Here is a 223,712-nt window from a genome sequence, read left to right as displayed (position 1 = left end):
TGGTGCGACTGCCGTCGTCGGCCTCCGGCCCGGCGCCGCGGATCTCGAACTCGGACGAGGCGCTGGCGTGGCTGGACGCGGAACGCCCGAACCTGACCGCCGCGATCCGGCACGCCGCCCAGCACGGCCCGGCCTCGATGGCGTGGCAGCTGGCGGACGCGCTGCGCGGCTACCTGTGGATCGGCCAGCACGTCGGCGAATGGCTCGCGACGGCGCACCACGGCCTGCAGGCCGCCCAGGCGTCCGCGCACCGCCCGGCCGAGGCCGCGATGCACGCGAACCTCGGCACCCTCTACCTGCGGCTCGGCGAGTACGCGCTGTCGGTGGAGCACCACAACCTCGCCATCGAGCTGTACCGGGCGCTGGGCGACAAGGACGCCGAGGCGGGCGTGCTGAACAACCTCAGCCTCGTCCACCGCCGCTCCGGCCGGCTCGGCGAGGCCAGGGACGCCCTCGTGCGCTGCCTGGGGATGCTGCGCTCAGCGGACAGCGTCAGCACCTGCCTGTACAACCTCGGCCAGCTCGCCGTGGAACTCGGCGAACTCGACGGCGCGGTCGAGCACTTCTCGCAGGCTCTGGCCTTGGCGCCGAACGCCGACAGCCACACCTACCTCGGGATGGCGCTGCGCCTGCAGGGACGGCTCGCGGAGGCGCGCACGCACCTCGAACGCGCCGTGGAGATCGGCAACGTCCCCGCCGGCGAGGCCGAGACCCTGGAGAACCTCGCTGCGCTGGAGCTGGCCGAGGGCAAGGCCGAGGACGCTCTGTCGCTGGCCTCGCGCGCTCTCTCGCTGGTCGCCGACGGCGGGGACCAGCAGGTGGCGACATCGGTGCGGATCACGCTCGGCGACGCTCGCCGCGCGCTGTTCGACTTCGACATCGCGGCCGAGCTGTACGAGCAGGCCTTGGCGACGGCCCGGCGGATCGGGTACGCCTCGGGCGAGGTCCGGGCGTTGATCGGGCTGACGGTGGTGTGGCGGGATCTCGAACGCCCTGACGACGCCCGGTCCGCCGCTGACCAGGCCGTGCGGCGCAGCGCCGAGCTGGGGCTGCACGCTTTGGAGAATCTCGCCCGCGAACTCGCCTGACCTGCCGCGATATCCGATATATCAGCTGGCGATATGCCATATATCGGATATCGGGTCGTCCGCGACAACGTTGTCATGTCGCCGCAGCGGGCTGCCGCCGCCACTGATATATCGGATACGGGATATCAGTGGCGCTGCGCGATATATTGGATATTGGAGCTGGGCCGCGATATATCGGATGCGGGATGTCGGCCGCAGCCGCCCTGCGATATATCGGATACGGGACACCGATGGCGGCCGCCACGCGATATATCGGGTATTGGATATGGATCAGCCGATCAGGCCCTCGAGGCGATGCGCGAGCTGGTCCCACCGCCAGTGGTCGCTCACCCACTCCCGGCCGGCACGTCCCATCTTGGCCGCCATCTCCGGATCGGCCAGCAGAGCGGCGACCTTCGCGGCGACGTCCTCGACGTCGCGGCCGTCGACCACGTTGCCGGTGATGCCGTCCCGCACGGTCTCCGGGGCGCCGCCGGACCGACCGGCCACCACGGGCAGGCCGGTCGCCGAAGCCTCCAGGTAGACGATGCCGAGGCCTTCGACGTCGAGACCGCGGCCGCGGGTGCGGCACGGCATCGCGAAGACGTCGCCGGCGTTGTAGTGCGCGGGCAACTCCTCCCACGGCACCGAGCCGGTCAGCACGACATCACCGCTGCGGACTGAGCCGGCCAGCTTCTCGAGCGTCCCCCGGTACGGCCCGCCGCCGACGATCAGCAGTGCCGCGCCGGGCACCGAACGCTGGATGAGCGGCAATGCGCGGATCAGCACGTCCTGCCCCTTGCGCGGCACGAGCCGGGACACGCACACGATCACCGGCCGGTCGCCGAGCCCGTACCGCCGGCGGATCTCGGCGCGCGCGGCCGGGTCCGGGCGGTACTGCTCGGTGTCCACACCGGACGGGAGGTGTTCCAGCGCCGCCATCGGACCGAACGCCGCGGCGAACCGGGAACGGGTGTAGCGGCTGACGTACGTCACAACGTCCACACCGGACCCGATGGCCCGCAAAGCCTGCCGCGCCACCGGTAGCATCGACCAGCCGACCTCGTGGCCGTGCGTGCACGCCACCGCGCGACTCAGTCCGAGCGAAGGCGCCAGCAACGCCAGCGGTGCCGCGGCGCCGAACCACGCGGCTTCGCAGGACTCGGCGCGGGCGATGTCGCGGGCGCGGGCGAGGACGTCCGGCGTCGGCAGCATCAGCGACGTCGGATGCCGCACCACCGGGAACGGCTGCTCGGCGTCGAACTCGGCCGCGCCCTTCCACTTCGGCGCGTACACGACCAGCGAGTCCGCGGGCAGCCGTGTCGCCAACGCGTGCAGGTAGGACTGGATGCCACCGGGACGCGGCGGGAAGTCGTTGGTCACCAGCAAGGTTCGGCGCACGAACCCAACGCTATCCGATGCTCGATCGCAGGAACTCGCGCCAGCCCGCCACGTCGACGGCCGCGGGGTCCACAGCGGACAACGCCGCGTTGCGCAGGAAGAAGTCCACGACACCCCGCTCTCCCAGCCGCGACTCGAGGTAGACCATGATCGAGTACGCCTGCTGGTAGGCCAGATCGCGCCGCGGACCGCTGAACTCGACGGGCAGGGCGGAGACGTCGGACGTGAGCAACGGCGCAGCCTGGCGCAACGACAGCCCCAGCCCGTGGAACGCCACCCAGTCCGCGAACCCCTCCACCAGCCACAGCGGGGCCGAGTCCGAGGTCAGGTCCCGCGTCGCCACGTGCGTGATCTCGTGCCGCAGCAGCACCCGCAGCTCCAACGGCGTCAACGGCGCCGCGCGCACCCGATTGATCACCACGCGCTGGACGTCGCCGTCGCGGATCGCGATCCCCGCCATGTCCGCGAACGCCGGTCCGACGAGCGCGACCAGCTCCTCGTCGGTCGCCGGAATGACGACCTCGACCCGCCGCGACCAACTGATATCCAATATATCGGCGACGCCGGCCACCGACTCGTCCACCAGCCCCGACACGCGCGACGCCAGCTCTGAGTCACAAGAACTGCTGGTCACGGTGCCCGAAGCCGTCGTGGCCACGACCTCTTTGCAATGAGGTGTTGCGGTCGGCTGCAACTCAACGGGCCGCAGTGCAACGTTGAGGCCCAGCAGGAACGTCATGGCGACCGTGATCGCCAGCAACGGCCTGAGGTACTTCACCGGCGCAACGCTAGCCCTCGATGCGACGGATGACCGCGATGGATCCGATGGCGTCGATCGGCGCGATCTTCACCGGCTGTCCCTCGGTCGAGGCGTGCAGGGCGCGGGCGTTGTCGACCGCCATCGCCACGTGCGAGCGGCTCGCGTAGTAGACGATCAGATCGCCCGCACGGACCTCGGACCGCGGCACCGCGCGTCCCACCCCGGCCTGTCCGCCGGAGGTGCGCGGAATCGCGAACCCCGCCGCCGAGTAGGCCTTCATCGTCAGCCCCGCGCAGTCCCACCGGTCCGGCCCGGTGGCGCCGTACTGGTACTCGTCCCCGCGCTGCGCCAGCGCGAACGCCAGCGCGAGACCGGCCGTCCCCGGCGGCACGCTGATCGGCGATCGGTCCCCCGGATCGCGCAACTGCGTCGCGACCGGCGCCGGCAACCGCGGCAACGCCGCGCGCACCTCGCCGATCTGCGCCTGCAACGCCCGGTTCCGCGCGTCCAGGTCGCCCTTCAACTGCTCGGCGGCCGAGGCGGCCGAGGCGGCGCGGGCGCGGGCGTTCTCCGCCACCTGGTGCGCCTGGCGAGCCTTCTCCGCCGCGCCGGACAGCCGGGCCAGCGAGTCGGCGTTGTCCGCCGCCAGCACCCGCATCATCTCCAGCCGGTTCAGGAAGTCCTGCTGCGAGTCCGCCACGAGCAACGCCGACAGCTGGTTGAACCGCGCACCCTCGAACGACGCCTGGGTGATGAGGTCGACCTGGCTGCGGAAACTCTCCTCGTCGGCCTTGGCCTGCCGCTCGATCTGCTGCGCGGCCGCCACGTCCGTGGTCGCGCGTTCGAGCTCGGCGCGCCGCAGGACGAGATCCTCCTGTGCGCGCAGCACTTCCTCGTTGAGTTTCGTGGCCTGCGCGGTCAGCTCGGCGTAGGCGCGCGCCGGATCAGCCGGTTGTGCCGCTGAGGGCAGGGCCGGCAGAGCGGTGAACAACAGCACAGATGCGAGTACACCGCGGGTGAGTTTGCGCGACAGCACGTCGCCGATCCCCTTCGCGAGAACAAGACCGTCAAGATCGACGGCGTCAGGCTACCGGGTGATCAAACGCGCCCGAGCCGGGCCAGCAACACGGCGGACGGCACGGGGTGCGCACCCCGCCGGCGCACCGAATCGGCAACCGCGCGATCCGACGTCACCACCACCACGGGCCGCCCTTCCGGCTCCGCGGTCACCAACGCCCGGATCACGTCATCGGCCAGCACACCGGGGTCGCTGAAGAGCACACGCACGCCCCGAGGCGCCGCCGCCGGCACAGCCACCACCCCGGCGCCGTCGAACACCAGCGTCACCTCGGCACCCGTGCGCGCGGCCAGCACGGCCAGCTGATGCACGAGCCGGTCACGCTGATCCGACAGCGACAGCTCCGGATACCCGGTCTTGGTGACGTTGTAGCCGTCCACCACCAGGTGCACCGCGGGCAACGCCAGCAACCGGTCCAGCGCGGCCGGGTCCTCCACCCGTCCGACGGTCCCCTGCGACGCGCTGGCGCCGCGCACGAGGTCGGCAGGACGCGGCCCGGTCCCGCCGAGAGCCAGTTCGCGACGCAGGCCCGTCACTGCACCGTCGAGCGTGTCGACGAGCAGCGCGAGCCGCACCTCGTCCGCCTGGCGGGCCTCCCGCGCGGACTGCCGCGCCACCTCCGCGTCCGCGATCGCCCGCTGCGCCTTGCCCCGCTCGGTCTCGGCGCGCTCCCGCTCCCGGTCGCGCTCGGCGGTGAGGCGCTTGACCTCCTCGGCCGTGCGCTGCTGGATCTTGCCCACCTCGGCCCCCGCGGCCTCGGCGGCGTCCTTGGCCTCGCGCAGCTTCACGCCCTGCTCGCGCAATCGCTTGCGCAGGCGTTCCAGCTCGATCTCGGCGTCCGCGCGGACGCGTTCGGTGGCGCCGTCGAGCTGGCTGCGTTCGGCCCGCAACCGCTCCAGGTCACCTTCCAGCCGCTCCGCCCGCGTCACCGCGGCGTCCCGCTCCGCCCGCAGCGTCGCGTCACCGACCCGCCGCGACACCAGCTCCACGTAATGAGGCGCGACATCGTCACCGGTCAGCATCGCCGCCGAGGCAGCCGTCACCGGGTCCGGCGACGTCACCTCCAGCGTGGACGGCCGGTTCTTGCGCAACCACTCCACGACGGCCGTGCGGAAGTTCGCGGAGTCCCGCAGGCCGGCGACCACCTGCGCACCGCCGAGCCGGGCCCGTTTGGTCGGGGCGAACTTCGCCACTGGTCGCAGGTGCTGAGGCACGTCGACCTTCGCCATCTCGCCCAGCGCGTCGGCGCCCAGTTCCGCCAGTCTCACCCGCAGCGGCTCCGGCAGGGCGGACCAGTCCACAGTGGACTCGCCTACCTCCTCGGCAGGCGGGTCGTACTCTGGCTCGGGCATCGGGTCGGGCACCGCTACAGGCTAGAGCCCCCGCGCTTGAGCAGCGCACGGACATCTCCGGCCTCCGGAACACCGATCTCGGCGAAGATCGCCAACGCCTCCTCCCAGGCACCTTCACGACCGTGCCCGAGCACCACCAGCGAGCGCGCCTCACCGAGGCGGCAACCGTTGCGTCGATGCAGGTCAACGGCCTCTTGAGCGAATTTCAACGCCCGTTCGAGATCGACCGCGAGGTGCGCGGAGGCCAGCCCGGTCAGGGCCGTGCCCTCGATCAGGCCGTATCCGTGCTGGCGCGCGATGGCCAGCGCCTGGTGGAGGTGCTCGGCACGTCCCGTCACCCGTCCGAGACCCGCGAGTGACTGCGCCTCCCCGTGCCGATAGCCGATGCGTTGCGCAACGGACACCGCGCGGCGGTACTCCTCCTCTGCCCCCGGATCGCCCATCCTCAGCAGCACGGCGCCGATGCTGTGCCGTGCGTCCACCTCACCACCAGGGTCGTTCACCTCGAGAGCGATCTGCAACGCCTCGTGTCCGGCCGCCAGCGCGAGCTCGAACCGCCCGGCCTCCCGGTGCACCGCCGACAGGTCGTCGAGCACGTAGGACTCCAGGCCACGCTGCCCGAGCGCCCTGAGCTCCACCAAGGACTGCTCCACCGCCACCAGCGCCTCGTCCAGTCGCCCCTGGTCACGCAGCGCACAGGCGAGCTCGGCCAGCGACCGCCCGGACCTGATGCCGACCTGCTGATCGATCGCGAACGACCGCCGGTGGTGCGCCTCGGCGTCCGCGAGCCTGCCCTGCAGCCAGCACGTCGAGCCGATCTGGGACAACGCGTAGGCCTGCCGCCGGGGCAGGCCGGCCTCCTCGCTGAGCCGCGCCACCCTCAGGTAGCACTCGGCGGAACGGTCGATGTCACCGATCTCGCGGCAGACGTGCCCGATCACCGTCAGGAACCGGAGTGTGCCGGGCAGCCAGTTCTCGCGTTCGGCCAGCTCGAGCGCCTGGTGCGCGAACACCAGTGCCTCGCTCGATCGGCCGGAGTACATCCGCGCGATCGCCTCACTCCCGAGCACCGCTGCCTCGCCGCGCACCTCCCCTTCCCGCCTCGCCGCGGCGAGACCGGCTTCTCGCACGACGGTCCAGCTCACGTGGTCACGGCGCGCGGAGAAGAAGCTGTGCACCGCGTCCGCCATCCGCCACGCCGACGGGCCGGTGGCCGCGACCGCCACCAGGTTCGCCTTCTCCGCGTCCAGCCACGCCAATGCTTCCGCGGCCGTGTCGAACGTCCGTCCGCCCGCCGTCTCCAGCAGCACGTCGTCGGCGGCGTAACACATGCGCGAGGCGTTGGCCGCAGAGTCGCTGTGCCACAACGCAAGCTTCGTGCGCAGTGCGTCGGTCTCCTCCTCTGTCAGCAAACCGCGCGCGTACAACCGCACCAGGTCGTGCAGGTGGTAGCGATCACCTTGGCGTTCCACGAGATTCGCCGTGACCAGCTCGTCCAACTCCGGCTCGGCAACGAGCAACGCCGCCACTTCGGCGGTGAAGTCGTGCCCGGCAACGGCACCGAGCTTGCGGAACAATTCCCGCGCACCAGAGGAGAGGGTGCGGAACGAGAGGTCCAATGTGGCGCGCACGGCGAGACGTTCGTCCTCGTCGACACTCAACGCGGCGAGCCTGCTGCCTTCTTCGCGCAGGTCCTCGACCAGTTCCGCGACCGCACCGGTGGCGTTCGCCGCCGCGATCCTCAAGGCGAGCGGCAGATACCCGCACAGCCGGGCCAGCTCAGGCAGTTCCGGCGCGTCGCCGAGCAGTCCGCGCAGCAACGCGATCGCTTCTTCCGGCGACATCACGTCCAGCAACACCGGCCACGCGTCCACGCCGGCGAGCCGGTTGCGGCTGGTGATCACCACTCGGCAGCCGTCGCTGTCCGGGAGCAGCGGCGCCACCTGGTCGACACTCGCCGCGTTGTCCAGCACGACCAGTGTTCGCCTGTCCCGCAACAACATTCGATACAGCTCGGCCTGTTGTTCCAGTCGCTGCGGGATGCGCGGACCGGCGATCCCGAGTGCGCGCAGGAACCGCACCAGCACATCGCCCGGTGGCAACGGCGGCGTGTCCGGATCGAAGCCGCGCAGGTTCGCGTACAGCTGGCCATCGGGAAACTGCTCGGCGACGCGATGCGCGTGATGCAGCGCCAGCGCGGTTTTGCCGACACCCGCGGTGCCGTCGATCGCGGTGATGACGACCGTGCGACCGATGGCCTCCAGCTCCGCCAGCGCGGACTCGCGACCGGTGAAGTCCGGCAGGCCCCTGGGGAGCTGATGCGGCACAACTCGATGCACCGGCTCGACCGCGACACCGGCTTGCAACTCGCGCAGCCGTTGCCGGTCCGGATACCGGTCGCTCAGCTCTCGCAGCGCGACGGAGACGTCGTCCCCGAGGCGCAGCCGGCGTTCGAGGTCGTCCTCGACGACTTCGAGCCGTTCCTCCTCCAACGCCGCACGGACGTCGCTCCACGGCGGTGCGGCGGGGAGATCGGCAAGCGGTTCCTCCTGCCACAACGCCAAGGCCGCCTCGAACAATCGCGCGGCCGCCGCGTCATCCTCCAGAGCGCGCGCATTCGTGACGAGATGGCGGAAATGGTGCAGATCGACATCATCAGGCCCGGCTTCGAGCACGTAGCCATCACCTTGAGTGGACACGACGATGCCGTCCAACGCCTGCCGCAACCGGAACACCTGCTGGTGCAGCGCGTTGACGTGCATGGGCTTCTCGTCCACACCCCACATGGACTCGATCAGTCGCTCCGAGCCCACCACGTGGCCAGGTTGCAACGCCAATGCGGCAAGCAGCGAGCGCTGCCGGACGCTGAGGGCCAAACCGGAAGGTCCCAGAAGCGTGATCCGCACTCACGCGAGGTTAGCCGGAAAAATTGTCAGACCCCATCGCTAACGTCAGCCCGGTGACCGGTCAACTGTCCTTCGACGAGCTCGGGACGCCGCTGCGCGACACGACGTTCGTCGTCTTCGACCTGGAGACGACGGGCGGAAGTGCCGGCGAGGACGCGATCACCGAGATCGGCGCGGTGAAGGTGCGCGGCGGCGAGGTGCTCGGCGAGTTCGCCACGCTCGTCGATCCCGAGCGCGGCATCCCGCCGCAGGTGGCCCAGCTGACCGGGATCACGCAGCTGATGGTCACGGGCGCGCCGAGGCTGCGCACGGTGCTGCCCGCGTTCCTCGAGTTCGCGGCCGGAGCGGTGCTGGTGGCGCACAACTCCGGCTTCGACATCGGGTTCCTCAAGGCGGCCTGCGAACGGCACGAGTACCGGTGGCCGAAACCGTCGGTGGTCTGCACGGTGAAGCTGGCGCGGCGCGTGCTGAGCCGCGACGAGGCGCCGTCGTGCCGGCTGTCGGCGCTGGCCGATCTCTTCCGCACCTCGACCCGGCCGACGCACCGGGCGCTGGCCGACGCCAAGGCGACCGTCGAGGTGCTGCACCGGCTGCTGGAGCGCGTCGGCAACGTCGGCGTGCACTCGCTGGAGGAGTTGCTGGCGTACCTGCCGGAGGTGACGCCGGAACAACGCCGCAAGCGCTCGCTGGCCGCGCATCTGCCGTCCTCGCCGGGTGTGTACCTCTTCCGCGGCCCGAAAGAAGAGGTGCTCTACGTCGGCACGGCGTCGGACCTGCGTCGGCGGGTGCGGCAGTACTTCACGGCCAGCGAAGGCAGGCGCAGGCTCCGCGAGATGGTGGCGCTCGCGGTGCGCGTCGACGCCGTGGAGTGCGCACACCCGCTGGAAGCGGAGGTGCGTGAGCTGCGGCTGTTGCGCGCGCATCGGCCGGCCTACAACCGAAGATCGAAGAACCCGCACCACGCGTGGTGGCTGGTGCTGACCGACGAGCCGTTCCCGCGGTTGTCGCTGGTCAGAACCCCGCGTGACGGAGCGCTGGGCCCGTTCCGCACGCGTCAGGCGGCGGAGTCGGTGGCGGACGCGCTGCTCGACGCCGTGCCGCTGCGCTCGTGCACGATCAAGATCCCGGCGGCGAACCAGCGTGCGTCCCCGTGCGCACTGGCCGAGCTGGGCAAGTGCCGGGCACCGTGCGCGGGCCACCAGAGCGTGGAGGAGTACTCCCCCGCGGTGGTGGCGGTGCGCGATCTGGTGGTCGGACGAAGCGCGGACCCGTTACGCACGCTCGTCGCGCAACTGGGCGCGCTGGCCTCGGCCGAGCGCTTCGAGGAGGCGGCACGGCGCCGTGACCGGGCCGCGGGCCTGGTCCGGTCGCTCGACCGAGCCCAACGCCTGACGGCCCTCGCCGCGCTGCCGCAACTCGTGGCGGCCCGGCCGGACCGTGCGGGCGGCTGGGAGTTCTCGGTGGTGCGCTACGGCCGGCTGGCCTCGGCCGGGGTGGCCCGCCGCGGCACCCGGCCGATGCCGGTCGTCGACGCGCTGGTCGCCGCGGCGGAGACCGTGGTGCCGACGGCCGGGCCGCTGCGTGGCGCACCGCCTGAGGAGGCCGGTGTGGTGCTGCGGTGGCTCGACCAGCCGGGCACCCGCCTGGTGTACGCGGACGAGCCGTGGGCCTCCCCCGCCGGTGCTGCGGCGGCGTGGGTGCCCTGGGCCGAGCAGGCCTCCAGCGCCCGTCCCCTGTCCGACTGGAAGAACTGACCCGATCCGCCGAAAGGAGCCGAGCCTGGCCGATCCACAACCGAACAAGGCGTTCCAGGCGCAAAATCGCGATCGTGAGCGATCTCGGTTACGCCCTGCACCACGTTCAGCTGGCGATCCCGGCGGGCGCTGAGGAGGAATGCCGCGCCTTCTACGTCGGCGTGCTCGGCCTGGAGGAGGTGGCGAAGCCTCCCGCGCTGGCGGCCCGCGGCGGGCTGTGGGTGCGGTCGGGTTCGCTGGAGATCCACCTCGGCGTCGAGGCGGGGTTCCAGCCCGCGCGCAAGGCGCATCCGGGCATCCTCGTCGGCGACCTGGACGCGCTCGCCGAGCGACTCACGGCCGCGGGCACCGAGGTCACGTGGGACGAGAACTTCCCGGCCTACCGGCGGTTCCACGCGTTCGACGCCGTGGGCAACCGGCTGGAGTTCATGAGCCCCGCGGTGCGGTGACGTCCCCACGCCCGCGATCAGCTGGTAGGGCAGACTACGGGTGCTTGAGACACCAGTGCTGAGACCAGAGGAGGACGCCGTGGTCACCGCCATCGTGCTGATCCAGGCCGCCGCCGAACGCATTCCCGAGGCGGCGCAGGAGATCGCCGACATCGACGGAGTCACCGAGGTGTACTCCTGCGCGGGTGACGTCGACCTGATCGCGCTCGTGCGGGTCAGCAAGCACGAGGACCTCGCCGCCCTGGTGCCCGGCAAGATCAGCAAGGTCCCCGGCGTGCTGAACACCGACACGCACATCGCGTTCCGCAGCTACTCGAAGCGGGACGACGAAGCGGCGTTCGCGATCGGCCTGGACGACTCGCAGTAACAGCCCCAGACGCAAACGAAGAGCCCCCGTGCAGCTGCACGGGGGCTCTTCGCACTACTGGTGACCCTGGAGGTCAGGCCTTCGGGTCGGCCGGCTTGCCCGCGAGCTCGCCTGCATTCTCCTCGGTGCCCGACTCCAGCACGTTCTTGTGCTTCGCGTTCTCCAGCGCCACGGTCTCCTCGACCGGGTCCGGGGACCACGTGCTGCCGGCGACCGGGTGACCGGCCGAGCCGAGCTTGTTCATCTTCTTCGGCACCGACGCGCCCTGGTAGGCGAGCGGGATCGGGTGGCCGTGGTCGTCCACCGGGCCGAGCGGCTGGTGGATCTCGATGAACTCGCCGTGCGGCAGGCGCTTGATGATGCCGGTCTCGACACCGTGCTCGAGCACCTCGCGGTCGCCGCGCTGCAGACCGATGCAGATGCGGTAGGCGACGAAGTACGCGATCGGCGGCAGGATCAGCATGCCGATGCGGCCCATCCACGTCGTCAGGTTCAACGAGATGTCGAACTTGTACGCGAAGATGTCGTTGCCGCCCATGAGCAGCAGGACCATGAAGTACGTGATCGCCATCCAGCCGAGCGCGGTGCGGACGGGCACGTCACGCGGGCGCTGCAGCAGGTTGTGGTGCGCGTAGTCCTTGGTCATCTTCTTTTCGATCCACGGGTAGACCGCCGCGATGCCGGTCAGCAGCGGCAGGCCGAGGATGAACGGCAGGAACGCCGCCGGGATCGTGTAGTTGCCCAGGTAGAACTCCCACGCGGGCCAGATGCGGACCAGTCCGTCGGTCCAGCCCATGTACCAGTCGGGCTGCGAACCGGCGGAGATCTGCGCGGGGTTGTACGGGCCGAAGTTCCAGATCGGGTTGATCTGGAAGACGCCACCCATGATCGCGATGACGCCGACGACGATGGCGAAGAAGCCACCGCCCTTCGCGGCGAACACCGGCATGATGCGGACACCGACGACGTTCGTCTCCTTGCGGCCCACGCCGGGGAACTGCGTGTGCTTCTGGTACCAGACCAGCGCCAGGTGCGCCGCGATCAGACCCAGGATGATCGCCGGGATGATCAGGATGTGCGCGGTGTAGAGCATCGGGATGATGTCCGTGCCGGGGAACTCCCCGCCGAACATCAGCCAGTTGATCCAGGTGCCGACCACCGGGAACGAGATCAGCAACGCCGCCATGACGCGCAGGCCCGTGCCGGAGAGCAGGTCGTCCGGCAGCGAGTAGCCGAGGAAGCCCTCGATCGCGCCGAGCATGAACAGCACGATGCCGATGACCCAGTTGATCTCACGCGGCTTGCGGAACGCGCCGGTGAAGAAGATCCGGAACATGTGCACGACGATCGCGGCCATGAACAGCAGCGCGGCCCAGTGGTGCACCTGGCGGACGAACAGGCCACCGCGGGTCTCGAACGAGATGTCGAGCGTCGAGGCGAACGCCCGCGACATCTCGATGCCGCGCAGGTTCTCGAACGAGCCGTTGTAGGTGACCTCGGTCATCGACGGGTCGAAGAACAGCGCGAGGTACGTGCCCGACAGCAGCAGCACGATGAAGCTGTACAGCGCGATCTCACCGAGCAGGAAGGACCAGTGCGTCGGGAAGACCTTGTTCATCTGGTGACGAATGCCCTTGGCGGCATGGAAGCGCTCGTCAGCAGCGTTGGCTGCCGCGCCAGCGACCCGTGCGGCCGCGTTGGCCGGTTTCGTCGGAGTGGTGATGGCACTCATGACTTCCGCTCCCAGAACGCCGGACCCACAGCCTCGATGAAGTCGCTGCGGGCAACCAAGTATCCCTCTTCGTCCACAGTGATCGGAAGCTGCGGCAGAGGACGGGTCGCCGGGCCGAATCGCGGCTTGGCGTATTCGAAGACGTCGAACTGCGACTGGTGGCACGGGCAGAGCAGCAGACCGGTCTGCTGCTCGAACAGTGACGTCGGGCAACCCAGGTGCGTGCAGATCTTGGAGTACGCGTAGAGGTCGCCGTAGTTGAAGTCTTCCTGACCGGCGCGCTTGGTGACCGCCTGGTTCGGGCGCATGCGGATGAGCATGACCGGCGCGTCGGCCCGCTTGAGGGCCGCGACCAGCGCGTGCTCGTCGTTGCGCTCGGACTCGCGGAACGGGAACACCGTCTCGAAGCCGCCCGGCTCGACGTCCTCGGGACGCACCAGGGAGACCTCGTGGAAGTTGCCGGTGTGCCGGCGCAGGTAGACCTTCTCGCCCGGCTTCTCCGGCTTCCAGCCGGTGTGCCACAGCGAGGCCTTGGTCTCGCTGTCCGAGTGCGGGTTCTTGACCAGCGCACCCAGCGGCACGACCGTGATGCCCAGACCCAGCACGCCCGCGCCGAGACCGGCGGTGCGCTTGATCAGGCTGCGGCGGCCGATGCCGCTGCGGTCACCCGCGTCGGCCATCTCGGCGACCAGCGTGGCGCGGTCCACCGCGGCCGACGGGCCGTCGTGACGCTGCTGCACCGCGATCTCGTCGGGGATGAACTTCTTGGTGTAGAGCAGCGCGCCGATGCCCAGACCCAGCACCGACAGGCCCAGCAGCAGGCCGATCAGCGGGTTGTAGAGCATGTGCAGCAGGTGGCCGTCGGTGTGCGGGGCCTCGTACTGCCACGGCCAGAACAGGAACACACCGAGGAAGGCCACACCGGCCAGCGCGGAGATCAGGAACCACGCGGCCACCGAACGCTGAGCGCGACGCTCTGCGCGGGTGCCGGGGACCGGGAACCGCTCCTCGTAGTGAACGAGCTCGACGCCGTCCAGCTTGGTGCCGAGCTTGACGAGTTCGTCCCGGCTCATCTCCGCGAGCTCTGCCTCGCTGGGCAGCTCGGTCGGCTTGTCGCCGCTCATGCCTTGGCTCCGATCCAGAGGGTCACGCCGATGAGCGCGGCGATACCCACGATGAACGCGATCAATCCCTCGGACACGGGTCCGAACCCGCCCAGGGGGTTACCGCCGGAGTTGTTGTTTCCGTCGGTGACCGACTTGACGTACGCGATGATGTCTTTCTTCTCTTCCGGCGTCAGCTGGCGCTCACCGAACTTGGGCATGTTCTGTGGTCCAGTGAGCATCGCCGTGTAGATCTGCTCCTCGGTGACACCGTCGAGGGCCGGCGCGAACTTGCCGGACGACAGGGCACCACCGCGGCCGGTGAAGTTGTGGCAGCTGGCGCAGTTCAGGCGGAAGAGCTCGCCACCGCGCGCCGGGTTGTCGCCGCGCAGGGCCTCGCCGTTCTCGGAGGGCTTCTTCGGGCCCTCGCCGCCGTTCGCCGTGATGTAGGCCATCAGCGCGTTGATCTGCTCGGGGGAGAGCTTCGCGGGCTTGCGGATGGCCTGAGCCTCCTGGCGCGCCATGGGCATGCGGCCGGAGGAAGTCTGGAAGTACACCGCGGCGTCGCCGACGCCGACGAGGCTGGGGCCGCGGTCCTGGACACCCTGCAGGGACTCGCCGTGGCAGTTCATGCAGGTGTTGAGGTAGATCTGCTCGCCCTGGCGGACCAGCGCGTCCTGCTGCTGCGCCTGCGCGGTCTGGGCCTGGGGCGCGAACGCGGCGAACAGCATGCCGGCGCTCAGCAGGCCGAAGCCCAGCGCGAGCAGGCCGGCCACGCGGCGGCGCAGCTTCGTGCGGGCGCCGCGGGGGCGTTTCGGAGTGGTGGTCATGGTGTGCGGCAACCCTTGCTGTCAGTTCGGGAGCTCGTGGCTGGGGAGCAGGTCAGGGCACGATGTAGATGATGGCGAAAAGCCCGATCCACACGACGTCGACGAAGTGCCAGTAGTACGACACGACGATCGATGCGGTGGCCTGCGCCGGCGTGAACTTGCTCAGCTTCGTCCGGATCAACAGGAAGACGAACGCGATCAGACCGCCGATGACGTGCAGGCCGTGGAAGCCGGTCGTCAGGTAGAAGACCGTTCCGTAGGCCGACCCCGGGATCGTCGTGCCCTCGTGGACGAGGTTGAAGTACTCGCCAGCCTGGCCGCCCACGAAGATCGCGCCCATGATCAGCGTCACGATGTACCAGCGGCGAAGACCGAAGACGTCACCCCGCTCCGCCGCGAACACGCCCCACTGGCACGTGAACGACGACGCGACCAGGATGATCGTGAAGACCGTCGCGTAGGGGACGTTGAGGTGGGTTGGCGCTGGCGGCCAATGCCCGGTGTCGTTCTGGGCCTTCACCGTGAAGAACATGGCGAAGAGGCCAGCGAAGAACATGAGCTCGCTGGACAGCCAGACGATCGTGCCGACGCTGACCATGTTCGGGCGGTTCAGCGAGTGCACGCGCTGGCCGATTGAAGGCGCTGCCGTGGTCACGGGCAGCATTATTGCTTGCGCTTATTTGGTCCGCCCATCGGGTCCTGGGCAGATCATGGGTCGGCTGAGTCACACAGCGCGTGATCGCGAGGAGATCAACGGATGGACGTACTGGGCCGATTGCGGGACTGGCTGCGGCGACGGGACGAACCGTCGCTGTCGATCGACGATCCCGGCCTCGTCGTGGTCGTCGAGGCGTTCGACTTCGCGGAGGCGGATTCGGCTGCACTGGCCCGCTCCCCGCAGTGGCGCGCCGACGAGCTCGCGGTCCTGCGCCACCACCTGCGCATCCCGTCTGACCAGGTCGAACGTGCACGCGAACTGCTCGCACCGGACGGCTGGGTGATCGTCGCAGGTGATATATCGCATATCAGTCGGGTGCAGAGGCTCGACGCTCTGCACTGCGCCCAGGAGCGGTCTCGAATGGCATCACTGGCGCAGCGCCTCGGCGGTGACGCCCTGGGGTGGGACGCGCTGCAACCGGCCAGATAGCATCGCGGCGACCTTGGTCACTTTTCTCATGACCGCAGTCAAGAAGTCGCAGCGGAGGATCGCGAGATGAGCACGCAGACCACGAAGATCCTGGTGTTCAGCCACCGACCCGAGGTGCGTGAGACGATCATCACTGCGGTCGGCCGCCGTCCGGCGCCGGACCTGCCGCGCGTCGACTACGTCGAGGTGGGCACGATCGCCGACGTCCTCTACGAGGTCGACAACGGCACGGTCGACCTGCTGATCCTCGACGGCGAGGCGCAGCCGACCGGCGGCATGGGCCTGTCCCGCCAGCTCAAGGACGAGATCACGAACTGCCCGCCCGTCGTCGTCGCGGTGCGCCGCAAGGACGACCGCTGGCTCGCGACCTGGTCGCAGGCCGACGCGGTGCTCGTGCACCCGCTGGACCCGCTGGCCGCCGCCGAGACCGTGGCCGAGGTGCTGCGGGGCCTGGCGTTGCCCGTCGTCAAGGGCTGATCGCGCGATGGCGGACACGAGTTCTGCGCGCACCTGGCCATCACTGCTCAACCGCCTGCTCGACGGCGTCGACCTGACCGCGGACGACACCGCCTGGGGCATGGACCGGGTGATGTCCGGCGAGGCGACCCCGGCGCAGGTGGCGGCGTTCATCGTCGCGTTGCGCGCGAAGGGTGAGACGCCGGAGGAGATCGACGGCCTGGCGACCATGATGCTGAACCACGCGCGCCGCTTCACGGTGGACGTGCGCGCGGCGGACATCGTGGGCACCGGTGGCGACCACTCCGGTTCGGTGAACATCTCGACGATGGCCGCGATCGTCACGGCGGCCGCGGGCGTGCCCGTGGTGAAGCACGGCAACCGGGCCGCGTCGTCGCAGTGCGGGACGGCGGACGTGCTGGAGGCGCTGGGCGTCGCGATCGACCTGCCGCCGGAGGGCGTGCAGGCGACCGTGCGGGAGCTGGGCATCGGTTTCTGCTTCGCGCCGGTCTTCCACCCCGGGTTCCGGCACGCGGGCCCGGTGCGGCGCGAGATCGGCATCCCGACGTCGTTCAACCTGCTCGGCCCGCTGACGAACCCGGCCCAGCCCACGGTCGGCCTCATCGGCTGCGCGCGGGCCTCCGCCGCGCCGCTGATCGCCGGCGTGTTCGCACGGCGCAACCACACGGCGCTGGTGGTGCGCGGCGACGACGGCCTCGACGAGATCACCACGACCACGACGACGTCCGCGTGGCTCGCGCAGGACGGCGTCGTGCGCACGGAGACCATCGACCCGGCGGTGCTGGGGGTGAAGCCGGCCCGCGAGGAGGACCTCAAGGGCGGCGACGCGTCCGTCAACGCCCAGGTGGTCCGCGACCTGGTGGCCGGCAAGACGGGATCGGTGCGGGACGCGGTGCTCGTGAACGCGGCAGGCGCCATCGCGGCGCACGGCGGGTTCTCCGCCGACCTGCACGCCGACCTGGCGGCCGCGCTGAGCCGCGCCGCCGAGGCCATCGACTCGGGCAAGGCGGCCACGTTGCTGAGCCGCTGGGTGGAGCTCTCCCAGTCGCTGAAGGGCTAGTTCGAGGGTCTAACGGTCACGCATCGCGTCTGGTGCGTGACCGCGCTCGCACGGCCGCCGCATCGGCGTAGTCCGAGCGAGTGACGGGGTGGAGATGCGCACCACGTGGTAACGCGGTGGCAATCGCCACCTGGAATGCTGGAGGCATGGTCCTCTACCCGGTGATGAAGCACGTCGTCGCGCGCGCAGCCCGTCTTGTCTACCGCCCGGTGGTAGAGGGTCTGGAGAACATCCCCACCGACGGCCCCGTCATCCTGGCGTCCAACCACCTCAGCTTCATCGACAGCGTCGTGATCCCGATGGTGGTGCCGCGGCGCGTGTCGTTCCTCGCCAAGGCGGAGTACTTCACCGGCACCGGCGTGAAGGGATCGCTGTCGCGCTGGTTCTTCTCGTCGCTGGGCCACGTCCCGGTGCACCGCGGCAAGGGCCGCGACGCCCGCGCCGCGCTCGACACGGCCGCCGAGATCCTGGCGCGCGGCGACGCGTTCGCCATCTACCCGGAGGGCACCCGCTCGCTCGACGGCATGCTCCACCGCGGCCGCACAGGCGTCGCCCGCATGGCGCTCGAGTCCGGCGCCCCGGTCATCCCGGTCGGCATCGTCGGCACGGACAAGGTGCAGCCGGTCGGCAGCAGGTTCCCGAAGATCGTGCCCGTGACGATCCGCTTCGGCGAGCCGCTCGACTTCAGCCGCTACGACGGCATGCAGGACTCGCTGCCGGTGCTGCGCAGCGTCACCGACGAGATCATCTACCGCATCCTGGACTTGAGCGGCCAGGAGTACGTCGACGCGTACCAGAAGACCCCGGTCGCCGCGTAGCGCTTCCTGCGCGCTCTCAGACCCCGCGAAAGGGCCCTCCCCGCCGTCCAGGCAGGGAGGGCCCTTTCGCGTCCCGTATGCGATATATCAGGTGCCGCCTGCCGATATATCGCATACGGGATATCGGGCGGTTCGTCGGCCGATGACAACGTTGTCTCTGATATCCAATATGCGATATATCACATGGTGGATATCAGTGGTCCAGTGCGCGCGGAACCGGACCAAAACGCCTGAGGCCCCCTCCGCGATGGAGGGGGCCTCAGGCGAGAGCGATATCCGATATACGGGATATCAGTCGTGCAGCGTCAGTCCTGACAGCGTCAGTCGTGATTGGGACCGGTGTGGTACTCGAACACCAGGCCACCGACCGCCACCAGCACCAGGACGACGGCGATCACCAGCAGCCACACGTGCCAGAAGGCGACGGCCACACCCGCGGTCGCCGCGGCGGCCGCGAGGCCGATCGGCCAGTACGAGCCGGGGCTGAAGAAGCCCAGCTCACCGGCACCGTCGGAGACCTCGGCCTCGGGGTTGTCCTCCGGCCGCACCTCGATGCGGCGGGCGACGAACCGGAAGTACGTGCCGACGATGAGCGCCAGGCCGCCGGTCAGGGCGAGCGCCACCGTGCCGGTGGGCTCGACCGCGCCGGTGTCGCGGTGCGTCCAGTAGCCGTAGACGACGGCCATCAGGAACGAGAAGGCCATCACCAGGTCGAATACGCGAGCTTCGATCTTCATCGCGGGGCGTGTCCCTACTTCTGACCCGCGCCGGAGGCCTCGCGGGCCGTCCGGTCGGTGTTGAACGGGGTGGTCGTGGTGGCCAGCGGCGCGCACAGCTCACCGCAGTTCACCTGAGCGAGCGCCTCGGCCGTGGTGTACGGCTTGCCCGTCTTGGAGTTGATCTCCTTGCGGAGCTCGATGTACCTGTCGAAGTCGGCCTCGTTCAGGGCCCTGACCTCGAAGTTCATCACCGCGTGGTACGAACCGCAGAGCTCGGCGCAACGGCCGACGAACGCACCCGGACGATCGATCTGGTCGATCTGGAAGACGTTGTCCTGGTTGTTCTTCTTCGGCTCCGGGAAGACGTCCCGCTTGAAGTGGAACTCCGGCACGAAGAACGAGTGGATGACGTCGGTCGAGCGCAGCGTGAACTGGATGCGCTTGTGCGCCGGCAGCACCATGATCGGGACCTCGCCCGAGGTGCCGACCGTGCTGACGACCTTGCCCTCTTCGGTCTTGTGGTCCGGGTACTGGAACTCCCAGTTCCACTGGAACGCGATCACGTCGACGTTCACGTCCGGCTTGCCGGACTTGTCGGTGATGTAGTTCTGCGTGACAGCGGTGAAGTAGAACAACACCGCCACGATCACCGTCGGCACGACGATGAGCACGATCTCCAGCGGGAGGTTGTACGCCGTCTGACGCGGCAGCTCCTCCGACTTCTTGCGGTGGAACACCACCGACCACAGGATCAGACCCCACACGATGACGCCGACGACGAGCGCGGCGATCACGGACCAGGTCCAGAGCTCGCGCATCCTCTCGGCCTGCGGCGTGACGGCCTGCGGCCATCCGAAGCGCAGCACCTCGTCCGTGGAGCAACCGGTGGCCCCGATGCCGACCAGGCCTACCAGCCCAGCGGTCTTCACCAGCCGGGATGCCCTGGTGCCCTCCTTCAGGCCCACTGCTCGCCCGCCTCCTCGTTCCATGCCAACGGATCAAGCGGGAGCGTAGCCCAGCGCAACGGCACTCACCCCTTGGGGGCACCGCCCCTGCGGTGCAGTTTCGGTCACATAGAGCAGCTTCGGCATACTGGGCACTTCCCCGTCGGATCTCTGAGAGGTGCGAGAGCCTTGTGCGGCCTGGTAGGACTGGTCAGCCCTAGCGAGAACGAGGCCGAGAACGCGCGTCCGGCCGTCGAGAGTGCGCTGCGCTGCATGCGGCACCGCGGCCCGGACGAGAGCGGCACCAGGCGGGTGGACGAGGTCGTCTTCGGCTTCAACCGGCTCGCCATCATCGACATCGAGCACTCCCACCAGCCGCTGACGTGGGGCCCGGCGGAGTCGCCGAGCCGCTACACGATCAACTTCAACGGCGAGATCTACAACTACCTGGAGTTGCGCGCCGAGCTCACCGAGAAGTACGGCGCGGTCTTCCACACCGATGGCGACACCGAGACCATCGTCGCCGCCTACCACTACTTCGGCCCCGCGGCGATCACGAAGCTGCGCGGCATGTTCGCGTTCCTGATCTGGGACTCCGAGCGCAAGGTCGTCTTCGGCGGCCGCGACCCGTTCGGCATCAAGCCCCTCTACTACGCGAGCGGTTCCCAGGGCATCGCGTTCTCCAGCGAGAAGAAGATCCTTCTGGAGATCGCCGGCACGCTCGGCATCGATCCGAAGATGGACCGCAGGGCCCTGCAGCACTACCTGATCCTGCAGTACGTGCCGGAGCCGGCGTCGCTGCACGACCAGATCCACCGCATCGAGTCGGGCACGTCGTTCACGTTGCAGCCGGGCGGTCAGCTCACCACCGAGCGCTACTTCCCCGCGAACTTCAAGATCCGCACGGTCCGCAGCGAGGCCGAGGCGGACGCGCTCTACGACGAGATCACGGCGGCGCTGCGCGACTCGGTCGCCAAGCACATGCGCGCGGACGTCACGGTCGGCTCGTTCCTGTCCGGCGGCATCGACTCCACGGTCGTGGCCGCGCTGGCCAAGGAGCACAACCCGGACCTGATCACGTTCACGACGGGTTTCGAGCGCCAGGGCTTCTCCGAGGTCGACGTGGCGGCGGAGTCGGCGGCGTTGATCGGCGTGAAGCACGTCGTCCGCACGGTCAGCGCGCAGGAGATGATGGACTCCCTGCCGCTGATCACCTGGTACCTGGACGACCCGGTGGCGGACCCGGCGCTGGTGCCGCTGTGGTTCATCGCGCGCGAGGCGCGCCAGCACGTGAAGGTCGTGCTGTCCGGTGAGGGCGCGGACGAGCTCTTCGGCGGCTACACGATCTACCGCGAGCCGTTGTCGCTGGCGGGGTTCGAGAAGGTGCCAGGCGCGTTGCGCAAGGCCATGGGCAAGGTCTCGACGAAGATCCCGCACGGCGTGCGCGGCAAGGACCTGCTGCGCCGCGGCGCGCTCACGCTGGAGGAGCGCTACTACGGCAACGCGCGCATCTTCCTCGACGACCACCTGCGTCAGGTGCTGCGCACGTACGACCCGGCGATCTCGCACGCGGACGCCACGGCCCAGCCCTACCGCGAGTCGCGCGCCTGGGACCCGGTCACGCGCATGCAGCACGTCGACCTGTTCACGTGGCTGCGCGGCGACATCCTGGTCAAGGCCGACAAGATGACCATGGCGAACTCGCTGGAGCTGCGGGTCCCGTTCCTGGACCCCGAGGTCTTCAAGATCGCCTCGCAGATCCCGAGCGAGCTGAAGATCACGAAGGACACCACGAAGTTCGCGCTGCGCAAGGCGATCCGCGACATCGTGCCCGCGCACGTGCTGAACCGCCGCAAGCTCGGCTTCCCGGTGCCGATCCGGCACTGGCTCAAGGACGAGATGCACGACTGGGCGGTCGACATCGTCCGCTCGTCGCAGACCGACCAGTACATCGACAAGACGGCGGTGCTGCGCCTGATCGAGGAGCACCGCTCCGGCGTGCTCGACCACAGCCGCCGCATCTGGGCGCTGCTGGTGTTCATGATCTGGCACGGCATCTTCGTCGAGGGCCGCATCAAGCCGGTGGTGCCGGAGCCGCACTACCCGGTCAAGCTCTAGGTTCTCGCGCAGGGGCCCCTCTCCGGAGGGGCCCTTTCGTTTACCGGCGTCCCTGGGCGCTGCAGATGGCGTACGAGCTCACGACGGTCTCGGGCGACGCCATCAGCTCCAGGTAGCGGTCGAACTCGGCGTCGGAGAGCGGCAGCTTCGCGCGGACCTGGCGCGCGGTCGTGGCGAGCAGCCGGCACCCCGGCGAGCCGCCCTCCCACTCCTGCACCTCGCGGGACCCGCTGACGTCGTTCAGTCCGGTGTCGACCAACGCCTTCTCGATGCGCGCGCCCCACGCCAGTTCGGCGCCGGCGTGTTCGAGCAACGTCAGCAGGGCGTTCTTCACCCGCATGATCAGCTTCGCGTCGTCGGGAGCGGCCGCGAGGACCTCGAGCGGCAGGCAGTCGAACTCGTCGAGCACGAGCCAGCCGCCGGGACGCAACGAGTCGCGCAGCTTGCGCAGGACCGCGTCGCGGGCGGGGAGGTGGAACAGCACCAGCCGGGCGTGGACCAGGTCGAACGCGTTTCCCGGCAATATATTGGATACCACGTCGTGTTCGAGGACGGTGACGTTGTCGCGTTCCTCGAGCCGTGAGACGTCGATGTCGGTGACCGTCACGTGCCCGGACGGTGCGACGACGTCGGCGAGCCAGGTCGCCACCGATCCGCCACCGCCGCCGACCTCGAGGCAGCGCCAGCCGTCGGTGATGCCGAGCCGCTCGACGCGGGCGAACGTGCCCGCGTCGAGCAGGGAGCTCAGCGCGTCGAACTGCGGATCGAGCAACTCGCCGGCGTTGCCGAACAGGTACGTCCCCATTGTCCGATCATGGCAGGACTGGGGCGATCTCCTCAGCAGCTTCGTCGCCAAATGCGCCACGAATGCGAGCCAGCGCCGACTCCCGGTCCAGCACCCACTCCTGCGTGCCAACGGTTTCGAGCACCTCGACCGCGATGAACGAACCGAGCTGAGCGGCGCGCTCCAGGCTCAGCCCGGCGGTGATCCCGGCCAGGAAACCGGCGCGGAAACCGTCGCCGACACCGGTCGGGTCGGTCTTCGAGACCTCGGGCACGGCGGGGACGTGCAGCGAGAAGCCGTCGCGGTCGACGATCTCGACACCCTTGGCGCCGAGCGTGGTGACGCGCTTGCCGACGCGGGCGAGGACGTCCGCCTCGGTCCAGCCGGTCTTCTGCAGCAGCAGTTCCCACTCGTAGTCGTTGCTGAACAGGTACTCGGCGCCCTCGATGAACGCGCGCGCCTGCTCACCGTCCATGCGGGCGAGCTGCTGCGACGGGTCGACGGCGAACCGGTAGCCGCGCTGACGGCACTCGTCGGCGTGGCGGAGCATGGCGGCCGGGTCGTCCGGGCTGATCACGACCAGCTCGATGTTCTCGACGCGGCCCGCGATCGGCGCCAGCTCGATGTTGCGCGCCTCGGCCATCGCACCGGCGTAGAAGGAGGCGATCTGGCACATGTCGTCGTCCGTCGTGCAGACGAACCGCGCGGTGTGCGCGACCTCGGACACGTACACGCCGGATGTGTCGACACCGTGCCGCTCGAGCCACGAGCGGTAGTCGTCGAAGTCCTTGCCGACGGCGCCCACGAGCACGGGCCGCACCCCGAGCACACCGAGCCCGAACGCGATGTTCGCGCCGATGCCTCCTCTGCGGACGACGAGGTCGTCGACGAGGAAGCTCAGCGACACGCGGTCGAGACGCTCCGCGACCAGCTGGTCCGCGAAACGACCCGGAAAGTGCATCAGATGGTCGGTCGCGATGCTCCCGCACACGGCTACCGGCACGTCGGCCCTCTTTCCTCTTGTTGCTGTACGTGACAACTCACCCGGATGAGTGCAGCAGTGAAGACTACCGTTTGGTAGGTCTACCGCAGGTCAGACCACCGTCATACGGTCGGGAAGTGACGATCCCTGAGGCGACCACGATGAGTGAGCTGATCGAGGACTGCGCGCAGCTCCCCTTCGCTCTGACACACCCCGAGCACCCCCTTCCCGCCCCGCGGGCGGCCGCGGCCTGGCAGATCGACGACCGGAGCACCCGCCAGGTCGAAGGCCTCGGCGAGTACGGCGTCTGATCGGCGGGACTCACACCCCGAGTCTGCCCGGCTCGCACCTGGCGGCTTCCCTCGTTCTCACCACCTGGTCAACACAGCGCGAGGCCGCGTTCCCGTCAGTGCGGGAACGCGGCCTCGCGCGTGTTCGCCTTAGTGGAACGAGTCGCCGCAGGCGCAGGACCCGCCGGCGTTCGGGTTGTCGATCGTGAAGCCCTGCTTCTCGATCGTGTCCACGAAGTCGATGACTGCACCTTCGACGTACGGGGCGCTCATCCGGTCAACGGCGACCTTCATGCCGTTGAAGTCGACCAGCGCGTCACCGTCGAGCGCACGCTCGTCGAAGAACAGCTGGTAGCGCAGACCCGCGCAACCACCGGGCTGGACGGCGATGCGCAGGTGCATGTCGTCGCGGCCCTCCTGGTCGAGCAGCGCCTTGGCCTTCACGGCGGCCGCATCGGTCAGCGTCACGCCGTGGCTCGGCGCCTCGGAGGTCGAAGTGGCATCCTGAGCGGTCGTCATGGCTCTCCTAAGAGGTCCTTTGCGGGCGGTTCGCCCTTCAGCAACACGGGCGTTCCCCGCTTTGTTCCACTTCCATGGTCCCACAGCGGGACCTCATGTCGAACGTCACGTAGACCACTGCCGCGCGACGTGCTGTGCCGTTGCAATGAGACTTTTGCGGGCGTCCGCAATCGACTTTTGCACAGAACCGACGTGTTCGGACACCGAGTAGGCCTGCTGGACGCCCGCGGCGGCCATCTCGCGGCGCCCGACGGACACCTGACCGGCGATGGCGATGCACGGCAGTCCGCGCTCCGCGGCGCCGCCCGCGACGGCGGTGATGAGCTTGCCCCGCAGCGACTGCCAGTCGAAGCTGCCTTCGCCGGTGACGACGACGTCGGCGTCGGCGATTGCGGCGTCGAGACCGGTGAGTTCGCGGACGAGTCCTGCGCCGGACCGCACCGTCGCGCCCAGCGACAGGAGCGCCGCGCCCAGGCCGCCGGCCGCGCCCGCACCTGATATATCGGATACGGGTTTGAGGACGTCCATCGCCGCGAGCTTCGCTTCGAGGCGTTCGACCGCTTCCGGGGACGCGCCCTTCTGCGGGCCGAACGTCCGCGCGGCGCCGTGCGGGCCGAGCAGCGGGTTCTCGACGTCCGACGCCGCCACCAGCGATATATCAGTCAGGTCCACGGCCGCGCCCGTTTCCGGGTCGGCGAGCGCGGCGAGCATGCCGGCGCCGCCGTCGGTGGTGGCCGAGCCACCCAGGCCGATCGTGATGACATCGTTGTCAACCGCGGCTGCCGCGATGAGCTCCCCCACGCCACGCGTCGTCGCCGTTTCGCAGGATTCCGGGCGGAGTTCCGCGGGGATGAGGTGCAGGCCGCAGGCTTCCGCGGACTCGATGTAGGCCGACCCGTCGTGCTGCAGCCAGCGGGCTTCGACGGGCTTGCCCAGCGGGCCCGTCACGGTGATATATCGGATATCACCGCCGAGCGCGGCGTGCAGGACGTCGACGAAGCCGGGGCCGCCGTCGGCCAGCGGGCGTTCGACGACGACGTCGTCGGGTTTCGCCTCCCGCCAGCCGGTGGCGATGGCGTCGGCGGCCTCGCGGGCGGTCAGGGTGCCGCCGAAGCAGTCCGGAGCGATGAGTACGCGCACCTCGCGAAAGGTACAGAAGAACCACTGTCCTACCCTGTGGTCGTGAGGTTCCTGCGCCGCAACTCCGCCGACACCGAAGCCCCGGCCACCGAGCCGGCCGCCGAGGGCACCGACTCCACCCGCACGGCGGGCAAGGGCAGGCCCACGCCGAAGCGGCGTGAGGCGCAGGGCCGGCGGTCCGGTCCGGTTCCGCCGCCGCCCCGCACACAGCGCGAGGCGTTCAAGCGCATGCGCGGCAACAAGGTCAGCAAGGAAGAACGCCGTGCCGCGGCCACCGAGCGCCGCCAGCGCATGATGGCGGGCGACGACAAGTACCTGCTGCCGCGTGACCGGGGTCCGCTGAAGGCGTACATCCGCGACCTGGTCGACTCGCGCCGCAACCTCATGGGCCTGTTCATGCCGCTCGCGATCCTGGTGTTCGTGGCGCTGCTGACGCCGTCGCTGGCGGTCCAGCGGTACGCGACGCTCGCGACGACGTTCATGCTGATCGCGATGATCATCGAGGGCCTCATCCTCGGCCGGATCGTCACGCGGAAGGTGCGGGAGAAGTTCCCGACCGAGCCGATCAAGGGCATCTCGATCGGCTGGTACTCGTTCATCCGCGCGAGCCAGCTGCGTCGACTGCGCGTCCCGAAGCCGCGCGTGAAGCCGGGCGACGCCATCAAGTAGTTGCGCGAGAAGCAGCGCAAGCTTCAGCTGCCGGAGAAGCTGCGGTGGAACCACAACGAGTGGTACCGCCGCTGGCTGCTCCGGCAGTTGCCGTCTCAGGTCTCCTCGGCGCTGGACGTCGGCTGCGGCCTCGGTGATCTGGCGCGAGCGCTGAAGGCCGACGAGGTCACCGCGATCGACGCCAGCGCTCGCATGATCGAACGCGCGAGCGCGACGAGCGCGACGAGCGACCGGATCAAGTGGATCCACGGCGACGTGCTGACCCACGACCTCGGGCGCTACGACGTCGTCACCGCCGAGGCGAGCCTGCACCACCTTCCGTTGCGCGAGGGGCTCACCAGGCTTGCCGAGCTGACCAAGCCCGGCGGAACGCTGATCGTCGTCGGCCTGTACATGATGGCGACGCGTGCCGACATGGCGATGGAGCTGGTCACGTTGCCCGCGAACGCCGTCGTCGGCCTCGCCAAAGCCATCAACGGCACCGGCGGCAAGCCCCACGACACCGAGATGCCGGTCGTGAACACGGCGCCGACGTTGCCCGAGATCCGTGCGGCGGCCGCGGAGATCACGCCGGGCGCACGCATCCGCAGGCACGTGTTCTGGCGGTACTCACTGGTCTGGCGGGCACCAGAATTTCATTAGCAGGACGAACGATTTCGGTTTAAGCTCCGATGTATGAAGTTCCGTCGACTCGGCCGCAGCGGCCTGAGCATCAGTGAGATCTCGTACGGGAACTGGCTCACCCACGGTTCCCAGGTCGAGGAAGAGCAGGCCCACGCCTGCGTGAAGGCGGCACTCGAGTCGGGCATCACGACGTTCGACACCGCCGACGTCTACGCCAACACCGCCGCGGAGTCGGTGCTCGGCCGGGCGCTCAAGGGTGAGCGGCGCGAGTCGCTGGAGATCCTGACCAAGGTCTACTGGCCGACCGGTCCCGGAGGCCCCAATGACCGCGGGCTCGGCCGCAAGCACGTCCTGGAGTCGGCCAACGCGTCGCTCAAGCGCCTGCAGACCGACTACATCGACCTGTACCAGGCCCACCGGTACGACTACAGCGTGCCGCTGGAAGAGACGATGCTGGCGTTCGCCGACCTCGTCCGCCAGGGCAAGGTGCTCTACGTCGGTGTCTCCGAGTGGACCGCCGAGCAGATCACCCGCGGTGCCGCACTGGCCCGTGAACTGCAGGTCCCGTTCGTGTCGCACCAGCCGCAGTACTCGATGCTGTGGCGCGTCATCGAGCCGCAGGTCGTCCCGGCGTGCGAGCGCGAGGGCCTCAGCCAGATCGTCTTCTCCCCCGTCGCGCAGGGCATCCTGACCGGCAAGTACCTGCCGGGCGCCGAGGTGCCGGAGGGGTCACGCCTCGCCGACGAGCGCGGCTCGAAGATGATCGCGCGCTGGATGCGTGACGACGTGCTGACCGCCGTGCAGCAGCTCAAGCCGATCGCCGAGGAAGCGGGCATCACGATGGCGCAGCTCGCCGTCGCGTGGGTGCTGCGCAACCCGAACGTCGCGTCCGCGATCATCGGCGCGTCGCGTCCGGAGCAGGTCTTCGAGAACGTCAAGGCCATCGACGTCGTGCTCGACGACGACGTGCTCAAGCAGATCGACAACGTGCTCGAAGGCGTCATCACGGACGACCCGAGGCTGACCGCCGCAGGCTGATCGACCCGGTTCCTACTGGGCGGGGTGCAGGCTCATCGGGCCGTACACCTCGGATTCCGAGCGCAGCAGCGTGACCTGCTCGACCCCGGCGTCGAGCAGGTCGTGCCACTCGGCGCTGAACCACTCTTCTGCCTGACTCTGGTCGGCGAACGTCACATCGGGGCCCGCGACGTCACGGCCGTGTGCATCCTGGTAGCGCCAGCGGAACTCCATGGACGAAGGCTAACTCTTGTCATCCAGGACACTTGTGCTCGGCGGAGCGCGTTCAGGCAAGTCAGCGCACGCGGAAGGCCTGCTCACCGACGCGACCGTGACGTACGTCGCAACCGCGCGGCGCTACCCCGACGACCCGGACTGGGACGCGCGGATCGCGCTGCACGTCGCCCGCCGTCCTGACACCTGGCACACGGTCGAGGCGGCCGCGCCTGGCGACCTGGCCGCGTTGCTCACCGCGACGTCGTACGACGACCCCCCGATCCTGGTCGACGACCTGTCGACGTGGCTGGTCGGCGTGCTGGACGACGCCGGCGCGTGGGAAAGTCCCGCCTCGGACGCGGTAGAACGGGACGTCGACGAACTGGTCCGCGCGGTCGCCACGTGCCGGACGCGGCTGGTGCTGGTGTCCGCGGAGGTCGGCCTCGGCGTCGTTCCGTCGACGCCCTCTGGCAGGCTCTTCCGCGATCACCTCGGTGCGCTCAACGCGCGCGTCGCCGAGGTCAGCGACGAGGTGCTGCTGCTCGTCGCCGGCATCCCGCTACGACTGCGATGAGGAGCTACCAGGTGAGCACCGAGTTCCCGCCGGTTGAACCGCCGGACGAGACCGTTCTGCGCGAGGCCGAGGCCCGGCACGCGGTGCTGACCAAGCCGGTCGGCTCCCTCGGGCGGCTCGAGGAGCTGGGCAACTGGATCTCGGCGTGCCAGGGCGTGGTGCCGCCGAAGCCGTTCGTGCGGCCGCGGGTCGTCGTCTTCGCGGGCGATCACGGCATCACCGCTCAGGGCGTGTCGGCGTACCCGAGCGAGGTGACCGGGCAGATGGTCGCCAACTTCCTGACGGGCGGCGCCGCGGTGAACGTGCTCGCGCAGGTCGCGGGTGCCACCGTGCGCGTGGTCGACATGGCGGTCGACGCGGACACCCCGGCGGCGGTCAGCCAGCACAAGGTGCGGCGGTCTTCCGGGTCGATCGACCGCGAGGACGCGCTGACGCGTGAGCAGTGCGAGCTCGCGATCGCTGCCGGCCGCGCCATCGCCGACGAGGAGGTCGACGCGGGCGCCGACGTGCTCGTCGCCGGGGACATGGGGATCGGCAACACGACGCCGGCGGCCGTGCTGATCGCGTCGCTGACCGGGTCCGAGCCGGTCGCGGTCGTCGGCCGCGGCACGGGCATCGACGACCAGGCGTGGATGCGCAAGACGGCGGCGATCCGGGACGCGCTGCGCCGGGCCCGCCTGGTGATCAGCGACCCGATCGCGTTGCTCGCCACGGCCGGTGGTGCCGATCTGGCCGCGATGGCCGGGTTCCTGGCACAGGCCGCGGTGCGCCGCACTCCGGTGGTGCTCGACGGCGTCGTCGTCGGCGCGGCCGCTGTCGTCGCGGAGGAACTGGCGCCGGGTGCGCGCGAGTGGTGGGTGGCCGGGCACCAGTCGGTCGAGCCCGCACACGCGATCGCGCTCGGGCACCTGAACCTGAAGCCGCTGCTGGAGTTCGAGATGCGGCTCGGCGAGGGGTCCGGTGCGGTGGCGGCGCTGCCGTTGCTGGTCGCCGCGGTGAAGGTGCTCGCGGAGATGGCGACCTTCGACAGCGCCGGCGTCACGAACAAGGAATGAGGCTCGCCCTCTCCTGGCTGACAGTCTTGCCGTTGCGCGTCGACGACGTCGACGTCAAGGCGGCACGACGGGCCATTGCGTGCGCTCCGCTTGTCGGCGTGTTGCTCGGCGCGTTCGTTGTCGTCGTGCTCAAGGCCTTCGCGATATCCAATATATCGGCGCTCGGGGCCGGGTTCCTGGTCGTCGGCGTCGTCGCGCTGGCAACGCGAGGCATGCACCTGGACGGGCTCGCTGACGTCGCCGACGGACTCGGTTGCTACGGGCCGCCGGAGCGGGCGCTGCAGGTCATGAAGGACGGCGGCGCCGGACCGTTCGGCGTCGTCACGCTGATCGTCGTGCTGGGGGCGCAGGCGGCGGTGCTCCCCCACGCCGGCTGGGGCGTCATCGTGCTCGCGTTCGCGGCGAGCCGGGCCGCATTCGGGATCTGTTGCATGCGTGGCGTGCCCGCCGCACGGCCCGAGGGGCTCGGTGCGCTCGTCGCCGGGACTCAGCACCCAGCGGTCGTCGTCGGCACGTGGGTGGTGCTCGCGGCCGCGGCGGTCCCTTTGGGACTGAGGGCCGTCATCGCGATCGCCGTCGCCGCCGCGCTCGTGTGGCTGCTCGTCAAGCACACGACCAAAAGGTTCGGCGGCGTCACCGGTGATGTTCTCGGTGCCGCCGCCGAACTCGCGCTTCTGGCCGTGCTGGTGATCGCCTAAGCCAGGGTCGTCATCCAGCCGTGGCTGTCGGCGACGTGGCCGTGCTGGAGGCCGGTCAGGCTCTCCCGCAGCTTCTTCGTCACCGAGCCGGTGCCGCCGTCGGCGATGTCGAACTCGCCACCGGCGTGCTTGACGTGGCCGACCGGCGTGATGACCGCGGCCGTGCCACAGGCGAAGACCTCGGTGAGCTCACCGGAGGCGTTGGCCTTCTCCCACTCGTCCGTCGAGATGCGACGCTCCTCCACGGACAGTCCGAGGTCGGCGGCCAGCTGCAGCAACGAGTTGCGGGTGATCCCGGGCAGCAGCGTGCCGGTGAGCTCGGGAGTGACGACCTTGTCGCCGAAGACGAAGAACAGGTTCATGCCGCCCATCTCCTCGACCCAGCGGCGTTCCACCGCGTCGAGCCAGACGACCTGGTCGCAGCCCTTCTCCGCGGCCTGCGCCTGCGCCACGAGGGACGCGGCGTAGTTGCCGGCGAACTTGGCAGCGCCGGTGCCACCGGGGGCCGCGCGGACGTACTCGGTCGAGAGCCACACGCTCACCGGGCGGACGCCGCCGGCGAAGTAGGAACCGGCGGGGGAGGCGATCAGCACGTACAGGTACTCGGACGCGGGTCGCACGCCGAGCCCCTTCTCTGTGGAGATCATGAAGGGCCGCAGGTAAAGCGACTCCTCCTCGGCCGCGGGAACCCAGCGGCCGTCGACCGCGAGGATCTGGCGGACCGACTCGAGGAAGAGCTCGTCGGGAAGTTCGGGCATCGCCATGCGGCGGGCCGAGGAGCGGAAGCGCTCGGCGTTGGCCTCAGGGCGGAAGGACGCGATCGAACCGTCGGGCTGCCGGTAGGCCTTGAGCCCTTCGAAGATCGCTTGGCCGTAGTGCAGCACCATTGCCGCGGGGTCGAGTGAGAGAGAGCTGTAGGGGCCGACTTCAGCGTCGTGCCAGCCCTTCTCGCGGTTCCAGCGGATCGTCACCATGTGGTCGGTGAAGTGCTGCCCAAAGCCCGGCTTGGTGAGTACTTCCGCTACGCGCTCCGGGGTCGCCGGGTGCGGGTGGGGAGTCCGGGTGAAAGGCAACTCGCTCGTCATGAGAGCACGGTAACCCGCAGGTCGGCATCGGGAAAATCGTCTTCCCAAAACTCGGACGTCCTACTAAGTCCGGCTCGCTAGAGTCCCCGCTCATGACCGAAGCGGAAAGATCTTCGAAGGGTGCGGACACCCGCACCGTGCTGCAGGCCGCGCTGCTCGTTCTGGGCACCGGGATGACGTTGCTGATCGGCTACGTGAACAGCGGCGCGCAGGGTGTCGTGGGGGCGATGTTCATCGCCGGCATGTTCCTGGCGATCTACTACTCGCTCAACAAGGGCAAGCCGACCACCAACGGCCGCATCATCTGGCTTGCGGTGTGTGTTGGCGTGACGCTGCTCGTCTTCCTCTCAATGACGCTGTCAGCCCGATGAGCCCCGTGCCCGCGCCCAGCCCCGCGAGGGAGATGAGCAGCGCGGGCACCGGCATGCTCATCGCGAGCAGCACCGAGAGCCCGAGTCCGAGGCAGGCCGTGCGCATGGGCCACGTGCGGTCGTTCTGCAGCAGCACTCGCGCCGAGGCGTTCGTGAAGGCGTAGTAGAACAACGTCGCGCACGCGGCCACGCCCAGTGCCGTTGCCATCGGCATGAGCACGATGGCCAGAGCAGCGGCGGCGACCACGACGAGCGTCAACGCGCCGGGCTTGAGGCGCGTCGGCAGGTCGCCGTCCTCGGCCAGACCGGTCAGCGTGCGGTGCGCGGACGCGAGAACGAAGTGCAGCGCGGCCACACCTGCCACCGCGGCACCGATCTGCACGAGCGGCACCAACGCTGAGGCGTCCGCCGCGGCGAGCGCGTCTCGCAGCGGCGCGGGCGACAACGCGAGGCGCGCGCTGCCGAGCTGACGCAGCACACCGGCTCCCACGGCGAGATAGACCACGAACGACAGTCCGATGAGGACCGGAATCGCGACCTTCAGCACGGACAACGAGTGTGGCTGCTCACCGCGATGGGGCGCGGTGATGCGTTCGAACCCCGTGAACGCCATGAACATCAGGCCGGCGACGCCGACGAGTTCGTTGGCTGTGCCGGTCTCCCCCGCCGAAGGCACCGGCGCGATCGAAAAGCTCGACGCGACGACGAGAGCCAGCACACCGAGGACGATCAGCGAGACCAGCACGCTGACGCCCGTGCTGAAGCGGAAACCCACCGCGCCGAGCAACGCCGTGCCCGCGACCAGAGCGAGTGCGCCGATCACCGGCCGGTCCGGCACCACGTACGCGCCGAACATCAACGCCACCGCCGCCGCCATCGCACATCGGCCCAACAGGTGTGCGCTGGCCGTCAGCCGTGCGGGCCACACGCCGAGCTGCGCGCGCACGTAGCCGTAACCACCACCGACGTCTGGGTACGCACGGGACTGGTCCGCGGTGGAGAAGGCCGAGCACAACGCGGCTAACGCGGAGATGGCCAGCGCGGGGAGCACCCACCAGCCGGCAAGTCCTGCGGCAGGCGCGAATCCGGCGAAGACCCCCGCACCGAGCACCGCGGGAAGACCGAGCGCGACCGTGGCGACGATCTCGCGAGGCGTGTGGGTCACCGGTACACAGTCGCAGATGCGCCACCCGGCCGTAACCACCCGGTCGACTGATGCGCGAAACGGCCGAACCGCCACCGAGAGCAACTGTCAACGTCACGGATTGCCGCCGAACGTGGCGGGCCTCGGCATTGGTGGACAGTTGGACCTTTAGCATGGGTCACGATTCCGAGCACCCCTAGCACGCACAACCCTGGAGCAGCACGTGACAGCCCCGAAGCTGGCCCTCACCGAAGGTGACCTGAGCACCACCGCCGCGGACGCAGTCGTCGTGGGCACCCTGCAGGGTGCGGACGGTCTGGAGCTCGCGCCTGGTGCCGAAGCTGTCGCCGCCGCGTTCGACGGCGCGCTGCTCGACGTGCTCGCCACCCTGCGCGCTTCCGGCAAGGCCGACGAGCTCGTGAAGGTGCCGACGTTCGGCAAGATCGCCGCCCCGCTCGTGCTGGCCGTCGGCCTCGGCAAGACCGCGGGCGAGGAGCAGGTGCGCCGCGCGTCCGCCGTCGCCGCCCGCGCGCTCGCCGGCAAGAAGCGCGCGCTGAACACGCTCGCGGGGCTGCACGTCGCCGCCGCCGCGGAGGGCACGCTGCTCGGCGCCTACTCGTTCACCGAGTACAAGTCGGACAAGGGCGAGGCCCCGGTCGTGAAGGTCGACCTGATCGCCGCCGGTTCCAAGGAGAACAAGGCCGCGCTGAAGGCCGCCGTCGCGATCTCCGAGGCCGTCGCCATCGCGCGTGACTTCGTGAACACGCCGCCGAACGACCTCTATCCCGGCTCCTTCGCCGACCGCGCCGCCAAGCTGGCCACGGCCGCCGGCCTCGACGTCGAGGTGCTCGACGAGAAGGCGCTGAAGAAGCAGGGCTTCGGCGGCATCCTGGGCGTCGGCGGCGGCTCGACGCGCCAGCCGCGCCTCGTGCGCATCGCCTACAAGGGTGCGAAGGCCACGAAGAAGGTCGCGCTCGTCGGCAAGGGCATCACGTTCGACACCGGCGGCATCTCGATCAAGCCGGCCGCGGGCATGGACGAGATGACCTCCGACATGGCAGGCGCCGCCGCGATCGTCGCCACCATGGTGCTCGCCGCGAAGCTCAAGTACCCGCTGGAGATCACCGCGTCGATCCCGATGGCGGAGAACATGCCGTCCGGTGACGCCTACCGCCCCGGCGACGTGCTGACCATGTACGGCGGCAAGACCGTCGAGGTGCTCAACACCGACGCCGAGGGCCGGCTGATCCTGTCCGACGCCATCGTGCGCGCGTGCGAGGACGGCCCGGACTACCTGATCGAGACCGCGACCCTGACCGGCGCGCAGGTCGTCGCCCTGGGCAAGCGCACCTCGGGCGTCATGGGCTCCGACGAGTTCCGCGACCGCGTCGCCGCCATCGGCACCGCCGTCGGCGAGTCGGCGTGGGCCATGCCGCTGCCCGAGGAGCTGCGCGCGGACCTCGACTCGCGGCTCGCGGACCTCGCGAACATCACCGGGCACCGGTGGGGCGGCATGCTCGCGGCCGGCCTGTTCCTGCGCGAGTTCGTGGCCGAGGGCGTGCAGTGGGCGCACATCGACATCGCCGGCCCGGCATTCCACACGGGTGGCCCTTACGGATACACCTCGAAGGGTGGCACCGGCGTTCCGGTGCGGACCATCGCGGCTGTTCTGGCGGATATCGCCGCCAACGGCTGATTCATTTTTCTACGGCAGGCGGAGCTCCTCCGGGAGCTCCGCCTGCGTCGGTTCAACTGATATATCGGTTCTGCGGTGGTCGCTGAGCTGCATCTTTGCAACGAGACTTTGGACTTCGTCCGCAAACGACCGGTTGCAAAGGCGGAGCGAGCAGGGGCGCTGGCGGGTGGACAGGAATGCGCACGGGCTCGTTTCACGAGCGCGGTTCGCCTTTTGTGGAAAGGTGCGAGAAAGGCTCGGTAATCACGGGCGGCGGCCCTTTGGTCCGCAGTTTCGGCGTGAGATCGAGCTCGTGCGGCGCTAACGGGTGGCGGCTGAACGGAGACGCGTGTCTCACCGGGCTAGATGGCTGAGCCCGGTGAGAGGAGTATTTCCACATGGGGACGCATCAGTACGAGGTCGAGGTCGTCTGGACCGGGAACACCGGGAGCGGTACCTCCGGGTACAAGGCCTACGAGCGCGCGCACGAAGTGCTCGCCGCGGGCAAGGAGACGATTCTCGGGTCGTCCGACCCGTCGTTCCGGGGCGACCGGACGCGGTACAACCCCGAGGAGCTGCTCGTCGCGTCGCTGTCGCAGTGCCACATGCTGTGGTTCCTGCATCTGGCGTCGGTCAACGGCGTCGTCGTCACCGACTACCGCGATCATGCCGGCGGCACCATGGCCGAGCACCCGGACGGCTCCGGGCGGTTCACCGAGGTGAGCCTGAACCCGGTCGTCACCGTCGCCGATCCGGAGATGCGCGACACCGCGCAGGCGTTGCACGAGAAGGCGCACTCGATGTGCTTCATCGCGGCGAGCGTGAACTTTCCCGTGCGGCACGAGCCGACGGTGAAGGTCGAATCCGCCGCCTAGCTGCCGCCGTTGGCCCGCTTCTGGCGCGCGGTGTAGTCGCGCATGCGCTTCGGGTAGCCGACGATGCCGGCGTCGTAGATCGGCATGCGGAGTTTGCGCGCGAAGCTGCGTGCGGCGTCCGGTGACGCGACTCGGCGGCGGGTCCACTCGCCGTCGTGCGCGACCAGGACCACAGTGGTTTCGGTCACCGTGGTCTTCGGCTCCACATAGGCCTCGACGCCCTGGCGGCTCGCCGCCCACTCCTCGAGGTGGCTTGTGTCCTGGTTGGAGGCGGTCCGCAGCACACCAGGACGCGGCTTCCTGCGAAAACGATCGAACAGCCCCATCGAGCACCTCCTGCGCTTCCCTCCACCATGGTGCCAGGTACCGGTGTTATGAGTAGGTGAATGATCAGAGAGGCGCGTGGTGTCCTATGCCGGATCACCATGCTCTGGCAACTAGTGACAAGATGGCCGCGTACCTCGCGCGCACCCGCGCGTAGTAAGTAATCCCGAGGAGATCCGAAGTGACTTCGCCGGAACTGGAGTCGGCCACCAACGCCGATCTTGTCATCCTCGGCGGCGGTTCGGGCGGCTACGCCTGCGCGTTTCGCGCGGCCGAGCTCGGCCTGTCCGTCGTCCTGGTCGAGAAGGACAAGCTGGGTGGCACCTGCCTGCACCGCGGTTGCATCCCGACCAAGGCGCTGCTGCACGCGGCCGAGGTCGCGGACAACGCCCGCGAAGGCGACCAGTTCGGTGTGAAGAGCTCGCTCGAGGGCATCGACATCGCCGGCGTCAACTCGTACAAGGACGGCGTGATCTCGCGGCTCTACAAGGGTCTGCAGGGTCTCGCGAAGGCCAACAAGGTCACCATGGTCGAGGGTGCGGGCACGTTCGTCGGCCCGAACACCGTCGTCGTGAACGGTCAGCGCTACACCGGCAAGAACGTGGTGCTCGCGACCGGTTCGTACGCCCGCAGCCTGCCCGGTCTGGAGATCGGCGGCCGGGTCATCACCAGCGACCAGGCGCTCAACCTGGACTTCATCCCGGAGAAGGTCGTCGTCCTCGGCGGCGGCGTCATCGGCGTGGAGTTCGCCAGCGTGTGGCGGTCGTTCGGCGCGGACGTCACCATCGTCGAGGCCCTGCCCCGCCTGGTGCCCGCCGAGGACGAGTACGCGTCCAAGCAGCTCGAGCGCGCGTTCCGCAAGCGCGGCATCAAGTTCAAGACCGGCGTGAAGTTCACCGGCGCCACCCAGTCCGACTCGGGCGTGTCGATCACGCTGGAGAACGGCGACGTCCTCGACGCCGACCTGCTGCTCGTCGCGGTCGGCCGCGGCCCGAACAGCGCGGGCCACGGCTACGAGGAAGCCGGCATCACGATCGACCGCGGGTTCGTCATCACCGACGAGCGCCTGCGCACGAACCTCCCGAACGTCTTCGCCGTCGGCGACATCGTGCCGGGCCTGCAGCTCGCGCACCGCGGTTTCCAGCAGGGCATCTTCGTGGCCGAGGAGATCGCCGGCCAGAACCCGAAGGTGATCGACGAGGCGGGCATCCCGCGCGTCACCTACTGCAAGCCCGAGGTCGCCTCCGTCGGTCTTTCCGAAGCCGCGGCCAAGGAGAAGTACGGCTCGGCCGAGGTCTTCATCTACGACCTCGCCGGCAACGGCAAGAGCCAGATCCTCAAGACCGCCGGTGGCGTGAAGCTGATCAAGGCTCCCGACGGCCCGGTCGTCGGTGTCACCATGGTCGGCGAACGCGTCGGCGAGCTCATCGGTGAGGCCCAGCTGATCTACAGCTGGGAGGCTTACCCGGAGGACGTGGCTCCGCTGATCCACGCCCACCCGACCCAGACTGAAGCCCTTGGCGAGGCGTTCCTCGCCCTGGCCGGCAAGCCGCTGCACGTGCACGGCTGACCGTTCCCCATCCAAGTCAGCCACACGAGAGCACGAGGAGTCAGCGAACAATGGCCTTCTCCGTCCAGATGCCCGCACTCGGTGAGAGCGTCACCGAGGGCACGGTCACCCGGTGGTTGAAGCAGGAAGGCGACCGGGTGGAGGTGGACGAGCCGTTGCTCGAGGTGTCCACCGACAAGGTCGACACCGAGATCCCGTCTCCGGCGGCCGGTGTCCTGCAGAAGATCGTCGCCCAGGAGGACGACACCGTCGAGGTCGGTGGCGAGCTCGCCGTCATCGGTGACGGTGACGCCGCCCCGGCGTCCACGCCCGCCCCCGCCCAGGAGTCCGCGCCGGCCCCCGCCCAGGAGTCCGCACAGGAGGCTCCGGCCGCGCCCGCGCCCGCCGCCGAGGCTCCGGCCCCCGCGGCGCCGTCCGGTGGCGCTTCCGGTACCGACGTCACGATGCCCGCGCTCGGCGAGTCCGTCACCGAGGGCACCGTCACCCGCTGGCTGAAGCAGGTCGGCGACAGCGTCGAGGTCGACGAGCCGCTGCTCGAGGTCTCGACCGACAAGGTCGACACCGAGATCCCGTCGCCGGTCGCGGGCACGCTGCTCGAGATCGCCGCGGGTGAGGACGAGACCGTCGAGGTCGGCGGCAAGCTCGCCGTCATCGGTTCGGGCAGCCCGGCTCCGGCCGCCGCTCCCGCCCCGGCGCCTGCTCCCGCTCCGGCTGCTCCGGCACCGGCTCCCGCGGCTCCGGCCCCGCAGGCTGCTCCGGCGCCCGCCCCGGCTCCGGCCGCTCCGGCTCCGCAGGCCGCTCCCGCCGCCGCGCCGTCCGCTGCCGGCGACGACGCGAACGGCACGCCGTACGTCACTCCGCTCGTGCGCAAGCTCGCGTCGGAGAACGGCATCGACCTGGGCTCGCTGAAGGGCACCGGCGTCGGTGGCCGCATCCGCAAGCAGGACGTGCTCGCCGCGGTCGAGGCCAAGAAGGCCCCGGCGCCCGCGCCCGCCGCTGCTCCGGCCGCCACCGCCCCGGCCGCTCGCACCGCCACCGCCCCGGTGGACAACTCGGGCAAGCGCGGCACCGTGCAGAAGCTCCCGCGGCTGCGTCAGATCGTCGCGCAGCGCACGCGTGAGTCGCTGCAGCAGTCGGCCCAGCTCACCCAGGTGTTCGAGGTCGACGTGACCAAGATCGCCCGGCTGCGCAACCAGGCCAAGAAGGCGTTCGAGGCTCGTGAGGGCGCCAAGCTCACGTTCCTGCCGTTCTTCGCCAAGGCCGCCATCGAGGCCCTCAAGGCCCACCCGGTGCTCAACGCGTCGATCGACGAGGAGCGCAAGGAGGTCACCTACCACGGTGCCGAGCACCTCGGTCTGGCGATCGACACGGAGCGCGGCCTGCTCAACGCCGTGATCCACAACGCCGGTGACCTGAACCTGTCGGGCATCGCCCACAAGATCGGCGACCTGGCGGCGCGCGCCCGTTCGAACAAGCTCACGCCGGACGAGCTCGCCGGTGGCACGTTCTCGCTGACGAACCTCGGCAGCAACGGCGCGCTCTTCGACACCCCGATCATCCAGCAGCCGCAGGTCGGCATCCTGGGCGTCGGCGTGGTGAAGAAGCGCGCGGTCGTCATCACCGACGAGGACGGCGGCGACACCATCGCGATCCGCTCGATGATGTACCTCGCGCTCACCTACGACCACCGCCTGGTCGACGGTGCCGACGCGGGCCGCTTCCTCACGACGGTCAAGAACCGTCTCGAGGAGGGCGCGTTCGAGGCCGACCTCGGCCTCTGAGGACGCTGACCAGCACTGATATCCAATATATTGGGTATCGATAGCTGATATATCGGATATCGCGTCGAGGGCCACCCCGGTTCGCCGGTGGTGGCCTTCGGCGTATCCGGACGTGTGCGACGTGGGCCACATGCTCGCCGTGGTGCATGTGGTGGTTGAGTGCGGAACGATCTCAGGCATGCGGGTTGTCATCGCGGGATCGTCGGGGTTGATCGGCACGAGCCTGGTGGCGTCGATGCGCGCCGCCGGGCACGAGGTGCTGCGGCTGGTGCGCCGCAAGGCGGCCGCGCCGGACGAACGCGGCTGGGACCCGTACGCCGGTCGCATCGACGAGGGGACGTTCGACGGCGTCGACGCCGTCGTGAACCTGTGCGGTGCGGGCATCGGCGACAAGCGGTGGGACGACGCGCGCAAGCAGGTGTTGCACGACAGCCGGGTCGTGCCGGCCGAGGTGTTGTCGGCGGCGGTCGCCGAGCACGGGGTGCCGGCGTTCGTGAGCGCCTCGGGTGCCCATTTCTACGGCGACACCGGCGCTCGGCTCGCGGCTGAGGACGCGCCGGGCGGGCACACGTTCATGTCGCGGCTGACCCAGGACTGGGAGGCGGCGACGTCCGCGGCTCAGGAGGGCGGCGTGCGGGTGGTGCTGATGCGCACCGCCGTCGTGATCTCCCCGTCCGGCGGGGTGTTCGGGCGGTTGAAGCCGGTGTTCCAGTTCTTCCTGGGCGGGAGGCTCGGGACCGGCGAGCAGTACTTCCCGTGGGTGTCGCTGGACGACGTCGTGTCGGCCTACCGGTTCGTGGTGGAGCACGAGGAGATCCGCGGGCCGGTGAACGTCGCCGGGCCGACGCCGGTGACGAACGCCGAGTTCACCAAGGCGGTGGGGGCCGCGCTGCACCGGCCGACGCCGTGGGCGGTGCCGGCGTTCGCGTTGAAGACGTTGCTCGGCGGCGAGATGGCGCAGGAGCTGTTGCTGAGCGGGCCGGGGCTGACGCCGCAGGTGCTGGAGAGCCACGGGTTCCACTTCCTGCATCCGGCGCTGCCGGCCGCGCTGAACGCGGCGGTCGCATGACCCGTGTGCTCGCCGTGGTTCTGGTGATCTCGTGGGTCCTTTTGGGACTGCCCGAGGCCACCTGGATCGACGTGTGGGTGCAGGACGGCCTGCCTCGTCCCGAGTGGCTGCGCACGACGGCGTTCGTGGTGAGCCTCGTGCTGGGACCGGCGCTCGGGTGGTCGTTCGCGGCTGTGTTGTTCGGGCTGGCGTGCTGGCGGCGGGATCCGCGTTTGTGGAAGGCGTTGGCGTTGCACGGGGTGTGCTGCGCGACTGTGCTGCTGCGGTGGATCTTCGACCGGATGAGGCCGATCGAGTACCACCTGCCCAGCTATCCGAGCGGGCACACGGTGGCGGTCGCCTCCACAGCGTTCACACTGGTCGTGTTGTTGGGGCGCGGGGTTTTGTGGGGCGCGCTCGCGGTGCTCGTGGTCGGCTTCGCCAGGGTCGTGCTGGAGATGCACTGGGTCAGCGATGTCGTCGGCGCGGTGCTGGGTGTGACGGGTGTCGGTCTCTTGGCGGCCATGGCTCTCGGGTTGGTAACGTCGGGTCGTGAACTCGTGCCGCACCTCGTCAGACCCCGTCGTGGTCCGTGAACTCGGCCTGATCGACTACATGGCGGCGTGGGACCTCCAGAAGGAGATCGCGGAGGCGCGCGCCGGGGGCACCGGCCAGGACACGCTCCTGCTGCTGGAGCACCCGCCGGTCTACACGTGCGGCAGGCGCACCCTGGACGAGGAGCGCCCGCACGGCGGTGCCACGCCGGTCATCGACGTCGACCGCGGCGGCAAGATCACCTGGCACGGCCCCGGCCAGCTGGTCGGCTACCCGATCGTCGGGCTGACCGAGCCGATGGACGTCGTGGAGTACGTGCGCCGCATCGAGCAGGGCTTGATCGACGTGTGCGACCGGCTCGGCCTGCACAGCGGCCGGATCGAGGGCCGCAGCGGCGTGTGGTTCCCGGCCGACGACCGCGGGCCCGAACGCAAGGTCGCCGCGATCGGCATCCGGGTGCAGCGCGGCGTGACCATGCACGGCTTCGAGATCAACTGCAACGCCAGCCTCGACGCGTTCGGCGACATCATCCCGTGCGGCATCAAGGACGCGGGCGTCGCTTCGCTTTCGCTCGAGCTGGGCCGCGATGTCACGGTCGCCGAGGTGCTGCCGATGGCCCGTGACTCTGTGCTCGCGGCCCTGGACGGCACCCTCCCCCTGACGGATCGCACTTTGACCCGCACTGGCCCCGTTGCGCCCGGCATCACCTTCGCTAGCATTCCGTAGCCCCGCGCGGGGACTGCGGGATTCCTGAGGAGGGTGCGTCGTGAGGCTTTCCCGACGCCAGTTGTTCACGGCTGCCGGTATCACGGCGATTGCCGCGGGCAGTACGACTGCGAACGGGCCGGCGGCGGTGGCCGAGCCCGCGCGCACCTGGAGCGGCGAGATCCGGGTCGCCGACTGGGAGCAGTACTACCTGGGGCTCGACGGTGGCGCGCACCAGAAGGCCCTCGACGCCTTGGGTCTCGCCCATCGCGACGGCGTCCGCGCCGACGAGCAGAACCTGATGGTGCCGGTCGAGTCGGTGCGGCGGGCGGCGCTGGAGTTCGGCGACCACGCGGCCGCCGACGTGTTGCGCGAGCGGTTCGGCCTGGACTCGCCGTCGATGCTCGGCCGCGGGCTGAAGGTCGTGCTCGGCCAGGACGGGCTCGAGCACCGGTACCTCGACGATCCCGGGTTGCAGCTGCGATATATCGGATATCGGCGGCGGGTCGGGAAGTACGCCATGCCGATGCCGGCGGCGGTGCGGCGAGCCCTGGCCTGATATCCGATATCCCATATACGGGATATCAGTTGTGGGCGGGCTGCCTGTGCCGATATCCGATATACGGGATACCAGTGTGGGCGGCGCGCTGCGCTGCGCCGTGCTGATGTCCCATATATCGGATACGGGATATCAGCACACGCGATCCGCGATATATCGGATATCAGACGAGCTGCGGGGCCACGTCCGAGGCGATCTCGGTGATGTGGTCGAGGTCGGCGAGGTCCAGGGTCTGCAGGTAGACGCGCTGGACTCCGGTCCGCTCGCGCCAGGCGCCGATGCGGTCGACGACGTCGGCGGTGGTGCCGCACAGGCCGTTCTTCTTTAGCTCGTCGACCTCACGGCCGAGAACGGCGGCGCGGCGGGCGACGTCCGCGTCGGTGCGACCCACGCAGGCGACCAGGGCAACCGAGCGGATGATCTCCTTCGGGTCGCGGTCGATCTCGGCGCACGCGGCGTCGACGCGGGCGTACTGCTCCACCGCGGCGTCGATGCCGACGAACGGCAGGTTGAACTCGGTGGCGTAGGAGGCCGCGAGAGCCGGGGTGCGACGAGCACCCATGCCGCCGATCAGGACCGGGATGTTTTCCTGGGCCGGCTTGGGCAGGGCCGGCGAGTCCGTCAGCGAGTAGTGCTTGCCCTCGAAGGAGAAGGTGCCGCCCAGCGGCGTCTCCCAGAGGCCGGTGATGATGGCGATCTGTTCCTCGTAGCGCTCGAAGCGCTCGCCCAAAGTCGGGAACGGGATGCCGTAGGCGGTGTGCTCGGCCTCGTACCACCCGGCACCGAGGCCGAACTCCACGCGGCCGCCGGACATCTGGTCGACCTGGGCGACGCTGATGGCGAGCGGGCCGGGGTGGCGGAACGTCGCGGCGGTCATCAGCGTGCCCAGGCGGATCGTCGTCGTGTCGCGGGCCAGGCCGGCGAACGTGATCCACGGGTCGGTCGGGCCGGGCAGGCCGTCCACCGACCCCATCTTGAGGTAGTGGTCGGAGCGGAAGAAGGCGCCGTAGCCGGCGTCCTCCGCGGTGCGGGCGACGCGGAGCAGGTCGTCGTAGCTCGCCCCCTGCTGGGGCTCGGTGAAGATGCGCAGTTCCACGAAAGCGAATCTAGTCGGCGGAAAAGCGTGGCGCAGGCACGGCGGCACCGTCCGGGGTGAACACTCCGCGCGCGACCAGGTGAGGATGTGAGGCGGCCTCGTCCAATGTCAGCACCGGGGTCACACAGGCGTCGGAGGACGCGAACACCTCCGACCACTCGTCGCGGGTCCGGGTCAGGAACACCTCGGTGAACGTCTTGCGCAGCAGCGGCCAGGTAGAGCGGTCCATCTGCGGAGGCAGATCTTCGGCGGCGAGCTCCAGACCAGCCAGCAGAAGCGCGTAGAACTGCGGCTCCAGCGAACCCACCGCGACGGAACGGCCGTCCGCGCACTCGTAGATCCCGTAGAACGGGCAGCCACCGTCGAGCAGGTTCGAGTCGGGCGAGTCCTCCCACACCGACTGCGCCTTCATCGACCAGATCATCTGGGCCAGCGAGGCCACGCCGTCGACGATCGCCGCGTCGACCACCTGGCCGCGGCCGGTGCGCTGGCGTTCCCACAACGCGGCCAGCACGCCCAGCACCAGGTACAACGACCCGCCGCCGAAGTCGCCGACGAGGTTCAACGGCGGCTTGCCGATCGCGTGCAGGACACCGGTCAGCGACAGGTAGTTGATGTCGTGGCCGGCCCGGTCGGCCAGCGGGCCGGTCTGGCCCCAGCCGGTCATCCGCGCGTAGATCAGGCCGGGATTGACCGCCAGGCAGTCGGACGGGCCGAGACCGACCCGCTCCAGCACTCCCGGGCGGAAGCCCTCGATCACCACGTCGGCGGTGGAGATCAGCGACAGGACCGACGCACGTCCTTCGGGAGACTTCAGGTCCGCGGACACCGAACGCCTGCCGCGCAACAGGAAGTCACGGGAGGCGTCCGGCACCACGGACAGGCCGCCGGACGGACGCTCGACGCGCACGACCTCCGCGCCGAGATCCGCGAGCAGCATCGCACCGTGCGGACCGGGGCCGATGCCGCCGAACTCGACGACCTTCAAGCCCTGCAAGGGGTTCATCAGGCCTCGAACGGCTGTGACTCGAAGGACAGGCGCGGGTTGAAGATCGCGCCCTGCGACTCGGCCAGGCCGCGCATCGCCTTGGCGTGGTTGCCGAAGTCCGGGTGCGCCAGTGCCGCACGCAGCGCGTCGGCGCTCTCCCACAACGCGATGTTGATGTACGAGGCGGGATCGTCCAGCTGGCGCGACAGCGTGTACCTGATCAGGCCGGGCTGATCGCGCAGGAACGCCGCCGTCTCGTCGAAGGCCTTCTCGAACTCCTCGGGGTCACCGGTGAGCGTGAAGCGGTTCAGGAAGGTGATCATGCGTGGCACTCCCCTACGGAAACGGTGTCAGCTGCCGAAACCATGCCCACCGCGTCTTGAGACGGGCTCAAGGAATGCCCACCAAGCTCTCAACATGCGCATCATCGATCTGTCTTCCCACATTGACGCATCCGCGTACGAAGCGGACCCGGTGACGCACGAGGTGCTCACGGCCGCCCAGGGTGCCGAACACATGGCCGAGCAGCTCAAGGCGCGGCTGGGCATCGAGTTCGACGTGTCCGTGCTGCGGGACTCCGAGTTCCTCACGCTGGACCGGATCAGCCTCACCTCCCACACCGGCACCCACGTTGACGCGCCGAGCCACTACGGCTCGAAGACCACGTACGGCAACGGGATTCCGCGCCACATCGACGAGATGCCGCTGGAGTGGTTCCACAACCCCGGCGTGAAGCTCGACGTCAGAGGCCACGGCACCGGAGCCATCGGCCCCGAGGTGCTCGAGAAGGAGTTCGCCCGCATCGGTTACACGCCGAAACCGATGGACATCGTCATCCTCGACACCGGCGCCGCCGAGCACGCGGGCACCCAGACCTACTTCACCGACTACACCGGACTCGACGGGCCTGCCACGAACATGTTGCTGGACCTCGGGGTCAAGGTGATCGCCACCGACGCGTTCAGCCTCGACGCACCGTTCCCCGACATCGTCAAGCGCTACCTCGCCACCAAGGACCAGAGTGTGCTGTGGCCGGCGCACTTCGCGGGCCGGGACCGCGAGTACTGCCAGATCGAACGTCTCGCGAACCTGGAGGCGTTGCCGGACTTCGGGTTCACCGTCGTGGCGTTCCCGGTCAAGATCAAGGGTGCCGGGGCGGGCTGGACCAGGGCCGTCGCCCTCCTCGACGACTAACTCTCAAGTGAGAGCTGAATCACTCGGCTTACCTTGAAACGTATGGAAAACAACGAACAATGGCCACCGGAGAACGAAGACCACATCGTCCGCGGGATTGACTAGAGTCGCCGCCAAAGGGCCGCCCTCCAGGAGAGGGCGGCCCTTTTATACTTCACACCAACCGCTCGCGGGCGGCCTCGATTGAATCTGTGGCGTCCAGCAGCGGCAGCACCTGCGAGGCGCCGGACCGCACCGCCTTCGTGCGCCGCGCGAAGGACGTCAGCGTCTGACCCGGCCCAGCCTCCACGAGCAGCACGTCGTACATCGCCACCAGCTCGTTCAACGCCGGTCCGAAGTAGACGGCGTCGGTCAACTGCCGAGTCCAGAACCGCGCGGACAACGCGTCCTCGGCCGTCATCAGCTTGCCCGTGTAGCCCGAGTACACCGGCATCGAAGGCTCAACAGGCGAGACATTCCACGCGGCCAGCGCCTCGTCCACGGCGGGCTGCATCGCGGGCGAGTGGAACGGCGTGGAAGCCGGCACGGTCACCACGATGTACTCGTCCGCCTCCAACCGCGCCCGCACGCGCGCCAGCGGCTCGTCCGACCCCGCGAGCATCGTCTGCCGGGCCGAGTTCACCGCCGCGATCGCGACATCGCCTTCCAGGTAGGGCAACAGATCAGCCTCGGAAGCCGCGGCCGCCAGCATGCCGCCGGAAGGAATCGACACGGCGGACACCACCCGGTCCCGCACCAAAGAAACCGCTTCCTCCAACGAGAAGACGCCAGCCAGGGTGGCCGCGACGACCTCGCCCGCGGAGTGCCCGATCAACGCGACCGGCTCGACGCCCCACGACAGAACGGTGCGCCCCAACGCGTAGTCGACCGCGAACAGCAAGGGCTGCGCACGCGACACGTGGTCGATGTCAGCGCCGGAAAGCCAGTCCTCGCAGGCAAGAGCGCCGACCTCGCCGAACAGCTCGAACACCTCGTCGATCACCGAGGTGAACACCGAATCCGTGCCGTACAGAGAGGCCGCCATCCGCGGGTACTGCGACCCCTGCCCGGGAAACATCAGTGCTACATCCACAACACGCCTCCAGAGACGGCTCAAGGGCCGTGAAGGAGACACCTTCACGGCCCTTGAGGCATGACATCACCTGTACTCGCGAACCACCATGGCGGAGTTGTACCCGCCCTTGCCGCGCCCGAGCACCAGAGCGGCCTTGATCTTGCCGTGCCGCGCCTCGTTCATCACGAGGTCGAGCTCGTACTCCGGCACGAGGTTCTCGACGTTGACGGTCGGCGGGATCGCGCTCCAGTAGATGGAGAGGATCGCCGACGCCACGTCCAGGGAGCCACCACCGGCGAACAGGCGCCCGGTCATGGTCTTCGGCGCCGTCACCGGCACGCCGAACGGCCCGAAGATGCCCTTGATCGCCTCGGCCTCTGCCTTGTCGAGCTCCGGGATGCCCGCCGCGTCGGCGAACACCACGTCGATCTCCGAGGCGTCCATGCCGGCGTCGCGCAACGCCAGCTCGGCCGCCCGCTTCAGGCCCGGCTCCCGCGAAGGCATCTTCGAGTCGAACGTCGCGGCGTACCCGACGATCTCGCCGTAGATCCTGGTGCCGGGACGCCCGGCCGCCGACTCCGGCGTCTCGACCACCATGATCGCGCCGCCCTCGCCGGCGACGTACCCGGAGGCGTCGCGGTCGAACGGCAGGTACGCCCGCTTCGGGTTGTTGTTGCGAGACAGGCAACCCGACGCCTGGTGCGCCACCCACGCCCACGGGCACAGGGACGAGTCCATGCCGCCTGTGAGGGCGAGCTGGACACCCTTGCGCAGCTGGCGCCGGGCGTGCCCGATGGAGTCGATGCCACCGGCCTGCTCGGACACCACCACCGCACCGGGACCGCGCGTGCCGTGACGGATGGAGATCTGCCCCGTGTTGACCGCGTAGAACCACGCGAACGACTGGTACGCCGAGACGTACTCCGGGCCCTGGTGCCACAGCTTCTGCAGCTCCCGCTGACCGAACTCGTACCCGCCCGCCGTCGCCGCGGTGATCACCGCGATGTCGGTGTCCGGGATGTCGTTGGGCTGCACACCCGCGCCGCGCAACGCCCAGTCCGTGCCCACGAGTGTCAACCGCGTCATGTGGTCCGTCTGCGGCAGCAACCGGCCCTGCAGGTGCCGGCCTGCCTCGAAGCCCGGCACCTCACCGGCGATCTTCGCCCAGTAGTTGGCACTGTCGAACCGGGTGATCGGCTTGATCGCCGCCTCACCGTGCAGGGTCGCCCGCCAGTACGCGGTCGGCCCCAGCCCGTTGGGCGACGCGATGCCGATCCCCGTCACAACCGCACGAGTCACCGGCCTGCCCCTTCCACCTTTTTGAGCACCATGGCGCTCTGGAATCCACCGAAACCGCTGCCCACCGTCAGGACCGTGTCGACCTTCTTCTCCCGCGCCACCAACGGCACGTAGTCCAGGTCGCACTCGGGGTCCTGCTCGTGCAGGTTCGCTGTCGGCGGGATGAGGTTCTCCTCGAACGCCAGCAGCGAGCCGACGATCTCCAGCGAACCGATCGCTCCCAGCGAGTGCCCGATCATCGACTTGAAGCCGGAGACCGGTGTCTTGTACGCGTGCGCACCCAAAGAACGCTTGAACGCCGCCGTCTCGTGCAGGTCGTTCTGCTTGGTGCCCGACCCGTGCGCGTTGATGTAGCCGACGTCCGTGGCGTCCGAACGCGACTGCTTCAGCGCGATGTTGATGGCGTCGGACATCTCGATGCCCTCGGGGTGCAGGCCCGTCATGTGGTAGGCGTTGCACCGCGAGGCGAAGCCGGCGACCTCACCGTAGATGTGCGCGCCACGGGCACGCGCGTGCTCCAGCTCTTCGAGCACGATGATCGCGCAACCCTCGCCGAGGACCAGACCGTCGCGGGTCTTGTCGAACGGGCGGCACGCGGTGGTGGGGTCGTCGTTGCGGGTGCTGGACGCGCGGATGACGTCGAAGCACACCACGGTGATCGGGGAGAGCGGGGCCTCGGTGCCGCCGGTGACGACGACGTCCGCGCTGCCCTCCATGATCAGCTCGGCGGCGTAACCCACCGAGTCGAGGCCGGATGTGCAGCCGGTGGAGACCACGGAGACCGGGCCTTCCGCGCCGACCGTCCACGCCAGCTCCGTCGCCATCGAGGACGGCGTGAAGTAGTCGTAGAGGTGCGGAACGGCGTAGGACTGGTCGACCTCCCAGTACTTGCCCCGGTCGGAGCCGACGATGAACTCGCGCTCCAACGAGGTCGTGCAGCCGACCGCGGTGCCGAGCGAGACACCGATGCGGCCGGGGTCGAGCTGGTCGAACTCGATGCCCGAGTCGGACATCGCCTCACGGCCGGCCACGACGGCGAACTGCGCCGCGCGGTCGAGCCGGCGGATCTCCTGCGGCGTCAGGCCTTCGCGCACTGGATCGAAGTCGGCCTCACCCGCCATTCGAGAGCGGTACGGAGACGCGTCGAAGTGCGTGATGATGCGAGTCGCCGTACGCCCTTCGGACAGCAGTTTCCAATACGCCTTCGTTCCGATGCCACCAGGTGCTACCACGCCCACACCGGTGATGACGGCGCGACGACTCATCGGACACCTCCAATCGCGGTCTGTGCGGACATGGACTGCTCCAATCTCGGACAGGGCACGGGAGCGATACCTGTTTCTGCCGAATGAACCGATGGTGAATCGGCCCGATCGAGGCCACCTCGAACGACGGCGTAGGACCCCTGTACGAGTCCAGCCCCCGCGTCCGCGGCGAACAGTTGCTTCGCCGCCGAACCGCCGTCTTCGGGACAACCAAAACCAAGGGGAACACCGGTTTCCGCGACCGAGGCGATGATCTCGCCCACCTGGTCGGGCCACAACGCGCCCGCGGTGTCATGCAACAGCACGGTTTCCGCTCCAGCTTCGGCGGCGGTCAGCACGACCTCGAGCGCGTGCTCGGGGTCGATCAGCCAGCCGTCGAAGAAGTCCCGCGCCTCGACGATCACTCGCCGTTCGGCGCGCACGAGTTGACGCACGGCTTCTCGGAGGACCGAAAAGCCGTGCCCTTGCACAACTATTGCCACCGCGGCGGTTTCCGCGGCGAGCAGTGCGGAGAGGTCTTCCGCACCACCGGAAGCGATGAGGGTGGAGGTCCGCAAGCGGAGTTCGATCGCAGCGCGGTGGTAGAACCACCGCCCTGGCCGGCCTCCGTCGACGAACGTGACGCCGAGCGCGTCGAGGCGCCGCGCCGCGACCAGTCTGTCCGTGATGGACGGTCCGGTGCGACGCAGCGAGATGTCGTAGAGCTTCATCTAGAACCCCGACAGCAGTACGCGGGAGGCCTCGATCTCGTAGGCACAAGGGGCCACTTCGGAAGGGCACCCCTTGCGCTGGTGCTCGACCGCTGCCTTCTCCAGGTACATGGACACCACGTACAGCCCGTTGCGGCTTGCAGCGCGTGCTGCGGCGGTGAGTAACTCCGCGCCACCCAACCCCATCGCGCCACCTCACCCGTTCTCGGCGAATTCCTTCGCGTGCCGCAGGGTCGTGAGGCTGTTGGTGCCCAACGCGTGACGGATGAGCTCGCGAGCGCGCTCGATCGTGCCCTCGGCACCCAGCACCTCGGGAATGACCTCGGGCCGGATGACGACCGTGTGGTGCGAGGTCGCCTCGATGCCTGCCTCGATGCCGTCGCCGATGTCCTTGAACGTCCACCGGCCGACGTGCGCCGCCATGATCGGCGGTGTGTGCGTCTGCTTGTAGACGATGCCGTCGTACGGTGTGCAGACCCGCACCGAGTGCGTGGTGTGGATCGACCCGTCCGGGCTGCGCGTGTCCATCTCCATGGACTGCACGCCGGTGACGGCTTCCTTGAGGTCAAGCCGCGCGACGTGCGGCAGACGCTCCGGCCACAGGTCCGACCGGTACAGGAACTCGAAGACGTCCTTGCGGCTCGCGTGGATCGTGATGCTGTCGGAGAACGACAGCACGAGCTTGTCGTACTCGTCGCCGTACTCGGCGGCACGCTTCAGAGCCGCGAGTTCGGCGTCGCTGTTGTTGTTGACCGCGTTCAGGATGAGGTCGACCGCCTCCGGCTGGGCCGCGGTGAAGTGGTGGAGCAGATCGACCCGAGTCGCCGAGTCGGCGATCGGGACGATCCGCCACTCCCCACCCATCGTCTTCACCGGTGCCGCCGAACGCTCCTGCTCGAACTTGATGTGCAGGTTCGCCGGGTCGAGCTCGCGACGAGACGTCCACGTGCGCACGTCACCGTTGGCGAACGCGTGCAACCGCAATCGTTCGGTGTTTCCGTCCCTTTCGAACACCTCGGCGTGCACCGTGGGCCCGAAGATGTACGGCCAGGTCGTCACGTCCGCGACCAGGTCGTACACCACCTTGGCGGGAGCACCGATCATGACCGTGTGCGTGGTGGTGTGCGTCATGTCCGTCTCCGTTCCCGATTTCGCCGGCGTCAGGCCGCGATCTGTCCGTTGACCTTGTCCAGCAACTGACGCGGCGTCTCGAGATGCGCCAGCTCGTCGTCGGCGACGGCGACCCCGTACTTGCGCTTGATCAGCGCCACCGTCTCCAGCAGGGCGAGCGAGTCGAAGCCCAGCTCGAGGAACGGGAGGTCGAGAATGTCCTGGCCCGGCTTGAACGAGTCGTCATCGCCCGCGGCCTCGTTGAGGATCTCCTTGAGGCCCTCGATGGTCAGTGCGCTCACGGCTAGCTTCCTTTCCTCCAGCGGGCGGTTTCCGCGCGCCCACGACTGAGGTTGCCAGCGCACGCTGGGAAGCGACTGGAGATGTCCTCGAAGAAACCGTTGCGGCACAAAGCAAAACGGCCCCTGCCAAAGATTGGCAGGGGCCGCTGGAGTCGAACTCAGGCGAGAAGTCTTTGCAAGTGCCGGGTTTCCGCGCTGTCGAGGCGCGGGTCGGACGTGAGGATCGCGTGCTGCAGGCCCTGCAGGCGCGACGACGGCTCGACTCCGAGCTCCTCGATCAGGGTGTTGCGCAGGCCCTTGAAGGCGTCCAGCGCCTGCCACTGCCTGCCCGCGCGGAACAACGAGATCATGTACTGCGCGCACAGGTTCTCGTTCATCGGGTTCTGCACGGTCAGCACCGAGAGCTCGCTCAGCAACGACTTGTGCCTGCCCATCCGCAGCTCCGCGTCGATGCGGGCTTCGAGCACGCCGAGCCGTGCCTCCTCCAGGCGCACGACCTCGATGCCCAGCGGCATGCCGGGCCGCACGTCGACCACGGCCGGACCGCGCCACATCTCCAGCGCCTGCCGCAGCAGCCGGGACGCGGAGGTGTAGTCCTCGACCTCGTAGGCCTGCTGGCCCGCGCGGGCGAGGCGCTCGAACTCGTGCACGTCCACCGACTCCGGCGGCACGTCGAGCAGGTAGCCGCCGTAGCGGGTGACCAGCACTTCCTTCGCGCCGGTGTCGCCGGCCTGCGACAACGCGTCGCCGATCAGCTTGCGCAGCTGCAGGATGTAGGTCTGCAGGGTGGTGCGTGCGCTGCGCGGCGGACGGTCGCCCCACAGCTCCTCGATCAGCGTGGGTACGGACACGACCTGTCCGGAGTGCAGCGCGAGCAGCGCCAGAATCTGCCGTGGCTTGGCCGCTGTGGGCGTCACCGAGCGACCGTTCACCTTGGCCTCGACGGGCCCCAGGACCTTGATCTGCATCGCGACCCCTCCTTCGGTTCCAAGCACCTGGTTAGTCTGCTCGGCCCAACGGGGAGGCGTTAGTGCACAGGCCATCGATGTCAGGTGAGTTCTCACCACGCCGGGTATGAAAACTTCATACCGGTGCGCATTAGCGGGTAACTACCGAACCATTACGCCTGGTCCGCAGACTTACCCACAACAATTGGCACGCAAACATCGGAGATGCACATGTACCCCACCGTCACCGTGGAGCACTTGGCGTCCGTCACCACCGCCATCGACGACTCCGACGACATGAAGATCTACCAGTTCGACCGTGAGGCCTCGATGGACGTCATCTTCTTCAGCTACTTCTGCAGCGGCGGCGGTTGCGTGATCGGCAGCCGTCACACGGCCTACGACGAGGTTCTCGCGGCATGAGACCCGAACTGGCCGAACCGGGCGAGCAAAGAATCGGCTTCAAACGACACCTCCAGCCGCAGATCGTGGAGGGTGAAGCCGTTTACCTGATCGGCGAATCCGGCGTCACCGCCATTCAGGGCAGCCACGTCGAAACGCTCGCTCCACTGCTCGACGGCACCCGCGATCTCGCGGGCCTGCTGCGCGACCTGCCCGCCGGTCTGACCGAGGACAAGGTGGCTCGCATGCTGACCCGGCTGGCCGCGGCCGGCCTGATCGGCAGGCGGGGCACGGCAGGCGGTTCGGCCACCACCGAGGCCTCGCTCGCGTATTGGGATGCGGCGGGTCTCGACCCCGCGGACGCGGTGGCGGCGACAACGACGTCGCTCGTCTCCGTCGTCGCGATCGGCGGCATCGATCGCGATGCACTCGTGGAAGCCTTGCACCACAACGGACTGACGGTCGCTTCGGGGAGTGGCGACCTCACAGTCGTGGCGTGTGCGGACTATCTGGCTCCCGAGCTTCGCGAACTCGACGCCGCACATCGCGCGGCCGGCACCCCGTGGTTGCTGGTGAAGCCAGGCGGTGCGCAGGTGTGCGTCGGTCCTTTCTTCACCCCCGGCGACGGTCCGTGCTGGCGTTGCCTGGCTATCCGCTTGTCGGCCAACCGCAAGGCGGAAGCCCACGTGCGGGCACGGTGCGGGCAACGTGGTCCCGCGCCGCGGCCCGCCATCGGGCTGCCGTCGTTGCACACGATGGCCCTGGAGATCGCGTCCGTCGAGGCCACCAAGTGGCTCGCGGGCCTGCGGCACGACGCGCAGCGCTCCATCTGGAGCTACGACAGCCTGACGATGAAGGTCACGCAGCACGAGGTGCGGCACCGTCCGCAGTGTTCCGGTTGCGGTGACCCCGAAGTTCTCGCGCGCAGGGCGTTCGAGCCGGTCGAACTCACGAGTCGCGTGAAGACCTCCTGCGACGGAGGTGGCCACCGGTCGTCGTCGCCGCAGGAGGTGCTCGACACCTACCGGCATCTCATCGGCCCGGTCACCGGGATCGTGCGGGAGATCCGCCGCAACGAGCACGGGCCTGAGTTCTTCAACTCCTTCCAGTCCGGCACGAACATCGCGGCCGCGGGCGAGGGGATCGAGGGGCTGCGTTCGGCGTTGCGCGCGGACAGCGGAGGCAAGGGAGTCACCCCGCTCGACGCCGAGGTCGGCGCGTTGTGCGAGGCCGTCGAACGGCGCAGCGGCGCGTTCGTCGGCGAGGAAGCACGCGTCAGCGGCAGTTACTCCTCGCTGGGCGACCAGGCGATCCACCCCTGCTCCGTGCAGCTGTACCACCCGCGTCAGTACGAGAACCGCGACGCCTGGAACGCGGAACACTCGGCGTTCCAGCACGTCACCACCCCGTTCGACGAGGACGAGGTGATGGACTGGACTCCGCTCTGGTCGCTGAGCCAACGACAGCACAAGCTCCTGCCCACCGGCATGCTCTACTTCGGCGCCCCCTGTCCGCCGAGTGTCACCGCCGACTCCAACGGCTGCGCCGCGGGCAGCAGCCTGGAAGACGCTGTGTTGCAAGGGCTTCTGGAGCTCGTCGAACGCGACGCGGTCGCCATCTGGTGGTACAACCGCACATCGGTGCCGGGCATGGACCTGAACGCCTTCCACGACCCGTGGATCGACCAGCTCCGAGCGGTGCACGCGAGTCTGGGCCGCGAGGTCTGGCTGCTCGACGTCACCTCGGACCTCGGCGTGCCTGCGATGGTGGCGGTATCCCGCCGCACAGACGGGCCGCGTGAGGACATCATGTTCGGCTGTGGCGCGCACCTGGACCCCAGGGTCGCCGCTCGCCGGGCGCTCACCGAGCTGAACCAGTGCATGCCGAGCGTCTGCGACCCGATGGACATGTCCACGTTCGACATCGACATGCGGCGCTGGTTCGAGACCACGAGACTCGCCGACCACTCGTGGCTGGCACCCGACCCCGACCAGCCGGCGCGTGGCCCGTTCCACCACGGCTACACGCACCGGCGCGATCTCGTGGACGACATCCGCGCCATCCAGAACACCCTGGAGGCGAAAGGAATGGAGCTGCTCGTGCTCGATCAGACCAGGCCTGACGTCGGTCTTCCGGTCGTGCGGGTGGTGGTGCCGGGATTACGGCACTTCTGGTCAAGATTCGCTCAAGGGCGGCTCTACGACGTACCTGTACAACTGGGTCGACTGACACAACCCCGCCGTTACGAAGACCTCAACCCGATCCCGTTGTTCATGTGATGAACGTGATGACCATCGCCCAGAGCGGAGGCGCCGTGGTGCCCACGCAGTCGCACGTCCCAGCCGGCCGGCCGCTGTGGTCGTTGCTGGAGGACGCCTTCGTGGACGAGGGCGCCGAGCACCTGACCGTGCACGGCAGATGGGGTGCGATCGAAATCGCCGACACGAGCCCGCTCGTGCGCGAGGCGTTGCACCGGATGAGCCTCGGCCCCGTGGCGCTGGAGAACATCTCGGCGCTGCACGAGAACTTCGTGCGGTGGAAGACGGGTTCCGGGCCGTGTCTCATTTGGCGGAAGCTGAAGAACACGCTCGACCAGCTGGGTGGTTGCGTGGTGCCGTCGCTCGGCCTGAACGACGGCGCCGGGCCGATCCTCTCGCTGGTGGCGGTGGCTCGTGACGCGGTGTTCACGTTGCCGCACATCGGGGACGACGAGGTCGTGACGATGCATCGGGGCACCGGGATCGAGCGGCTGAACGGCGACCAGGCACTGGCCTGCCCCGGCCGCTCCTATCAGGTGATCCTGCACAGCGCGCCCGCGACGGAGATCGCGAAGTCGTTGCTGGACACCGAGACCACGATCGCTCAGGTCGCCGAGGCGCTGCAGATCGAGAAGACCCTGGTCGCCGACGTGGTGGCCTATCTGGCCGGGGCCGAGCTAGTCGCTGTCCAGAGGTGTTGAGCCGACGTCATGTTGCTCCGATCGCGGATCGCAAAACGCGAGATTTCCCAGGATGCGCCCGTATCATGGCCGCGTCCCGAACCTCGTGTGGGAGCTGCTGTGACGCCACGACAGGAACGCTCATCGGTGTCCCGTCGTTTGGCGTACGTCGTGATCAGCGTGGTGTTCGCCAACTACCTGGCCGACACCTTCCTCGATGTGCTGAAAGTCGGTGCGACGCCCGCCAGGATCGCGGGCTCGCTCGCCTGCCTGCTCACAATCGGGTACCTGCAGCTGCGGGTGTTCAGCAGGCCCGGTGCGGATCTGCGCTCCGGCAGGGCCTACCTGGCGCTGGGCGCGATGGCGGCGCTCGTCTACGGACCGCTGCTGTTCTTCCCCACCGAGTGGACCAACATGCACGGCTTCCTCGCGGGCAGCGCGCTGCTCGTGCTGCCGGGCCGGGTGCGTTGGCTGGTCTACGGTGCAGTGGCGCTGAGCAACGGCGTGGAGCAGGCGTGGAGCGCCCAGGACCCGTCCACTCAGGCCTACTACATCATCTCGTCGTTGGTCGCGGGACTGGTCGTGTACGGCCTGTCCAGGCTGCCGTCGCTCGTGAAGCAGTCGGAGACAGTCCGGTCCGAGCTCGCCGGGCTGGCGGTGGCGCAGGAACGCCTGCGGTTCGCCCGTGACCTGCACGATCTGCTCGGTTTCAGCCTGTCCGCGATCACGCTGAAGGTGGAGCTGGCCCGCAAGCTGATCGGTGAGCACACCGACCGGGCGCTGCGGGAGCTGGCCGAGATCCTCGGCATCGCCCGCGAAGCCCTGACGGACGTTCGTGCGGTGGCCTCGAGCTACCGCGAACTGTCGCTGGCCGACGAGATCGAGTCGGCGCGCTCTGTACTGACCGCCGCCGGCGTCGCGACGACGATCGAGGCGGACCACCCCGAGCTCTCTCCCCGGTCCAGGACCGTGCTGGCGACGGTGCTGCGCGAGGGCGTGACGAACCTGCTGCGGCACAGCGATGCCACTCGCTGCACGATCACCATTTCCGGCTCGGGCCGGGTGGTGTCGATCGACATCGTCAACGACGGCGTTCCGGCCGAGGCCCACACCGAGCAAGGCAGCGGACTCACCAACCTCGCTACGCGCACGATGGCCATAGGCGGCTCACTGCTCGCCCAGCCAGCAGGCAGCGCCTACCGGCTGCACGCCGAGGTACCGGTCGAGCCGGTGCTGGACGAGCCGGCGAAGGAGCCACGACCTGCGGGGCCGCCGATCGCGACGCGGTTCGCCCAGGTCCTGTTCACCGTGGTGGTGGTCGGCTACGGCCTCATGTCGCTCTCCCAGGTGGCCTTCGACATCCCCCGCATCGGACTGCCGGGCATGGCGGTCGCCGTGCTCGCCACCGCGATCGAACTCGGGCTGGTATTGGGCCTGGTCGGCCGTCCGCACATCCGGCTGAACCTGGCGAGCAGTCTTGCGGTGCTCGCCGGAATGGCCGTCTGCGTGTACCTACCGGTGTGGATCTACGGCAACCCGCTCATCGGCGTCGCGGGCTTCATCGCCGGATCCGCGGCGCTGCTCCTGCCCCGCCCGATCGGCTGGATGGCGTTCCTCGCGGTCGTCGGCGTGCAGCTCGCGATCTGGCTCTCCACCGCCCCTGACGCCTTCTGGGTCGCCTACGGCCTGTTCGCTGTCACGAACCACGGGCTCGTTCTGTACGCGTTGGCCCGGCTGCGGTCGATGGTGACCGAACTGCACGAGGCCCGGGAGGAACTGGCCACGGCCGCCGTCGCGCAGGAACGGCTGCGGTTCGCCCGCGACCTGCACGACCTGCTCGGCTACAGCCTCTCGGCGATCACCCTGAAGAGTGAACTCACGCACCGGCTGGCCACGATCGACCCCGATCGGGCCCGCCAGGAGCTCGGTGAGGTGCTGGAGATCTCCCGGCAAGCCCTCGCGGACGTGCGATCGGTAGCGCTGAGCTACCGCGAGCTGTCGTTCGACGAAGAGACCCAGTCGGCGCAAGCGCTGCTGTCCGCCGCCGACATCGCGGTCACCGTCCGCATCGACGCGTGCGACCAACTGCCGAAGGACGTGACGGTCACGCTCGCCACCGTGCTGCGCGAAGGCGTCACGAACCTGTTGCGACACAGCAAGGCCGAGCACTGCGAGATCGTGCTGTCCAGCTCGCGGCACCTCGTCACGATGGACATCGTCAACGACGGGATCCCCAGCACGGAGCGGAAATCCCGTGACGGCAGTGGAATCGGCAACCTCACCACCCGCGTCCGGGCACTCGGCGGAGACCTCCACGCCGGACTGACCCCCGAGCAGACCTACCGGTTGCGCGCCGAGATCCCGTTGCCGTTGCCCTGAGAACGGCACCGGGACAGGCCGCTGCGCAACTGCGGATCGCCAACGCCAAAACGCCTGGATGCGCCCCTATCATGGCGCGACCCGAACCTCGCGTGGAAGCTGCCGCTGTGACGCAACGACAGGAACACTCCTCGGTGTCCCGCCGTCTGGCGTACGTCGTCATCAGCGTGGTGTTCGCCAACTACCTCGGCAACGCCATCCTCTACGTCCTGCAAGCCGGCGCCACCCCGGTCCGGATCGTGAGCTCGCTCGCCTGCCTGCTCACGATCGGGTACCTGCAGCTGGGGGTGTTCTCGCGACCGGACGCGGACCTGCGTTCGACCAAGGCGTATCTGGCACTGGGCGCGCTGGCACTGCTGGTGTTCGTGCCGGTGCCCTTCTTCCCCAACGCGTGGGGCGGCATGCCCGGCTTCCTCGCTGGCAGCGCCCTGCTGGTGCTGCCCGGCCGGGTTCGGTGGTTCGTGTTCGTCGCGGTGGCGCTCGCCAACGCCGCGACCAAAGTCGCGTACCAGCCACTATCCACTCTGGCCTACTACGTGGTGTCATCGATGGTCGCGGGCCTGGTCGTCTACGGGCTGTCCCGGCTGCCGTCGCTGGTGAAGCAGCTGGAGACCGCCAGGTCCGAGCTCGCCGGTCTCGCGGTGGCGCAGGAGCGACTGCGGTTCGCCCGTGACCTGCACGATCTGCTCGGTTTCAGCCTGTCCGCGATCACGCTGAAGGTGGAGCTGGCCCGCAAGCTGATCGGTGAGCACACCGACCGGGCGTTGCGGGAGCTGGCGGAGATCCTCGGCATCGCCCGTGAAGCGTTGACGGACGTTCGTGCGGTGGCTTCGAGCTATCGCGAGCTGTCGCTGACCGACGAGATCGAGTCGGTCCGGTCCGTGCTGACCGCGGCAGGGGTCGTGGCGGCGATCGAGGAGAACCACGACGACCTCTCGCCCCGGTCCAGGACGGTGCTCGCGACCGTGCTGCGCGAAGGTGTGACCAACCTGCTGCGGCACAGCGATGCCACCCGCTGCTCGATCACGATCAGCGGCACGGACCAGATGGTGTCGATCGACATCGTCAACAACGGCGCTCCCGCCGAGGTCGGCACAGACCGGGGCAGCGGCCTCACCAATCTGGCCACCCGCACCACGGCCATCGGTGGCTCGCTGCTCGCCGAGACGTCCGCGGATGGCACCTATCGGCTGCACGCCGAGGTACCGGTCGATCCGGCACCGGAGAAACCGGCGGGCAAGCCGCGCACGGCCGGCCCGCCGATCGCGACACGGTTCGCACAGGTGCTGCTGACGGCCGTGGTCGTCGGTTATGGCGTGATGGCCGCGACGTTGGCGTCGTACTTCTACTCGTCGGTAGGTGCGGCGGGCATCGCGACCTCCGTGCTGAGCAACGCCGTCACCGTCGGCCTCGTGCTGGCACTGGTGAGCCGGCCGCACCTCAGGCTGAGCCTGGCGGCCAGGTGCGCCACGCTGGCGGCGCTGGCCGTCTGCGTGTACACACCCGTTGTCCTGTTCGACAACCCGTACCTCGGCGGGGTGGCGGGTTTCCTCGCCGGAACGGCGGCGCTGTTCCTGCCACGCTGGATCGGCTGGGCGGGGTTCGTGCTGGTCGTCGCCGGACAGGTGGCCATCCAGGTCGCGTTCAGCGCACCACCCGATGACATCGTCTACGCCATCGTGGCCGTGACGAACCACGGGCTCGTGCTGTACGCGTTGACCCGGCTGCGGTCGATGGTGATCGAACTGCACGAAGCGCGGGAGGAACTGGCGACGGCGGCGGTGACGCAGGAACGGCTGCGGTTCGCCCGCGACCTGCACGACCTGCTCGGCTACAGCCTCTCCGCCATCACCCTGAAGAGTGAACTCACACACCGGCTGGCCACGATCGACCCCGAACGCGCCCGGCAGGAGCTCACCGAGGTCCTGGAGATCTCCCGGCAAGCGCTCGCAGACGTGCGATCGGTAGCGCTGAGCTACCGAGAGCTGTCGTTCAACGAAGAGACCCAGTCGGCGCAGGCACTGCTGTCCGCAGCCGACATCACGGTCACCGTCCGGATCGACGCCTCCGACCAGCTACCCAAGGAAGTGGAGGTGACGCTGGCGACCGTGCTGCGCGAAGGCGTCACGAACCTGTTGCGGCACAGCAAAGCCGAACGCTGCGAGATCGTGCTCGCCGGCTCACGGCACCTCGTCACGATGGACATCGTCAACGACGGCATCCCCGCGGTCGAGCGGAAATCCCGGGACGGCAGCGGAATCGGCAACCTCACCACCCGCGTCCGCGCGCTCGGCGGAGACCTCCACGCCGGACTCACCCCAGAGCAGACCTACCGGTTGCGTGCCGAAATCCCTTTGCCGGTCAGAGCATCTCCATGACGGCGCAACCCCAGCTGTAGCCGGCGCCCACGCCGACCATCACGATCCGCTGGCCGGACTGGGCCTTGCCGGTCTGGACGAGGTGGTCCAGGCTCGCGAACTGGTCGCCGGCGCCGAGGTGGCCGACCGTGCGGCTCCACTCCCACGTGGTGCGTTCGGCCTCGAGGTCGTACGGGCGCAGGTAGTTCACGTCCAGGCGGCGGCGGCCGAAGTGCGGCAGGATCACCCAGTCGGCGTCGCCGAGCTTCATGTCGGCGTCGGACAACGCCTCCTCGACGGTGCGGGCCTGGCCGGCATTGGCCTTGTTGATGCCGTAGGAGAGCCCGAACTCGCGGCTGAACGTGTGCTTGGCCTCCTCGAAGTCCACCGGGATGCGGTGCGAGAACGGCGCGAGGCCGAACGGCACGTCGCCGCGGTGCAGCGGTTCGAGGTCCGAATCAGCGTTGATGGCCAGCGAAAGCAGCTTCGCGTACCCGCCGCGGGTGGACAGCACGATCGCCGACGCGCCGTCGCCGTAGGGCGTGCCGGGGTCGGTGCGCCACCTGTCGATTCCGGGCAGGCAGAAGCGGTCCGAGGTGGTCAGCAACGCGTCCCTGCCCGGCCTCGCGGCCAGGTAGGACACGGCGAGGTCCAGCGCTGCCATGCCGCCGTTGGACATCTGCCGGATCTCCAGTGCCAGACAGGAGTTCCGCACGGTCTCGCGCTGGATGTACGACCCGACCGGCCACAGGTCCTGACCCTGGTGGTAGGTCGTGGCGTGCAGGATCAGGTCGACGTCGTCCGGCGCGGATCCCGCGCGGTTCAACGCGATCTGGGCCGCGGCGACGGCCATCTCGGCCGCCGACTCGGTCGGCGAGACGGAGACGGACAGCACGTCCGTTCGTGCGACGAGTTTCGGGTCGCACTCCCCTGATGCGATCGCGTCCTCGACCATCAGCGTCGAGGGCAGGCGCACCCCATGGCCACTGACGAAAACATCCTTCACTCGCACCGCGGTCAGACCTCCTTCAGCGCGCGTGCGATCCGCACAACGCGTTCCGCCTGCACTTGAGCCGCCTGCAACGCGACGTCGCTGACCGGCCTGTTGTCCGCGCCCAGAACGTGTGAGGTGCCGTAGGGATTGAGATCGCCTCCCGTCGGCACGATGATCCCGCCGAAGTGGCAGACCATGTTGTAGATCGACACGAGCGTGGTCTCCATGCCGCCGTGCGTGCTGCCGCCGGAGGTGAAAGCGCTGTACACCTTGTTCGCCAGCAGGCCGCTGAACCACGCCGGCCCCAGCGTGTCGATGAACTGCTTGAGCTGCGCGGACACGTTCCCGAACCGGGTCGGCGTGCCGAACACGACAGCGTCGGCCCAGAGCACGTCGTCGACCGCCGCGATCGGGATGTCCTCGGTGTCCTTGAGGTGCCCTGACCAGGCCGGGCGGGATGCCACGACGGCCTCGGGCGCCAGCTCCGCCGCCCGCACCAGCCGCACCTCAGCGCCGTGCTTCTCGGCCGTCTCGGAGATCTCCGTGGCGAGCCGGTGAATCGTTCCCGTCGAGGAGTAGTAGACGACTGTCACGTTGACGCTGCGTTCCATGGCGCATCCCTTCGCAAGGCAGCTCTCATCACCCTTGTCGGGTGGCCTTGATGTGGCGTGGAGCGCGACATGAACGTTGGGAGATATGGTGTCGCGCGGAGGGGCGCGATGATCAGGGTTCTGCTCGCGGAGGACATGCACATGGTGCGCGGTGCTCTCATCGCGCTGCTCAACCTCGAACCGGACATCGAGGTCGTGGCCGAGGTGAGCTCGGGCGACAAGATCGTGCCGACCGCGCGTCAGCACAAACCCGATGTCTGCGTGATCGACATCGACCTGCCGATTCTCGACGGGCTGAGCGCCGCCTCGACGATTCGCGAGACGATGCCGCAGGTCAGGACGTTGATGCTGACGTCGCTCGGCCGGCCGGGAACGTTGCGCAGGGCGCTGGCGGCCAGGGTGGACGGCTTCCTGCTGAAGGACGCGCCGCCGTCCGAGCTGGCCGACGCGATCCGCCGGGTCAACGCCGGCGAACGCGTCGTGGACAGCCAGCTCGCGCTGGCCGCGTGGGACCGCGGCGAGTGCCCGCTGACCGACCGCGAGCTCGAGGTGCTGCGGCTGGCGGCGAACGGTGCCGACGCGCCCGACATCGCGACCGCGCTGTCCCTTTCGGTCGGCACGGTCCGCAACTACATGACGACGATCCTGACCAAGCTCAACGGCCGCAACCGGGTGGACGCCATCCGCATCGCCGAGGAAGCCGGCTGGCTCTAGTGCGGATGGCATCGCGTCACGCGGCTTTCTGCTGCTGACTCGCCCGCAGGTCGAAGCCCGGCCTGGCGACGATCTCCGGGGTGAGCGCGTTGCCCGCCTCGAGGATCCGGCGGCCCATCAGGAAGTCGATCGGGCGGTTGCAGGCCTCGATGCCGACGAGCTTGTCGCCCCGGAAGCAGAACACCGAGAACTTGCCCTCCGCCGGGTCGCCGACGGTGACCGCGCGGTCGTGGCCGTCGGTGAGGCCGGCGATCTGCAGCTTCACGTCGTACTGGTCGCTCCAGAACCACGGCAGCGCCGTGTAGGGCTCGGCTGATCCGAGGATCGCCGACGCGACGCAGCTGCCCTGGTCCGTGGCGTTCTGCACCGATTCCAGCCGGGTGAGCCCGCCGGTGAGCGTGCTGGCGAACCGCGCGCAGTCACCGACCGCGTGCACCCGCTGGTCGATCGTGCGCAGGTGGGCGTCGACGACGATGCCGTTGTCGACCGCGAGCCCGGACCGCTGGGCGACCTCGGCGTTCGGGATGACGCCGATGCCCGCGACCACGAGGTCCGCCACCAGCACCGTGCCGTCGGTGAGCTCGACGAAGCCCTCTTTCACCGCGGCCACGCCGGTGCCGGTCAGCACCTGGACGCCCTCGCTGCGGTGCCGGTTGGTGAGGTGCAGGGCCGTGTCGGCCGAGACGGCCCGTTGCATGACCCGAGGCTGGGTCTCGACGACGGTCACCTCGTGGCGCAGCTTCCGCACCACAGCGGCGAATTCGAGGCCGATGAACCCGCCGCCGATGACGACGACGTCGAGTCCGATCTGGCCGTCGAGCTTCTGCCTGATGGCGTCCGCGTCGGCGACCGTGCGCAGGTTCAGCACGTGCTCGGCGCCGGGGATCGGCAACGGCCGTGGCCGCGCTCCCGTGGCGAACACCAGGTGGTCGTAGCTCACCGTGCGGGCACAGCCCAGCACCGCGACGCGTGCCGACCGGTCGACCCCGATCACCCGCTCGCCCCGCACGAGCTTGATGCCGTGGTCCTCGTAGTAAGAATCCTGCCGCAGCACCAGTCCGGCGAGGTCGGTCTCCCCCGCCAGATAGGCCTTCGTGAGCGGCGGCCGCTGGTACGGCGCGGCTTGCTCGTCACCGATGAGGGTGATGGGGCCGCGGTGTCCCTGCTCGCGCAGGGACACCGCGACCTGGCAGCCCGCCTGCCCGGCCCCGACGACGACTACCGACTCGCCACGCATGTCAGTAGTTGCCCAGTCCGCCACAGACGTTGAGCGCCTGCGCGGTGATCGAGGACGCGGTGTCCGTCGTCAGGTACGTCACGAGACCGGCGACCTCTTCCGGCGTGCTGTACCGACCCAGCGGGATCTTGGCGTTGAACTTCTCGAGGACCTCTTCCTCGGTGACACCCCAGTGGTTCGCGTAACCCTGGCGGACGCGGCCGGCCATGGGCGTCTCGACGTAGCCGGGGCACACCGCGTTGACGGTGATGCCGGACTTCGCCAGCTCGATGCCGACGGCCTTGGTGAAGCCGACGACTCCGTGCTTGGACGCCGAGTAGGGCGCGGCGAACACGACACCCTGCTTGCCACCGGTGGAGGCGATGTTGATGATCCGGCCCCAGCTCTGCTTCACCATCTGGCCCGTCGAGAGAACCTCTTTGGTGAAGCGGAAGACACCGTTGAGGTTGGTGTCGATGACGTCGAGCCAGAGGTCCTCGTCCAGCTCGGCGGTGATGCCGCCGCCACCGCGCCCGGCGTTGTTCACGAGGATCTCGATGGGGCCGAAGGCATCGACGGCCTTCTGGACCGCGTTGCGAATGTCCTCAGTGGACGTCACGTCGGTGGCCGCGCCGTCCGCCTCGTAGCCCTCTTCGCGGAGCTGCTTCACCGTGGTGGTGACGTTCTCGGCGTTGCGCGCCACGACGAAGACCGCGTGGCCCTCCCGGCCGAGGCTGCGCGCGACCTCGAGGCCGATTCCGCTGGTAGCGCCCGTGACCAGGGCGACCCGTCGCTTGCTCATGCGTCTTCTCTCCCTCAGAGTTGCTTCTCAGGCATGTGCACGACGAGCCCGTCCTGCTCCTCGGTCACGGGGATCTGGCAGCTCAGCCGGCTGTTCTCCTTGCGCTCGCAGGCGGTGAAGTACAGCAGCTCGTCCTCGACCTGGTGCATCTGCGACAGCGGCTTGGTGTTCTCCGGGTCGACATACACGTGGCACGTGCCGCAGGAGGCCCCACCGCCGCACTGGGCGACAATTCCCTTGATGCCGTTGAGAACCGCGCCGCGCATCACGGTGTCGTCCTGGGCAACGTCGACAACGGTCTCGATGCCGTCGTGCGTTACGTAAGTGATCTTTGGCATGGCAGTTCTCCCACGGATCTGCGGCTCGCCGGACGAGGTTCACCTTGCCCAGCGGCGCTTTGCACGTGGTGGAGACCACCTTGAACGCTCCGCGCACGGCGTTCCGGTGGCATTCGAGGTGGTCTTGGGACGCTGCGGTGTCGGCGCACATCCACACGCGGAGGTTCCATCGTGCCCCTCAAGGAGTTCTACGACCAGCAGGTGAACTGGTCACCGCCGTTCGAGGACGGCCTTGAACGCGCGACCGTCGTCGTGCCACGCGACTATTCCGATCCGGACGGTCCGAAGCTCACCATCGCGCTGGCCCGCCTCAAGGCCACGGATCCGGCCCAGCGCCGCGGTGTCCTGCTGGCCGTCAACGGCGGCCCCGGCGGTGACGGTGGCGACGGGCTCGCGCTGATCAAGCACTTCGGCGCGCGCGTCAGGACCGCCTACGACCTCATCGGGTTCGACCCGCGCGGGTACGGCGAGTCGACCAAGCTGTACAGCGAGGTCACGATCCCCAAGGCGCCGTTCGACTCGCGGCCGCCGGACTCGTTGTTCGAGCAGCTGGCCGAGGACATGCGGCTGCGCGAGCTCGGCTGCGAGAAGGCCGGCGGCGAGCTGCGTCCGCACATCACGACCCGCAACACCGCGCGCGACATGGACCTGATCCGGGTCGTGCTCGGTGAGGAGAAGATCTCGTTCGTCGGGTACGCGTACGGCACCTACGTCGGTGCTGTCTACGGCACGATGTTCCCCGAGAGCCTGGACCGCACGGTGCTCGACTCGTGCATCAATCCACAGTGGACCTGGCGTGAGCAGTTCGTGACACAGGCGGAGGCGGTCTACCGCAACGTCGCGCTGTGGGCGGACTGGACCGCGGAGCGCGACGGGCACTTCCACCTCGGCAAGACCTCCGAGGCCGTCATCGCCGAGATCGAGGCCGTCGTCGAGAAGCTCGAGGAAGGCGACCAGATCCAGCTCCGCACCCTGCTGGACGGAGCGGTCGGCACTCGGTCCACGGACCGGGCGCAGTGGGACTCGCTCGGCTACCTCATCGGCGACCTCCGCACCACGTTGCAGGACGGCAACTTCGACAAGGCGCGGACGCTGATCGTCGGGCAGGCCACCTGGCGGCCGCAGGACTCCGAGGGCGACCTGCGGGTCGGCGTGCTGGAGGCCATCACGCTGGAGACGTACTGGCCGCAGGACCTCGAGGTCTACTACAACGACGTCCGCAAGCACCGCGCACACCACCCGTACGGCTACGGCGTTCTGCGCGCGCAGCCGTGGGTCGGCGCGTTCCGCACGTTCGAAAGCCTTGAGCCGCCGACGAAGCTCGCGCAGCCCGGTTATCCCAAGGGGCTCGTGGTGCAGGCGGACGGCGACCCGATGGACCGCTACGAGGGCGGCGTCGTGCTGGCCGAGCTGCTGGACCACCCGCTGGTCGTCATCGAGGACTCCGGTGACCACGAGGTGTACGCCTTGGCGGGCAACGAGGTTCTCGACGCACTGGTCGACGACTACCTCGTCGACGGCGTGCTGCCGGCCGAGGCTCGAGTCACCATTCCGGGTCACGTCAAGCGCCCGGACATCCCGAAGGACTGAAGTCGTCTGCAAGTACTACCAACTTCGAGTTGGTAGTACTTGCACACGCACCAAGGGCCCCGCGGATCATCCGCGGGGCCCTTTTCGTGGAAATCAGTCCTCGGCGGGGAGGTCCCAGGTGACCGGCAGCTCCCAGAGGCCGTAGATCACGGCGCCCTCCTTGCGCGGGATCTCCAGGAACGGCTTGGCCAGGCGCAGCGACGGGATGCGCTGGAACAGCGTCGTCCACACCAGCTGCATCTCCAGGCGCGCGAGGTCGGCGCCGATGCAGTGGTGCAGGCCGTGGCCGAACCCGAGGTGCTTGCGGGTACCGCGCTCCAGGATCAGCTTCTCCGGCTCCGGGAAGATCTCCGGGTCGCGGTTGCCGTTCAGGCCCAGGCACAGAATGCCGTCGCCGGCCTTGATGGTCTTGCCGGCGATCTCGATGTCCTCCAGAGCGACGCGCGGGATGGCGGTGTCACCGATGGTGGCGAGGCGGACCAGTTCCTCGACGGCGGGCTCGATCATGCCCTCCGGGTCGTCGAGCAGCAGCTTGAGCTGGTCCGGGTTCTCCAGCAGGGCGGCGGTGCCCAGCGAGAGCATCGAGGCGGTGGTCTCGTGGCCGCCGTTCATCAGCAGACGGATCATGTTGAACAGGTCGCGGCGGGTGTACTCCTCGCCGGACGCGGCGTACTCGGCCATCGCGCGGCTGAGCAGGTCCTCGCCGGGTTCCTTCTCCTTCAACGTGATCAGCTTGTCGACGTAGGCGTTCACCTCGACGATCGCCGCCTGGCGCTGCTCGGGTGTCGAGTGCCCGCCGAGCAGACAGGTGCCGTGCTCGATGAAGAAGTCGTGCTCGTCCTGCGGGATGCCGAGCAGCTCGCAGATGACGGTCATCGGGACCGCCAAAGAGAACTCGCGGTGGAAGTCGATCGGCGGCGTCATCGTGAGGATCTTGTCGATGTACTCGTCGACGATCTCCTGGATGCGGGGGCGCAGCCGCTTCACCTGGCGGTTGGTGAACGTCACGGCCGCCTTGCGCCGGGTCTTGGTGTGCTCCGGGTTGTCGTAGCCGATGAACGACGTCTCGGTGCGGAACTCCGGCGGCGCGATGAAGTAGAACGGGAAGTTGTCGTGCTTGCGCGACGCGCTGATCCGCGGGTCCGTCAGGAGCTGCTTGATCGTGTGGTAGCCGCTGATCGTCCAGATCCGCAGTCCGGAACCGGTCAGCGTGACCTCGACGACGTCTTCCTCGGCCATCTCGGTGTACTGCGCGGGCGGGGTGAACGGGCATGTGCGCTTGTACGGGAACGTGTCCACACCTGGCTCGGTGGCGCTGCTGGTCATCGGTGTCTTCCTCCTAGTCAGAGATGTGGCTCACGCCAGATCAGCGCCGCCATCGAGCGTGATGACTTGACCGGTCACCCAGGAGCTCGCCGGCTCGGCGAAGCGGGTGATCCACGGGACGACGTCGTCGACCTCGCCGGTGCGCCCCAGCGGGGTCTGCGAGGCCTGGAACCCGAAGTAGCCCTCGACCTCCTCGGGGCTCAGGCCGTTGGCCGCGTAGACCTCGGTGCGCACCGCGGCGGGCGCGACCGCGTTGACGCGGATGCCCTGCGGGGCCAGTTCGAGGGCCCAGCTGCGGACCAGGCTGTCCACGGCGGCCTTGCTGGCGCCGTACACGCCACCGCCCGGCACGGCGATGTGCCCGGCGTTGCTGGACACGAACACAATGCTGCCGCCGGGCGAAGTGAGCTGCGGCAGCAACGCGGCGGTCAGCACCAGCGGGCCGACCAGGTTGGTCTCCAGCACGTCGCGGGCGGTGGCGATGTCGAAGCCCGCCACCGGGGTGAAGCGGAAGATCCCGGCGTTGTGCACGATCACGTCGACCTTGCCGCCGCCCAGCTTCACGGCGTCGACGACCTTCTGCGCGCCTTCCTCGGTTGTCACGTCCGCGACCACCGCGGTGATCGCGGGGTGCAGCGAGACCACTTCGGTGAGACGGCTTTCGCGGCGGCCGGTGATGATCACGTTCGCGGCGCCGAGGTCGGCGAACGCCAGCGCCGCCGCGCGGCCGATGCCGGTTCCCCCACCCGTCACGACGACCTGCTGTCCGGCAAATGGTGCGTCCGACATGACGCCTCCAGCTTCTTTCTCTCCTGTAAGAGCAGTTACCGCCAACCCTGCTCGGTGACCCTTGAGTCCAGGTCTAGGCACGTCGGAAACCCTGGTTCGCATGGAGAACGTGGGCAGGTGGCGGGCACGGGTCGGCCGGCCGGGCGGCGAGACCGAGAGCGAGTTCGAGTTCACCGAGGACGGCACCGCCACGCTTGTGCTGGGCGGCAAGGGAAACGGCACCTGGACGGCGACTGGCCCCGGCACGTTCAGCTACCGGATCCTCGAAGAGCTGACCGAGGCTCAAGGCACGGTGGAGATCGCGCAGGACGCGGTGCTCAACGGCGACGAGTTCATCAGCAGTGGCATCACAAAAGTGCGCCTCGCGAACGGGGAGACCGTCCGCGAGGCGCACATCAGGATCATGGCAAAGCGCGTCAGGAGAACTTGACCGTCACGTTGCCGGTGTACTTACCCGCCAGCAGCGACAGCAACGCCTGCGGTGCGGCCTTGACCCCACCCTCGACGATGGTGTGGGGGAAGACGAACTTGCCCTCCTGCAACCACTGTCCGAAGTGGACGACCCAGTCCTGGATCTGCTCCGGCAGGTGGTAGCAGGCGAACGGGCGGATCTCCAGGTGCTTCGTGATGGCCGTCATCAGGTCGAGCCGCGGGTGCTCGGCCTTGCCGTTCACCTGGTTGGCCAGCGCACCGCACAACGCGAAGCGTGCGTGGGGGCGTGCCGCCTGGATCGCGGCCTCGAACTGCTCGCCGCCCACGTTGTCGAAGAACACGGTGATGCCGTCCGGCGCCAGCTCGCGCAGCCGGTCGCCCACCGGGCCGTCCTTGTAGTTGAACGCGGCGTCGAACCCGAGCTCGTTGACCAGCCAGTCGACCTTCTCCTGGCTGCCCGCCGAGCCGATCACCTTGGCACCACGGGCCTTCGCGATCTGCCCGGCCAGCGAGCCGACACCACCGGCGGCGCCGGTGACGAACACGACGTCGCCCTCGCCGGCCTGCGCGACTGTCGCCATGCCGTAGTACGCCGTCGGGCCCTGCGACAGGAAGTAGACCGGGCTGGGCACGTAGTGCGGGTTCTGCTTGATGAACTGCTGCGCCGGGCCGACCCAGTACTCCTGCCAGCCGCCGAACGACTGCACGAGGTCGCCGACCTCGAAGTCGGGGCTGTTCGACTTCACGACGGTACCGACACCACCGCCACCCGCGGGGTCGCCGACCTTCCACGGCGGCACCCCCGGAATCTGGCAGTCGGACCTCATGAACTCCTTGAAGGCGGCAGCCACCGACACGTAGTCGACGCGCACCAGCACCTCACCGTCACCGGGCTCGGGGACGGCCACCTCGACGACGTCGAAGTGCTCGAGGGTCAGGTCGTCCTCGACGTGCTTGGCGAGCCTGACCTCCCACTGCTTCTCGGGGATGCTCATGACTCTCCTCTATTGGCCCCAAGTGACGGGGAAGGTGACCAGTGAATGGTTGATCTCGCCCTGGTGCCACTTCAGGTCCTCGTACGGCACGGCGAGCCGGAGGTCCGGGAAGCGGCGGGTCAGGCCTTCGATGGCGATCGCCATCTCCATGCGCCCCAGCTGCTTGCCGAGGCAGTAGTGCACACCGTGCCCGAACGCGATGTGCGGGTTCTGCGCCCGGTCGATGTCGAGCAGGTCCGGGTCCTCGAAGACGTCCGCGTCGCGGTTCGCCGACGACAGCACGAAGAACACCGCGTCGCCCTTGGCGATCTTCTGCCCACCGAGCTCCAGGTCCTCCGCCGCGATGCGGTGGAACCCGGTGGTGTCGGTGGCGAAGAGGTTGACGTGCCGCAGCAGTTCCTCGACCGCGGCCGGGATCAGCGAAGGATCCGCGACGAGCCGCTTCCAGGTGTCGGGGTAATCGGCGAGCAACGCCAGCACCGAGTTGGAGATCTGGTTCGCGGCGGTGTCGAAGCCGGCCCCGATCAGCGTGAACGCGAACGTGACCAGCTCCTGCTCGCTGAGCTTGTCGTCGTTGTCCCGCGCGGAGATCAGGTCGGACAGCATGTCCTGACCGGGGTTCGCGCGCTTCTGCGCGATCAGGCCCATGACGTACCCGGCGAGCCGGCCGAACGCCCGCATCGGCGCCTCGGGGTCGTTCTCGTCGAACGTCGCGAACGCCCGCGCGTCCGTCTCGAAGATCTTCAGGTCGTCGGTCGGCACGCCGAGCAGGTCACCGATGATCGTCAACGGCAGCGGAACGCAAAGCGCCTCAACGAGGTTGACCGGCCCGCCCTTGAGCTCGATGGCGTCCAGCAGCTCATCGGCCACCTTCTGCACGCCCGCGCGCATCGCCTCGACCTTGCGGACGGTGAACGCGCCCATCACCAGCTTGCGCAGCCGGGAGTGCTCGGAACCGTCCAGCGAGATGATCATCTCTGGGGTCGTGGCCATGGCGCCGCCGACCTGGGGAGCACCCTCGACGCACGTCAACGCGCGGCTCAGCCTCGAATCGGCGAGCCCGGCGCGGACGTCCTCGTACTTGGTGATCACCCAGGTCGGCGTGCCGGAGTTGGTCGGCACCTTCGCCACCGGGCACTCGGCGCGCAGCTGGGCGTACTTGGGATCCGGGCCGCGGTAGGAGGAGCCGGTGAACGGGAACTCCTCGTCCAGTTCGGGGGACAGCAACGGACACCTCCGGGGTTTCGGCTCGGCCTCGCGGCGAAGACTGCTCCGCGTGCCTCGAAGGCCGCTCGAAGGTCGAATGTCGACCGGGATTTGAGCCCCCGCACCTACCTTCGCGCCATGGACACTGCACTCGTGCCGTTCCGGGTCGAGGTTCCCGACTCCGAACTGGCGGACCTCACCCGGCGGCTGGCAGCGACCAGGTGGCCGGACGCGGAGACCGTGGACGACTGGTCGCAGGGCATGCCCCTGGCCTACGCCAAGGAACTGGCCGAGTACTGGGCCAACATCTACGACTGGCGCGCCACAGAGGCTCGCCTCAACGCCGTCCCCCAGTTCAAGACGGAGATCGACGGCGTCGGCATCCACTTCCTGCACGCGCGCTCCCCGCACGCCGGCGCGAAGCCGTTGCTGCTCACGCACGGCTGGCCCGGTTCGGTCGCGGAGTTCCTCGACGTCATCGAACCGCTGACCAACCCACCGGACCCGGCCGACGCCTTCCACGTCGTCGCACCTTCGTTGCCCGGCTACGGTTTCAGCGACAAGCCGACCGGAACCGGCTGGACGCTGGAGCGCATCGCCCAGTCGTTCGTCACGCTGATGGGCCGCATCGGCTACGACAAGTTCTTCGCGCACGGCAACGACTGGGGCTCGTTCATCACGGGCATCCTCGGCCACATCGCGCCGGAGAACGTCGAGGCGATCCACCTCGTCATGCCGTTCGCCTCCGCCCCCGAAGCGGAGGTCCAGCTGACGCAGGACGACTACAAGGGGCTCGCCGCGCTGAAGGAGTTCGCCGCCAAGGAGTCCGCGTACGCGGCGGTGATGAACACGAAGCCGCAGTCGCTGGCGTACGGCCTGACCGACTCCCCCATCGGCCAGCTCGGCTGGGCCGGCGAGAAGTACTGGTCGTGGAGCGATCACGACGGAGACGCCGAGAAGATCATCTCGCGCGACCGGATCCTGGACATGGTCTCGGTGTGCTGGTTCACCGCGACGGCCGCGTCGTCGGGCCGGTTGTACTGGGAGAGCTACAACAAGTCGCCGCTCACGCAGGTCGACGTGCCGACCGGGTTCTCGGTGTTCCCCGCGGACGCGCGGATGCCCAAGGCGTGGGCCGAGCACCGGTTCACCGACCTGCGCTACTGGAAGGAAATGCCGTCCGGCGGCCACTTCCCCGCGCTCGAGAACCCGGCCGTGCTCGTCGAGGAACTGCGGACGTTCTTCCGCCTGGTGCGCTCATGACGGCCACGCTCAGCAAGCCGGGCACGAAACTCGGCCTCGTGCTGGCCGTGTGCTGCCTGGCGCAGTTCATGAACGTGCTGGACGCGTCGGTCATGAACGTCGCACTCCCCTCGATCTTCGAGGAGCTGAAGTTCGAACGGCACCACCTGCAGTGGGTCAACAGCGCGTACACGATCGCGGTGTGCGGCTTCCTGCTGCTGGGCGGCCGGCTCGCCGACCTCTTCGGGCAGCGCCGGGTGTTCTTCTTCGGCGCCGCCCTGTTCACCGTCGCGAGCGCGGTCGGTGGCATGGCGACCTCGCCCGGCACGCTGATCGCGGCCCGCGGCTTCCAGGGCCTCGGCGCGGCTGTGATGGCGCCGGCGTCGCTGACCGTCCTCGGCACCACGTTCACCGATCCGACCGCCCGTGCCAAGGCGTTCGGCTGGTGGAGCGCGGTGTCCGGTTCCGCCGGTGCGGTCGGCGTGCTGCTCGGCGGCATCGTCACCGAGTCGCTCGGCTGGCGCTGGGTGCTGCTGATCAACGTGCCGCTCGGCATCGCGCTGGTGGCCATGATCCGCGGGGCCGTGCCGGAGACGCCGAGCAACGGCGGCCGCAAGCGCCTCGACGTGCCGGGCGCGATCACCGTGACGATCGGTCTGATGGCGCTGGTCTACGGCATCTCGCAGTCGCACGAGCTCGGCTGGGGTTCGTTGCAGGTCGCCGGTTCACTGGCGCTCGCCGTGGTGCTGTTCGCGCTATTCCTGCGCCAGCAGACCATCTCCGACCACCCGCTGATGCCGCTGGGCATCTTCCGCAACCGCGCGGTGACCGCCACGAACATCGTCGCGTTCTTCGCGATCGCGGCCCTGTTCAGCACCTTCTACTTCCTGACCCTGGTGCTGCAGCAGGTGATGGGCTTCAGCCCGCTCGCCACCGGTCTCGGCTACCTGCCGTTGTCCTTGGGCATCGCGTTCGGTGGTTACGGCGTGGCGCGGATCGTGCCGAAGATCGGCCCGCGACCGGTGCTGATCGCCGGTCTGCTGAGCGCAACAGTCGGCCTGCTGTGGGTGTCCACAGCGGACGAGACGTCGACGTTCACGGGCACCATCCTCGTTCCGACCCTGTTGCTGGGACTGGGAATGGGCGCCGTCCTCAACGCCACCACGAACGCCGCCACGTCCGGTGTGCCGCGTGAGCAGGCAGGCCTCGCCTCCGGGCTGCTCAACACGATCCGGCAGATGGGCAGCGCGATCGGCCTGGTCGTGCTCGCGACGATGTCGTCGGCCACGGCGGATTCCCTGCTGGCTCAAGGTGAACCGCTGAAACACGCGCTCGGCTCCGGCTACGGGCTCGCGTTGTTCGGTGCCGGCGTCTTCACCTTCTGCGGCGCGCTGGCCGCGCTCGCGGTACCCCGCAAGAAGTAGACGCAGAACGGCCCCCGTGCTAGCGGGGGCCGTTCTGCGTTCAGAAACCCTTGCCGTGCAGGTCGACGGGCAGCGCGACCAGCCGGTGGTTCATGTCGGCCTTCTGCCACTCCAGTTCCTCCTCGGCGACCGCGAGCCGTGCCGCCGGGAAGCGCCGGGTCAGTTCCTCGAACGCGGCGGTCAGCTCGATGCGGGCGAGCGGAGCTCCAAGGCAGCGGTGGATCCCGTAGCCGAACGCGACGTGCTCGTTGCCCGCCCGCGCGAAGTCGAGCGCGTCGGGGTCGGCGAACACCGTCTCGTCGCGGTTCGCCGAGTTGGTCGACACGAACACCGCGTCACCCCGCGGGATCGTCACCCCGAACAGCGTCACGTCCTCCAGCGCGATCCGCGGCAGGCCGGTCGTGTCGTTGGTGGACAACGTGATCCAGCGCAGCAGTTCCTCCACGGCCGCCGGCACCTCCTCGGGGTGCTCCCCCAGCCGCACCCACTCGTCGTGATGGTGCCCGAGCAGCGTCAGGACCGAGCTGGCCAGGTGGCACGCAGTGGAGTCGCCGCCGGCCCCGAGCAGCGTGTAGCCGAGGCCGATGAGCTCTTCGACCGCCAGTCTGTCGTCACCGATCCGCACCTCGGTCAACGCCGACAGCACGTCGTCGCCGGGCGCGTGCATCTTGCCGAACACCAGCGCGGCCATGTACTCGCCGAGCTGCTCCCCCGCCGCGGCCGCCACCTCGGGCGCGTCCACCGCGGCGAACTCCCGGATCAGCCGCGCGAACGTGTCGCGGTCCTCGGCGGGGACCCCGAGCAGGTCGCTGATCGCGATGATGGCCAGCGGGAACGTGAACCTGCCCAGCAGATCCACCGGTCCATCGACGGCTTCCTCACCCGCACGGTCCAGCAGATCGCTCACGAGCTGCTGGATTCGTGGTCGCATGGACTCGATGCGGTCGACCGAGAACGCCTGCGAGACGAGGTCGCGCAGCCGGGTGTGCGCGGGCGGGTCCAGCGAGATGATCATGCCGGGCGGCGCCTGGAACAGGCCGGGGAACTGCGGCGCGGCCGGCTCGTACGACGCGGCGCGGGAGAACCGCACGTCGTCCAGCACCGCGCGGACCGAGTCACGGGTGGTGGCGACCCAGCAGTGGCCGCCACCCGCCGCTGGCAGGCGCACGACCGGCCGCGACGCGCGGAACCCGGCGAACTCCGGCGCCGGACCGCGGTAGCTGGATCCGGGAACGGGAAAGGAAACCACCGTGCGCTCCTGACGTGAGTAGGGGACTTTCCGCACGTTAGGAGGGTCGACCTGAAGCCCGATCTAGTGCCGTTCGAGTGACCGAAGGGACGCTGAGCGTGATCGGCCATCCAGGCGAAACCCCCATTCCGGGAGATCCACCATGACCATCCTCGTCACCGGAGCCCGCGGCAACGTCGGCCGCCGTGTGCTCCAGCGGCTCTACGCGGCGGGTCACAGCCTCCGCGCGTCCGGCCGCAACCCCGCAGAACTCGACGTTCCCGACGGCGTGGAAACCGTCGCGCTGGACCTCAACGACCCGGAGACCTTCATCGCGGCCCTCGCCGGGGTCTCCAAGGTGCTGCTGTACGCGGAGCCGGACGGCATCGTGAAGTTCCTCGACGAAGCCGAGAAGGCGGGCGTCGAGAAGGTCGTCCTGCTCTCGTCCAGCACGGTCGAGGGGCCCGGCTCCGAGAACGACCCGCTGGCCCACCACCACAAGATCGTGGAGGACGCGGTCGTCGCCTCCGGCCTGACCTACACCATCCTGCGGCCCGGTGCTTTCATGAGCAACGCGTTCGGCTGGAGCTACTCGCTGCAGGCGGGCGACACCATCGACCAGGTCTTCACCGAGGCGCAGGTCGCGCCGGTGCACGAAGATGACATCGCTGACGTCGCGGTCGTCGCACTGACCGAGAAGTCGCTCGAGGACCAGTTCGTGCTGCTGACCGGCCCTGAGTCGCTGACCTTCCGCCAGGAGCTGGAGATCGTCGGCGAGGTGCTCGGCCGCAAGCTGATCATCAACGAGCTCACCCGCGAGCAGGGCGAGGCGCAGATGAGCAACTTCGTGCCGCCGCCCATCCTCGCCTCGCTGCTCGCGCAGTGGGAGGCCGCCGTCGGCGTCGTCGCGGACACGAGCGCCACCGCCGAGCGCATCACCGGCAAGCCGGGCCGCACGTTCCGGCAGTGGGTCGAGGAGCACGGCGCGTATCTCGCGTGAGGCACCGAGTCGGGACGGAGCGGCGGCCCGTCCCGGCTCGCGCGTCACCTCAGCTGCGGGTCATCGTGAACGTGATGTTCGAGGTGCCCAGGTTCGTGCCGTCCGCGAGGAAGAACGTGGACGGGCCGGAGCTGGTGAAGTTGTTCGGTCCACTTTGGACGGCGTCCTGGTCGAAGTCGACGTAGGCGAAGTACTGGCCGTTCTCGTCGTAGACCTTCTCGCCGCGGAACTTGTAGTGGAACTTGTTCACGCCGGTAGACCACCACTTGCCTTTCGTGGTGGTGTTTTGCTCGTTGGTGACGAAGGCGTCGCCGTTGGCCTTGAACTGCAGCCTGGTCGGGTGGTCCCCGTCGGTCCTGGTGACGAAGCCCGTCCAGTTGCCGACCGGTGTGCAGCTGGTCGCGTTGGCTGTGGCGCTCAAGCCGGACAGGGCGAGCACTACCGCGGCCGTGATGGCTCCTGTGCGCGCGAGGACGGCCGAACGTTTCGGAGTGAACGTCTGCATCTGTGTGGCTCCAGTTTCCCGGTTGCGTGCGACGGACGCGGGAACCTTGGAGCAGGGCCCTGCAGAACGGCTGCAGCTCGGCTCGAACGCCCTCCCTTCCGCTGGGGCACAAGTCCGTTTCGACCCGTTCGCGGAAAGCTGGGGCGAACAAACGGGTTTCACCGGGGAGGGCGCTGTGACAGAGCTGGAGACAGAACTCTGCGAGCTGTTCGGGGAGGTGCTCGGCGTGCCGGGGATCGAGCCGGAAGACCACTTCTTCGACCTGGGCGGTCACTCGCTGCTGGCCTCCAAGCTGGTCAAGCAGGTCCACGAGCGGTTCGGCGTCCGCGTCCCGTTGCGCAGCTTTTACGAGGATCCGACGGCAAGGGCCGTCGCCAAGCAGCTGGACCAGGCAGCCTAGGAGTTCAGAGATGCGCTGGAATGACCTGTACATCGCCGGTGTGGGCACATATCTGCCCGAGCAGGTCGAGACGGTGGACGACGCCATCGCGGCCGGCCGGTACACAGAAGAGAAGAAGGCCATGAACGGCTACCGGGAGCTGCGCGTCGCCGCGCCCGGTGAGACCGGTCCGGTGATGGCCGCGAAGGCAGGCCTTCAGGCGGTGGAGCGCTCGGGGCTGAGCCCGCTGGACTTCGGCTTGACCGTGCACGCTTCCCTGTCGCACCAGGGACTGGATCTGTGGACCCCGGCCAGCTACGTGCAGGCGAACACCGTCGGTGGCACCGGGCCCGCCTTCGAGGTCAAGCAGGGGTGCAACGGCTTCATGGCCGCGGTGGACCTCGCGGCCTCCTACATCTCGTCGCACCAGGACCTACCGGCCGCGCTGGTGACGGCGGGCGACGCGTTCCACCTGCCGTACTTCGACCGGTGGGCCTCGGAGGAGCAGAACGTCAGCGGTGACGGCGCGGGGGCGCTCGTCCTGTCGAACCGTTCCGGCTTCGCCAGGATCCGCTCGATCCACTCGCACGCCGACTCGACGCTGGAACAGATGTCGCGCGGCTACGCGGAATGGACCACCGGACCGTTCGCGGACGGCCAGACCCTCCAGCTCAACAGCGGCGTGGAGGACTTCCTCAAGAACGCCGACGTCGACCTCGACGACATGATCGCGCGCATCGGCGGCGGGGTGCGGCACTCGCTCAAGATGGCGCTGTACGAGGCGGAGATCGAGCTCGCCGACGCACGCTTCTTCCTGCACCAGCAGCTCGCGGAGACCATTGTGCAGCACGGCATCTGCGGTCTGCTCGGGGTCGATCGCGACTCCACCACGTACGACTGGGCCAAGCAGTACAGCATGGTCGGCACCGCGGACATCGCGCTGGGCCTCGACCACTTGCTGGCCGAACGCGACCCGAAGCCGGGCGACCTCGTCGTCCTGCAGTCCTCCGGCGCCGGCTACGTGTGGACCGCCGCCGTCATCGAGATCCTCGAACGTCCTTCCTGGGTCTGACACACAACGAGAGAGGGGCTCCCCGGCCGGGGAGCCCCTCTCTCGTTCGTTCAGATGTAGAGCGACTTCGAGTTCCAGTCCGGTTCCGGCAGCGCCTTGCGGTCGGTCTTGCCGTTGCCGGTGATCGGCAACGCGTCCACCACGACGAACCCGGCCGGCACCATGTGCTCGGGCATGTTCGCGCGCATGTGCGCCTTGAGGGCCCGCTTGTCCAGCTCCTCACCGGACTTCACGACCCACGCGACCAGCCTGCGGTCACCGCTGGGGTGCGTGCGGAGGCCGACGGCCGCGTTGCGCACCTGCGGATGCTCGGTCAGCGCGTTCTCGACCTCACCGGGCTCGATCCGGAAACCGCGCAGCTTGAACTGGTCGTCCATCCGGCCGAGGAACTCGACGACGCCGTCCGCGCGTTTGCGCGCCTCGTCGCCGGTGCGGTAGTAGCGCTCGCCGTTCCAGCTGCCCCGCACGAACTTCTCCGCGGTGAGGTCGGCGCGGTTCCAGTAACCGCGTGCCACCTGGGCGCCGCCTACCCACAGCTCACCGCGCGTGCCGGCCGGGACCGGGTTCCCCTCCTCGTCGACGATGACGATCTCGACGTTCTGCAGCGCCGCGCCGATCGGGAGGGCACCAGCGAGCACCTCGCCCGCGCCGATGCGATGACAGGTGGCGTACGTCGTGGCCTCGGTCGGCCCGTAGGCATTGACGATCTGCAACTCCGGCACGGCTTCCCGCAGTGCCCGCACGTGCGGCAACGACAGCACGTCACCGCCGGAAATGACCGTGTGCAGACCCTTGAACGCGTCGACGTCGACGTCGATCTGGCGGTGGAAGAGCGCCGCGGTCAGGAAGAGGATGCTGATCTCGTTGCGGCGCAACAGGTCACCGAGTTCTTCTGCCTGCATCACGCCGGGCGGGGCGAGCACCAGGCAGGCGCCGTTCAGCAGCGCGCCCCAGATCTCGAACGTCGCGGCGTCGAAGGCGACAGGGGCGAGCAGCAAGAACCTGTCGTCCTGGCTGATGTCCAGGTAGTTCGGCTCGGTGACGAGGTTCGTGATGTTGCGGTGCTCGATCATCACCGACTTCGGCTTGCCGGTGGAACCCGACGTGAACATCAGGTACGCGAGGTCCTCCGGCGCCACCTCCGGCAGTCCATCCACAGTGGACCTGGCTGGGCACGGCGGCACCTTGAGCGTGGTGAATCCCGCGAAGAACTGGCCGACCACCACAGTGACCTGGGCGTCCGCCAGCATCATCGACACGCGGGACTCGGGATCCTCCGGGTCGATCGGCACGTAGGCCGCCCCGGCCTTGAGAACACCCAGCAGTGCCACCACGAGCTGTGGTGAGCGTTCGAGGCACACCGCCACCCGGTCGCCGGTCCGCACGCCGGCCTCGACGAGCTCGCCCGCCAGCGCGTCAGACCACCTGTCCAGCTCGGCATAGGTCACCGTGACATTCACCGAGCCGGGCTCTGCCGACAGCGCGACGGCATCGGGCGTTCTGGCTGCGCGGCACCGAAACGCATCGGTCACCGATGTGGACATGCCAGCTCCTCTCGCTCTCCCCCATCCTCGGCAACCCGCCTCGAGGGTCCCTCGGGTCACAACTGGCGCTACAGGGGTGTTTGAGCTGCGCGAACAACACTCAGCGCGTCCGCTGCCCCACCCGACCGGAGGCGCATCCCCCATGAACGTCCGCAAGAAGGCACTGGCCGCACTGGCCACCTGCGTGCTCGCAGTCCCCGTCGTCGCCGCCGCTGGTGCCACCGCGAAACCCGACTACAGCGACGCTCTCGTCGGCCGATGGGACCTCACGGTGACCATCCACATCGAGGAGCCGCCGCTGTTGACACCCCTGTTCTGCGACTTCACCGCCGACTACCAGTTGCGCTGCGAGACCAAGCCCGGCTACCCGGACCAGTTGGAGGGCAGGGGGATCTGGACGATGGCCAAGGACGGCCAGTTCAGCTTCTGGATCACCCACCACGCCCACCGCGACCCCAACGGCAACCCGGTCGGCTCGATCAACGCGAGCCACCTCGGCAAGATCAGCACGAACAAGAAGAAGTTCAGCACCAAGGCGCACACCTACATCAACATGAACGACGGCAGCCCGTGGCAGGGCCCCGTCGACATCGAGGGCGCCGCGTTCCGCATCTGAAGCCCCTGTCACCAGAAAGCCCCTCGCAGACCTGTGAGGGGCTTTCTGGCGTGCCGCAACGGGGTCCGCGGACAAGGCCAGAGGCCCCGGGCTGAGTTGCCTGGGGCCTCTGGGTTTCCGATCGGGAGAACTACGCCTTGGCGGTGTCCTCGGCGCCTTCCTCAGCACCTTCCTCGGCCGGTGCGCCCCACTCCTCCTGCTTCAGCCAGCGAGGCAGGAAGGAGGCGAGCAGCAGCGCCAGTGCGGCGAAGCCGAAGCCGACGTACAGGGTGGTGTTGAACGCCGAGGTGAACGACTTGTTCGCCACCTCGTGCGCGTACTTGTCGGCGATCGCCTTGGCCTGCGGGTCCTGTTGCAGCGTGGCGCAGGCACCCGCCGCGACGTCCGGAGTGCCGGCGAGGCTGTTCGAGGAGCACGACTTGAAGGCGTTCGCCAGCTCGTCGGCCTTGGCCTCCGCCACACCGGCGGCGACCAGTTCCTGACGGACCTGCGGCGCCACCGACTCCGCGTTCGACAGACCGTTGGCCGCCAGCGGCGAGAAGAACGCCAGCGTCACGATCGCGATACCGACCGCGAAACCGAGCTGCTGCTTGGTGTTGATCAGGCCCGACGCCGCACCCGCGTCCTGGTGAGGCACCTCCTGCAGGGCGAACAGCGCGATGGGCGTGGCGGTCATACCGAAGCCGAGACCGATCAGCAGCAGTCCGGGCACGAGGCCCCAGCTGGTGATGTCGGGGCTGAGCATCAGCAGGAACACCGCGATACCAACGGCGATCACGACAGCACCGACCTGCAGCACCGCGCGGCCGAACTTCGGCACCAGCGCGACGACCGAGGCCGAGGCGGTGATGAACGCGCCGATGCAGAACGCCAGCAGCGTGACACCGGTGCGCAGCGGGGAGAAGCCCAGACCCTCCTGCAGGAACAGGTACAGGGCCAGCATGAACATACCGGTGAAGGTGAACATGCCCAGCATCAGCGCGAGGGCCGCGGAGAAGCTGCGGTTCTTGAACAGGGCCAGCGGCACGAGCGGCATGCCGTCCTTGCGCTGCTTGGCCCGCTCGTAGGCGACGAAGCCGAGGAAGCCCACGACGGACGCGGCCATCAGCACGAAGCCCCACGCCGGCCAGTGCAGCTCGCGGCCGAAGGTGAGCGGGAACAGCAGTGCGGTCAGGCTGAGCGTGGCCAGGACGACACCGACGAGGTCGAGCTTGATGCGCTCCTGCGCCTTCGACTCGTTGATGTACTTCCAGCCCAGGAGGTAGCCGATGATGCCGATCGGCACGTTGATCAGGAAGATCGGCCGCCAGCTCCAGTCGAAGATGTTCGCGGCCATGATCAGGCCACCGACGAGCGGTGCGATCGTGGCGGCGATACCGCCGATGGTGCCCTGGATGGCGAAGACGACACCCTTCTCCTTGTCGGGGAAGGTGACGTGGATGATCGACATGACCTGCGGCACCATCAGACCGGCCGCGAGACCCTGCGCCAGCCGGGAGGCGACGAGCATCTCGGGGTTGGACGCGATACCGCACAGGAACGACGTGACGACGAAGCCGAGCACGCCGAGCTGGAACATGCGGCGACGTCCGTAGATGTCGCCGAGCCGGCCACCCGTGATCAGGGTGAGCGCGAACGCGAACACGTAGCCCGCGGTGATCCACTGCAGCTGCACGAAGCTCGCACCCAGGTTGGCCTGGATGGCGGGCAGTGCGACGTTGACGATGCTGCCGTCCAGCATGTCCATGAACGTCGCGACGGTCATGATGATGAACGCGGCCCAGCGTCGCGGGTCAGCCGCCGGCGCGTCGACGACCGGGGTCGCCTGCGCAGCGGCAGTCGCCGGAGGCGACTCCAGGCCGGGATTGGTGTTGGTGGAGGTCACGATTTCTCCTCAGGTGACTGATTTTTCGCTGCGCACGACAGGCGATGGGTCAGGACTACTCGTTGTGGCCAGAGAGCCGGTCGAGTTGAACGAGGTCCCACCTCCTGTCTCCAAAACGACGACTGCCGGTCGAGCCATCAGGGTGATCCCCTCCACTTGAGTCCCGGTCAGGTCGCGGCAGAGCGTTTTCCGGACACGGCTGAGGCCCTGGCCACGACGTGGCCAGGGCACCGGGAAAGGCGCAGCTCAGCCGAAGAGCGACGCCGGATACGTGCGCACGGACGCGGTCTCGTACCGCAGGGCGATGTGGCTGGAGCTGCTCACGACGTCGCGCCAGAAGCGTTGCACCGCACCGCCTTCCGCGAGGCCACTGGTGCCGGCGGCGCGGACCAGTCCGCCCACCGCGTCGACGAGGACCTCCGCCGTGTAGGCGCCGTTGCGCTCGTTGCGCGCCATCGCCGCCGGGGTGAACTCGCGGTCGTCGATGACCTTGGCGTTCTGCTCCACCAGCATCCGCGCCGAATCGATCTGGGCGCCGGCGCGGACCAGGTCCACCGCGGACGTCACGGACTGCTTCTTGCCGCTCAGCACCGCGACGCACGCGTCGAACGCCCCCATCGCCGCACCAACGGTCGGAGCGGCGAACGTGAGGCCGCCGACCGCCTGGAACGGAACGTTGTGGCTCGGCACCGGCGACCAGCTGGTGCCGGTCAGCATGTCCGAACGCGCGAACGACAGGTGCTCGGGCACGAACACGTCGTCGACCACCACGGAGTGGCTGCTGGTGGCCCGCATGCCGATGCTGTCCCAGGTCTCCTGGACGGTGAAGTCCTTGCGCGGCAGCGCGAAGAACCTGCCTTCGTCGCCGACCATGCCGCACAGCAGCGCCCAGTCGGCGAAGTCCACGCCGCTGACGTAGGTCCACCGGCCGCTGAGCCGGTGCCCGCCGTCGGTCTTCGCGCCTTTGCCCATCGGCGGCAGCGCCGTCACGACGAACGTGTCCGGACTGGACGCCCAGAGTTCCTCGTGTCCCTTTTCAGGCAGATGCCCGGCGAACCGGGAGGAGTACGCGGACAGCGACGCGCACCACGCGGCGGCCGAGCAGCCCTGCCCGACGGTGAAGACCGCCTGGGTCAGTTCGGCGAATGTACCCTGCGCGCCACCGCGTTCGGCTGCGACGAAGTGCCGCGCGAACCCGGCTTCGCGCAGTGCCTCCACGACCTCGGGGGCCAGCTTGCGGGTGGCGTCGGCCTGCTGCGCGTGTTCTGCCGCGAGCAGCTTGACCTTTTCCGCGAGCGCAACGAGCCCGGTGTTCTGAGCAGTCACCTCGTCACCTCCTGGAGCGTTTCACGCAGCCTGAACGGGCAGGTCGCGGTGAATGGTGCGGGACTTGGTGTAGAGCTCGCCGTCGATGCGCACGAGCACGTCCTCGATGGAGAAGGTCGGCTCGAAGCTGACCTGACCCTCCGCCGTCGTACGCGTCACGAGAGAGGCGTAGGAGACGTTCAGCGTGTTCTCGTCGACTTCTTCGATCAGGTAGTGGTCGTTCCAGTGCCGCACGGCGACGCCCTTGTAGCGGGGCAACGCGGCGCTGGCGCCGGCGATCAGGGCGGCACGGCCCTCGACCTTCTCACTGCGGTGGGCGTGGTCGGTGACCCCGTCCTCGGTGAAGGTCTGGGCGTAGCCCTCGACGTCCAGCGCGTCGAGCAGCCGCATCTGCCGGGCGTAGAACGTCTGAACCTCGATGTGGACCGCAACATTGACAGGGGACACGACAACTCCTCGGTCTGCCGGTTTCGCTACCGCGAATATGGGTGGCACCGCTGGACATCCGGTCGAGCCGTCCTGGTTCGACCTCGGTTCCACCTGAGGTCGAGAGGCCCTCGGCACGGTTGGCGCGACATCCCCTACCAACTCGCGAGGAGGGCCACATGGCCTCAACTCCCGATGTCGCCAAGTCGGTGACGGTCGAGGCAACGATCGAGCAGGCGTTCGCGATCTTCGCGGAACGGCCGATCGAGTGGTGGCCGTCGTCGCACGTGTTCGTCAAGGACCGGCAGGCCATCACGATCGAACCGTTCGTCGGCGGGCGCTACTTCGAGCGCGGTGCCGACGGCGAGGAGATCGCCTGGGGCACCATCACCGAATGGGACCCGCCGAACCGGCTCGTGATGACGTGGCGGGTCGGCCCGTACTGGCAGCCGATCTTCGACGACGAGAAGGCCTCGTTCATCAAGGTGGACTTCGTCGCCGTCGGCCCGAACACCACGAAGGTGACGCTCACCCACGCCGACCTGCACCGCCACGGTGACATCGCCGAGAGCATCCACAAGGCGCTCGACGGTCCGTCACCGGGCGAGACGCTGGAGACCTACGCCGGCGTCGTCGACAAGCACGTCCCGAAGGCAGCCTGAGAGACCCCCGGAATTCTCAGGCGCACGAAGAAACGGCCGCCCCAAGCCTCCGGGGCGGCCGTTTCTGCCTGTCTACGCGCCGAGTTCGAGCGCCTCGTCGTGCGTGCGGTCGACCACGCTCTTGACGTCGACGATCCGGCCGAGCTGCTTGATCAGCTGGGCGGACGTGCGGCCGGACTGCAGTTCGACGACCACGTCGAGCCGGGAGAGGTCGCCTCGTTCGGCGGGCGCGAGGCTGAGCGACTCGACGTCGACGCCACGGCTGGAGAACAGCACGACGATCCGGGCCAACGCGCCGGGTTCGTTGCGCAGCAGCAGGGAAAGCGAATGTCTGGTCATCACTCTTCCTCGTCGAACAGGGGCCGGATGCCCCGCGCGGCCATGATCTCGTCGTTGCCCGTGCCCGCGGCGACCATCGGCCACACCTGGGCGTCCTGTCCCACCACGAAGTCGACGACCACGGGCCGGTCCCTGACCGCCATGGCCTCCAGGATCGTGCCGTCCACTTCGGACTGCTCCTCGCAGCGCAGCCCGACGCAGCCCAGTGCCTCGGCCAGCTTCACGAAGTCGGGGTGCCGCTGGTGGGTGCCGAGCCTGGTGTTGGAGTAGCGGCCGTCGTAGAACAGGGTCTGCCACTGCCGGACCATGCCGAGGTTGCCGTTGTTGATGATCGCGACCTTGATCGGGATGCCCTCGGCGGCGCAGGTCGCGAGTTCCTGGTTGGTCATCTGGAAACAGCCGTCGCCGTCGATCGCCCACACCGTGCGGTCCGGTGCGCCTGTCTGCGCGCCCATCGCGGCGGGCACGGCGAAGCCCATCGTGCCCGCGCCGCCGGAGTTGATGAACGAGCCGGGGCGTTCGTACTTCACGTACTGGGCCGCCCACATCTGGTGCTGGCCGACACCGGCGGTGTAGATGGCCTCCGGGCCGGTGAGCTTGCTGAGCCGTTCGATCACGTACTGCGGGGCGAGCATGCCGTCGGCCGGCCAGTCGTAGCCGAGCGGATAGGTCGTGCGCAGGCCGTCCAGGTACGCCCACCACTCGGTCAGGTCAGGGGTCTGGTGGACGACGGCGCTGAGTGCGGCGAGCACGTCGCGGCAGTCGCCGACGATGCCGACGTCCGCCTTGCGGTTCTTGGAGATCTCGGCCGGGTCGATGTCGGCGTGCACCACCGCGGCGTGCGGCGCGAACTGCGGCAGCAGTCCGGTGACGCGGTCGTCGAACCTGGTCCCCAGCGCGATCAGCAGGTCGGCCCGCTGCAGCGCGGCGACGGCGGGGACCGCGCCGTGCATGCCCGGCATCCCCAGGTGCAGCCGGTGCGAGTCGGGGAACGCGCCGCGGGCCATCAGCGTGGTGACGACCGGAATCCCGGTCCGCGTCGCGAGTTTGAGGAGCTCTCCCGCCGCGCCGCTGCGGATCACGCCCCCGCCGACGTAGAACACGGGTCGGCGTGAGGTCGCGATCAGCTGCGCGGCGTTGCGGATCTGCACCGGCGAGAGCACCGGGCGGGACGGGGCGCTCAGGGTCGGCGCCGTGTAGGTCGTGGCGGAGGACAGCACGTCTTTGGGCAGGTCCACCAGCACCGGTCCCGGCCGCCCGGTCGCGGCGAGCGTGAACGCCTCGGCGATCACCCGCGGGATGTCGGCCGGGTCGTGCACCTGGAAGCTGTGCTTGGTGATCGGCAACGTGATGCTGCGGATGTCCGCCTCCTGGAAGGCGTCGGTGCCGATCACGCTGCGCGCGACCTGACCGGTGATCGCGACGATCGGCACCGAGTCCATGTACGCGTCCGCGAGCGGCGTCACCAGGTTCGTGGCCCCAGGCCCCGATGTCGCCATGCACACGCCCACCCGGCCGGTCGCCTGCGCGTACCCCTGCGCGGCGTGCCCGGCACCCTGCTCGTGGCGCACCAGGATGTGCCGGATCTTCACCGAGTCGAACAGCGGGTCGTACGCGGGCAGGATCGCCCCGCCCGGCATCCCGAAGATCACCTCGCAGCCGACGTCCTCAAGTGCCTTGACCAACGCACCTGCACCGGTGGTATCCACGGTTGCTCCCGAACGGGTTCAGCCCGCGAGCTGACGCTCCAGCTGGCGAGGGGACAGAGGCTTGTCGAGCGACGGTTCGGAGCTCAGGATCGCCCGCTGCAACTGACGCAGCCTTTCGGACGGCTCAAGCCCCAGCTCCTCGATCAACGTGTCCCGCAGCGACTGGTAGGCCTCCAGCGACTTCCACTGCCGGCCCGCCCGGTAGAGCGCGAGCATGTACTGCGCACACAGGTTCTCGTGCATCGGGTGCTGCGCGGTCAGCACGGACAGCTCGCTCAGCAGCGACTGGTGCTTGCCCAGCTGGAGGTCCGCCTCGATGCGGGTCTCCAGCACGCCGAGACGGCTCTCCTGCAACCGGGTGACCTCCATGCCCAGCCGGACGCCGATCTGCACGTCCACCAGAACCGGCCCGCGCCACACGTCGGCGGCACTGCGCAGCAGCCTGCTCGCGGATTCCAGGTCGCCGACCTCGAACGCGCGCTGACCCGCACTCGCGAGCCGCTCGTAGCTGCGGACGTCGACGCTCTCCGGCGGCACGTCCAGCATGTAGCCGCCATAACGGGTCACCAGAACGTTCTTCGCGACCCCCGGACCCTCACCCGGCATGGCCGCCTCGATGCGCCGGCGCACCTGCAGCACGTAGGTCTGCAGCGTCGTAAGTGCGCTGCGTGGCGGTGTCATCCCCCAAAGCTCTTCGATCAATGTCGGAACCGTGACGACGTGCCCGGCCTGCAGGCCCAGCAGCGAGAGCACCTGGCGGGGCTTCACCGCGCTCGGCGCGATCGAGACGCCGTTCTCCCGTGCCTCCAGCGGTCCGAGAACCTTGATCTCCATTGGAGCCTCCCCTGATCAGCGGCGGTCGACTTGGTCGTGCCATCAAGTTCACCTGAGCCGGGCTATCGAACGCCACGTATCCGGCCATGACTCCAAGATGGCCATCTACTGCGCCGGACGTGAGAAATTCATATACTCAAACGAACCCAAACCGTCCCGCCCGGTAATCATCCGAACACATGCGGTAGCAATCGGAAAAAATACTGGTCCTTTCGCGTGATATTGACCGGCGGATCAAAGCGGCAGAACGTACTGCACCGATTCAGAACGGCGCCTTGAGATGCCCTCACCTGTCTAGTATTCGGGCCTGGGCGCGTGCCTCAGTACTGCCGCAGTACCGGGGAACCACCGTTGCTCTGGGGCGGTTTGCTCTTGGGGGGCAAGTTGAATGCATCGCCTGCGATACCGAGATACCGCGCGATCATCGTCGCGGTCTTCGCCGCGGTCTGCCTGACCGACCTGACCCGCGCGCTACTTCTCGCCGGCAAGACCACCGAATTGGCGGTGTCGGTCATTGATTTAGCGGTACTTGTACTACTGCAAGTGACATTTTTCCGCCCGCTGAGCCCGTTGCGCCGCAACCTCGTGCTCTTCGCCCAGGCTGCCCTGCTCGTGCTGCCGTACGCCGCGTTCGGCCATTCCTGGGCGGGCGTCGCGGGCCTCGTCGCCGGCAACGCCCTGCTGGTGCTGCGCCCCGTGTTCGGCTGGACGGTCTTCGTCGCGACCGTGGTGGCGACCGGCATCGCCCAGGCCGCCCACGGCGAGGCGATGATGGCCACCACCGCGACCGCGCTCCTGCTCGCGGGCCTCGCGACCGGCTTCGCCACCCACCGCACCCTGGTCGCATTCCCGGAGATCGCGCTCAACCCCGCCCCCGTCCCCACCCCGGTCCCCGTCGCCGAGACCGGGGTCGACACCGCCGTGGCCGCTGTCGCCGCCGAACGCGTCCGCGTCGCCCGCGATCTGCACGACCTCCTCGGCTACAGCCTCAGCGCGATCAAGCTCAAGAGCGAACTGGCCCACCGGATCGTCGTCGAATGCCCGGACCACGCCAAAGCGCACATCAGCGATATATTGGATATCACCCACCACGCCCTGGCCGACGTGCGTTCCCTGGCCCGCGCCTACCGCCCGCTATCGCTGGTCGACACGTCCGACTCGGCCAAGGCGATGCTGGCGGCGTCGAACATCGACGTCCGCGTCGAACTCCACCACGAGCCGCTCTCCGAGCCGGTCGAATCGGTGCTGGCCGCGGTCCTCTGCGAGGCCGTCACGAACGTCCTGCGCCACAGCGACGCCCAGACCTGCACCATCGGCGTCCACCAGCGCGGCACCACCGTCCTGCTGGACGTGATCAACGACGGCGCCGCCGCCCGCCCTGTCTCCCTCGACTGCAACGGCGTCCGCAACCAGGCCGAGCGCGTCAAGGCCGCCGGCGGCACCTTCAGCGCCCGCCACGTCGGCACCGACTCGTTCCACGTGCACGCCGCCATCCCGGCCGCGTCCCCCACCGCCTGATATCCAATATATCGGCCGCTCACGCCACAACTGATCTTCCCCCACCCCTTCTGACCAGCCCCCTAGCAATGAGACTTTGGACTTCGTCGTCAAAAGACTCGTTGCAAAGGCCGCGGCGGCGGGCACTCAGGCGGGCGTCAGAACCAGCCGGACTTGCGGGCGATGCGGACGGCGTCGACGCGGTTGCGGGCGTCGAGCTTGGCCGTGGCGGCCGTCAGGTAGTTGCGGACCGTGCCGACGGACAGGAACAGCGTCGTGGCGATCTCCATGGCGTCCGCGCCGTCGGAGGCGAGCCGAAGCACCTCGAGCTCGCGCGGCGTCAGGGGGCACTCGTCGGTGTCCCACGCAGAAAGAGCGAGCTGGGAGTCGATCACCCGGCGCCCGACGGAGACGCCGCGGATGGCATCCGCGAGTTCGCCCACGGGGGCGTCCTTGAGGATGAAGCCGTTCACGCGGGCGTTGAGAGCCCGGCGCAGAGTGCCCGGCCGTCCCAGGCTCGTGAGAATGAGCGTGCGGGTCTCCGGGACGGTGTCGTGGATGACGGTGGCCGCGGAAAGGCCGTCCATCCCCGGGAGGTCGATGTCCAGGACCGCTACGTCCGGTTTGTTCTTCTCAACAGCGGCGATGATTTCGTCACCCGTAGCGACCGACGCGACGACCTCAATATCCGGTTCGAGATTCAACAAAGCGACCAAAGCACCGCGGACCATTTGCACGTCCTCGGCGAGTAGCACTCTGATCATCCGACCCCCTTGCTTGCCCCCAGGTCACCATTTCGAGTTTTACACTCGGTGACCATGCAGGACAAGCATTGAGGCCGACTGCGCTCAGCGTTACTCCGTATGCGCTAAAGCCAATTAATAACCGTAATCGGCGGATGACAAAGGGTCACCGGTCGCTCACAGATAGCTCAAGGACCGAATCGGGAAGCAGCCCGGCTCGAGCAGTGCCCGAGGGCGAGGGGCTACAAGCGATTCGGCCCGGGAACTCGTGACTCAGCGGGTCTCTCCCCACCGCTCCAGCAGTTCGAGACCGCCGTCGACGGTGATGACCTGACCCTGGATCCACGCGGCCTCGTCGGTGCAGAGCAACGCGACGGCGTTGGCGATGTCCTCTGGCAGGGTGACGCGGCCGGACGGGCTCTTGATCGCGAGCCGGTCGACCAGGTCCGGATCGATGTTCATGGGGCCGTTGTCGACGACCGTGGTGACGACGGCGTTGACCGCCACCTTGTACCAAGCCATCTCCAGCGCGAGAGTGCGGATCACGCCGTGCACCGGCGTCACCGTGTAGCCGGCGACGACCACGCGCCCGCCGTCGACGAGCGCCTTGGCAAGCGGTTCCACGATGTTGAGCAACGGCGTGAGGTCCGGCGACACGGCGTGGTGGATGAACACGTCGAGTTGCCCGCGTTCTTCCTTGACCCGGTCGAGCAGCAGCCGCACCGAATGCTCGTCGTGGATGTCCAGCTGGGTGACGGTCACCGAGCCGGGCTTGCCCGCGAGCACGGTCTTGGCGCGCTCGAGGTCGACGTCGTCGTCAGATGTCGTGAGGATGACGTGTGCGCCGTTGTCGCAGAGCTTGCTCGCGATGGCGAGACCCAGCCCGTGCGTTCCCGACGTGACGAGAGCGATCTTGTCGTCGAGTCCTAGGCGCGTGTTGACCGGTTCGATCATGATGCTGACCACCTCGTTGTCCGCGTGGTGATCGACGTTGCGCCCGGCCGCTAGGGCCGAACTCGACTACTTCTTGCGCAATCCCTCCAGGACCCGCAGGATCGCGCGTTCGACCTCACGCCCGGTGCGCTTCGGATCGGACGAACTCGCGATGGTGCTCGCGCCCGCCGACAACGCGCCGAACAGCAGGCGCGCCATGATCTCCACGGGCAGGTCCTCGATCTCCCCCGCGTCCACGAGCAGCTGCACGGAGGCCCTCAGCAGACCGAAGCTGAACTGCTCCTCCGCCTCGCGCCAGCGTTCCCAGCCCATCACCACCGGCGCCTCGTGCACGATGATCCGCTGATATTCGGGATCGAGGCACTTGCGGACGTACGCGCGCAGGCCCGCGACCGCGATCTCCCACGGATCGCCCTCACCGGTGATCACCGCGGTGAGCGACTCGATCGACTCGGTCTCGACCTGCGCGAACACCGCCTCGAACAACGCCTGCTTGCCGCTGAAGTGGTGGTAGAGGGCACCTTTCGTCACGCGGGCGCGCTTCACGACCTCGTCGAGCGAGGTTCCCGCGTACCCGCGCTTGGTGAACAGGTCGACCGCGCTGTCGACCAGCGCCTGCCTGGTCGCCTCCGAGTACTCGGCGCGTCGTGTTCGCACGCCCGAAACGTATCTCACATACCGTCGGTACGTACCGGTGGTATGGTCGTGTCATACCGAGGGTATGCGAGAGACCGGGGGTACGAGACATGGGCTGGGCCGATCACTACCGCCGCCGCGACGCGCTCGACGCCGTCCTGCGCGACGCCCGCCGCGACCCGTCCGCACCGCTGATCGTGGATCCGGACGTGTTCTCCTCACGCAACGAACTGCTGCTGGCGCTCGACCACCGCTGGCACAACAAGCTGACCGCCCGCATGGAGACCGCCGCACTGGAGGGCCCGGTCGACGAGGACCGCGTGACCGCCGACCTCGCCGCCGACGAGCCCACGTTGCGCGCGATCCTCGACGCACACCTATCGCTCGGCAGTTACCGGGCGGTAGGAATGACCCCATGAGTCGTTGGACCGAAGCCGACATCCCTGACCAGACCGGCCGCACCGTCCTCGTGACCGGCGCGAACTCCGGTCTCGGCCTGCGCACCGCCCAGGTGCTCGCGGCCAGGGGTGCCCACGTGATCATGGGCTGCCGCTCCACCGAACGAGGCGAAGCGGCGAGGCGGACGGTCACCGGTTCCGCCGAGGTCCTCGAACTCGACCTCGCCGACCTCGGCTCCGTGCGCGCGGCGGCCGAGAAGGTCGGCCCGCTCGACGTGCTGATCAACAACGCGGGCATCATGGCCGTCCCGCTGGGCACCACAGTGGACGGCTTCGAGCGCCAGTTCGGCACCAACCACCTGGGCCACGCCGCGTTGACGTGGCTGCTGCTGCCCGCGCTGAAGCAACGTCCGGGCGCACGCGTGGTCACCGTCGCGTCTCTCGCACACCAGTACGGCCGCATCGACTTCGACGACCCGAACTACGAACGTCGCTCGTACAGCTACCGCGGCTCCTACGGGCAGTCGAAGCTCGCGAACATCCTCTTCGCGCGTGAGCTGGAGCGTCGCTCGCCGGACGTCACGTCCATCGCGGCACATCCCGGCCTCACGGTCACCGAGCTGACCAACAACACAGCCGACGCGCACAAGTCGTTCTTGCTGCGGATCGGCGGCCGGATCAGCCACCTGGCCTCGCAGTCAGTCGAGATGGGCGCGCTGCCGCAGCTGTACGCGGCGACGTCACCCGAAGCGCGCGGCGGCCAGTACTACGGCCCGGACGGCTTCAACGGCATGCGCGGCCACCCCGCCGTCGCGCGGATGACCTCGGCGGCCCGCGACGATCTCGCCGCGACCCGTCTCTGGGACCTCACCGTCAAGCTCACCGGGATCACGCCGGATCTGCCCTAGGGGGTGCCGGCGCCTTCACCATGGGGGGAGTCGGGAAGGCACCGGCGAGGCCCGGTCGTCACCTCCGGGCCGGGAACATCTTCAGCCCTGCGGTGTTGTTCATGTTCGACGCCATGTGCGTAAACAACAGATCGTGAACAACGAGCGCTCCACCAGAAGCCTGGTTTTGGCACTTACCCTCGGGTGAGATGTGCGTGACGCCGGACACGTGGTGGCGCAGCGTAGGGTGAGGTCGTGACTGTGGTACCTGAGGGTCGGAAGCTGCTGCGGCTCGAGGTCCGCAACAGCCAGACGCCGATCGAGAAGAAGCCTTCGTGGATCAAGACGCGGGCGAAGATGGGCCCCGAGTACCGGGAGCTCAAGGGTCTGGTCAAGCGCGAAGGCCTGCACACGGTCTGCGAAGAAGCCGGCTGTCCCAACATCTACGAGTGCTGGGAAGACCGCGAGGCCACGTTCCTGATCGGCGGCGAGCAGTGCACCAGGCGCTGCGACTTCTGCCAGATCGACACGGGCAAGCCCGCCGACCTCGACCGCGACGAGCCCCGCCGCGTCGCCGAGTCGGTGCAGGCGATGGGCCTGCGCTACTCCACGGTCACCGGCGTCGCGCGTGACGACCTGGAAGACGGCGGCGCGTGGCTGTACGCCGAGACCGTCCGCCAGATCCACGAGATGAACCCCGGCACCGGCGTCGAGCTGCTGATCCCGGACTTCAACGCGGTCCCGGAGCAGCTCCAGGAGGTCTTCGAGTCCCGCCCGGAGGTGCTCGCGCACAACCTGGAGACGGTGCCGCGGATCTTCAAGCGCATCCGCCCCGCGTTCCGCTACGAGCGCTCCCTCGAGGTGATCACCAAGGCCCGCGAGTTCGGCCTGGTCACCAAGTCGAACCTGATCCTCGGCATGGGCGAGACCCCCGAGGAGGTCACCGAGGCGCTCAACGACCTCTACGACGCGGGCTGCGACATCATCACCATCACCCAGTACCTGCGCCCGTCGCCGCGGCACCACCCGGTCGAGCGCTGGGTGAAGCCCGAGGAGTTCGTCGAGCACAAGGAGATGGCCGAGAAGATCGGCTTCCTCGGCGTGATGGCCGGACCGCTGGTCCGCTCCTCCTACCGCGCCGGCCGCCTGTACGCCGAGGCGAAGCAGAAGCGCGGCGAGGACCTCCCGGAGAACCTCCAGCACCTGCTGACCGTCTCCGCGTCGCAGGAGATCACCAGCCTGCTCGCCCCCCGCTGATATATCGCTGCCAGGCACCCCTCGCGGGTGCCCTTATGCAAAATACGTTTGCGGACGTCCGCAAACGTATTTTGCATAACTGATATATCAGTGGTCACCCACCAACGCTGACCTGCGGGTTCAGTTGAAGCGGACCTCGCAGGCGACGACGCCGTCGAGCTCGCGCACGAAGTCGGCACCGAACGCACTGGACGGCGTGTGCGCGCCGGGTGCCACGCCGTTGATCTTGCCGATGGCCCGCAGCACGGAGTCCGCGGTGAGGCTGTAGGCGTTCGGGGTGGTGATGGCGCACTCGACCTTGGTCTTCGCGTCCCACGCCTCGCCGAACACCTCGGCCCTGGTGTTGGCGCGCTTGCGCTCGTCCGGTCCCTTCACCTTCCCGGCGACGGACTTCGCGAAGTTCTGCACGAGCGGGGTCTGCAACACCGGCGCGAACACCTGCTGCAGCTGGCCGAGCACGCCCGGCACGATCGTGAACGTGGTGATGTTCGGGATGCCGGTCGTGCGGTAGGCGGTGCTGACATCGCCCCACGGGATGCTGCCGACCTCCCGCGGCCCGGACCGGAAGTACGCGGTGCGGCGGCGGTGTCCGATTCGGACGCTCTTCAACTCGCCGTTCTCCCGGATCCGCCCACCGACGGCGGCGGCCTCCACGGACGTCTTGGTGGTACCCGCGCTCGCTCCTCCTCCGACGACGAACGCGAGGTCGAGGTGCGTCGCGGTGGGGAGCGCGTTCTTCAAGATCGCGGCGACACAGTCCGTGGGCACGACGTCGAACCCGGCGCCGGGCAACAGCACGATGCCGGCCTTGCGCGCGTCGACGTCCCTCAGCCCGACGGACTCGAACACGTCGATCTCACCGGTGATGTCTAGATAGTGCGTGCGGCTCTTCAGGCAGGCGTCGACCATCGCGTCCGAGGTGTGCGCGAACGGGCCGGCGCAGTGCACGACGGCATCGACGTCCTCCAGATGCGCCCGCGCCTGACTCAAGTCGAACGCCCGGTGCTCCAGCCCCAGCGCCGCGGCGATCGGCTCGATCTTCTCTTGCGAGCGCCCAGCGAGAATCGGCCGCTCCCCGCGCTTGAGCGCGAGCTCGGCGATGAGACGTCCTGTGTAGCCGTTGGCGCCGTAGACCATCCACGTCATAAGGCGACCCTACCGGCGGGTAGCGTTACGCGAAGCGACCAAAGAGCCGATCAGCAGTAGTGCTCCCACCCCGATGACGGGCAATGCCCAGAGCAGCCTGCGATGCCTCAAATCGGCACAGATGTCCACATAGGCCGGACTCACGGCCGCGGCGGCGGGCTCGTCGAACCCGATGCCCAGGCCGTTGCCGCACGGGATGAGCGACCCGCTGGGCGCCTCCACGGCCAGCATCACGAACAGGATCGCGCTCCCTCCGAGCAAGAACGCGAGACCCACGACGACGGCGAACGTGCGCACTGACATGGAGCAAAAGTTACGTCTCAAATGGACTTGGCGATAGCCCTGGTCAGCCGCATTGGGGTTGATCCCCTAATCCCCGGCTAAACGTTCCTCTGCCCCAGTTGTCCGCTACGAGACAGCGAAGGAGTAGCGCTGCTCCAGTCGGCCGTGCTGCGGATGCGGCGCAGGGTCGCCGACCTTGATCCACCCGAGGCGTTCGTAGAGCCGCACGCCCCGAGGGTTGTCGACGTAGACCAACAGCTCCGCGGCCTTGTACCCGCGCGTGATCAACGCTTCGGGCAGCGCGCGCAGCAACGCCTCGCCGACACCCTTGCCCCACGCGTCGGGGTGCACGCCCACGTAGTTGATGTAGGCCGTGTCTGTCCCCTGTGGACCTCCGGCGAGAAAGCCGACCGCCGCACCGCCTTCGAGCGCCAGCAACAGCACCGACGGTTCGTTCGCCACCGCGTTCTCGATACCGGGACGCGCCTTTTCAAGAGTGGGAACCTCGTCGTAGCCGTCCCGGGCGGTGACCGCGTGTGCCCAGATGATGGCGGCCGTGTCGACGTCCCCCGCTCCCCCTTGGATGATCTCCATACGGGCCAGCCTAGGTCAGCGCCGCAGCACGACAGGAAGCGTTTTGAGGCTGGCCATGATGTCGTTGTGCGTCACTTCCGGCTGCTCGTCACCGGAGTAGGTCGCGCGCGGAAACCGGGCGGTCAGCTGGCGCAGCACGGTTTCGACCTCCAGGCGGGCGAGCGCCGAGCCGAGGCAGTAGTGCGGGCCGTGGCCGAACGTGGCGTGCCCCGTCGTGGCGCGGTCGATGCGGTACTGCGCGGCGTCCTCGTGCGCGACCGGGCACCGTCCCGCGGAGCCGAGGTTGATCAGCAGCAGCGTGTTCCCGGGAACGGTGACGCCGTCGATCTCGACGGGCTCCGTGGTGATCCGGTGCGTGGCGCTGCGGACCGGTGAGTTGTGCCGCAGCGTCTCCTCGACGAGCACCGGCGCCAGCTCGGGGTCGGCGGCGACCTTCTCCCACAGCTCGTTGTCCAACGCGTCGTGCACGACGTTCGCGATGAGGCTGGCCGACGTCTCGTGGCCCGCGATCACGAGCAGGAACGCCATCGCCATGAGCTCGTCGTGGCTCAGCCGGTCGCCGTCGTCGTCGGCCTTCGTCAACGCCCCGAACAACGAGCTCTCATCCAGCGTGTCGCCGCTCAGCAAGGAGAAGAAGTACTGCCCGAGCTCGTCGCTGGCCGGCTGCGACACCTCGGGGTCCATCGACATCATCGTCTCGATCAACGTCCGGACCCGCGGACGGTCGCCCTCCGGCACACCGAGCAGCTCGCCGATGATGTGCAACGGCATCGGCACGGCCAGCGCGTCGACCAGGTCGATCTCCTCACCGACCGGCAGCCCGTCGATCAGCTCCGCGGTGATCTCCTCGATGCGCGGCGCCAGTTGCTCCACGGCCTGACCGGTGAACGCCTTGACCGCAAAGGCGCGCAACCGCGCGTGCTTCGGGTTGTCACTGTTGAGCATGCTCGGCCCGAACAGCCCGGCGAGCTCGGTCTGGGTGCTGCCGAGCTCGGCGAGCTGGCGCTTGATCTCGCGCTGCAACGCGTCGCTGTCCTTGGACAGCCGCCGATCCGCGAGCAGCTTGCGGGTGACGTCGAGCCCGGCCGTGACCACCTGCACTTGAACACCGTTGGGCAACGTCACGCCGTGCAGCGGCCCCTGCGCACGCGCGTCGTCCTCGATCCGGTGGTGGTCGCGGGCACGCAAATCGCCGCCGGTCAACAGGTTCGACATGTCCGGGCTCGCCTCCGTCGGGATCGCTCTGCCCTTGTTTCTACCCGTACCGAGGCTCGCTGCCACGCATCGTTCCAATTGGCTACTGCAGCTTGTCCAGCACACCGATCGTCTCCACCGCGGGCAACCGCGGCGGCGGTGCGGCAATGGCCTTGCGCCCCAACACCCACTCCGGCAGGTGGTGCTGCAACGCCGCCCGCCCCTCCGCCGTGATGTCGACGGGCGCCGCCATCCCGTGGTCGATAGCCCGGTCCGGCTTCTCCCACGTGATCCAGTCGCGCCGCTGCAGGATCTCCAGGTCGTCGGCGTCCCACTGCTTGGCCGGCCGGTGCTCCAGGTACCAGCTGGTGGCACCACGATGCACGCCACCCTGTTCCACCAGCGCGAGCAGCTTGATCTGCTCCTGCGTGACGGTGGTCGGGACGGGCTTCGCGGCCTTGCCCTTGCGCTTCACAGGTCGTCGTCCTTAGGGGGCGGCGGGGCCAAACGTCCCCGGCAGACGCCAAAAATACGGCACCGCCCCGGCCCTTTCCAGGTGTTCCCACTCTCCGGTGGTACCGGGTGGCCGTGGCGAACCATCTCCGGCTCATCGAGCTGCACTCATAGCGAACTCGTTGCGCCCAGGAAGAGTGATCTAGCGCCAGCGGCCACCTGTTCAGCTCGAGATGCATTCGCATCTTCTCGAATCGAACAGGTGGCCGCGTCACGCGAGCTTCAGTCAGCGAGAGGCACTGGATCAGCTCCGGGCTTGCCTCAACGCGTCCTCGACCGGTTCTGCGATGCCAGCCATCATGTGGCCGGCACTGGCGGCCCCGTTGGCGACACTGGTGGGAACCCACCAGGACTTCGCCCCATCCCGGAGCCAATACCCGCCCCTCTTGAACCATTGCGAAATGGCCTTCTTGAGGAGCAACACGTCGAGATACCTGGCAGCAACACCGGCGAATGCGCCGAAAATCATCTTGGCGATGATCTTGGTGTAGACAGCCTTGTCCTTGAGGTTTTCGCCCAGCATCAGAGATTCGGCGGTGGTCACAAATCCCTCTGTGATGGCGCCCGCCACCGCGCCGCAGACCACCGGCAATTCTGGGATAAGCGCCAAGCACGGCACCGCAACGATAGCCGGCACGATCAGGGTGAGGGCACCCGCGATGACTGCTGCGGCCCATGCCGGCAGCGCCTTGGTGTCGATGTCCTGCACCACGATTGCCAGCGTGTCGTCACTGTGGAAGTTGACCAGGTTCGGGTCGATCTTGAAGTGCCTCATCTGCCTGCTCAGCACCGGCGTCTTGCTGGAGATCTGCACGGTATGAGAGGAGTACTTCTTCTCCTCGTTCGCCCGGCACTCGGCCCAGCACTCCGCCGAAAGCCGGGCGAAGTGACGGTACCTGAGGTAGTTGTCTTTGTTGACTCCCCACCCCTTCGTGCTCACCTTGAGGGAGACCGTCTGGATTCTCCCGTCGGCGCCCGCCTGTTCACTCAGCTTCCCCAGTTCGGTGACACACGCAGTGGACAAGTCACATGAAACCTGAGGGATGTTTCCGGGCACTTCGCCGACGTTGGCCTGCGCTGACGCGCTCGCCAACGAAATAATGACGGCCGCAGAGGCGAACACCGCCGTCAGTTTCGCCATTCGCATTTTCACCGAGATCCCCTTTGCCACTGGCAGGCTGGCGCCAATTCCTCACCCACCTGATTGCCACCCGGTACGGGCGCTGGATGAAGGCTAGGCATTCCTCGAGAGCCGACCAATGCTCATTCGACTACACCTTTTCCAGGCGCGAAGCGTCTCAGGATGAGACGCGAAATAAACTCATCTGATGATTCAGGGGTGGTCAAACAATATCCGTCGGTGATGCCAACGGCGCCCTCAGGGCGGTTGAGGCCCTTTCGCACCGCCCAAGCGGCCGAGCGAAGCGAGACCGAACCGGGGGTCCGGGGGGCGGAGCCCGCCGGGCGGGGTCTGGGGGTCGCCCCCCAGAAAACACAATGGAGCGAGGTGGTCGACGCTTTCCGTCGACACACCTCGCCCAGAGCGGAATGGGCGCGACAGGGATCGAACCTGCGACCGCTCGGGTGTAAACCGAGTGCTCTTCCGCTGAGCTACACGCCCCAACCCCACGCCCGCAGACGCAGGGGTACAGCTACATCATGCCTTGAGTGAGGCTACGGCCTTCTTCCAGGCGTCCTGATCCCGGGCCTCACCCGGCGCGTTGACCTCGGCGAAGCGCACAACGCCGTCGACGTCGACCAGGAAGGTGCCCCGCAGCGCCATGCCGACGGCCTCGTTGAAGACGCCGTAGGACTGCGCGACGGCGCCGTGCGGCCAGAAGTCGGAGAGCAGCGGGAACTGGTAGCCCTCCTGGTTCGCCCACGCCTTCAGCGCGAACGGGCTGTCCACGGAGACGCCGAGCACCTGGACGTTCTCGTCCTCGTAGGTCGCGAGCTCGTCGCGCAACTGGCAGAGCTCGCCGTTGCAGATGCCGCTGAACGCGAACGGGTAGAAGACCAGAAGCACGTTCTTCGAGCCGCGGAACGACGACAGCGCGACGGGCTGCTTGTTGTAGTCGTTGAGCGTGAAGTCCGGGGCTTCCGAACCGACCTCGACCGCCATGAAACAGACCCCTCCGGTTGACCAGGACAATCCACGGGCGCCGGGAACGCCCGTGGATCAAGCCTATGTCAGCCGAACTTGGCTCAGCGCTTGGCCTTGGTGGATTTTGGCCACACCAGCCGCACGCCCGCCCAGTCGTCGGCCACGCTGATGTTCGAGGTCTGCGCGAGGCCCGCGGTGGGCACGGCCTCCGCGATGTCGCTCGGTTCCACGTGGCCGGAACGGCCGGTCTTCGGGGTGAGAACCCAGATCACGCCGTCTTCCGTGAGCACACCGGTGGCCTCCAGCAGAGCGTCCACCAGGTCGCCGTCGTCCTCGCGCCACCACAGCAGAACGACGTTCACCGCCTCGTCGGCGTCTTCGTCGAGGATGTCACCGCCGATCCGCTCCTCGATGGCGGCACGGACGTTGTCATCGACGTCCTCGTCCCATCCGAGCTCCTGGACGACCTGGCCAGATTCGATCCCGAGCTTGTCGGCGACGCCGAGCTTGCCGGCGTCTTCCGCGGCGACCACGGTTTTCACTCCTCCAACTACGCAAGAGCGACAGCCTCGAAGACTGCCGCCAAGTCCGATACTCGGGCTAGCGAACACTGTCGGCTACCTCCGGCGCAACTGTTGACCACGTGACACGCCGTAACAGGCACCCCTGTGGAGATCCCTAGACTGGCAGGAGGCATGCTCTACATACCTCTTATCGCGCGCGCGTGAGCGACACGATCCAGAACTACCGATCAGTAGCGGTGACGAAGTCGTCGCGCAAGGACAACGATAGGACCGCGTGGCACGGTTTCCGGGCCAGCGCGATGTACCGCCAACGAAGCCGAGGAGACACCTTGAGCCCGCAGAACACCGGCCCCGAGCGGGTGCGTGTCATTCGTGACGGTCTGGCCGCACACCTGCCGGACATCGACCCCGAAGAGACGTCCGAGTGGCTCGAGTCGTTCGACGAGGTTCTCAAGGGTGGCGGTCAGCAGCGGGCGCGCTATTTGATGCTGCGGCTGCTGGAGCGGGCGGGCCAGAACCAGGTCGGCATCCCCTCGCTGACCAGCACTGACTACGTCAACACCATCCCCACCGAGCGGGAGCCGTGGTTCCCCGGTGATGAGGAGGTGGAGCGTCGTTACCGTGCGTGGATCCGCTGGAACGCCGCGATGACGGTGCACCGCGCGCAGCGGCCCGGTGTCGGTGTTGGTGGTCACATCTCGACGTACGCGTCCAGCGCATCGCTTTACGAGGTCGGCTTCAACCACTTCTTCCGCGGCAAGAACCACCCCGGCGGCGGCGACCAGGTCTTCATCCAGGGCCACGCCTCCCCCGGTGTCTACGCTCGCGCCTACCTCGAGGGCCGGCTGTCCGAGCACCAGCTCGACGGCTTCCGGCAGGAGTTCTCGCACGCGGGCCCCGGCGGTGGCCTGCCGTCGTACCCGCACCCGCGGCTCATGCCGGACTTCTGGGAGTTCCCCACGGTCTCCATGGGCATCGGCCCGATGAACGCGATCTACCAGGCGCGGTTCAACCGCTACCTGCGTGACCGCGGCTTCAAGGACACGTCCGACCAGCACGTGTGGGCGTTCCTCGGCGACGGCGAGATGGACGAGCCGGAGTCGCGCGGCCTGCTGCAGCTGGCGGCGAACGAGCAGCTGGACAACCTGACGTTCGTGGTCAACTGCAACCTGCAGCGCCTCGACGGGCCGGTGCGCGGCAACGGCAAGATCATTCAGGAGCTCGAGTCGTTCTTCCGCGGTGCCGGCTGGAACGTCATCAAGGTCGTCTGGGGCCGCGAGTGGGACGCGCTGCTGCACGCGGACCGCGACGGCGCGCTCGTGAACCTCATGAACGCCACGCCGGACGGTGACTACCAGACCTACAAGGCGAACGACGGCGCGTACATCAAGGAGCACTTCTTCGGCCGCGACCCGCGGACGAAGGCGCTCGTCGACCCGATGACCGACGACGAGGTGTGGAACCTCAAGCGCGGTGGCCACGACTACCGCAAGGTCTACGCGGCCTACAAGGCGGCGACCGAGACCGTCGGCCAGCCGACCGTGATCCTCGCCAAGACCATCAAGGGCTACTCGCTCGGCCCGCACTTCGCGGCCCGCAACGCGACGCACCAGATGAAGAAGATGACCCTGGACGACCTCAAGGGTTTCCGGGACAGCCTGCGCATCCCGATCTCCGACGAGGTGCTCGAGAAGGACCCGTACCTGCCGCCGTACTACCACCCCGGGCAGGACAGCCAGGAGATCCAGTACATGCTGGAGCGCCGCCGTCAGCTGGGTGGTTTCGTGCCGGAGCGCCGCACCAAGGCCAAGGCGCTCGTGCTGCCGGGCGACAAGGTCTACAACGGCATCAAGAACGGCTCCGGCAAGCAGGAGGTCGCCACGACGCAGGCGTTCGTCCGGCTCGTCCGCGACCTCGCGAAGGACCCGGAGATCGGCCCGCGCATCGTGCCGATCATCCCGGACGAGGCACGCACGTTCGGCATGGACTCCATGTTCCCGACGCAGAAGATCTACAACCCCAACGGCCAGGCGTACACCTCGGTGGACGCCAACCTGATGCTCGCCTACAAGGAGTCCGAGCAGGGCCAGATCCTGCACGAGGGCATCAACGAGGCGGGTTCCACGGCGTCGTTCACGGCGGTCGGCACGTCCTACGCCACGCAGGGCGAGCCGATGATCCCGATCTACATCTTCTACTCGATGTTCGGCTTCCAGCGCACGGGCGACGGCCTGTGGGCGGCGGCGGACCAGATGGCGCGCGGCTTCGTGCTGGGTGCCACCGCGGGCCGCACCACGCTGACCGGTGAGGGCCTGCAGCACGCCGACGGCCACTCGCTGCTGCTGGCGCACACGAACCCGGCCGTGGTCGCCTACGACCCGGCGTGGTCCTTCGAGGTGGCGCACATCGTCAAGGACGGTCTGCGCAGGATGTACGGCGAGAACGCCGAGAACGTCTTCTACTACATGACGGTCTACAACGAGCCGTACGTCCAGCCGGCCGAGCCGGAGAACCTGGACGTGGAAGGCCTCCTGCGGGGCCTCTACCGCTACCAGGAGGGCCCGGAGACCGGTGGGCCGCGTGCCCAGCTCCTCGGCTCCGGCGTGGGCCTCCCGTGGGCGCTGAAGGCCCAGCAGCTGCTGGCCGACGAGTGGGGCGTCTCCGCGGACGTGTGGTCCGCCACGTCGTACTCGGAGCTGCGCCGCGACGCCGTCGACACCGACCGCCACAACCTGCTGCACCCGGACGCCGAGCCGCGCGTGCCGTACGTGACGCAGGTGCTGGCGGACGTGCAGGGCCCGGTCGTCGCGGTCTCCGACTGGATGTCGGCGATCCCGGACCTGATCCGCCCGTACGTCCCGACCGACATGACGACCCTGGGCACGGACGGCTTCGGCTTCTCCGACACCCGCCCGGCCGCCCGCCGCCACTTCCTGGTGGACGCGGAGTCCGTCGTCGTCGCCACGCTGGCCGCACTGGCCCGCCGCGGCGAGGTCGGCCAGGACAAGGTCGTCGAGGCGGCCCGCAAGTACCGCATCGACGACGTGCAGGCCGCTGGGCCGTCGACGGGCGACGCCGGCCTGGCGTAGCTCTGAGGGCTGTTGAGGGGCCGTCCCGCTGCTGCGGGGCGGCCCTTTTCACGTCCGGAAGGCGTACTCGGTGAACTGACCGGCGATCGTGAACCCGAGACGCCGGTAGACGGGCTCACCGTCCTCAGAGGCCTGCAGAACGGCGGTGCGGTGGCCCTCGGCACGTGCGGTGCGCAACGCGGCCAACGTGATCGCACCGCCGTAGCCACGCCGGCGGTGGGCGGCGAGGGTCGCGATGTTGTAGATCCCGGCGACGCCAGCGTGCAGGAACACCTCCGCCGCGCAGACCGCGTGGCCGTCGACGTACCCGACGAGGTGGCGGGCCTGGCTGCGCAACGCGGGCACCGCGGCAGCCGCGTAGAACCGGCGGACCGCGGCGGCGGGCGGGTCCCAGTTCGCTGCGAGGACGGTCGCGTAGTCCGCGAGTTCTGCCTCGGTTCTCACCCGGCGGATCTCGAGTCCGCCGGCGTGCGGCTCGGGCAGGGCGGCATCGGCGAGGTCCATCCACATCGCCGCCTCGGTCGCCATCGCGGCGGGACCTGCCTGCATCAGCACCGGGCCGAGGTCCCGCGGGGTGGAGGCAGGACCGACCCACCAGCAGAACGGGCGCCCGGTGGCCGCCAGCGCACTCGCCGTCTCCGCGACGCGGGCCACGACGGTGTCCGCGGTGAACCTGGCTGCCGCCACGACGTTGAAGGTGTCGTCGTCCAGACCGCTGTCGGCGATGAGGAGATCGTCCGTTTCCACCACGGTCGCGCGTGCGAGATGCCGGTGCAGGTGGCAGGCGTGCTCGGCGAGGTTCTGCTCCATGCTCGTCAGCAGGCCCGTGTCGACCTCACGCAGGCTTTGGTCACGGGACTCGACCATGTCGTACTCGTCGACGTCCAGCGACGCGCGGATCGCGGCGAGGAACTCGAGCGACTCCACCGAGACCCACCAGCCGACATCCGCGTCGTCGGCACTGTCGCGGAAGTAGCGCACCACGATCAGCCGGGCGGTGATCCCGGGTTCGGCGGTGAGCTGCACGAGTTCGTCGCGGAGGGGCTTGAGCCGGTCGACGACGTGCTGGATCTGTTCGTCCACGCGCTCGTTGCCACGCCGGACGATCTTCCAGGCATGGATGCGAGGCAGGTCGTGCTCCGGCCGCCGGCTGCCGCGCACGAGCATTTCGTCCGGTTCGACGCCGAGCCGGCGCGCGATGTCGGCCGCCGGCATCGTCTCGCTCAAGAGCGCGAAGTAGCTGTACTGCTCGACTCGCATCGCGCCATCGGACCACGTACCAAGATCGCTTACGACCGATATATCAGTGCGCCGATATATCAGTTGTGCAAAAAACGTTTGCGGACGTCCGCAAACGTTTTTTGCATCCGGTGGGATAAGTGCTGGTCAGAGGGCTAGCACTGGGCGACGGGCTGAGCCTTCAGGAGCGGTTCGTCGGCGCGGGCGTCCAACAGCAGCGGGAGCAGGGCCCGAGCCTCCTGCTTCAGCGGCACGATCCGATCGCCGCCTCGGAGGTGCTGGGACTTGATGCCGTGGAGAGCGAGCTCGTCCTGGAAGTCGCGGTACTGGGCACCGGTGAGGACGTAGCCGCACGGCGGTGAAGCGAGCACGTCCGACGGGTCCGGGGCCTGGTTGTCGGCGCCGCCGAAGTACAGCGGGCCGGAGCGGACCGCACGCGACGCGGCGTTGGCGGCTTCGATGGCCGAGCGCTTCGAGCGGACGAACGACTGGGTGCCGTCCAGAGCGAGCAGGTGGGACTCGACGCGATAAGCGGGGGTCCCGTCGACGTTGGTCTCGACCAGCAGGCCCATGCCGTGCTTCAACCCTCCCGTGTTGCGGAGGATGCGCTCCTGGTGATCACCGGCCACCTGGCGGATGGGCTCGCCGGTCACCGGGTCCACGTAGATGCCGTAGACACCGGAGGTGCGGCCGGCCGCCTCGACGGACGGGCGCACGTAGGAGCGCGACAACGTCTCCGAGAGTGAGTGCACGCCGTCAGCCACGTTGAGGTTGCGGGGCCACAGCCAGAGGACGTCCTTCACGTAGTACGGCGCGGTCGGGCCGAACTCGTGGAGGTCGTGGATGACGTCGGGCTTCCAGTCACGGATGACGGAAGCCATCGCGCGGGCCTCGGCGGACCTCAGCAACAGGTGGTCGCGGTTGATGTCGATGCCGTCGGAGTTGCCGCGGGTGTCCGCGACGCGGCCGTCCGGGTTCGCGTTCGGGACGAAGAGGTAGGTGACGGACGACGAACGCGGCAGCGAGCGCATGCGGATCAGGCACGCCTCGCGGCCCGCGGGCTCGTCGCCGTGCTGGGAGCAGATGAACAACGCGACCGTGCGGGCGTTGGCGGGGCCGACGCGCACGAGTTGGACGGGGCGGCCCTGGGCCGTCACACCGATCTGGGACACGGGAAGGCCGAGAGCGCGCAGGTAGGCCTGTTCCTCGGCCTCGGTGGTCCAGTTGCCGGTTTGCTCGAATCCGGTGCGCGGCGGTGCAGCGGCGACAGCCGGAACGGGAACCAGCAACGAAGCAGCAGCCAGTAATGCGATCAGTCTCCTCATAAGGGAGACTTTGCCGCCTGTTTGACGTGCTTCCCAGGCCCGTAGGTCGGGGATTCCCGCGCAGCTACGCCGCTTCCGGGGTGCTTCCTGGTTCATCGCCCGGTGCCTCCCCGAGGGGTGGTCTTACCTGGACTCCGCAGGCGTTTAGTCTCTCCGCCCGCCCGGCGGCGAGGATGTTGCGGGCTGCGTTGTGGTCCCGGTCATGGGTGGTGCCGCAGCCGGAACAGACCCACGATCTGATGTTCAGCGACAGGACGTCCACGACGTGTCCGCAGTCCGAGCACGTTTTGAACTGGGCAGCCACCGGGACACCGTGACCACCGTCCGGCCGTACTTCTCGGCTTTCTCCTCGATCAGCCGGACGAACTGCGCCCATCCGGCATCGTGGATGGCCCGTGACAGCCGGCCGTTGCGGACCATGCCTGCGATGTTGAGGTCCTCCAGGTGGATCGCTTGGTTCTCGCGGACCAGCGTGAGGGCCTGCTTGTGGTGATGATCCCGCCGGGCACGGGCGATCTTGCCGTGCAGCACTGCGACTTTGCGCCGGGTCTTGGTCCGATTCGCGCTGCCCCTGACGCGACGTGCAAGTTCACGTTGCAGCCGGGCGAGCTGACGCAAACCGCGCATCAGATGCTTCGGGTTCGGAATGTCCATCTGGGCGCCAACTGTGGTGGCGACCGTGGCCAACCGCTTGACACCGAGATCTACGCCCGCTTCTTGTCCCACGACAGGCAGCGGCGTTGGGCAGACCTCGACTACGAACGAAGCGTAGTAGTGACCATCCGGTTCGCGGATGATCGTGACCGAGGACGGTTCGCACGGCAGGTCCCGGGACCAGCGGACTCGCACGTCACCGATCTTGGCCAGGTGCAGCCACCCGTCCGAGCGGATCGTGAAACCATTGCGGGTCAGCCGGAACGACTGCCGGGTGTCCTTGCGCGACTTGAACCGCGGCCTGCCCACCTTCCGGCCGCGACGCTTGCCGCTGACCGAGTCGAAGAAGTTCTGGTAGGCCCGGTGCGCGTCGCGCACTGATTGCACCAGCGCCACACTCGCGACCTCGGCCAACCATGCCCGATCCACTCGGGCCTTGGCTTCGGTGATCACCCGCCGCTGCACCTCGGCTGGCGACAGCCTCGTTCCAACAAGGAAGGCTTCGTCCCGACAGCGGACGGCGTCGTTGAACACCACCCTGGCACAGCCGAACGTACGCGCCAGCATCGCCCGCTGAACCCCAGCAGGTTCGATCCGATAGCGATACCTGGCTAGCACACACACACGATCTTATCGAACACGTGTTCGGCCAGTGCGCCGGGGGCGACTACCCCCGTCCTGAAGCCCTGGCGCCTGGGGCTCGCGCCGATTGAATCATGGCCAGCCGTCGGGCGGTTCGTGTCCAGTCGACGTAGCCGTGGATCACCAGGCCCGCGAAGATCACGTACACCAGGGCGCTGAAGTACAGGCCGGACTTGATCTGCAGCGGCACGCCCACGAAGTCCACCGCCAGCCACACCAGCCAGAACTCGACCAGGCCCAGGCCCTGCAAGGAAAAGGCCAGCACGGTGCCGACGAAGATCGCGGCGTCCGGCCACGGCGCCCAGGAAGCCTCCAGGGCCTGCAGCACCAGCGCGAACGCGGCCGTGCCCACGGCGAAAACGCCAACAACAGTCAAGCGTTCGCGCCACGTGCCGGCTCGCACCACCACACCGAACACCGGGTCACGGCGCCGCACCCACGCGTGCCAGCCGTAGACGGCGATCAGGCCGACGACGATCTGCCGGGTCGCGAGACCGCCGAGGTGCGCGGACAGGTAGACCGTGAACAGCAGCGTGACCGAGACCAGTTGCACGGGCCAGGTCAAGAGTGAACGGCGCTGCGCGAGGAAGACCACCGCGAGCGCCAGCACCTGCCCGACCAGCTCCGTGTACGCGATCTTCTGACCCAAGATCGTGATGCCCAGCTCGTACCACACGGCTTGTTCCCCCGGGGTTCAGTCGCCGTATACCGGTGTTCCATACCTTGCCACCATGTCATCTTCGTTAGCGCTGACGCTCCTGCCTTTGTTCCTCGTCGCGCCCAGCACGCCGGTCATCACACCGACGGTGATCACGCAGACGTTCGAGGAGCCCGCGGACGCCGACGACCCGGCCATCTGGGTGAACCCGCGCAACGCCGAGCGCAGTGTGGTCCTGGGCACGCTCAAGGAAGGCGGCCTGGCGGCGTTCGACCTGGACGGCCGCACGATCGGCGTCTACCCGGCGCCCGCGCCGCCCACGCCCGACGCGAAGCCCGGCCGGTACAACAACGTCGACGTCCTCGGTGACCTGGCGTTCGTCAGCGACCGCGGACGTGACCGGATCCGGGTGTTCCAGGTGGACGAACGCGGCGCGAAGGACGTCACGAACCCCGCGACCAAACCGGTGTTCAGCAAGACCGAGGAAGAGGTCGACGAGCAGCACACCGTCTACGGCCTGGCCGCCGGTCACATCAGCGGCAAGGACGTCGTCGTCACCAGCCGGCGCAGCGAGACCAGCATCGCGCTCCTGCAGGTGACCAAGGACAACAAGAAGTACGACACCAAGAAGCTGTCCACTGTGGACCTTCCGGACACCTTCACCCTGCCGAACGGCCAGAAGTGGACGGTGTGCGGCGAGCCCGGCGAGGGCCCGCAGATCGAGGGCATGGTGATCGACGAGAAGACGCAGACCCTCTACGCGGCGCAGGAGGACGTCGGCATCTGGCGCATCCCGTTGCGCGCGAACGGGTTCGGCAAGCCGCAGCTGGTCGACAAGGTCCGCACGTTCGGCGCGCCGCAGAAGTACAACCCCGACACCGAGGAGTGCGAGGCCGACGGCCCGAACCCCGGTTTCGGCGGCCAGTGGCTCGAAGCCGACGCCGAAGGCCTCACGATCGCGGACGACGTGCTGCTCGCCTCCAGCCAGGGCGACTCACGGTTCGTCGCCTACCGCAAGGCGGACATGAAGCCGCTGAAGGACTTCAAGATCAAGGACGTCGAGCACTCCGACGGCGCCGACATCGTCACCGGCAGGCTGAACCTGCTCGTCGTCCACGACGGCGAACGCCCCAACGGCACCGGATTCGCGTTCATCAGGCTCTAATCTGTCCCGATGGGGACACTGAGCCAGGACGCCCTCAACCGGGCGCTGATCGAACGGCAGATGCTGCGCGAGCGCGCTGACGAAAGCGCGCTCGCCACCATCGAGCACCTCTTCGGCATCCAGGCGCAGGAACCGAAGTCGCCGTACGTCGGCCTCTGGACCCGGCTCACCCACTTCCAGCCGCGGGACCTCGAAGACCTCCTGACGAGCAAACAGGCCGTCCGGCTGCTGCTCATGCGCGGCACGATCCACCTGGTCAGCGCGAGCGACGCGCTCGGACTCCGGCCCCTCACGCAGATCAAGCTCGACCGCGAGCTGCAGAGCGGCCCGTTCGCATCACGCCTCAAAGGACTCGACCTCGACGCGGTGGCCGAAGCCGGCCGCAAGATCCTCGACGACGAACCGCAGGGCACCGCGGACGCCGGCAAGCAGCTCAAAGAACACTGGCCCGACCGCGAGCACACGGTCCTCGGCAACGCCCTGCGCAACAAGCTCGCCCTCGTCCAGCTCCCGCCGCGCGGCCTGTGGCACAGCAGCGGCAGGGCCGTCTGCACGACCGTCGAGAACTGGCTGGGAAAACCGCAGCAGGCCATGGCGAAGGAAGAGCTCGTCCTGCGCTACCTCAAGGCGTTCGGCCCGTCGACCGTGATGGACGCCCAGCAGTGGGCCGGCCTCACCAAACTCGGCGAGACCTTCGAAAGCCTCCGCGACCAGCTCGTGACCTTCCGCAACGAGGCGGGCAAGGAGCTGTTCGACCTCCCCGACGCCCCGCGCCCCGACCCGGAAACCCCGGTCCCGGTAAGGCTTCTGCCCGAGTTCGACAACATCCTGCTCGCTCACGCCGACCGCCGCAGGGTCATCGCGGACGACCGGCTCGGCGTGGTCATCGGCGGCAAGCCCACGGTCCTCGTCGACGGCTACGTCGTCGCCACCTGGGCCTTCACCAAAGACCGCACCATCACCGTCGACTACATCGACCAACTGCCCAGAAGCAGGCAGAAGGCGGTCGCCGAGGAGTGCGACCGCCTTCAGGACTGGGTGAACTAGGCGGCCAGGTCGACGTGCGCGCCGTCGCCGACGACCAACCGGTGCTGGCGCGCGGACCCCACTCGGGCCCGGCGGCCGATCAACGACGTCTCGATCCCGGACACGTTGTGCACGGACGCCTCGTTGAGCACGATCGAGTCGGACACCCCGGACTCGGTGATCCGGCAGTCCGCGCCGATCGCCGTGTACGGGCCGATGATCGACTCCTCGACCAGCGTGCCGGGACCGATGATCGCGGGCCCGACGATGCACGACCGCACCACGCGCGCGCCCTCCTCGACCACGACCTCGCCGATCAGCCGCGACTCGTCGTCGACGATCCCCTGGATGTCCGTCCGCAGCCCCATCAGCAGCTCGCGGTTGCACTCCAGCACGTCCTCGACGTTCCCGGTGTCCTTCCAGAACCCGGAGTAGATCCGCGCCCGCACGTCGCCGGAGTGCGTCACCAGCCACTGCAACGCGTCGGTGATCTCGAACTCGCCGCGCCACGACGGCTCGATCGCGTCGACGGCGGCGTGGATCGCGGGCGTGAAGAAGTAGACGCCGATCATCGCGAGGTCGCTGCGCGGCTCCTGCGGGTGCTCGATCAGCCGCGTCACGCGCGAGTTCTCGTCCACCTCGGCCACGCCGAACAGCCGCGGGTCCTCCACCTTGTCGACGAGCACCTGCGCGGACGGCCGCAGCCGCGCGAACTCGTCGGCGATCTGACCGATCCCCTCGGTCAGCACGTTGTCACCCAGGTACATCACGAAGTCGTCGTCCCCGAGGAACGGCCGGGCGATCCGCACGCAGTGCGCGAGGCCCAGCGCCACGTCCTGCTGGATGTAGGTGATCGACACCCCCAGGAACGACCCGTCGCCGAGCAGTTCGGAGATCTCGGTCCCGGCGTCACCGACCACGATCCCGATGTCGGTGATCCCGACATCACGCAGGTTCTCCACCACGTACTCGAGCACGGGCTTGTTCGCGATGGGGATGAGTTGCTTGGGCAGCGAGTATCCGGCCGGGCGCAGACGTGTACCCGCGCCTCCGGACAGCACAAGGGCTTTCATGGGTCCTCCACCGCGACGGAACAGTTCGGGTGGATACGAGACTCCGTGCGCCCACTGGACCGGAACTGGAGAACCGCCAAACAACGAAGAAGGGGCCCCCGGTGTGAGGAGCCCCTTCGGCGCGAGAACGAGAAAGCGAGAACTACTTCTCACCCATCGGCGTGCCGGCGGGCGGCGTCGCGTCGTCCGCGCGACCGCCGACGGTGGCGGGCATCTCGTGGGACGCGCGCGGCATCGGCGACTGGGCCTGCGCCTCGTCCTGCACGCGGGTCAGCCAGCCCTCCCACCGCTGCTGCATCGGGCGGATCAGGCCGCCACCGACACCGATGACGATCACACCGGCCACCGTGGCGAGCACGGTGATCAGCACCGGCATCGTCACCGAGATCGCGATGCCGAGCTGGTTGAGCGCAGCGATGACGCCCAGCGCCATCACGAAGCCGTAGGTGATGTTGCCCAGCATCCGCGTGTACGAGCGGGCGCCGAGCGCACCGGTCACGAGGCCCTTGAGCGCCGTGCCGATCGCGGACGCGACGATCACCAGCACCAGCGCGACGACGATGCGCGGCAGGTACGCGATGACCTCGTTCAGCAGCGTGCTGACCGGGTTGGAGGCGCCGAAGACGCCGAACGCCAGCTGCAGCGCGATGAGCAGCACGAAGTAGTAGACGATCTTGGCGATCAGGCCGGAAGCGTTCATCGGCGACTGCTTCATCGCGCCGGTGAGGCCGGACTTCTCCACGAGCTTCTCGAAGCCGACCCGCTTGAGCAGGAACTCCACGCCCTTGGCGAGCGCCTTGGCGATGAACCAGCCGATGACCAGAACCAGCAGGAATCCGAGAAGCTTCGGCACGAACGTGGCGACCATCGCCCACGCCTGGCCCAGGCCCTCGGTGATTTGCGAGCCCACGGGGCCCTCCTCGAACAGTGTTGCGGTGAGTGAAGATCCGACCAGTTGATCGTTTCGCGGATCACACCGCTCAGCAACTTCGACACTGTGACACGAAAGGGTGGCTGACGTGGATTTTTGTGTCAATACAGTCCAGAGTGGAGCTACCGGTGGGGACCGGGGAGAGGGAATCGCCCGACACGCTCCGTGTCGGGCGATTCCACATTTCTACGGCCTTCCGGCACTCACGCCACGACCGTCCAGATACGCCCGGATGCGGTCCGGCGACAGGGTCGGCGCGGCTCCCCCCTGACCGTCCTTCGGCACGTCCGGCCGCGCGTCGCCGCCGCACTCCGAGCTGCTGCCCGGCAACGCCCCGTCGATCAGGTAGCGGTTCACCCGCTCGTCGACGCACTTGTTGCCGCCGCCGTAGATGCCGTGCTTGCCCTCGTCCTTGACGGTGATCAGGTTGTGGCCCAGCCGTTCCGCCATCGCCGGGCCGCCGGAGTACTGCGTCTGCGTGTCGCCCTCGGACTGCACGATCACGCCGACCGGGTACCCGTTGCGCCCGATCCTGACCGGCCCCTCCGGCGGGCTGAACGAGCGGAACGTGCACGTCATGGGCGCGGCGCGGACGATGCCGAAGCCGTACGGGTAGCGCTCCCGGAACGTCCGCATGTCCTCGTAGTAGACGTGCAGGTCCGTCGGCCAGTCCGACTCGCAGGTCACCGTGTCGAACACCCCGGACCGCAGCTCCTGCAGACCCGTCTTCGCGAGCTCCTGCCCTGCCTTGGCGCCCTCCGTGTTCGCCGGCTTCTCCCCCGACCGCAGCTTCACCACGATCGACGCCAGGTCCGACCACAGTGGACGGTAGCGGCCGCCCACACCCACCGCGCCGTCGAAGGCGGACCGGTCGTGCTCACCGATCGGCGTCGCGTGCAGCTTCGCGGCGACCTTCTCCACCTCGGCCAGCACCTCGCCCTGCGACTTGCCCAGCGCGAACTTCTCGTTGCGCTCCCCCACCCACGACGCCCACGCCTCGACGTCGTGCCGGTACGCCACGGCCTGCTGGCGGAACTGCTCGTGCCAGATCCACTCCGGGTGCACGGCCGAGTCGAGCACGCTGCGGTCGAGGCGGTTCGGGAACAGCGTGCCGTACACCGCGCCCAGGTACGTGCCGTACGAGTAGCCCAGGTAGTTGATCTTCGCTTCACCCAGCGCGCCGCGCACGACGTCCATGTCCCGCGCCGTGTTCGCGGTGCTCATGAACTGCCGGATCCCGCCGGACGACTTCTGGCACGCCTCCTCGGCCTCGCGCGCCTCGGCCGCCCACTTGCCGAACTCGCCGTCCGCCGGCCGGGACTCCGGTGCGGCGATCGCGGGCGCGGCACGGCAGTTGAGCGCGGTGGACGCCCCGACGCCGCGGGGATCGAGGCCGATGACGTCGTAGACCTGCACGAGCTCGGACTTCGCGAGGAACTGCGGCAGGCTCAGCCCCGACCCACCAGGTCCACCCGGATTGGTGAACAGCACACCGCGCCTGCGGTCCAGCGCCACGGCCTTCTTGCGGCTGATCGTGAGGTTGATCTTGTCGCCGCCCGGCTTGGCGTAGTCGAGCGGCGCGACGAGCGTGGCGCACTCCAGCTCGCCGAGCTTTCCGCCGCACGCCGCCCACTTGACCGGTTGGGCGAGGTACTCGGCGAGCGGGTCGGGTGGGTCCGCCGAGGCGGTCGCGCTGGTGACCAGGAGGGCGACGACCCCCAGGACAAGAGCCGGGTACCTACGCAAGACGAAACCTCCGCGCCGAACGAACTGACCTCTGCTGCCGAAGGTATGGCCGTTCAAACGGCTGCATGGGTTCTGTCACCCGTACCGGTGATGTCACCTCCAGGGCCTTAAGCTGCGGCTATGAGCAGCACAGCCAAGACGAAGGAGGAGCATCCGCCCACCCTGTCCGCCCGCACGATGCGCAAGATCGAGCGCGCGTCCGGCTCACTCGCCACCGCGAGCGTGGCGGAGATGGAACGGCGGCTGTCGTGGTTCGCCCGGATGCCCGCGGACCAGCGGGCCAGCGTGCTGCTGCTGATCCAGAACGGCGTGGCCGGGTTCGTCGAGTGGCTGCACGACCGCCAGCAGGCGATCCGGCTCACCGCGGACGCGTTTCGCAGTGCCCCCAAGGACATCTCCCGCTGGGTGAGCCTGCGCCAGACCGTCGAACTGGTCCGGATAGCGCTGGAGCTGTTCGAGGAGCAGATGCCGGAGATGGCGGCGAACGAGGCCGAGCGCGCGCTGCTGATGGAGGGCGTGCTGCGGTACGGGCGGGAGATCGCCTTCTCCGCCGCCACCTCCTACGCGACGGCCGCCGAGGCGCGCGGCGCGTGGGACGCCAGGCTGGAAGCGCTGGTCGTGGACGGCATCGTGCGTGGCGATCCCGAGGAGTCGTTGCTCAGCAGGGCCGCCGCGCTCGGCTGGGACCCGGGACTCGAAGCCACCGTGCTGGTCGGCAACCCCGGCGCGGAGGACCCGCCGGCGATCGTCTACTCGGTGCGCAGCAAGGCCGCCCGCGCGGGACGGCCGGTGCTGCTGTCCGTGCAGGGCTCACGGCTGGTCGTCGTGCTCGGCGGGCCGACGGAGACCGGTGAGGACGTGCTGGGCCGCATCTCCGAGGGCTTCGGCGAGGGGCCCGTGGTGGCGGGGCCCACAGTGGCCTCGCTCTCCGAGGCTCACCGCAGCGCGAGTGACGCGTTGAGCGGGCTGCGTGCGGTCGTGGGCTGGCCCGCCGCGCCCAGGCCCGTCCGCTCGCTCGACCTGCTGCCGGAACGGGCGCTCGCGGGCGATCCGGAGGCCGAGTGGCAGCTCGTCGACAGGGTTGCCCGGCCGCTGGAGGACGCCGGCGGCGCGCTGCTGGAGACCGTGGACGCGTTCCTGGAGGTCGGCGGCGTGCTGGAGACGTGCGCGAAAAGGCTGTTCGTGCACCCGAACACGGTCAGATATCGTCTTCGGCGCGTTCAGGAAATGACGGGAAGAAATGCACATGACGCTCGAGACGCACTTGTGCTTCGCGTCGCATTGTCTGTAGGACGCCTTGCCCGCTCCCGGGGCCTGTGGTAGCGAACGGCCTGTGACCGACTTCGCACACATCCGTTAGGGTGAGGGCCAAACGACACCTCACCGCGCTGAGCTGGGCTTACGTCCAGCAACGTTCACCTGGATGACACTTTTGTAGGGTCTCTACAAATACGATCGCCGTACTTCGTTCTTTACGGCATGGGGTACCGGTGGGTTCACCAGCTTTAGTAATCGACGTGATCGCACTCCTCGCGCCCGGACAAGGGTCCCAGACGCCCGGCATGCTCGCCCCCTGGCTCGAACTGGAGGGGACCGAGAAGCAGGTGCGCACGTGGTCTGAGATCACGGGCCTCGACCTCGTGCGCCTCGGCACCACCGCAGAGGCCGACGAGATCGTCGACACCGCGATCACCCAGCCACTGGTCGTGGCGCTCGCGCTGCTCGCGTTCGGTGAGCTGCGCCGCCGCGTCGAACTGCCCACCGGCCTCATCGTCGGCGGCCACTCGGTCGGCGAACTGGCCGCCGCGTCGGTCGCGGGCGTCATCAGCGCCGACGACGCCGTCGCGCTGGCCGCCGTGCGCGGTGCCGCGATGGCCGAGGCGTGCGCGCTCGAGCCGACCGGCATGGCCGCGGTGCTCGGCGGCGACGAGCAGGAGGTGCTCGCGCGCCTCGAGGAGCTCGGTCTCGTGCCCGCCAACCGCAACGGCGCCGGCCAGATCGTCGCGGCCGGTCCGCACCCCGCGCTCGACGAGCTCGCGGCGAACCCGCCGGGCACGGCGAAGGTTCGCAAGCTGGCTGTCGCGGGCGCGTTCCACACCAAGTTCATGGCGCCCGCAGAAGACGCTGTGCGCGCGCGTGCCGCCGAAGTCACCACGCACGACCCGTTGCTGCCGCTGGTGTCCAACAAGGACGGTCAGGTCGTCACCGAGGGGACCGAGGTGCTGCGCCGCCTGGTCTCCCAGGTCACCAGCCCCGTCCGCTGGGACGTCTGCCAGGTCACCCTCGTCGAGAAGGGCATCACCGGCTCGGTCGAGCTGCCGCCCGCCGGCGTGCTCACGGGTCTCGCCAAGCGTGCGATGAAGGGCACCGCCACCCTCGCCCTGAAGACCCCGGACCAGCTCGACAAGGTCGCGGAGCTCTTCGACACCGTTGGAGCCAATAAGTGACGACCTTCAAGGCCCCGCAGGCATCTGCGGGTAGCCGCATCATCGGCCTCGGCAGCTACCAGCCCGAGACGGTGGTGAGCAACCACGACCTCGCTCAGCGGATGGACACCTCCGACGAGTGGATCCGCGACCGCGTCGGCATCGTCAACCGCCGCGTGGCCGCCAAGGACGAGGGCGTCGTGGACATGTCGGTCGCGGCCGGCAACAAGGCGATCGAGGACGCGGGCCTCACCTCCGCGGACATCGGCGCCGTGATCGTGGCGACGTGCACCATGCCGTCGACCATCCCGAACGCCGCCGCGCAGGTCGCCGACAAGATCGGCATCAAGGCGGCCGCCGCGTTCGACCTGAACGCCGCGTGCGCCGGTTTCTGCTACGCCGTCGCGACGGCCGCGGACATCGTCCGCGCTGGCACGGTGCGCAACGTGCTGGTCATCGGCGCGGAGAAGCTCACCGACTGGACCGACCAGGACGACCGCTCGACCGCGATCATCTTCGCGGACGGCGCGGGTGCCGTCGTGATCGGCGCCAGCGACGAGAACCAGATCGGCCCTGTCGCGTGGGGCTCGGCCGGTGACATGTCCGAGGTCATCGCCATCGCCGACCGCGACTCCTTCATCCACCAGGAAGGCCAGACGGTCTTCCGCTGGGCGACGACCCAGATCGCGCCCGTGGCGATCCGCGCCGCCGAACTCGCGGGTGTCGAACTGTCCGATGTGGACGTGTTCGCCCCGCACCAGGCAAACTTGCGGATCATCGAGGCGATCGCCAAGCGCCTGCGCAACAATGGTGCGCGGGCGGACCTGAAGGTCGCTCGAGACATCGTCGAATCCGGAAACACCTCCTCGGCCTCCATCCCCATGGCGCTGGACCACATGCGGGCGGCGGGCGAGATCTCCAGCGGAGACGTGGTGCTGATGGTCGGTTTCGGCGCAGGCCTGTCCTACGCGGGGCAGGTGGTCCGGTGCCCGTGAGTACCACCCCCGGTTTTTCAACTGTTTCAATCGAAAGGGAACTTCAGTGAGCGACAACGTCCTGTCCGGCCTTGCCGAGATCGTCGAAGAGGTCGCCGGTGTGGCCGCCGACGACGTCACCGCTGAGAAGTCCTTCGTGGACGACCTCGACATCGACTCGCTGTCGATGGTCGAGATCGCCGTCCAGGCGGAGGACAAGTTCGGCGTGAAGATCCCGGACGACGAGCTGGCGAACCTCAAGACCGTTGGTGACGCGGTGAACTACATCACCAGCAACAAGTGACGTCCGACATCGACGTCGTCATCACCGGGCTGGGTGCTACCACCCCGCTCGGTGGTGATGTCACGTCGACCTGGGACGCGCTCCTGGCCGGCAAAAGCGGGGTCCGCCCCATGACCCACGACTGGGTCGAGAAGTACGACCTGCCGGTCAAGATCGCGTCGCAGCTCGTCGTCGACCCCACCGAGGTACTGCCCCGCGTCGAGGCGCGGCGCCTGGACCGCTCCGAGCAGGTCGCCATCGTGGCGTCCCGCCAGGCGTGGGCCGACGCCGGGCACAACGACGACACCGTCGACCGCCAGCGCCTCGCCGTCATCATCGGCACGGGCATCGGCGGCGCGATCACCCTGCTGACCCAGGACGACCTCCTGGAGCAGCACGGGTTGCGCAAGGTGTCGCCGCTGACCGTCCCGATGCTGATGCCGAACGGCCCGGCCGCGCACGTGGGCCTGGAACTGAAGGCACAGGCAGGTGTGCACGCCCCGGTCTCCGCCTGCGCGTCAGGCGCCGAGGCCATCGCGTGGGCCTACCGCATGATCAAGGCCAACGAGGCCGACGTGATCGTGGCGGGCGGCGCGGAAGCGTGCATCACGGCGATCCCGGTCGCGGGCTTCTCGCAGGCCCGCACCATGAGCACCCGCAACGACGAGCCCGAAAAGGCCTCGCGCCCGTTCGACACGGCCCGCGACGGATTCGTCCTGGGCGAGGGCGCGGGAGTCATGGTCCTGGAACGCCGCGACTTCGCCGAGGCCCGTGGCGCCAAGATCTACGGCCGCCTGGCGGGCATCGGCACCTCGGCCGACGGCTACCACATCACCGCCCCCGACCCCGAGGGCGTCGGTCAGTCCCGTGCCATCGCCGCAGCGCTGCGGTCCGGCGGCATCGACCCGTCCGACGTGGGCCACGTGAACTGCCACGCCACCTCCACCCCGGTGGGCGACGTCGCGGAAACCGTGGCGATCCGCAAGGCGATCGGCGACCACCCGGTCCTGACCGCTCCCAAGGGTTCCCTCGGGCACCTGCTGGGCGCGGCGGGCGCGGTCGAGGCCATCATCACCGTCCTCTCGATCCGCGACGGCATCGTTCCCCAGACCCTCAACCTGGACAACCTCGACCCGGCCGTGTCCCTGGACGTGGTGGCGGGCGAGCCTCGCAAGATCAAGCTGGACGCCGCGGTCAACGACTCGTTCGGCTTCGGCGGCCACAACGTGGCACTGGCCTTCACTCCGGCCTAGGTTCCACCTGCACGTGATGCCCCGGTCCGCTTCGGCGGGCCGGGGCATCGTGCGTTCTCACGCGCTCAGCACTTCTCCATCTGGGGAGTCCGGTTCTCGGGAGCCTCGTCCACCTTCAGCTCCCCGCCCTCCCACACCATCACGTACACGACCCGCCACCGGATGCAGCGCTCAGGCAACGCCACAGGAGCCTTCGAAACATCCTGCGTGGATACAAATGAGATCAACACCCGCAGCCGCTTCCCCAGCACGTCGGACTCGACGCGCTGAACGACCATCCCGCCGTCCTTGGTGGTCTCGTACGCGGACATCCACGTCGACTCGACAGCCTGAGAGGCCCGCCGCGCCGACACCACCCCACGCCACGCGGTGAAGTCACGGGCGTTGATCGCGTCGAAGTACTTCTGCAGCACCGCCTGCACCGAAGACCGGTCCGGGTGCGTGAACGAGTCAGGACTCAGCAGCACCTCGGACATCCCAGGCCACGGCCCGGCGACGGACGACGACGGCACCGCCGGCGTGCCCTTCGCCTCGGGCACCCGCGAGTAGACGGTCCGCCCCACCATCCCCGCCGCCACCGCGGCACCGGTGATCACCACCACGGCCGGCACCAGCCAGCGGTTCGCCACGCTCCCCACCCCCGCAGCCTAGCCGCACGACACGCCGGGCAGCAGAGCGCCGCTCACAAACGGGGTCGTGTTACGCCTAAACATAAAATTCACCCGAAAGTCTACATTCCCCGTGAATTTAGCGAGTTGCATGTAGCAAGACAATGACTGCTACATAAAAGTAGTTGCCCAATCTCATACTCCGAATGAGTTCTTCCGGGTGAGTCGCTACCGCCGATCGGCCGCAGTAAACACGCATAAGCAGCCATTCGAGGCTTCACCCGAAAAGAGCATGCAACACAGCGCGTATCGGACCATTGCCCTCGCACAACTATAGGTCTGGATCGAGGTGGAATACCGCAGCTCACGGACGTGCAATATCAAGAACGATCCGGTGCCGTTTAGCGCCTTCCAGGCACAACCCGATTGACCCGCCACTCAGAAACCTTGCAACCGGGTGATCTGGACCCAAACTTCATCACCGGCCGTCACATACGCACCGGTAACCATGCATCTTTTGACCACGAACGGCCTACCCATATACCTCGAATGGCGGATTGGCCATAGGCGCTTAATCGTGCGGAAATATGCCGCATAAAGAAAACGCAAACCAACGGAGGAGGGGAATTCGGTGGACCTCAGATACGAGGCGTACTGCTTCGCCGATCGACAGTTCTACGATCTGCAGAGCAGCACCGAAACCACCCCCAAGGACGACTTTTCCACCGAACTCCCCGCGCTCCCACCCGACTGGACGATGGTCGAGCGCAACGTGTGGCGGCATCAGCACCCGAAGGGTGTACAACTGCCGAACCAAGGGTGGAAGATCCACGTGTCGGCCGGCCTCGACAACGCCGGCAAGGTGCTGAAGGCGACCTACGACTACTGCGTCGAGCGCCGAATCTCGTTCAAATACCTGCAGTCGATGTCGATCGTGCTCGCCCGCAACTCGAAGTACGCGCCCCGTGAGGGCAGCGGCAAGCTGGTCACGATCTACCCGACCAGCACCGAGCAGCTCGAGACCGTCCTCACCGAGCTCGCGGAGATCCTCGACGGCCAGCACGGCGCCTACATCCTGAGCGACCTGCGGTTCGGCAAGGGACCGCTCTACGTGCGCTACGGCGGGTTCGCCGAGCAGTGGCTGGAGATCGACGGGCAGCAGGTGCTCGCGATCGAGGGGCCGGACGGCGTGCTCGTGCAGGACAAGCGCAAGCCGATCTTCAGCGTGCCGGAGTGGATCGAGCTGCCCGCGTTCCTCGCGCCCCACCTCGCCGAGCGCAACGCCGGCGACCCCGAGCGATTCCCGTACCAGATCAAGAGCTCGCTGCACTTCTCCAACGGCGGCGGCGTCTACCTCGCGACCAGGAAGTCCGACGGCAAGGAGCTCGTGCTCAAGGAAGCGCGGCCGCACGCCGGACTCGACCGCGAGGGCGAGGACGCGGTGGCACGGCTGGAGCGCGAGCACGCGATCCTCACCAGGCTTCAGGGCGTCCCCGGCGTGCCCGAGGTGTACGACCGCTTCACCGAGTGGGAGCACCTCTTCGTCGCCATGGAGTACATGCCGGGCAGGTCGCTCGGCCAGTGGCTCGGCCGGCACTACCCGTTGACGCACAAGGACGTCAGCGACGAGACGATCACCGAGTACACCCAGCGCGCGCTCCGCATGGTCGACCGGGTCGAGACCCTGATGGCCAGCGTCCACGAGCGCGGGGTCGTGTTCGGCGACCTGCACACCCTCAACATCCTGGTCGACGAGGACGACGAGATCTCGCTGATCGACTTCGAGCTCTCCTCCACGATCGACGACGTCCGCAGGCCGACGCTGGGCGCGCCGGGGTTCCAGGCACCGCCCGACCGCGAGGGCTTCGACATCGACGCGCACCCCATGGCCGCGCTGAGGCTCTGGATCTTCCTGCCGCTCAACACGGTCCTGGAGCTGTCGCCCGCGAAGCTCCGCCAGCACGTCCACGTCATCCAGCAGCGGTTCGGTCTCAGCGACGAGTACTGCCGGCCGATCATCGACGTGCTCACCCCGCGCGTCGACCCGCCGACCGACCCGGCGTTCACCGAGTTCGACCAGGAGAACCCGGACTGGACGGTGGTGCGCAAGGAGATCGCCACGGCGATCCTGCACAGCGCGACGCCGCAGCGGAAGGACCGGCTGTTCCCCGGCGACATCGAGCAGTGGGAGGTCGGCGGCGCGTGCTTCGGCTACGGCGCGGCGGGCGTGCTCCACGCACTCGACGCTGCGGGCGAGGGCCGGTACCCCGAGCACGAGGACTGGTTGCTCGACGCCATCCGCCGGGAACCGCCGAAGCAGGCCGGTTTCTTCGTCGGCGCCCACGGGATCGCGTACGTGCTGGAGAACTTCGGCCACCACGACGCCGCGACCGAGATCGTCGAGAGCTACGCGGAGCTGCTCCCCACCACCCAGGACCACGGGCTGAGCGCCGGCCTGTCCGGCATCGGGCTCAACCTGCTGCACTTCTCCGAGGTCCGGCAGGACGACCGCTTCGCGGCGGACGCCGAACAGCTCGCGGAACGGCTCGCGAAGCAGCTCGCCGACGTACCCGCACCGGGGGCCAAGGCCAAGGCCGGTCTGCTGCACGGTTGGTCGGGACCGGCGTTGTTCTTCCTGCGGATGTACGAGCACACCGCGGAACGCCGCTGGCTCAAGCTGTCCGAACAGGCGCTCGAACGCGACCTGGCCGAGACGATGATCGCGCTGGACGGCTCGCTGCAGGTGCGCGACGGCTCACTGCGCACGCTCCCGTACGTCGGCATCGGCGGCGCCGGCATCGCGTTGGTGCTGACCGAGTTCGCGAAGATCGCGCCAGAACGGCCGTGCGTCGAGAAGCTGCCGGAACTGCTCAGCGGCTGCACCGGCGAGTTCGTCATCCAGCCCGCGTTCATGCTGGGCAGGGCCGGTCTGATCGCCACCCTCACCCAGGCCACGCGACTGACCCCGGACGAACGGTTCGAGCGGGCGATCCAGCGGCACCTCAAAGCTTTGGGCTGGCACGCCGCGCGCTACGGCGGCGGGCTCGCGTTCCCCGGCGTGCAGCTGCGCCGGCTCTCCATGGACCTCAACACCGGCGGTGCGGGCGTGCTGCTCGCCATCGCGTCCACAGTGGACGGCCGCTCACCACTGCCCTTCCTGGGCACCAGAACGCCGGTCTGCACAGACCGGTAGCAGTGAACGATCCCTCGAAACAAGGAGATGTAGTCATGGGTTTCATCCTTGACATGCAGGACCTCGAGACGCCCGAGACCTCCCCCAACATGATGGCGGGCGGCAGCGGCGGTGGCGGCGGCTCGACCACCGCGTCGAGCGCGTCCCTGCTGCTCCCCTGCAGCCACAGCAGTGCGTCGCTGATCCTCTGCTGATCACGCTTCACCCGCACGTGGACGGCGGATGAGCGGCATAGGCGAAGTATGCCGCTCACCAGCCAGACGAGGGGCTCGGCAGCCGGCCAGCTGCCGGGCCCCTCGCTTCATGATGGGCCCTCGTCACCTCCGGAGGAACAGCCGATGGCCAAACCCGGTGACCAGCTGTTGCTCTCCGCAGTCAAGCGCGACCACCGCCCGTGGTTGCTGTTGCTCAACGCCGCCGTCGCCACGACCGGCGGCCTGCTTCTTCCCGCCGCGCTCGCGAACGCCGTCGACATGGCACTGAGCGGCACGTTCGTGCTGGTCACGATCGTGTGGTTGCTCGTGCTCGCCGGTACGGAGATCCTCGGCGACGCGATCGGCATCGTGCTCGCCGCGAGCATCACGGCCCGCGGCACCGCGTGGCTGCGCCGCCGGGTCGCCCGGCACCTGCTCGCTCTCGGTCACCCCGGACCGTTCGCCGCGGGAGACGCCGTCAGCCGCGTGACCGGTGACTGCGGCAACGCGGGCGGCGTCGCCGTCACCGTCATCAGCCTCGCGGTCACCGTCGTGTCCTCGGTCGGTTCGGTGATCGCGCTCGCGCTGCTGGACTGGCGGCTCGCGGTGGTGTTCCTCATCAGCGCACCGCTGGCCGGGTTGCTGGTCCGCACGCACATGCGCCTCACCGCTGACGACGTGCTGGCGTACCAGGAAGTTTCGGGCGAGGTCTCGGCCCGTCTGCTCGACTCGGTCTCCGGCCTGCGCACGATCGCCGCCGCTGGCATCGCCGACCGCGAGACAGCCCGTGTGCTGCAACCACTTCCCCAGCTCGCCGCGGCCGGGGTGGGCATGTGGCGCACCCAGGCGAAGATGATGTGGCGAGCCGGACTGCTGCTGCCCGCCGTCGAGGTCGCGGTGCTGGCCGCCGCCGGTTTCGGCGTGATGCAGGGCAGGCTGAGCACCGGAGACGTGCTCGCCGCCCTCGGCTACGCCGCCCTCGGCATGGGCATCGTCGGCCAGATGACCCAGCTGACCGTGCTGGAACGCACCCGCGCCTCCGCTTCCCGCATCGCCGAGGTCCTCGACACCCCCGCCCGCGCGCGTCCCGCTCCCCAGTCGTCGAACGGCTCGATCGAACTGCGGAACGTCAGCGTCGACGGGGCGCTGCACGACGTCGACCTGACCATCCCGGCCGGCGCGTTCGCCGCGGTCGTGGGCAGCTCCGGTTCGGGCAAGTCGACGCTGGCCGCGGTGCTGGGTGGACTGTCCCCAGTGGACGCCGGCACGGTGTTGCGCGACGGCGGGGTCGGGTACGCCTTCGAACGCCCGGCGCTGCTCGGCGCGACCATCGGCCGTTCGATCGGTTACGGCACAGACGCCGACGAGATCCGGGTGCGAGACGCCGCCGTCGCCGCTCAGGTGCACGACGTGCTCATCCGCCTGCCGCAGGGCTACGAAACGCCGGTCGCCGACGCCCCGCTCTCCGGCGGTGAGGCACAACGGATCGGCCTGGCACGCGCGATCGTGCGCGATCCCGAGGTGCTCGTGCTGGACGACGCCACCGCGAGTCTGGACACGGTGACCGAGGCCAAAGTGGACGCCGCCCTGACGAGCGCCCTACCAGGGCGGACACGGGTCGTGGTGACGCACCGGGCGGCCACCGCGGCGAGAGCGGACCTCGTGGTGTGGCTCGACGACGGCCGGGTGCGCGGTACCGGCACGCACCAGGAGCTTTGGGACGACGAGGACTACCGCGCCGTGTTCACCGGGGGCGAGTGATGCGTTTCTACCTCTCCACGCTCGCCGGACACCGCCGTGGTGTCCTCGTCCTGCTCGGCTGGTCCATGCTCGAGGGCATCCCCGCGTTCTTCGGCGGCAAGCTCGTCGGCACCGCAGTCGACCAGGGCTTCGCCGCGGGAGATCCGCTGGCAGGAGTCCTGTGGCTGCTCGCGTTCGCCGCGCTCGCTGTCGCAGGAGCACTCGGCCAGCGGCAGGTCTTCGCACGGCTCGGCGACGTCGTCGAACCCATGCGCGACGCGCTCGTCACGCAGGTCGTCAAGGGCGTGCTGAACGACCCGACGCACCGCAGGACCCCGGACGCCAGCGCGGTCGCGATGATCACCCGGCACGTCGAGGTGGTCCGCGACGCCACCGCCGGCGTGCTGGTGCAGGCCCGCGCGTTGCTGGTCACCACGGTCGCCGCGCTCATCGGGCTCGCCACCACGGCCGCCGCGCTGATCTGGCTGGTCGTGCTGCCGATCGTGGCCGCGCTGGTGCTCTTCGGACTCATGCTGCCCTCGCTCGCCAAGCGGCAACGCGATGTCGTGCTCGCCGACGAACACACCGCGGAAGCGTCCGGCGCGGTGCTCACCGGCCTGCGCGACGTCGCGGCCTGCAACGCCTCGGCCGAGGCGTACCGGGACGTCGCCACGCAGATCAACGGGCAGGCCAGGGCCACCATCACCGTCGCGTGGGCGAACTCGTTGCGCGCCACGGTGATCGCAATCGGCGGCTTCACCCCGGTCGTGCTGCTGGTGGCGTTCGCTCCCCCGCTCGTGGCATCGGGCCGGCTCACGACCGGCGCTGTCCTGGCAGCGGTGGTGTACCTGACCAACAGCGTCAACCCCGCGTTGCACGGACTCGCGCGCACGACCAGCACCGTCGTGATGCGGCTGATGGTTGCGCTCAAACGACTTCAGGAAGCGGCGCCGCGGACGACCGACGAGTCGGGCGACGAAGTCCCGTCGAACGGCGACTTCGTGCTCAAGGACGTCACGTTCGGCTGGAGCCCCGACGCGGAACCGGTGGTGCGCGGCCTCTCGCTGAACCTGCGTCCCGGCGACCACCTGGCCGTGATCGGGCCGTCCGGCATCGGCAAGTCCACTGTGGCCGGTCTGCTCACCGGCCTGATGCCGCCCGACTTCGGCAACGTCCTGTTCGGCGGCGCGCCCGTCGACCTGGTGCTGCCCACGATCAGGCAGCACGCGATCGCGCTGATCCCGCAGGAGACCTACCTGTTCACGGGCACTGTGCGAGAAAATCTCGCTCTGCTCGCACCGTGGGCCGACGACGCGGAACTCACCGCGGCGGTGAAAAAGGTTGGCGCCAAACCACTTCTGGACCGGCTCGGTGGCCTCGACGCCGCCCTCGGCCACGCCGGCGAGGGACTTTCCGCTGGTGAGGCGCAGCTTCTGGCACTCGCGCGGGTCTACGTCACGTCCGCGAGCGTCGTGATCCTCGACGAGGCGACCTCACACCTGGACCCGGCCGCGGAAGCACGGGTGGAACGGGTTTTCGCGGAACGGGAAGGCATTCTCGTGGTGATCGCGCACCGGCTCAGCTCCGCGCTGCGGGCGAACCGCGTGCTGGTCATGGACGGCGGCAAGCCCCTGCTCGGCACGCACGAGCACCTGCTCAAGTCCTCGCCGCTCTACGGGCGGCTCATGCTGGCGTGGGACCCCACGCACCACGAGGAAACCCCGCTGCCCAAACGGTAGCGGGGTTTTTTGGCGCGAAAAGCACGTTCGGGCCGTCTATCGGCCCGAACGTGCTTTTCGCGCCAACCCAACAGGGTGAAGATCGGTAGTTATCCACAGGTTTGCGGAAGGGGTGGAAGCAGACGGTTGGCACCGGCCATCGTTGATGTATGCCAAGACGATCCAGAGCGGACTGGAGCAGCGTCGACGAGGTCGCGCCACTCGGTGTGGTCAGACTCAGCGAACTCATCGCCCTCGGTGTACCAGCCCGAACGATCTCCAACCGCTGTAGCAGGGAAGGCCCGTGGCAACGCCTGCTACCTGGAGTGGTGATGCTCAGCAACGGCCCACCGAGCTGGGCTCAACGCCTGGACGCCGCTGTGCGGTACTGCCGAAGCCCAGGTCGGGTAACCGGACTGGCCGGAGCGAGGTTGCACGGCCTGACCAGAGGACCGGACCCGACCAAGATCCATGTGCTCGTCCACGACAGCCGTCAGCCGGCAAGCCACGACTTCGTCCTGGTCGAACGCACATTCCGCTTGCCTGAAGCACGTTGGATCAACGGCCTGCCCGTGGCACCGGTCGACCGATGCGTGCTCGATGGAGTACGTCGCATGAAAGACGTGAACCAGGTTCGTTCGGCTCTGGCGGAGGCAGTACAACGTGGTCTCGGCACACCAAGGGAGTTGCTCGACGAACTGAACGCCGGTTCGTGTCGCGGTAGCGCGATTCCACGGATGGTGCTGACTGAGCTCATCGACGGGATCAGATCACCGGCTGAGTCGTGGGCGAGGGAAGTGGCCCTGCGAAGCGGCTTCGGCTCAATGATCTGGAACCCTGAGCTCTACCTGGCCGACGGCTCTCGTCTGGCCACACCGGACGGTTGGCTCGACGATGTCGGTCTGGCTTGGGAGATCGACTCGTACGAGTTCCACTTCTCACCGGACGACTACGCGACAACTTTGAAACGGCACAACCGAATGACAGCAGCGGGAATCATCGTGGTGCACACGGTCCCATCGCGCTTGCGTACCGAACCCCACCAGGTCGTGGCTGAGCTGCGTGGTGCGTACAAGCTGGCACAGCAGCGACCCCGCCCACCAGTGATCGCACGCCTCAACTAGTTTGGCGCGAAAAGCACGTTGGGGCCGTCTAGCGGCCCCAACGTGCTTTTCGCGCCAAACAAACTCAACCGACGCGATGAAGCCAGGTCACCGGCGCGCCGTCTCCCGCGCGGCGGAACGGTTCCAGCGCGTCGTCCCACGCCGCGCCGAGGAGCTCGTCCACGCCGTGCGCGAAGGATTCACCGCCACGAGCCCGAACCGCCAACGAGCGCAGCTGGTCCTCGTTCACCACTATGTCGCCGTTTGCCGAGGTGCGGGCATGCCACAGGCCCAAAACGGGCGCGAAGCAGAAGCGCTCGCCGTCCTGACCGGAGGAGGGTTCCTCGGTCACCTCGAAGCGAAGCATCGGCCACGCGCGCAGCGCAGCCACTAGTTTGGCGCCGGTTCCGGCGTCCGCCGTCCACGCGCATTCAGCGCGCAGCTGACCTGGTGCCGCGGGTTGCGCCGCCCACCTGAGGTTGACTCGTTCACCGAGGGTGCCCGAGATCGCCCACTCGACGTGCGGACAGACCGCAGACGGCGACGAGTGGACGTAGACCACGCCACTGGTGCTGCCACGGGTGCTCACTGCTGACCTCCGCTACTCGACGAGGGACGTCTTCCCCTACGCCTTTGCCGAGTGAGGTGATCACCGTGAAGCCCGTTCGGTGCATTCTGCCTTGACTTGAGCCATGTCCGCCATAAGAACCAGCTCGATCATCACCCGACCGGGGCAGATACAGGTCTTAAGTCCCGATCACCCCGGTCGAGTGATGCCTGATCGTGATCTACAGAGCGTTTACCGCGGCGACCACATCGACTAGACCAGTGCCCTTGTCGAAGGACGACGTGTACGGGCCCACCGGCTGGTAGCCGGTGCCGTACTTGTGCGCCGAGGACTTGAGCGCCCGCTCGATGTCGGCCGGGGTCGCGGAAGGCTTGGCCTGGAACAGCTGCGCGACGATGCCGGCGATGTGCGGTGCCGCCATCGAGGTGCCGCTGATCGTGTTGAACGTGCCCAGATCGAGCAGCCCTGGACCGTTCTGCGGCGCCAGACCGGTCGCGCAGATCGGCAGGTACAGGCGGCAGGACGAGGTGATGTTCTCACCGGGCGCCGAGATGTCCGGCCACGTCGCGGAGTTCGTGGCCAGGCCGCGCGAGGAGAAGGTCGACAGCGCGCCGTCGCGGGTGCCGGTCTCCTGGTCGTTGTAGGAGGCCACCGAGATCACGCCGGGCGTCGGGTCGGTGCCGGGCGGGTTGGACAGGTTCGTCGCACCGTCGCCGCCGTCGTTGCCGTTCGCCCACACCACGACCACGCCCTCGGCGACCAGCTGGCGCTGGAGCTTCACCGTGACGGAGTTCGGGTCGAACGCGCCGCCGCCGGACGGGCCGTAGGAGTTGTTGATCACCTTGATCGGCGGGCAGGTCGCCGCGGGCACACCGGCGCCGCAGGGAGCGCGGTGGTTCTCCAGCACCCAGTTCAGCGCGGCGTCCGCGCCGAGGATGAGGATCGCCGCACCGGTGGAGATCACGACGCCCTTCGCGCCCGGCGCCGCGCCGTGGATCACCGGTCCGCCGGTGGTCTGCACGTCGTTGCCGATCGCGATGCCGGTGACGTGGGTGCCGTGGCCGCCCAGCGACGTGGTGTCGGTGTCGACGAAGTTCGGTACCGGCACGATGCAGTTCGTCTGCGTGGACCCGTCGAGGCAGAGGCTCTTCAGGTTGCGGACGATCTTGCCGCCGGCGAACGACGGGTGCGTCGGGTCGACGCCGGAGTCGATCACCGCGACCGACACGCCCGCGCCGGTCAGGCCGAGGCTGTTGCGGGCGTCCAGGCCGCGCGTGGCGGTGTGCGACGTGGAGCCGAGGAACCTGATCGGTTTCTGGACCTCGACGGCCGTGACGCCCGCCTTGCCTCGCGCGGACGTGATCTGCTCCGAGGTGCCGCGTGCGGCGACAACGCCGATCTTGCGGAAGCTCGTGAGCTTCTGCAGACCGGCCGCCTCCACCGCCTGTTCGGCGGAGACCAGATCGGTGCCGTGGACATAAACCGTCGAAGACGGTGCGGCCGCCGCGACAGGGGTGGTGGCGGCCACGAGCACTACGGCGAGCAAGGCAGCGCGTTTGAACATGGACCCTCCGTGACATAGACAGGCAATCCATCTAACGAGTGATCCACTAACCGGTGACGGGCGTCACGCAATGTCTCGACTGGGTGCGAGCAGACGACCCCGGACCGCTACCGTGTCCACCCGTGCGGAAAGGTGTGGACTCGTGCGGTTGATCCGTCTGGGCGCTGAACCCTCGGCCATTGGGGCGGATGTCCGTGCCGCCCTCACGGCGTGTGGCGCTGGCGCGGAAGTCCTAGGTGGCGTTGCCCTGATCGGCGTGCACCCACCTGACTGCCCGATAGCGCTGGACGCGGTCGTGGTGCTGCCCAAGGGCGTTCTCGTGATCGTCGGCGTCGACCTCCCCGACCCCGCGGTGAAGCTCGAGGCCCCGCTCGGCGGTCAGTGGAAGATCGACGGCTGGCCGCTGGTCAGCCAGGACGGCGCGGCGAACCCGGCGACCGAGGCGGTGGCCGCGGCGACCGCGGTGGCGCAGCGGATCCAGAAGATGCGCGCCGAACCGTTGCCGGTCAGCACGGTCGTGGCGGTCGGCCCGTTCGTCAGCCAGGTCGTGCAGCCGACGGTCGACCTCAACCGGGGTGTGCGAGTGGTCCACCCCAAACCGTCCACTTTGCTCACCGCGGCACGCGAACTGGCGACGTCATCGGTGCCGTGCACAGCCGACCACGCGGTGAAGCTGTGCGCGATCCTGCAGACCACCGGCACGCCGCCGGACGCGCGGATGCTGCTGGCCGAGGGCTTCAGCGACGCGGTCTCCCCCGATCTCGCGTCCGCCAGCACGATGCTGATCCCGAAGATCTCGGCCAAGCCGGCGGCCGACGCGGGCAAACGCTTGCCCCCGAGCCTGCCAGGGGGTTTGCCCTGGCGGTATCTCGCGATCGGTGGCGTGGTCGCGCTGATCCTGGTCGTGTGGCTGCTGGCGCTGCTGCCCGGCGACGAAAAGCCGGCCGACGCGACACCGGTCCCGTCGACCTCGCAGCCGACGACGGTGGTCGTGGACGGCACGACGTTCGTGCCGAAGGAGACGAAGAAGGACCACGACTGCGCCGTGCAGGCGTTCGGCGACATGAAGGCGTGGCTGATCGCGAACGAGTGCCGCGAGATCCTGCGCGCCACCTACGAGACGACCGTGCAGGGCAAACAGGCGACGGTGCTGGTGGCGGACCTGGACGTGCTCGACTCCTCGAGCGCGACGGCGTTCCACAAGCTCGTCGCGGCACCGGGTTCCGGCGGCGTGCACGGGCTGGACGGCAAACCGCTGGAGAACGCGGCGTTCGCGAGCGGCGTCAAGGGCGGTCACGTGCAGCTGGCGTTCGTGGTCTGGTCGGGCGGCGCGGGCGACACCACCCTCTACCCTCTCGCGAAGCAGGCGTTGCGGCTGCCCGCCGCCCAGTAGAGGGTGGAGGGCATGGTCGGACAACTTCGCTCGGTCGTGCTGGACTGCCCGAACCCCTCCGAACTCGCCTCCTTCTACGAGAAGCTGCTCGGCGCCGAACGGCTCCCGGACGGTGACGAGACTTGGGTCGTGATCGTCGCGAACGGCACCCGGCTCGCGTTCCAGCTTTCCGCCGGCTACCGGCCGCCGGTGTTCCCCGATCCGCACGCCTCCCAGCAGGTCCACCTCGACGTGGTGGTCGACGACATCGAGGAGGCCGAGCCGCGCGCGCTGGAGCTCGGTGCTCGGTTGCTGAAGAAGGACAACGACAACTGGTTCCGGGTCTACGCCGACCCGGTCGGGCACCCCTTCTGCCTCGTGTGGCTCAGCTAGAACGGGCCTACTGTGGCTGGCATGGACTTCGACGTCATCGTCATCGGTGGTGGCCCGGTTGGTGAGAACGTGGCGTGGCGGACGGCCGCGGGAGGCCTGTCCACCGCCATGATCGAGAAGGAGCTCGTCGGCGGCGAGTGCTCGTACTGGGCCTGCATGCCGTCCAAGGCACTGCTGCGCTCCGGTCACGCGCTCGCGGCCGCGCAGCGGGTGAAGGGCGTGGTCGGCGGGTCGCTCGACCCGGCAGCGGTGCTGGCGCGGCGCACCGAGTTCACGTCCAACTGGGACGACTCCGGTCAGATCAAGTGGGCCGAGTCGGAGAACATCACGGTGATCCGCGGCGAGGGCGAGGTGACCGGCGAACGCGAGGTCACCGTCGGCACCGACACCTACCGCGCCCGGCAGGCCGTCGTGGTGTGCACCGGCAGCGTGCCGAAGATGCCGCCGCTGGAAGGACTTGCCGACACTCCAGTGTGGACGTCCCGGGAGGCCACGTCGGCGCGCGAGGTGCCGGAGTCGCTGGTGGTGCTCGGCGGCGGTGTGGTCGGTGTCGAGATGGCGCAGGCGTGGGCGCGCCTCGGCTCGAAGGTGACGCTGGTGGTGTCCGGTGACCGGCCGTTGCCACGCCTGGAGGAGTTCGTCGGGCCGCTGGTGGTCGAGGGCCTGCAGGCCGACGGCGTCGAGGTGCTGCTCAACGCCCGCGCGTCCGCGATCAAGCCGGGCGAGCTCACGCTGCAGGACGGCCGGGTGGTGCGGGGCTCGGAGATCCTCGTCGCGACCGGGCGAGTGCCGGCGACGAAGGACGGCAAGCCGCTGACCATCGACGACACCGGTCTCGTGTCCGGTGTGGACGGACGGTGGCTGTACGCGGCCGGCGACGTCAACGGGCGCGCGTTGCTGACGCATCAGGGCAAGTACCAGGGACGTGCGGTCGGCACGGCGATTCTGGAGCGGTCACGCGGGTTCGAGCCCAAGCCGTGGTCGGCCGGGCAGGCGAACGCGGACCACGTGGCCGTGCCGCAGGTGGTGTTCACCGACCCCGAGGTGGCGTTCGTCGGGCACACCGCGGCCGAGGCGCGGGCGCAGGGCCGCGAGATCAAGGTGGTCGACCTCGACATCGCGGTCGCCGGCTCGTCGCTGCACGCGGACGGGTACCACGGCAGGACGCGGATGGTCGTGGACGAGCGCACGCGGACGCTGGTCGGCGTCACGTTCGTCGGCCAGGACGTGGCCGAGCTGCTGCACTCGGCCACCGTCGCGATCGTGGGCGAGGTGACCGTGGACCGCTTGTGGCACGCGGTCCCCTCGTACCCGACGATCAGCGAGGTGTGGCTGCGGTTGCTGGAGTCCTACGGGCTCTGAGGTGCGGGCTGGGGATCGAGCACTGCCCCGAGCATGCCCGTGAGCAGCTCGTTCGCCGTGCCGACCACGTGCGCGCGGTCTTCCTCGTCGACTCTCTCGGCGAGCTTGAACAACGCGTCCGCGGTCTGCACGGCGATCCGGAACGTGAGCATCACCGGGGCGTCGCCGTGCGCGCCGAACCGGTTGACGAACATCTCCGCCAGCCGCTCGGCCATCAGCTCGTACTGATCGACGCTGGAGTCGAGCCGGTGGCTGTCCAGCATGTCGCTGAACCGCACCCGCCCGAAGCCGGGTACCTCGGTCAGCATCCGCATGTACACGCTGACGATCTGCGCCATGGCCTCGCGCCACGTGTCCGCGATCAGATCGGCGGCGAAGAGCTCCTCGACCTCGCGGAGATAGGTCTCCATCCCGCGAAGTGCCAGAGCGTGGACAACGGAACGTTTGTCCGGGAAGTACTGATAGAAGGAACCAATGGGCACACCGGCCACATCGACGATGCGCGCAGTGGTGATGTCGTCGTAGTCGTATTCGTTCAGCAGGCTCGCACAAGCGTCCAGGATCGCGGAGACGGTAGCCGCGCCACGCTGTTGCACCGGCTGTCGACGCATCACCCTGGCTAACCTGCCTTTGGCCGGGTCTTCATGCACGCGAACATCTTTATCCATACAACCCGGTACGCCCAAGCACAGGTTCCTGACAGGTTTCAGCCGGGATCTCCGCGACGTTTGCGATGAACTACCCAACCGAAGTCCACAACGCAGACAACGGCGAGTAGTAAAAGCACTATCGCGAGCCACAACACGTCAGCTCGGAGCGCCAGCCAGCCCGCCACCGAGTTGAAGACCAGGCCAAACCCGGCGAGCCACAACCGCAGTGTCAGAGCACTTCGCGGGGGCGCCGGGGGTGGCAGGTAGTCGCTCACGTCACCCGGTTTCCCGCAACAGGGGTGCGTCAACCCGCCTCAGCGGCCTTGGAGGTTTCGTCACATAGGGCCTAACGAGACGCGTCAGGGCAAGACCAGGGGCGATCAGCGGGACCACGGCGGTCAGCACGGCGGCCGTGATGCCGGCTCGCACGACGTCCCTCGGCATGACGGCGACCCGGTCCACGACGAACGCGCGGCGCCCGGCGAGGGACACGGCCGCGAGGACGATCAGGAACACGACCATGCTGAGCATCGCCCGTTGCACCGCGTGCTCGTATCCGGCTGCTTCTCCTGCCACGAGCACCGCGAACCACCCGGCGAGCGCGGGCAGCTGACCCTGTTCGGTGGTGGCGGCCCAGCTCAGTCCGCCGAGCGTCGCGAGCCAGACGAGCACCGCCGCCCGTTCCTGCGCCCAGACGGATGCCGCGTCGAGGGGAATACCGGTCCAGGCGAGTACGCCGAGCGGGCTGAGGGGGTCTTCGGCGAGTTGGCCGAGCACCCACGCGAGCGTCCACGCGGACAGCAGCACCGCGACGACGAGCTGCCACCTGGGCCGGCGGACCACGCAGCGGGCGAGCCGGACGATCTCCGCACGCGTCATACCCCCACCATGCCGTTTGCAGGTGGTTTGTGGAGAAACGTCACCCCGATGCTCACCCGAGCGGACCTCGACCAGGCGTGTCGACCACGCAGCGCTATCCACGATCGGGGGACAGATCTTTTCTATGCTGACTACATGAGCATCGATCAGCTTCTGCGTCTGCCCAGCTACCTGATGCTCCAGCTCGTGCGCGAAGCCAGGCGGATCGGCCCCAAAGGCGAGCACAGCGGCCTGCGCGGACCGCATCTGACGGTGCTCGCGCACCTGGCGGAACAGGAGGCGGTGGCGCAGAAGCGGATCAGCGACCGGGTGCGGATGGACCCGAGCGATCTGGTATCAGTGCTCGATGATCTTGAAGGTTTCGGGTTTGCCCAGCGCAAGAGGGATGAGCGGGACCGCAGGCGGTTCACCGTGTCGATCACCGACGCCGGTAGACAGGCCTTGCGCGAGCGCCTGGAGGCAGCCCGCGCGGACGAAGAGGAGTTGTTGGCGCCGTTGACGTCGCACGAACGTGATGCGTTGACCACACTGCTACGGAAGGCGTATCTGCATCACGCTGATATGCGTGTAGATTAGACAGTCTGCGCTCGCGAGACCCCGCGCGGGCAAGAATAGGTAACCCGGGACAAAACCCGATAGGTCACCATATCGAGAAAAGAGGCAAGTTGTCAAGCCCCTCCGATGACCTCCGGCTCGCCGAAATGGAGCCGGAGCAGGAATACGTGGCCATGTTGTACGGCCGGCTCGACGACCTCCGCGAACAGACGTCGAAACGACTCGCACAATCGTTGCGACAAACCGGCGGCACGCACCAGATGCGGTCCGAGCGAGACACCTCCGTCGCGATGTACACAGATCAATTGGCTCAGTACAGCGCGGTCGAGAACGGACTCGCGTTCGGCCGGCTCGATTTCCACAACGACGACCGGTTCTACATCGGCCGAATCGGTCTCTTCGACGAGGACAAGGATTACGAGCCGCTGCTGATGGACTGGCGGGCCCCCGCGGCCAGGCCGTTCTACCTCGCGACCGCGGCCTCGCCCGACGGCGTGCGCCGGCGCAGGCACCTGCGGACGCGCTCGCGCAAGGTGATCGGCCTCGACGACGAGGTCCTCGACATCAACTCCGCCGACGTGTCGCGCAGCGAGAGCCTGACCGGCGAGGCGACCCTGCTGGCGGCGTTGAACGAGTCGCGCACCGGCCAGATGAGCGACATCGTCGCGACCATCCAGGCCGAGCAGGACACCATCATCCGGTCCGAGCTCAACGGCGTCGTCGTCGTGCAGGGCGGTCCCGGCACCGGCAAGACCGCGGTGGCCCTGCACCGCGCCGCCTACCTGCTCTACACGCACCGCCGGCAGCTGGCGAAGCGCGGCGTGCTCGTGGTCGGCCCGAACACGACGTTCCTGCGCTACATCAGCCAGGTGCTGCCGTCGCTCGGTGAAACCGGCGTGCTGCTGTCGACCGTGGGCGAGCTCTACCCCGGCCTGACCGCGACGGGCCGCGAGGCCGCCGACGTCGCGGCGCTGAAGGGCCGCATCGAGATGGCCGAGGTGGTCATCGCCGCCATCCGGGACCGCCAGGAGGCGCCGCCGTTCGTCGAGATCCGCTTCGACAACGACGTGCTGCGCCTGGACCGGCGCGCGATCGCCGAGGCGCGCGGCAGGGCGCGCCGGACCCGCCGGCCGCACAACGAGGCCCGCCGCACGTTCGCCCGCGAGATCATCTCGACCCTGGCGGGCATGGTGGCCAACCGGCTGGGCGGTCATCTGCTGGACAAGTCCGACATGGACGACATCCGCCGGGAGATCCGCGAGTCGGCGGAGGTCCAGGCCGCGATCTCGGCGCTGTGGCCCGTGCTGACGCCGTTCTCGCTGCTGTCGGAGCTCTACGCGAACCCGAAGCGCCGCAACCGCGCGATGGCGAAGTTCACCCGCGAGGAACGCGATCTGCTGCAGCGTTCCTCCGACGAGTGGACGCCGGCGGACGTGCCGTTGCTGGACGAGGCCGCCGAACTGCTCGGCGAGGACGACACCGAGGCCAAGGCCCGCGCCGAACGCCAGCGCCGCCAGGCGATCGAGTACGCCCAGGGCGTGCTCGACATCCTCGACCTGGAGGACGACGCGGACCCGGACATCCTGATGGCCACCGACCTGATGGACGCCTACCGCCTGGCCGAACGCCACGGCGTGGACCGCTACGAGACCGCCGCGGAACGTGCCGCCGCCGACCGCACCTGGACCTTCGGCCACATCATCGTCGACGAGGCCCAGGAGCTGTCCGCGATGGCGTGGCGCACGCTGATGCGCCGCTGCCCCAGCAAGTCCATGACGGTCGTCGGCGACATCGCCCAGACCGGCGACATCGGCGGCGCCACGTCGTGGGACGGGGTGCTGGCGCCGTACGTCATGAAGCGGTGGCGGTTGACGGAGCTGACGGTCAACTACCGCACGCCGGCCGAGATCATGGAGGTGGCCGCGGACGTGCTGGCGTCCGTCGACCCGGCCCTGGTGCCGCCGACTTCGGTCCGCGAAACCGGTGTGCCGCCTTGGGTCTCGTCGGTGGCGTCGCTCTCCGCCGAAGTGCCCGGGCTGATCGCGACCGAGGTCGCCGCCGTCGGTGACGGCAAGGTCGCGGTGATCGTGCCCAACGCGCTGCTGTCGCCGGTCGGTTCGGCGATCGTCGCCGGGGTGCCCGGGGCGTCGTTGGGCAACGACCTGGAGGAGGCCCAGGTCGTGGTGCTCGGGGTGAGTGACGTGAAGGGCCTGGAGTTCGACTCCGTGGTCGTGGTCGACCCGGCCGGCATCCTCGAGGAGTCGCCGCGCGGCGCGTCCGACCTGTACGTCGCGCTGACCCGTGCCACGCAACGACTCGGCGTCGTGCACACCGCGGCGCTGCCCGATGTGCTATCCCGGCTGAAGGACGTTTCGTAGCGAACGGAGGCCTGGGTGGCGAGCGTGGACGCGGCGGTCGGCCGCATCGTCGTGTCCGTCAGCAACCAACTCGCCCCCAGGCTCTCCCAGCTCGTTCCTCCCCCGCCGCCGGACGTCGACCCGATGTTGCTGACCTACCTGGAATCTCCCGACTTCGCCGAGGTGGCGCGCCAGGTCGTGCTGTGGCGGGCGATGCGGGGTTCGCTGGAGTCGGAGCTGTCCGCGGACGTGCGCGAGCAGATCGTGCAGGGCCTCCGGCTGGCCGACGCGTCGGCCGACCCTCTGGCCGTGCTGGAGGCGCTGACCTCCGTTTCACCGCTGCGCGCGGGCGATCTTCCGACGCCGACCGCGGTGGGCGTCGCACATCTCGCGGCCGCCGCCAAGCACAACACCCTCGTCCTGCGCCGCTCGTCGTCGTTGGAGACCTTCCACGAGTACGCCCGGCAGGTGTGCGCGCGGATCGCCGCGATGCACGGCGAGATGCGCTTACCGCACATCGGTGTCAGCCGGTCCGTGCCGTACTCCCAGCTGTACGTCCGGCCGACGCTGAGCCCCGGCATCGCGGTGGACGCACTGGGAACTCCGGGCCACCGCACCGTGCTGCTGGGCGATCCCGGCGCCGGAAAGTCCACGCTGGCGGGAAAACTCACGCACGACATCGCAGTGTCCGGTCGTGTCCCGTTCCTGTTGGTGTTGCGCGAGTTCACGGCGTCGTTCCGTTCCGGAGGCCGAGAGCTGCTCAAGTATTTCGAGCACGTCTGCAGCGATCCCTACAACCTCACGCCCCCGCGTGACGCCGTGGAATACCTGCTGCGCAACGGCCGCGCGGTCGTGGTGCTGGACGGCCTGGACGAACTGGTGCAGCCGGAACTGCGCCGCCGCGTCGTCCGGCTGGTCGAGGGTTTCGCACACCAGTACCCGCTCACGCCGATCGTCGTGACCGCCCGCAAGGTCGGGTACGCGGAAGCCCCGCTGAGCGAGTCGCTGTTCACCACGGGCACGGTCGACGACTTCGACTCCGGCCAGGTAGCCGACTACGCCACCCGCTGGTTCGCGCTGGACGCCGCCACTCCGGCACACGAGCGAGCCCGGCTCGCGGAGGCTTTCCTGGGCGAGAGCACCGAGATCGAGGAGCTGCGCCGCAACCCGTTGCTGCTGGCCCTGTTGTGCGCCATGTACTCCAGCGAGCACTACCTGCCGCGCAACCTCGCCCAGGTCTACGAGCGGTGCGCGGTCATGCTGTTCGACCGCTGGGACTCGATGCGCGGCATCGCGCTGCCGGTGCAGTTCCAGGGCCGGCTGCGGGCCGCGGTGCAGCACCTCGCGTGGTACCTGTTCGCGGGCCCGGAGCCCGGCGGTGCGTTGCCGCGCAGTCGGATCGTGCGGCTGCTCGCGAACTACCTGGTGTCCAAGGCCTTCGACCCCGACGAGGCCGAGGGTGCGGCGGAGCGGTTCACTGAGTTCTGCACCGGGCGGGCGTGGATTCTCACCGATGTCGGTGCGACCACGAGTGAGCCGTTGTTCGGCTTCACGCACCGGACCTTTATGGAGTACTTCGCCGCCGAACACCTGGTGCGCAAGCACACCACGGCTGCTTCGTTGTGGGCGGCTCTGCGTTCGCACGTCAACGAAGGCGCCTGGGATGTTGTGTGTCGGGTGGCTTTGCAGCTGCACGACCGCAATGTCGACGACGGTGCCGACGACGTGCTGTCACTGGCGATCCGTGACGGCGAACTCGACTTCGCCGCTCTGGCACTCGGCTACCTGACACCTCGGCCCGACATCGTGCGCGGCATCGCCATCGCCGCACTCCGCCAGGCTGCTCAACTTCCGGTGGAGGAGCGTGCTCACTACTTCTACCAACTCCGAACGATGGGCGCGGACGTCGCGTTGCGGGCCTGTCTGATGCGGGGCCTGCCCGCGAACACCGCCATCGCCTGCCAGGCTGTGCTCGAAGACGTCGCGCGGCTGTACCGGGAGCGAGACCCTGATATCGGTCACCTGGTTCGCGGTCTGCTCGGCGTCCCCTTCCTGAGCTCAGGCCTGCGGTCGAGTCTGACCGAGGTCTACTGGCGCCAGCCGGACGACTCCCACCTCGTGCCATCGCCGTGGCTGAGCGACATGGACGATCTGACAGACCTCGCCGCACTCGTGCGCAGCCGTGGCCCGACAGCTCTGTTCGAGAACCACTCGTTTCTCGGCACGAACATCACCTCGCCGGTCACTGCACTGCTGTTCGCCCGCTACACCAAGGCGGTCGACCGCGCTGCAGCCCGCCGGCTGGCGATACACCTGGCGCAGTCGAAACTGCCGTGGATCCACTACCGGCAGTGGATCGACGACTTCGAACACTGTCTCGGCGGCAACCACCTAGACCCACGAGGTGAGTTTGGCGTCGACCTCGAGTTCCTGTTGTGCCTGCCGTACCTCGAGGCGAACTCGGACTTCGGCCTCGTCCCGCCGTTCGAACCGGCACCGCAACTCCACGATCTGGCTGCGATCCGCGAGATCGAAACCGTCGGTGTTGTTCCTTGGACACCGCCGGACGGCATGTCCGATGAGGTCGCCGACCTGTTGACCCTGTGGACCACAAGGGACTTCAACGTCTTCGAGTAGAACTCAGCGGGCCAGGCCAAGACCGACGGCGGCCGCGCCCACTCCCAGCACCACGCTGACCACCACGTTCACCAGCGCCATCCGATACTTCTCGGCCTCCAGCAACCGAACCGTCTCAAAGCTGAACGTCGAGTAAGTCGTAAGCCCACCACAGAACCCCACCCCGAGCAGCGGCATCCAAGACGTACCAACGACAAACCCGATCAGCAGGCACCCGAGCACGTTCGCGACCAAGGTCCCCCGCGGAAAGTCCGACCTGGACCGCGACATCAAGGCCCAGTCGATCAGGTACCGCACCGGAGCCCCCAGAGCAGCCCCGAGAAACACCACCAGCGCGGTCACCGCGTCACCCGCAACCCGAGAAACGCCGCCAGCACAGCACAAACAGGCGTCAGCAGCAGGAACCAGGACCACCCGACGGCGTACGACGAGAACGTCGTGAAGCCGCCCAGCATCCCGACCCCGAAGAAGGCTCGCACCAACGGCCGCGGCACCTGCCCCATCAGCACGCCGATCAGGAACGACCCCACCACGTTGATCACGAAGATGCCCAGCGACCCCGGCACGAGCACCGACAGGCCGTAGCGCGCCACGCCGCCGAGGCCCCCGCCCAACGACACCAAAGCGACGAAGCGAGGGTCAGGTCGGTTCGGCAAGGTGCTCGACCAGGTGGTCCAGTGCCTTCAACGCGCGCACCACGTCCTCGCGCTCCGAGGCCTCCAGCTTGCCCAGTGCGGCGCCGATTCGCTTCTCGTGTTCGCGCTGCCAGACGAGGAGCTGTTCGTGTCCACGGGGTGAGACGGATAGCCGCGCTACCCGTCTGTCTTTGGGGTCTCCGCCGCGCACGACCAGGCCCGACTCGATCAACTGGGACACCAGTCCGGACACCGTGTTGGGGGCCAGGCGCAGCAGACCGGCCAGGTCGCCGACCTTCATCGGCGGGCGTTCCGCGAGGGTCTGCAGCAGCTCTACCTGCGCCATCGGCAGGGATTCCCACGGCCAGTCCGCCCGGATGCTCGTCCGCAGCGCCCGGCGCAGGCGAGTGACGACGTCGGTGAGCGTGCGGGCTTCGTCTGACATGCGGAAATCTTACTGAACGGACGGCAATAGCTCGGTGTCAGATATAATCTGAGTACGATGAACTGGTTCGTCACGGAGTCCCCCAGGCCGGCGTGGATCGCACGCTGGTCGCACGCGCCGTGGCTCGTCATCGCCACGGTCTGCTTCGGGGCGTTCATGGGGCAGTTGGACGCCTCGATCGTCACGCTCGCGTTCCCGGCGATGGCGGCGCACTTCGGGCACGATCCGGAGTGGATCTCGCTCGGCTACCTGATCACGCTCGTGGCGCTGCTCGTCCCAATGGGCAGGATCGCGGACCGGGTCGGCCGCAAGATCGTCTACATCTACGGCTTCGCGCTCTTCACCGGCGCGTCGATCGCGTGCGTCTACGCGCCGTCCTTCGACGCGCTCATCGCCGCCCGGATCGCCCAGGCGGTCGGTGCCGCGATGTTGCAGGCCAACAGCGTCGCGCTCGTCACCACCGCCGTCGCGCCCGAGCAACGGCGCAAGGCGCTCGGCGTCCAGGCGGGCGCGCAGGCGGTGGGACTTGCCGCGGGGCCGCTGCTCGGCGGTTACCTCACGGAGCACCACGGCTGGCAGGCCGTGTTCGCGATCAACGTGCCCATCGGTGTCATCGCCATGATCGCGGGCCACTACCTGCTCCCCCGCACGAAGACCAAGCCGGAGCGCACAAAACCGACGTGGCGCGTCGTGCCCGGACTGGCCGGAGTGCTGCTGACCTACGCCGCGCTGTTCGTGCCGATGACGCTGCTTCCGTTCACCATGAAGCAACCGTTGGCGCACATCGGGCTCACGACGGCCGCTCTGCCGCTCGGGTTCGCCGTCGCCGCGACGTTGCTCTGCAAGCCCGGCGTCACCACCGGTGCGCTGATCACCGCGATCGCGTTGATCCTCCCTGTGCCACAAGTACTTCAGCTGCTCGTAGCGGGTATCGGGCTCGGGATCATCGCACCTTCCTGCACAAAACGCGTGATGAGCGCACTACCAGAGGCTTCGGCGGGTGTCGGGAGCGGACTGGTGAACGTCGCTCGAGGACTGGGCACCGCGCTGGGCGTCGCGCTGGCCGGCCTGCTGATTCACACTTTCCAGTGATAGCAGGAGGTTTCACTAGGCCAAAAGGGCGCCACCCCTGCCGCACGCGTGTGGCGCCTCAGTAGCCTGAGGCCATGTCTGAACGGGTGAGCTGGGTTCCGGTAGGCCTCGACACGGGGAAGCCGAGCGCTGCTCGTCTCTACGACTACCTGCTCGGCGGCGGGCACAACTTCGCCGCTGACCGGGCGCTCGCGGAGAAGTTCCTGCAGGCCCAGCCGAACGCGCGCACGATCGCGCGGTTGAACAGGGCGTTCCTGCGCCGGGCCGTGCTGTTCATGATGGACAACGGGATCCGCCAGTTCCTCGACCTCGGCTCCGGCATCCCGACGGTCGGCAACGTGCACGAGATCGCGCAGAAGGCCGACCCCGAGACCCACGTCGTCTACGTGGACTTCGAGGAGGTCGCCGTCGCGCACAGCGAGCTCATCCTGGAGGGCGACCCGCGCGCGACGATCATCCAGGAGGACCTGACCAAGCCGGCCGCGGTGCTGAAGGCCGCGCAGGAAAGCGATCTCATCGACTTCACGAAGCCCATCGGCGTGCTGACCGTCGGCGTCTTCCACTTCGTGCCGGCCGAGGCCGACCCGGTGTCGATCGTCGCGGCGTACCGCGACGCCGTGCCCGAGGGCAGTTACCTGGCGTTCTCCCAGTTCACCCAGGACCTGCAGCCGGAGGAGATGGCCGGGGTCGTCGAGGTCATGAAGAAGAGCCAGAACCCCATGTACCCGCGCACGAAGGGCGAGATCGAGGGGCTCTTCGGCGGGTTCGATCTGGTCGAGCCGGGCATCGTGCCGCTGCCGCTGTGGCGGCCGGAGGGCCTGAACACCGACGATCCAGACAAGGCGGGCATCTACGCGGCCGTCGGCCGCAAGGTCTAGCGCCCTCTTGATGTTGGCCGCGAGGCGGCGATTCCGTACGCTCTGTGCACAGAATGGGACTTCCGGAGCTCGCCCGCCGCTGGATGCACGCGCTCACGTCGACCGCGTACATCCCGCTGTCCCGCGCGGAAATCGAGCAGGCGCTGCTCGAGTCGCTGGCCGAGCTACCGGAGTCGCCTGAATCGGTAGCCAATCGATTGGTGTCACTGCACGCAACCGGCCCGGAGTCGTTGAGTGCCACGATCGAGGTTCTTTCGCCCACGTTCGAACTACCGTTGCTCTCCCGGTTGAGCTCCGCGTACGCGCAGGCCATGCGGATGGACGCGTTCGACCAGCAGGAGCAGATCAAGGTCGCGATCGTGCGGGCCAAACAGCGGGTCGAGCGCACGCTGAAGGTCAGCCAGGCGCGGTTCGCGGAGGTGTTCGCCTCCTCCGCGCTGGGCATCGCGATCACCGACCTCACCGGCAAGTGCGTCGAGGCGAACGACACGCTGGCCGAGATCATCGGCGTGCAGCCGAGCGAGGGCACGAGCCTCCACGGGCGGCTGATGATCGACTTCTTCCACCCGGAGGACCGGGCCTCGCTGAGCGCCTCCTACCGGAAGGTGCGCGAGGGCGCGGTCGACCGGTTCCGCGACCAGCGCAAGCTGATCCGCGAGGACGGCGAGCCGGTGTGGGTGCACCTCGCGGTGTCGCTGCTGCGCGACGCGGACGGCGAACCCACTCACCACGTGACGATGGTCGAGGACATCAGCGAGCTGCATCTGTTGCAGCGCAGCCTGGACCACCAGCTGCTGCACGACTCGCTGACCGGGCTGTCGAACCGCCAGCACTTCATGACGCAGGTCGAACGGCGGCTGGCGAGCGACCCGATCACGTTGTACCACCTGGGTTTGGACGCGTTCTCGGTCGTCAACAACGGCCTCGGCCACGAGACCGGCGACAAGCTGCTCAGGATCGTCGCGGCCCGGCTGAGCAAACTCGCCGGTGAGAAGACGGCGGTGCTCGCCAGGATCGGCGGCGACGAGTTCGCGCTCATGACGGTCTCGGACAACGTCACCGCGACCGTCGAGGAGATCCAGGAGGTGCTCGCCGAACCGACCTTTGTGGACGATCACGGGATCGCGCTGTCGGTGAGCATCGGTGTGGTGGACCGGCCCCCGTCGTTCGCGACCGCCGCGGAACTGATGCGGTGCGCGAACGCCGCGCTGCGCCAGGCGAAAGCCCGCGGCAAACGGCAATGGGCGTTGCACGACCCGCACGACGACGCACGCCGCCGGGGCAAGTACGCGCTGGCCGCGTCGATGCCGGGTGCCTGGGAGCACGGCGAGATCGAGATCGTCTACGCGCCGGTGCACGACCTGGAGAGCAGCGAGGTGCTCGGCGCCGTCGCACGCCTGCACTGGGACGACCTCAGCCACAACGACACGATGGCGCTCGCCGACTCGACGGGCTTGTCGCTGCCGATCGGCAGATGGCTGCTGCGCGAGGCTTGTGCGCAGGCGGCGGCGTGGGTGGCGGAGTTCGGTGACAAAGCGCCGACGCTGCACCTGGCGCTGGGTGCGTTGCAGTCCCGCGACGAAGACCTGGTCGCCGACGTCAAACGTGCGCTCGACGAGACGGGCCTGCCGCCGGAACGGCTGCGGATCGCGCTCGACATCTCGTCGGTGCTGGCCGGCGACGACAACGCGGTGGTGCTGCACGACAGCGGCATCGTGACGGCGCTCGACGGGTTCCGCGGCGGGCACGACGAACTGGCCGTGCTGACCGAGGTGCAGGTCCGCGCGGTGATCACCCGCGCGCCCGCGCCGAGCCCGGACTCCCCGCTGCGCCAGGCGATGCGCGACCTCATCGCGACCGTGCACAGCCTCGGCGTGCGGTTCGGCGTCGACGAGGTGCACACCTTCGAGGACGCCGACCACTGGCGGGCCGCCGGTGCGGACGGCGTGATCGGGCTGCTGCCCGCACTGACCGCGGCCGAGGTGACCGAACTGCTCGTCAGAGCTGCTTCATCGCCGCCAGCAGCTTCGTGAGCGAGTCCTTCGCATCACCGAACAGCAGCGTCGTCTTCGGGTTGTACAGCAACTCGTTGTCCACGCCCGCGAAGCCGGGCCGCATCGAGCGCTTCATGAACACCACGGACTTCGCGCGGTCGACGTCGAAGATCGGCATGCCGTAGATCGGGCTGGACGGCTCGTCGCGCGCACCGGGGTTCACCACGTCGTTCGCGCCGACGACGAGCGCCACGTCGACCGACGAGATGCCGGGGTTGATGTCGTCGAGCTCCTTGAGCTGCTCGTACGGCACGTCGGCCTCGGCCAGCAGCACGTTCATGTGCCCCGGCATGCGGCCCGCGACGGGGTGGATCCCGTACGACACAGCGACTCCGCGCTTCTCCAGCTGCGCCACGAGCTCGCGCGCCGCGTGCTGCGCCTGCGCCACCGCGAGCCCGTATCCCGGCACGACGACCACGTTGTTCGCGTATCCCAGCAGGATCGCGACGTCCTCGACCGTGCCCGACTTGACCGACCGCTGCTCGTCCTGGTGCGCCGCCACGACCGTCGCTTTGAAGGCACCGAACAGGATGTTCGCGAGCGAGCGTCCCATCGCCTGCGCCATCAGCCGGGTCAGGATGGTGCCGGACGCGCCGACGAGCGTGCCCGCGACGATCAGCAGCGTGTTCGCCAGCACGTAACCGGACGCGGCGACCGCGAGACCGGTGAACGCGTTCAGCAACGAGATCGCGATCGGCACGTCCGCGCCGCCGACGGGCAGCACGAACAGCACGCCGAGCGCGAGCCCGATGACCGCCAGCAGCCACAGCAGGAAGCCGTTCGGCACGGCCATCGTCAAGGCACACAACGCGACCGACGAGACGCCGGCCGCGATCGCGAGCTGCTGCCCTGCCGGCAGCAGCACCGGCCGGGTGGTCATCAGCTCCTGCAGCTTCAGGAACGTCACCACCGAACCGGAGAAGCTGACCGAACCGATCAGCACCGTGAGCACGGTCGCGAGCCGGAACATCACGCTGCTGTCGGGCACCGCGAAGAACTCCGCGAGCGCGACCAGTGCCGCCGCCGCGCCGCCGACCCCGTTGAACAGAGCCACCATCTGCGGGATCGCGGTCATCTTCACCGAGCGCGCGGCCGGAATGCCCACGATGACACCGAGTGCGACGGCGACGAGGATGAGCAGTCCGTTGTGGACGGCACCGTGCACGTACGCGGTGACGACGGCGACCACCATGCCGAACGCGCCGATGAAGTTGCCGTAGCGCGCGTACTTGGGCGAGCTCAAGCCTTTCAGCGCCAGGATGAAACACACCGCCGCGACGAGGTACATCAGCTGGACGATCACTTTTTGAACATCTCCAGCATCCGGTCGGTCACCACGAAGCCACCGACGACGTTGACCGTGGCCAGGAACACCGCGAGCAGACCCAGAACCAGTTCCAGGGTGCTCTCGGCGGACCCGGTGATCAGGATCGCGCCGACGAGGATCACGCCGTGGATGGCGTTCGCACCGGACATCAGGGGCGTGTGCAGGATCGTGGACACCTTCGAGACCACCTCGAAGCCCACGAACACCGCCAACACGAAGATCGTCAGCAGGTCGATCACGGCAACTCCTTGCGGATCTGACCGTCGTGGGTGATGCAGCAGCCGTCCAGCACCTCGTCGGTGAGGTCCGGCCGCACCTCGCCGTCCGCGATCATCAGCTTGAGCAGGTTGAGCACGTTGCGCGAGTACAGGCGGCTCGCGTGCACGGGCATCGACGACGGCAGGTTGAGCGCGCCGTGCACCAGCACCTCGCCGACCCAGGTCTCCTGTCCCGCAACCGAAGCGGCGCAGTTGCCGCCGGACTCCGCGGCCAGGTCGACGACAACGGAGCCGGGCGCCATGGCCTTGAGCATGTCGGTCGTGACGAGCACCGGCGCCTTCTTGCCGGGGATCGCGGCCGTGGTGATCACGACGTCGCTGGCGGCGACGTGTTCGCCGATGAGTTCTCGCTGGCGTTCCAGGAACTCCTCGGACTGCACCGACGCGTAGACGCCGGACTGCGTCTCCAGGTCCAGCGCGAGGAACTTCGCGCCGAGGCTCCTGACCTCCTCGCCGGCGGCCTTGCGCACGTCGTACGCCTCGACGACGGCGCCGAGCCGGCGCGCGGTCGCGATCGCCTGCAGGCCGGCCACACCGGCGCCCAGAACGAGGACCTTGGCCGGGGGCACGGTGCCCGCGGCCGTGGTGAACATCGGCAGGAAGCGCGGTAGTCGTTCGGCGGCGACCAGGACGGCCCGGTAGCCGGCCACGAGTGCCTGCGACGACAGGGCGTCCGCGGTCTGGGCGCGCGTGACGCGGGGCAGCAGGTCGAAGCTGAACGACGTGACGCGGCGGTCCCGGTAGACGTTGATCAGCTCTGGTTCACTGGCCGGCTGCAGGAAGCTGATGGTGATGGCGCCGGGTTTGAGGTTGGTGGCCTGGTCGATGGTCAGCGGCTGCACGGACACGATGACGTCCGCTTCGGCCGTCGGATCGTCGGGCGTCACGGTCGCCCCGGCCGCGCGGTACGCGGCGTCGGGCGTGTGAGCGTGCCGGCCGGCGCCTTCCTGGACGTGCACGGTCAGTCCAGCGTCGACCAACGACGACACCGTCTCCGGTACGCAGGCGACACGGCGCTCGGCGGGCCGCGACTCTGCGGGTGCTCCCACTTTCACCGTACGCACGTTACGCGATCAAAGGTGACCTGGGCCACATCACAGTTGCCAGACAACCAGACCGACGTGGACCAGGCACCCCACCAGCCCAATCGCGGACTCCGCGCGCTCACCGAGCGTCCGCGAGGGCTGACGCTTTCCGCTCAATGCGCCACCGGGCAGCCCTTCAACGGCGAGTCCGCCGGGAAGAAGTTCGGCAGCAGGTTCTCGGTGGAGTAGTAGCGGTGGTAGACCGGCGTGATCCCGCCCGACACCGGCGGCACGATCCACGACCAGTCGGCCGGGCACGTCCTGCCCGCTGCCTCCTCCTTCTCGAGGTGGGTGAGGAACCGCTGGGACTCGGTGTGGTGATCGGTGATCGTGACCCCGGCTTCGGCGAACGAGTGCAGGACGGCGCGATTGAGCTCGACCAGAGCTCGGTCACGCCACAACGTCGCCTCCGACGACATGTCCAGGCCCATTCGCTTGGCGAGGTACGGCAGCAGGTCGTAGCGGTCGTGGTCGGCGAGGTTGCGGGCGCCGATCTCGGTGCCCATGTACCAGCCGTTGAAGGGGGCCGACGGGTAGTCGATGCCGCCGATCCGCAGGCGCATGTTGCTGATCGCCGGGACGGCGTGCCACTTCACGCCCAGGGCCGCGAGCCACGGGAGGTCCGGGTGGGAGAGCGGGACCTCGAGCACCGTGTCGGCGGGGATCTCGACGAGTGCGGGGTCGTGGCCCTCGCAGGACACCAGCAGCGGCAGCACGTCGAACGGGCCGCGCGTGGCCGGCGGCTGCCAGCCCCGCTTCAAGGCCAGCTCGGTCAACGCCAGGTTCCGCGCATCACCGAGCACGCCGCCGTCGGAGCCGCGGTAGGCGGCGTAGCGGATGATCTGCTCGTTGAGGATCTGCGGGGCCGCCATGCCGGGCTCGGCCGGGCCGAAGACCGTGATGACGGGGCGGATCTTGCCCTTGTTCGTGGCCACCCTGAGGTGTTCGACGCACTCCGCGGCCACGTCGGCCGGGGCGGAGACATCTCGCTGGTCACGCACTTTCAAGCTGCGCCAGTACAGGCGGCCGATGCAGCGGGAGCTGTTCCGCCAGGCGACGCGGGCACCGAAGGTCAGTTCCTCGGTCGTGTGGCGATAAGTGCCGGTGGCGGCGATTTCGGCGTGCACCTCGGCCAGCCGGGCCTCGACCGGACCGAGGTCCGGGTGTTCGGCGTGGTACTGGCGGACGAAGTCCTCTGCCTCGGCGATGTCGATCTCGCCGGGTTTCTCGACCTGCGCCGGGGGAAGCGCCGTGAGGGAACGGGGCATCACATCAGTCGGGACGGGGGTCATGGCGAGGCAACATAGTTGCGCTTTCGTGTGGCCGGAACCGCCTGTTGCGTTACGCCATCTGGATCACTGGAGCGCGTCCGACACGCTCAGCAAGTGCTTGATACCGCAACCGGGTGACAGAGGTGGCGACAAAGGGTGGTTTTGGACCGTTATCTGCCCGAAACCAAACATTGACCAGTGATCCAGTTCACTGGTGGATTCGACCCGTTCGAGTGAACTTCGCTGGCTCGACTCGCGAAGTTCGACGGTTGCCGTACGTCCCAGGCGATTCCGCCGATCTCCTGCCCGACGCCATCCACTGTGGACAAGTCAGCACGGCACCAGAACCGTTTGTTCCAAGCCGATTCCACCGAACGTCATCGTGGCATCGCGGGCACCTCCCACGCCGAGAAGCGCGTCATCACACGCACGGCAACAGACGTCGGCATCGCCCGCAACGCGAAGTTCCGCAACGCCAGCGCGACCGGTGACCGCACCCCGATCCCGAACCGCCCCGCCATCCGCGAACCCCGCCACACCTCCTGCGCACGAGGCCGCCGCACCGCGTCGTACCGGGCGAGATCACCGTCGCACGCGGCCAGCGTCACCGCGTCCTCCAGCGCCATGCACGCCCCCTGCCCCAGGTAGGGCGTCATCGCGTGCGCGGCATCACCGAGCAGCGCCACCCGGCCCGACACGAACGTGGGCAACGGCGGCAGCTCGTAGATGTCGTGCCGAATCACTTCCGGGGTCGAGGACACCAGGTCCGGCAGCGGGTCGTGCCAGTCGGCGAACAGCTCTGCCGGGTCGAGCGAGGCCGACGGCGGCGCCACCGCGGCGACGAACCAGCAGACCCTGCCGTCTCCCAGCGGCAGGACGCCGGCCTCGCCACCGGGACCGAATGTCTGCGTGATCTCCAGGTCGCGGGGACCCGGCGCCACCCCTCGCCACGCCGTGGTCCCCGCGTACACCGGTCCCGGCGCGCCGGGCAGCAGCTCCGCCCGGAGGCGGCTGTTGATGCCGTCCGCCGCCACCACGAGGTCGGCGTCCAGCTCCTCAACGCTCGTCACCTCGACGTTGTTGAAGAGAATCTCGGGCGGCAACGCGCGCAGCAGCACCCCGTGCAGATCGGCCCGGTGCATCGCGATGACCTTCTCCTGGCCGACCTCGGGTAACCGCACCAGCCAGCGCCCGTCCGACGATCTGATCCCGCCTGACACGCGCGGAGTGCCGAGCCGTCGAGCCTCGTCGGCGACGCCCATCCACTCCAGCGCCCGCAGCGCGTTGGGCATCACGCCCACACCGGCGCCGATCTCGCCGAACACCGCCGCACGTTCGTGGACGACGACCTCCCAGCCCACCCGGCGCAACGACACCGCCGCCGCCAGCCCGCCGATGCCGCCACCCACCACGATCGCCTTCATCGCACTCTCCTCTACACCTGTAGAGCCAATCTACACCTGTAGAATGCGGCTGCAGAGAGACGAGGGGCACAGTGCGGAAAGACCTGATCACCGACGCCGCGATCGAGCTCGTGGCCACGTCCGGCATGCGCGGCCTCACCCACCGGGCGGTCGACCGGCAGGCCGGTCTGCCGGAAGGCTCCACCAGCGCGTACTTCCGCACGCGCAAGGCGTTGATCGAAGGGTTCGTGGAACGGCTCGCGGTCCAGGAGCAGCAGGAGATCGTCCTGGACCCGGACGACCTCGCCGGCAGCCTCGCCAGGACGATCGACGGCTGGCTGGTCGAGCGGAACCGGACGCTCGCGAGGTACGCGGCGATGCTCGAGGCCACGCACCATCCCGAGCTCAGGACGATCCTCGTGCACTCTCCGCGCGAAATGGTCAACTCGCTCGCGCAGGCGTTGGGTCACGAGGATCCGGAAGCGTCCGGCGGGCACATCGCGGCGTTCCTGGAAGGACTGCTCTTCTACCGGCTCGTCGGCGGCGGCAGCACGGCCGGACCGGCGCCGGGCACCGAGGAAAGCCTGCGGGACCTGAAGAACGCCATCGAAAAGGCGTTGCGACCGTAGGTACCGTGGGTCTCATGGGATTCGGGTACGGGGTCTTCTACCTCTGATCCAGGACGTGTGCCACCACACCACGTCCTGATTTCGCGTACCCAAAAGAGGATCCACCATGCGCAAGCATGTTCATCTGTCGACCCACGACATCACCAAGGGCTATGAAGAAGGCCCGGTCGTCGACGGCATCGACCTCACCATCTCCGCGGGCCAGCGGCTCGGCATCATCGGCGAGAACGGCCGCGGCAAGACCACGTTGCTCAGGCTGCTCGCCGAGGACCTGGCGCCGGACCAGGGAACTGTCACCCGGCACGGGTCGTTGAGCCTGGTACGACAGGAAATGCCGTTCCACGACAGCGAAACGGTGGGGGACCTGCTGTCCGAAGCGCTGCGCGAAAGCCGTCAGGCACTGTCCGAACTGGACAGTGCCGCGGAGCCGTTCGACACGCAACGCTACGAGAAGGCACTGGCCCACGCCGAGGACATCGAGGCGTGGGACGCCGAACGCCGCGCCACCATTGCCCTTGAGGCGCTCGACGCCGACCACGACAGGTCCACGGAGCTGAAGCGGCTCAGCGTCGGCCAGCGCTACCGGGTCAGGCTCGCCTGCCTGCTCGCCGAACGCGCGGACGTCCTGCTGCTCGACGAACCGACGAATCACCTGGACGCCAACGCACTCACGTTCCTGACCGAACGCCTCCAGCAACATCACGGCGTGGTCGTCCTGGTCAGCCACGACCGGCAGTTGCTGGACGACGTCTGCACGCAGCTGCTCGACCTCGACCCGGCGCCGGACGGCGAGGTGCACCTGCACGGCGGCGGCTACCGGGCGTTCAAGGAAGCCAAGCGCGCGGAACGTCAACGCTGGGAACAGCGGTTCGCCCAAGAAGAAGCCGAACACGACGAGCTGACCGACAAGGTCGAACGGGCGCAGAGCCGGCTGCGGGACGCCTGGCGGCCGCCGAAGGGCGCGTTCAAGCACAAGCGCAGCACCCGTGCGGCGAACAAGATGCGCAACGTCGCACGGAGGCTCGACGAGCTGGACGACCAGCGCGTCGTCGCTCCCCCACCGCCGTTGCGCTTCGCCCCGCCGGACCTGGAGGCCAGCGGCGACCTGCTGCACGCCACGCCGCTCGAAGTGCCGGGAAGGCTGAGCCTCACCGAGCCGATCTCGCTCAGCGCGGGCGAGAAGCTGCTGATCACCGGCCCGAACGGAGCGGGCAAGACGACGCTGCTGAACGTCCTGGCCGGCCGCCTGAAACCTGTGGTGGGCACCGTTCACCACGTCGGCGAGGTCGCCCTGCTCGCCCAGGAGTCCACGTTCGAGAACGAGGACGCCACGGCACGACAGCTGTGTTCGCGGGCAGAGGAACTCGGTCTGCTCAGAGGAAAAGATCTCGCGCGCCCGGTCGGCCGCCTGTCCACTGGACAACGCAGGCGCCTGGCGCTGGCGGTCCTGCTGAGCAGCGGGCCGCACGTCCTGCTGCTCGACGAACCGACCAACCACCTGTCGATCGCCCTGGTCGACGAGCTGACCGAAGCACTCCGGCAGACCAAGGCGGCCGTGGCCGTCGCGACCCACGACAGGCAGATGCGGACAGATTTCGGGTCGTGGCGGTCCGTAACCCTGGATTCACCTTCACGAAGTAGTGAAAGTTCTGTAGCTTCGGAAGTAGGTCTTCTGCTGAGCACTGGGAGGTGTGCGAGATGACCGAATTGATCTCCGCTGAGCTGCCACTGGAACGCCAGAACCCGTTCGACCCGCCCGCCGAGGTCACCGAGATCCGCGGCAAGTCCCGCATCAGCAGGCTGCGGTTCGCCGACGGCCACCTCGGCTGGCTCGTCACCGGTCACCACCAGGTGCGGGAAATCCTGGGCAGCCCGAAGTTCAGCAACGAGCCGGAGCGGTTCCACCTGCTCGACAAGCGGTTCCAGGGGGAACTGCCCGAAGAGGAGGAGAAGCGCAAGGCCCAGCCGGGCATGTTCCTCAACCAGGACCCGCCGGACCACACCCGGCTGCGCCGGATGCTGCAAGGCCAGTTCACCGTCAGGCGGATGAACCAGCTGTCCGAGTGGATCGGCACGATCGTCGACGACCAGCTCAAGCACATGCGGTCGCTGGGCGACCGGGCAGACCTGGTGAAGGAGTTCGCGCTCCCGGTTCCGTCGCTGGTGATCTGCGCGCTGCTGGGGGTCGACTACGACGAGCGCCACCGGTTCCAGGAGGACACGGCGACGATGCTGAGCCTGGACTCCACGTTCAAGGAGGCCATGGCGGCCTTCGAACGCATCCAGGAGTTCATGCGCGAGCTGATCGCCCGCAAGCAGGCGAATCCGGGCGGCGACGACATGATCAGCGACCTGCTGGCCACCGGGGAGCCGACCGACGAGGAAGCGTCGAACATGGCGCTGCTGCTCCTGCTCGCCGGGCACGAGACCACGGCGAACATGCTGGGCATCGGCACGTTCACGCTCCTGCAGCACCCGGACCAGCTGAAGATCCTCAAGGACGAGCCGGAGGTCATCGACAACGCCGTCGAGGAGCTCATGCGGTACCTGTCGATCATCCACTTCGGACCGATGCGGTCCGCGCTCGAGGACGTGGAGATCGACGGGCACCTGATCAAGGCCGGTGACTCCGTGGTGATGCACCTGGCGGCGGCGAACCGGGACCCGGAGAAGTTCTCCGGCAGCCCCGACGAGCTCGACCTGCGGCGGCCGGCGACCGGGCACGTGGCGTTCGGGCACGGCATCCACCAGTGCCTGGGCCAGCAGCTCGCCCGCATCGAGATGCGCATCGGGTTCACCAAGCTGTTCCAGGAGTTCCCCGACCTGCGGCTCGACGTGGAGCCGGAGGAGGTGCCGTTGCGCACCAACATGGGGATCTACGGAGTTCACTCGTTGCCAGTAGCGTGGTGAGCATGAAGATTTCCGTCGACCAGTCGAAGTGCTGCGGTTCCGGGATGTGCGTGCTGACGGACCCGGACACCTTCGACCAGAACGAAGAGGACGGCACGGTCGTGCTGCTGGAGGAGCACCCCGACGCCGAGCACCAGGCCCTCGCGAAGGAAGCGGCGAGCCTGTGCCCGGCGAGCGCGATCACGATCAGTTGATCCGCACCAGGTAGCCGTTGGAGAGCAGCCAGGCGACATTCAGTGCCCCGTCGCCTGGCACCAACGCCCTGTCCAGCTTCTGCTGCAGGCCACCGCCGGACTGCTCGAACCACGGCGCGATCGGCCCCTCCCACACCGCGAACGCCTTCGTCACCTGGTAAGCGTGGTAGTTGCAGCGATACGCGGGGTCGAACGTGTAGAGACTCTGCGGCGGAATCGCGCGCGTCGAGTAGTGCGCGCCCTTGTGCGCGAGGAACCCGCCGAACTCACTGCCGAACCGATCGAGCCTCGTGTTCTTCTGCAGGGTCCTCTTGTACTTGATCGGCGCGCCGTCCGGCTTGAGCCAGAACCCGTCCTGCGGCGGGTAGTTCCAGCCGGTCCCGTTCCAGTACTTCGCGAGGAACGCGTCCTTCCCGAGGTCGCCGAACCGCTTGTACCCCGCCACGAGCGGGCCGACGGGTTGCTGGGTTGGTTTGGGCAACGTCTCCGGCCCGAGCCGGTTGTCGCCTTGGAAGGCGCCCGCGCACACCTCGGGGGCGGCTTGAGCACTGACTCCGGCATTCACGCCGAACAGGACAAGAGTCGCGGTGAAGAGCGCCGCTAAGAGTCGTTTGCCTGCGAACATGCTTCGCATCCTGGCGCAGAAGATCGTTGCGCGCACTATCCTCATCCGCATGAACATCGCGCCCGGCTGGTATCCCGACAACGCCGACCAGCGGTTCGTGCGGTGGTGGGACGGCGGCCAGTGGACGCAGCACGTGCAGCCGCGCCAGCAACAGACCGACGCGCACCACGCGGAAATGCAGATGGGCGGCACGGGCCAGGATCGCGTCGCTCAGCAGGTCCAGCGCGCGGGCGCGCAGCAGGCGGGCCAGGGCGGCGGCACGTTGTTCACCGAGCCGGTCCTGGTGGTGAACCAGAAGGCGAAGCTCGTCGAGATGTCGAACTCGTACGTCATCTACGACCAGCACGCCCGCCACATCGGCACGGTGGAGCAGGTCGGTCAGTCCGGCGCGGCCAAAGCGTTGCGCGCCTTCACGAAGATGGACTCGATGCTGGACGTCCGGCTGGAGATCCGGGACGTCGCCGGCCACCCGTTGCTGCGCATCACCCGGCCCGCGACCATGTGGAAGTCCAAGGTGCTGGTCGAACGCGGTGACGGCATGCCGATCGGCGAGATCATCCAGGAGAACGTGTTCGGCAAGGTCCGCTTCGCGTTCGTGGCCGGTGGGATGAAGGTCGGCGGGATCTACGCGGAGAACTTCCGTGCCTGGAACTTTTCTTTGCGCGATCACACCGAGACTGAGGTCGGGCGGATCACCAAGACTTGGCAGGGGATGGCCAAGGCCATGTTCTCCACTGCTGACAACTACGTCGTGCAGTTGCACCGGCAGGTGCCGGATCCATTGCTGAGCATGATCGTGGCGTCCGGGGTCACGGTGGACACGGTGCTCAGCCAGAACCAGGGGTGAGCGCGGTCGGCTGTTCTACTTCACCGGGAACTTCTGCACGTTCGCGTCCTTCAGCCAGCAGGCGAGACTCGGGTCGACCACGGCGGTCCGGGTGTAGATCCCCGAGCAGAACGGCCCCGCGCTCATCAGCTCGGCACGCACTCGCTCGCCGTCCTTCAGGTAGATGAACACTCCGCTCTTGCTGCCCCACGGCACCTCGACTCGACGTCCTCGCCGGTGACCTCCTCGACGTAGTCGCCGTCCGCGCCGTCCAGGCTCACCACGTAGAGCTTGTCCCAGTCCCACGAAGTGAAGTCGGTGAACGGCCGGGAGTCCTACGTTTCCGCTGCCAACCCCATCAACACTGGTGTTTCACCCTCTCAAGTGTGGGCATGGTGCTCAGCCAGAACCAGGGCTGAGCACCGAGTCCACTGTCACGAACAGGGCGGGTTGAACGGAACTCCAGGAAAGAACCGATCCCAGTCGCCCCCGCTGATAGCGGGCACATGACCGCACACCCAAGCCGCCGCCGATTCCGCAGTGTCGAGCGGGCGTTCGGGCACATCCCACAGCAGCACGATGTCGTCGTCACCGCCGGTGGCCAGCGTACGGCCGTCCGGGCTGAACGCGACGGTCGTCACCGCGTTGCTGTGCCCACCGAACGTCGTGACCAGGCGTGGCACCTGCTCGCTGATGTCCCACAGTCGCGCGGTGTTGTCCTCACTTCCGGTGACGAGCATCCGGCCGTTGGGGTGGAACGCGACGGATCGCACGATCCGCTCGTGGCCGGTGATCACGCCGACCTCTTTGCCCTGCCGGGAATCCCACAACCGGACGGTGTTGTCCTGGCTCGCCGTGGCCAGCAACGTGCCGTCCGGGCTGAACGCAACCCACACGACCGCCCCGCGATGTCCTTTGAGGACAGTTGGCCGCGCGGGATCCGCGAGGTCCCACAGCAGCACCGAACCGTCCCAGCCCGCGGCCGCGACCAGACGTGAGCCCGGCGCGAACGCTACGGACACGAGTGAGGTGGTCGAGCCGGTCAGCGTGATGGGATCCGCGCCCCAGAGCTTCACGGTCTTGTCGGTGCTCGCGGTCGCGACCAGCGAGTCGCCGCCGAACGCCACCGCGTTGACGTCGCCGGAATGTCCACTCAGGACGCGACGCTGTTCGGTGCCCTGCCACAGCCGCGCGCTGCCGTCCCAGCTCGCGGTCGCCAGTGTGCCGGTCGGGCCGAACGCCACGCCGTTCACCGTGCGGCCGTGCGGCAGCACTCCCGACGGCTTGGCGGCATGGAGGTCGGCGAGGTCCCAGAGCCGGGCTGTGCCGTCGTGGCTGCCCGACGCCAGGGTGCGTCCGTCGGGTGAGAAGGCCACGGAGTTCACGTGCCCGGAGTGCCCGCGCAGCGCCCCGTACGCGACGGGGAACGCCCCGAGCAGGCAGTCGTGGGCTTCGGCGGTGCGCGCCAGCTGGTATGCCGAGAGGCAGAGCTGAGCGGCCAGCGCTGGATCTGTGCGCCGCACCTCGACGGCTTTGGCGGCGGCGACCTGGGACAGCGCGACGTCCCGCAGGCGCAGCGACGCCCGCTCGGCCCGCACCGCGACCACGACCGCGCCCGCCGCGAGCACCAGCAGCACGCTCAGCACGGCGACGGTCCTGCGCAGCGCGCGTGCCCGTCGCGTCTCCGCGGCGTGGCTGGCGTCGAGAAACCGGCGTTCGGGTCCGGACAGCAGCCCGCCGTGCCGCGCGGCCCAGTCCCTGGCGAGGCTCAGCCGGGTACCTCGGTACAGCGCACCGGGATCGTGGCCGAGCGACCGCCACTCGCCGGCGGCCTCGGTGAGCTGGCGGTGCAGCCGCAGGCCGTCGCGGTCCTGCGCGAGCCAGTCCCGCAGCCGGGGCCACGACCTGATCAACGCCTCGTGCGCGATCTCGACGTGGTCGCGGTCGAGCATGACGAGCCGGGCGCTCGCTAGCCGGTCCAGGACTGTGCCGATGTCGGGATCGTCGTCCAGTTCAGCGCGGGAGAGCACGCGTTTGGTGTCCTCGGTGCCCTGCCCCACCACCGTCAGCCGGAGGAAGAGGTTCCGGCACACCTCGCGCTGTCGTGGGGAGAGCGAGTCGTACGTGGTCTCGGCGCTCTGCGCGAGCGCGCCCGTCAGACCGCCCGCCGCCCGATAACCGTCCAGCGTCAGCGTGTTGCCGCGCCTGCGGCGCCAGGTTTCCAGCAGCGCGTGCGAGAGCAGTGGCAGCACCCCGGCCTGGCCGGCGGCTTCGGCCATGATCGTCGCCTGCAGCGCGCCCTCCAGCGCGCAGTCGGCCTGCACAGCGGGCCCGATCACCGCCTGCCGCAACTCGGTCGTGCCCATCGGCCCGACCGTGAGCTGGCCGTCCCGCAGCAGTTCGACGAGCTTCGGGAACGCCGTGCAGTGCGCGAAGAAGTCCGCCCGCACGCCGATGACCACGCGGTGCGGTGCGCCGATCAGCTCATCGACGAACTCTCGTGCCTGATTCTCGTGCCACAGCGTGAAGATCTCCTCGAACTGGTCCACGACCAGCACCGCACCCTCGCTGACCTCCGTCCGCCTGCTCGGGGTGCACACCACCGCGTCGCCGAGGCGCGGGACCAGCCCGGCCCGCAACAGCGACGACTTGCCGGAACCGGACGCACCGAACACCGCCACGAAACGCCTGCGCCCCACCAGCTCGACCAACTCGTCGACGAGCTTCTCCCGGCCGAAGAACCGGTCCGCGTCCTCGCGCTGGAACGCGGCGAGCCCCACGTAGGGAGCCGGACCGTCGCCGCCGTCGGGCACGAGCTCGCGAGCCACCTCGTACCAACGCTTCTCCCACTCGTCGAGCGAGCCTCCGCAGGCACTCACGTACGCGAGCGTCACCTGCAGCGTCGGCAGCTTGCGGCCACCCGCGGCATCGGACAGCGACGCCGCCGAGTAGTGCGCCTGTGCGCTCATCGTGCGGTACGGCGGGCTGCCCGCGTTCGCCCGCAGCTCTCTCAAGTCGTTCGCAAACCGCAGTAACAGACCGTTTTCGCCCACGAGAGGGCGTTCTTTGCGCGCCATCGTCTTCCCCCAGTCCCCAGACCCCCATTGTCCAGGTCCTGTCGTTCAACGCGGGTGGATCGAACCTGAACAACCCTGTGGGGGTACGCAGGACTACGGATTCCACTGGGGAGGAACTGATACATGCGCAGATTCATCGCAATCGCATTAACACTGATGTCGGTCGGCCTGTTCGTGGCAGTCCCCGCACAGGCGGCACCGGTCAAGGTCGAGAACTACGGCAGCCGCAAGTGCCTGGTGGTGCCGGACGCCAACGAGCGGGACCTCGTGCGGTTGTGGCAGCACGACTGCAAGACCGCCGCCGGCCGGTTCTGGACCGTCGACCGGCAACCGAACGGCACCTACCGGATCATCAACGGTGCGACCGGCAAGTGCATGGCGGTACCCGGCGCGTCGATGAGGCACGGCGAGGGAGTGATCCAGTTCCGCTGTCTGGATGCTCCTGACCACTTCTGGACTCTGCACGGCTTCGCGCAGGGCTTCCAGATTCGCCGGGCCGACAACCCCGAACTCTGCCTGGCGGTCGAGGGTGGCACCGACAAGATCGGTGCTTACATCATCCAGTGGCCCTGTGGGGACTGGGCCGACCACTTCTGGAACTTCCGCTGATGCGCCTGATCCACAGTGCGGGCGCGGCGGTGCTGGTCCTGGCGCTCGCCGCGCCCGTTCCCGCCACCGCCGCCTCCGGCCGTGCCGAGTTCGTGGGCCTCGTCGCGGGGCAGGGTGCCGGAGACATCAACCAGACCAGGGACCGGTTCGCGGTGCACGCGACCGACCTCGGGGTGATGTGGCGCGACAGCCGTGGCCGGACGGCCATCGCGTTCGGCGACACCTACGGCGCGGGCTGGGGCGGCAACGGCGCCGGCCCCGAGACCGCGGACTGGCGGTTCAACGTGCTGGCCCACTCGACGGACCAGAACCTCGCCGACGGCCTGCGGATCGACTCGATGGTCACCGACCGGCCGGGTCACGCGAAGCAGTTGCTGGGCGGTGATCCGGACGTCGACGAGGTCACCGTGATCCCGACCGCGGCGATCAGCGTGGGCTCTCGCGACTACCTGCACTACATGTCGGTCCGCAGCTGGGGCCCCGCGGGCACCTGGGTCACGAACTTCGCCGGTCTGGCGTACTCCGACGACGGCGGCGTCACGTGGACGAAGTCCGTCCGGCTCGCGAACTCCGGCACCACGGCGAAGTTCCAGCTCGGGGCGTTCGTGCGGCAAGGCGAGCACGTCTACCTCTTCGGCACGCCGAACGGCAGGCTGGGCAACGCTTTCGTCGCGCGAGTCCGTTCGGCGCAAGTGCTCGACCTCGGCGCGTACGAGTACTGGACCGCGTCCGGGTGGTCGCCGGTCGGCGACCCGATCCCGGTCATGTCCGGCCAGGTCGGCGAGCTTTCCGTGCAGTACAACAGCTTTCTCGGCCGATGGGTCGCGATGCACCTGGACGAGGGCCGAGCGGCGATCGTCCTGCGCACCGCACCGACGCCCACCGGGCCGTGGAGCGGCGGGCAGGTCGTGGCGCACGCAAACGATCATCCTGGCCTGTACGGCGCGTACCTGCATCCGGACAACCACCGCGACCTCTATTTCGCCATGTCGAGGTGGGACCCGTACCACGTCGAGCTCATGCGGTTGCCGCTCAACGGTTTCCCGCTGGATCAGAACCTCGTGCGCAACGGCGGGTTCGAGGACTGGCCCGGCACCTGGCAGGTGAACGGCCAGGGCGGGATCGACCGGGGGCTCGGGCTCGCGCGCACCGGCGCCAACAACGGGTTCGTGCGCAACAAGAGCGGCTGGAACGACCTGCACGAGCAGGTGGTCGTGCAACCGGGAAAGCGATATCGGCTCACCGGCTGGCTGCGCACGTCGGCGTCCAACACCGACGGCTACTTCGGGGTGCGCGGCAGTCAGCGGGCGGAGCAGAAGTTCGGGCAACTGGGGCAGTACACGAAGTTGACCGTCGAGTTCCTCGCCACCGACGCGAACCTGGAGGTGTTCGCCGGCACCTGGGCGACGCACGGGGACACGTGGGTACAGGTCGACGACGTGGTGCTCGAACAGACCGACTGATCACAACAACTGGGGAGTGCTCATGAAGTTCGCCAAGATCGCTGCGGCCTCGGCGGCAGCACTGATGGCGATCGGGCTGTCGCCCGTGGTCGCCAACGCGTCCGACCCCACCGTTCAGGTCGTGAACACGTTCTACAGCCTGGGCACCGACAGGTGCATGGACGACAGCCATCTCGGGTTCCGCACGTTCCCGTGCAATCCCGAGAACTACCAGAAGTGGGAGGTGATCCCCTCCCAGGGCTACCGCCAGTTCAAGAACCTGGCGACCGGCCGATGCATCACCGACGGCCCCAGGGGGTTCAACACTCAGCCGTGCGTCACCAACGACCGGACCCAGCAGTGGGGTGTCATCAAGCACCACGAGGTGCGCATGACGTTCCGGCTGCGGGACAGGAACCGCTGCATCGACGACAGCAATGACAGCGGCTTCCGCACCACCTCGTGCAACGGCGGCGAGTACCAAGACTGGGTGTAGTCACACATCCAGTCACGACCTGCCAAGTCTCATGGACCTCACGGTCAGGTCTGTCTCACCTGCTGCCGGACGTGGACATCATGGCTGCACTGCACGCAGATAGCGAAGGTGCGACTCAGCGGTGCGGGGAGAACCCCGCTCCGCTGATCACTTGGTCTTGTCGGAGCTCCGGAGATCCTTGAGGATCTGGTAGACGGCGTCCTTCGCCTCGACGTTCACCGGAATCTCTTTGACCGCAATTCGCACCTCCCACCGCCCGGCCAGGCCGTGCACTGCGAACCGTCTACTGTCAGCCGAGCTGGCAATGCACGACTTGTCCGACCCATCTAGAACACCACGGGGGCACAGCATGGGTGTCAGCCGCTCCGCCTCTTCCTTGCTGGGGTAGGCGATCAGGGAGACCAGGAGCACGTCACGGCCATCCCGTATCCACACCTTGCAGCTCTGGCCAGCCTCAGATTCGACCCAGGAGACCTCGAACCCCTGGGTGATGACCGCCAGTGGATCGGGCCTGACAAGGCCAGGACAGCCCGAGTTGATCTTGTCCGCAAGTCCTGCGGGCACATCGACGCCGCACGCGGCGATGGTCATGAGCGCGAGCACCGCGGCGACACTCGCAAATGTGATCTTCATTTATACCCCCGCTACACCACTTATCCACCGTCGCATTTACGCAAAAGATCATTCACAAGCGGGCGTACCGACAATGCGGGATACAAACGGATCAAATCTTCTATTTCACGTCGAACAAAGTTGCATACCCCGCGCGAAAACTGATCAAGTGGGGCGGTCAGCACCTTGGCCGAGAAGTTGGACTCAATACTGACGTCATCGCCAACCTTCTGAAAGATAATACAGTGGTCGACTTCCGTAAAATCGTAGGTGTAACGGGGGTTATCACCGACAGCCAGGGCATCCCTTGCTCCGATCATCGCAGCAACGAAATGAAGTGCAGGCACGGACCCGACGTCGGAAGTCAAGACAGCGTCATCAGAGACTACCTCAATGTCTCCAGGAAAGAAGTACCAGAGCAAGTCGGCGTCACTGGCCTGATCAGGAGCTCGATGATGCTCCCAACCTATAGGATCAAGCAACGACTCTCGCAGATGGTTGATCTTCAGCGACACGGTATCACCTTCCGACTATAGCGGGTACATGGTACTGACATTACCCTCTCCGTCAACCCAGACGCGCATCCTCGTACTTCCATTTTCACCAATTACCCTACCCGGTCCAAAATCGTGATCATGCGCATGGTTGCGAGTCACCGGATCAACACGACTTGGCACTGGCGATCCGCGCACCGCTTCGTTCGCAAGGGATCCGAAATCGTCCGGGTCGAGATCCTCATGGAATTTCGTACCTTTGGCCGGACTGCCCGAACCGTGTCGCGGAAGAATATGCGTATCAATTGTCTCATCCGAAAGCCGGACAGGCCCCCCACAGTTGTGTACCAAGACGGGCGTCCCGTTGGCCACCACATAATACGTGTGGATGTCGTCGATGGTCAGGTTGTGCACGCGCGCGATCACGGTCCGCTTCTTGATCGCGGCCACCTGCACCTGCGTGCCGACCGAGGTCTGCAGCAGCGAACCCACGCGAAGGTCCTTGGCGTCTGCCCACCGGTTCTGGTCAGGTAACCAGAACGGGTGCCGATCCGTGGCGATGATCTTGCCGCCGTCGACCGTGATCTCGACGAGATGCTTAATACCCTTGCCGGTGATCGTCGCCACGACCTCACGCGGACCGGACTCGCCTGTTTCCGGTTCGGTGGCAAAGACTTGATCGCCGACCTTCATCTCGTCGATGCGCTTGGTCGTACCGTCCGCCATCAGCACCGGTGTGTCACCAGTGAAACTGTTGCAGCTGCGTGCAGGAACCTTGGAAGCGTTCCACGCCGCCGCAGCACGCGACGACCGGGCTGCGGCCCGCACCCCCGATCCTGCCCCGCGGCCCACACCGAAGGAGAGTCCCCCGAGGATCACGAACACGGCGTCCCAGCCGTCCGCAGGCTCGTTGCCCACAGTGAAGGACCATTCGCAGAACCCAGCGCCCGGATTGCTGCTGTTGCAGACGTAGGTGGCCCAGTTCCTTACTGCATCGGCGTATGTTTCGCCTGGCGCCATCATGACAGGCGCCCCGAAGATCGGCCCCCGCTTCATCTCCTCCGCGGTGGGTAGACGATGCCCGAAGAAGACCGGCTGATCCGAGCCGTCACCGGTGCCGAACTCCAAGTCGTACTGCCGCTGCCACTCCTGCTGGAAGTCCTGGTACGAGTGCCCGGATCCCTCCGGCCCACACAAACCGTTCGGTGAGTAGCCACACCCAACGGACTGCTGCGACGATCCGTTTTCGTACCCGTTCTCTTGGTAGTTGTAGAGGTCGCACGAGTCGCAGTACAAGCCAGTCGGATCGCTGAACGAGATCGGGCTGTTGTTGGCGTAGACATAGGCGTTCCACTGCCGCGGATCCGCAAGATCCATGACCGGGTCCACCGAGATGAACCGGCCGAGTACCGGGTCGTACTCACGCGCCCCGATATGAGTCAGCCCGGTGTTGTCCAGCGTTCCACCGACGAGACCCTTGTCCAGCCGCGCAGGCCAAGTCCCCGTATTGCCACGGACCTCACCGAACGGCATGGTGCGGCGGGTCGACACACTCTGACTCAGCGCGTTGATCGTGTTCTGCGCCGTACCGTGCTGATCTGACGACATCCACGTCAACCCGGTCGACGTGCGCATCGCGATCGACTGGCCAGCGTGGGAGTAGTACCTGGTGCAGACCTTCGTGCCAGATGCCGTCGTATAGCGCAGTTCCTGGCCAGGCAGGTACAAGGTCCGACCCGTCGGGTCACGGCGGACCAGCCGGTTGCCGTCCGCGTCATAGACATACGACGACTGGCCCGTCTCGTCGGCGGTGGTGGCTACGCGTCCTTCGCGGTCCCACGTCATCGTCTGCGACGTGCCGCCCGGCGAGGGGCGCGTGAGCGTGTTGCCCACCTCGTCGTAGGTGTAGGTCGCCTGGCGGCTGCCCGCGTTGTCCGTCGTCACCGTCCTGGCGACGCTGTGCTTGCCCGGCGTCGGGAAAGACTCCGTCGTGCGGTCGCCGGCGCTGGTGCCGTGCTCCACCAGCTTCGTGCGGTCGCCGGCGACGTTGTAGCTGTAGGACTGCCAGTACTTCGACGGTCCGCCCAATCCGGCGACAGTCGGGTCGGTCGCGCAGTTGCCGGAACCTGGGGTCCATGCCTCGGTCAGGCGGCGCAGGTAGTCGGTGCGGAAGCACTGAGTGTCCGAGCTGACCGAGTCCGAGACACGAGTGACATTGCCCGCCCAGTCGTGGCTGTACGACACGTTCGCGACGTCGGTCGGTCCGGTCAGCTTCGTCGTCCAGATCTGGGTGAGGCGACGGGTGAACTGGTCGTAGTTGCGCACGATGTTGACCGGGTTTGCGCTGGCGCCGTTGCGCAGCTCGTACTCCGCCAGCTCACCGAGAGGCGTGTAGCCGGTCGAGGGGACGAGACTGGTCAACGGCGAGGTCGCGTAGCCCGAGTTCTGCTTTTTCGGCTGGCCCAGCGCGTTGTACTCGTACTGCAGAGTTTCGACCTTGAGATCGCCCACCGCGGGGATGCGCGTGCTGAGTAGCTGATCGTCATCGTTGTAGCTGTAGACGTAGTTGTAGGTGGCGCCCAGACCGGTCTCCCCTGCCGGGATCGTGAAGTCGGTGGAGGTGGGAAGCTGGTCCGGCCGCATGCGCTTGTGTTCGGTGACGTAGTCGCCGAGTTCGCCGTGGCGCACCGACTTCACCTGTGCACCCTTGACCGAGGTGCCGTTGGCGAGCACGTCGTAGAACCACTCCAAGCGCAACGCACCGGTCGTTGAGTCATCGCGAGTGCTCGTCTTGCGGCCCAACGCGTCATAGGTGTGCGCGAGGACCTCGCCGCGTCCATCCTTTGTGGACACGATGCGGTCCGCGTCGTCATAGGACGACTCGGATGTGCCCTTGTCCGGGTCGACGACACGCACCTGCCGGCCGCGCGTGTCGTAGAAGTACTGCCACTTCTTACCCGAGGGATGAGCGACCTCGGCCAGCTGGCCCTTCCGGTCGTAGGTGTATTTCGTCGCGTCGAAGCCCGTCGTGGCGCCCGCGACGACGCCCGAGTGGTACTGGCGCAGCTCCGACTTGCGGCCCTGCGCGTCGGCCAGAGTCGAGGTCACGACGCCACCGGCAGGCGGCGTCACGTCCGTGCGGTCACCCGCGTAGTAGGTCGTCGTGCGGAACAGCTCATCACCGCCGGGACTGGCGACGGGGACGTTCTTCCTGAGCACCTGGTTGATCTCGCGACCGGCGCCGTCGTACGTCGTCGTGGTCGCAGACGGAATGGTGGTGGTCGGCACGAACAGTGCGTCACTGGAAACGACGTTCGCGGTGTAGGCGCTGTTCGCCCGCTTGGCGCGGCCCGCCGAGTCGTAGTGGGTGTCCGTGATGACCGTGTTGGACATGTTGCCCGACGCGTCCGGCTGCTGAGTCTGACGCGGCCGCAGCAACCCGTCGTACAGCTCGCGTGAGGTGACGTACTGGGCGTTGACCAGCGCGCTTGTCGTGACGACCGCAGGTCCGTCGGTCCGCTCCAGGTAGGAGAACTTCTTGGAGGCGGGCCGGCCGGCCTTTTCCTGACCGGGCTTCCAGACTGCAGTGGTCCGGCCAAGTCCGTCGTACTCGATGAACGCCTTCTGCTCGTTGGGGTCCGTAGTGGACACCGGCGAACCCCACGCGGGTTCCACGGCGGTCGTGGTGGCCCAGCCCACTGTGTTGGTCGTGGTGATCTGGGTGACCGGACCGCCCGCAGCGGGGGTGTACGCCGTGGTCAGGGTTCCCTTGGGATCGGTCAGCTTCGTGACCCTGCCGTAGGCGTCGCGCTCGGTCGACGACTCGGTCAGGTAAGTCGCGGAGGCGTTGACGTACGACTTGAGGGTCTCGGATTTGGTGGGATCGCCCTTGGTCGGCGCGTCACCGTGCGCCTGGCCGTCGTAGTAGGTCTTGAGGTCTCCGGCGGTGTCTGCGTCCTGCAGGCCCACGCCCGACTTCGCCTTCGCGCAGTCGACCAGGAAGTCGCGCTTGCGCGATACCTTGCCGATCAGCCAGTCCGACGTGTTGTGCGTGTAGTCGATCAGAATGCACTTCTCGTCGCCCGTGACCGCGTCGTCGCCACGGTCCTCAGTCTGCGTCGCCGTGCCGTAGGTCTGGTCGAACTCGGTGACCTGACTGGTCGTGCGGAAGCCACGGCCGCTGTCCAGCGCGGTGCGCGTGTGCTTGCTTGCGGACTGAATGTAGCGAGCGTGAACGGTGACGCCGTTGATCGTGCGGTTCGCCGTCGCGTCCGACTGCCACGGCACGTTGACGGTCGCCGACACCTCGGCACCATCGGGCCCGTTGTAGATGATCTCCTCACGCATCATCCCCGTGAAGGCGTCCTCATCGTTCACAGCGGGAACGCCGCCGACGGTGATCGCCGGCATCTGCACGTTTCGCGTACCCGATGGCAGCTTGTCGCCGTGCATGCCGCGGAAGTAACGCCTCTCGGTCAGCGTCTGCTCACCGGGATCGCCCAGACGCGTCTTGACCGCGCCATAGCCGCGCCACACCGACCACGTCTTGTCCTCGGCCTTGACGAAGCCGTCGTCATCGGAGTAATGCCACGCCGGGTCTCCGACGTACTCGTACTGGGTGAGCACGCGCACAGAGCCACCGGTCAGGTCCGACTCGGTCATGCTCGTCACGACGTACTTGTGGAAGTAGTCCAGGATCGGGTCCTTGTTGCCCTGCGGCGTCCAGCGCACCGGGTAGCAGCGCAGGTTGTTGTCCTGCAACGCGTCCTTGTTCGGCATCCGCGAGCCCGCCACGCAGTCCGCGTCGGAGTACGTGACGTCGACCTGGCCACCGCTCTCGGTGAAGATCGTCTTGAGACGCCACCACTTCATCGCCGCGAGCTGGTCGGAGTGCGTGTCGACGCGGTTGCTGAGCTGGATGCCCTGGAAGCGGACGTCCGGCACGGTGGTCTGCTGGCCCACGAGGCCCACCCGCGAGATCTTGTCCAGCCACAGGCCGGCGCGGGTGCCGTCACCGGGATCCGGGAACGAGTGGCTCAGCGTCCACTTCTCCACTGCGTTCCCGCTGACCTTGGCGGTCACCGAGGCCAGGCGCTTGGTCCCCCAGAACGTCGGGGAACTGTAGTAGCACGGGCTCGTGGTGCACTCCTGGTCCCATGGCGTGTCCGGCCAGTGCGCTGCGTCCTTCGTGCCACAGTCGGCAAGACAGCGATCGGCCGGTTCGAGGGCCACCTGCATCGGGGCGTTCTCAGTGCGGTCAGTTCGAGTGCCGTAGTCGATCTGCTTGAGTACCGACGCGCGGTCGTACTCAGCAAGATCAGCCGTGGAGTTGTTGCGGCCGTACTTGTTCGTTTCCTTGTCGTAGCTATACGTCATGGTGTTGCCGTGCGTGTCCACGACGTACTCGAGGTTCCAGCGGTACGGCTGTGAGCAGAACGAGTCTTTGAACAACGTAGCCGCGCACGGCTCACCCGCGTGATTGCCCGCCACCGGAACGTTAAGCACCGACTGAGCGCCACGACCGAACCAGTGCTGCGTGCCGTCAGGCGTGGTGACGACCCAGTGCTCACCGTTGCGCGCGCCGTTGTCCGCGCCGGTGCGGAACTCGACACGCGTGCCGTCGTCGTTGCGCAGACGCCAGCGGTTCGACGGCGCGGCTTCCTTGATCAGCTCACCGCCGTGCCCGGTCATCGACAGCGTGGCGTTCTCGCTGCGCCAGCACAGATCACCGGTCTCGGTGGTGTTGCGCGCACCATCGGCCATGTCACCGGCGCAACCGACGTACTTGCGTTCGATGAAGTTCGTGCCTAGATCGAAACCCTCACCGATCCACGACGGCTGGTTGTTCGACGCCGCCATCCGCCCGTCGACGCTCGCCGATGAGTATCCCAGCGTCAGCGACGGCGTCGGGCCGCCCAGCGACGGCGGCATCCGCAGCGGGTAGTTCCAGCTGAAACCACCGGTGTTGCTGCCGGCTGACCACGTTGCCGACGGCGACAGGCTCGTCGCCTTGTAGCTGCCAGAATCGCTGGAGGCACCTGCGGTCAACGCCATGAAGGTGGCGGTGGCAGGGCTCGCCTGCATCGCTGTCACCTTGTTCTTGGCTGAGTCGTTGCGGGACGCGACCTGCTTCGGCGCGCACTCCTGCTTGCTGGGGGTGCTCAGCGCACATTCGGGCAGTTCTACGAGCCGCAGACGAGAAGCCCAGTCAGCGCCATAAGCCCAGCGGAACGACGAGTAGTCGACCTCGACCTTCGCCGAGCCGCCGGACACCTTGAACAGCAGGCCCTCCACACCCGCCTTGCGAGCCTTCTCCCGGTCGAACGTCTCGATCTTGATCTTGTGTTTGGCAGCACGTGCCGTGGCAGGGGCATCGGCCGCGGCCACGGTCAGCGGGGTGTCGGCAACCTTCGCCGGCGATGCGCCGAGATCGACCTCGGCGACCCCCACCTTGGGCCACACCGGCGCGCTGCCTGCGAACGCCTTACCGGTGCGGACATCCACGTTCTTCGAAGCGCCCGCCATCTTTCCCGCGATCACGCGCTCTTTCGCCGGTGTCGGCGGTTTGTACGGTGCCGCGACTGTGGACGGGGGTGTTGCGGTGAGGACAGTGGTCACCAGCGACGCCACCAGCGCGACGGCCAGGCCACGTCTAGGCAGGGCTGTGGGCATGACACAACTCCAGTTGAGGTCAGGGTCGACTGATCAGCCGAAGAACACGCGGGCGGGCTCGTGCCAGCCGGTACCGATCTGGGCGGACTCCGCGTACGGGAACCCGGTGAGGCCGTTGTAGTTCGTCCACGACCAGACGGTTCCGTCCGGGCGGACCGCGATGATCTCGGCTTTGCCGTCGCCGGTGATGTCGGCGAACCAGGTGCGGTCCGGCGTCCAACCGGAGCCGATCTCCTGAGAAAGGTCATAGGTGCCATAGCCGAGCCCGTTGAGATTGTGGAACGCCGACAAGGTCTGCCGCTCGTCGCTGTTCACCGTGATGAGCTCTGCCTTCCCGTCACCGTCGATGTCGGCGAACCTGATCCGGTCCGGGGTCTTGGTGGTGACCTTGACGATCACCGGGGTGGTCGAGAACGCCGTGGACTGGCCTCGCTCGTTCATGCCGAACAGATTGCGGTACACGCGTACCCGGCCGTCCGGGTCGATGGACACCCTGTCCGCGCGACCATCACCATCGATGTCGGCGAAGCGGATCCGGGTCGTCTCGCCTGGCGCCGAACCGATCACCGTGGCGCCGCCGAACGGGAACCCGTTCATGCCGTTGACGTTCTTGAACGCCGTGATCGCGCCGGCCTGGTCGACGCCGATGATCTCGGACTTGCCGTCGCCGTCGATGTCGGCGAACCAGGTGCGCTCAGGCGTCCAGCCCGAGCCGATCGCCTGCGGACTTTCCGAGTAGGCGCCGTTGACGTTGCGGAACGCTCGAACAGTTCCGTCAGCGTCTACAGAGATGATCTCGTCGTAGACGTCGCCGGAGATCGATGAACCCTTGAGCGAGGTCCCGGGAAGCGCCTCAGGTGCGAGCACGCCCTGCCACACCCTCAGGTCGTCGATGTTGCCGTTGAAGAACTCGCCCGCGCTGCTGCGGCCGACCGACAGCACGCCTGTCGAGTTCCAGCCGACCACGCCGGTGACGGTGCTCTTCAGCGCAACCGGGGTGTCCTGGACACCAGCGCTGAGCTTGAGTGTGCGCGCGCTGGCATCGTATGCGGCAATGAGGTGCGTCCACGTGCCTGCGGTCGCGGCGGCTTTGGCCCGCCACCACGTCGTTGGGTTGGTTGAGGAATTCGGCATCTCGGCGCTCCACTGAGCACCGTCGTACTTCAACACAAACGGATCCACAGTGGACGAACCGTGCTGCACCACGACCGTGCGGGGCGATCCTGTACTGCTGACCCTGGCCCACACGTCGACTGAGAACGACTGGTCGGTGTTAAGCACGGCCGCGCTCGTGCTCGCGGAGCTGCTGGTGCCATTGAGCTCCAGGCTCGTGCCACCAACGTTCTCCGGGCCGGCCAGTCCCCACTTGGCTCCGCCGGCGAGGTTCAGCGTCAGGTCACGGCCGAATGGCGAGGAGTCGACCGCAGTGTCACCGCTGCCGTCATTGAACTTCCACCAGCCCACATCCCTGCGGCTCAGCTTGGCGTCGCCCAGTTCCAGCGACTCGTTCTGGGTGATCGTGCGGCTCCACGCACGCACCTCGGCCAGCTCACCGTGCCACGGCTCGACAGCCGCGGAGTTGCGCAGCGCCTTGCCGACCCACACCTCACCCCCAGCGTTGAATCCCTTGCCCGGCTCCAGCACCTCGGTCTTCAGCTGCAGCGTGCCGTCGACGTACAGCCGGACGTCGCGACTGAGGTCATCGTAGGTACCCGTCAGGTGCGTCCACACCGCCTGGGCGGCCGGAGCGTCGGAAATCGCGGTCTTCTGCACAGCGTTCGCTGAATCGTTGTCCGCCAACGAGAAGGTCCACTTGTGCGACACCGAGTCGTAGCCGAGCCGGAACGCCGAGGTCGTGGAACCCTGCTGGCTCACCACAGTGCGGCTCGCCGTGTCGTTGGTCAGGCGAACCCACGCCGAAACGGAGAATCCCTTACTCGTGTCGACGACCTTGGCGGTCGTCGCGCCGTTCGCCGTCGTGCCGTTGAAGCCGACGGACAGCTGTCCACCGACCGTGCGCCCGGCGCGAGCGGGGTCGAGCCCGGTCAGCGTCAGGTCGTGGCCGTTTCCGGTGCCGTCGAAGGACGGGTCATCACCGGCGAACCACTCCGCCTCGTTGCGCTTGGCACCCGCGACGGTGAACCGGAATGTCTCGCGGGTCGATAGCCCTGCCCTGTCGACCGCCTCGAGGAACAGCGTTTTCGGGCCTGCCGACGGGGGCGTCCAGCGCACGGTGTCGCCCGCCTTCACCGTCTCCGTAGGCATGTCCGTGAAGCCCCAGCGGTAATTGACGACGTCGGTGGAGGTGCTGGAGAAGGTGAAGGTGTCGGCGATGCCGAGCGAGCCGCAGCCTTCCGGAGCACAGCCTGATGTCTTGTAGACCGTGGAGGAGAACGTGGGTGCGTCGGGTGCGGTGGTGTCCACGCTGAACCCGCACCAGCCTGACGCTAGGCCCCAGTTCTGCCAGTCGCGGGCGGTGACGCGGAAGACATACGCGCCACCATCGACGAGGCCGACGTCGGCGACGGGCCACTGCTGGCCGCCGTATCCGGTGCCGACCACGCCGGGGTAGAGCTGCCAGCTCGTCGTGCCTGGCAGGTGCGCCACGATGTCGGCAGCATTGTCACTGTTGAAGTCGGGAATCGTCAGCGCGCGGGCGCCGGCCCAGCCGGCTCCGATCTGATAGCTGTTGGGGATGCCGGTGGAGGGCGCGCGCTTGCCGCTGCCGGGGTACAGCCACATCTGGTTGTCGTACTCGGCGATGATGTCCGGAGCACCGTCGCCGGTGCGGTCGATGATGCCGTAGAAGGTGAACGGGCCGAAACCGATACCGATCCGGGCACGCGCCTGGGTAGACGGCGTCCGTGTGCCTTCGCCGGGGTACAGCCAGAGTTCGCCGTTGCTGTCTCTGGCGATCAGGTCCTGCTTGGTGTCCTTGTCGAAGTCGGCCACACCGGCCAACACGTACCCGCTGAAGCCGGCACCGATCTTGGAGCGCTGCTGGGTCGGTGCGGCACGGGTGCCATCACCGGGGTAGACGTACAGGTCCCCGGTCGGGTCATGGCGGGCGAGGATGTCCTTCTTGCCATCGTTGTCCCAGTCAGCGACACCGGCGACGGTGTACTCGTTCCAGCCCGTGCCGAGCAGTACGCGGGCACGCAGTCGCGTTGCCTTGCCTGGGAACAGGTACAGGTAGCCGCCGCTGTCGCGGGCGATCACGTCCGGATGGCCGTCGTTGTCCCAATCTCCTGTGGCGACAAGGGTTTCGGAACGGTCGAGCACTCCGCCGTCAGCAAGGTTCGGCGGTGCCGGGATGTTGGTCTGCGCGACGGTGCCGCTACCCCAGGGGGACGTGTCACGCACCTCCGCAGCCGGCGTGTAGCTGCCGTCCTCGCGAACTCGTGCCCATTCGAAGCGCGCGCCGAGCCCTGTGTCGCCGTCCTGATCGTTGACACGAGCGCGCAGTGTCGGCGTCACCGTCGGCACGAACGAGCTCGTCGTGCAGGGCTTCAGGTCAGCCGACAGCTCGACCGGTGCATCAGGCAGGGTGTTGTAGTCGATAGCGAGCACCGCGGAGCTGGCGTTGAATCGCTTCCAGTAGTTGACGCTGCCCTCGTCGACGTGCATCACGAGCGAGATGTAGCCCCAGTTGTTGGCTGCCGCGTGTCTGACGACACCGCTGAAGTCGAACTCGACGTCACCCGGCCCCGAGCACCCGTGCGCCGATCCGACCTTGCGATTGGCCGCGCTCGAAGCCGACCAGCCGTTGTCCCACCACCCGGGCTGGTTGTTCCAGGTGGTGCCGGTGCCGAACTCGGACGTCACCCGCACGGTGGCGTTGGAGCCACCGTTGTTGCAAGTCCATGCCCACCGCTGCTCAACCCGGAACGACGCACCGTTGACGATCTTGCCCTTCACCCCGGAGGTGTCCATCCGGAAGTACGAACGAACCTTGTACGTCGAGCTCTGACACCTGTTGTCCAACGAGACGCTGTCACAGGTAAGACCCGTGCCCGCGTTGCCCCGGTCGCCCGAATTCGCCAGATAGTCCTGGCCCTGGTTGTTGCGGCCCTGCCAGTACGTCCAGCCTGGGTCCTTGCTGGACACCAACGTCCACGCGTTGTCCGCCACCCGGCCCGTCCACGGCGGATCGATCATCACCGGATACCGCGTCGCCGCATCGCTGAGCATCGCGGCATCAGGAACAACAGTGATCTCGCCGTTCTCCACAGCGATCGGCATGGTCGCCGTGCGCTTCTTCTCCGGCTCAGTGACAGCCGACTTCGTCGACACCCCAGACGCGCCCTCGCCACCCGAGTCCCACATCAGCGGAGTCGGCGACATGAACACAACACGGCCGGACGCGTCCTTGGCCTCCAGTCCGCCGCCGGCCGGGTGCGCCGTGACGCCACTGGTCGCGAACCCGAACCTGACCTTGGCGATCTTGGGGTTCTTCGCCGCCTCCCGGTTCTTCACGACCAGGATCTGCGCGAAGCCCTGCGCCGACGCGGTGAGCTTCAGGTCCACACCAGGCAGCACCTCGGCATAGGTGGCGTCCGAACCGGACAGCACCGGCGCCGGCAACGCCCCGAACGGCCACGTGATCGACAGCTCGCGGTCTCCGTCCCGCAACCGCGCCGCAGGACCCGTACCACCCGCCGAGAACTCCACCGGCAGCACGGCAGCCACAGGCGCCACCTTCGCGCCCGCGACACGCAACGTCGTATCGATCCGCGCCCACGAACCATCAGCCTTGTGCGCCCAACGCGGCTCCACCGACTGCTCCGCGGTGTAACCGCCCCCAGGCTTCGCGAACGTCTGCGCGTTCTCCGAACGCAGCGCGACGATCTCGACCCGCCGGTGGCAACGCGATGCCATCTCCGCTGCTGCCGCCGCGGTCGGCTGCGCATCCACGCACTCCGGCTCGGCCGCCCTGGCTGGCACAAGCACGAACGTCGACATGACCGCCAACGTCACGAACGCGCGCAGGACAAAGCCCTGCGCCTCCCCGGCGCGTCTCAAGTAGAGCCCCCCAAATCAGCCTGCCGCGCCGTCCATCGACGCGACACCGGCGTCCCCCAACGCCGGCCCCAACCCCTCGCGACAGCCAGCTTCACCCACCGCCGAACTGCCAACAAGCGACCATTCGGACTAAGGGGACGCAGTGTGACCAAAGTGTGGCCAGCGATCAGCAGCTAGGACCAGGCGGCTCGCGCGCACTGGTGCGCAACCGACAAATAGAAGGTCGTAAACCACTCAATGCCTTGAGCCCGCACGTGAGCAGACCGTGAACCCGATCCTGGTCAGACACCCACGACTGTTGCTTTGGGCCCGCGCCACAGAGTCGTACTTCCACACCCAATTCACCTCGGGCCCTGTCGTGGCCGGGGTGTTCCGTCCGCTGCGGCACGTCCTGGACCACCAGACGTGGTCCATCGACTTCCGTGGCGTCGAGATCTCGTTCGCCGTCTGCGGCGCCGCGGCCGTGCCGACAACGCCGGGCAACCACCGCAGCCGGTGCTACGACGTCGCCAGTCGCAGCTCATCGACCTCAGCCTGGAACCCGGCCGCCGTCAAAGTCTCCTCAGCCTGCCGCCAGTGCTCCCGAGCCTCGTCCACCCGCCCGGCACGCTCCAAAGCGTTGCCCAGCACCCGCAACGACCGCCCGAACTCCGGCGGCGAGTCCATCTCGCGCTTGCGCGCCTCGTCCATCGCCAGCGAGGCCAGTCGCAGCGCCTCCTCCGGTGTGGCAGCGAGCCCGGAACGCAGCCGCCACACCCAGATGCGGCCCGGCACGTCGTCGTGCTCCTCGAAGAACTCCCACGCCTGCTGCAACTGTTCTTCCGCCGCATCAGCAAGGCCGGACCGGACCAGCGTGTCCGCCAGGAACACCCGGATGTTCGCGGCCATGTCCGGGTCGCCGAGCTTCTGCGCGGCCGCCAGTGACGAGCGCAGGAAGTCGGCGGACATCTGCAGTTCGCCGGTGAACTGGTGCAGCCGCCCGAGTTCCAGGGTCGCCATCAGCTCGCTCTGCTCGTCGCCCAACTGGCCGGCGACGCGGCGGGCACGGTCCAGGTACTCCTGTGCGGCGGCGAGACCGCCGGCACGGCGTTCGATGGCGCCCAGGGAGCACAGCACCTCGATCTCGCCGTGCGGGTTGCCGGACTCGACGAACCGCGTCATCGCCTCGCGGTGTGCCTCACGGGCTTCCAGCGAGCGGCCGCTCCACTCATGCATCCAGCCCAGGCCGTACCAGGCGTAGGCCTCGCCCCACACGTCTCCGGCCGCGGCGAAACCTTCTTGCGCGGCAAGGAAACAAGCCGACGCGTCGACGTAGTCGTGGTGGCGGACGCGGAGGATTCCGCGCTGCTGGAACAGGATCGGCTTGCGTTCCGGCGGTGCGCACGACAGGCCGATCTCGTTGATCTGCTCCCAGTCGTCGAATCTGGCGCGCAGGTCGCAGAACGCGGAGGAGCGGATCGCCAGCTCTGCCGCCAGCGCGCCCAGGCCGAGGGCCGCGGCCTGGGTGATCACGGCGTGGATGTTCTGCCATTCCGCGTCGAACCAGTCGGCCGCGTCGCCGAGGTCGAAACGTTCCAGCGCCAGCGGTTCCAGCCGGATGCCCTGGTGCGGCAGCTCCACGTCGGCTCGCGTGGCCAGGTCCAGCCATCGCTCGAACAACGCCTTCAGTGCGCCTGACGGGTCCTCGTCCGCCGCTTCCCTGCCGAACGCGCGCAGCAGGTCGTGCAGGCGGTAACGCACCTGGCCCACCGCGTCCCGGCCCGCGTAGTCGACCAGCCGGGCGTCGACCAGGGCCTCGACGTGGTCCTCGGCGTCGTCGAGGTCGAGGCCCAGCAACGGGGACGCGACCCACGCCGGGAAGTCCGGGGTGTCGACCAACGACAGGAGCCGGAACGCACGGCGGTGCGTCTCGTCCAGGCCGTCGTAGGACAACGCCAGCGAGGCTCGCACGTCGAGGTCGCCCAGCGACAGCTCGTCGAACCGGCGGCGTTCGTCGGAGAGCCGCCCCGCGAGCTTGGCGAGCTGCCAGTGCGGGCGGGCCACCAGCCGGGCCGCCGCCACTCGCAGCGCCAGCGGCAGCTGGCCGCAGTACGTCACGATCGCCTGGGCCGCAACGGGTTCCGCCGCGCACCGAGCCTCGCCGACCGCCGCGCGCAGCAGTGACAACGCGTCTGCGGAGGGCAGCACGTCCAGCGGCACGACGTGGGCGGCTTCCAGCCCGGCCAGCGCCGCCCGTGACGTCACCAGGGCCGCGCCCGAGGACGTTCCCGGCAGCAGCGGCCGCACCTGGGCCTCGCCGATCGCGTTGTCCAGCACGACCAGGATCCGGCGGTCCGACAACAGGTCGCGGTAGAGGTCGACCCGGTCGTCCACAGAGGACGGGATGGCGCCGCCGGCCACGCCGAGGCCGCGCAGCAGGCGGTCCAGCGCGGCGGCCGGCTCGACTGGCCTCTGCTCGCCGCCGCGGAGGTTCAGGTACAGCTGCCCGTCCGGGAACGCGTCCCGCACCAGGTGCGCGCAGTGCACGGCCAGCGAGGTCTTGCCCACGCCGCCGGGCCCGGTGATCGTCCACGTGCCACCGGCGCGCAGCCCGGCCGTGAGCCGCACCACCTCGTCGGACCGGCCGGAGAAGTCACCGACCGCGGGCGGCAGCCACGACGGTCCCGCCTGGACGGGGACCGGGGCGGACGACCCCGCGAGCACCTCCATGTGCAGCGCCCGCAGCTCGGCGTTCGGGTCGATGCCGAGCTCGTCGGCGAGCACCTCGCCTGCGCGCCGGAACACGTCGAGCGCCTGCGCCTGCTGGCCGGTGCGGTGCAGCGCGAGCATCAGCTGGTACCAGAAGCGTTCCCGCAGCGGGTGTTCCGCGACGAGGGACCGCAGCTCGTCGACGATCTTGTCGTGCCGGCCGAGCTGGAGCTCGGCGTCGTTGCGGCGTTCCAGCACCTCCCAGCGCTGCTCGTTGAGGCGCTGCACGTCGGTCTGTTCCATCCGCAGCGACGACACCTGGTCGAGCGCCGGCCCGCGCCACAGCGCCGCGGCCTCGCCGAGCAGCGCCGCCTCGGTCTCCAGGTCGGGTGCGCGCCGGGCCTCCGCGCGCAGCCGCTGGAACGTCAGCAGGTCGAGCTGGTCGTCCTCGACGTGGATCGAGTAGCCGGTCGGCCACGTCCGGACGAGCTTGCGGTCCGCGAGGTCGTCCAGCGACTGTCGCAACCGCATGACGTACGTCTGCAGCGTCGCGCGCGCGGCGCCGGACGGCTCCTCGCCCCAGAGGTGCTCCATGAGCTCGTAGGAGGACACCGGCGCGTTGGCCTTCATGAGCAGTGCCGCGAGCAGGACACGCTGTTTGGCCGAGCGGATCTCCAGAGCTCGGCCCGAGTCGATGACCTGCAACGATCCGAGAACCTTGAACCCCCACCGCCGCTGCATGAGTCGATCCTAACCAGCCGGTAACCGGAGGTGTCAGCGAAATGTCAGCGGGCTTCGTGATGCTTCTCGCCCATGAAGAGGTCGAGCCTGATCGCCGCCGGTGCGTCGGCGCGGATCGGCAAGACCTCCACCAAGATCCGCTGCTGACCCCCGAGCCGGAGCGGCACTTAGGCCCCCCAGCTGGTGCCGCTCCGTTCATGGTGTCGCCGGGGCTCGAAGCCCATACCTCTCCTCGGGTCCCGGCGACGCCTTCCCGTCCTACGCAGCGCCCTGTGACGCGGCCATGAAGGTCGTGAGGCGTGCCGAGAGCTCGTCCGCGGCCTCGTTGCCGCGCAGCCGCTCCGCCTCCTGCTTCAACGGCCGCATCCGGTCCCGCGTGCGGGCCGACCGGATCGGGCCGGAGACCGCGATCGCCTTCTCCCCCGCTTCCCGCGCCTGCTCGGCCTCGTTCTGCACCAGGTAGTTCATCGCCAGTGCGGCGAGCCGGAACGACTGGCTGCGCGACGCGTCCTCTCCGCCGGAGGAGATCGCCCTCGTCAGCATCGGGATCGCGGACCGCGCGTACTTCACGTCGCACGTGCGCGCGAGCTCGGTGTGGACCATCCCGCCGATCGACACGAGGTCGGCCAGGTCGAAGAACCGCGCCCACGGCGGTGCGTCCTCACCCTCGGCGCGACCGAACTCGTCCTCCGCACGCGCGAACTGACGCAACGCCTGCTTCTCCGCGCCCATCTTCGCGAACGCCCACGCCTCGTTGGCGTGCAAGATGGACATGGCCAGCGTGGACCCGCTGGCCTGTGCGATGGGCAGTCCGCGCTGGAACGACGCGAGGGCGTCCTCGGCCAGTTCGTAGTGCAGGTGCACGCGGCCCATCCGGTAGTGGATGTTGGCCTCCAACGCGCTGTTCCCCGACGCACGCGCGAGGCTCATGGCACGACCGAAGTGCAGGTGTGCGGACTCGAGCAGGCCCATGTCGAACGACGCCCAGCCGGCGAGGTTGTGCAGGTCGGCGATCGCCACCTGCAACCGGTGCAGCACCTGCCCGGACGAGCCGGCGTCGAGCAGCGGGTTCGCCCAGTTCAACAACGCGACGCAGGCGTCACGGCACGCGCCACCGCCGTATTCGTAATCCAAAGCCCGCAATGCACTTGTCAGCGTTTCGACATGCCGCACGTCGGTCTTGTCCACGCGAGCCGGAAACGCATCGCTGTCGAACATAGCTGGCCCTCCATGACGTGCGCCGGACACCCGCTGTACAGGTACCCGTCACGCACCGCCGCTACTCACCGCGCCGCCGCCACCATCCCGCTGTTGGGCCTGGTCGGGAAGGGTCTTTCGACTCTCCCAGGACAGGTAGGCGCGCCCACCACAACGCCGTGGCGGTCGCGCTTACGATTCTGGACGGACAAGGTGATCGGAAAGGGGCCATCGAGGTGTCAGCAAAGAGAAGCTGAATCAATTTCCAGTGACGACACCGCACCGGAACGGCCGATCAAGTCACTCTTCCAGACTCACCACCTGGGCCGGGCACCTGTCGATCGCGTCACGAACGCCCGGCAGCAGGTCGGAGGAGGGGTCCGCGATCAGCACGATGCCGTGCCCATCGGCATCCGACTGATCGAACACGTCCGGTGCGGCGAGCACGCACTGGCCCGAACCGATGCACCTGGTCTCGTCTATCCGGACCGGCATCACCACGCCACCGGGATCTCGGCCGCGCCGTAGGTGATCATGTCGGTGCGGTAGTTCATCTCCGTCACCGGCACAGCGGGCCGCAGGTTCGGGAACCGCTCGAAGAGCGACCTCAGCCCGATCTGCAGCTCCGCGCGGGCCAGGTTCGCGCCGAGGCACTGATGCGGGCCGAATCCGAAGCCCAAGTGCGACACGACGTCGCGCTCCAGGTCGAGGTCCTCGGCGCGCGGGCAGAGCGCCTCGTCGAGGTTCGCCATCAGCGACGCGCTCACCCAGTCGCCCGCCTTGATCAGCACACCCTCGACCTCGACGTCCTCGGTCGCCCTGCGGGTGAGGCCGGGACCACCGAGCTGGCCGACCGTGTAGCGCATCAGCTCCTCGACCATCACGTCCGCGCGGCTCGGGTCGCGTTGCAGGATCTCCAGCTGGTCGGGCTTCTCGAACAGGTGCAGCGCGAACAGCCCGAGGAAGTTCGACGTGGTCTCGTGACCGGCCGCGAGCAGCCCGATGCAGAGGAACATCAGCTCGTCCATGCTGAAGTCCGTGTCGTTGACCATCAGGCCGATCATGTCGTTGTTCGTGCCCGCGGCCTTCTTCTCCTCGACGATCGGCGCGAGCACCTCCGAGAGCTTCGTGGCGTGCTCGATGAACTCGTCTTTCGACCCGTTCTTGCCGAAGAGGTCGCCGGCGGTCACCTGGAACAGCTCCTGGTGCTCCGGCGGCACACCGAGCAGCTCGGCGATCACCAGCGACGGCAGCGGCAGGCACAACGAGCTGACCAGGTCGGCAGGGGCGCCCTTGGCCTCCATGACGTCGAGGTGCTCGTCGACGATCTGCTGGATGCGCGGGCGCAGTTCGTTCATGCGTTTGACCATGAAGCCGCGCGAGAGAGGACGGCGCAACCGCATGTGCGCGTCACCGTCGATCCCGTTGATGTTGCCCGGCTGGTCGACGTCGATCACCGGCTCGCCGTCGTCGGTGCGCATCTCCGGCTGGCCGCCCTTGCGGGTGCTGAAGCGCGGGTCGGACAACACCTGCCGGACGCCGGCATAACTGGACACGACCCAGGCCTCGACGCCGTTGGGCCACATCATCTTCACCGGCCCGTCCGTGGCGGCCTCGGCGAATCCGACGGGTGCCTGGAGCGGGTGGTCGCGTTCGTGCATAACGGGGCAGACGGCAGCGTCAGTCACGGGAGTCCTCTCAATAGAACAAAACTGTTCTTTTGAATCCATGACCGAACGTAGCGCAGCCACTACGCCTTGACGAGTTATTTGGGCCGGAAGGTCCCGATCAGCGGTCTCAACAGGCCGTCGACGATGTCGTCGATCACGCCCGGTTCCTCGGAACGCAGAACGAAAGTCGAGATCAGCGCGGTGACGAGCAGGTCGCCGTGCAAGCCGGGAGGCAACTCGCCGCGCGCCTTCGCCCGTTCGATCGCGACCTCGAGCTGCTCCATGTAGGCGCGGTCGATGTGCTCTTCGCGCAGGCACGCGAGATCGGCGTCCTGACGACTGCCCTCGAGCAGACCGAGGAAGATCCCGGCGGTGTCGAACGGCATCGGCTCGCCCCACGAGCGCAGGATCAGCCGGACGTCCTCGGCGAACGCGCCCGCGTCCGGCTGGGGCAGTGCGGGCAGGTTCGCCTTCAACGCGTCCGTGATCAACCGCGCCTTCGACGGCCAGCGCTGGTACAGGCTCGCCTTGCTGGCACGGGCCCTGGCCGCCACGAGGTCCATGTTGAACCGGGCGTAGCCGACGGCGGCCAGCACGTCGAGCACAGCGGTGAAGACCTCTTGCTGACGCTCAGGCGCGTCCAGCGGCATGCGACCCACCGAGCTCCTCCCGTGGCCGAGTGACGTGCACCGTACCGTTGGGAGCGTCCGCGAGCAGACCCGTTCGCTGCACCGACATCCAGCGCAGCTGCGTGCCGTGCAGCGCCGTGATCAACGACTGGATCACCACCGCGTACATCAGCTGCCGATAGACGATCTGCTGCAAGGGGTACGCCCACAGGGGCTTGAGCGACTCGCCGTCGAGCCGCAGCGCGTACCCCGCGCTCGCGGTCTGGATCAGCAGGAAGACCGTCCACACGATCAGTGCGAGGGGTGCGTCCGCGACGAGGAACCCGTACAGCACGTACAGGTCCATCACCGGCGCGAGCAACGGCAGCAGCAGGTGGAACGCGAGCAGGTAGAGGAGCCCGAACCGGCCCATCGGCCCGTTCTCGACCAGCGCGCCACGGTGTTTCCACATCGCCTGAAAAGTGCCGTACGACCAGCGGTAACGCTGCCGGAACAGGCCGTGCAGGGTGGTCGGCGCCTCCGTCCACGCCCTGGCCTGCGGCCGGTACGCGACCCGCCAGCCCGCGCGGGTGACGGCCATCGTGAGATCGGTGTCCTCGGCGAGCGTGTCGTCGCTGACGCCGTGCACGTCGGTGAGCGCGGCCCGGCGGAACGCCCCGACCGCGCCCGGCACGGTCGGGATGCAGCGCAGCGCGTGCAGGATCTGTCTGTCCAGATTGGACCCGGCGCAGTACTCCAGGTGCTGCCAGCGGCCGAGCAGGCGCTGCCGGTTGCCGACCTTGGCGTTGCCGGAGACCGCGCCGACCTCCTCGTCCGCGAACGGCTGCACGAGCTCGCCGATGGTGTCCGGTTCGAAGATCGTGTCGCCGTCGAGCAGCACCAGCACGTCGTGGCTCGCCCGGCGGATACCCGCGTTGAGCGCGGCCGGCTTGCCCTGGTTGGCCTGCCGGATCACGATGACGCCAGGCAGGTCCAGTTCCTCCACGCGGTCCGCGGTGCCGTCCGCCGAACCGTCGTCGACCACGATGATCTCGACCTCGGCGAGGTGGTTGTTCGCGGCGATCGCCCGCACCGTGGCGGCGATGTTGAGCACCTCGTTGTAGGCCGGGATAACCACCGAGACCGGTGGCGCGAACCACGGTGGCGGCGCCTGCTCGCTCTCGCGCCGCAGCCGGCGGTCGGTGTGGGCGAGGCCGAGCTGCATGAGGGTGCGCAGGATGCCGAGCAGGGCGGCGATCGCGATCGCCGTGCCGAGCAGGGCGAGCACGATGCCGCCGTTGCGCTGCGACCACGTGGTGACCGCGCCGGTGAAGCGTTCGGACGCGGTGGCCTCGACCGGGCGGTCGTAGCTGACCGGGACGAACCGGTAGCCGGGCTTGCGAACCAGTTCGCGGGTGATGTCCGCGCCGATGCTGCCGTCGTCGTGCAGCCGGATGACGCCCTTGCCGTCCTGCAGGCTCATCTTCACCAGCGTGCCGATGTCCTGGTGGTCGCGGTCGCCGCTGTCGACCTCCTGCGGTGGCCCGACCAGCCGTGCGTGGACGCCGAGGACGTCGGCCAGCGCGGCCTGCGCCAGCGCGAGGTCGAGCGGGTTCGCCCAGTCGCCCTCGGCGCGGAAGCCGTCGATGCCGATCTGGTGCCCCTCGGCGGCGATGCGGCGGACCACCTCGGGGTGGTGGATGACCTGGACGCCCTTGACGAAGAACGTCGCCTTGACGTCGGCTTCCCGCAGCACGGTGAGGACGCGCGGTGTCCACTTCGGATCCGGTCCGCCGTGGAACGCGAGCGCGAGCGTGTGGTCCGGCAGGGCTCGGTGCTCACCCATGTGCCGCACCGGCTCTGGCCGGACGGCGGCGTAGGCGTGCAGCGACACCACGCTCATCAGCACGAACAGCCCGAGCAGGATGGAGATCCAGTGCAGCCGCGGAGCGCGCTTCACCACGCTCCCAGCAGCGTGCCACCGACCACGGTGGCGAACACGATCAGTCCACTTGCGACGGTCAGGCTGACCAGCCGCGCGACTAAGCGTCTACCGCCGTTGCGGTCGACGAAGACCTGCATTTCCGCTTCCCCCCGGTGACGATGCGGACGACCACGACCACCAGTGCCGCGACGACCGCCGCCGCCATCCACGGGAACCCGTTGACGAGCCACGGGACCGCGTCGGCGGCGAACTCCTTGCTGCTCCCCCACAACGCACGCCTGTGGGACTGCCGCTGCCAGGCCGCGTTGCCCACCGCGGCGACGACGAACACGAGAGGTGGCGCCGGTGCCACCGTCCACAACCCCACGCGACGCACGAGCGCCGAGGCCACGACCGCGCCCGCCACCAGCCAGAGGCCGAACGGCCAGCCGAGGTCGCCCCCGTCCACCCAGATCCCCGCCTGCGCGAACACCGCCAGTACCGCGAGCGCGGCGAGAGTGGGCAGTTGAACCCCCATGACCACCTAGAATAGTTCAGGGGGTGTCCAGTTCATGCAGGCAGGTGGCGGCTATCACCGCACCGCGTTTCTCGTCCTCGTGCGCACCGCGTGGGCGGCGCTGTGCGCGACCGTGCTCGTCGCATCGGGGCTCGCCTGGTCCACTGTGTCCACGATCTCGACGGGCGTCGAGCGGTCCTACGCGATCCCGGACGACGCTCCCCGTTCGGCGTCCGGCCGCAACATCCTGATCATGGGCCTGACGACCCGGCTGGACCTGCACGGCGAACCACTGCCGGACGACGTGCTGCGCCGCATGCAGGCGGGCGAGAGCGACCGCGGCGGCTACAACACGAACACGCTGATCCTGTTGCACATCCCCGCTTCCGGGCCCGCGGTGGCGATGTCCGTGCCGCGTGACAACCTGGTGCCGCTGTCGTCCGGCGGCGAAGGCAAGATCAAGGAGGCCTACGGGCGGGCCAAGATCGTCGAGGAGGACCGGCTGCGCGCCGCCGGAGCGCACGACCGGCGGGAGCTCGAACGCGCCGGGCGTGAGGCGGGACGCCGGGCCCAGGTGCAGACGGTGTCGGCGTTCCTGAACCAGCCGATCGACCACCTCGTGGAGATCTCGCTGATCGGGTTCTTCCACATCGCCGAAGGACTCGGCGGCGTGGACGTGTGCCTGAAGAACGCGACGCAGGACCCGCTGTCCGGTGCGGACTTCCCGGCAGGGCCGCAGCACCTGGACGCGGGCCAGGCGCTGTCGTTCGTGCGGCAAAGGCACGGCCTGCCGGGCGGCGACCTGGCCCGCACGCGCCGGCAGCAGGCGTTCCTGTCCGCCGTGACGAAGCGGTTGAAGGGGGCGGACGTGACCGCGGTGCAGGCGATGATCGACATGGCCAGGCGGGACGTCGTGCTGGACGCCCGGTTCGACCTGATCGGCTTCGCCGGGAACGTGCCGGCGGAGGTGCGGTTCGACACGCTGCCGATCGAGGGCGGCGCGCACCTCGGCGGGCTCGACGTGAACAAGGTGGACCAGGCCAAGGTGCGGGCGAAGGTGACCGAACTGGCCACCGCTCCGCCTCCCCCGCCGCCTAACGGGGGCATCCCCTGCGTGGACTAGGCAATCGACCGGTCAGACAGGATCGGTGAACGAGATCGGCTTGCCGGTGGCCTGGGCGTAGGCGATCTCCCTGCTCGTGGACTCGCCGACGTACCCGCCTGGGTTGACGACCAGCACCCGGTCGGCCAGGTCGATCTTGCGCAGGTGGAGGGCGTGCAGCGCGGTCCTGTGCTCGTCGGTGATCAACTCGTGATCCTCGGTGCGCAGGAAGACGCCTGGCGCGACGACGATGACACCGGCGAGGGTCAGATCACGGTTCGCCGCCCTCATCTCGTCCGCGAAGCGGGTAGAGCCGCAGATGCAGACGATCTCAGGTCGGTCGGGCACAGCTCAGTCCTTCGGGTCGCGTTCAGTTCCGGCGTTCGGTGACCCAGGTCGCGACCTGGGCCCGCGAGGTGAAGCCGAGCTTCTGCAGGATCCGCTCGACGTGCCCCTCCGCGGTCCGGCGCGCGATCACCAGCTTGGCGGCGATCTCCTTGTTCGACATGCCGCCCGCGATGAGGTCGGCCACCTGCTGCTCCCGCCGGGTCAGCGGGGTGACCTCCGGCACCGGCACCGGTTCCTCGGCCAGGTTCTCGCCGATCGCGAACGAGATGGCGTCCTCCAGCTCGAGGTCCATCCCCTTGCGGAACACCGCCCGGAACTCCTGCTCGCCCAACGCCTCGATGGTCGCGGACTCGCACTCCCCGTGCGGGGCACCGAAGTACCGCGATCCGAACATGGGATAACCGACTGACTGCCAGATCTCGGTGGTGGCACCCAGCAGGGTCGCCGCCCGCACCGCGTTGCCCTGCGAGGCCGCGATCCACGCGAGCACCTCGATCGCCAGCACGATGCCGAGCAGGTCGTGGAACGTCCGCTTGATCCGCAGGCACTCCCGGCCGAGCTGGTCCGCCCGCGCGAAGTCGCCGCTCACCCACGCGCACAACGCCAGCACGTAGATCGCGTACGCCTGCGCCCACAGCTCGCCGTGCTCCTCACCGACGGCCTTCGCCTCGACGCAGAGTCGTTCCGCGGCGACGAAGTCGTGCTGGAACGTCGCCGAGATCGCCAGCTCGATGCCCGCGAGCATGGTGTGGCTGTTGACCGTGCCCTGGCCCCGGTAGAGGGCGATGGCCTCCTCGAACAGGCCGTTGGCCTCGTCTAGGTCGTCGCCGACCAGGAGCGTGCAGGCCATCCGGTGCGTCGAGTAGGCCAGCGCGATCCCGTCCCCCGTGGCGAGCGCGTACTGCCGGCACTCCTCCAGCATCCGCGCCGACGACGTGAGGTCGCCCTGCAGCGTCGCCACGTACCCGTTGACCCACAACGCCTCCGCGCGTAGCGGCCCCTCCTCCACCCTCGCCAGCGCGCGGTCGAGCCAGTGTCTGCCCTCACCGAGCATCCCGCAGCAGGCCCAGTAGAACCACAGCGTCGAGGCCAGGTGCACGCCTTGGTGACCGTCCTGCTCGAAGCAGAAGTCCAACGCGGACCGCAGATTCGCGTGTTCCAGACGGGTGCGCGAGAAGATCTGCGGCTGGAGCGGGCCGAACCACTCCTTCTCCCGCCGCTCGGCCCAGTCGATGAAGTGGTCGCGGTGCCGTTCCCGCAGCACGTGCTCGCGTCCGGCGTTCCGCAGCTTGTCCAGGCCGTACTGGCGCAACGGCTCCAGCAACCGGAACCGCGTGCCGCAGGGGTGCATCTCGGCCACGACGACGGACTTGTCGACGAGTCCCGAGAGCGAGTGCATCACCTCCTCGGGCGTGACGGAGTCACCCGAACACACCCGTTCCGCCGCCTCCAGGTCGAACGTGCCGGAGAAGACCGAGGCCCGTGCCCACAGGATCTGCTCGGCGCGGGTGCACAGGTGGAAACTCCAGTCCACCGCGGCCTGCAACGTCTGGTGCCGCGGGTCGCCCCCTCGTTTGGCGTTCGCGAGCACCCGGTACGTGTCGTCCAATCTGGACAGGAGGTGGTCCAGCGACAGCACGCGCAGGCGCACGGCGGCCAGTTCGACGGCCAGCGGAATCCCGTCCAGCAACGTGCAGATCTGGGCGACCTTGTCGTGGTTCTCCCTGGTGACGGCGAATCCGGGCTCGACGGCGGCGGCCCGGTCGGCGAACAGCTTCAGGGCGGGGTCTGCCAGCAGTGGCGCGACCTGCCACAGGTGCTCGCCGTCGACGCCTAGGCGTTCCCGGCTCGTCACGAGGACCCGCAGGCCCCGCACACCGCGCAGCAACGCGCCCACGAGGTCGGAGGTGGCCTCGATGACGTGCTCGCAGTTGTCCAGCACCATGAGCACCTGCCGGTCGCGCAGGTGTTCCACCAGGACGGTGCGATGCTGGCGGACCGTGTCGTCGTGGACGCCCAGTTGCTCCAGGACCGTGTGCACGACCAGGTCGGGATCGGTGACGCCGCCCAGTTCGACGAACCACACCCCGTCGCGGAACGCGCGGTGCAACTCTGCCGCCGCCCGCAGCGCCAGCCGCGTCTTACCGACGCCGCCGACACCCGTCAGGGTGACGAGGCGGGACTCGGAGAGCAGCCTTCTCACCTCGGCGACGTCTTGCCTTCTGCCGACGAAACTAGTTGTGTCAGCAGGCAAATTGCCTTTTTGACCTGGGAGAAGGGTACTGCCCACAGCGGAACCCTAGGTCGACTCGAACTGCCGCTGCAATGTGGTCCCCCGGAGGCACCAACGCGAAACACGGGTAGTTACCCCCTAGGGCTCCCGGCGTGGCGTCCCCAACCTTGAGGCTGGGAGACGCCTGCGGGAGGGACGGATCATGACCGGTGACAGCTCGGATCTCGACGTGGACGTCCGGGAGCAGAACGGCGTGGTCGTCGTCCGCTTCACCGGTCGCCTCGACTGGTCGACGTACATGCGGGTGCAGGACGTGCTGCTCGACTGCGTGACGAAAGAACTCGTCGGCGTGGTGGTGGAGCTCGACGACCTGATCGCCGAGTCGCCGGCCCTGCTCGTGGTGTTCGACGTCGTGTGGCTGTCCGCGGCGCGCTGGCCCGGCATCTCGCTGAGCCTCGTCGTCAGTGATCACCGGCTGCGTTCCACGCTCGAGTCCCGCGGTCTCCCCCGGCACATCCCGATGCACACGACGACGCAGGCCGCGCTCACCGCCGTGGTGCGGCTACGGCACGAGGACCGGGTGGATGCCGCACTGCCGACGTGCCGGTGCCTGCCGCACGTCGCCGAACGGATCACCGAACGCGCGTGCGAACGGTGGGGCGTCCAGTCGTTGCTCGACGTCGCGCCACAGGTGGCCGTCGAACTGGTGTCGCACATCGAGGATGAGAGCCCTCTCGCGCTGCTGCTCCGCATGCGCGGGGACAAGATGTCCGTCGCCGTGCGAACCACCACACGCCTCGACCTCAAGCAGTGGCACGTCATGCGGCGCGACGTCGCGTCCATCGCCGTCTGCAACTTCACCATGGGCGAGACGCCGGCCGGCGGCGGGCGGCACATCATCTGGGCGTTGCTCGACGTGCCGGAGGACAGCCAGCGGCCCCCGAGCTATCTCGCGGAGGCCGCCGTCTTCACCCACCAGGCTTAACGCTTCCGGGTCGTTCTACTGCGCGTGCATCGCGGCGATGCTGGTGTGGCAGGCCCGGACGAGCTGACGGTTCGCCGCCGTGTCTGGGGTTCGAGTGCCGCAGCGCGGGCAGTGAAGGCTCGCGGTCGTCTCGTTGACGAACACCTCGAGCGGGCTGCGGCACGGGCGGCACCAGCGGTGGCCCGTGACGGGGATGACGTGGTCCGGCGAGGTGACGCACTGGTGCAACCAGCAACGATGCAGGCCGCAGGTGACGCGGGCGTGCGGATCGAGACCGAGTTCCTCCGCCAGGTCCTCGGCACCCAGGACCGCGCTCAAGGTCGAGTCCTCCGCCTCGAAGGACGTCACCAGCCTCAAGTGGGCACGTCGCCTCATGCCAACAACCTTGCTCTGTCGGCGGAACCAGGTATACCCGCATTACTACCTGTTTAATCGCGGATTGCGCCGAATTCCATTCGGCATAGAACCCTCTTCTCACCCGCTCGTGCGCACCCTACGCTCGGCCTCACACGGCGGCGCAGAGGTAACCACATGGCTGATCCTGCGTACTTTCCACCCCCGCACTCCGCCCGCATCGGCACCAGCGATGTGGAACAGCTGGAGTCGCAGACGCATTCGCTCAGGTCGGTGGACTACCAGTACGGCGGAGGGGCGTGCCGGGACGCCGTGGTAGTGCGGATCTACTGGGCGCAGCAGCTGCTCGCCGCCGAGGCTTCGGAGGCCGTGCGTGCCCGTCTGCTGTCGGCAGTGGCGGACCTGCACAACCTGGCCGGGTGGACGTCGTTCGACAGCGGCCAGGTCGGGGCGGCGTACCACCACTTCGACCGTGCGCTGGATTTCGCGCGCCACGACGAGGATCTGACGAGCAACATCGTGTACCGGCGTGGTCGCGTGCACCTGCATCACGGCGCACCGGGCGATGCGCTGGCGTACTTCCAGAGGGGCGCCTTCGCGCCGTTGGCGTCGAGCATCATGTACTCGAACGAGGCCTGGGCGTACGCGCGTCAGGCGCGTTCCGCAGAAGCGTTGCGTGCGTTGGGGAAGGCGCAGGACTCGTTCGCACGCGCCGATCACGCACACGTGCCGGACTGGGCGCGGTTCCACGACGAGACCGACCTGACCGCGATGATCGGCACCGTCTACGCCGAGCTCGGTGACACCCGGCACGCCATTCCGGCGCTGACCACGGCGATCGAGCAGTTCGGGCCGACGATGGCCAGGAGCTGGACGTTCTGCCTGATCTCGCTGGCCTCGTGCCACTTCCTGGACGGCGACGCCGACCAGGGGCAGGCCGTCGGGATGCAGGCCGTGAGCGCGGCCGAGGGGTTGCGGTCCGAGCGGGTGTGGGACCGGATCCGGCCGATGGCGCAGGCCGCGGCCGCACGGGGCGTCGCCCTGCGCTAGTGATCTTTGCAGAACCCGAACATTGGGCGGACCGTGCTCTGACTGTGGGCGCTCATCGTTCGTGGCATGAACATTTCGCGAATCGGTGGGCTCGTGATCGGGATGCTGCTGCTGGGCGCGGGGACCGCGTCGGCCCAGGAACCGATCACGATCAGCCCGGAGAAGGTGCAGAAGATCTGCTCGGAGAGGGTGCCGCGGGTCGAGTCCCGCGTGAAGGCGCTGACCGAGCGGATCAACGGGAACCCCGAGGTGCTCGGGTCCAAGAAGTGGCTGGAGCAGCGCGCTTCGGATGCTCGTTCAGCGGGCAACACGGCCCGCGCGGACGTGCTCGACGCACGCGTGAAGCTGCGGGACGCGCAGCTCGTGAAGCTCACCAAGGCCGCCGAACGGGTCACGAAGTTCAAGTCCGAGCACTGCGGGTCCAAGTGAGGTGGCTTGCCGTGGTCGTCCTGGCGGTCTCGCTGACGGCGTGCCGGGGTGAGGCTCCGGTGTCGGACCTCGATGATGTGGAATCAACGCTGAACAGCATCGAGTCCGACATCAACCAGCCGGGGTGAACGCGTGGAACGTGGCCTGGTCCTCGTCGTGGAGGACGAGCCGGCGATCGCCGAGCTCGTCGCGCTGTACCTGCGGCGCGACGGGTTCGGCGTGCACCTCGAGTCCTCCGGGGACGCCGCGCTGGCCGCGGTCCGCACCCTCTCCCCGGTCGCCGTGGTCCTCGACGTCGGCCTGCCCGGCATGAACGGCATCGAGGTCTGCCGCGCGCTGCGAGCGGCGGGCGACTGGACCCCGGTGCTGTTCGTGACGGCCCGCGACGACGAGGTGGACCGCCTGCTGGGCCTGGAACTGGGCGCCGACGACTACATCACCAAGCCGTTCAGCCCCCGCGAACTGGCGTTGCGCGTCCGCACGGTGCTGCGGCGTTCTTCGGTCGTGTCCGAGGTACTGCAGCTGGGTTCCGTACGGCTGGACGTGGGCGAACGGCGCGCGTTCGCCGGCGCGGACGAGGTGTCGTTGACCTCGACCGAGTTCGGGCTGCTGGCCTACCTGATGAAGCACCCGCGCCAGGTGTTCTCGCGCGAACAACTGCTGAGCGCCGTGTGGGGCTACTCGTCGATGGCCGGCACCCGGACCGTCGACGTGCACATCGCCCAGCTACGCGCGAAGTTCGGCGAGTTGAGTCCAATCCGGACAGTGCGCGGCGTGGGCTACTCGGCGGACGCGTCATGAACCTCGCCACCCGGATAGCCTTGCTGTGCCTGGGAGTCGCGTTCGTCGCCGTGCTGGTCGCGGGCGTCGTGTCGATCCGCCTGGTCCTCTCCACGTCACAACAGGTGAGCCGCGAGATCCTGCGCGACCAGGCCGACGTCGTGGCGGGCCAGATCTCCAACAACCGCATCGAGCAGGTCCTGGAAGGCCAGGGCATCGCCATCGTGCGGATCTCCGGTGCCGGCGAGGTGTCGGGCGCGGACCGGGCAGCAGTCCGTGCGGCCAAGGATGCGGGCGCCGCTCGCGTCGTGTCCGGCGCGCCGATCTCCGGCGTGAGCGGCCGCCTGAACGTCGAGGCTCGCCCATCGAACAACGGCGGTTTCGCCCTGGTGCAAGAGACTTCGTACACCGGCACCTACCGCAAGCTGGTCCGCAACATCCTCTTCGCCCTGGCCATCGGCCTGGTCGTGGCCTGCCTGGCGGGCCTGGCCCTGGGCTCGTTCCTGACCCGCCCCCTGCGCCGAGTGGCAGGCGTGGCCCACGCCATGAGCACGGGCCGCCGCGACCTCCGCGTGCCGGTGGTCGGCCCGGTCGAACTGGCCGAGGTGGCCTCGTCCGTGAACGAACTGGCCGATGCCTTGCAGCGCAGCGAATCCCGCCAACGCGACTTCCTGCTCTCCGTCTCCCACGAACTCCGCACACCGCTGACCGCCGTGACGGGCTTCGCCGAATCCCTGGCCGACGGCGTGGTGTCGGGTGAGCAGGTGGCCCCGGTCGGCACCGTGATCCTCTCCGAGGCGCACCGCCTGGACCGTCTGGTGTCCGACCTGCTGGACCTGGCCCGCCTGGGCGCCGACGACTTCCGCCTGGACATGGCCGTTGTTTCGTTGGAACCCGTCGTCCGCTCAGCCGCCGAGGTCTGGCACGCCCGCTGCCACGCGCGCGGGGTGTCGTTCTCGTTGGAGGTGTCGGCCTCTCCCGTGGTGCACGCCGATGCCCGCCGCCTGCGCCAGGTGATCGACGGGCTTCTGGAGAACGCGCTGCGCGTGACTCCGGCCGGGCGGCCGGTGGTGCTGGCCTTGTCCTCTGTGCTGGAGGTGCGGGACGGGGGGCCGGGGCTGGCGCCAGAGGACTACGCGGTGGCGTTCGACCGCGGGGTGCTGCATGCGCGGTATCAGGAGAGCCGGCCGGTCGGGACCGGGGTGGGGCTTGCGTTGGTGCACGGGCTGGTTACTCGGATGGGTGGGACGATCACGGCTGGGCCGGCGGCTGAGGGTGGGGCGGCCTTCACCGTGACGTTGCGGCCTACTTCGCCTGCGGCAGCTTGACCTTCTTCTTCGACCCAGGCGACGACGGCGGCGGCACCACCGGCCCGATGTCCCCGTCCGGCGCCTCGTCCAGGTCCACGATCACCGGCGCATGATCGCTCGGCCCGGTGCCCTTGCGCGCGTGCCGGTCGATCCACGCCGCCTGCACCCGCGGCGCCACCGAGGTGGACGCGAGGATCAGGTCGATGCGCATGCCCAGGTCCTTGTGGAACATGCCCGCGCGGTAGTCCCAGTAGCTGAAGATCCGCTCCGTCGGCCACCGGTCCCGCACGACGTCGTGGAACCCCAGCCCCTCGATGGCCTGCAGGGCGGCGCGTTCCGGTTCGGTGACGTGGGTCTGGCCGATGTACGCCTCCGGGTCGAACACGTCGGCGTCGGCGGGGGCGATGTTGATGTCGCCGCACACCAGGGCGTCGGCGGGCCCGGCATCGAGCACGTCGCGCAGGGCGGCGAGCCATTCGAGCTTGTACTTGTAGTGGTCCGACTCGGGCTCACGGCCGTTCGGCACGTACAGCGAGTGCACGCGCACGCCGCCGCACGTGGCAGCCACGGCGCGGGCCTCGATGTGCGGAAAGCCCGGTGCGCCGGCTACACCGACCGCCACGTCCTCGAGGCCCACGCGGGACAGCAGGGCCACGCCGTTCCACTGCGTCTCGCCGAACAGCGCCACCTCGTAGCCGCGGTCCGCCAGCTCGGCGCCGAGCAGGGCCTTGAAGGCGTCGTCGGCCAGCTTGGTCTCCTGCAGGCACACGACGTCGGGCCGCCGCTGATCGAGCCACGGCAGCAGGCGGGGCACGCGCTGCTTGACGGAGTTCACGTTCCAGGTCGCCACTCGCACGCGTTCCACGGTAGTCATGGCGGCTAGAGCGCGCATCGAGCAGGTTCGGTCAGGCGGCGGGCGGCCATCCAGGCGACCAGCGGCAACACCACGAGGGACAGCAACGCCCACTGCAACGTGGTCGCCGAGGCGATCGCGCCGATCGCGGGCGCGGCGAGGCCGCCGACGCTGACGGCCAACCCCAGCGTGACGCCGCTGGCGGTGCCGAGCCGGTTCGGCAGGTAGTCCTGGCCGAGCGTGGTGTGCAGGGAGAACGGGACGTAGAGAGCCAGCGCTGCCACCACCACCGGCAGGTACACGGCTGGTCCTGGCACGAGAGCGATGCCGACGACGGCGGGCACCGCAACGGCGTACGACACGCGCACCACCCGGACGCGGCCCCAACGTCCAGCGAGTACACCGCCGAGCAACGTGCCCGCGGCGCCGACGCCGAACAGCACGACCAGTGCGACCTCTCCGGCGACGAAGCCACCGACTCGGTGCGCCACCCAGAGGGCGAGGAACGTGCCGAGGCCGAACGTCACCATCGAGCGGGCGACGACAACGACGGTCAGACGGCCGAACTGGCGCCAGTCGTCGCGGGCTGCCCGCACCACGACGTCGGCGTCGGCGCCGCGTATGCCGCGCATCGCCCTCCAGGTCAGCAAGCCACCCACGAGAGCGGGGATCATCAGCAACGGGCTCGCGCCGAGCCCGCCGAACAGCAGCACCGGGGTGACGATCACCGGTCCGAGCGCGAACCCGACGTTGCCGCCGAGCGCGAACCAGCTCATGCCGAGGTGGCCATCGCGGGACACGCGGCGGGCAAGCCTCGCCGCCTCCGGGTGGTACGCGGCGACCCCGAGTCCGGACAACGCGATCGCGAGCCAGGTGAAGAGGTACGAGTCGCCGAGGCCGCACAACCCGATGCCCACACCGGCGACCGTCATGCCGGCCGGCACCAGCCAGGGCATGGCACGGCGATCGGTCAGCACCCCGAACAACGGTTGCAGGACAGAGGACAGCAGCGTCGCGGCGACCGTGATGCCGGCCGCCGCGAGGTAGCTGTAGGAACGTTCGGCGACGAGGAACGGGAGAACGGCCGGGACGGCACCCTGGTAGAGGTCGTCCACCGAGTGGCCGGCGACCAGGACCGCCATGCGCCAGCGAGAGGTCTTCACGAACCTGATCGTCGCGCCGCCCGCACCGGTCGCGATTCCGATATTCTGCCGATGTATGTCGAATTCTCGCCATCTGCCGGCGGCCCCGACCACGAGCCGCGAACTGGCGGCCGCCACGGGTATCACCGCGCACTGGCACGACGAGAACCAGATCGTCTACGCCAACCGCGGCGTCGTGGCCGTGCACACCGAGACGTCGAGATGGATCGCTCCCGCCCATCGGGCCCTGTGGATCCCCGCCGGCACCGTGCACTCGCACCGCGCGTACGGCGTCACCCGGCTGCACCTCCTCGGACTCACCCAGAACCCGCTGAAACTCCACGAGCCGATCGCGCTCGCGGTCTCCCCTCTGCTGCGGGAACTGCTGATCGCCTACACCGAACTCGGCGAAAGCCGGGAATCCCCTGCGGGCAAACGAATGCGCTCAGTGCTGCTAGACCAGCTGGCCACCGCGACGGAACGGCCGGTGCGCGTGCCGGCCGCCCGCGACCCGCGACTCGCGGCGGTCTGCGCGGTGCTCGAGACCGACCCCTCGGACACACGCGGTCTCGACGCACTCGGCCGCGAGGCGGGAGCGAGCGGCCGGACGCTCACCCGGCTGTTCCGCGAGGACATGGGCATGACCTTCCCCCAGTGGCGCACGCAGCTGCGGCTGTATCACGCATTGCGTCTGCTCGCGGAAGGACAACCGGTCACCGCGGTGGCCCAGCACTGCGGGTTCGCGACCGCGAGCGCGTTCATCGACGTCTTCCGGCGCTCGCTCGGGCACACCCCGGGTTCGTACCTCTAGAACACGGAGAAGACCTCCTCCGCCCGGTCCCGCTCGGTGAACATCCGCCAGGCGGTCTCGGCGAGGAGATCCGGGTCGAGCGTGTGCTCGGCCAGGTTGCCGAACTTCTCCGGCTCACTCGCGACCAACCGGTGGATGTCACCGCGTTCGATCACACCGCCAACGATGAGCGACCCGGCGTACGCACCTTTGTCGGCAAGCGCCGCGTTGAGGGTCAACGCGTAGTTGCGCAACGCGGCCGAGGACACCGCGAATGCACCGAGCCCCGGCATCGGCCGCACCGCGCTGAGCCCACCGGCGAACAGCAGGCCGCCCTTGCGTTCGACCACGGACGGCAGCACGTGCGAGACCACGTCGACGGCCGGGTAGATCCAGTCCATCGCGGCCCGCACCTCGTCGGAGTTCATCGACGTGATCTCGCCGGGCAGGTTGTCCAGATCGGCCGAACCCGGCCCGTAGTACACGACGTCCACCGGACCGATCGAGTCCAATGTGGACAACAACCGGTCGCGATCCCGCACGTCGACGGCGAACGCGCGCGCCTTCACACCCGCGTCCGCGAGCGCCGACACGTAGCCGGCGTGCCGATCACTGCTGCGCGAGATCAGCACGACGTCGTAGCCCTCGCGACCGAACCGGTGCGCGATGGACATGCCAAGCCCGGGACCGACGCCAAGCACAACCACGGTGGGAGACATGGGTTTCGTCCTTCCGAACGCTAATTCGAGGCAACCCTCGACTTACCCGCTCGACGCTAGCACAGAATTCGAGGGCACCCTCGACTTAGCCGCTGAGTAGGATCCGGCGCATGGTCACCGCGTCGAGGCCCCTGCGTGCGGACGCGGCACGCAACCGGGAGAAACTGCTGGCAGCGGCCGCGGAACTGTTCGCCGAACGCGGCCTCGACGTGCCGCTGGAACACATCGCGCGCCGGGCCGAGGTCAGCATCGGCACGCTCTACGCGCACTTCCCGACCCGCGAGGACTTCGTCGCGGCGATCTTCCCCGAGCGCCTGGCCGCGCTGGACGTCATCGGCGAGAAGGCACTCGCGGACCCGGACCCGTGGCACGCGTTCGCCGGCTACCTCGAGGACATCTTCGCCCTGCAGGCCCAGGACCGCGGGCTCAACGACATCCTCGCTCGGGACCTGCCGGACGCGCCGGAAGTGGTGTCGGCCTGCCATCGGGGTGCCGGTCATGCCGAGGTCCTGATCGCGCGCGCACTCGAGAGTGGTGTTCTGCGCGGCGACTACACGCTGGCCGACGTGGCGACGCTGACCAGGGCGATGGCCCAGGTGATCCGCGATTCGCCCGACGAGTGGCGTCGATTCCTGTCCATCTACGTGGCAGGCCTGCGCGCGCCCTGACACCCCTTGTTGGCGTGGTAGCTCGTTCGAGCGAACAGCACTGCGGCATCCAACGTGCCGTCCTAGCGTCCTCAGGGGACACGCTGGGAGGAGCCGGGATGAGGATCGGAACTGTCGCGGTGTGCACCGTGCTCGGGCTGGCAACCACGTCGGTCGCGCACGCCGATCCGCCACCAGCGGACCAGGTCTTCATCCAATCCGTCACCTACGCGGGCAGCGGTTGCCCCGCAGGTTCGGTTGCCGCTGCCTTGCAGGACGACCGGACGTCCATGCGAATGGCATTCGACAAGTTCGTTGCGAGCGTCGGGCCGGACGTACAGTTCTCCGAGAGCCGCAAGAACTGCAACGTGGTCGTCAAGCTACGAATGCCCCAGGGCTGGCACGTCGCCGTGCCGATGATCGACTACGAGGGCTACATCGACCTCCAGCAGAAGGTCACCGCGCGGATCAGAACCGCGGTCTACACACCGCGCACCGCGGACCGGACGACCACCTTCGGATCGGACTGGACCGGCCCGATCGTGAGCAGTTTCAGTGTCAGGGACACCGTCTCGGCCGAAGGCGTGGTGTTCTCCGCCAATCCGGGTGACACCGTTCTGCTTCACGTGAACACCCAGATGCACGTTGACAACGCCGCGAACAAGAACGGCAGCGGCTTGCTCACCGTCGACGAGATCGACCACAAGACCAAGCTCGTACTGGGGCTGCAGTGGCGGCACGACTAGAACCGTCCGGGCAGGTCAAGCTGGTGGGGAAGGTGGGGCTCGAACCCACGACCTGACGGATTATGAGTCCGCTGCTCTGACCAACTGAGCTACTTCCCCCGCGCAACGGCGGCCCTCAGAACCGGCTCACGCTGCGTGTTGGAGGATACCGATCACGCCGAACGGCCCTTGCGCACCCCCGTGGCGAACGACACATAGGCTGCACCCGTGCGTTTGATTCTCCGCGACTTCACCCCGGCGGACGAGCCCGAGGTGCTGCGGCTGTTCGCCGACTGCGACGACTGGTTCCAGGCTGCCACGGGGCATCCGTCCGGGCCCGGTGACGTGCAGAGCCTCTTCTACGCGCTGCCCGAGGGCACGGTGTTCGAGCAGAAGCACCTGCTGGTCGCCCAGGCCCAGGGCATGATCGGGTTCGTGGACCTGGTGCTCGACCACCCCGCGCGGCACCACGCCAGCGTCGGCTTCTTCCTGGTGCCGAAGGATCTTCGCCGGTGGGGCATCGGCCGCGAGATGGTGAAGGCACTCGCCGAACGCTTCCCCGCCGTCACGCACGTCCACGTGCGGCTCGACGACTTCAAGCCCGGCAACGAGTTCCTCAAGGCGATGGGCTTCACGCTCAACGGTCAGGTCGCCGTGCTGGAGATCGCGCCCAGGTCCGACGGACGGTAACCGTCCGGGTAGCCCGGATAGGTGCGGTTGCGCGCGCGGGTCAGCTTCAACTCGCGCCGCACGGGCATCCGGCGCACCACTGCGGCCCGAAGTCGCAACGTCAGCCGGGCCAGCGCGCTGACCCACGCCGCGGGCGCGACGAACCCGAACGCGCGCACCATCTCCGGGTCCAGCAGCGCGACCACGGCCCGTGAGACGACCGGCGCCAGCACGGCCGGGTACCACGAGCAGAACAGGTCGAGCGTGTACTGGCCGATGCGGTGGTTCGACGGCGCGAACACGAAGTGCTGCTGCTCGTAGGTCTCTTTGAACGCACGGAACTCAGCGAAGTCCGCCGGGATGTCCCGGATCCCCATCCTGGTGCCGACCGCGCGGTAGAAGTGGAACGCGGCCAGCTGCTCGTTGCTCGACAGCGTCCGCCAGCCGTAGCGCCGCAGCCAGTCGATGGGCTCGTAGATGAACGTCGACAGCACGTAGAGCATGTCGTCGTTCGAGATGTCGTAGCGGCCGTGCTGCCGGTTGACGACACGCAGGGACTCGCGGCCGCGCGGGGAGTCGTAGCCGTGCTCCACGAGCTCGGCCATCAGGACGGCGGTGTCGTCGTAGCGCTTCTGCGGCCGGCGTTCGAACTCGCTGGTGCGCTCCAGCAAGGCGGAGATCGTCGGGACGCAGTACGTGCGGAAGAGCGCCAGTTCCAGCGACTTCTGGTAGTCCCACGGGAACTCCAGGCCTGCGGAGATCCGCATGATCTCCTCGTGGTCGGCGGCCGGGTCCAGCGAGGCGATGCGGCGGAGGTTCGCGAAGCGGGCCATCCACTCAACGTGACCCAAGGCCGGGCAAAGCAAAAGACCCCAGTCGGTGGACTAGGGCGATGGAGCCCAGGAGCTAGCCCCCAAGAGGTGGGCGCGAGGCCCTGCAAAGCAAAAGACCCCAGTCAGGCGACTAGGGTCTAGGAAGAAGCTCCCCCAACTGGACTCGAACCAGTAACCCTGCGATTAACAGTCGCATGCTCTGCCAATTGAGCTATGGGGGAATGTTCACTTATGTCCGTCAGGCTTGGTTCCTCCTGACAGTGGGTAACTCTACATCACGTTCAAAACGGGTTCTGCAACCACCCCCCGTTTTAGGGCAAGATGGCTTCTGACCAGCCACGATGTGAGAGGAGACCCCGCATGAAGGGCATCTTGGTCGGCATGGCGGTCGGCTACGTCCTCGGTGCGAAGGCCGGACGGGAGCGCTACGACCAGATCGTGCGCACCTGGCACCGGATCGCCGAGAACCCGACGGTGCGCAAAGCCGCAGGTACGGCCAAGGACAAGGCGTTCGAGGCGGCTCACACCGCCAAGGACGTCGTCGCGGAGAAGTCCCACGTCCTCGCGGAGAAGGCCCCCTGGAAGCACCACGACCTCAACAACGACCTCAACGAACACCCCGTCCCGCCGCGGGCGTGACGACCTTCACACCCGCGCCACGGCGAAGATCCGCCTGAAGGGGAACCACGTCGTGCCGTCGGCCCGCTGCGGGTAGGCCTCGCGCAGTCGCGGTGCCAGCTCCGCGACGTACGCGTCCCAGTCCGATGAGGACAGTGCCGCCCGCAGCGGCCGCAGCGCCGTGCCGTGCACCCACTCCAGCACGGGGTCCGGCCCTGAGAGCCGCTGCACGTAGGTGGTCTCCCACACGTCCACAGTGGAGCAGTCCGCCAGCAGTTCGGCGTATTCCACGGGGTCCAGCACGGGCTTCTCCGCGCGGAAGACGTGCGCCAGCGCCGGGCCGGCCACCTCGCGGATCAACCGGTGCGAGGGGTCGGCGTAGTTGCCGGGCACCTGGAACGCTAGCCACGCGCCGGGCGGCAGCGCGGCGGCCCACTTCTCCACGATCGAGGGATGCGACGGCACCCATTGCAGCACCGCGTTGGACACCACGACATCGGTGTCCGGCAACGGTTCCCAGGTCGTCACGTCGTCCACCCGCGCGTCCACGCCGGCGGCACGGGCCGCTTCGACCATCTCCGGTGACGAGTCGAACGCCTCGACCACCGCGGCCGGCCAGCGTGAGGACAGCGACGCGGTCAGGTTTCCGGGGCCGCAGCCCACGTCGACCACGCGGCGCGGGGACTCTGCCCCCACGCGCGCCACGAGCTCGTAGAACGGCCTCGCCCGGTGGTCGGCGAAGGCCAAGTACTGCGCCGGATCCCACATGCGACTAACAGTACACGCGTACTGTTAGCGCGTCAGCCCCTCGGCGAACCTCGTCACGGCGGCCTGCACGGCCTGCAGTTCCACGCCCGCGTCACCGCGCGCCTGCCACACCACACCGTCACGGCCGGGGATCTTGCGCTGCAGAATCCACACTCCGGGTGACTCGACGCGCTCCCGGTGCCGGATCGACCCCTCGACCCGCTGGCTGATCGCCCGCAGCACCCGATCGGGCTGCTCCAGCGCGAACCGTTCGGGCGGCAGGTCTTCCAGCAGCACGACGGGGCCTTCGACCAGGGCTTCGCGCGCTTCGACCACGCGCAGCGCGCCCTCCCACTTCACCTTGCTGATCAGGTGCCAGCCGATCCGCCGCGGGCCCGGCACCCACAGTCCGAGCGACGTCACCACGATGTGGCCACCGCTCTGCACCGCGGCGGACGCGATCACGGTCTCGTCGGGCTCCAGCGTCCCGGTGAACCCGTCCGGCGCACCTGAGCCGAACAGCCTGCGAAACAGCCCCACTACAGCACTCCAGCGCTCTGCTGCAGGAGCGCCTTGCGGTACTCCTCCAGCGCCACCAGGTCACCCCACAGCGCCCGGTACTCGTCGGCGTCCTTGATCGGGGACAGCCGTCGCAGGCGCGACTTCACGTCCTCGATCTGCTTGCCGACCTGCACCTCCTGCAGGCGCGCGATCACCATCGACACGTAGCGGAACTCGTCGTCCTGCTTGACGGTCAACGGTTCCACGGCGAGCTCGGTCAGCACGGACCGCACCGACGCGTGCGAGCACGCCTGGCTGATCGCGTCCAGGTACGCCGTGCCCCCGAGCCCGGAGGAAGCGCCGCCGGCGTCGCGGATCGCCCGGTGCAGCGCCACGTACGCGGGGTCCGTGAACGCCTCGTCGGGCAGCGAGTCGTACAGCGGGCCCGCGTACTCGGGCAGCCGCAGCGCGACCTTGAGCACCTCGCGTTCGGGCACCAGCCGCGGGTCGCGCGGGTTCGGCCTCGCCGGGCCGTCGACCTCGACGCCCAACGCCATCTGGTTCGGGTCGACCCGCTGAGCAGCGACGACAGGCGTCTTGCCGCCGGAGACCTGACGCACCCGGCGCACGACCATGGCCTCGTCGTCCCAGCCGACCCACCAGGCGAGGCGCGTCGCGTAGCCGTCGCGCTTGGCGCGGTCCTTGATCTGCGCGACGAACGGCACCATCTTCTTCAGCGCCTCGACGCGACCGTCCACGGAGTCGAGGTCGTACGCCTTGAGCTGCGCCTTGATGGCGAACTCGATCAACGGCGTGCGCCGCGCCACCAGGTCGCGCACCGCAACGTCGCCCTTGGCCTGCCGGAGCTCGCACGGGTCCATGCCGTCCGGCGCGACCGCGATGTAGGTCTGCGCGGAGAACTGCTGCTCACCGTCGAACGCCTTCAGCGCCGCCTTCTGGCCCGCCTCGTCGCCGTCGAAGGTGAAGATGACCTCACCGTTCACGTCGTCGTCGATCAGCAGCCTGCGCAGCACGTTCATGTGGTCGATGCCGAACGCCGTGCCGCACGACGCGACCGCCGTCGGCACACCGGCCAGGTGCATCGCCATCACGTCGGTGTAGCCCTCGACGATGACGGCCTGCTTGCGCTTCGCGATCTCCCGCTTCGCCTGGTCCAGCCCGAACAGCACGTGCGACTTCTTGTAGATCATCGACTCGCTGGTGTTCAGGTACTTGGCCTGGATCGGGTCGTCGTCGAAGATCCGCCGCGCGCCGAAGCCGACGACCTCGCCGCCGATGTCCTTGATCGGCCACAGCAGCCGCCGGTGGAACCGGTCGATCGGCCCCTGCTTGCCCTCCTTGGCGAGCTGCGCCTTGATCAGCTCGGTGACCTCGAACCCGCGGCCGAGCAGGTGCTTGGTGAGCTTGTCCCAGCCACCGGGCGCGAAGCCGCAGCCGAACTGCCGTGCCGCCGCCTCGTCGAACCCGCGCTCGGCCAGGAACTCGCGTGCCTGCTGCGCGTCCGGTGAGGCGAGCTGCTCTGCGTAGTACTCGGCCGCCGCCTTGTGCGCCTCGATGAGCCTGCTGCGCGTGCCGCGATCGCGCTGGGTCGTCGCGCCGCCGCCCTCGTAGGTGAGCTGGATGCCCGCCCGGTCCGCGAGCCGCTCGACGGCCTCCACGAACGACAGGTGCTCGACCTTCATCACGAAGGCGATCACGTCGCCGCCCTCGCCGCAGCCGAAGCAGTGGAACGTGCCGTGCGACGGACGCACGTTGAACGACGGCGTCTTCTCGTCGTGGAAGGGGCACAACCCCTTCAGCGCTCCCCCGCCTGCCCGCTTCAGCGAGACCTGGTCACCGACGACCTCGTCGATGCGGCTGCGCTCACGCACCAACGCGATGTCGCTGTCCCTGATGCGTCCTGCCACGCGACCGAGTCTACGGCTTGCGGAAAACCCGGGATGGCAGACTGCGATTCGTGACCACCGCCGACGACTTCGGACTCCACCGCACGCACCTGATCGGTGTCGCCTACCGGCTGACCGGCAGCATCGCCGACGCCGAGGACGCCGTGCAGGAGGCGTGGCCCCGGTTCGCCAAGGCCGAAGGCATCAAGGACGTGCGCGGCTGGCTCACGACCGTGGTGAGCCGCATCTGCCTGGACCGCCTGCGTTCCGCCGCCGTGCGCCGCGAGACGTACGTGGGCTCGTGGCTGCCGGAGCCGTTGATCACGACCGGTGAGGACGACGACCCGCTGGCGAGCGTGGTGCGGTCCGACGGCGTGCGGATGGCGGCGCTGGTGGTGCTCGACAAGCTGACGCCGGACCAGCGTGTGGCGTTCGTGCTGCACGACGCGTTCTCCCTGCCTTTCGGCGAGATCGCGGACGTGCTGGGCGTCTCGGAGGCGGCGGCACGGCAGCACGCCTCGCGCGCCCGCAAGACCGTGACCGGCGCGGCCCCACCGCCCCGCGCGGCGCTGGACGAGCAGCGCGAGGTGCTGGAGAAGTTCCTCACCGCCATGTCGAGCGGCGACATCGAGGCCGTGCTCGGCCTGCTGCACCCGGACGCGGTGATGATCGGCGACGGCGGCGGCAAGGTGCGCACCGCGGTCCACACGGTCTCCGGCCCGGAGAAGGTCGCCCGGTTCTTCTTCGGCCTCATCCGCAAGTACGGCTACCCGGAGCACCGGCCGGTGTTCGTCAACGGCGAGCTCGGCATGGTCATGGCGGCACAGGGCGAGGTGGCGGCGCGCATCACCACGTTCACCGTGCACGAGGGCAAGGTCCTGGCCATCTACGACATCGCGAACCCGGACAAGCTGACCCACGTGGAGTTCTGACCAGCCCTTTGGTCTGGACCGCAACTGGTTCCGGGAGTCGTTTCGCCGCTAACGTTCGTGCCGTTGGTCAGCCCAAGCCCCCTGCCGCGGGTTGCAACCACCGGAGTTCGAACATGCCCGAACACGACATCCCTTCCCGCCGGGCGTTCCTGGCGACCGGTGCGGCCGCTGTCGTCGCACTGACCGCCGCCGGCACCACCACGGCCCGCAGCGCCCCTCTTCCCCTCACCCCGACCTGCGTCGATGACGACGACACCCCGTCGAACATCGAAGGTCCCTACTTCAAGCGGAACTCCCCGCAACGCACGAACCTGCGCACGCCCGGCGTCACCGGGATCGTGCTCAGCATCACCGGGTTCGTCTACACGATGAAGTGCGTGCCCATCCAGAACGCGCTGCTCGACTTCTGGCAGGCGGACGACCGGGGCGCCTACGACAACACGACGTTCAAGATGCGCGGGCACCAGTTCACCACCGCGTCCGGCGCGTACGTGCTGGAAACGGTCGTGCCGAAGGACTACCCGGGCCGCACGCCGCACCTCCACGTCAAGGTGCAGGCGCGCAACGGCCCGATCCTCACCACGCAGCTCTTCTTCCCGGACACCCTCAGGGCGTACGGGATGAACGTGGCCGCGCTGAACCGGCGCGACGCCTTCCTCGACCGCGAGTGCGAGATGGCGCTCGGCCCGCTCGTCGGGAACCGCTACACCGCCAAGTTCGACTTCGTCATCGAGTGACTACCACCGCAGTCGTAGCAACTTCCCGACGTCCCTGAGCTTCGGGATGGCGCTGACGACCTTCATCTGGATCCTGCCGGACCTGGGCAACGCGTCCAGGTGCGGCAGGTCCACACTGCGCCACGCGTCGACGCTGGTCAGGCCGGGGTGCAGCGCCTCGATCTCGCTCGGGTCGTCGACGCCCCAGTGCAGCGTCGCGCCCGCGTTGCGGATGGCCGGTACCAGTCTCTGCAGCTTGATCCCCCACGAGCCGTAGACGTCGAACAGCAGCTCACCACTCGAGAACCTGGTGGTGATGCGCTGGATCAACGCGTGTCCCTCGGCTTGCGTGAGGTACATCGACAGGCCCTCGAACACCGCCACGGCCGGACGATCCGCGGCCACCGCCTCGAGCCACGCGTCCTCGGTGACCGACGACGCCACGAGCCGGTAGTCGCCCTGTGGCTGTGGCAAGAGCTTGTGCCGCAACGCCACCACGTCCGGCATGTCGACGTCGACCCACCTCACGGTGTCCGGCCGTGCGATGCGGTGCGCGCGCGTGTCCAGGCCACACGCGAGGTGCAGCACCGAGCACGTCGGGTTGCGCTGGATGAACTCGCGCGTCCAGTCGTCGAGCACCTTGGCCCGGATGGCGACGCCGACCGCGCTCGTCGTGTTCATCCCGGTCCTGCCGAAGTCGTAGTCGATGCGGTCGACGGCGCGCTTCGCCTCGTCGTCGTGCAGCACCGAGGTGGCCCGCCCGCTGTCCAGCGCCCGGCCGTACAGCGTGGCGAGCATGGTCTCTTGTGCACCCGTCAGGGTGATCTTCTCCACTCTTCTAGTGTGCCGGGATGCGGCATGCGTCGCCGCTCGTGAAGCCCTGATCCTTGATCTCGAACGCGCTGTTGAACCGCGCCCGCTGGTTCTCCAGCGCGATCTGGTAGGTCAGCGCGACGAGTTCCTTGCGCCCCAACAGTTCTTCCAGCTCGGTGACCTGCGTGTCAGTCACGGTGACCGGCGTGTCCGTCATCGCGTCCGCGTACGCAAGTGCCTTGCGTTCGACGTCGGTGAAGAGCTCTGACGTGGCATACGAGTCGATGTGCTTCAACCGCTCGATGTCCAGGCCCCCGTGCTTCATCAGCATCGCGCCGAAGTCGACGCACCACGAGCAGCCGAGCTTCACGGCCGTGCGGTAGACGCAGAGCTCGAACAACGGCCCGTGAGCCGCCTTCTTGACCGCGAGCTCGTGCCGTCCGCTCGCGATCAGCAGCTTCGGGTGGTGCGCCATCACCGTGACCGGCTCGGGCACCGCACCGAACTCCCGCCGGGCGAACCAGTAGAGGGCCTTCGTGAGCAGGCCCGCGTCCTTCTTCGTGACTCCGTTGATCCTCGTCATGCCCTGTGGACGAGACGGCAGGCGTGAACGTGACACCTTTGGGTGACTGGGTTGCGAGGCGGCCAGCTCATAGGGTCCCTCCATGAGCAACGACTTCGTGCTGGACATCGATCACGAGTCGGCCGGCCTGCTGGCGGGAACGCTGCTGGCGGGCGATTCGTGTGCGGTGCCGGTGCGACACCAGAACGTCCGCCTGCTGCTGTGCGCGCTGCCCGGCGAGAACGGAATGAAGCTCTACCTGCGCCGCAACACCCCCAACTAGCGGTCGTACACCGCCACGTAGGCCATCAGCAGGTCACGCGACCGCTCGTTGTCGAGCGCGAGCGCGTGCATGCGCTGGAAGATCATCACGGCCCGCTCGACGGTGGCCGCGTCGCTGACGAGTGCCCAGTTCGCGAGGTACACCAGCGGCGGCTCGTGCTCGTAGTGGATCAGCGCGTAGTCCATCCCGACCGCCGCCGCCCCGCCAGCGTCGGCCGGCACGATCCTGATCGACGGCGCGTGGAACAGCAGGTGCAGGACCTGGTCCTCCATCAGCCGGTTGCCCCCGACCACGGTGCGCAGCGCGTACTCGTGGATGAAGAACACGCACTGCGGCAGCACGCCGTCGCGCTGCAGCTCCGGCGCCGGCGCGAGACCCAGCGCGTCCGCCAGCGCCTTCGAGTAGCACTCGGTGCGCAGGAGGACGGGAATGCTGACGCCGCTGAAGCAGGTGATCCGCGTGGCGCCCGCCGCGGCGAGCACGACGAGCTGCTCGCCGGCACCGTGCTGGGTCATGCGAGGAACGGTAGGGCCATGATCATGATCTCGCTGTGCGAAACGCTCGCCCATCAGGGCGAATGGTCGCAGAAGTGATTACGGAGAGGCGACCTGCGCGAGGAAGTAGATCGCGCCGGACCGCGCGTGCCGGACGGCCAGCAGGAACGGCCGGTCCACCTGCACCACGATCGGCTCGGCTGGCATCTCCACGGACACCGTCCGGAACGTGATGGCGGTGGCCGCCGCGCCTTCGAGGCCCTCCTCGTCCAGGCGCAGCACGGCCTCGTGGATCACGTCGTCCACGAACAGCCGCTCGTCCTCCGAGAGCCCGCTGAAGTCGGCGTTCTTCGCGAACATGCGCCGGACCCCCAGCTGTTCCAGCACTTCCTTCAGCTGGAACTTCTCCCGAACGTCCACTTTGGGCAGTGACAGCTCCAGGTTCACCGAGGTGGCCGCCTGCAGGACCGACGGGTCGAGCGGCTGCTCCAGTGACGTGTCCGGCAGCAGGATCACGGCCTCCACGCCCGAGGCCGCGGGCAGCACGACCGTCTGCCAGCCGGGGTGGCGGGCGTAGCGGAACTTCTCCGTCACGCGCATCGTCGGCACGGAGATGTCGCCGCCCGGCGAGTGGAACGGCCTGAGCTGGGTGTCGAACGCCGGGAACCGGTTGAGCCAGCCCACCTTGAGGTACAGGGCGTTGACGATGATCGCGGCGGCGTCCGGTGGCGGCGCGCTCGTCAGCAGTTCGGGGATCAGGCCGCGGGTGGTCTCGGCCACGTCGGTGTTGACGAGCTTGCGGACGGTCGCCGGGTCGGAGAACGCGGTGCGCCGCACCGCGGACGCGAGCGAGAAGTCCGGGTTCAGGGCCAGGTAGTCGTCGGCCCACAGCGTGTTCGCGACGGCCAGTTCGGGCACGTCGAGTGCGTCGGCGGGGTCGAAGCCGGCGAGCAGCGCGTCGAGTTCGGCGCGGGTCTCGCCGCGGGCGGCCTCGCGGGCCAGCGCGAGCGCACTGGCCACCGAGTACGGCGACCAGCACGCGTTCGAGGACGGATCCGGCACGGCGACGCGGTGCGTGGTCAGTGCGAAGTCGGCCTGATCGGTCACGGGATCTCCCTAATGACGTGGATCCGGCAACGTGATCGCCACCGGCTCTTCCGGAACGGGCCGTTCCCCCGCACCTCCCATCGGCCCTGGTGGCTTGGGAATCCGAGGTTCGCGCACACCGGCGCTACCGTCGTCGTCCCCATCGTCGTCGAAGCCCGCGGGAACGGCTTCCCTGGTCGGTCTCCGCCACGGCCAGCGTCGGCCTGGCGGTCTCTTCTCCTCCGCCATGCCCTCGAAGCTACGCCGATGCGCGGTGCCAGGCCACGGCCTGCGCGTCGGTGAGCAGCGCTACCTGGTCGACGACGACGCGAAGCCGTGCGGCGTAAGAGGAAGCGGCCGCGAAAACCGGGCGGAACGCGGGGTCGAGCAACGTCGGGCGCTCCATCAGCCGGGTGACGAGGTCGGCGATCAGCTCGCGTTGTGTGGCCTGCATGGCGAGGCGGGCCGGGTCGCTCATCACGTACCGGACGGCCATCGCCTTGAGCAGCGCCACCTCCGCCGCCACCTGCCGCGGGACCTCCAGCGCCGCCGAGTACCTGGTGAGCGCGCCGTCGCCGTGCACCTCGCGGGTGGCCGTCACGGCCGCACTGGCGAAGCGGCCGACCAGTTCGCTGGTGAGGTTCTTCAGCGCGACCTGCGCGCCGAGCGAGCCGTCGTACTCGTGCCCGGTCCAGTACCCGATCACCGGCAGCGTGAGCAGTTCCTCGGCGGTGGCTTCGAGGGTCGCCACGGACTCGTCGGAGAACGTCTTCGCGGCGAGCGACGCGATCGCGGCACGTTCGTCGGGGCGGGCCAGCGCGCCGAGGCTGATGCGGTGGGCCAGCACGCCGTCCTCGACGTCGTGCACCGAGTACGCCACGTCGTCGGCCCAGTCCATCACCTGCGCCTCGATGCACCGCTCTCGTTCCGGCGCACCCGCGCGCATCCACTCGAACACTTCGAGGTCGTCGTCGTACACGCCGAACTTCACCGTGCCCGGCGTGCGCGTCCACGGGTACTTCGTCGAGGCGTCGAGCACAGCGCGCGTGAGGTTCAGCCCGTGCGCGGACTTGGGCTCCAGGCGGGCGAGGATGCGGAACGTCTGCGCGTTGCCCTCGAAGCCGCCACACGGGCCGGCGAGTTCGTTCAGCGCCCTCTCGCCGTTGTGGCCGAACGGCGGATGCCCGATGTCGTGCGCGAGGCCGGCGGTGTCGACGATGTCCGGGTCGCAGCCGAGTTCCTCACCGATGCCGCGGCCGATCTGCGCGACCTCCAACGAGTGCGTGAGGCGCGTGCGCGGCACACCGGTCACTTCGGAGCCTTCACCGGGGCCGACGACCTGGGTCTTGCCCGCGAGCCTGCGCAGGGCCGCGGAGTGCAGCACGCGCGCCCGGTCGCGGGAGAACGGGGAACGCTGCTCCGTGCGGGCACCGGGCAGCGCGGCGGTCTTCGGTTCCTCGGTGAGCAGGCGCTCCGCGTCGTGGCCGGTGTATCCCATCAGCCGATTTTAGGGAGCTTGAGCTCGTCGAACACTCCCGCGTGCGCCTTCATCAGGCGGTAGTACAGCAACGCTCCGGTCTCCCGCTTGATGTAGAACCACTGCGTCTCGCGCGTCTGCACGTTCGGGCCGCTGCGGGTCGGCGACGTCCAGGTGTGCAGACCGGCGTCCTCGGCCATCGTGCGGGCGCGCAGCGAGTGCCACGGGTCGCTGACGATCACGGCGGTCTTCAGGCTGCGCTCGTGCGCGACCGACGCGACGGCCCGCAACGAGCCGAGCGTGTCCGCGCCCTCGCCGACCTGCAGCACGCGGTCCTCCGGGACACCACGCTTGACCAGCCACAACTTGCCGACCTGGCCCTCGGTGAAGTTGTCACCCGGCTGACGGCCACCGGTCGTGGCGATGTACCCGACGACGCCCTGCTCGTAGAGGCCGAGCGCGTGCTGGAGGCGGGCCTCGAGCACGTCGGACGGGACGCCGTTGTACTGCGCCGCGCCGAGCACGATCGCCAGGTCAGCCTTCGTCCAATCATCTACGCGCGCGACCTGCCACACGCGAAACGCCGTGCCGCCGACCACGAGCACGCCCATCACCAGCGCGCCGAAGAACAGTCGCAACAAGATCCGTCGAATCCTGCCCAGGGGTGTGAGTGGCTTGGTCCGCACCCTTTGCATGCTTCCAGAACCTGACGGGTCTCGCGTTGACGCCCCTGCAAGGATCACTTTCATGCCTGCTGAGCAGCCCACCATCCTCGCCACGTCCGGAGGCCTCCGCCCCGGCCACCGGACCTTGCTGGAATTCGGCAAGCTGATCCACTTCGCCCTGGACCTGTCCGGCGTGGAGGGACGCAGGCCGCGGCTCTGCTACGTCGGCACCGCCGGCGGCGACCAGCGGCACATGAACGCGAACATGGCGGAAGCCGGCAGCGTCGCGGGCGTCGACGTGTCGGTGCTGAACCTCTTCACGATGCCGCCGACCGACGACCTCGAGGACTTCGTGCTGTCCAGCGACGTCGTGTGGGTGGGCGGCGGCTCGGTCGCGAACCTGCTCGCGGTGTGGGAGGTGCACGGTCTCGGCGCGGTCTTCCGCACGGCGTGGGAGGCCGGCGTGGTGCTCAGCGGCGTGTCGGCGGGCTCGATCTGCTGGCACGCGGGCGGCGCGACCGACTCGTTCGGCCCGGACCTGCGCATCGTCACGAACGGCCTGGGCTTCCTGCCCTACGGCAACGGCGTGCACTACGACTCCGAGGAGGCCCGCCGCCCGAAGATCCACGAGGCGGTGGCCGCGGGCGTGCTGCCGACGACCTACTGCACCGACGACGGAGTCGGCCTGCTGTACCGCGGCACCAAGCTCGTCGAAGCGGTGACCGAGCGGTCCGGCAGCGGCGCATATGTGGTGGTCAGGGAGGATTCTTCAGCAACCGCACAGGAGGAAAAGCTCGACACCAGGCTCCTGTGACGCGGACCTTGGAAGTGTGCGCTGGGCTCTGATCCTTCTCCTCACGGCGACCGTTTTCGCGGTCCCGGATGCCACGGCGTGCCGCGCCCACGGAACCGATATATCAGTCACCCGCGGCCCCGATGTACTGGACACGGGCGACGCGGACACCGATATATCGCATGCCAGCCCTGATATGTCGGATACGGGTACGAGCTCCGCGATATCCGATATATCAGCCGCTGATATATCGGATATCGCCGCGGCGGGCGGCAGGTCCGACGTCGGCGTCGCGGTCATGGACCTGGAGTCCGGCCAGGCGGTCTCGCAGCAGGGAGACCAGCCGTTCTACTCGGCGTCGCTGTCGAAACTGATCCTCGCCGTCGACGCGTTGCAACAGCCGTTGTCCGACGCCGACCACGACCTGATCGACCGCGCGTTGAGCGCGAGCGACGACAACGCCATGGACGTCATGTGGACGAGGTTCGACGGCATGGACGCGATCGGCCGCGTCGCCGCCGAAGCAGGTCTCACCGGCACCCACGCCCCGGACGACCCGTCGCAGTGGGGCGAGGTGGTCATCACCGCGAACGACATGGTGAAGCTGTACGCGTACATCGGCGGGTCGCCGGTGCACGACGCTGTCGTCGCCGCCCTGTCCTCGGCCCCCGCGACCGCGGCCGACGGCTTCGACCAGGCGTTCGGCCTGCTCGGCGTCACCGGCGTCTACGCCAAGCAGGGCTGGATGTACTACCTGCCCAGCGACGTCTACCTGCACAGCGCGGGCGTCCTCGACAGCCGCTACGCCATCGCCGTGCTCACCACGAGCCCGACCGGTTCGTGGACCACGGCCAGGCAGTCGATCGATGCCGTCACCACGGCCGTGCTGGCGAAGCTGGGCGTCAACGGCTGATCTTCCGCGCTGCTGAAGTAAAGAGGCTGGTGCCGAGCGACTCGTCCGGCTTGGTCATCGAGGTACTCCATCTGAGTGCGGCTGGGCTGCCGGCCACTGACGACTGGGCGGGAGCACCCCGTGCTGCCCGAGAAACCGCGCGAGCACGTTCCCGCAAAGGCAGATGACGACCAGCGCCGCGAAGAACAGCAGGACGTGCGCGATCCCGGCCACCGTGGACACCACCAGAAGCAGGTACGAAAAGGGCCCTGCCGAATACACGCACACGATGCCGGCCAGGATCAGGCAGAAGGTCACCAGGTAGCTCCGGTAACCGCCGCGCAGATCGTTCACCTGGGTCAGCAGCACAGCCGTGACGACCGAGCAGCCGGCCATGATCATGCCGAGCGCGGCGAGCAGCACGTTGTCCCCGCCCGGCGACACGGGCAGCAGCACGCCGGTCACCGCGAGCCCGGCGGTGAGCAGGCTGCCGATCACGACGAACTTCCGGCCCTTCGCCCGGAGCGCGCGGACGTCGACGGGGCGCGTCCTGAGCTCCTCCGGCCCGAGCAGGGGCCCGATCGTCAGCGGCCCCAGCCAGGTCAGCAGCAGCGACAGGACGGTCACCACGACGTAGAGCACCGTGCTCGCGGTGATGGGCGTGTCCGGGTGTTCCAGGTAGTGGTCCCGCACGGCGAAGCCGGCGACGCAGACCAACACCGGCGACATGCCCATGGGAACGGTGAGGCGGTCGGTCACCTCGTTCAGGGACGACCGGAGAAAGATCCGTCCGAGGTAGAGCGGCCCGAGCGCGACCGCGCCCACGGCGACCCACACCTGCATGGCGGCGTACCCGGTCACCGGCAGGGTCAGCGCCGCGACGACCATTCCGGCCAGCAGCGCGACACCCGCTCCGACGAGCGTGGTGCCGATCCGCTTCAATCGCTGTGCGCGCATGCACTCACCACGCATCAGCGCGGCGAATTGTTGCCTCTCCGGCAGGAATTCCCGCCGGAGAGGCAAGCCCGTCAGCAGCCGATCAGGCGCGCCGCGAGGTACGACTCCAGCTGATCCATCGCCACCCGCTCCTGCGACATCGTGTCGCGCTCCCGCACCGTCACGGCGTGGTCGGTGAGCGTGTCGAAGTCGACGGTCACGCAGAACGGCGTGCCGATCTCGTCCTGGCGGCGGTAGCGGCGGCCGATGGCACCGGCGTCGTCGAAGTCGACGTTCCAGTTGCGGCGCAGCGCGGTCGCGAGGTCGCGGGCCTTCGGGGACAGGTCGGCGTTGCGCGACAGCGGCAGCACCGCGGCCTTCACCGGGGCGAGGCGGCGGTCGAGCTTCAGCACGACGCGCTTGTCCACGCCCCCCTTGGCGTTCGGCGCCTCGTCCTCGACGTACGCCTCGAGCAGGAACGCCATCATCGGGCGGCCCACACCGGCGGCCGGCTCGATGACGAACGGCTTGTAGCGCGAGTTCGTGGCCTGGTCGAAGTACGACAGGTCGATGCCCGAGTGGTTCGAGTGCGTGGTGAGGTCGAAGTCGGTGCGGTTCGCGATGCCCTCGAGCTCACCCCACTCCTGGCCGCCGAACTGGAAGCGGTACTCGATGTCGACGGTGCGCTTCGAGTAGTGCGAGAGCTTCTCCTGCGGGTGCTCGTAGTGCCGCAGGTTCTCCTTCGACACACCCAGATCCGTGTACCAGCGGGTGCGCTCGTCGATCCAGTACTGGTGCCACTCTTCGTCCGTGCCCGGCTCGACGAAGAACTCCATCTCCATCTGCTCGAACTCGCGGGTGCGGAAGATGAAGTTGCCGGGCGTGATCTCGTTGCGGAACGACTTGCCGATCTGACCGATGCCGAACGGCGGCTTCTTGCGCGACGTCGTCTGCACGTTCAGGAAGTTCGTGAAGATGCCCTGCGCGGTCTCCGGGCGCAGGTAGTGCAGGCCCTCCTCGGTCTCGATCGGACCGAGGTGCGTCTTGAGCAGGCCGTTGAACATCTTCGGCTCGGTGTACTGGCCGCGCACGCCGCAGTTCGGGCACGGCACGTCGGAGACGTCGCCCTCGGCGACCTCCTTGCCGGTGCGCTCGGAGTACTCCTCGGACAGCGTGTCCGCGCGGAACCGCTTGTGGCACGACTCGCACTCGACCAGCGGGTCGACGAACGCCTCGACGTGACCGGAGGCGACCCACACGTCACGCGGGAGGATCACCGACGAGTCCAGGCCCACGACGTCCTCGCGGCCGCGGACCATGAAGTTCCACCACTGGCGCTTGATGTTGTCCTTGAGCTCGACGCCGAGGGGTCCGTAGTCCCACGCCGAGCGGGTACCGCCGTAGATCTCCCCGCACGGGTAGACGAACCCTCTGCGCTTGCAGAGGCTGACAACGGTCTCAATACGATCGGCGGCCAACGGGAACTCCATCGGGGGAATCAGATTCGGGGCCTCAAGCCTAGCCCGTCACGTTGCGCCCCGAACGGGCGACCGGAGCCTTACGCTGCAGGAATGGAAGACCGGCTGCGAGAGCTGTGGGACTTCGCCGACCTGGACGGCACCGAGGCGCGGTTCCGCGCGTTCCTGAACAACGTGGAGACCGACGACGAGCGCGCTGAGGTGCTGACCCAGCTGGCCCGCGTCGAGGGCCTGCGGGAGAACTTCGCCGCAGGTCACGCTCTGGTCGACGAGGCGGAGACCCTCGTCGCCCCCGACTCGACGGGCCGCGTGCGGGTGTTGCTCGAACGCGGCAGGCTGCACCGCTCGGGAGGTGACCCCGAGGCCGCGCAACCGCTGTTCGTGGCGGCGTTCATCCTCGCCAAGACCCGCGGTGACCTGTCGCTGGCGGTCGACGCCGCGCACATGGCGTCACTGGTCGACGACCCGGAGAAGTGGACCAAGCAGGGCCTCGAACTGGTCGTGGCGAACCCCGAGCTGGTCCGCTGGCTCGGCCCGCTGCACAACAACCTCGGCTGGTTCTACTTCGAGAACGGGCGCTTCGACGAGGCGCTGGACGCGTTCGAGAAGACGCCGGAGGCGTACGCGGAGAGCGGCAAGGCCAAGACGCTGCACGCGCTCGGCCGCAACGAGGAAGCCGCCGAGGCAGCCCGCAAGGCGCTGGAGCTCCTGCCCCACGACTCGCAGGAGGAGTGGGTCAAGGAGATGGAAGCCATCGCCGCCCAGCTCTAGAAACGCGGGGTGGCCGGCCCGCCGGCCTCACCGAGCCGCACCGTGAACGCGTCCTCGGCGAGCAGGCTCGTGTGCTCGTCGACCTGGCCGTCGGCGCTGGTCAACGTCGGCTCGTACATCGCGGGCTCGTCCGTCAGCGCCTCGGACAGCAACGGGATCACGTGCTCCCGGACGGGGAACGGCGACATCGCCCGCCGATAGGCCACCACGGACTCGAACTCGACCGTCAGCACCCAGCGGTCGTCCTCGTCCGTGGACCGCGCCAGCGTGCCCCGGTGACACCCCGGCTGAGCGGTCAGCAGCTTCAGCGCCTGCTCGACGCGGGAGGTGAACGCCTCGGGATCGGACACGCGGAAACGGCACACAAGAAGCACGGTGCAAGGATGGCAGAGTGAATTCCAAGCGCCCTCTTCTGCCCGGCGAAGGCCCTCTCGCGCGAGTGCGCCCGGTCGTGGCGTTCGTGGTCGTGCTAGGCCTCTTCGTCACGGGCGTCCTCGTCGGCGGCACACTCGGCGCGGTGCTGCTGGGGGTGCTCATCGTCGGCGCCATCGCACTGCTGGCCGCCACCTGGGGGGTGCTTTCCCCAGCTCAGCGCACATTGCGCGTGGTGGTCCTGCTGGTACTCGTGGTCATCGCACTAGAATTGGTTGTGAAAATCCCTACCAAGTGAGGTGTGCCGCCATGACCGTACAGCTGCACGGCGAGCACTCCCCCGAACGCCAGGCTCCCGCGCCCGCGCCACCACGCGCCGCGCACACCCTGGCCGCCGCGGGTGATCTGCTGCGCGCACTCGCCGCCCCGGTCCGCATCGCCATCGTGCTGCAACTGCAGGAGCACGACCGGTGCGTGCACGAGCTGGTCGAGGCACTGGGCGTCGCCCAGCCGCTGATCAGCCAGCACCTGCGCGTGCTGAAGTCCGCGGGCGTGGTGCACGGAGAGAGGCATGGCCGCGAGGTCGTCTACCGGCTCGTGGACGAACACCTGGCGCACATCGTGGTGGACGCGGTGACGCACGTCGAGGAGAAGTTGTGACCGGACTCAGGTCCACCAGGCAGCGCACGGCAGTCTCGAACCTGCTCGACCAGCTCGACGACTTCCGCAGCGCTCAGGAGCTGCACGAGGAACTACGCCGCCGCGGTGAGGGCATCGGCCTCACCACGGTCTACCGCACCCTGCAGTCGCTCGCGGACGCCGGCCAGGTCGACGTCCTGCGCACCGACTCAGGCGAGGCGATCTACCGCCGTTGCTCCACCCACCACCACCATCACCTCGTGTGCCGCCACTGCGGCCGCACAGTCGAGGTGGAGGGCCCTGCCGTCGAGAAGTGGGCCGACCGCGTCGCCGCCGAGAACGGCTTCTCCGAGGTCAGCCACACCGTCGAGATCTTCGGCACGTGCGCGGAGTGTGCGGCGAAGAGCGCTCAGCTCTCGTAGGGCTCGACCGGTTCGGCCACCGCGTTCGCGGACTCCACCGTGAAGCTCGGCACCCAGGAGTTCTTCTCGGAGGCGGACTTCGGCACGACCTGACCGGTCAGCTCCACCCACTGCTCGTCCGGCAGCGACGGCACGTCCCCGACGAGCTTCGCCTTCAACGGCCGGGCATCGGCCGCACAGCACGAGATCGCGAGCCGCGCGATGAACGTGTCGCCGTCCGCGCGCGTGAGGAACCCGGTCAGCTTCACCCGGCGGTTGTCCAGCGTCCCGGACTCGTCCCACGCCGTGCGCGTGACGAACTCCGTCATGGACAACGGGATCACGTCGCCGGACGGCAGTTCGCCGAGCAGGTTGCGGGACCGCTGCGTCTGGTTCGTGTCCGCGGCCGACCCGACCACGTCGCCGCCCAGAGCCGGTGGCGAGATCAGGAACACCGCCAGCACCGGCAGCAGCATCAGCCACGTCGACCGTGAAGAGTGCGAGTGCTCGTGCTCGTCGGCGCCGTGGTCATCTGCCGAGGCGGCCTGGCCCCGCCGGATGTCGCGGACGATCGCGAACACCGCGAGACCGATCATGATCGTGCCGGCGGCGATGAGCAGCGGCAGCAGGCCCTTCTGCACGTACCTGAGGTACAGGCCCGAGAAGCTGATCTTCAGCAGGGCGCCGCCGAGCAGCACCAGCAGGATGTTCTGGGTTTCCCGCCTCACAGCAGCACCACTCCTGTCACCACCGCGCACAAGATCGCCACGACGAACGTAGCCGGTGCGAACCGGAACGCGAAGGACTTGCCGAACGCACCCGCCTGCAGCGCGATCAGCTTCACGTCGACCGCGGGGCCGACGACGAGGAACACCAGGCGCGGCAACAGGGGCAGCGCGGAGAACGCCACCGCGACGAACGCGTCCGCCTCCGAGCACAGCGCCAGGATCACGGCCAGGAAGGCCATCACCAGCACGCCCAGGACGATCTGGCCGCCGATGGTCTGCATCCAGGCCGTCGGCACGAACGTCTTGAACATCGCCGCGAACAGCCCGCCCAGCACCAGGAATCCGCCGGCGTCCACCAGGTCGTGGCGCGCGCTCTCGGCGAAGACCGCCCACTTCGACGTACCGGGGTGGTCCTGCATGCGGGCCAGGGCGCGCTCGGCGATCCACTCGGCCTTGCCGAACTTCACCCACAGCCAGCCCATGACCATCGCGGTCAGCAACGAGCCCACGAACCGCGCGACGACCATCATCGGGGTGTCGTTGAACGCCACCGCCGTCGACACCAGCACGATCGGGTTCACCGCGGGCGCGGCCAGCAGGAACGTCAGCGCCACGGCCGGTGCGACGCCCTGCTGCATCAAGCGGCGGGCCACCGGCACCGAGGCGCACTCACAGCCCGGCAGCGCGATGCCCGCGACGCCCGCCACCGGCACCGCCAAGGCGGTCTTCGACGGCAGCAGGCGACGCAACGCGGAGGCCGGCACGAACGCCGCGATGGCGCCCGAGATCAGCACGCCCAGCACCAGGAACGGCATGGCCTGCACGCAGATCGCCACGAACACCGTGGACGCGGTGCGCAGCTTCGGCACGTCGAGGATGTCCACGAGACGAGACTGGAAGAGCAGTGCGAGAACGAGGATCCCGCACAGCACCTCCAACGACGTGATCTTCAGCCGAGGCGGGCCCGAGCGCCGCTTCGACGAGCGGATCTCGCCGGTGATCGTCATTCGGTGTCCAGGAGCCTGCGGTAGGTGCGCTCCATTCCCGCGCGGATCTCCTCGGCCGAGGGCGGCTCGGCGAACTCGGCGTCTTCCTCTTCGAGGTCGTCGTCGTCGAAGTCGACGGGAGTGCCGTTGACGGTGTCGTCGACCTCTTCTTCTTCGAGCTCGGCCTCGCGCAGCTCCTCGATCGTGGCGGAGACGTCCTCGGCGCTGAACGCGGGCAGCATCGGCTTCACGATGGCCAGCACACCGCCCTCGGCGTCCTCCAGCGCCACGGCCTCGGCCAGCGCGACGGCGTGGTCACGCTCGTAGGGGCCGCAGATGAACGAGTCCCACTCGTCGCCACCGGACGGCTCGAACGTCACGGTCCACGGGAACTCGTTGACGTCCGCATCCTCTTCCGGCTCGTAAATGATCACGCCACCCATGGAAGGGTCCTTTCTCAAGAAAAGCGGGAGAGGAGTTCGCCGCGCACCTGCGAGGCGGTCGACACGACCAGCATGAGCAGCGTGCTCAGCGGCTCGGGCTTGAGGCCGTCCGCCGGGAACGCATACCGCAGCATCACGTCCGTCCCTCGTTCGGACGGAATGACGCCGAGGGTGCCGAAGAGGCCCTGACCAGCGCGTTCTGCCACCCACACAGACACGTCGCCGACCAGGTCCCACGCCACCACGACCGTCAGCGAGAGCACGGTCAGCCCGTCGGCCAGCTCCATGCCCTGCACCGCGCAGGGCACGTCACCGTGGCGGAAGCTCAGCGCGCCGTCGTCGTCGACGGACACGTCGTGGAACAGCTCCAGCGCCTTGCGCGCCGCCTCGAGCGCGTCACCGGTCGCGTTCACGACACCTCCGAATCGGGCTTGTCGATCGCACCACCGAAGCGCCGGTCGCGCTCGGCGAACTTCTCGCAGGCGCGCCACAGGTCGCGGCGGTCGAAGTCGGGCCACAGGATGTCCTGGAACACCAGCTCGGCGTACGCGGACTGCCAGAGCAGGAAGTTCGAGGTCCGCTGCTCGCCGGAGGGCCGGATGAACAGGTCCACGTCCGGCATCTCGGGCTGGTAGAGGTACCGCGCGAGGGTCCTCTCGTCGACCTTGTCCGGGTTGATCTGCCCGGCGGCGGCGAGGCGCGCGATCTCGCGGGCGGCGTCACCGATCTCGGCGCGGCCGCCGTAGTTGATGCACATCGCGAGGTTGAGCTGGTCGTTGTCGCGGGTGCGCTCCTCCGCGACCTCCAGCTCCTTGATGACGCTGCGCCACAACCGCGGCCGGCGACCGGACCAGCGCACCCGCACACCCAGCTCGTCGAGCTCGTCGGTGCGGTGGTGGATCACGTCGCGGGAGAAGCCCATCAGGAAGCGGACCTCTTCGGGGCTGCGGCGCCAGTTCTCGGTGGAGAAGGCGTACAACGACAGCCACTTGACGCCCATCTCGATCGCACCCTTGGCGACCTCGACCACGACCTGTTCGCCACGCTTGTGGCCCTCGACGCGTGACAGTCCGCGCTGGTTCGCCCAACGGCCGTTGCCGTCCATCACGATCGCGATGTGCTTGGGGACGAACTCGACGGGAATCCGCGGAGGCATCGCGCCGGACGGGTGCGGCTCCGGCGGGCGCGGGACGCGCTTCTCACGCTCGGAGCGGCGACGACGCAGCATGGGACTGGACATCCTTTCTGAAAACCGTGATCGGTAGCCGCCAGATTAGCCGTCGTCAGCTTTGGCTTTGCGCTCGACCAGAGGCAACGACCGGAGCTGGCGTTCGAGGTGCCACTGCAAGTGCGCCGCGACCAGCCCACTCGCATCACGACGCGCGGCGTGCGGGATCTCGTCGACCACGTTCCACTCGCCGTGCAGCAGCGCCGAGAGCAACGTCAGCGTGTCCGACGACGGCGAGGCCGAGCCGGGCGGGCGGCAGTTCGGGCAGCACGTGCCACCGGCCTGGACGCTGAACGCCTTGTGCGGGCCGGGCGTGCCGCACTTCGCGCACTCGTTCACCGCAGGCGCCCACCCGGCGAACGCCATCGCACGCATCAGGAACGCGTCCAGCAGCAGCGACGGGTCCCGCTCTCCGGCCGACAACGCGCGCAGCGCACCCGTGACCAGCAGATAGAGCCGCACGGCCGGTTCGCCCTCTTCGGCGGTGAGGCGGTCCGCGGTCTCCAAGATCGCGCACGCGGCCGTGTAGCGCTGGTAGTCGTTGACGATCCCCACGCCGAACGCGTCCAGCGTCTGCACCTGCGTGATGATGTCGAGCGAGCGGCCGGGGTGGAACTGCACGTCGACGTGGCAGAACGGCTCCAGCCGCGCGCCGAACTTCGACGTGGTGCGGCGCACGCCCTTGGCCACGGCGCGGAGCTTGCCGTGCCGCTGGGTCAGGAAGGTGATGATCCGGTCCGCTTCACCGAGCTTCTGCACGCGCAGCACGATTCCGGTGTCGCGGTACAGGTTCGCCATAGTGCCGTGGCCTCCAGCCTTTGCCTCGTATTTCGACGTTCAGACGGGTGCATCGCGGTGCCGGCCCCGCGTCCTCGTACTGGTTGTACGGGGGCGCGGGGCCGGTGCCGCGAGGCGCCCTGCTGAGCGCCGGAAGACGCGGCGAAGGCTGGTGGTCGCGGCACTAGAAACCTAGGCGGCGCAGCTGTTTCGGATCGCGCTGCCAGTCCTTGGCGATCTTGATGTGCAGGTCCAGGTACACGCGGGTGCCGAGCAGCGCCTCGATCTGCTTGCGGGACGCGATGCCGACCTGCTTGAGCCGCTCACCCCGGTGGCCCAGGATGATCGCCTTCTGCGACGGCCGCTCCACGAACACGAACGCGTGGATGTCGATCAGGTCGTCGCGGCCCTCGCGCGGCGCCATCTCCTCGACGACCACGGCGATGGAGTGCGGCAGCTCGTCGCGCACGCCCTCCAGCGCGGCCTCGCGGATCAGCTCGGCGACCAGGGTCTGCTCCGGCTCGTCGGTCAGGTCGCCGTCCGGGAACAGCTGCGGGCCCTCCGGCAGCTTCTGCAGCAGCAGGTCGCTCAGCTTGTCGACCTGGAAGCCGTCCACCGCGGACACCGGGATGATCTCGGCGAACTCCATGACCTTCTGCAGGGAGAGCAGCTGCTCCATCACCTGCTGCTGCGACACCAGGTCGGTCTTGGTGACGATGCCGACCACCGGCGTGCGCTTGGCGACCTTCTCCAGCTCGGCGGCGATGAACTTGTCACCGGGGCCGACCTTCTGGTCCGCGGGCACGCAGAAGCCGACGACGTCGACCTCGGACCACGTCTCGCGCACCAGGTCGTTGAGCCGCTGGCCGAGCAGCGTGCGCGGCCGGTGCAACCCCGGGGTGTCGACCAGCACGAGCTGGCCGTCCTCGCGGTGCACGATGCCCCGGATCGTGTGCCGGGTGGTCTGCGGCTTGCTCGACGTGATGGCGACCTTCGTGCCCACCAGCGCGTTCGTCAGCGTCGACTTCCCTGCGTTCGGGCGGCCGACGAAGCACGCGAACCCGGAGCGGTAACCATCCATCCGCCCATTGTCCCCTTCGCTGGTTATGGCCGTTCGCGGGGCCTTCCGGCACTGGTCCGGACAGGCGCACGGGCGCACGCTGACCGCCGTGTCCCCCGCACTCCACTCGTAGTTCGAGCACGAGGAGATGGGACATGTCGAGAGAAGACCTTGAGCGCCTGAACGTCGAAGGCATCGGCGCGTGGGACCGCCACGACACCGACGGGTTCGTGAAGCTGCTGGCCGACGACTTCGTGTGGATCGACGACACCACCCCGGACCCGATGCGCACGCGGGACGCGGCCCGCGCCTACACGCAGGCCTGGTTCACCGCGTTCCCGGACATGCACATCCGCACGACCAACGTGGTCTGCGCCGACGACCAGATCGCCTGTGAGCTCGAGTTCACCGGCACCAACACCGGCACGCTCGCCATGGGCGGCATGGAGATCCCGCCGACCGGCAAGTCGGTGACCAGCCGCGGGACCTACTTCATGAAGGCCGAGAACGGCCGGATCACCGAGTTCCACACCCACCCGGACGCCGCGGGCATGATGATGCAGCTGGGCCTGATGCCCGCCTAGAGCTGTTTGCGCAGCTCTCCAGCCGTGTCGGCGAGGAAGACCGGCGCCGAGGCGCTCAGGTCCCGTACCGCCGCCAGCGACTCCTCGTCCACCCCGGACGCCTCGGTGACGACGACCGCCGCCTCCAGGCCCTCGGCGCCGCTCGACACGGCGGCGGCGACGGCGGCCTGGAGCGCGGTCAGCTTCAGCGACGGCAACGCGACCGTGGACGCGTTGTAGGTGCGGCCGTCGAGGTCCCGCACGGCCGCGCCCTCCGCGGCGCCGTTGCGCGCACGGACCGACCTCGCGAGCGTCACGAGCTTGGCGTTCTCGGGGTCGAGCTCACTCATCGTCTTCGTTCTCCTTCTGCACGGGTCGCACGAGCACAGTGGTGACGCGGATGCGGCCGCGTTCGTCCTTGCCGCCCTCGGCCCGCATGCGCAGCCCGGCGATCTCCGCCTCGGTGCCGGGCAGCGGCACGCGCCCGAGCCGTTGCGCGAGCAGGCCGCCGACGGTCTCGACCTCGTGGTCGTCCAGCTCGGTGCCGAACAGCGCGTCCAGGTCGTCGACGGCGAGCCGCGCGCTGACCCGCACCGCGCCGTCGGGCAGGTGCTCGACCGGCGGGCGGTCGTCGGTGTCGGACTCGTCGGTGATCTCGCCGACGATCTCCTCGAGGATGTCCTCGATGGTCAGCAGGCCGGCGGTGCCGCCGTACTCGTCGACCACGATCGCGATGTGCCTGCGGGAGACCTGCATCTCGCGCAGCAGGTCCGCGATCGGCTTGCTGTCCGGGATGAAGCTCACCGGGCGCATCAGCTCGGCGACGTTCTTTGGGTCCTCATCGTTGAGCGTCGCCCGCATGAGGTCCTTGAGGTTCACCACGCCGAGCACGTCGTCGACGCTCTCGCCGATCACCGGGACGCGGGTGTAGCCGGTGCGCAACGACAGCGCGAGCGCCTGCCGCAGCGACTTCGTCTGCTCGATCCACACGATCTCGGTGCGCGGCACCATGATCTCGCGGGCGATGGTGTCACCCAGTTCGAACACCGAGTGGATCATCTCGCGCTCGCCCTCGTCGACGACGCCGCGCTCCTGCGCCATGTCGACGAGCTCGCGCAGCTCCACCTCGGACGAGAACGGGCCCTCGCGGAAGCCCTTACCAGGCGTGATCGCGTTACCGATGAGGATCAGCAGCTTGCTCAGCGGCCCCAGGACCCGGCCGAGCTGCCGGACCGTGCCGGCGGCGAACAGGCTCACGCCGTACGGGTGCTGACGGCCGATGGTGCGCGGCCCCACGCCGACGAGCACGTAGGACGCGACGAGCATGCTCAGGCACGCGTACAGGACCGCGGTCCAGTCCTGGTCCACGTACCGCAGGAACACCGTCGTGACCAGCACCGCCGCCAGCATCTCGCAGAACAGGCGGAGCAGCAGCAACAGGTTGACGTGCCGCGGCCGGTCGTTGAGCACCTGCAGCAGTTGCCCGGTGCCCCAACGACCCTGCCGTTGCAGTGCCTCCACCCGTGCGCGAGACACCGTGCCGAGCGCGGCGTCCACACACGCGAAGACACCGGCCGCCAGCACGAGCACAACGGCCAGCACGATCACACTGGCTGGGCTCTCGCTCATGGCCTCAGGCTTCTTCGGGCTTCTGCTCGTCCAGGCCGACCGCGCCGAGCACCTTGTCGTCGGTGCTGCGCTGGTGCGCGGCCCGCTCCGCCTCGTCCCGCGCGCTGCGGAAGTCCGCGAGGATGCGGTTCTGCAGCGTGAACATCTCACGTTCCTCGGCGGGCTCGGCGTGGTCGTAGCCGAGCAGGTGCAGCACGCCGTGCACGGTCAGCAGGTGCAGCTCGTCCAGCAGGCCGTGGCCCGCCTTCTTGGCCTGGTCCTTGGCGAACGCCGGGCACAGCACGATGTCCCCGAGCAGCGCTGGCCCGAGGCCGGCGGCGTCGGGGCGGCGCGCGGAGTCCAGCTCGTCCATGGGGAAGGCCATGACGTCCGTCGGACCGGGCAGGTCCATCCAGCGCTCGTGCAGGTCCGCCATCACGTCCAGCTCGACGAGCAGGACGGACAGCTCGGCCAGCGGGCTCACGCCCATGCGGTCCAGCGCGAAGCGGGCGGCGGAGACGATGGAACCCTCGTCGACTCCGACGCCCGACTCGTTGGCGATCTCGATGCTCACGGCGCCTATCGTCCCCGGCGCTGGTTCCCCCGGCGTGCACCGGGTCCGTGGTGTTGCCCGTTCTGGTCGACGAGGTCCTGCTGGACCTGCCACTTGTCGTAGGCGTCGACGATGTCCCCGACCAGGCGGTGACGCACCACGTCCTGGCTGGTCAGCAGCGAGAAGTGCACGTCTTCGACGCCTTCGAGGATGTCCTTGACGACCTTGAGACCGCTGCGCTGGCCGCCCGGCAGGTCGACCTGGGTGATGTCACCCGTCACCACGATCTTCGAGCCGAAGCCGAGCCGTGTGAGGAACATCTTCATCTGCTCGGGCGTCGTGTTCTGCGCCTCGTCGAGGATGATGAACGCGTCGTTCAACGATCTACCGCGCATGAACGCGAGCGGCGCGACCTCGATCGTGCCGGCCTGGGTGAGGCGCGGGATCGACTCCGGGTCGACCATGTCGTGCAGCGCGTCGTAGAGCGGGCGCAGGTACGGGTCGATCTTCTCGTACAGCGTGCCCGGCAGGTAGCCGAGCCGCTCGCCGGCCTCGACGGCCGGACGGGTCAGGATGATCCGGTTGACCTGCTTGGACTGC

General features: G+C 68.4%; 220 protein-coding genes, 3 tRNA genes and 1 pseudogene (2 of these 224 cut by a window edge). 96 read left to right on the top strand and 128 right to left on the bottom strand.

Annotation, left to right across the window (positions count from 1 at the left end; translation table 11 throughout):
* A protein-coding gene (locus ACIA8G_RS33125; protein ID WP_396422638.1) for a BTAD domain-containing putative transcriptional regulator crosses the window boundary here: on the top strand, positions 1 to 1,088 show its final stretch. 1,774 nt of this gene lie to the left of the window's left edge; 1,088 of the gene's 2,862 nt are visible here — the last part of the coding sequence; its start codon lies beyond the left edge, outside the window; the stop codon is at positions 1,086 to 1,088.
* Between the two features lie 270 nt (positions 1,089 to 1,358).
* Here ACIA8G_RS33125 and ACIA8G_RS33120 read toward each other — a convergent pair whose 3' ends face one another.
* From ACIA8G_RS33120 to ACIA8G_RS33100, 5 genes are all read right to left on the bottom strand, one after another.
* On the bottom strand, positions 1,359 to 2,468 hold the full coding sequence (locus tag ACIA8G_RS33120; protein ID WP_396422637.1) for a glycosyltransferase family 4 protein: 1,110 nt from the start codon (positions 2,466 to 2,468) through the stop codon (positions 1,359 to 1,361).
* A 10-nt stretch (positions 2,469 to 2,478) separates the two neighbouring features.
* On the bottom strand, positions 2,479 to 3,246 hold the full coding sequence (locus ACIA8G_RS33115; RefSeq protein WP_396422636.1) for a hypothetical protein: 768 nt from the start codon (positions 3,244 to 3,246) through the stop codon (positions 2,479 to 2,481).
* A gap of 10 nt (positions 3,247 to 3,256) precedes the next feature.
* Positions 3,257 to 4,264, bottom strand: a complete 1,008-nt coding sequence (locus ACIA8G_RS33110) for an NlpC/P60 family protein (protein WP_396422635.1) — start codon at positions 4,262 to 4,264, stop codon at positions 3,257 to 3,259.
* A 62-nt stretch (positions 4,265 to 4,326) separates the two neighbouring features.
* Entirely contained in the window at positions 4,327 to 5,658 is a 1,332-nt protein-coding gene (locus ACIA8G_RS33105; RefSeq protein ID WP_396422634.1) for an NYN domain-containing protein, read from the bottom strand.
* A gap of 14 nt (positions 5,659 to 5,672) precedes the next feature.
* Positions 5,673 to 8,564, bottom strand: coding sequence for a tetratricopeptide repeat protein (locus tag ACIA8G_RS33100; protein ID WP_396422633.1), 2,892 nt, complete (start codon positions 8,562 to 8,564; stop codon positions 5,673 to 5,675).
* Between the two features lie 53 nt (positions 8,565 to 8,617).
* On the opposite strand from ACIA8G_RS33100, the gene ACIA8G_RS33095 reads away from it, so the two are divergent.
* From ACIA8G_RS33095 to ACIA8G_RS33085, 3 genes are all read left to right on the top strand, one after another.
* Entirely contained in the window at positions 8,618 to 10,318 is a 1,701-nt protein-coding gene (locus tag ACIA8G_RS33095) for a DEDD exonuclease domain-containing protein (RefSeq protein ID WP_396422632.1), read from the top strand.
* Between the two features lie 74 nt (positions 10,319 to 10,392).
* Complete coding sequence (locus ACIA8G_RS33090) at positions 10,393 to 10,767, top strand: VOC family protein (protein ID WP_396422631.1); 375 nt, start codon at positions 10,393 to 10,395, stop codon at positions 10,765 to 10,767.
* A gap of 79 nt (positions 10,768 to 10,846) precedes the next feature.
* On the top strand, positions 10,847 to 11,134 hold the full coding sequence (locus ACIA8G_RS33085; RefSeq protein ID WP_396422630.1) for an Lrp/AsnC family transcriptional regulator: 288 nt from the start codon (positions 10,847 to 10,849) through the stop codon (positions 11,132 to 11,134).
* Between the two features lie 73 nt (positions 11,135 to 11,207).
* On the opposite strand, the gene ACIA8G_RS33080 is transcribed toward ACIA8G_RS33085, so the two are convergent.
* The 4 genes from ACIA8G_RS33080 to ACIA8G_RS33065 are packed head-to-tail and all read right to left on the bottom strand — an operon-like array spanning position 11,208 to position 15,463.
* Positions 11,208 to 12,866 (bottom strand): cytochrome bc complex cytochrome b subunit, encoded by a 1,659-nt coding sequence (locus tag ACIA8G_RS33080; protein WP_396422629.1) that lies wholly within the window; start codon positions 12,864 to 12,866, stop codon positions 11,208 to 11,210.
* Positions 12,863 to 13,990, bottom strand: coding sequence for a ubiquinol-cytochrome c reductase iron-sulfur subunit (locus ACIA8G_RS33075; RefSeq protein ID WP_396422628.1), 1,128 nt, complete (start codon positions 13,988 to 13,990; stop codon positions 12,863 to 12,865). The genes ACIA8G_RS33080 and ACIA8G_RS33075 overlap by 4 nt, the downstream gene beginning before the upstream one ends.
* Entirely contained in the window at positions 13,987 to 14,799 is an 813-nt protein-coding gene (locus ACIA8G_RS33070; RefSeq protein WP_396422627.1) for a c-type cytochrome, read from the bottom strand. Before ACIA8G_RS33070 ends, ACIA8G_RS33075 begins: the two co-directional genes overlap by 4 nt.
* 52 nt (positions 14,800 to 14,851) lie before the next feature.
* A complete protein-coding gene (locus ACIA8G_RS33065; RefSeq protein WP_396422626.1) occupies positions 14,852 to 15,463 on the bottom strand; it encodes a heme-copper oxidase subunit III in 612 nt (203 codons plus the stop codon).
* Positions 15,464 to 15,556: 93 nt separating this feature from the next.
* On the opposite strand from ACIA8G_RS33065, the gene ACIA8G_RS33060 reads away from it, so the two are divergent.
* The 4 genes from ACIA8G_RS33060 to ACIA8G_RS33045 all read left to right on the top strand — a co-directional run bounded on the left by ACIA8G_RS33060 (position 15,557) and on the right by ACIA8G_RS33045 (position 18,301).
* On the top strand, positions 15,557 to 15,946 hold the full coding sequence (locus ACIA8G_RS33060) for a hypothetical protein (protein WP_396422625.1): 390 nt from the start codon (positions 15,557 to 15,559) through the stop codon (positions 15,944 to 15,946).
* Positions 15,947 to 16,012: 66 nt separating this feature from the next.
* A complete protein-coding gene (locus tag ACIA8G_RS33055; RefSeq protein ID WP_396422624.1) occupies positions 16,013 to 16,423 on the top strand; it encodes a hypothetical protein in 411 nt (136 codons plus the stop codon).
* Between the two features lie 7 nt (positions 16,424 to 16,430).
* Positions 16,431 to 17,483, top strand: coding sequence for an anthranilate phosphoribosyltransferase (gene trpD / locus ACIA8G_RS33050; protein WP_396422623.1), 1,053 nt, complete (start codon positions 16,431 to 16,433; stop codon positions 17,481 to 17,483).
* Positions 17,484 to 17,629: 146 nt separating this feature from the next.
* Positions 17,630 to 18,301: a lysophospholipid acyltransferase family protein gene (locus ACIA8G_RS33045; RefSeq protein WP_396422622.1), complete on the top strand. Its 672-nt coding sequence runs from the start codon at positions 17,630 to 17,632 to the stop codon at positions 18,299 to 18,301.
* 320 nt (positions 18,302 to 18,621) lie between these two features.
* Here the strand turns inward: ACIA8G_RS33045 and ACIA8G_RS33040 are convergent, their stop codons facing one another.
* Together ACIA8G_RS33040 and coxB are read right to left on the bottom strand one after the other, a co-directional pair.
* The gene (locus ACIA8G_RS33040) at positions 18,622 to 19,038 is read right to left on the bottom strand and encodes a cytochrome c oxidase subunit 4 (protein ID WP_396422621.1); all 417 of its coding nucleotides are present in this window, start codon (positions 19,036 to 19,038) and stop codon (positions 18,622 to 18,624) included.
* A gap of 14 nt (positions 19,039 to 19,052) precedes the next feature.
* Positions 19,053 to 19,985: a cytochrome c oxidase subunit II gene (gene coxB / locus ACIA8G_RS33035; RefSeq protein ID WP_396422620.1), complete on the bottom strand. Its 933-nt coding sequence runs from the start codon at positions 19,983 to 19,985 to the stop codon at positions 19,053 to 19,055.
* Between the two features lie 168 nt (positions 19,986 to 20,153).
* On the opposite strand from coxB, the gene asnB reads away from it, so the two are divergent.
* Positions 20,154 to 22,082, top strand: coding sequence for an asparagine synthase (glutamine-hydrolyzing) (asnB, locus tag ACIA8G_RS33030; protein WP_396422619.1), 1,929 nt, complete (start codon positions 20,154 to 20,156; stop codon positions 22,080 to 22,082).
* Positions 22,083 to 22,122: 40 nt separating this feature from the next.
* On the opposite strand, the gene ACIA8G_RS33025 is transcribed toward asnB, so the two are convergent.
* The gene (locus ACIA8G_RS33025; RefSeq protein ID WP_396422618.1) at positions 22,123 to 22,887 is read right to left on the bottom strand and encodes a class I SAM-dependent methyltransferase; all 765 of its coding nucleotides are present in this window, start codon (positions 22,885 to 22,887) and stop codon (positions 22,123 to 22,125) included.
* A 7-nt stretch (positions 22,888 to 22,894) separates the two neighbouring features.
* Entirely contained in the window at positions 22,895 to 23,827 is a 933-nt protein-coding gene (locus tag ACIA8G_RS33020; protein ID WP_396422844.1) for a carbohydrate kinase family protein, read from the bottom strand.
* A gap of 158 nt (positions 23,828 to 23,985) precedes the next feature.
* Between ACIA8G_RS33020 and ACIA8G_RS33015 the strand changes: the two genes are divergently transcribed.
* The gene (locus ACIA8G_RS33015) at positions 23,986 to 24,159 is read left to right on the top strand and encodes a hypothetical protein (protein ID WP_396422617.1); all 174 of its coding nucleotides are present in this window, start codon (positions 23,986 to 23,988) and stop codon (positions 24,157 to 24,159) included.
* 129 nt (positions 24,160 to 24,288) lie between these two features.
* Here the strand turns inward: ACIA8G_RS33015 and ACIA8G_RS33010 are convergent, their stop codons facing one another.
* On the bottom strand, positions 24,289 to 24,657 hold the full coding sequence (locus tag ACIA8G_RS33010) for a HesB/IscA family protein (protein ID WP_396422616.1): 369 nt from the start codon (positions 24,655 to 24,657) through the stop codon (positions 24,289 to 24,291).
* A gap of 105 nt (positions 24,658 to 24,762) precedes the next feature.
* A complete protein-coding gene (locus ACIA8G_RS33005) occupies positions 24,763 to 25,797 on the bottom strand; it encodes a glycerate kinase (protein ID WP_396422615.1) in 1,035 nt (344 codons plus the stop codon).
* Positions 25,798 to 25,839: 42 nt separating this feature from the next.
* On the opposite strand from ACIA8G_RS33005, the gene ACIA8G_RS33000 reads away from it, so the two are divergent.
* The 3 genes from ACIA8G_RS33000 to ACIA8G_RS32990 are packed head-to-tail and all read left to right on the top strand — an operon-like array spanning position 25,840 to position 28,128.
* A complete protein-coding gene (locus ACIA8G_RS33000) occupies positions 25,840 to 26,466 on the top strand; it encodes a DUF3043 domain-containing protein (protein ID WP_396422614.1) in 627 nt (208 codons plus the stop codon).
* Positions 26,467 to 27,108, top strand: coding sequence for a class I SAM-dependent methyltransferase (locus ACIA8G_RS32995; protein ID WP_396422613.1), 642 nt, complete (start codon positions 26,467 to 26,469; stop codon positions 27,106 to 27,108).
* 33 nt (positions 27,109 to 27,141) lie between these two features.
* Positions 27,142 to 28,128, top strand: coding sequence for an aldo/keto reductase family protein (locus tag ACIA8G_RS32990; protein WP_396422612.1), 987 nt, complete (start codon positions 27,142 to 27,144; stop codon positions 28,126 to 28,128).
* Between the two features lie 12 nt (positions 28,129 to 28,140).
* On the opposite strand, the gene ACIA8G_RS32985 is transcribed toward ACIA8G_RS32990, so the two are convergent.
* On the bottom strand, positions 28,141 to 28,341 hold the full coding sequence (locus tag ACIA8G_RS32985; protein WP_396422611.1) for a hypothetical protein: 201 nt from the start codon (positions 28,339 to 28,341) through the stop codon (positions 28,141 to 28,143).
* Between the two features lie 16 nt (positions 28,342 to 28,357).
* Here ACIA8G_RS32985 and cobU point away from each other — a divergent pair, with 16 nt between their 5' ends.
* From cobU to cobS, 3 genes are read left to right on the top strand one after another with little or no spacing between them, the layout of a single operon-like run.
* Entirely contained in the window at positions 28,358 to 28,897 is a 540-nt protein-coding gene (cobU, locus tag ACIA8G_RS32980) for a bifunctional adenosylcobinamide kinase/adenosylcobinamide-phosphate guanylyltransferase (RefSeq protein WP_396422610.1), read from the top strand.
* Positions 28,894 to 29,952, top strand: a complete 1,059-nt coding sequence (gene cobT, locus ACIA8G_RS32975; RefSeq protein WP_396422609.1) for a nicotinate-nucleotide--dimethylbenzimidazole phosphoribosyltransferase — start codon at positions 28,894 to 28,896, stop codon at positions 29,950 to 29,952. The genes cobU and cobT overlap by 4 nt, the downstream gene beginning before the upstream one ends.
* Positions 29,949 to 30,650, top strand: a complete 702-nt coding sequence (gene cobS / locus ACIA8G_RS32970) for an adenosylcobinamide-GDP ribazoletransferase (RefSeq protein ID WP_396422608.1) — start codon at positions 29,949 to 29,951, stop codon at positions 30,648 to 30,650. The genes cobT and cobS overlap by 4 nt, the downstream gene beginning before the upstream one ends.
* On the opposite strand, the gene ACIA8G_RS32965 is transcribed toward cobS, so the two are convergent.
* Positions 30,647 to 31,735: a branched-chain amino acid aminotransferase gene (locus ACIA8G_RS32965; protein WP_396422607.1), complete on the bottom strand. Its 1,089-nt coding sequence runs from the start codon at positions 31,733 to 31,735 to the stop codon at positions 30,647 to 30,649. The two genes, cobS and ACIA8G_RS32965, sit on opposite strands and share 4 nt — an antisense overlap.
* Positions 31,736 to 31,827: 92 nt before the next feature.
* Between ACIA8G_RS32965 and ACIA8G_RS32960 the strand changes: the two genes are divergently transcribed.
* Positions 31,828 to 32,106: a hypothetical protein gene (locus ACIA8G_RS32960; RefSeq protein ID WP_396422606.1), complete on the top strand. Its 279-nt coding sequence runs from the start codon at positions 31,828 to 31,830 to the stop codon at positions 32,104 to 32,106.
* On the opposite strand, the gene ACIA8G_RS32955 is transcribed toward ACIA8G_RS32960, so the two are convergent.
* On the bottom strand, positions 32,036 to 33,271 hold the full coding sequence (locus ACIA8G_RS32955) for an APC family permease (protein ID WP_396422605.1): 1,236 nt from the start codon (positions 33,269 to 33,271) through the stop codon (positions 32,036 to 32,038). The genes ACIA8G_RS32960 and ACIA8G_RS32955 overlap by 71 nt on opposite strands.
* 202 nt (positions 33,272 to 33,473) lie before the next feature.
* Here ACIA8G_RS32955 and ACIA8G_RS32950 point away from each other — a divergent pair, with 202 nt between their 5' ends.
* Positions 33,474 to 34,946, top strand: coding sequence for a leucyl aminopeptidase (locus ACIA8G_RS32950; RefSeq protein ID WP_396422604.1), 1,473 nt, complete (start codon positions 33,474 to 33,476; stop codon positions 34,944 to 34,946).
* Positions 34,947 to 35,323: 377 nt separating this feature from the next.
* Positions 35,324 to 35,800 carry an OsmC family protein gene (locus ACIA8G_RS32945; protein ID WP_396422603.1) on the top strand — a complete coding sequence of 159 codons (477 nt, stop codon included), beginning with the start codon at positions 35,324 to 35,326 and terminating at the stop codon, positions 35,798 to 35,800.
* On the opposite strand, the gene ACIA8G_RS32940 is transcribed toward ACIA8G_RS32945, so the two are convergent.
* Positions 35,797 to 36,126: an oxidoreductase gene (locus tag ACIA8G_RS32940; protein ID WP_396422602.1), complete on the bottom strand. Its 330-nt coding sequence runs from the start codon at positions 36,124 to 36,126 to the stop codon at positions 35,797 to 35,799. The two genes, ACIA8G_RS32945 and ACIA8G_RS32940, sit on opposite strands and share 4 nt — an antisense overlap.
* 179 nt (positions 36,127 to 36,305) lie before the next feature.
* Here ACIA8G_RS32940 and lpdA point away from each other — a divergent pair, with 179 nt between their 5' ends.
* The 6 genes from lpdA (at position 36,306) to ACIA8G_RS32910 (ending at position 42,342) form a co-directional block, all read left to right on the top strand.
* Entirely contained in the window at positions 36,306 to 37,694 is a 1,389-nt protein-coding gene (gene lpdA, locus ACIA8G_RS32935) for a dihydrolipoyl dehydrogenase (RefSeq protein WP_396422601.1), read from the top strand.
* 50 nt (positions 37,695 to 37,744) lie between these two features.
* A complete protein-coding gene (sucB, locus tag ACIA8G_RS32930; protein WP_396422600.1) occupies positions 37,745 to 39,475 on the top strand; it encodes a 2-oxoglutarate dehydrogenase, E2 component, dihydrolipoamide succinyltransferase in 1,731 nt (576 codons plus the stop codon).
* Positions 39,476 to 39,653: 178 nt separating this feature from the next.
* Positions 39,654 to 40,544, top strand: coding sequence for a TIGR01777 family oxidoreductase (locus tag ACIA8G_RS32925; RefSeq protein ID WP_396422599.1), 891 nt, complete (start codon positions 39,654 to 39,656; stop codon positions 40,542 to 40,544).
* A complete protein-coding gene (locus ACIA8G_RS32920) occupies positions 40,541 to 41,119 on the top strand; it encodes a phosphatase PAP2 family protein (protein ID WP_396422598.1) in 579 nt (192 codons plus the stop codon). Before ACIA8G_RS32925 ends, ACIA8G_RS32920 begins: the two co-directional genes overlap by 4 nt.
* Complete coding sequence (lipB, locus tag ACIA8G_RS32915) at positions 41,076 to 41,804, top strand: lipoyl(octanoyl) transferase LipB (protein ID WP_396422597.1); 729 nt, start codon at positions 41,076 to 41,078, stop codon at positions 41,802 to 41,804. The genes ACIA8G_RS32920 and lipB overlap by 44 nt, the downstream gene beginning before the upstream one ends.
* A 40-nt stretch (positions 41,805 to 41,844) precedes the next feature.
* Positions 41,845 to 42,342, top strand: a complete 498-nt coding sequence (locus tag ACIA8G_RS32910; protein ID WP_396422596.1) for a hypothetical protein — start codon at positions 41,845 to 41,847, stop codon at positions 42,340 to 42,342.
* 163 nt (positions 42,343 to 42,505) lie between these two features.
* Here the strand turns inward: ACIA8G_RS32910 and ACIA8G_RS32905 are convergent, their stop codons facing one another.
* From ACIA8G_RS32905 to ACIA8G_RS32895, 3 genes are read right to left on the bottom strand one after another with little or no spacing between them, the layout of a single operon-like run.
* On the bottom strand, positions 42,506 to 43,438 hold the full coding sequence (locus tag ACIA8G_RS32905) for an LLM class F420-dependent oxidoreductase (RefSeq protein WP_396422595.1): 933 nt from the start codon (positions 43,436 to 43,438) through the stop codon (positions 42,506 to 42,508).
* A 10-nt stretch (positions 43,439 to 43,448) separates the two neighbouring features.
* On the bottom strand, positions 43,449 to 44,447 hold the full coding sequence (locus ACIA8G_RS32900) for a CaiB/BaiF CoA transferase family protein (RefSeq protein ID WP_396422843.1): 999 nt from the start codon (positions 44,445 to 44,447) through the stop codon (positions 43,449 to 43,451).
* Positions 44,444 to 44,749 carry an antibiotic biosynthesis monooxygenase family protein gene (locus ACIA8G_RS32895; RefSeq protein ID WP_396422594.1) on the bottom strand — a complete coding sequence of 102 codons (306 nt, stop codon included), beginning with the start codon at positions 44,747 to 44,749 and terminating at the stop codon, positions 44,444 to 44,446. The genes ACIA8G_RS32900 and ACIA8G_RS32895 overlap by 4 nt, the downstream gene beginning before the upstream one ends.
* 94 nt (positions 44,750 to 44,843) lie before the next feature.
* On the opposite strand from ACIA8G_RS32895, the gene ACIA8G_RS32890 reads away from it, so the two are divergent.
* The gene (locus ACIA8G_RS32890; RefSeq protein ID WP_396422593.1) at positions 44,844 to 45,620 is read left to right on the top strand and encodes a cyclase family protein; all 777 of its coding nucleotides are present in this window, start codon (positions 44,844 to 44,846) and stop codon (positions 45,618 to 45,620) included.
* 154 nt (positions 45,621 to 45,774) lie between these two features.
* Here ACIA8G_RS32890 and ACIA8G_RS32885 read toward each other — a convergent pair whose 3' ends face one another.
* The 8 genes from ACIA8G_RS32885 to ACIA8G_RS32850 form a co-directional block, all read right to left on the bottom strand.
* Positions 45,775 to 46,677, bottom strand: a complete 903-nt coding sequence (locus tag ACIA8G_RS32885) for an acyltransferase domain-containing protein (protein ID WP_396422842.1) — start codon at positions 46,675 to 46,677, stop codon at positions 45,775 to 45,777.
* A gap of 81 nt (positions 46,678 to 46,758) precedes the next feature.
* Positions 46,759 to 47,973, bottom strand: a complete 1,215-nt coding sequence (locus ACIA8G_RS32880; RefSeq protein ID WP_396422592.1) for a ketosynthase chain-length factor — start codon at positions 47,971 to 47,973, stop codon at positions 46,759 to 46,761.
* The gene (locus ACIA8G_RS32875) at positions 47,970 to 49,238 is read right to left on the bottom strand and encodes a beta-ketoacyl-[acyl-carrier-protein] synthase family protein (RefSeq protein ID WP_396422591.1); all 1,269 of its coding nucleotides are present in this window, start codon (positions 49,236 to 49,238) and stop codon (positions 47,970 to 47,972) included. Before ACIA8G_RS32875 ends, ACIA8G_RS32880 begins: the two co-directional genes overlap by 4 nt.
* Positions 49,235 to 49,795: a hypothetical protein gene (locus ACIA8G_RS32870; RefSeq protein ID WP_396422590.1), complete on the bottom strand. Its 561-nt coding sequence runs from the start codon at positions 49,793 to 49,795 to the stop codon at positions 49,235 to 49,237. The genes ACIA8G_RS32875 and ACIA8G_RS32870 overlap by 4 nt, the downstream gene beginning before the upstream one ends.
* 153 nt (positions 49,796 to 49,948) lie before the next feature.
* The gene (locus tag ACIA8G_RS32865) at positions 49,949 to 50,134 is read right to left on the bottom strand and encodes a hypothetical protein (RefSeq protein WP_396422589.1); all 186 of its coding nucleotides are present in this window, start codon (positions 50,132 to 50,134) and stop codon (positions 49,949 to 49,951) included.
* 9 nt (positions 50,135 to 50,143) lie between these two features.
* Complete coding sequence (locus ACIA8G_RS32860) at positions 50,144 to 51,079, bottom strand: aromatase/cyclase (RefSeq protein WP_396422588.1); 936 nt, start codon at positions 51,077 to 51,079, stop codon at positions 50,144 to 50,146.
* A gap of 29 nt (positions 51,080 to 51,108) precedes the next feature.
* Complete coding sequence (locus tag ACIA8G_RS32855; protein WP_396422587.1) at positions 51,109 to 51,360, bottom strand: acyl carrier protein; 252 nt, start codon at positions 51,358 to 51,360, stop codon at positions 51,109 to 51,111.
* A gap of 158 nt (positions 51,361 to 51,518) precedes the next feature.
* A complete protein-coding gene (locus ACIA8G_RS32850; protein WP_396422586.1) occupies positions 51,519 to 52,328 on the bottom strand; it encodes a BTAD domain-containing putative transcriptional regulator in 810 nt (269 codons plus the stop codon).
* 210 nt (positions 52,329 to 52,538) lie between these two features.
* Here ACIA8G_RS32850 and ACIA8G_RS32845 point away from each other — a divergent pair, with 210 nt between their 5' ends.
* The 5 genes from ACIA8G_RS32845 to ACIA8G_RS32825 all read left to right on the top strand — a co-directional run bounded on the left by ACIA8G_RS32845 (position 52,539) and on the right by ACIA8G_RS32825 (position 60,404).
* The gene (locus ACIA8G_RS32845) at positions 52,539 to 52,730 is read left to right on the top strand and encodes a hypothetical protein (protein WP_396422585.1); all 192 of its coding nucleotides are present in this window, start codon (positions 52,539 to 52,541) and stop codon (positions 52,728 to 52,730) included.
* Complete coding sequence (locus ACIA8G_RS32840; protein ID WP_396422584.1) at positions 52,727 to 54,988, top strand: TOMM precursor leader peptide-binding protein; 2,262 nt, start codon at positions 52,727 to 52,729, stop codon at positions 54,986 to 54,988. The genes ACIA8G_RS32845 and ACIA8G_RS32840 overlap by 4 nt, the downstream gene beginning before the upstream one ends.
* An 8-nt stretch (positions 54,989 to 54,996) precedes the next feature.
* Positions 54,997 to 55,668 (top strand): hypothetical protein, encoded by a 672-nt coding sequence (locus tag ACIA8G_RS32835; protein ID WP_396422583.1) that lies wholly within the window; start codon positions 54,997 to 54,999, stop codon positions 55,666 to 55,668.
* Between the two features lie 126 nt (positions 55,669 to 55,794).
* Positions 55,795 to 58,026: a sensor histidine kinase gene (locus ACIA8G_RS32830; protein WP_396422582.1), complete on the top strand. Its 2,232-nt coding sequence runs from the start codon at positions 55,795 to 55,797 to the stop codon at positions 58,024 to 58,026.
* Positions 58,027 to 58,133: 107 nt separating this feature from the next.
* A complete protein-coding gene (locus ACIA8G_RS32825; RefSeq protein WP_396422581.1) occupies positions 58,134 to 60,404 on the top strand; it encodes a sensor histidine kinase in 2,271 nt (756 codons plus the stop codon).
* On the opposite strand, the gene ACIA8G_RS32820 is transcribed toward ACIA8G_RS32825, so the two are convergent.
* Positions 60,388 to 61,395 (bottom strand): ketoacyl-ACP synthase III family protein, encoded by a 1,008-nt coding sequence (locus tag ACIA8G_RS32820; RefSeq protein ID WP_396422580.1) that lies wholly within the window; start codon positions 61,393 to 61,395, stop codon positions 60,388 to 60,390. The two genes, ACIA8G_RS32825 and ACIA8G_RS32820, sit on opposite strands and share 17 nt — an antisense overlap.
* A gap of 5 nt (positions 61,396 to 61,400) precedes the next feature.
* Positions 61,401 to 61,988, bottom strand: a complete 588-nt coding sequence (gene wrbA / locus ACIA8G_RS32815; RefSeq protein ID WP_396422579.1) for an NAD(P)H:quinone oxidoreductase — start codon at positions 61,986 to 61,988, stop codon at positions 61,401 to 61,403.
* Positions 61,989 to 62,096: 108 nt separating this feature from the next.
* On the opposite strand from wrbA, the gene ACIA8G_RS32810 reads away from it, so the two are divergent.
* Positions 62,097 to 62,702 (top strand): DNA-binding response regulator, encoded by a 606-nt coding sequence (locus ACIA8G_RS32810; RefSeq protein WP_396422578.1) that lies wholly within the window; start codon positions 62,097 to 62,099, stop codon positions 62,700 to 62,702.
* A 16-nt stretch (positions 62,703 to 62,718) separates the two neighbouring features.
* On the opposite strand, the gene ACIA8G_RS32805 is transcribed toward ACIA8G_RS32810, so the two are convergent.
* From ACIA8G_RS32805 to ACIA8G_RS32795, 3 genes are read right to left on the bottom strand one after another with little or no spacing between them, the layout of a single operon-like run.
* Entirely contained in the window at positions 62,719 to 63,939 is a 1,221-nt protein-coding gene (locus tag ACIA8G_RS32805; RefSeq protein WP_396422577.1) for an NAD(P)/FAD-dependent oxidoreductase, read from the bottom strand.
* Position 63,940: 1 nt separating this feature from the next.
* Complete coding sequence (fabG, locus tag ACIA8G_RS32800) at positions 63,941 to 64,720, bottom strand: 3-oxoacyl-ACP reductase FabG (RefSeq protein WP_396422576.1); 780 nt, start codon at positions 64,718 to 64,720, stop codon at positions 63,941 to 63,943.
* A gap of 14 nt (positions 64,721 to 64,734) precedes the next feature.
* On the bottom strand, positions 64,735 to 65,058 hold the full coding sequence (locus ACIA8G_RS32795) for a 2Fe-2S iron-sulfur cluster-binding protein (RefSeq protein ID WP_396422575.1): 324 nt from the start codon (positions 65,056 to 65,058) through the stop codon (positions 64,735 to 64,737).
* Positions 65,059 to 65,229: 171 nt separating this feature from the next.
* Between ACIA8G_RS32795 and ACIA8G_RS32790 the strand changes: the two genes are divergently transcribed.
* Positions 65,230 to 66,648: an alpha/beta fold hydrolase gene (locus ACIA8G_RS32790; protein ID WP_396422574.1), complete on the top strand. Its 1,419-nt coding sequence runs from the start codon at positions 65,230 to 65,232 to the stop codon at positions 66,646 to 66,648.
* 93 nt (positions 66,649 to 66,741) lie between these two features.
* Here the strand turns inward: ACIA8G_RS32790 and ACIA8G_RS32785 are convergent, their stop codons facing one another.
* Together ACIA8G_RS32785 and ACIA8G_RS32780 are read right to left on the bottom strand one after the other, a co-directional pair.
* Positions 66,742 to 67,974, bottom strand: coding sequence for a cytochrome P450 (locus tag ACIA8G_RS32785; RefSeq protein ID WP_396422573.1), 1,233 nt, complete (start codon positions 67,972 to 67,974; stop codon positions 66,742 to 66,744).
* A gap of 30 nt (positions 67,975 to 68,004) precedes the next feature.
* A complete protein-coding gene (locus ACIA8G_RS32780; protein WP_396422572.1) occupies positions 68,005 to 68,763 on the bottom strand; it encodes an SDR family NAD(P)-dependent oxidoreductase in 759 nt (252 codons plus the stop codon).
* A gap of 100 nt (positions 68,764 to 68,863) precedes the next feature.
* Here ACIA8G_RS32780 and ACIA8G_RS32775 point away from each other — a divergent pair, with 100 nt between their 5' ends.
* A complete protein-coding gene (locus ACIA8G_RS32775; RefSeq protein ID WP_396422571.1) occupies positions 68,864 to 69,193 on the top strand; it encodes a hypothetical protein in 330 nt (109 codons plus the stop codon).
* Here ACIA8G_RS32775 and ACIA8G_RS32770 read toward each other — a convergent pair.
* A complete protein-coding gene (locus tag ACIA8G_RS32770) occupies positions 69,180 to 70,190 on the bottom strand; it encodes a zinc-binding dehydrogenase (protein ID WP_396422570.1) in 1,011 nt (336 codons plus the stop codon). The two genes, ACIA8G_RS32775 and ACIA8G_RS32770, sit on opposite strands and share 14 nt — an antisense overlap.
* Before the next feature lie 9 nt (positions 70,191 to 70,199).
* The gene (locus ACIA8G_RS32765) at positions 70,200 to 71,417 is read right to left on the bottom strand and encodes a cytochrome P450 (RefSeq protein WP_396422569.1); all 1,218 of its coding nucleotides are present in this window, start codon (positions 71,415 to 71,417) and stop codon (positions 70,200 to 70,202) included.
* A gap of 117 nt (positions 71,418 to 71,534) precedes the next feature.
* Here ACIA8G_RS32765 and ACIA8G_RS32760 point away from each other — a divergent pair, with 117 nt between their 5' ends.
* A complete protein-coding gene (locus tag ACIA8G_RS32760; protein ID WP_396422568.1) occupies positions 71,535 to 72,659 on the top strand; it encodes an epoxide hydrolase family protein in 1,125 nt (374 codons plus the stop codon).
* Entirely contained in the window at positions 72,656 to 74,062 is a 1,407-nt protein-coding gene (locus ACIA8G_RS32755; protein ID WP_396422567.1) for an MFS transporter, read from the top strand. The genes ACIA8G_RS32760 and ACIA8G_RS32755 overlap by 4 nt, the downstream gene beginning before the upstream one ends.
* A gap of 40 nt (positions 74,063 to 74,102) precedes the next feature.
* Here ACIA8G_RS32755 and ACIA8G_RS32750 read toward each other — a convergent pair whose 3' ends face one another.
* Positions 74,103 to 75,347 carry a cytochrome P450 gene (locus tag ACIA8G_RS32750; protein ID WP_396422566.1) on the bottom strand — a complete coding sequence of 415 codons (1,245 nt, stop codon included), beginning with the start codon at positions 75,345 to 75,347 and terminating at the stop codon, positions 74,103 to 74,105.
* Between the two features lie 106 nt (positions 75,348 to 75,453).
* Between ACIA8G_RS32750 and ACIA8G_RS32745 the strand changes: the two genes are divergently transcribed.
* Complete coding sequence (locus tag ACIA8G_RS32745; RefSeq protein WP_396422565.1) at positions 75,454 to 76,290, top strand: NAD(P)H-binding protein; 837 nt, start codon at positions 75,454 to 75,456, stop codon at positions 76,288 to 76,290.
* A gap of 49 nt (positions 76,291 to 76,339) precedes the next feature.
* On the opposite strand, the gene ACIA8G_RS32740 is transcribed toward ACIA8G_RS32745, so the two are convergent.
* Positions 76,340 to 76,795, bottom strand: a complete 456-nt coding sequence (locus tag ACIA8G_RS32740; RefSeq protein WP_396422564.1) for a hypothetical protein — start codon at positions 76,793 to 76,795, stop codon at positions 76,340 to 76,342.
* A gap of 175 nt (positions 76,796 to 76,970) precedes the next feature.
* On the opposite strand from ACIA8G_RS32740, the gene ACIA8G_RS32735 reads away from it, so the two are divergent.
* Both ACIA8G_RS32735 and ACIA8G_RS32730 read left to right on the top strand, forming a co-directional pair.
* Positions 76,971 to 77,195 carry a phosphopantetheine-binding protein gene (locus ACIA8G_RS32735; protein WP_396422563.1) on the top strand — a complete coding sequence of 75 codons (225 nt, stop codon included), beginning with the start codon at positions 76,971 to 76,973 and terminating at the stop codon, positions 77,193 to 77,195.
* Positions 77,196 to 77,205: 10 nt separating this feature from the next.
* Positions 77,206 to 78,246: a ketoacyl-ACP synthase III family protein gene (locus ACIA8G_RS32730; RefSeq protein ID WP_396422562.1), complete on the top strand. Its 1,041-nt coding sequence runs from the start codon at positions 77,206 to 77,208 to the stop codon at positions 78,244 to 78,246.
* A 50-nt stretch (positions 78,247 to 78,296) separates the two neighbouring features.
* Here the strand turns inward: ACIA8G_RS32730 and ACIA8G_RS32725 are convergent, their stop codons facing one another.
* Complete coding sequence (locus ACIA8G_RS32725) at positions 78,297 to 79,790, bottom strand: amino acid adenylation domain-containing protein (RefSeq protein WP_396422561.1); 1,494 nt, start codon at positions 79,788 to 79,790, stop codon at positions 78,297 to 78,299.
* Between the two features lie 142 nt (positions 79,791 to 79,932).
* Between ACIA8G_RS32725 and ACIA8G_RS32720 the strand changes: the two genes are divergently transcribed.
* Positions 79,933 to 80,406, top strand: coding sequence for a hypothetical protein (locus ACIA8G_RS32720; RefSeq protein WP_396422560.1), 474 nt, complete (start codon positions 79,933 to 79,935; stop codon positions 80,404 to 80,406).
* Positions 80,407 to 80,536: 130 nt separating this feature from the next.
* Here the strand turns inward: ACIA8G_RS32720 and ACIA8G_RS32715 are convergent, their stop codons facing one another.
* The 3 genes from ACIA8G_RS32715 to ACIA8G_RS32705 all read right to left on the bottom strand — a co-directional run bounded on the left by ACIA8G_RS32715 (position 80,537) and on the right by ACIA8G_RS32705 (position 84,064).
* Entirely contained in the window at positions 80,537 to 82,291 is a 1,755-nt protein-coding gene (locus ACIA8G_RS32715; RefSeq protein WP_396422559.1) for an MFS transporter, read from the bottom strand.
* A 246-nt stretch (positions 82,292 to 82,537) separates the two neighbouring features.
* The gene (locus ACIA8G_RS32710) at positions 82,538 to 83,617 is read right to left on the bottom strand and encodes a hydrolase (RefSeq protein WP_396422558.1); all 1,080 of its coding nucleotides are present in this window, start codon (positions 83,615 to 83,617) and stop codon (positions 82,538 to 82,540) included.
* Between the two features lie 21 nt (positions 83,618 to 83,638).
* Positions 83,639 to 84,064, bottom strand: coding sequence for a nuclear transport factor 2 family protein (locus tag ACIA8G_RS32705; RefSeq protein ID WP_396422557.1), 426 nt, complete (start codon positions 84,062 to 84,064; stop codon positions 83,639 to 83,641).
* A 158-nt stretch (positions 84,065 to 84,222) separates the two neighbouring features.
* Here ACIA8G_RS32705 and ACIA8G_RS32700 point away from each other — a divergent pair, with 158 nt between their 5' ends.
* Complete coding sequence (locus ACIA8G_RS32700; RefSeq protein ID WP_396422556.1) at positions 84,223 to 84,705, top strand: SRPBCC domain-containing protein; 483 nt, start codon at positions 84,223 to 84,225, stop codon at positions 84,703 to 84,705.
* A 72-nt stretch (positions 84,706 to 84,777) separates the two neighbouring features.
* Here ACIA8G_RS32700 and ilvN read toward each other — a convergent pair whose 3' ends face one another.
* The 3 genes and pseudogenes from ilvN to ACIA8G_RS32685 form a co-directional block, all read right to left on the bottom strand.
* Positions 84,778 to 85,044: an acetolactate synthase small subunit gene (gene ilvN / locus ACIA8G_RS32695; RefSeq protein ID WP_396422555.1), complete on the bottom strand. Its 267-nt coding sequence runs from the start codon at positions 85,042 to 85,044 to the stop codon at positions 84,778 to 84,780.
* Positions 85,044 to 86,771 (bottom strand): annotated as a pseudogene (locus ACIA8G_RS32690) (acetolactate synthase large subunit); the annotation flags it as partial. The pseudogene ACIA8G_RS32690 and the gene ilvN, both read right to left, overlap by 1 nt.
* On the bottom strand, positions 86,772 to 87,587 hold the full coding sequence (locus ACIA8G_RS32685; RefSeq protein ID WP_396422554.1) for a BTAD domain-containing putative transcriptional regulator: 816 nt from the start codon (positions 87,585 to 87,587) through the stop codon (positions 86,772 to 86,774).
* A 543-nt stretch (positions 87,588 to 88,130) separates the two neighbouring features.
* Here ACIA8G_RS32685 and ACIA8G_RS32680 point away from each other — a divergent pair.
* Entirely contained in the window at positions 88,131 to 89,105 is a 975-nt protein-coding gene (locus tag ACIA8G_RS32680) for a sensor histidine kinase (RefSeq protein WP_396422553.1), read from the top strand.
* A gap of 137 nt (positions 89,106 to 89,242) precedes the next feature.
* On the opposite strand, the gene ACIA8G_RS32675 is transcribed toward ACIA8G_RS32680, so the two are convergent.
* The 3 genes from ACIA8G_RS32675 to ACIA8G_RS32665 form a co-directional block, all read right to left on the bottom strand.
* Positions 89,243 to 89,848 carry a DNA-binding response regulator gene (locus ACIA8G_RS32675; RefSeq protein WP_396422552.1) on the bottom strand — a complete coding sequence of 202 codons (606 nt, stop codon included), beginning with the start codon at positions 89,846 to 89,848 and terminating at the stop codon, positions 89,243 to 89,245.
* A gap of 252 nt (positions 89,849 to 90,100) precedes the next feature.
* A complete protein-coding gene (locus ACIA8G_RS32670) occupies positions 90,101 to 90,781 on the bottom strand; it encodes an SDR family NAD(P)-dependent oxidoreductase (RefSeq protein WP_396422551.1) in 681 nt (226 codons plus the stop codon).
* A gap of 66 nt (positions 90,782 to 90,847) precedes the next feature.
* Positions 90,848 to 91,438: a TetR/AcrR family transcriptional regulator gene (locus ACIA8G_RS32665; protein ID WP_396422550.1), complete on the bottom strand. Its 591-nt coding sequence runs from the start codon at positions 91,436 to 91,438 to the stop codon at positions 90,848 to 90,850.
* Between the two features lie 89 nt (positions 91,439 to 91,527).
* Here ACIA8G_RS32665 and ACIA8G_RS32660 point away from each other — a divergent pair, with 89 nt between their 5' ends.
* The 3 genes from ACIA8G_RS32660 (at position 91,528) to lipA (ending at position 93,959) form a co-directional block, all read left to right on the top strand.
* Positions 91,528 to 91,836: a hypothetical protein gene (locus tag ACIA8G_RS32660; RefSeq protein ID WP_396422549.1), complete on the top strand. Its 309-nt coding sequence runs from the start codon at positions 91,528 to 91,530 to the stop codon at positions 91,834 to 91,836.
* Positions 91,833 to 92,723 carry an oxidoreductase gene (locus ACIA8G_RS32655; RefSeq protein ID WP_396422548.1) on the top strand — a complete coding sequence of 297 codons (891 nt, stop codon included), beginning with the start codon at positions 91,833 to 91,835 and terminating at the stop codon, positions 92,721 to 92,723. Before ACIA8G_RS32660 ends, ACIA8G_RS32655 begins: the two co-directional genes overlap by 4 nt.
* Positions 92,724 to 92,957: 234 nt before the next feature.
* Positions 92,958 to 93,959: a lipoyl synthase gene (gene lipA, locus ACIA8G_RS32650; RefSeq protein ID WP_396422547.1), complete on the top strand. Its 1,002-nt coding sequence runs from the start codon at positions 92,958 to 92,960 to the stop codon at positions 93,957 to 93,959.
* A 120-nt stretch (positions 93,960 to 94,079) separates the two neighbouring features.
* On the opposite strand, the gene ACIA8G_RS32645 is transcribed toward lipA, so the two are convergent.
* From ACIA8G_RS32645 to ACIA8G_RS32605, 9 genes are all read right to left on the bottom strand, one after another.
* Positions 94,080 to 95,105: a saccharopine dehydrogenase family protein gene (locus tag ACIA8G_RS32645; protein WP_396422546.1), complete on the bottom strand. Its 1,026-nt coding sequence runs from the start codon at positions 95,103 to 95,105 to the stop codon at positions 94,080 to 94,082.
* Positions 95,106 to 95,114: 9 nt separating this feature from the next.
* A complete protein-coding gene (locus ACIA8G_RS32640) occupies positions 95,115 to 95,408 on the bottom strand; it encodes a hypothetical protein (RefSeq protein WP_396422545.1) in 294 nt (97 codons plus the stop codon).
* Between the two features lie 105 nt (positions 95,409 to 95,513).
* On the bottom strand, positions 95,514 to 95,981 hold the full coding sequence (locus ACIA8G_RS32635) for a GNAT family N-acetyltransferase (protein ID WP_396422544.1): 468 nt from the start codon (positions 95,979 to 95,981) through the stop codon (positions 95,514 to 95,516).
* 15 nt (positions 95,982 to 95,996) lie between these two features.
* Complete coding sequence (locus tag ACIA8G_RS32630) at positions 95,997 to 97,196, bottom strand: cytochrome P450 (RefSeq protein WP_396422543.1); 1,200 nt, start codon at positions 97,194 to 97,196, stop codon at positions 95,997 to 95,999.
* Positions 97,197 to 97,278: 82 nt separating this feature from the next.
* Positions 97,279 to 97,650, bottom strand: coding sequence for a hypothetical protein (locus ACIA8G_RS32625; RefSeq protein ID WP_396422542.1), 372 nt, complete (start codon positions 97,648 to 97,650; stop codon positions 97,279 to 97,281).
* 282 nt (positions 97,651 to 97,932) lie between these two features.
* Positions 97,933 to 98,841 (bottom strand): hypothetical protein, encoded by a 909-nt coding sequence (locus tag ACIA8G_RS32620; RefSeq protein ID WP_396422541.1) that lies wholly within the window; start codon positions 98,839 to 98,841, stop codon positions 97,933 to 97,935.
* 396 nt (positions 98,842 to 99,237) lie between these two features.
* Positions 99,238 to 99,309, bottom strand: a tRNA-Val gene (locus ACIA8G_RS32615).
* 36 nt (positions 99,310 to 99,345) lie between these two features.
* Positions 99,346 to 99,810, bottom strand: coding sequence for a peroxiredoxin (locus ACIA8G_RS32610; protein ID WP_396422540.1), 465 nt, complete (start codon positions 99,808 to 99,810; stop codon positions 99,346 to 99,348).
* 83 nt (positions 99,811 to 99,893) lie between these two features.
* Positions 99,894 to 100,325: a DUF3052 domain-containing protein gene (locus ACIA8G_RS32605; protein WP_396422539.1), complete on the bottom strand. Its 432-nt coding sequence runs from the start codon at positions 100,323 to 100,325 to the stop codon at positions 99,894 to 99,896.
* A gap of 290 nt (positions 100,326 to 100,615) precedes the next feature.
* On the opposite strand from ACIA8G_RS32605, the gene aceE reads away from it, so the two are divergent.
* Positions 100,616 to 103,405 (top strand): pyruvate dehydrogenase (acetyl-transferring), homodimeric type, encoded by a 2,790-nt coding sequence (gene aceE, locus ACIA8G_RS32600; protein WP_396422841.1) that lies wholly within the window; start codon positions 100,616 to 100,618, stop codon positions 103,403 to 103,405.
* A 48-nt stretch (positions 103,406 to 103,453) separates the two neighbouring features.
* Here the strand turns inward: aceE and ACIA8G_RS32595 are convergent, their stop codons facing one another.
* From ACIA8G_RS32595 to pnuC, 5 genes are all read right to left on the bottom strand, one after another.
* Entirely contained in the window at positions 103,454 to 104,665 is a 1,212-nt protein-coding gene (locus ACIA8G_RS32595; RefSeq protein WP_396422538.1) for a GNAT family N-acetyltransferase, read from the bottom strand.
* Positions 104,666 to 104,799: 134 nt separating this feature from the next.
* Entirely contained in the window at positions 104,800 to 105,969 is a 1,170-nt protein-coding gene (locus tag ACIA8G_RS32590; RefSeq protein ID WP_396422537.1) for a M14 family zinc carboxypeptidase, read from the bottom strand.
* Between the two features lie 64 nt (positions 105,970 to 106,033).
* Positions 106,034 to 106,231, bottom strand: a complete 198-nt coding sequence (locus ACIA8G_RS32585) for a zinc ribbon domain-containing protein (RefSeq protein ID WP_396422536.1) — start codon at positions 106,229 to 106,231, stop codon at positions 106,034 to 106,036.
* On the bottom strand, positions 106,213 to 107,241 hold the full coding sequence (locus ACIA8G_RS32580; protein WP_396422535.1) for an RNA-guided endonuclease InsQ/TnpB family protein: 1,029 nt from the start codon (positions 107,239 to 107,241) through the stop codon (positions 106,213 to 106,215). Before ACIA8G_RS32580 ends, ACIA8G_RS32585 begins: the two co-directional genes overlap by 19 nt.
* A gap of 49 nt (positions 107,242 to 107,290) precedes the next feature.
* Positions 107,291 to 107,941: a nicotinamide riboside transporter PnuC gene (pnuC, locus tag ACIA8G_RS32575; protein WP_396422534.1), complete on the bottom strand. Its 651-nt coding sequence runs from the start codon at positions 107,939 to 107,941 to the stop codon at positions 107,291 to 107,293.
* 55 nt (positions 107,942 to 107,996) lie between these two features.
* Between pnuC and ACIA8G_RS32570 the strand changes: the two genes are divergently transcribed.
* Entirely contained in the window at positions 107,997 to 109,088 is a 1,092-nt protein-coding gene (locus ACIA8G_RS32570; protein WP_396422533.1) for a phytase, read from the top strand.
* Between the two features lie 9 nt (positions 109,089 to 109,097).
* Positions 109,098 to 110,135, top strand: coding sequence for a winged helix DNA-binding domain-containing protein (locus ACIA8G_RS32565; protein WP_396422532.1), 1,038 nt, complete (start codon positions 109,098 to 109,100; stop codon positions 110,133 to 110,135).
* Here the strand turns inward: ACIA8G_RS32565 and ACIA8G_RS32560 are convergent.
* The 3 genes from ACIA8G_RS32560 to ACIA8G_RS32550 all read right to left on the bottom strand — a co-directional run bounded on the left by ACIA8G_RS32560 (position 110,132) and on the right by ACIA8G_RS32550 (position 113,864).
* Complete coding sequence (locus ACIA8G_RS32560; protein WP_396422531.1) at positions 110,132 to 111,187, bottom strand: glucose-1-phosphate thymidylyltransferase; 1,056 nt, start codon at positions 111,185 to 111,187, stop codon at positions 110,132 to 110,134. The genes ACIA8G_RS32565 and ACIA8G_RS32560 overlap by 4 nt on opposite strands.
* Before the next feature lie 142 nt (positions 111,188 to 111,329).
* Positions 111,330 to 112,097 carry a hypothetical protein gene (locus tag ACIA8G_RS32555; protein WP_396422530.1) on the bottom strand — a complete coding sequence of 256 codons (768 nt, stop codon included), beginning with the start codon at positions 112,095 to 112,097 and terminating at the stop codon, positions 111,330 to 111,332.
* A gap of 207 nt (positions 112,098 to 112,304) precedes the next feature.
* The gene (locus tag ACIA8G_RS32550; RefSeq protein WP_396422529.1) at positions 112,305 to 113,864 is read right to left on the bottom strand and encodes an alpha/beta hydrolase; all 1,560 of its coding nucleotides are present in this window, start codon (positions 113,862 to 113,864) and stop codon (positions 112,305 to 112,307) included.
* Positions 113,865 to 113,984: 120 nt separating this feature from the next.
* On the opposite strand from ACIA8G_RS32550, the gene ACIA8G_RS32545 reads away from it, so the two are divergent.
* The 5 genes from ACIA8G_RS32545 (at position 113,985) to fabF (ending at position 118,800) form a co-directional block, all read left to right on the top strand.
* Complete coding sequence (locus ACIA8G_RS32545) at positions 113,985 to 115,187, top strand: PucR family transcriptional regulator (RefSeq protein ID WP_396422528.1); 1,203 nt, start codon at positions 113,985 to 113,987, stop codon at positions 115,185 to 115,187.
* A gap of 194 nt (positions 115,188 to 115,381) precedes the next feature.
* Complete coding sequence (locus tag ACIA8G_RS32540; RefSeq protein ID WP_396422527.1) at positions 115,382 to 116,311, top strand: ACP S-malonyltransferase; 930 nt, start codon at positions 115,382 to 115,384, stop codon at positions 116,309 to 116,311.
* The gene (locus tag ACIA8G_RS32535) at positions 116,308 to 117,285 is read left to right on the top strand and encodes a beta-ketoacyl-ACP synthase III (protein WP_396422526.1); all 978 of its coding nucleotides are present in this window, start codon (positions 116,308 to 116,310) and stop codon (positions 117,283 to 117,285) included. The genes ACIA8G_RS32540 and ACIA8G_RS32535 overlap by 4 nt, the downstream gene beginning before the upstream one ends.
* Before the next feature lie 46 nt (positions 117,286 to 117,331).
* A complete protein-coding gene (locus ACIA8G_RS32530; protein WP_030465146.1) occupies positions 117,332 to 117,568 on the top strand; it encodes an acyl carrier protein in 237 nt (78 codons plus the stop codon).
* Positions 117,565 to 118,800: a beta-ketoacyl-ACP synthase II gene (gene fabF, locus ACIA8G_RS32525; RefSeq protein ID WP_396422525.1), complete on the top strand. Its 1,236-nt coding sequence runs from the start codon at positions 117,565 to 117,567 to the stop codon at positions 118,798 to 118,800. Before ACIA8G_RS32530 ends, fabF begins: the two co-directional genes overlap by 4 nt.
* A 65-nt stretch (positions 118,801 to 118,865) precedes the next feature.
* On the opposite strand, the gene ACIA8G_RS32520 is transcribed toward fabF, so the two are convergent.
* Complete coding sequence (locus ACIA8G_RS32520) at positions 118,866 to 119,429, bottom strand: hypothetical protein (protein ID WP_396422524.1); 564 nt, start codon at positions 119,427 to 119,429, stop codon at positions 118,866 to 118,868.
* A 610-nt stretch (positions 119,430 to 120,039) separates the two neighbouring features.
* Between ACIA8G_RS32520 and lanKC the strand changes: the two genes are divergently transcribed.
* The 5 genes from lanKC (at position 120,040) to ACIA8G_RS32495 (ending at position 127,377) form a co-directional block, all read left to right on the top strand.
* The gene (lanKC, locus tag ACIA8G_RS32515) at positions 120,040 to 122,601 is read left to right on the top strand and encodes a class III lanthionine synthetase LanKC (RefSeq protein ID WP_396422523.1); all 2,562 of its coding nucleotides are present in this window, start codon (positions 120,040 to 120,042) and stop codon (positions 122,599 to 122,601) included.
* 35 nt (positions 122,602 to 122,636) lie between these two features.
* The gene (locus tag ACIA8G_RS32510; protein WP_396422522.1) at positions 122,637 to 122,795 is read left to right on the top strand and encodes a SapB/AmfS family lanthipeptide; all 159 of its coding nucleotides are present in this window, start codon (positions 122,637 to 122,639) and stop codon (positions 122,793 to 122,795) included.
* 144 nt (positions 122,796 to 122,939) lie between these two features.
* On the top strand, positions 122,940 to 124,556 hold the full coding sequence (locus ACIA8G_RS32505) for an ABC transporter ATP-binding protein (protein WP_396422521.1): 1,617 nt from the start codon (positions 122,940 to 122,942) through the stop codon (positions 124,554 to 124,556).
* Positions 124,556 to 126,274, top strand: a complete 1,719-nt coding sequence (locus tag ACIA8G_RS32500; RefSeq protein WP_396422520.1) for an ABC transporter ATP-binding protein — start codon at positions 124,556 to 124,558, stop codon at positions 126,272 to 126,274. Before ACIA8G_RS32505 ends, ACIA8G_RS32500 begins: the two co-directional genes overlap by 1 nt.
* A gap of 410 nt (positions 126,275 to 126,684) precedes the next feature.
* Positions 126,685 to 127,377 (top strand): hypothetical protein, encoded by a 693-nt coding sequence (locus ACIA8G_RS32495; RefSeq protein ID WP_396422519.1) that lies wholly within the window; start codon positions 126,685 to 126,687, stop codon positions 127,375 to 127,377.
* A gap of 64 nt (positions 127,378 to 127,441) precedes the next feature.
* Here the strand turns inward: ACIA8G_RS32495 and ACIA8G_RS32490 are convergent, their stop codons facing one another.
* Together ACIA8G_RS32490 and ACIA8G_RS32485 are read right to left on the bottom strand one after the other, a co-directional pair.
* On the bottom strand, positions 127,442 to 127,945 hold the full coding sequence (locus tag ACIA8G_RS32490; RefSeq protein ID WP_396422518.1) for a DUF3145 domain-containing protein: 504 nt from the start codon (positions 127,943 to 127,945) through the stop codon (positions 127,442 to 127,444).
* A 199-nt stretch (positions 127,946 to 128,144) separates the two neighbouring features.
* On the bottom strand, positions 128,145 to 129,488 hold the full coding sequence (locus tag ACIA8G_RS32485; RefSeq protein ID WP_396422517.1) for a S8 family peptidase: 1,344 nt from the start codon (positions 129,486 to 129,488) through the stop codon (positions 128,145 to 128,147).
* A 256-nt stretch (positions 129,489 to 129,744) separates the two neighbouring features.
* Here ACIA8G_RS32485 and ACIA8G_RS32480 point away from each other — a divergent pair, with 256 nt between their 5' ends.
* The 3 genes from ACIA8G_RS32480 to ACIA8G_RS32470 are packed head-to-tail and all read left to right on the top strand — an operon-like array spanning position 129,745 to position 132,615.
* Positions 129,745 to 130,881, top strand: coding sequence for a hypothetical protein (locus ACIA8G_RS32480; protein ID WP_396422516.1), 1,137 nt, complete (start codon positions 129,745 to 129,747; stop codon positions 130,879 to 130,881).
* Positions 130,882 to 130,893: 12 nt separating this feature from the next.
* Positions 130,894 to 131,253 carry a VOC family protein gene (locus ACIA8G_RS32475; protein WP_396422515.1) on the top strand — a complete coding sequence of 120 codons (360 nt, stop codon included), beginning with the start codon at positions 130,894 to 130,896 and terminating at the stop codon, positions 131,251 to 131,253.
* Positions 131,254 to 131,274: 21 nt separating this feature from the next.
* Complete coding sequence (locus tag ACIA8G_RS32470; RefSeq protein WP_396422514.1) at positions 131,275 to 132,615, top strand: dihydrolipoyl dehydrogenase family protein; 1,341 nt, start codon at positions 131,275 to 131,277, stop codon at positions 132,613 to 132,615.
* Here the strand turns inward: ACIA8G_RS32470 and ACIA8G_RS32465 are convergent.
* The 3 genes from ACIA8G_RS32465 to ACIA8G_RS32455 form a co-directional block, all read right to left on the bottom strand.
* Entirely contained in the window at positions 132,603 to 133,226 is a 624-nt protein-coding gene (locus tag ACIA8G_RS32465) for a TetR/AcrR family transcriptional regulator (RefSeq protein ID WP_396422840.1), read from the bottom strand. The genes ACIA8G_RS32470 and ACIA8G_RS32465 overlap by 13 nt on opposite strands.
* A gap of 95 nt (positions 133,227 to 133,321) precedes the next feature.
* Positions 133,322 to 133,540 carry a DUF6343 family protein gene (locus ACIA8G_RS32460; RefSeq protein WP_396422513.1) on the bottom strand — a complete coding sequence of 73 codons (219 nt, stop codon included), beginning with the start codon at positions 133,538 to 133,540 and terminating at the stop codon, positions 133,322 to 133,324.
* A 1-nt stretch (position 133,541) separates the two neighbouring features.
* Complete coding sequence (locus ACIA8G_RS32455) at positions 133,542 to 134,144, bottom strand: hypothetical protein (RefSeq protein ID WP_396422512.1); 603 nt, start codon at positions 134,142 to 134,144, stop codon at positions 133,542 to 133,544.
* A gap of 135 nt (positions 134,145 to 134,279) precedes the next feature.
* On the opposite strand from ACIA8G_RS32455, the gene ACIA8G_RS32450 reads away from it, so the two are divergent.
* From ACIA8G_RS32450 to ACIA8G_RS32440, 3 genes are all read left to right on the top strand, one after another.
* Positions 134,280 to 134,720, top strand: a complete 441-nt coding sequence (locus tag ACIA8G_RS32450; RefSeq protein WP_396422511.1) for a MarR family winged helix-turn-helix transcriptional regulator — start codon at positions 134,280 to 134,282, stop codon at positions 134,718 to 134,720.
* Between the two features lie 89 nt (positions 134,721 to 134,809).
* Complete coding sequence (locus tag ACIA8G_RS32445) at positions 134,810 to 137,077, top strand: HelD family protein (RefSeq protein WP_396422510.1); 2,268 nt, start codon at positions 134,810 to 134,812, stop codon at positions 137,075 to 137,077.
* Positions 137,078 to 137,092: 15 nt separating this feature from the next.
* Complete coding sequence (locus tag ACIA8G_RS32440) at positions 137,093 to 139,693, top strand: NACHT domain-containing protein (RefSeq protein ID WP_396422509.1); 2,601 nt, start codon at positions 137,093 to 137,095, stop codon at positions 139,691 to 139,693.
* Between the two features lie 3 nt (positions 139,694 to 139,696).
* Here ACIA8G_RS32440 and crcB read toward each other — a convergent pair whose 3' ends face one another.
* The 3 genes from crcB to ACIA8G_RS32425 are packed head-to-tail and all read right to left on the bottom strand — an operon-like array spanning position 139,697 to position 140,773.
* Complete coding sequence (crcB, locus tag ACIA8G_RS32435; RefSeq protein ID WP_396422508.1) at positions 139,697 to 140,035, bottom strand: fluoride efflux transporter CrcB; 339 nt, start codon at positions 140,033 to 140,035, stop codon at positions 139,697 to 139,699.
* Positions 140,032 to 140,313: a fluoride efflux transporter FluC gene (locus ACIA8G_RS32430; protein WP_396422507.1), complete on the bottom strand. Its 282-nt coding sequence runs from the start codon at positions 140,311 to 140,313 to the stop codon at positions 140,032 to 140,034. The genes crcB and ACIA8G_RS32430 overlap by 4 nt, the downstream gene beginning before the upstream one ends.
* Before the next feature lie 19 nt (positions 140,314 to 140,332).
* Entirely contained in the window at positions 140,333 to 140,773 is a 441-nt protein-coding gene (locus ACIA8G_RS32425; protein ID WP_396422506.1) for a MarR family winged helix-turn-helix transcriptional regulator, read from the bottom strand.
* Positions 140,774 to 140,830: 57 nt separating this feature from the next.
* Between ACIA8G_RS32425 and ACIA8G_RS32420 the strand changes: the two genes are divergently transcribed.
* The 3 genes from ACIA8G_RS32420 to ACIA8G_RS32410 all read left to right on the top strand — a co-directional run bounded on the left by ACIA8G_RS32420 (position 140,831) and on the right by ACIA8G_RS32410 (position 144,776).
* The gene (locus ACIA8G_RS32420; protein ID WP_396422505.1) at positions 140,831 to 141,865 is read left to right on the top strand and encodes an MFS transporter; all 1,035 of its coding nucleotides are present in this window, start codon (positions 140,831 to 140,833) and stop codon (positions 141,863 to 141,865) included.
* 74 nt (positions 141,866 to 141,939) lie between these two features.
* Complete coding sequence (locus ACIA8G_RS32415) at positions 141,940 to 142,743, top strand: SAM-dependent methyltransferase (RefSeq protein ID WP_396422504.1); 804 nt, start codon at positions 141,940 to 141,942, stop codon at positions 142,741 to 142,743.
* Positions 142,744 to 142,796: 53 nt separating this feature from the next.
* Positions 142,797 to 144,776 (top strand): diguanylate cyclase domain-containing protein, encoded by a 1,980-nt coding sequence (locus tag ACIA8G_RS32410; RefSeq protein WP_396422503.1) that lies wholly within the window; start codon positions 142,797 to 142,799, stop codon positions 144,774 to 144,776.
* Here ACIA8G_RS32410 and ACIA8G_RS32405 read toward each other — a convergent pair.
* From ACIA8G_RS32405 to ACIA8G_RS32385, 5 genes are all read right to left on the bottom strand, one after another.
* A complete protein-coding gene (locus ACIA8G_RS32405) occupies positions 144,742 to 146,085 on the bottom strand; it encodes an NAD(P)(+) transhydrogenase (Re/Si-specific) subunit beta (protein WP_396422839.1) in 1,344 nt (447 codons plus the stop codon). The genes ACIA8G_RS32410 and ACIA8G_RS32405 overlap by 35 nt on opposite strands.
* Before the next feature lie 11 nt (positions 146,086 to 146,096).
* Positions 146,097 to 146,363, bottom strand: a complete 267-nt coding sequence (locus ACIA8G_RS32400; protein WP_198680616.1) for an NAD(P) transhydrogenase subunit alpha — start codon at positions 146,361 to 146,363, stop codon at positions 146,097 to 146,099.
* On the bottom strand, positions 146,360 to 147,457 hold the full coding sequence (locus tag ACIA8G_RS32395) for a Re/Si-specific NAD(P)(+) transhydrogenase subunit alpha (protein ID WP_396422502.1): 1,098 nt from the start codon (positions 147,455 to 147,457) through the stop codon (positions 146,360 to 146,362). The genes ACIA8G_RS32400 and ACIA8G_RS32395 overlap by 4 nt, the downstream gene beginning before the upstream one ends.
* 143 nt (positions 147,458 to 147,600) lie before the next feature.
* Positions 147,601 to 148,779 (bottom strand): nitric oxide synthase oxygenase, encoded by a 1,179-nt coding sequence (locus tag ACIA8G_RS32390; protein ID WP_396422501.1) that lies wholly within the window; start codon positions 148,777 to 148,779, stop codon positions 147,601 to 147,603.
* 356 nt (positions 148,780 to 149,135) lie between these two features.
* Positions 149,136 to 150,182 carry an FAD-dependent monooxygenase gene (locus tag ACIA8G_RS32385; protein ID WP_396422500.1) on the bottom strand — a complete coding sequence of 349 codons (1,047 nt, stop codon included), beginning with the start codon at positions 150,180 to 150,182 and terminating at the stop codon, positions 149,136 to 149,138.
* Positions 150,183 to 150,253: 71 nt separating this feature from the next.
* On the opposite strand from ACIA8G_RS32385, the gene ACIA8G_RS32380 reads away from it, so the two are divergent.
* The 4 genes from ACIA8G_RS32380 (at position 150,254) to ACIA8G_RS32365 (ending at position 153,894) form a co-directional block, all read left to right on the top strand.
* The gene (locus tag ACIA8G_RS32380; RefSeq protein WP_396422499.1) at positions 150,254 to 150,790 is read left to right on the top strand and encodes a TetR/AcrR family transcriptional regulator; all 537 of its coding nucleotides are present in this window, start codon (positions 150,254 to 150,256) and stop codon (positions 150,788 to 150,790) included.
* A gap of 106 nt (positions 150,791 to 150,896) precedes the next feature.
* Positions 150,897 to 152,492 (top strand): ABC-F family ATP-binding cassette domain-containing protein, encoded by a 1,596-nt coding sequence (locus ACIA8G_RS32375; RefSeq protein WP_396422498.1) that lies wholly within the window; start codon positions 150,897 to 150,899, stop codon positions 152,490 to 152,492.
* Positions 152,489 to 153,700, top strand: coding sequence for a cytochrome P450 (locus ACIA8G_RS32370; protein WP_396422497.1), 1,212 nt, complete (start codon positions 152,489 to 152,491; stop codon positions 153,698 to 153,700). Before ACIA8G_RS32375 ends, ACIA8G_RS32370 begins: the two co-directional genes overlap by 4 nt.
* Positions 153,701 to 153,702: 2 nt before the next feature.
* The gene (locus ACIA8G_RS32365) at positions 153,703 to 153,894 is read left to right on the top strand and encodes a ferredoxin (protein ID WP_396422496.1); all 192 of its coding nucleotides are present in this window, start codon (positions 153,703 to 153,705) and stop codon (positions 153,892 to 153,894) included.
* Here the strand turns inward: ACIA8G_RS32365 and ACIA8G_RS32360 are convergent.
* Positions 153,887 to 154,519 carry a TNT domain-containing protein gene (locus ACIA8G_RS32360; protein WP_396422495.1) on the bottom strand — a complete coding sequence of 211 codons (633 nt, stop codon included), beginning with the start codon at positions 154,517 to 154,519 and terminating at the stop codon, positions 153,887 to 153,889. The two genes, ACIA8G_RS32365 and ACIA8G_RS32360, sit on opposite strands and share 8 nt — an antisense overlap.
* Positions 154,520 to 154,568: 49 nt before the next feature.
* On the opposite strand from ACIA8G_RS32360, the gene ACIA8G_RS32355 reads away from it, so the two are divergent.
* Positions 154,569 to 155,366 (top strand): phospholipid scramblase-related protein, encoded by a 798-nt coding sequence (locus tag ACIA8G_RS32355; RefSeq protein WP_396422494.1) that lies wholly within the window; start codon positions 154,569 to 154,571, stop codon positions 155,364 to 155,366.
* Between the two features lie 15 nt (positions 155,367 to 155,381).
* Here ACIA8G_RS32355 and ACIA8G_RS32350 read toward each other — a convergent pair whose 3' ends face one another.
* Together ACIA8G_RS32350 and ACIA8G_RS32345 are read right to left on the bottom strand one after the other, a co-directional pair.
* A complete protein-coding gene (locus tag ACIA8G_RS32350; protein WP_396422493.1) occupies positions 155,382 to 155,561 on the bottom strand; it encodes a hypothetical protein in 180 nt (59 codons plus the stop codon).
* A 218-nt stretch (positions 155,562 to 155,779) separates the two neighbouring features.
* The gene (locus ACIA8G_RS32345) at positions 155,780 to 158,359 is read right to left on the bottom strand and encodes an XRE family transcriptional regulator (RefSeq protein WP_396422492.1); all 2,580 of its coding nucleotides are present in this window, start codon (positions 158,357 to 158,359) and stop codon (positions 155,780 to 155,782) included.
* A gap of 186 nt (positions 158,360 to 158,545) precedes the next feature.
* On the opposite strand from ACIA8G_RS32345, the gene ACIA8G_RS32340 reads away from it, so the two are divergent.
* Genes ACIA8G_RS32340 through ACIA8G_RS32330 form a run of 3 tightly spaced genes read left to right on the top strand, consistent with a single transcriptional unit; the run spans position 158,546 to position 160,969 of the window.
* Complete coding sequence (locus ACIA8G_RS32340; RefSeq protein ID WP_396422491.1) at positions 158,546 to 159,031, top strand: RICIN domain-containing protein; 486 nt, start codon at positions 158,546 to 158,548, stop codon at positions 159,029 to 159,031.
* Positions 159,031 to 160,494, top strand: coding sequence for a DUF4185 domain-containing protein (locus tag ACIA8G_RS32335; protein WP_396422490.1), 1,464 nt, complete (start codon positions 159,031 to 159,033; stop codon positions 160,492 to 160,494). Before ACIA8G_RS32340 ends, ACIA8G_RS32335 begins: the two co-directional genes overlap by 1 nt.
* A 22-nt stretch (positions 160,495 to 160,516) precedes the next feature.
* Positions 160,517 to 160,969: an RICIN domain-containing protein gene (locus ACIA8G_RS32330; RefSeq protein WP_396422489.1), complete on the top strand. Its 453-nt coding sequence runs from the start codon at positions 160,517 to 160,519 to the stop codon at positions 160,967 to 160,969.
* Positions 160,970 to 161,116: 147 nt separating this feature from the next.
* Here ACIA8G_RS32330 and ACIA8G_RS32325 read toward each other — a convergent pair whose 3' ends face one another.
* The 11 genes from ACIA8G_RS32325 to ACIA8G_RS32275 form a co-directional block, all read right to left on the bottom strand.
* Positions 161,117 to 161,602 carry a hypothetical protein gene (locus ACIA8G_RS32325; protein WP_396422488.1) on the bottom strand — a complete coding sequence of 162 codons (486 nt, stop codon included), beginning with the start codon at positions 161,600 to 161,602 and terminating at the stop codon, positions 161,117 to 161,119.
* Positions 161,603 to 161,622: 20 nt separating this feature from the next.
* Positions 161,623 to 162,096, bottom strand: a complete 474-nt coding sequence (locus tag ACIA8G_RS32320; RefSeq protein WP_396422487.1) for a hypothetical protein — start codon at positions 162,094 to 162,096, stop codon at positions 161,623 to 161,625.
* A gap of 15 nt (positions 162,097 to 162,111) precedes the next feature.
* The gene (locus ACIA8G_RS32315; RefSeq protein WP_396422486.1) at positions 162,112 to 168,747 is read right to left on the bottom strand and encodes a polymorphic toxin-type HINT domain-containing protein; all 6,636 of its coding nucleotides are present in this window, start codon (positions 168,745 to 168,747) and stop codon (positions 162,112 to 162,114) included.
* Positions 168,748 to 168,780: 33 nt separating this feature from the next.
* A complete protein-coding gene (locus tag ACIA8G_RS32310; protein WP_396422485.1) occupies positions 168,781 to 173,769 on the bottom strand; it encodes an FG-GAP-like repeat-containing protein in 4,989 nt (1,662 codons plus the stop codon).
* A 498-nt stretch (positions 173,770 to 174,267) separates the two neighbouring features.
* Positions 174,268 to 177,198: a BTAD domain-containing putative transcriptional regulator gene (locus ACIA8G_RS32305; protein WP_396422484.1), complete on the bottom strand. Its 2,931-nt coding sequence runs from the start codon at positions 177,196 to 177,198 to the stop codon at positions 174,268 to 174,270.
* A 258-nt stretch (positions 177,199 to 177,456) separates the two neighbouring features.
* On the bottom strand, positions 177,457 to 178,416 hold the full coding sequence (locus ACIA8G_RS32300; RefSeq protein ID WP_396422483.1) for a transcriptional regulator: 960 nt from the start codon (positions 178,414 to 178,416) through the stop codon (positions 177,457 to 177,459).
* Between the two features lie 279 nt (positions 178,417 to 178,695).
* Positions 178,696 to 178,890, bottom strand: coding sequence for a ferredoxin (locus ACIA8G_RS32295; protein WP_396422482.1), 195 nt, complete (start codon positions 178,888 to 178,890; stop codon positions 178,696 to 178,698).
* Positions 178,890 to 180,083 (bottom strand): cytochrome P450, encoded by a 1,194-nt coding sequence (locus ACIA8G_RS32290; protein WP_396422481.1) that lies wholly within the window; start codon positions 180,081 to 180,083, stop codon positions 178,890 to 178,892. The genes ACIA8G_RS32295 and ACIA8G_RS32290 overlap by 1 nt, the downstream gene beginning before the upstream one ends.
* 77 nt (positions 180,084 to 180,160) lie before the next feature.
* Complete coding sequence (locus ACIA8G_RS32285; protein WP_396422838.1) at positions 180,161 to 180,715, bottom strand: TetR-like C-terminal domain-containing protein; 555 nt, start codon at positions 180,713 to 180,715, stop codon at positions 180,161 to 180,163.
* Positions 180,696 to 182,633 carry a glycosyltransferase gene (locus ACIA8G_RS32280; RefSeq protein ID WP_396422480.1) on the bottom strand — a complete coding sequence of 646 codons (1,938 nt, stop codon included), beginning with the start codon at positions 182,631 to 182,633 and terminating at the stop codon, positions 180,696 to 180,698. Before ACIA8G_RS32280 ends, ACIA8G_RS32285 begins: the two co-directional genes overlap by 20 nt.
* Before the next feature lie 82 nt (positions 182,634 to 182,715).
* Complete coding sequence (locus ACIA8G_RS32275) at positions 182,716 to 183,135, bottom strand: DUF6542 domain-containing protein (RefSeq protein ID WP_396422479.1); 420 nt, start codon at positions 183,133 to 183,135, stop codon at positions 182,716 to 182,718.
* Positions 183,136 to 183,169: 34 nt separating this feature from the next.
* Here ACIA8G_RS32275 and ACIA8G_RS32270 point away from each other — a divergent pair, with 34 nt between their 5' ends.
* Positions 183,170 to 184,237: an LCP family protein gene (locus ACIA8G_RS32270; RefSeq protein ID WP_396422478.1), complete on the top strand. Its 1,068-nt coding sequence runs from the start codon at positions 183,170 to 183,172 to the stop codon at positions 184,235 to 184,237.
* A 12-nt stretch (positions 184,238 to 184,249) separates the two neighbouring features.
* Here ACIA8G_RS32270 and ACIA8G_RS32265 read toward each other — a convergent pair whose 3' ends face one another.
* Together ACIA8G_RS32265 and ACIA8G_RS32260 are read right to left on the bottom strand one after the other, a co-directional pair.
* Positions 184,250 to 184,564: a hypothetical protein gene (locus ACIA8G_RS32265; RefSeq protein WP_396422477.1), complete on the bottom strand. Its 315-nt coding sequence runs from the start codon at positions 184,562 to 184,564 to the stop codon at positions 184,250 to 184,252.
* Between the two features lie 22 nt (positions 184,565 to 184,586).
* The gene (locus ACIA8G_RS32260) at positions 184,587 to 186,767 is read right to left on the bottom strand and encodes an ATP-binding protein (protein WP_396422476.1); all 2,181 of its coding nucleotides are present in this window, start codon (positions 186,765 to 186,767) and stop codon (positions 184,587 to 184,589) included.
* Between the two features lie 232 nt (positions 186,768 to 186,999).
* On the opposite strand from ACIA8G_RS32260, the gene ACIA8G_RS32255 reads away from it, so the two are divergent.
* Positions 187,000 to 187,782: a hypothetical protein gene (locus ACIA8G_RS32255; protein ID WP_396422475.1), complete on the top strand. Its 783-nt coding sequence runs from the start codon at positions 187,000 to 187,002 to the stop codon at positions 187,780 to 187,782.
* Positions 187,783 to 187,797: 15 nt separating this feature from the next.
* Here ACIA8G_RS32255 and ACIA8G_RS32250 read toward each other — a convergent pair whose 3' ends face one another.
* Entirely contained in the window at positions 187,798 to 188,157 is a 360-nt protein-coding gene (locus ACIA8G_RS32250) for a hypothetical protein (RefSeq protein ID WP_396422474.1), read from the bottom strand.
* 156 nt (positions 188,158 to 188,313) lie between these two features.
* Between ACIA8G_RS32250 and ACIA8G_RS32245 the strand changes: the two genes are divergently transcribed.
* The 4 genes from ACIA8G_RS32245 to ACIA8G_RS32230 all read left to right on the top strand — a co-directional run bounded on the left by ACIA8G_RS32245 (position 188,314) and on the right by ACIA8G_RS32230 (position 191,723).
* Positions 188,314 to 189,186, top strand: coding sequence for a hypothetical protein (locus tag ACIA8G_RS32245; protein WP_396422473.1), 873 nt, complete (start codon positions 188,314 to 188,316; stop codon positions 189,184 to 189,186).
* A 66-nt stretch (positions 189,187 to 189,252) separates the two neighbouring features.
* Positions 189,253 to 189,615, top strand: coding sequence for a hypothetical protein (locus ACIA8G_RS32240; RefSeq protein ID WP_396422472.1), 363 nt, complete (start codon positions 189,253 to 189,255; stop codon positions 189,613 to 189,615).
* Between the two features lie 132 nt (positions 189,616 to 189,747).
* Complete coding sequence (locus ACIA8G_RS32235; protein WP_396422471.1) at positions 189,748 to 190,416, top strand: response regulator transcription factor; 669 nt, start codon at positions 189,748 to 189,750, stop codon at positions 190,414 to 190,416.
* Positions 190,413 to 191,723 (top strand): histidine kinase dimerization/phospho-acceptor domain-containing protein, encoded by a 1,311-nt coding sequence (locus tag ACIA8G_RS32230; RefSeq protein WP_396422470.1) that lies wholly within the window; start codon positions 190,413 to 190,415, stop codon positions 191,721 to 191,723. The genes ACIA8G_RS32235 and ACIA8G_RS32230 overlap by 4 nt, the downstream gene beginning before the upstream one ends.
* Here the strand turns inward: ACIA8G_RS32230 and ACIA8G_RS32225 are convergent.
* Together ACIA8G_RS32225 and ACIA8G_RS32220 are read right to left on the bottom strand one after the other, a co-directional pair.
* Positions 191,701 to 192,570 carry an exodeoxyribonuclease III gene (locus ACIA8G_RS32225; RefSeq protein ID WP_396422469.1) on the bottom strand — a complete coding sequence of 290 codons (870 nt, stop codon included), beginning with the start codon at positions 192,568 to 192,570 and terminating at the stop codon, positions 191,701 to 191,703. The genes ACIA8G_RS32230 and ACIA8G_RS32225 overlap by 23 nt on opposite strands.
* Positions 192,571 to 192,584: 14 nt before the next feature.
* The gene (locus tag ACIA8G_RS32220) at positions 192,585 to 193,700 is read right to left on the bottom strand and encodes an MFS transporter (protein ID WP_396422837.1); all 1,116 of its coding nucleotides are present in this window, start codon (positions 193,698 to 193,700) and stop codon (positions 192,585 to 192,587) included.
* A 76-nt stretch (positions 193,701 to 193,776) separates the two neighbouring features.
* Between ACIA8G_RS32220 and ACIA8G_RS32215 the strand changes: the two genes are divergently transcribed.
* Positions 193,777 to 194,511 (top strand): AraC family transcriptional regulator, encoded by a 735-nt coding sequence (locus ACIA8G_RS32215; protein ID WP_396422468.1) that lies wholly within the window; start codon positions 193,777 to 193,779, stop codon positions 194,509 to 194,511.
* Here ACIA8G_RS32215 and ACIA8G_RS32210 read toward each other — a convergent pair.
* A complete protein-coding gene (locus tag ACIA8G_RS32210; RefSeq protein ID WP_396422467.1) occupies positions 194,508 to 195,209 on the bottom strand; it encodes an SDR family NAD(P)-dependent oxidoreductase in 702 nt (233 codons plus the stop codon). The genes ACIA8G_RS32215 and ACIA8G_RS32210 overlap by 4 nt on opposite strands.
* A gap of 110 nt (positions 195,210 to 195,319) precedes the next feature.
* Here ACIA8G_RS32210 and ACIA8G_RS32205 point away from each other — a divergent pair, with 110 nt between their 5' ends.
* Together ACIA8G_RS32205 and ACIA8G_RS32200 are read left to right on the top strand one after the other, a co-directional pair.
* A complete protein-coding gene (locus ACIA8G_RS32205; protein ID WP_396422466.1) occupies positions 195,320 to 195,877 on the top strand; it encodes a TetR/AcrR family transcriptional regulator in 558 nt (185 codons plus the stop codon).
* Positions 195,878 to 195,975: 98 nt separating this feature from the next.
* Entirely contained in the window at positions 195,976 to 196,602 is a 627-nt protein-coding gene (locus ACIA8G_RS32200; RefSeq protein WP_396422465.1) for a DUF4360 domain-containing protein, read from the top strand.
* Between the two features lie 21 nt (positions 196,603 to 196,623).
* Here ACIA8G_RS32200 and ACIA8G_RS32195 read toward each other — a convergent pair.
* Positions 196,624 to 196,701 (bottom strand) — tRNA-Ile (locus ACIA8G_RS32195).
* Between the two features lie 108 nt (positions 196,702 to 196,809).
* Here ACIA8G_RS32195 and ACIA8G_RS32190 point away from each other — a divergent pair.
* Positions 196,810 to 197,271 carry a GNAT family N-acetyltransferase gene (locus ACIA8G_RS32190; RefSeq protein WP_396422464.1) on the top strand — a complete coding sequence of 154 codons (462 nt, stop codon included), beginning with the start codon at positions 196,810 to 196,812 and terminating at the stop codon, positions 197,269 to 197,271.
* On the opposite strand, the gene ACIA8G_RS32185 is transcribed toward ACIA8G_RS32190, so the two are convergent.
* Positions 197,226 to 198,083, bottom strand: a complete 858-nt coding sequence (locus ACIA8G_RS32185; RefSeq protein ID WP_396422463.1) for an oxygenase MpaB family protein — start codon at positions 198,081 to 198,083, stop codon at positions 197,226 to 197,228. The two genes, ACIA8G_RS32190 and ACIA8G_RS32185, sit on opposite strands and share 46 nt — an antisense overlap.
* A gap of 148 nt (positions 198,084 to 198,231) precedes the next feature.
* Positions 198,232 to 198,304: transfer RNA gene (locus ACIA8G_RS32180), tRNA-Asn, on the bottom strand.
* Positions 198,305 to 198,443: 139 nt separating this feature from the next.
* Here ACIA8G_RS32180 and ACIA8G_RS32175 point away from each other — a divergent pair.
* Positions 198,444 to 198,722 (top strand): YtxH domain-containing protein, encoded by a 279-nt coding sequence (locus tag ACIA8G_RS32175; protein ID WP_396422462.1) that lies wholly within the window; start codon positions 198,444 to 198,446, stop codon positions 198,720 to 198,722.
* A gap of 6 nt (positions 198,723 to 198,728) precedes the next feature.
* On the opposite strand, the gene ACIA8G_RS32170 is transcribed toward ACIA8G_RS32175, so the two are convergent.
* The 3 genes from ACIA8G_RS32170 to dnaG are packed head-to-tail and all read right to left on the bottom strand — an operon-like array spanning position 198,729 to position 201,877.
* Positions 198,729 to 199,469 (bottom strand): trans-aconitate 2-methyltransferase, encoded by a 741-nt coding sequence (locus tag ACIA8G_RS32170; protein WP_396422461.1) that lies wholly within the window; start codon positions 199,467 to 199,469, stop codon positions 198,729 to 198,731.
* Positions 199,470 to 199,493: 24 nt separating this feature from the next.
* The gene (locus tag ACIA8G_RS32165) at positions 199,494 to 199,988 is read right to left on the bottom strand and encodes a hypothetical protein (protein ID WP_396422460.1); all 495 of its coding nucleotides are present in this window, start codon (positions 199,986 to 199,988) and stop codon (positions 199,494 to 199,496) included.
* Positions 199,988 to 201,877 carry a DNA primase gene (gene dnaG, locus ACIA8G_RS32160; protein ID WP_396422459.1) on the bottom strand — a complete coding sequence of 630 codons (1,890 nt, stop codon included), beginning with the start codon at positions 201,875 to 201,877 and terminating at the stop codon, positions 199,988 to 199,990. Before dnaG ends, ACIA8G_RS32165 begins: the two co-directional genes overlap by 1 nt.
* 50 nt (positions 201,878 to 201,927) lie before the next feature.
* Between dnaG and ACIA8G_RS32155 the strand changes: the two genes are divergently transcribed.
* Positions 201,928 to 202,788 carry a sigma-70 family RNA polymerase sigma factor gene (locus tag ACIA8G_RS32155; protein ID WP_396422458.1) on the top strand — a complete coding sequence of 287 codons (861 nt, stop codon included), beginning with the start codon at positions 201,928 to 201,930 and terminating at the stop codon, positions 202,786 to 202,788.
* A 113-nt stretch (positions 202,789 to 202,901) separates the two neighbouring features.
* Positions 202,902 to 203,525 (top strand): dioxygenase, encoded by a 624-nt coding sequence (locus ACIA8G_RS32150; RefSeq protein ID WP_396422457.1) that lies wholly within the window; start codon positions 202,902 to 202,904, stop codon positions 203,523 to 203,525.
* Here the strand turns inward: ACIA8G_RS32150 and ACIA8G_RS32145 are convergent, their stop codons facing one another.
* Positions 203,526 to 204,338, bottom strand: a complete 813-nt coding sequence (locus tag ACIA8G_RS32145) for a class I SAM-dependent methyltransferase (protein WP_396422456.1) — start codon at positions 204,336 to 204,338, stop codon at positions 203,526 to 203,528.
* Positions 204,339 to 204,342: 4 nt separating this feature from the next.
* Complete coding sequence (locus ACIA8G_RS32140; protein ID WP_396422455.1) at positions 204,343 to 204,900, bottom strand: carboxymuconolactone decarboxylase family protein; 558 nt, start codon at positions 204,898 to 204,900, stop codon at positions 204,343 to 204,345.
* An 82-nt stretch (positions 204,901 to 204,982) separates the two neighbouring features.
* Between ACIA8G_RS32140 and ACIA8G_RS32135 the strand changes: the two genes are divergently transcribed.
* The gene (locus tag ACIA8G_RS32135; protein WP_396422454.1) at positions 204,983 to 205,162 is read left to right on the top strand and encodes a hypothetical protein; all 180 of its coding nucleotides are present in this window, start codon (positions 204,983 to 204,985) and stop codon (positions 205,160 to 205,162) included.
* Here ACIA8G_RS32135 and ACIA8G_RS32130 read toward each other — a convergent pair.
* From ACIA8G_RS32130 to ACIA8G_RS32115, 4 genes are all read right to left on the bottom strand, one after another.
* Positions 205,159 to 205,677, bottom strand: coding sequence for a Scr1 family TA system antitoxin-like transcriptional regulator (locus ACIA8G_RS32130; RefSeq protein WP_396422453.1), 519 nt, complete (start codon positions 205,675 to 205,677; stop codon positions 205,159 to 205,161). The genes ACIA8G_RS32135 and ACIA8G_RS32130 overlap by 4 nt on opposite strands.
* Before the next feature lie 78 nt (positions 205,678 to 205,755).
* Complete coding sequence (locus tag ACIA8G_RS32125) at positions 205,756 to 206,763, bottom strand: serpin family protein (protein WP_396422452.1); 1,008 nt, start codon at positions 206,761 to 206,763, stop codon at positions 205,756 to 205,758.
* A 238-nt stretch (positions 206,764 to 207,001) separates the two neighbouring features.
* Positions 207,002 to 208,240 (bottom strand): deoxyguanosinetriphosphate triphosphohydrolase, encoded by a 1,239-nt coding sequence (locus ACIA8G_RS32120; RefSeq protein WP_396422451.1) that lies wholly within the window; start codon positions 208,238 to 208,240, stop codon positions 207,002 to 207,004.
* Positions 208,240 to 208,914 (bottom strand): YdcF family protein, encoded by a 675-nt coding sequence (locus tag ACIA8G_RS32115; RefSeq protein ID WP_396422450.1) that lies wholly within the window; start codon positions 208,912 to 208,914, stop codon positions 208,240 to 208,242. The genes ACIA8G_RS32120 and ACIA8G_RS32115 overlap by 1 nt, the downstream gene beginning before the upstream one ends.
* Before the next feature lie 52 nt (positions 208,915 to 208,966).
* Between ACIA8G_RS32115 and ACIA8G_RS32110 the strand changes: the two genes are divergently transcribed.
* Together ACIA8G_RS32110 and ACIA8G_RS32105 are read left to right on the top strand one after the other, a co-directional pair.
* Entirely contained in the window at positions 208,967 to 209,698 is a 732-nt protein-coding gene (locus ACIA8G_RS32110; protein ID WP_396422449.1) for a Type 1 glutamine amidotransferase-like domain-containing protein, read from the top strand.
* A gap of 16 nt (positions 209,699 to 209,714) precedes the next feature.
* Complete coding sequence (locus tag ACIA8G_RS32105; protein ID WP_396422448.1) at positions 209,715 to 210,590, top strand: serine hydrolase; 876 nt, start codon at positions 209,715 to 209,717, stop codon at positions 210,588 to 210,590.
* Between the two features lie 54 nt (positions 210,591 to 210,644).
* Here ACIA8G_RS32105 and ACIA8G_RS32100 read toward each other — a convergent pair whose 3' ends face one another.
* Positions 210,645 to 211,526: a hypothetical protein gene (locus ACIA8G_RS32100; protein ID WP_396422447.1), complete on the bottom strand. Its 882-nt coding sequence runs from the start codon at positions 211,524 to 211,526 to the stop codon at positions 210,645 to 210,647.
* 71 nt (positions 211,527 to 211,597) lie between these two features.
* Complete coding sequence (locus ACIA8G_RS32095; RefSeq protein WP_396422836.1) at positions 211,598 to 212,983, bottom strand: glycine--tRNA ligase; 1,386 nt, start codon at positions 212,981 to 212,983, stop codon at positions 211,598 to 211,600.
* A 93-nt stretch (positions 212,984 to 213,076) separates the two neighbouring features.
* Between ACIA8G_RS32095 and ACIA8G_RS32090 the strand changes: the two genes are divergently transcribed.
* Complete coding sequence (locus tag ACIA8G_RS32090) at positions 213,077 to 213,754, top strand: tetratricopeptide repeat protein (protein ID WP_396422446.1); 678 nt, start codon at positions 213,077 to 213,079, stop codon at positions 213,752 to 213,754.
* Here the strand turns inward: ACIA8G_RS32090 and ACIA8G_RS32085 are convergent.
* Entirely contained in the window at positions 213,751 to 214,104 is a 354-nt protein-coding gene (locus ACIA8G_RS32085) for an antibiotic biosynthesis monooxygenase family protein (RefSeq protein ID WP_396422445.1), read from the bottom strand. The two genes, ACIA8G_RS32090 and ACIA8G_RS32085, sit on opposite strands and share 4 nt — an antisense overlap.
* Before the next feature lie 41 nt (positions 214,105 to 214,145).
* On the opposite strand from ACIA8G_RS32085, the gene ACIA8G_RS32080 reads away from it, so the two are divergent.
* From ACIA8G_RS32080 to ACIA8G_RS32070, 3 genes are read left to right on the top strand one after another with little or no spacing between them, the layout of a single operon-like run.
* On the top strand, positions 214,146 to 214,424 hold the full coding sequence (locus tag ACIA8G_RS32080) for a hypothetical protein (RefSeq protein WP_396422444.1): 279 nt from the start codon (positions 214,146 to 214,148) through the stop codon (positions 214,422 to 214,424).
* An 11-nt stretch (positions 214,425 to 214,435) separates the two neighbouring features.
* Positions 214,436 to 214,786 (top strand): ArsR/SmtB family transcription factor, encoded by a 351-nt coding sequence (locus ACIA8G_RS32075; protein WP_396422443.1) that lies wholly within the window; start codon positions 214,436 to 214,438, stop codon positions 214,784 to 214,786.
* Entirely contained in the window at positions 214,783 to 215,187 is a 405-nt protein-coding gene (locus ACIA8G_RS32070) for a Fur family transcriptional regulator (protein ID WP_396422442.1), read from the top strand. The genes ACIA8G_RS32075 and ACIA8G_RS32070 overlap by 4 nt, the downstream gene beginning before the upstream one ends.
* On the opposite strand, the gene ACIA8G_RS32065 is transcribed toward ACIA8G_RS32070, so the two are convergent.
* From ACIA8G_RS32065 to era, 7 genes are all read right to left on the bottom strand, one after another.
* A complete protein-coding gene (locus tag ACIA8G_RS32065) occupies positions 215,175 to 215,894 on the bottom strand; it encodes a TIGR03943 family putative permease subunit (RefSeq protein WP_396422441.1) in 720 nt (239 codons plus the stop codon). The two genes, ACIA8G_RS32070 and ACIA8G_RS32065, sit on opposite strands and share 13 nt — an antisense overlap.
* On the bottom strand, positions 215,891 to 216,901 hold the full coding sequence (locus ACIA8G_RS32060; RefSeq protein WP_396422440.1) for a permease: 1,011 nt from the start codon (positions 216,899 to 216,901) through the stop codon (positions 215,891 to 215,893). Before ACIA8G_RS32060 ends, ACIA8G_RS32065 begins: the two co-directional genes overlap by 4 nt.
* Positions 216,898 to 217,323 carry a hypothetical protein gene (locus ACIA8G_RS32055; RefSeq protein WP_396422439.1) on the bottom strand — a complete coding sequence of 142 codons (426 nt, stop codon included), beginning with the start codon at positions 217,321 to 217,323 and terminating at the stop codon, positions 216,898 to 216,900. The genes ACIA8G_RS32060 and ACIA8G_RS32055 overlap by 4 nt, the downstream gene beginning before the upstream one ends.
* A 14-nt stretch (positions 217,324 to 217,337) precedes the next feature.
* Positions 217,338 to 217,736 carry a YbjN domain-containing protein gene (locus ACIA8G_RS32050; protein WP_396422438.1) on the bottom strand — a complete coding sequence of 133 codons (399 nt, stop codon included), beginning with the start codon at positions 217,734 to 217,736 and terminating at the stop codon, positions 217,338 to 217,340.
* Positions 217,733 to 218,551, bottom strand: coding sequence for an isoprenyl transferase (locus tag ACIA8G_RS32045; RefSeq protein ID WP_396422437.1), 819 nt, complete (start codon positions 218,549 to 218,551; stop codon positions 217,733 to 217,735). The genes ACIA8G_RS32050 and ACIA8G_RS32045 overlap by 4 nt, the downstream gene beginning before the upstream one ends.
* Before the next feature lie 45 nt (positions 218,552 to 218,596).
* A complete protein-coding gene (gene recO, locus ACIA8G_RS32040) occupies positions 218,597 to 219,349 on the bottom strand; it encodes a DNA repair protein RecO (protein ID WP_396422436.1) in 753 nt (250 codons plus the stop codon).
* 163 nt (positions 219,350 to 219,512) lie between these two features.
* Complete coding sequence (gene era, locus ACIA8G_RS32035; RefSeq protein ID WP_396422435.1) at positions 219,513 to 220,409, bottom strand: GTPase Era; 897 nt, start codon at positions 220,407 to 220,409, stop codon at positions 219,513 to 219,515.
* 134 nt (positions 220,410 to 220,543) lie between these two features.
* On the opposite strand from era, the gene ACIA8G_RS32030 reads away from it, so the two are divergent.
* Entirely contained in the window at positions 220,544 to 220,972 is a 429-nt protein-coding gene (locus ACIA8G_RS32030; protein ID WP_396422434.1) for an ester cyclase, read from the top strand.
* Here ACIA8G_RS32030 and ACIA8G_RS32025 read toward each other — a convergent pair.
* The 4 genes in view from ACIA8G_RS32025 to ACIA8G_RS32010 are tightly spaced (at most 5 nt apart) and all read right to left on the bottom strand, a layout consistent with a single transcriptional unit that may run on beyond the window.
* The gene (locus ACIA8G_RS32025; RefSeq protein WP_396422433.1) at positions 220,969 to 221,301 is read right to left on the bottom strand and encodes a cytidine deaminase; all 333 of its coding nucleotides are present in this window, start codon (positions 221,299 to 221,301) and stop codon (positions 220,969 to 220,971) included. The genes ACIA8G_RS32030 and ACIA8G_RS32025 overlap by 4 nt on opposite strands.
* Positions 221,294 to 222,580, bottom strand: a complete 1,287-nt coding sequence (locus ACIA8G_RS32020) for a hemolysin family protein (protein ID WP_396422432.1) — start codon at positions 222,578 to 222,580, stop codon at positions 221,294 to 221,296. The genes ACIA8G_RS32025 and ACIA8G_RS32020 overlap by 8 nt, the downstream gene beginning before the upstream one ends.
* A gap of 4 nt (positions 222,581 to 222,584) precedes the next feature.
* Entirely contained in the window at positions 222,585 to 223,133 is a 549-nt protein-coding gene (gene ybeY / locus ACIA8G_RS32015) for an rRNA maturation RNase YbeY (protein WP_396422431.1), read from the bottom strand.
* 5 nt (positions 223,134 to 223,138) lie between these two features.
* Positions 223,139 to 223,712, bottom strand: the 3' portion of a protein-coding gene (locus ACIA8G_RS32010; RefSeq protein ID WP_396422430.1) for a PhoH family protein. Its footprint extends 476 nt past the window's final position; 574 of the gene's 1,050 nt are visible here — the last part of the coding sequence; its start codon lies beyond the right edge, outside the window; the stop codon is at positions 223,139 to 223,141.

It is taken from the genome of Lentzea sp. NPDC051213, assembly GCF_044455585.1.
GTDB lineage: Bacteria > Actinomycetota > Actinomycetes > Mycobacteriales > Pseudonocardiaceae > Lentzea.
The sequence above is the reverse complement of the archived record's forward strand: the minus strand, read 5'-3'. Positions and strand labels throughout refer to the sequence as shown.

Excerpts from the sequence above, each read along its gene's own strand:
- ACIA8G_RS32465 (WP_396422840.1), bottom strand. The coding sequence starts at position 133,226 with ATGCGTCGACAGCCGGTGCAACAGCGTGGCGCGGCTACCGTCTCCGCG.
- ACIA8G_RS32850 (WP_396422586.1), bottom strand. The coding sequence starts at position 52,328 with ATGCAGATCAAGGTCCTGGGGCCCGTCGAGGCCAAGGTGAACGGTCGC.
- ACIA8G_RS32965 (WP_396422607.1), bottom strand. The coding sequence starts at position 31,735 with ATGACGAGCGAGTTGCCTTTCACCCGGACTCCCCACCCGCACCCGGCG.
- ACIA8G_RS32240 (WP_396422472.1), top strand. The coding sequence starts at position 189,253 with ATGAACATTTCGCGAATCGGTGGGCTCGTGATCGGGATGCTGCTGCTG.
- ACIA8G_RS32810 (WP_396422578.1), top strand. The coding sequence starts at position 62,097 with ATGATCAGGGTTCTGCTCGCGGAGGACATGCACATGGTGCGCGGTGCT.
- ACIA8G_RS32635 (WP_396422544.1), bottom strand. The coding sequence starts at position 95,981 with ATGGAGATCATCCAAGGGGGAGCGGGGGACGTCGACACGGCCGCCATC.
- ACIA8G_RS32130 (WP_396422453.1), bottom strand. The coding sequence starts at position 205,677 with ATGACCCAGCACGGTGCCGGCGAGCAGCTCGTCGTGCTCGCCGCGGCG.
- ACIA8G_RS32385 (WP_396422500.1), bottom strand. The coding sequence starts at position 150,182 with ATGAAGGCGATCGTGGTGGGTGGCGGCATCGGCGGGCTGGCGGCGGCG.
- ACIA8G_RS32590 (WP_396422537.1), bottom strand. The coding sequence starts at position 105,969 with ATGAGGAGACTGATCGCATTACTGGCTGCTGCTTCGTTGCTGGTTCCC.
- ACIA8G_RS32840 (WP_396422584.1), top strand. The coding sequence starts at position 52,727 with ATGAGACCCGAACTGGCCGAACCGGGCGAGCAAAGAATCGGCTTCAAA.
- ACIA8G_RS32220 (WP_396422837.1), bottom strand. The coding sequence starts at position 193,700 with ATGGCGGTCCTGGTCGCCGGCCACTCGGTGGACGACCTCTACCAGGGT.
- ACIA8G_RS32055 (WP_396422439.1), bottom strand. The coding sequence starts at position 217,323 with ATGGGTGGCGTGATCATTTACGAGCCGGAAGAGGATGCGGACGTCAAC.
- ACIA8G_RS32250 (WP_396422474.1), bottom strand. The coding sequence starts at position 188,157 with ATGAGGCGACGTGCCCACTTGAGGCTGGTGACGTCCTTCGAGGCGGAG.
- wrbA (WP_396422579.1), bottom strand. The coding sequence starts at position 61,988 with ATGGAACGCAGCGTCAACGTGACAGTCGTCTACTACTCCTCGACGGGA.
- ACIA8G_RS32775 (WP_396422571.1), top strand. The coding sequence starts at position 68,864 with ATGGAGAACGTGGGCAGGTGGCGGGCACGGGTCGGCCGGCCGGGCGGC.
- ACIA8G_RS32960 (WP_396422606.1), top strand. The coding sequence starts at position 31,828 with ATGACCGAAGCGGAAAGATCTTCGAAGGGTGCGGACACCCGCACCGTG.
- ACIA8G_RS32610 (WP_396422540.1), bottom strand. The coding sequence starts at position 99,810 with ATGGCGGTCGAGGTCGGTTCGGAAGCCCCGGACTTCACGCTCAACGAC.
- ACIA8G_RS32245 (WP_396422473.1), top strand. The coding sequence starts at position 188,314 with ATGGCTGATCCTGCGTACTTTCCACCCCCGCACTCCGCCCGCATCGGC.
- ACIA8G_RS32210 (WP_396422467.1), bottom strand. The coding sequence starts at position 195,209 with ATGTCTCCCACCGTGGTTGTGCTTGGCGTCGGTCCCGGGCTTGGCATG.
- ACIA8G_RS32325 (WP_396422488.1), bottom strand. The coding sequence starts at position 161,602 with ATGAAGATCACATTTGCGAGTGTCGCCGCGGTGCTCGCGCTCATGACC.
- era (WP_396422435.1), bottom strand. The coding sequence starts at position 220,409 with ATGGATGGTTACCGCTCCGGGTTCGCGTGCTTCGTCGGCCGCCCGAAC.
- ACIA8G_RS32510 (WP_396422522.1), top strand. The coding sequence starts at position 122,637 with ATGGGTTTCATCCTTGACATGCAGGACCTCGAGACGCCCGAGACCTCC.
- ACIA8G_RS32470 (WP_396422514.1), top strand. The coding sequence starts at position 131,275 with ATGGACTTCGACGTCATCGTCATCGGTGGTGGCCCGGTTGGTGAGAAC.
- ACIA8G_RS32755 (WP_396422567.1), top strand. The coding sequence starts at position 72,656 with ATGACGGCCACGCTCAGCAAGCCGGGCACGAAACTCGGCCTCGTGCTG.
- ACIA8G_RS33080 (WP_396422629.1), bottom strand. The coding sequence starts at position 12,866 with ATGAGTGCCATCACCACTCCGACGAAACCGGCCAACGCGGCCGCACGG.
- ACIA8G_RS32890 (WP_396422593.1), top strand. The coding sequence starts at position 44,844 with ATGCGCATCATCGATCTGTCTTCCCACATTGACGCATCCGCGTACGAA.
- ACIA8G_RS32875 (WP_396422591.1), bottom strand. The coding sequence starts at position 49,238 with ATGAGTCGTCGCGCCGTCATCACCGGTGTGGGCGTGGTAGCACCTGGT.
- ACIA8G_RS32630 (WP_396422543.1), bottom strand. The coding sequence starts at position 97,196 with ATGTCGAACCTGTTGACCGGCGGCGATTTGCGTGCCCGCGACCACCAC.
- ACIA8G_RS32985 (WP_396422611.1), bottom strand. The coding sequence starts at position 28,341 with ATGGAGTTCCGCTGGCGCTACCAGGATGCACACGGCCGTGACGTCGCG.
- ACIA8G_RS32685 (WP_396422554.1), bottom strand. The coding sequence starts at position 87,587 with ATGGAGATCAAGGTTCTCGGACCGCTGGAGGCACGGGAGAACGGCGTC.
- ACIA8G_RS32925 (WP_396422599.1), top strand. The coding sequence starts at position 39,654 with ATGCGGGTTGTCATCGCGGGATCGTCGGGGTTGATCGGCACGAGCCTG.
- ACIA8G_RS32795 (WP_396422575.1), bottom strand. The coding sequence starts at position 65,058 with ATGCCAAAGATCACTTACGTAACGCACGACGGCATCGAGACCGTTGTC.
- ACIA8G_RS32805 (WP_396422577.1), bottom strand. The coding sequence starts at position 63,939 with ATGCGTGGCGAGTCGGTAGTCGTCGTCGGGGCCGGGCAGGCGGGCTGC.
- sucB (WP_396422600.1), top strand. The coding sequence starts at position 37,745 with ATGGCCTTCTCCGTCCAGATGCCCGCACTCGGTGAGAGCGTCACCGAG.
- ACIA8G_RS32020 (WP_396422432.1), bottom strand. The coding sequence starts at position 222,580 with ATGAGCGAGAGCCCAGCCAGTGTGATCGTGCTGGCCGTTGTGCTCGTG.
- ACIA8G_RS32860 (WP_396422588.1), bottom strand. The coding sequence starts at position 51,079 with ATGACGCACACCACCACGCACACGGTCATGATCGGTGCTCCCGCCAAG.
- ACIA8G_RS32595 (WP_396422538.1), bottom strand. The coding sequence starts at position 104,665 with ATGCGAGTCGAGCAGTACAGCTACTTCGCGCTCTTGAGCGAGACGATG.
- ACIA8G_RS32560 (WP_396422531.1), bottom strand. The coding sequence starts at position 111,187 with ATGAAAGCCCTTGTGCTGTCCGGAGGCGCGGGTACACGTCTGCGCCCG.
- ACIA8G_RS32730 (WP_396422562.1), top strand. The coding sequence starts at position 77,206 with ATGCGCTGGAATGACCTGTACATCGCCGGTGTGGGCACATATCTGCCC.
- ACIA8G_RS33020 (WP_396422844.1), bottom strand. The coding sequence starts at position 23,827 with ATGCACTTTCCGGGTCGTTTCGCGGACCAGCTGGTCGCGGAGCGTCTC.
- ACIA8G_RS32845 (WP_396422585.1), top strand. The coding sequence starts at position 52,539 with ATGTACCCCACCGTCACCGTGGAGCACTTGGCGTCCGTCACCACCGCC.
- ACIA8G_RS32415 (WP_396422504.1), top strand. The coding sequence starts at position 141,940 with ATGTCTGAACGGGTGAGCTGGGTTCCGGTAGGCCTCGACACGGGGAAG.
- ACIA8G_RS32300 (WP_396422483.1), bottom strand. The coding sequence starts at position 178,416 with ATGTTCGACAGCGATGCGTTTCCGGCTCGCGTGGACAAGACCGACGTG.
- ACIA8G_RS33025 (WP_396422618.1), bottom strand. The coding sequence starts at position 22,887 with ATGGGGACGTACCTGTTCGGCAACGCCGGCGAGTTGCTCGATCCGCAG.
- ACIA8G_RS33060 (WP_396422625.1), top strand. The coding sequence starts at position 15,557 with ATGGACGTACTGGGCCGATTGCGGGACTGGCTGCGGCGACGGGACGAA.
- ACIA8G_RS32060 (WP_396422440.1), bottom strand. The coding sequence starts at position 216,901 with ATGACGATCACCGGCGAGATCCGCTCGTCGAAGCGGCGCTCGGGCCCG.
- ACIA8G_RS32355 (WP_396422494.1), top strand. The coding sequence starts at position 154,569 with ATGAACATCGCGCCCGGCTGGTATCCCGACAACGCCGACCAGCGGTTC.
- ACIA8G_RS32990 (WP_396422612.1), top strand. The coding sequence starts at position 27,142 with ATGAAGTTCCGTCGACTCGGCCGCAGCGGCCTGAGCATCAGTGAGATC.
- ACIA8G_RS32270 (WP_396422478.1), top strand. The coding sequence starts at position 183,170 with ATGCAGGCAGGTGGCGGCTATCACCGCACCGCGTTTCTCGTCCTCGTG.
- ACIA8G_RS32110 (WP_396422449.1), top strand. The coding sequence starts at position 208,967 with ATGCCTGCTGAGCAGCCCACCATCCTCGCCACGTCCGGAGGCCTCCGC.
- ACIA8G_RS32410 (WP_396422503.1), top strand. The coding sequence starts at position 142,797 with ATGGGACTTCCGGAGCTCGCCCGCCGCTGGATGCACGCGCTCACGTCG.
- ACIA8G_RS33045 (WP_396422622.1), top strand. The coding sequence starts at position 17,630 with ATGGTCCTCTACCCGGTGATGAAGCACGTCGTCGCGCGCGCAGCCCGT.
- ACIA8G_RS32025 (WP_396422433.1), bottom strand. The coding sequence starts at position 221,301 with ATGAGTGAGCTCGACCCCGAGAACGCCAAGCTCGTGACGCTCGCGAGG.
- ACIA8G_RS32675 (WP_396422552.1), bottom strand. The coding sequence starts at position 89,848 with ATGATCAGAGTGCTACTCGCCGAGGACGTGCAAATGGTCCGCGGTGCT.
- ACIA8G_RS32230 (WP_396422470.1), top strand. The coding sequence starts at position 190,413 with ATGAACCTCGCCACCCGGATAGCCTTGCTGTGCCTGGGAGTCGCGTTC.
- fabG (WP_396422576.1), bottom strand. The coding sequence starts at position 64,720 with ATGAGCAAGCGACGGGTCGCCCTGGTCACGGGCGCTACCAGCGGAATC.
- ACIA8G_RS32425 (WP_396422506.1), bottom strand. The coding sequence starts at position 140,773 with ATGTCAGACGAAGCCCGCACGCTCACCGACGTCGTCACTCGCCTGCGC.
- ACIA8G_RS32315 (WP_396422486.1), bottom strand. The coding sequence starts at position 168,747 with ATGCCCACAGCCCTGCCTAGACGTGGCCTGGCCGTCGCGCTGGTGGCG.
- ACIA8G_RS32135 (WP_396422454.1), top strand. The coding sequence starts at position 204,983 with ATGAGCAACGACTTCGTGCTGGACATCGATCACGAGTCGGCCGGCCTG.
- ilvN (WP_396422555.1), bottom strand. The coding sequence starts at position 85,044 with ATGACCAGACATTCGCTTTCCCTGCTGCTGCGCAACGAACCCGGCGCG.
- recO (WP_396422436.1), bottom strand. The coding sequence starts at position 219,349 with ATGGCGAACCTGTACCGCGACACCGGAATCGTGCTGCGCGTGCAGAAG.
- ACIA8G_RS32255 (WP_396422475.1), top strand. The coding sequence starts at position 187,000 with ATGACCGGTGACAGCTCGGATCTCGACGTGGACGTCCGGGAGCAGAAC.
- ACIA8G_RS32725 (WP_396422561.1), bottom strand. The coding sequence starts at position 79,790 with ATGTCCACATCGGTGACCGATGCGTTTCGGTGCCGCGCAGCCAGAACG.
- ACIA8G_RS32340 (WP_396422491.1), top strand. The coding sequence starts at position 158,546 with ATGCGCAGATTCATCGCAATCGCATTAACACTGATGTCGGTCGGCCTG.
- ACIA8G_RS32940 (WP_396422602.1), bottom strand. The coding sequence starts at position 36,126 with ATGGGGCTGTTCGATCGTTTTCGCAGGAAGCCGCGTCCTGGTGTGCTG.
- ACIA8G_RS32175 (WP_396422462.1), top strand. The coding sequence starts at position 198,444 with ATGAAGGGCATCTTGGTCGGCATGGCGGTCGGCTACGTCCTCGGTGCG.
- ACIA8G_RS32645 (WP_396422546.1), bottom strand. The coding sequence starts at position 95,105 with ATGACGTGGATGGTCTACGGCGCCAACGGCTACACAGGACGTCTCATC.
- ACIA8G_RS32390 (WP_396422501.1), bottom strand. The coding sequence starts at position 148,779 with ATGACCCCCGTCCCGACTGATGTGATGCCCCGTTCCCTCACGGCGCTT.
- ACIA8G_RS32570 (WP_396422533.1), top strand. The coding sequence starts at position 107,997 with ATGTCATCTTCGTTAGCGCTGACGCTCCTGCCTTTGTTCCTCGTCGCG.
- ACIA8G_RS32405 (WP_396422839.1), bottom strand. The coding sequence starts at position 146,085 with ATGTACCTCGTCGCGGCGGTGTGTTTCATCCTGGCGCTGAAAGGCTTG.
- ACIA8G_RS32865 (WP_396422589.1), bottom strand. The coding sequence starts at position 50,134 with ATGGGGTTGGGTGGCGCGGAGTTACTCACCGCCGCAGCACGCGCTGCA.
- ACIA8G_RS32740 (WP_396422564.1), bottom strand. The coding sequence starts at position 76,795 with ATGCAGACGTTCACTCCGAAACGTTCGGCCGTCCTCGCGCGCACAGGA.
- ACIA8G_RS32075 (WP_396422443.1), top strand. The coding sequence starts at position 214,436 with ATGACCGTACAGCTGCACGGCGAGCACTCCCCCGAACGCCAGGCTCCC.
- ACIA8G_RS32205 (WP_396422466.1), top strand. The coding sequence starts at position 195,320 with ATGGTCACCGCGTCGAGGCCCCTGCGTGCGGACGCGGCACGCAACCGG.
- ACIA8G_RS32780 (WP_396422572.1), bottom strand. The coding sequence starts at position 68,763 with ATGTCGGACGCACCATTTGCCGGACAGCAGGTCGTCGTGACGGGTGGG.
- ACIA8G_RS32285 (WP_396422838.1), bottom strand. The coding sequence starts at position 180,715 with ATGCCGCTGGACGCGCCTGAGCGTCAGCAAGAGGTCTTCACCGCTGTG.
- cobT (WP_396422609.1), top strand. The coding sequence starts at position 28,894 with ATGAGGAGCTACCAGGTGAGCACCGAGTTCCCGCCGGTTGAACCGCCG.
- ACIA8G_RS32200 (WP_396422465.1), top strand. The coding sequence starts at position 195,976 with ATGAGGATCGGAACTGTCGCGGTGTGCACCGTGCTCGGGCTGGCAACC.
- ACIA8G_RS33010 (WP_396422616.1), bottom strand. The coding sequence starts at position 24,657 with ATGACGACCGCTCAGGATGCCACTTCGACCTCCGAGGCGCCGAGCCAC.
- ACIA8G_RS32275 (WP_396422479.1), bottom strand. The coding sequence starts at position 183,135 with ATGGGGGTTCAACTGCCCACTCTCGCCGCGCTCGCGGTACTGGCGGTG.
- ACIA8G_RS33105 (WP_396422634.1), bottom strand. The coding sequence starts at position 5,658 with ATGCCCGAGCCAGAGTACGACCCGCCTGCCGAGGAGGTAGGCGAGTCC.
- ACIA8G_RS32090 (WP_396422446.1), top strand. The coding sequence starts at position 213,077 with ATGGAAGACCGGCTGCGAGAGCTGTGGGACTTCGCCGACCTGGACGGC.
- ACIA8G_RS32295 (WP_396422482.1), bottom strand. The coding sequence starts at position 178,890 with ATGCCGGTCCGGATAGACGAGACCAGGTGCATCGGTTCGGGCCAGTGC.
- ACIA8G_RS32770 (WP_396422570.1), bottom strand. The coding sequence starts at position 70,190 with ATGAGCATCCCCGAGAAGCAGTGGGAGGTCAGGCTCGCCAAGCACGTC.
- ACIA8G_RS32360 (WP_396422495.1), bottom strand. The coding sequence starts at position 154,519 with ATGTTCGCAGGCAAACGACTCTTAGCGGCGCTCTTCACCGCGACTCTT.
- ACIA8G_RS32745 (WP_396422565.1), top strand. The coding sequence starts at position 75,454 with ATGACCATCCTCGTCACCGGAGCCCGCGGCAACGTCGGCCGCCGTGTG.
- ACIA8G_RS32370 (WP_396422497.1), top strand. The coding sequence starts at position 152,489 with ATGACCGAATTGATCTCCGCTGAGCTGCCACTGGAACGCCAGAACCCG.
- ACIA8G_RS32640 (WP_396422545.1), bottom strand. The coding sequence starts at position 95,408 with ATGTCAGTGCGCACGTTCGCCGTCGTCGTGGGTCTCGCGTTCTTGCTC.
- ACIA8G_RS32170 (WP_396422461.1), bottom strand. The coding sequence starts at position 199,469 with ATGTGGGATCCGGCGCAGTACTTGGCCTTCGCCGACCACCGGGCGAGG.
- ACIA8G_RS32330 (WP_396422489.1), top strand. The coding sequence starts at position 160,517 with ATGAAGTTCGCCAAGATCGCTGCGGCCTCGGCGGCAGCACTGATGGCG.
- ACIA8G_RS32475 (WP_396422515.1), top strand. The coding sequence starts at position 130,894 with ATGGTCGGACAACTTCGCTCGGTCGTGCTGGACTGCCCGAACCCCTCC.
- ACIA8G_RS32455 (WP_396422512.1), bottom strand. The coding sequence starts at position 134,144 with ATGACGCGTGCGGAGATCGTCCGGCTCGCCCGCTGCGTGGTCCGCCGG.
- ACIA8G_RS32760 (WP_396422568.1), top strand. The coding sequence starts at position 71,535 with ATGGACACTGCACTCGTGCCGTTCCGGGTCGAGGTTCCCGACTCCGAA.
- trpD (WP_396422623.1), top strand. The coding sequence starts at position 16,431 with ATGGCGGACACGAGTTCTGCGCGCACCTGGCCATCACTGCTCAACCGC.
- ACIA8G_RS32545 (WP_396422528.1), top strand. The coding sequence starts at position 113,985 with ATGAGCAGCACAGCCAAGACGAAGGAGGAGCATCCGCCCACCCTGTCC.
- ACIA8G_RS33040 (WP_396422621.1), bottom strand. The coding sequence starts at position 19,038 with ATGAAGATCGAAGCTCGCGTATTCGACCTGGTGATGGCCTTCTCGTTC.
- ACIA8G_RS32895 (WP_396422594.1), bottom strand. The coding sequence starts at position 44,749 with ATGATCACCTTCCTGAACCGCTTCACGCTCACCGGTGACCCCGAGGAG.
- ACIA8G_RS33065 (WP_396422626.1), bottom strand. The coding sequence starts at position 15,463 with ATGCTGCCCGTGACCACGGCAGCGCCTTCAATCGGCCAGCGCGTGCAC.
- ACIA8G_RS32045 (WP_396422437.1), bottom strand. The coding sequence starts at position 218,551 with ATGCTGCGTCGTCGCCGCTCCGAGCGTGAGAAGCGCGTCCCGCGCCCG.
- ACIA8G_RS32660 (WP_396422549.1), top strand. The coding sequence starts at position 91,528 with ATGGGCTGGGCCGATCACTACCGCCGCCGCGACGCGCTCGACGCCGTC.
- ACIA8G_RS32420 (WP_396422505.1), top strand. The coding sequence starts at position 140,831 with ATGAACTGGTTCGTCACGGAGTCCCCCAGGCCGGCGTGGATCGCACGC.
- ACIA8G_RS32700 (WP_396422556.1), top strand. The coding sequence starts at position 84,223 with ATGGCCTCAACTCCCGATGTCGCCAAGTCGGTGACGGTCGAGGCAACG.
- ACIA8G_RS33070 (WP_396422627.1), bottom strand. The coding sequence starts at position 14,799 with ATGACCACCACTCCGAAACGCCCCCGCGGCGCCCGCACGAAGCTGCGC.
- ACIA8G_RS32120 (WP_396422451.1), bottom strand. The coding sequence starts at position 208,240 with ATGGGATACACCGGCCACGACGCGGAGCGCCTGCTCACCGAGGAACCG.
- ACIA8G_RS33055 (WP_396422624.1), top strand. The coding sequence starts at position 16,013 with ATGAGCACGCAGACCACGAAGATCCTGGTGTTCAGCCACCGACCCGAG.
- ACIA8G_RS32215 (WP_396422468.1), top strand. The coding sequence starts at position 193,777 with ATGTCGAATTCTCGCCATCTGCCGGCGGCCCCGACCACGAGCCGCGAA.
- ACIA8G_RS32945 (WP_396422603.1), top strand. The coding sequence starts at position 35,324 with ATGGGGACGCATCAGTACGAGGTCGAGGTCGTCTGGACCGGGAACACC.
- ACIA8G_RS32885 (WP_396422842.1), bottom strand. The coding sequence starts at position 46,677 with ATGTTTCCCGGGCAGGGGTCGCAGTACCCGCGGATGGCGGCCTCTCTG.
- ACIA8G_RS32835 (WP_396422583.1), top strand. The coding sequence starts at position 54,997 with ATGACCATCGCCCAGAGCGGAGGCGCCGTGGTGCCCACGCAGTCGCAC.
- ACIA8G_RS32655 (WP_396422548.1), top strand. The coding sequence starts at position 91,833 with ATGAGTCGTTGGACCGAAGCCGACATCCCTGACCAGACCGGCCGCACC.
- ACIA8G_RS32920 (WP_396422598.1), top strand. The coding sequence starts at position 40,541 with ATGACCCGTGTGCTCGCCGTGGTTCTGGTGATCTCGTGGGTCCTTTTG.
- ACIA8G_RS32375 (WP_396422498.1), top strand. The coding sequence starts at position 150,897 with ATGCGCAAGCATGTTCATCTGTCGACCCACGACATCACCAAGGGCTAT.
- ACIA8G_RS32305 (WP_396422484.1), bottom strand. The coding sequence starts at position 177,198 with ATGCAGCGGCGGTGGGGGTTCAAGGTTCTCGGATCGTTGCAGGTCATC.
- ACIA8G_RS32335 (WP_396422490.1), top strand. The coding sequence starts at position 159,031 with ATGCGCCTGATCCACAGTGCGGGCGCGGCGGTGCTGGTCCTGGCGCTC.
- cobS (WP_396422608.1), top strand. The coding sequence starts at position 29,949 with ATGAGGCTCGCCCTCTCCTGGCTGACAGTCTTGCCGTTGCGCGTCGAC.
- ACIA8G_RS32670 (WP_396422551.1), bottom strand. The coding sequence starts at position 90,781 with ATGATCGAACCGGTCAACACGCGCCTAGGACTCGACGACAAGATCGCT.
- ACIA8G_RS32365 (WP_396422496.1), top strand. The coding sequence starts at position 153,703 with ATGAAGATTTCCGTCGACCAGTCGAAGTGCTGCGGTTCCGGGATGTGC.
- ACIA8G_RS32100 (WP_396422447.1), bottom strand. The coding sequence starts at position 211,526 with ATGCGCGCACAGCGATTGAAGCGGATCGGCACCACGCTCGTCGGAGCG.
- ACIA8G_RS32115 (WP_396422450.1), bottom strand. The coding sequence starts at position 208,914 with ATGCAAAGGGTGCGGACCAAGCCACTCACACCCCTGGGCAGGATTCGA.
- ACIA8G_RS32785 (WP_396422573.1), bottom strand. The coding sequence starts at position 67,974 with ATGACCAGCAGCGCCACCGAGCCAGGTGTGGACACGTTCCCGTACAAG.
- ACIA8G_RS32565 (WP_396422532.1), top strand. The coding sequence starts at position 109,098 with ATGGGGACACTGAGCCAGGACGCCCTCAACCGGGCGCTGATCGAACGG.
- ACIA8G_RS32505 (WP_396422521.1), top strand. The coding sequence starts at position 122,940 with ATGGCCAAACCCGGTGACCAGCTGTTGCTCTCCGCAGTCAAGCGCGAC.
- ACIA8G_RS33075 (WP_396422628.1), bottom strand. The coding sequence starts at position 13,990 with ATGAGCGGCGACAAGCCGACCGAGCTGCCCAGCGAGGCAGAGCTCGCG.
- ACIA8G_RS32500 (WP_396422520.1), top strand. The coding sequence starts at position 124,556 with ATGCGTTTCTACCTCTCCACGCTCGCCGGACACCGCCGTGGTGTCCTC.
- ACIA8G_RS32140 (WP_396422455.1), bottom strand. The coding sequence starts at position 204,900 with ATGACGAGGATCAACGGAGTCACGAAGAAGGACGCGGGCCTGCTCACG.
- ACIA8G_RS32150 (WP_396422457.1), top strand. The coding sequence starts at position 202,902 with ATGCCCGAACACGACATCCCTTCCCGCCGGGCGTTCCTGGCGACCGGT.
- ACIA8G_RS32450 (WP_396422511.1), top strand. The coding sequence starts at position 134,280 with ATGAGCATCGATCAGCTTCTGCGTCTGCCCAGCTACCTGATGCTCCAG.
- ACIA8G_RS32720 (WP_396422560.1), top strand. The coding sequence starts at position 79,933 with ATGAACGTCCGCAAGAAGGCACTGGCCGCACTGGCCACCTGCGTGCTC.
- ACIA8G_RS32185 (WP_396422463.1), bottom strand. The coding sequence starts at position 198,083 with ATGGCCCGCTTCGCGAACCTCCGCCGCATCGCCTCGCTGGACCCGGCC.
- aceE (WP_396422841.1), top strand. The coding sequence starts at position 100,616 with ATGTACCGCCAACGAAGCCGAGGAGACACCTTGAGCCCGCAGAACACC.
- ACIA8G_RS32030 (WP_396422434.1), top strand. The coding sequence starts at position 220,544 with ATGTCGAGAGAAGACCTTGAGCGCCTGAACGTCGAAGGCATCGGCGCG.
- ACIA8G_RS32485 (WP_396422517.1), bottom strand. The coding sequence starts at position 129,488 with ATGTTCAAACGCGCTGCCTTGCTCGCCGTAGTGCTCGTGGCCGCCACC.